Source organism: Streptomyces sp. NPDC052496 (assembly GCF_040679095.1).
Classification (GTDB): Bacteria; Actinomycetota; Actinomycetes; order Streptomycetales; family Streptomycetaceae; genus Streptomyces.
Genome location: NZ_JBFAUH010000018.1, coordinates 1 through 212,402, shown reverse-complemented (window position 1 = coordinate 212,402; position 212,402 = coordinate 1). Strand labels below are relative to the sequence as shown.

General features: G+C 73.5%; 186 protein-coding genes, 1 tRNA gene and 3 pseudogenes. 103 read left to right on the top strand and 87 right to left on the bottom strand.

All coding sequences use genetic code 11. The features are described 5' to 3' along the window. The first annotated feature begins 280 nt into the window (after nucleotides 1–280). From AB0L45_RS24400 to AB0L45_RS24380, 5 genes and pseudogenes are all read left to right on the top strand, one after another. A complete protein-coding gene (locus AB0L45_RS24400; protein WP_365843275.1) occupies nucleotides 281–1,168 on the top strand; it encodes a segregation/condensation protein A in 888 nt (295 codons plus the stop codon). Then, complete coding sequence (gene scpB, locus AB0L45_RS24395; protein WP_365843273.1) at nucleotides 1,161–1,838, top strand: SMC-Scp complex subunit ScpB; 678 nt, start codon at nucleotides 1,161–1,163, stop codon at nucleotides 1,836–1,838. Before AB0L45_RS24400 ends, scpB begins: the two co-directional genes overlap by 8 nt. Further along, nucleotides 1,838–3,013 (top strand): pseudouridine synthase, encoded by a 1,176-nt coding sequence (locus AB0L45_RS24390; protein WP_365843271.1) that lies wholly within the window; start codon nucleotides 1,838–1,840, stop codon nucleotides 3,011–3,013. The genes scpB and AB0L45_RS24390 overlap by 1 nt, the downstream gene beginning before the upstream one ends. A gap of 86 nt (nucleotides 3,014–3,099) precedes the next feature. After that, a complete protein-coding gene (locus AB0L45_RS24385; protein WP_365843269.1) occupies nucleotides 3,100–4,116 on the top strand; it encodes an ADP-ribosylglycohydrolase family protein in 1,017 nt (338 codons plus the stop codon). Nucleotides 4,117–4,202: 86 nt separating this feature from the next. Further along, nucleotides 4,203–4,575: pseudogene (locus AB0L45_RS24380) on the top strand (nucleotidyltransferase domain-containing protein); the annotation flags it as partial. Here AB0L45_RS24380 and AB0L45_RS24375 read toward each other — a convergent pair. After that, complete coding sequence (locus AB0L45_RS24375; RefSeq protein ID WP_365843267.1) at nucleotides 4,528–5,256, bottom strand: nucleotidyltransferase domain-containing protein; 729 nt, start codon at nucleotides 5,254–5,256, stop codon at nucleotides 4,528–4,530. The pseudogene AB0L45_RS24380 and the gene AB0L45_RS24375 sit on opposite strands and share 48 nt — an antisense overlap. A 140-nt stretch (nucleotides 5,257–5,396) precedes the next feature. Here AB0L45_RS24375 and AB0L45_RS24370 point away from each other — a divergent pair, with 140 nt between their 5' ends. The 6 genes from AB0L45_RS24370 (at nucleotide 5,397) to der (ending at nucleotide 10,529) form a co-directional block, all read left to right on the top strand. Further along, nucleotides 5,397–5,849, top strand: a complete 453-nt coding sequence (locus AB0L45_RS24370) for a YidB family protein (RefSeq protein ID WP_365843265.1) — start codon at nucleotides 5,397–5,399, stop codon at nucleotides 5,847–5,849. Nucleotides 5,850–6,015: 166 nt separating this feature from the next. Next, entirely contained in the window at nucleotides 6,016–6,378 is a 363-nt protein-coding gene (gene aroH / locus AB0L45_RS24365; protein ID WP_365843263.1) for a chorismate mutase, read from the top strand. After that, nucleotides 6,375–7,460 (top strand): prephenate dehydrogenase, encoded by a 1,086-nt coding sequence (locus AB0L45_RS24360; RefSeq protein ID WP_365843261.1) that lies wholly within the window; start codon nucleotides 6,375–6,377, stop codon nucleotides 7,458–7,460. Before aroH ends, AB0L45_RS24360 begins: the two co-directional genes overlap by 4 nt. 146 nt (nucleotides 7,461–7,606) lie before the next feature. Continuing rightward, the gene (gene cmk, locus AB0L45_RS24355; RefSeq protein WP_365843259.1) at nucleotides 7,607–8,320 is read left to right on the top strand and encodes a (d)CMP kinase; all 714 of its coding nucleotides are present in this window, start codon (nucleotides 7,607–7,609) and stop codon (nucleotides 8,318–8,320) included. Nucleotides 8,321–8,409: 89 nt separating this feature from the next. Beyond that, complete coding sequence (locus AB0L45_RS24350) at nucleotides 8,410–8,997, top strand: lysophospholipid acyltransferase family protein (protein ID WP_365843289.1); 588 nt, start codon at nucleotides 8,410–8,412, stop codon at nucleotides 8,995–8,997. 71 nt (nucleotides 8,998–9,068) lie between these two features. Continuing rightward, the gene (gene der, locus AB0L45_RS24345) at nucleotides 9,069–10,529 is read left to right on the top strand and encodes a ribosome biogenesis GTPase Der (protein WP_365843257.1); all 1,461 of its coding nucleotides are present in this window, start codon (nucleotides 9,069–9,071) and stop codon (nucleotides 10,527–10,529) included. A 94-nt stretch (nucleotides 10,530–10,623) separates the two neighbouring features. On the opposite strand, the gene AB0L45_RS24340 is transcribed toward der, so the two are convergent. Together AB0L45_RS24340 and AB0L45_RS24335 are read right to left on the bottom strand one after the other, a co-directional pair. Continuing rightward, complete coding sequence (locus tag AB0L45_RS24340) at nucleotides 10,624–10,935, bottom strand: hypothetical protein (RefSeq protein ID WP_365843255.1); 312 nt, start codon at nucleotides 10,933–10,935, stop codon at nucleotides 10,624–10,626. Nucleotides 10,936–11,248: 313 nt separating this feature from the next. Next, nucleotides 11,249–12,070: a hypothetical protein gene (locus AB0L45_RS24335; protein WP_365843253.1), complete on the bottom strand. Its 822-nt coding sequence runs from the start codon at nucleotides 12,068–12,070 to the stop codon at nucleotides 11,249–11,251. Nucleotides 12,071–12,667: 597 nt separating this feature from the next. Between AB0L45_RS24335 and AB0L45_RS24330 the strand changes: the two genes are divergently transcribed. Continuing rightward, complete coding sequence (locus AB0L45_RS24330; protein WP_365843251.1) at nucleotides 12,668–13,330, top strand: transglycosylase family protein; 663 nt, start codon at nucleotides 12,668–12,670, stop codon at nucleotides 13,328–13,330. Between the two features lie 147 nt (nucleotides 13,331–13,477). Further along, nucleotides 13,478–13,960: a transglycosylase family protein gene (locus AB0L45_RS24325; protein ID WP_365843249.1), complete on the top strand. Its 483-nt coding sequence runs from the start codon at nucleotides 13,478–13,480 to the stop codon at nucleotides 13,958–13,960. Nucleotides 13,961–13,975: 15 nt separating this feature from the next. On the opposite strand, the gene AB0L45_RS24320 is transcribed toward AB0L45_RS24325, so the two are convergent. The 3 genes from AB0L45_RS24320 to AB0L45_RS24310 are packed head-to-tail and all read right to left on the bottom strand — an operon-like array spanning nucleotide 13,976 to nucleotide 18,010. After that, entirely contained in the window at nucleotides 13,976–14,674 is a 699-nt protein-coding gene (locus AB0L45_RS24320; RefSeq protein WP_365843247.1) for an ATP-binding cassette domain-containing protein, read from the bottom strand. A 52-nt stretch (nucleotides 14,675–14,726) separates the two neighbouring features. Next, nucleotides 14,727–17,486, bottom strand: a complete 2,760-nt coding sequence (locus tag AB0L45_RS24315) for an ATP-binding cassette domain-containing protein (RefSeq protein ID WP_365843245.1) — start codon at nucleotides 17,484–17,486, stop codon at nucleotides 14,727–14,729. Further along, on the bottom strand, nucleotides 17,483–18,010 hold the full coding sequence (locus AB0L45_RS24310) for a hypothetical protein (RefSeq protein ID WP_365843243.1): 528 nt from the start codon (nucleotides 18,008–18,010) through the stop codon (nucleotides 17,483–17,485). The genes AB0L45_RS24315 and AB0L45_RS24310 overlap by 4 nt, the downstream gene beginning before the upstream one ends. 113 nt (nucleotides 18,011–18,123) lie before the next feature. Here AB0L45_RS24310 and AB0L45_RS24305 point away from each other — a divergent pair, with 113 nt between their 5' ends. The 5 genes from AB0L45_RS24305 to AB0L45_RS24285 all read left to right on the top strand — a co-directional run bounded on the left by AB0L45_RS24305 (nucleotide 18,124) and on the right by AB0L45_RS24285 (nucleotide 22,797). Then, nucleotides 18,124–18,678, top strand: a complete 555-nt coding sequence (locus tag AB0L45_RS24305; RefSeq protein WP_365843241.1) for a hypothetical protein — start codon at nucleotides 18,124–18,126, stop codon at nucleotides 18,676–18,678. Next, nucleotides 18,656–19,990: an ABC transporter substrate-binding protein gene (locus tag AB0L45_RS24300; RefSeq protein WP_365843239.1), complete on the top strand. Its 1,335-nt coding sequence runs from the start codon at nucleotides 18,656–18,658 to the stop codon at nucleotides 19,988–19,990. Before AB0L45_RS24305 ends, AB0L45_RS24300 begins: the two co-directional genes overlap by 23 nt. Nucleotides 19,991–20,444: 454 nt before the next feature. Beyond that, the gene (locus tag AB0L45_RS24295; protein WP_365843237.1) at nucleotides 20,445–21,452 is read left to right on the top strand and encodes a hypothetical protein; all 1,008 of its coding nucleotides are present in this window, start codon (nucleotides 20,445–20,447) and stop codon (nucleotides 21,450–21,452) included. 71 nt (nucleotides 21,453–21,523) lie between these two features. Further along, nucleotides 21,524–21,694: a hypothetical protein gene (locus tag AB0L45_RS24290; RefSeq protein WP_030640137.1), complete on the top strand. Its 171-nt coding sequence runs from the start codon at nucleotides 21,524–21,526 to the stop codon at nucleotides 21,692–21,694. A 53-nt stretch (nucleotides 21,695–21,747) separates the two neighbouring features. Beyond that, a complete protein-coding gene (locus AB0L45_RS24285; protein ID WP_365843234.1) occupies nucleotides 21,748–22,797 on the top strand; it encodes a YafY family protein in 1,050 nt (349 codons plus the stop codon). Nucleotides 22,798–22,807: 10 nt separating this feature from the next. On the opposite strand, the pseudogene ctaD reads toward AB0L45_RS24285, so the two are convergent. From ctaD to AB0L45_RS24230, 11 genes and pseudogenes are all read right to left on the bottom strand, one after another. Continuing rightward, nucleotides 22,808–24,436, bottom strand: a pseudogene (gene ctaD, locus AB0L45_RS24280) (cytochrome c oxidase subunit I); the annotation flags it as partial. 200 nt (nucleotides 24,437–24,636) lie between these two features. Next, nucleotides 24,637–24,912, bottom strand: a complete 276-nt coding sequence (locus AB0L45_RS24275; protein WP_031008978.1) for a gas vesicle protein K — start codon at nucleotides 24,910–24,912, stop codon at nucleotides 24,637–24,639. 34 nt (nucleotides 24,913–24,946) lie between these two features. Then, nucleotides 24,947–25,165: a gas vesicle protein gene (locus AB0L45_RS24270; protein WP_365843232.1), complete on the bottom strand. Its 219-nt coding sequence runs from the start codon at nucleotides 25,163–25,165 to the stop codon at nucleotides 24,947–24,949. After that, nucleotides 25,162–25,989, bottom strand: coding sequence for a GvpL/GvpF family gas vesicle protein (locus AB0L45_RS24265; RefSeq protein WP_365843230.1), 828 nt, complete (start codon nucleotides 25,987–25,989; stop codon nucleotides 25,162–25,164). Before AB0L45_RS24265 ends, AB0L45_RS24270 begins: the two co-directional genes overlap by 4 nt. Continuing rightward, nucleotides 25,986–26,312: a gas vesicle protein gene (locus AB0L45_RS24260; protein WP_365843228.1), complete on the bottom strand. Its 327-nt coding sequence runs from the start codon at nucleotides 26,310–26,312 to the stop codon at nucleotides 25,986–25,988. The genes AB0L45_RS24265 and AB0L45_RS24260 overlap by 4 nt, the downstream gene beginning before the upstream one ends. After that, the gene (locus AB0L45_RS24255; RefSeq protein WP_365843226.1) at nucleotides 26,309–27,568 is read right to left on the bottom strand and encodes an SRPBCC family protein; all 1,260 of its coding nucleotides are present in this window, start codon (nucleotides 27,566–27,568) and stop codon (nucleotides 26,309–26,311) included. Before AB0L45_RS24255 ends, AB0L45_RS24260 begins: the two co-directional genes overlap by 4 nt. After that, nucleotides 27,561–28,229: a DNA primase gene (locus AB0L45_RS24250; protein WP_365843224.1), complete on the bottom strand. Its 669-nt coding sequence runs from the start codon at nucleotides 28,227–28,229 to the stop codon at nucleotides 27,561–27,563. The genes AB0L45_RS24255 and AB0L45_RS24250 overlap by 8 nt, the downstream gene beginning before the upstream one ends. A gap of 166 nt (nucleotides 28,230–28,395) precedes the next feature. After that, nucleotides 28,396–28,641: a gas vesicle protein GvpG gene (locus tag AB0L45_RS24245; protein ID WP_365843222.1), complete on the bottom strand. Its 246-nt coding sequence runs from the start codon at nucleotides 28,639–28,641 to the stop codon at nucleotides 28,396–28,398. A 3-nt stretch (nucleotides 28,642–28,644) separates the two neighbouring features. After that, nucleotides 28,645–29,385, bottom strand: coding sequence for a GvpL/GvpF family gas vesicle protein (locus AB0L45_RS24240; protein WP_365843220.1), 741 nt, complete (start codon nucleotides 29,383–29,385; stop codon nucleotides 28,645–28,647). After that, nucleotides 29,382–29,813 (bottom strand): gas vesicle structural protein GvpA, encoded by a 432-nt coding sequence (locus AB0L45_RS24235; RefSeq protein WP_365843218.1) that lies wholly within the window; start codon nucleotides 29,811–29,813, stop codon nucleotides 29,382–29,384. Before AB0L45_RS24235 ends, AB0L45_RS24240 begins: the two co-directional genes overlap by 4 nt. Next, nucleotides 29,810–30,130, bottom strand: coding sequence for a gas vesicle protein (locus AB0L45_RS24230; RefSeq protein WP_365843216.1), 321 nt, complete (start codon nucleotides 30,128–30,130; stop codon nucleotides 29,810–29,812). Before AB0L45_RS24230 ends, AB0L45_RS24235 begins: the two co-directional genes overlap by 4 nt. Nucleotides 30,131–30,530: 400 nt before the next feature. On the opposite strand from AB0L45_RS24230, the gene AB0L45_RS24225 reads away from it, so the two are divergent. Next, the gene (locus tag AB0L45_RS24225) at nucleotides 30,531–30,746 is read left to right on the top strand and encodes an I78 family peptidase inhibitor (protein WP_365843214.1); all 216 of its coding nucleotides are present in this window, start codon (nucleotides 30,531–30,533) and stop codon (nucleotides 30,744–30,746) included. Between the two features lie 163 nt (nucleotides 30,747–30,909). Here the strand turns inward: AB0L45_RS24225 and AB0L45_RS24220 are convergent, their stop codons facing one another. Together AB0L45_RS24220 and AB0L45_RS24215 are read right to left on the bottom strand one after the other, a co-directional pair. Further along, entirely contained in the window at nucleotides 30,910–31,932 is a 1,023-nt protein-coding gene (locus AB0L45_RS24220; protein ID WP_365843212.1) for a phosphatase PAP2 family protein, read from the bottom strand. Between the two features lie 265 nt (nucleotides 31,933–32,197). Further along, nucleotides 32,198–33,376, bottom strand: a complete 1,179-nt coding sequence (locus AB0L45_RS24215; RefSeq protein ID WP_365843210.1) for a hypothetical protein — start codon at nucleotides 33,374–33,376, stop codon at nucleotides 32,198–32,200. Between the two features lie 211 nt (nucleotides 33,377–33,587). On the opposite strand from AB0L45_RS24215, the gene AB0L45_RS24210 reads away from it, so the two are divergent. Then, nucleotides 33,588–35,207 (top strand): MFS transporter, encoded by a 1,620-nt coding sequence (locus AB0L45_RS24210; protein ID WP_365843208.1) that lies wholly within the window; start codon nucleotides 33,588–33,590, stop codon nucleotides 35,205–35,207. Nucleotides 35,208–35,337: 130 nt separating this feature from the next. Further along, the gene (locus AB0L45_RS24205; protein ID WP_365843206.1) at nucleotides 35,338–36,534 is read left to right on the top strand and encodes an acyl-CoA dehydrogenase family protein; all 1,197 of its coding nucleotides are present in this window, start codon (nucleotides 35,338–35,340) and stop codon (nucleotides 36,532–36,534) included. A gap of 71 nt (nucleotides 36,535–36,605) precedes the next feature. Here AB0L45_RS24205 and AB0L45_RS24200 read toward each other — a convergent pair whose 3' ends face one another. Next, nucleotides 36,606–37,058, bottom strand: a complete 453-nt coding sequence (locus AB0L45_RS24200; RefSeq protein ID WP_365843204.1) for a cell division protein SepF — start codon at nucleotides 37,056–37,058, stop codon at nucleotides 36,606–36,608. A gap of 883 nt (nucleotides 37,059–37,941) precedes the next feature. Between AB0L45_RS24200 and AB0L45_RS24195 the strand changes: the two genes are divergently transcribed. From AB0L45_RS24195 to AB0L45_RS24150, 10 genes are all read left to right on the top strand, one after another. After that, complete coding sequence (locus tag AB0L45_RS24195) at nucleotides 37,942–39,855, top strand: FAD/NAD(P)-binding protein (RefSeq protein ID WP_365843202.1); 1,914 nt, start codon at nucleotides 37,942–37,944, stop codon at nucleotides 39,853–39,855. Between the two features lie 52 nt (nucleotides 39,856–39,907). Continuing rightward, nucleotides 39,908–40,948, top strand: coding sequence for an LLM class flavin-dependent oxidoreductase (locus AB0L45_RS24190; protein WP_365843200.1), 1,041 nt, complete (start codon nucleotides 39,908–39,910; stop codon nucleotides 40,946–40,948). Nucleotides 40,949–41,001: 53 nt separating this feature from the next. After that, a complete protein-coding gene (locus AB0L45_RS24185; protein ID WP_365843287.1) occupies nucleotides 41,002–42,291 on the top strand; it encodes an NtaA/DmoA family FMN-dependent monooxygenase in 1,290 nt (429 codons plus the stop codon). A gap of 4 nt (nucleotides 42,292–42,295) precedes the next feature. After that, the gene (locus AB0L45_RS24180; protein ID WP_365843198.1) at nucleotides 42,296–43,099 is read left to right on the top strand and encodes a DUF1684 domain-containing protein; all 804 of its coding nucleotides are present in this window, start codon (nucleotides 42,296–42,298) and stop codon (nucleotides 43,097–43,099) included. 255 nt (nucleotides 43,100–43,354) lie between these two features. Continuing rightward, nucleotides 43,355–44,263, top strand: coding sequence for a S1 family peptidase (locus AB0L45_RS24175; RefSeq protein WP_365843196.1), 909 nt, complete (start codon nucleotides 43,355–43,357; stop codon nucleotides 44,261–44,263). Between the two features lie 189 nt (nucleotides 44,264–44,452). Then, the gene (locus AB0L45_RS24170; RefSeq protein WP_365843194.1) at nucleotides 44,453–45,406 is read left to right on the top strand and encodes a slipin family protein; all 954 of its coding nucleotides are present in this window, start codon (nucleotides 44,453–44,455) and stop codon (nucleotides 45,404–45,406) included. Nucleotides 45,407–45,853: 447 nt separating this feature from the next. After that, nucleotides 45,854–46,918: a S1 family peptidase gene (locus AB0L45_RS24165; protein WP_365843191.1), complete on the top strand. Its 1,065-nt coding sequence runs from the start codon at nucleotides 45,854–45,856 to the stop codon at nucleotides 46,916–46,918. A gap of 819 nt (nucleotides 46,919–47,737) precedes the next feature. Beyond that, nucleotides 47,738–48,601 (top strand): GNAT family N-acyltransferase, encoded by an 864-nt coding sequence (locus AB0L45_RS24160; RefSeq protein WP_365843189.1) that lies wholly within the window; start codon nucleotides 47,738–47,740, stop codon nucleotides 48,599–48,601. Then, nucleotides 48,598–49,485 carry a lysophospholipid acyltransferase family protein gene (locus AB0L45_RS24155; RefSeq protein WP_365843187.1) on the top strand — a complete coding sequence of 296 codons (888 nt, stop codon included), beginning with the start codon at nucleotides 48,598–48,600 and terminating at the stop codon, nucleotides 49,483–49,485. The genes AB0L45_RS24160 and AB0L45_RS24155 overlap by 4 nt, the downstream gene beginning before the upstream one ends. Next, nucleotides 49,478–50,098: a VTT domain-containing protein gene (locus AB0L45_RS24150; RefSeq protein WP_365843185.1), complete on the top strand. Its 621-nt coding sequence runs from the start codon at nucleotides 49,478–49,480 to the stop codon at nucleotides 50,096–50,098. Before AB0L45_RS24155 ends, AB0L45_RS24150 begins: the two co-directional genes overlap by 8 nt. 131 nt (nucleotides 50,099–50,229) lie before the next feature. Here the strand turns inward: AB0L45_RS24150 and AB0L45_RS24145 are convergent, their stop codons facing one another. Then, the gene (locus AB0L45_RS24145) at nucleotides 50,230–50,655 is read right to left on the bottom strand and encodes a subtilase-type protease inhibitor (RefSeq protein WP_365843183.1); all 426 of its coding nucleotides are present in this window, start codon (nucleotides 50,653–50,655) and stop codon (nucleotides 50,230–50,232) included. A gap of 519 nt (nucleotides 50,656–51,174) precedes the next feature. Here AB0L45_RS24145 and htpG point away from each other — a divergent pair. After that, a complete protein-coding gene (gene htpG / locus AB0L45_RS24140) occupies nucleotides 51,175–53,103 on the top strand; it encodes a molecular chaperone HtpG (protein ID WP_365843181.1) in 1,929 nt (642 codons plus the stop codon). 116 nt (nucleotides 53,104–53,219) lie between these two features. Here htpG and AB0L45_RS24135 read toward each other — a convergent pair whose 3' ends face one another. After that, complete coding sequence (locus AB0L45_RS24135; protein WP_365843178.1) at nucleotides 53,220–53,948, bottom strand: helix-turn-helix domain-containing protein; 729 nt, start codon at nucleotides 53,946–53,948, stop codon at nucleotides 53,220–53,222. A gap of 146 nt (nucleotides 53,949–54,094) precedes the next feature. Here AB0L45_RS24135 and AB0L45_RS24130 point away from each other — a divergent pair, with 146 nt between their 5' ends. Continuing rightward, nucleotides 54,095–54,859, top strand: a complete 765-nt coding sequence (locus tag AB0L45_RS24130; protein WP_365843176.1) for an SDR family oxidoreductase — start codon at nucleotides 54,095–54,097, stop codon at nucleotides 54,857–54,859. 66 nt (nucleotides 54,860–54,925) lie between these two features. Here AB0L45_RS24130 and AB0L45_RS24125 read toward each other — a convergent pair whose 3' ends face one another. After that, complete coding sequence (locus AB0L45_RS24125) at nucleotides 54,926–55,897, bottom strand: ABC transporter permease (RefSeq protein WP_365843285.1); 972 nt, start codon at nucleotides 55,895–55,897, stop codon at nucleotides 54,926–54,928. Between the two features lie 382 nt (nucleotides 55,898–56,279). Here AB0L45_RS24125 and AB0L45_RS24120 point away from each other — a divergent pair, with 382 nt between their 5' ends. Further along, complete coding sequence (locus tag AB0L45_RS24120; RefSeq protein WP_365843174.1) at nucleotides 56,280–60,077, top strand: DNA polymerase III subunit alpha; 3,798 nt, start codon at nucleotides 56,280–56,282, stop codon at nucleotides 60,075–60,077. Continuing rightward, nucleotides 60,074–61,156, top strand: coding sequence for a helix-hairpin-helix domain-containing protein (locus AB0L45_RS24115; RefSeq protein ID WP_365843172.1), 1,083 nt, complete (start codon nucleotides 60,074–60,076; stop codon nucleotides 61,154–61,156). Before AB0L45_RS24120 ends, AB0L45_RS24115 begins: the two co-directional genes overlap by 4 nt. Here the strand turns inward: AB0L45_RS24115 and AB0L45_RS24110 are convergent. Both AB0L45_RS24110 and AB0L45_RS24105 read right to left on the bottom strand, forming a co-directional pair. Further along, nucleotides 61,120–61,833 carry a pyridoxamine 5'-phosphate oxidase family protein gene (locus AB0L45_RS24110; RefSeq protein WP_365843170.1) on the bottom strand — a complete coding sequence of 238 codons (714 nt, stop codon included), beginning with the start codon at nucleotides 61,831–61,833 and terminating at the stop codon, nucleotides 61,120–61,122. The two genes, AB0L45_RS24115 and AB0L45_RS24110, sit on opposite strands and share 37 nt — an antisense overlap. Nucleotides 61,834–61,926: 93 nt before the next feature. Then, nucleotides 61,927–62,511, bottom strand: a complete 585-nt coding sequence (locus AB0L45_RS24105; protein WP_365843168.1) for a helix-turn-helix domain-containing protein — start codon at nucleotides 62,509–62,511, stop codon at nucleotides 61,927–61,929. 118 nt (nucleotides 62,512–62,629) lie between these two features. Between AB0L45_RS24105 and AB0L45_RS24100 the strand changes: the two genes are divergently transcribed. Further along, entirely contained in the window at nucleotides 62,630–63,190 is a 561-nt protein-coding gene (locus AB0L45_RS24100) for an SRPBCC family protein (protein WP_365843166.1), read from the top strand. Nucleotides 63,191–63,575: 385 nt separating this feature from the next. Here the strand turns inward: AB0L45_RS24100 and AB0L45_RS24095 are convergent, their stop codons facing one another. Beyond that, complete coding sequence (locus AB0L45_RS24095) at nucleotides 63,576–64,601, bottom strand: lytic polysaccharide monooxygenase (protein WP_365843164.1); 1,026 nt, start codon at nucleotides 64,599–64,601, stop codon at nucleotides 63,576–63,578. Nucleotides 64,602–64,925: 324 nt separating this feature from the next. Here AB0L45_RS24095 and AB0L45_RS24090 point away from each other — a divergent pair, with 324 nt between their 5' ends. The 5 genes from AB0L45_RS24090 (at nucleotide 64,926) to AB0L45_RS24070 (ending at nucleotide 72,728) form a co-directional block, all read left to right on the top strand. After that, nucleotides 64,926–66,206, top strand: a complete 1,281-nt coding sequence (locus AB0L45_RS24090; RefSeq protein WP_365843162.1) for a siderophore biosynthesis protein — start codon at nucleotides 64,926–64,928, stop codon at nucleotides 66,204–66,206. Then, nucleotides 66,203–68,242, top strand: a complete 2,040-nt coding sequence (locus AB0L45_RS24085; protein ID WP_365843160.1) for an IucA/IucC family protein — start codon at nucleotides 66,203–66,205, stop codon at nucleotides 68,240–68,242. The genes AB0L45_RS24090 and AB0L45_RS24085 overlap by 4 nt, the downstream gene beginning before the upstream one ends. A 71-nt stretch (nucleotides 68,243–68,313) precedes the next feature. Further along, nucleotides 68,314–70,095 carry an IucA/IucC family protein gene (locus AB0L45_RS24080; protein ID WP_365843158.1) on the top strand — a complete coding sequence of 594 codons (1,782 nt, stop codon included), beginning with the start codon at nucleotides 68,314–68,316 and terminating at the stop codon, nucleotides 70,093–70,095. Next, a complete protein-coding gene (locus tag AB0L45_RS24075; RefSeq protein ID WP_365843156.1) occupies nucleotides 70,092–71,372 on the top strand; it encodes a type III PLP-dependent enzyme in 1,281 nt (426 codons plus the stop codon). Before AB0L45_RS24080 ends, AB0L45_RS24075 begins: the two co-directional genes overlap by 4 nt. 69 nt (nucleotides 71,373–71,441) lie before the next feature. Beyond that, complete coding sequence (locus tag AB0L45_RS24070; RefSeq protein ID WP_365843154.1) at nucleotides 71,442–72,728, top strand: methyltransferase domain-containing protein; 1,287 nt, start codon at nucleotides 71,442–71,444, stop codon at nucleotides 72,726–72,728. Nucleotides 72,729–72,755: 27 nt separating this feature from the next. Here the strand turns inward: AB0L45_RS24070 and AB0L45_RS24065 are convergent, their stop codons facing one another. Next, the gene (locus tag AB0L45_RS24065) at nucleotides 72,756–73,685 is read right to left on the bottom strand and encodes a GNAT family N-acetyltransferase (protein ID WP_365843152.1); all 930 of its coding nucleotides are present in this window, start codon (nucleotides 73,683–73,685) and stop codon (nucleotides 72,756–72,758) included. Nucleotides 73,686–74,004: 319 nt separating this feature from the next. Between AB0L45_RS24065 and AB0L45_RS24060 the strand changes: the two genes are divergently transcribed. Both AB0L45_RS24060 and AB0L45_RS24055 read left to right on the top strand, forming a co-directional pair. Further along, nucleotides 74,005–74,403, top strand: coding sequence for a GntR family transcriptional regulator (locus tag AB0L45_RS24060; RefSeq protein WP_365843150.1), 399 nt, complete (start codon nucleotides 74,005–74,007; stop codon nucleotides 74,401–74,403). Nucleotides 74,404–74,500: 97 nt separating this feature from the next. Beyond that, nucleotides 74,501–74,911 carry a VOC family protein gene (locus AB0L45_RS24055; RefSeq protein WP_365843148.1) on the top strand — a complete coding sequence of 137 codons (411 nt, stop codon included), beginning with the start codon at nucleotides 74,501–74,503 and terminating at the stop codon, nucleotides 74,909–74,911. Nucleotides 74,912–74,956: 45 nt separating this feature from the next. On the opposite strand, the gene AB0L45_RS24050 is transcribed toward AB0L45_RS24055, so the two are convergent. Next, nucleotides 74,957–75,313, bottom strand: a complete 357-nt coding sequence (locus AB0L45_RS24050; protein WP_365843146.1) for a hypothetical protein — start codon at nucleotides 75,311–75,313, stop codon at nucleotides 74,957–74,959. 210 nt (nucleotides 75,314–75,523) lie between these two features. Next, entirely contained in the window at nucleotides 75,524–76,636 is a 1,113-nt protein-coding gene (locus AB0L45_RS24045) for a DUF5925 domain-containing protein (protein ID WP_365843144.1), read from the bottom strand. Between the two features lie 155 nt (nucleotides 76,637–76,791). Between AB0L45_RS24045 and AB0L45_RS24040 the strand changes: the two genes are divergently transcribed. Beyond that, on the top strand, nucleotides 76,792–78,237 hold the full coding sequence (locus tag AB0L45_RS24040; protein WP_365843142.1) for a xylan 1,4-beta-xylosidase: 1,446 nt from the start codon (nucleotides 76,792–76,794) through the stop codon (nucleotides 78,235–78,237). 3 nt (nucleotides 78,238–78,240) lie between these two features. On the opposite strand, the gene AB0L45_RS24035 is transcribed toward AB0L45_RS24040, so the two are convergent. The 6 genes from AB0L45_RS24035 to AB0L45_RS24010 all read right to left on the bottom strand — a co-directional run bounded on the left by AB0L45_RS24035 (nucleotide 78,241) and on the right by AB0L45_RS24010 (nucleotide 86,901). Further along, nucleotides 78,241–82,032 carry a lipopolysaccharide biosynthesis protein gene (locus AB0L45_RS24035; protein ID WP_365843283.1) on the bottom strand — a complete coding sequence of 1,264 codons (3,792 nt, stop codon included), beginning with the start codon at nucleotides 82,030–82,032 and terminating at the stop codon, nucleotides 78,241–78,243. 130 nt (nucleotides 82,033–82,162) lie between these two features. Next, on the bottom strand, nucleotides 82,163–82,975 hold the full coding sequence (locus AB0L45_RS24030) for a polysaccharide deacetylase family protein (protein ID WP_365843140.1): 813 nt from the start codon (nucleotides 82,973–82,975) through the stop codon (nucleotides 82,163–82,165). Beyond that, entirely contained in the window at nucleotides 82,972–84,111 is a 1,140-nt protein-coding gene (locus AB0L45_RS24025; protein ID WP_365843138.1) for a glycosyltransferase family 2 protein, read from the bottom strand. Before AB0L45_RS24025 ends, AB0L45_RS24030 begins: the two co-directional genes overlap by 4 nt. Continuing rightward, the gene (locus tag AB0L45_RS24020; protein ID WP_365843136.1) at nucleotides 84,108–84,923 is read right to left on the bottom strand and encodes a glycosyltransferase family 2 protein; all 816 of its coding nucleotides are present in this window, start codon (nucleotides 84,921–84,923) and stop codon (nucleotides 84,108–84,110) included. Before AB0L45_RS24020 ends, AB0L45_RS24025 begins: the two co-directional genes overlap by 4 nt. Before the next feature lie 387 nt (nucleotides 84,924–85,310). After that, nucleotides 85,311–86,408, bottom strand: coding sequence for a GNAT family N-acetyltransferase (locus tag AB0L45_RS24015; protein ID WP_365843134.1), 1,098 nt, complete (start codon nucleotides 86,406–86,408; stop codon nucleotides 85,311–85,313). Between the two features lies 1 nt (nucleotide 86,409). Next, nucleotides 86,410–86,901 (bottom strand): hypothetical protein, encoded by a 492-nt coding sequence (locus AB0L45_RS24010; protein ID WP_365843132.1) that lies wholly within the window; start codon nucleotides 86,899–86,901, stop codon nucleotides 86,410–86,412. 448 nt (nucleotides 86,902–87,349) lie between these two features. Between AB0L45_RS24010 and AB0L45_RS24005 the strand changes: the two genes are divergently transcribed. Continuing rightward, nucleotides 87,350–88,156 (top strand): SGNH/GDSL hydrolase family protein, encoded by an 807-nt coding sequence (locus AB0L45_RS24005; RefSeq protein WP_365843130.1) that lies wholly within the window; start codon nucleotides 87,350–87,352, stop codon nucleotides 88,154–88,156. A gap of 47 nt (nucleotides 88,157–88,203) precedes the next feature. On the opposite strand, the gene AB0L45_RS24000 is transcribed toward AB0L45_RS24005, so the two are convergent. From AB0L45_RS24000 to AB0L45_RS23985, 4 genes are read right to left on the bottom strand one after another with little or no spacing between them, the layout of a single operon-like run. Continuing rightward, the gene (locus AB0L45_RS24000) at nucleotides 88,204–89,733 is read right to left on the bottom strand and encodes a serine/threonine-protein kinase (RefSeq protein WP_365843128.1); all 1,530 of its coding nucleotides are present in this window, start codon (nucleotides 89,731–89,733) and stop codon (nucleotides 88,204–88,206) included. A 45-nt stretch (nucleotides 89,734–89,778) separates the two neighbouring features. Beyond that, a complete protein-coding gene (locus AB0L45_RS23995) occupies nucleotides 89,779–91,293 on the bottom strand; it encodes a nickel transporter (protein WP_365843127.1) in 1,515 nt (504 codons plus the stop codon). Beyond that, nucleotides 91,290–92,648 carry a tetratricopeptide repeat protein gene (locus AB0L45_RS23990; RefSeq protein WP_365843124.1) on the bottom strand — a complete coding sequence of 453 codons (1,359 nt, stop codon included), beginning with the start codon at nucleotides 92,646–92,648 and terminating at the stop codon, nucleotides 91,290–91,292. Before AB0L45_RS23990 ends, AB0L45_RS23995 begins: the two co-directional genes overlap by 4 nt. Then, complete coding sequence (locus AB0L45_RS23985) at nucleotides 92,645–94,243, bottom strand: DUF4331 domain-containing protein (protein ID WP_365843121.1); 1,599 nt, start codon at nucleotides 94,241–94,243, stop codon at nucleotides 92,645–92,647. Before AB0L45_RS23985 ends, AB0L45_RS23990 begins: the two co-directional genes overlap by 4 nt. A 229-nt stretch (nucleotides 94,244–94,472) precedes the next feature. On the opposite strand from AB0L45_RS23985, the gene sigK reads away from it, so the two are divergent. The 3 genes from sigK (at nucleotide 94,473) to AB0L45_RS23970 (ending at nucleotide 96,269) form a co-directional block, all read left to right on the top strand. Then, nucleotides 94,473–95,039 (top strand): ECF RNA polymerase sigma factor SigK, encoded by a 567-nt coding sequence (sigK, locus tag AB0L45_RS23980; protein WP_365843119.1) that lies wholly within the window; start codon nucleotides 94,473–94,475, stop codon nucleotides 95,037–95,039. Then, the gene (locus AB0L45_RS23975; protein WP_365843117.1) at nucleotides 95,036–95,872 is read left to right on the top strand and encodes an anti-sigma factor; all 837 of its coding nucleotides are present in this window, start codon (nucleotides 95,036–95,038) and stop codon (nucleotides 95,870–95,872) included. The genes sigK and AB0L45_RS23975 overlap by 4 nt, the downstream gene beginning before the upstream one ends. A 133-nt stretch (nucleotides 95,873–96,005) precedes the next feature. Beyond that, entirely contained in the window at nucleotides 96,006–96,269 is a 264-nt protein-coding gene (locus AB0L45_RS23970; protein WP_365843115.1) for a hypothetical protein, read from the top strand. Nucleotides 96,270–96,300: 31 nt separating this feature from the next. Here the strand turns inward: AB0L45_RS23970 and AB0L45_RS23965 are convergent, their stop codons facing one another. After that, nucleotides 96,301–97,506, bottom strand: coding sequence for a CaiB/BaiF CoA-transferase family protein (locus AB0L45_RS23965; RefSeq protein ID WP_365843112.1), 1,206 nt, complete (start codon nucleotides 97,504–97,506; stop codon nucleotides 96,301–96,303). A gap of 58 nt (nucleotides 97,507–97,564) precedes the next feature. Then, the gene (locus AB0L45_RS23960) at nucleotides 97,565–98,770 is read right to left on the bottom strand and encodes a type ISP restriction/modification enzyme (protein WP_365843281.1); all 1,206 of its coding nucleotides are present in this window, start codon (nucleotides 98,768–98,770) and stop codon (nucleotides 97,565–97,567) included. A 253-nt stretch (nucleotides 98,771–99,023) separates the two neighbouring features. On the opposite strand from AB0L45_RS23960, the gene AB0L45_RS23955 reads away from it, so the two are divergent. Next, nucleotides 99,024–100,385: an MFS transporter gene (locus AB0L45_RS23955; RefSeq protein ID WP_365843110.1), complete on the top strand. Its 1,362-nt coding sequence runs from the start codon at nucleotides 99,024–99,026 to the stop codon at nucleotides 100,383–100,385. Between the two features lie 75 nt (nucleotides 100,386–100,460). On the opposite strand, the gene AB0L45_RS23950 is transcribed toward AB0L45_RS23955, so the two are convergent. From AB0L45_RS23950 to hmgA, 3 genes are all read right to left on the bottom strand, one after another. Further along, nucleotides 100,461–101,330 (bottom strand): poly-gamma-glutamate hydrolase family protein, encoded by an 870-nt coding sequence (locus AB0L45_RS23950; protein ID WP_365843108.1) that lies wholly within the window; start codon nucleotides 101,328–101,330, stop codon nucleotides 100,461–100,463. Between the two features lie 70 nt (nucleotides 101,331–101,400). Further along, a complete protein-coding gene (locus AB0L45_RS23945; RefSeq protein ID WP_365843107.1) occupies nucleotides 101,401–102,150 on the bottom strand; it encodes a GntR family transcriptional regulator in 750 nt (249 codons plus the stop codon). A 77-nt stretch (nucleotides 102,151–102,227) separates the two neighbouring features. Continuing rightward, nucleotides 102,228–103,553 (bottom strand): homogentisate 1,2-dioxygenase, encoded by a 1,326-nt coding sequence (gene hmgA / locus AB0L45_RS23940; RefSeq protein ID WP_365843105.1) that lies wholly within the window; start codon nucleotides 103,551–103,553, stop codon nucleotides 102,228–102,230. 295 nt (nucleotides 103,554–103,848) lie between these two features. Here hmgA and AB0L45_RS23935 point away from each other — a divergent pair, with 295 nt between their 5' ends. The 7 genes from AB0L45_RS23935 to AB0L45_RS23905 all read left to right on the top strand — a co-directional run bounded on the left by AB0L45_RS23935 (nucleotide 103,849) and on the right by AB0L45_RS23905 (nucleotide 111,812). Continuing rightward, the gene (locus AB0L45_RS23935) at nucleotides 103,849–105,342 is read left to right on the top strand and encodes a citrate:proton symporter (RefSeq protein WP_365843103.1); all 1,494 of its coding nucleotides are present in this window, start codon (nucleotides 103,849–103,851) and stop codon (nucleotides 105,340–105,342) included. Between the two features lie 3 nt (nucleotides 105,343–105,345). After that, a complete protein-coding gene (locus AB0L45_RS23930; protein WP_365843101.1) occupies nucleotides 105,346–106,644 on the top strand; it encodes an MFS transporter in 1,299 nt (432 codons plus the stop codon). A gap of 31 nt (nucleotides 106,645–106,675) precedes the next feature. Beyond that, on the top strand, nucleotides 106,676–107,443 hold the full coding sequence (locus AB0L45_RS23925) for a class I SAM-dependent methyltransferase (protein WP_365843099.1): 768 nt from the start codon (nucleotides 106,676–106,678) through the stop codon (nucleotides 107,441–107,443). Nucleotides 107,444–107,574: 131 nt separating this feature from the next. Further along, complete coding sequence (locus AB0L45_RS23920; RefSeq protein ID WP_365843097.1) at nucleotides 107,575–108,477, top strand: NAD(P)-binding domain-containing protein; 903 nt, start codon at nucleotides 107,575–107,577, stop codon at nucleotides 108,475–108,477. A gap of 182 nt (nucleotides 108,478–108,659) precedes the next feature. Further along, the gene (locus AB0L45_RS23915; RefSeq protein WP_365843095.1) at nucleotides 108,660–110,078 is read left to right on the top strand and encodes an aldehyde dehydrogenase family protein; all 1,419 of its coding nucleotides are present in this window, start codon (nucleotides 108,660–108,662) and stop codon (nucleotides 110,076–110,078) included. Between the two features lie 55 nt (nucleotides 110,079–110,133). Further along, entirely contained in the window at nucleotides 110,134–111,216 is a 1,083-nt protein-coding gene (locus AB0L45_RS23910) for a Zn-dependent alcohol dehydrogenase (RefSeq protein ID WP_365843093.1), read from the top strand. A 137-nt stretch (nucleotides 111,217–111,353) separates the two neighbouring features. Continuing rightward, on the top strand, nucleotides 111,354–111,812 hold the full coding sequence (locus AB0L45_RS23905; protein ID WP_365843091.1) for a hypothetical protein: 459 nt from the start codon (nucleotides 111,354–111,356) through the stop codon (nucleotides 111,810–111,812). 49 nt (nucleotides 111,813–111,861) lie between these two features. Here AB0L45_RS23905 and AB0L45_RS23900 read toward each other — a convergent pair whose 3' ends face one another. Beyond that, nucleotides 111,862–112,908 (bottom strand): urea transporter, encoded by a 1,047-nt coding sequence (locus AB0L45_RS23900; RefSeq protein WP_365843089.1) that lies wholly within the window; start codon nucleotides 112,906–112,908, stop codon nucleotides 111,862–111,864. Between the two features lie 102 nt (nucleotides 112,909–113,010). Next, on the bottom strand, nucleotides 113,011–113,658 hold the full coding sequence (locus AB0L45_RS23895; RefSeq protein WP_365843087.1) for a TetR family transcriptional regulator: 648 nt from the start codon (nucleotides 113,656–113,658) through the stop codon (nucleotides 113,011–113,013). 103 nt (nucleotides 113,659–113,761) lie between these two features. Between AB0L45_RS23895 and AB0L45_RS23890 the strand changes: the two genes are divergently transcribed. The 4 genes from AB0L45_RS23890 to soxR all read left to right on the top strand — a co-directional run bounded on the left by AB0L45_RS23890 (nucleotide 113,762) and on the right by soxR (nucleotide 116,972). After that, complete coding sequence (locus AB0L45_RS23890) at nucleotides 113,762–114,913, top strand: acyl-CoA dehydrogenase family protein (RefSeq protein WP_365843085.1); 1,152 nt, start codon at nucleotides 113,762–113,764, stop codon at nucleotides 114,911–114,913. A 115-nt stretch (nucleotides 114,914–115,028) separates the two neighbouring features. Next, on the top strand, nucleotides 115,029–115,655 hold the full coding sequence (locus AB0L45_RS23885) for a TetR/AcrR family transcriptional regulator (RefSeq protein ID WP_365843083.1): 627 nt from the start codon (nucleotides 115,029–115,031) through the stop codon (nucleotides 115,653–115,655). A gap of 199 nt (nucleotides 115,656–115,854) precedes the next feature. Then, the gene (locus AB0L45_RS23880) at nucleotides 115,855–116,316 is read left to right on the top strand and encodes a MaoC family dehydratase (RefSeq protein WP_365843081.1); all 462 of its coding nucleotides are present in this window, start codon (nucleotides 115,855–115,857) and stop codon (nucleotides 116,314–116,316) included. Between the two features lie 65 nt (nucleotides 116,317–116,381). Further along, a complete protein-coding gene (gene soxR, locus AB0L45_RS23875; protein ID WP_365843079.1) occupies nucleotides 116,382–116,972 on the top strand; it encodes a redox-sensitive transcriptional activator SoxR in 591 nt (196 codons plus the stop codon). 3 nt (nucleotides 116,973–116,975) lie between these two features. Here soxR and AB0L45_RS23870 read toward each other — a convergent pair whose 3' ends face one another. The 8 genes and pseudogenes from AB0L45_RS23870 to AB0L45_RS23835 all read right to left on the bottom strand — a co-directional run bounded on the left by AB0L45_RS23870 (nucleotide 116,976) and on the right by AB0L45_RS23835 (nucleotide 127,437). Next, nucleotides 116,976–118,418: an amidase gene (locus AB0L45_RS23870; RefSeq protein WP_365843077.1), complete on the bottom strand. Its 1,443-nt coding sequence runs from the start codon at nucleotides 118,416–118,418 to the stop codon at nucleotides 116,976–116,978. A 212-nt stretch (nucleotides 118,419–118,630) separates the two neighbouring features. Beyond that, a complete protein-coding gene (locus tag AB0L45_RS23865; RefSeq protein ID WP_365843075.1) occupies nucleotides 118,631–120,010 on the bottom strand; it encodes an OFA family MFS transporter in 1,380 nt (459 codons plus the stop codon). 19 nt (nucleotides 120,011–120,029) lie between these two features. Further along, a pseudogene (locus AB0L45_RS23860) lies at nucleotides 120,030–120,844 on the bottom strand (3-keto-5-aminohexanoate cleavage protein). 90 nt (nucleotides 120,845–120,934) lie between these two features. Then, a complete protein-coding gene (locus AB0L45_RS23855) occupies nucleotides 120,935–121,552 on the bottom strand; it encodes a hypothetical protein (RefSeq protein ID WP_365843073.1) in 618 nt (205 codons plus the stop codon). Between the two features lie 451 nt (nucleotides 121,553–122,003). Further along, the gene (locus AB0L45_RS23850; protein WP_365843071.1) at nucleotides 122,004–123,329 is read right to left on the bottom strand and encodes a serine-threonine protein kinase; all 1,326 of its coding nucleotides are present in this window, start codon (nucleotides 123,327–123,329) and stop codon (nucleotides 122,004–122,006) included. Between the two features lie 189 nt (nucleotides 123,330–123,518). Then, complete coding sequence (locus tag AB0L45_RS23845; protein WP_365843069.1) at nucleotides 123,519–124,763, bottom strand: MFS transporter; 1,245 nt, start codon at nucleotides 124,761–124,763, stop codon at nucleotides 123,519–123,521. A 205-nt stretch (nucleotides 124,764–124,968) separates the two neighbouring features. Beyond that, complete coding sequence (locus AB0L45_RS23840) at nucleotides 124,969–125,982, bottom strand: methyltransferase (RefSeq protein WP_365843067.1); 1,014 nt, start codon at nucleotides 125,980–125,982, stop codon at nucleotides 124,969–124,971. Between the two features lie 111 nt (nucleotides 125,983–126,093). Continuing rightward, nucleotides 126,094–127,437: a DUF1343 domain-containing protein gene (locus tag AB0L45_RS23835; RefSeq protein WP_365843065.1), complete on the bottom strand. Its 1,344-nt coding sequence runs from the start codon at nucleotides 127,435–127,437 to the stop codon at nucleotides 126,094–126,096. Between the two features lie 283 nt (nucleotides 127,438–127,720). Between AB0L45_RS23835 and AB0L45_RS23830 the strand changes: the two genes are divergently transcribed. From AB0L45_RS23830 to AB0L45_RS23820, 3 genes are all read left to right on the top strand, one after another. Then, nucleotides 127,721–128,503, top strand: a complete 783-nt coding sequence (locus AB0L45_RS23830; protein WP_365843063.1) for an SDR family oxidoreductase — start codon at nucleotides 127,721–127,723, stop codon at nucleotides 128,501–128,503. Next, nucleotides 128,500–130,176 carry an AMP-binding protein gene (locus AB0L45_RS23825; RefSeq protein WP_365843061.1) on the top strand — a complete coding sequence of 559 codons (1,677 nt, stop codon included), beginning with the start codon at nucleotides 128,500–128,502 and terminating at the stop codon, nucleotides 130,174–130,176. The genes AB0L45_RS23830 and AB0L45_RS23825 overlap by 4 nt, the downstream gene beginning before the upstream one ends. A 70-nt stretch (nucleotides 130,177–130,246) precedes the next feature. Continuing rightward, nucleotides 130,247–130,861: a TetR/AcrR family transcriptional regulator gene (locus AB0L45_RS23820; protein WP_365843058.1), complete on the top strand. Its 615-nt coding sequence runs from the start codon at nucleotides 130,247–130,249 to the stop codon at nucleotides 130,859–130,861. A gap of 34 nt (nucleotides 130,862–130,895) precedes the next feature. Here AB0L45_RS23820 and AB0L45_RS23815 read toward each other — a convergent pair whose 3' ends face one another. The 8 genes from AB0L45_RS23815 to AB0L45_RS23780 all read right to left on the bottom strand — a co-directional run bounded on the left by AB0L45_RS23815 (nucleotide 130,896) and on the right by AB0L45_RS23780 (nucleotide 137,778). Beyond that, nucleotides 130,896–131,801, bottom strand: coding sequence for a bifunctional helix-turn-helix transcriptional regulator/GNAT family N-acetyltransferase (locus AB0L45_RS23815; protein WP_365843056.1), 906 nt, complete (start codon nucleotides 131,799–131,801; stop codon nucleotides 130,896–130,898). A gap of 38 nt (nucleotides 131,802–131,839) precedes the next feature. Then, the gene (locus AB0L45_RS23810; RefSeq protein ID WP_365843054.1) at nucleotides 131,840–133,054 is read right to left on the bottom strand and encodes an acyl-CoA dehydrogenase family protein; all 1,215 of its coding nucleotides are present in this window, start codon (nucleotides 133,052–133,054) and stop codon (nucleotides 131,840–131,842) included. A gap of 9 nt (nucleotides 133,055–133,063) precedes the next feature. Continuing rightward, nucleotides 133,064–134,122 (bottom strand): phosphotransferase family protein, encoded by a 1,059-nt coding sequence (locus tag AB0L45_RS23805; RefSeq protein WP_365843052.1) that lies wholly within the window; start codon nucleotides 134,120–134,122, stop codon nucleotides 133,064–133,066. Nucleotides 134,123–134,249: 127 nt separating this feature from the next. Next, on the bottom strand, nucleotides 134,250–134,588 hold the full coding sequence (locus AB0L45_RS23800) for a DUF202 domain-containing protein (protein WP_365843050.1): 339 nt from the start codon (nucleotides 134,586–134,588) through the stop codon (nucleotides 134,250–134,252). A 3-nt stretch (nucleotides 134,589–134,591) separates the two neighbouring features. Then, complete coding sequence (locus tag AB0L45_RS23795; RefSeq protein WP_365843048.1) at nucleotides 134,592–135,002, bottom strand: DUF202 domain-containing protein; 411 nt, start codon at nucleotides 135,000–135,002, stop codon at nucleotides 134,592–134,594. Between the two features lie 32 nt (nucleotides 135,003–135,034). Next, the gene (locus AB0L45_RS23790; protein WP_365843046.1) at nucleotides 135,035–135,568 is read right to left on the bottom strand and encodes an NUDIX domain-containing protein; all 534 of its coding nucleotides are present in this window, start codon (nucleotides 135,566–135,568) and stop codon (nucleotides 135,035–135,037) included. A gap of 143 nt (nucleotides 135,569–135,711) precedes the next feature. After that, nucleotides 135,712–136,635 carry an MBL fold metallo-hydrolase gene (locus AB0L45_RS23785; protein ID WP_365843044.1) on the bottom strand — a complete coding sequence of 308 codons (924 nt, stop codon included), beginning with the start codon at nucleotides 136,633–136,635 and terminating at the stop codon, nucleotides 135,712–135,714. A 252-nt stretch (nucleotides 136,636–136,887) separates the two neighbouring features. After that, on the bottom strand, nucleotides 136,888–137,778 hold the full coding sequence (locus tag AB0L45_RS23780) for a DMT family transporter (RefSeq protein ID WP_365843042.1): 891 nt from the start codon (nucleotides 137,776–137,778) through the stop codon (nucleotides 136,888–136,890). A 224-nt stretch (nucleotides 137,779–138,002) separates the two neighbouring features. On the opposite strand from AB0L45_RS23780, the gene AB0L45_RS23775 reads away from it, so the two are divergent. From AB0L45_RS23775 to AB0L45_RS23750, 6 genes are all read left to right on the top strand, one after another. Continuing rightward, nucleotides 138,003–139,658, top strand: a complete 1,656-nt coding sequence (locus tag AB0L45_RS23775) for an FAD-binding dehydrogenase (RefSeq protein WP_365843040.1) — start codon at nucleotides 138,003–138,005, stop codon at nucleotides 139,656–139,658. A 232-nt stretch (nucleotides 139,659–139,890) separates the two neighbouring features. Beyond that, entirely contained in the window at nucleotides 139,891–140,850 is a 960-nt protein-coding gene (locus AB0L45_RS23770) for a hypothetical protein (RefSeq protein ID WP_365843038.1), read from the top strand. A gap of 164 nt (nucleotides 140,851–141,014) precedes the next feature. Next, a complete protein-coding gene (locus tag AB0L45_RS23765) occupies nucleotides 141,015–142,619 on the top strand; it encodes an APC family permease (RefSeq protein WP_365843036.1) in 1,605 nt (534 codons plus the stop codon). A 3-nt stretch (nucleotides 142,620–142,622) separates the two neighbouring features. Beyond that, the gene (locus AB0L45_RS23760) at nucleotides 142,623–144,578 is read left to right on the top strand and encodes a primary-amine oxidase (protein WP_365843034.1); all 1,956 of its coding nucleotides are present in this window, start codon (nucleotides 142,623–142,625) and stop codon (nucleotides 144,576–144,578) included. Between the two features lie 147 nt (nucleotides 144,579–144,725). Next, nucleotides 144,726–145,475 (top strand): molybdopterin-dependent oxidoreductase, encoded by a 750-nt coding sequence (locus AB0L45_RS23755; RefSeq protein ID WP_365843032.1) that lies wholly within the window; start codon nucleotides 144,726–144,728, stop codon nucleotides 145,473–145,475. A 52-nt stretch (nucleotides 145,476–145,527) separates the two neighbouring features. Next, complete coding sequence (locus tag AB0L45_RS23750) at nucleotides 145,528–146,217, top strand: cytochrome b/b6 domain-containing protein (RefSeq protein WP_365843030.1); 690 nt, start codon at nucleotides 145,528–145,530, stop codon at nucleotides 146,215–146,217. Here AB0L45_RS23750 and AB0L45_RS23745 read toward each other — a convergent pair. Together AB0L45_RS23745 and AB0L45_RS23740 are read right to left on the bottom strand one after the other, a co-directional pair. Beyond that, nucleotides 146,214–147,110, bottom strand: coding sequence for an aminoglycoside phosphotransferase family protein (locus AB0L45_RS23745; protein WP_365843028.1), 897 nt, complete (start codon nucleotides 147,108–147,110; stop codon nucleotides 146,214–146,216). The genes AB0L45_RS23750 and AB0L45_RS23745 overlap by 4 nt on opposite strands. Nucleotides 147,111–147,171: 61 nt before the next feature. Continuing rightward, a complete protein-coding gene (locus AB0L45_RS23740) occupies nucleotides 147,172–147,573 on the bottom strand; it encodes a (2Fe-2S) ferredoxin domain-containing protein (RefSeq protein WP_365843026.1) in 402 nt (133 codons plus the stop codon). A gap of 34 nt (nucleotides 147,574–147,607) precedes the next feature. Here AB0L45_RS23740 and AB0L45_RS23735 point away from each other — a divergent pair, with 34 nt between their 5' ends. After that, nucleotides 147,608–148,993 (top strand): cytochrome P450, encoded by a 1,386-nt coding sequence (locus AB0L45_RS23735; RefSeq protein ID WP_365843024.1) that lies wholly within the window; start codon nucleotides 147,608–147,610, stop codon nucleotides 148,991–148,993. Nucleotides 148,994–149,398: 405 nt separating this feature from the next. After that, entirely contained in the window at nucleotides 149,399–151,033 is a 1,635-nt protein-coding gene (locus AB0L45_RS23730; protein ID WP_365843022.1) for an ABC-F family ATP-binding cassette domain-containing protein, read from the top strand. A gap of 324 nt (nucleotides 151,034–151,357) precedes the next feature. Here AB0L45_RS23730 and AB0L45_RS23725 read toward each other — a convergent pair whose 3' ends face one another. Next, nucleotides 151,358–152,086 (bottom strand): HAD family hydrolase, encoded by a 729-nt coding sequence (locus tag AB0L45_RS23725; protein WP_365843020.1) that lies wholly within the window; start codon nucleotides 152,084–152,086, stop codon nucleotides 151,358–151,360. Nucleotides 152,087–152,233: 147 nt separating this feature from the next. Here AB0L45_RS23725 and AB0L45_RS23720 point away from each other — a divergent pair, with 147 nt between their 5' ends. Further along, entirely contained in the window at nucleotides 152,234–152,779 is a 546-nt protein-coding gene (locus AB0L45_RS23720) for a DUF6314 family protein (RefSeq protein ID WP_365843018.1), read from the top strand. A gap of 96 nt (nucleotides 152,780–152,875) precedes the next feature. Here the strand turns inward: AB0L45_RS23720 and AB0L45_RS23715 are convergent, their stop codons facing one another. Further along, complete coding sequence (locus tag AB0L45_RS23715; RefSeq protein ID WP_365843016.1) at nucleotides 152,876–154,243, bottom strand: DegT/DnrJ/EryC1/StrS family aminotransferase; 1,368 nt, start codon at nucleotides 154,241–154,243, stop codon at nucleotides 152,876–152,878. A 233-nt stretch (nucleotides 154,244–154,476) separates the two neighbouring features. Between AB0L45_RS23715 and AB0L45_RS23710 the strand changes: the two genes are divergently transcribed. From AB0L45_RS23710 to AB0L45_RS23690, 5 genes are all read left to right on the top strand, one after another. Next, complete coding sequence (locus AB0L45_RS23710; protein ID WP_365843014.1) at nucleotides 154,477–155,301, top strand: class I SAM-dependent methyltransferase; 825 nt, start codon at nucleotides 154,477–154,479, stop codon at nucleotides 155,299–155,301. A 280-nt stretch (nucleotides 155,302–155,581) separates the two neighbouring features. Beyond that, nucleotides 155,582–156,679 (top strand): phenazine biosynthesis protein, encoded by a 1,098-nt coding sequence (locus AB0L45_RS23705; protein ID WP_365843012.1) that lies wholly within the window; start codon nucleotides 155,582–155,584, stop codon nucleotides 156,677–156,679. A 1-nt stretch (nucleotide 156,680) separates the two neighbouring features. Further along, nucleotides 156,681–158,354 carry an aldehyde dehydrogenase family protein gene (locus AB0L45_RS23700; protein ID WP_365843010.1) on the top strand — a complete coding sequence of 558 codons (1,674 nt, stop codon included), beginning with the start codon at nucleotides 156,681–156,683 and terminating at the stop codon, nucleotides 158,352–158,354. A gap of 109 nt (nucleotides 158,355–158,463) precedes the next feature. Further along, nucleotides 158,464–159,537 carry a DUF1611 domain-containing protein gene (locus tag AB0L45_RS23695; protein WP_365843008.1) on the top strand — a complete coding sequence of 358 codons (1,074 nt, stop codon included), beginning with the start codon at nucleotides 158,464–158,466 and terminating at the stop codon, nucleotides 159,535–159,537. A gap of 58 nt (nucleotides 159,538–159,595) precedes the next feature. Continuing rightward, on the top strand, nucleotides 159,596–160,438 hold the full coding sequence (locus AB0L45_RS23690; RefSeq protein ID WP_365843007.1) for an SMP-30/gluconolactonase/LRE family protein: 843 nt from the start codon (nucleotides 159,596–159,598) through the stop codon (nucleotides 160,436–160,438). 27 nt (nucleotides 160,439–160,465) lie between these two features. On the opposite strand, the gene AB0L45_RS23685 is transcribed toward AB0L45_RS23690, so the two are convergent. From AB0L45_RS23685 to AB0L45_RS23675, 3 genes are read right to left on the bottom strand one after another with little or no spacing between them, the layout of a single operon-like run. Further along, the gene (locus AB0L45_RS23685; RefSeq protein ID WP_365843005.1) at nucleotides 160,466–161,683 is read right to left on the bottom strand and encodes an MAB_1171c family putative transporter; all 1,218 of its coding nucleotides are present in this window, start codon (nucleotides 161,681–161,683) and stop codon (nucleotides 160,466–160,468) included. Continuing rightward, entirely contained in the window at nucleotides 161,680–162,243 is a 564-nt protein-coding gene (locus AB0L45_RS23680; RefSeq protein WP_365843003.1) for a toxin, read from the bottom strand. Before AB0L45_RS23680 ends, AB0L45_RS23685 begins: the two co-directional genes overlap by 4 nt. Nucleotides 162,244–162,251: 8 nt before the next feature. Beyond that, the gene (locus tag AB0L45_RS23675; protein WP_365843001.1) at nucleotides 162,252–162,692 is read right to left on the bottom strand and encodes an XRE family transcriptional regulator; all 441 of its coding nucleotides are present in this window, start codon (nucleotides 162,690–162,692) and stop codon (nucleotides 162,252–162,254) included. A gap of 490 nt (nucleotides 162,693–163,182) precedes the next feature. Here AB0L45_RS23675 and AB0L45_RS23670 point away from each other — a divergent pair, with 490 nt between their 5' ends. The 8 genes from AB0L45_RS23670 to AB0L45_RS23635 all read left to right on the top strand — a co-directional run bounded on the left by AB0L45_RS23670 (nucleotide 163,183) and on the right by AB0L45_RS23635 (nucleotide 168,359). Further along, nucleotides 163,183–163,839, top strand: coding sequence for a TetR/AcrR family transcriptional regulator (locus tag AB0L45_RS23670; protein WP_365842999.1), 657 nt, complete (start codon nucleotides 163,183–163,185; stop codon nucleotides 163,837–163,839). Then, complete coding sequence (locus tag AB0L45_RS23665; RefSeq protein WP_365842997.1) at nucleotides 163,836–165,224, top strand: phenylacetate--CoA ligase family protein; 1,389 nt, start codon at nucleotides 163,836–163,838, stop codon at nucleotides 165,222–165,224. The genes AB0L45_RS23670 and AB0L45_RS23665 overlap by 4 nt, the downstream gene beginning before the upstream one ends. Nucleotides 165,225–165,613: 389 nt before the next feature. Beyond that, complete coding sequence (locus AB0L45_RS23660) at nucleotides 165,614–165,817, top strand: hypothetical protein (RefSeq protein ID WP_365842995.1); 204 nt, start codon at nucleotides 165,614–165,616, stop codon at nucleotides 165,815–165,817. Continuing rightward, nucleotides 165,804–166,328, top strand: coding sequence for a DUF6879 family protein (locus AB0L45_RS23655; RefSeq protein ID WP_365842993.1), 525 nt, complete (start codon nucleotides 165,804–165,806; stop codon nucleotides 166,326–166,328). Before AB0L45_RS23660 ends, AB0L45_RS23655 begins: the two co-directional genes overlap by 14 nt. Next, nucleotides 166,312–167,148 (top strand): Scr1 family TA system antitoxin-like transcriptional regulator, encoded by an 837-nt coding sequence (locus tag AB0L45_RS23650; protein ID WP_365842991.1) that lies wholly within the window; start codon nucleotides 166,312–166,314, stop codon nucleotides 167,146–167,148. Before AB0L45_RS23655 ends, AB0L45_RS23650 begins: the two co-directional genes overlap by 17 nt. Nucleotides 167,149–167,209: 61 nt before the next feature. Further along, nucleotides 167,210–167,524 carry a hypothetical protein gene (locus AB0L45_RS23645; protein WP_365842989.1) on the top strand — a complete coding sequence of 105 codons (315 nt, stop codon included), beginning with the start codon at nucleotides 167,210–167,212 and terminating at the stop codon, nucleotides 167,522–167,524. Between the two features lie 40 nt (nucleotides 167,525–167,564). Beyond that, a complete protein-coding gene (locus tag AB0L45_RS23640) occupies nucleotides 167,565–167,795 on the top strand; it encodes a DUF397 domain-containing protein (protein WP_365842987.1) in 231 nt (76 codons plus the stop codon). A 78-nt stretch (nucleotides 167,796–167,873) separates the two neighbouring features. Beyond that, nucleotides 167,874–168,359: a hypothetical protein gene (locus AB0L45_RS23635; RefSeq protein WP_365842985.1), complete on the top strand. Its 486-nt coding sequence runs from the start codon at nucleotides 167,874–167,876 to the stop codon at nucleotides 168,357–168,359. A 207-nt stretch (nucleotides 168,360–168,566) separates the two neighbouring features. On the opposite strand, the gene AB0L45_RS23630 is transcribed toward AB0L45_RS23635, so the two are convergent. Beyond that, nucleotides 168,567–168,654 (bottom strand) — tRNA-Leu (locus AB0L45_RS23630). A gap of 235 nt (nucleotides 168,655–168,889) precedes the next feature. Here AB0L45_RS23630 and AB0L45_RS23625 point away from each other — a divergent pair. The 3 genes from AB0L45_RS23625 (at nucleotide 168,890) to AB0L45_RS23615 (ending at nucleotide 171,641) form a co-directional block, all read left to right on the top strand. Then, the gene (locus tag AB0L45_RS23625; protein ID WP_365842983.1) at nucleotides 168,890–170,215 is read left to right on the top strand and encodes a M20/M25/M40 family metallo-hydrolase; all 1,326 of its coding nucleotides are present in this window, start codon (nucleotides 168,890–168,892) and stop codon (nucleotides 170,213–170,215) included. A 189-nt stretch (nucleotides 170,216–170,404) separates the two neighbouring features. Beyond that, nucleotides 170,405–170,638: a chaplin gene (locus AB0L45_RS23620; RefSeq protein ID WP_361154179.1), complete on the top strand. Its 234-nt coding sequence runs from the start codon at nucleotides 170,405–170,407 to the stop codon at nucleotides 170,636–170,638. 145 nt (nucleotides 170,639–170,783) lie between these two features. After that, nucleotides 170,784–171,641, top strand: a complete 858-nt coding sequence (locus AB0L45_RS23615) for a chaplin (protein WP_365842981.1) — start codon at nucleotides 170,784–170,786, stop codon at nucleotides 171,639–171,641. Between the two features lie 235 nt (nucleotides 171,642–171,876). On the opposite strand, the gene AB0L45_RS23610 is transcribed toward AB0L45_RS23615, so the two are convergent. Further along, the gene (locus AB0L45_RS23610) at nucleotides 171,877–172,065 is read right to left on the bottom strand and encodes a DUF5703 family protein (RefSeq protein WP_003986762.1); all 189 of its coding nucleotides are present in this window, start codon (nucleotides 172,063–172,065) and stop codon (nucleotides 171,877–171,879) included. A gap of 47 nt (nucleotides 172,066–172,112) precedes the next feature. Here AB0L45_RS23610 and AB0L45_RS23605 point away from each other — a divergent pair, with 47 nt between their 5' ends. Next, nucleotides 172,113–172,820: a hypothetical protein gene (locus tag AB0L45_RS23605; RefSeq protein WP_365842979.1), complete on the top strand. Its 708-nt coding sequence runs from the start codon at nucleotides 172,113–172,115 to the stop codon at nucleotides 172,818–172,820. A 258-nt stretch (nucleotides 172,821–173,078) separates the two neighbouring features. On the opposite strand, the gene AB0L45_RS23600 is transcribed toward AB0L45_RS23605, so the two are convergent. Together AB0L45_RS23600 and AB0L45_RS23595 are read right to left on the bottom strand one after the other, a co-directional pair. Then, complete coding sequence (locus AB0L45_RS23600) at nucleotides 173,079–175,859, bottom strand: helix-hairpin-helix domain-containing protein (RefSeq protein WP_365842977.1); 2,781 nt, start codon at nucleotides 175,857–175,859, stop codon at nucleotides 173,079–173,081. Then, nucleotides 175,856–176,839 carry an aldo/keto reductase gene (locus AB0L45_RS23595; RefSeq protein WP_365842975.1) on the bottom strand — a complete coding sequence of 328 codons (984 nt, stop codon included), beginning with the start codon at nucleotides 176,837–176,839 and terminating at the stop codon, nucleotides 175,856–175,858. The genes AB0L45_RS23600 and AB0L45_RS23595 overlap by 4 nt, the downstream gene beginning before the upstream one ends. A 185-nt stretch (nucleotides 176,840–177,024) precedes the next feature. Here AB0L45_RS23595 and AB0L45_RS23590 point away from each other — a divergent pair, with 185 nt between their 5' ends. Continuing rightward, the gene (locus AB0L45_RS23590; RefSeq protein ID WP_365842973.1) at nucleotides 177,025–178,080 is read left to right on the top strand and encodes an LLM class F420-dependent oxidoreductase; all 1,056 of its coding nucleotides are present in this window, start codon (nucleotides 177,025–177,027) and stop codon (nucleotides 178,078–178,080) included. A 288-nt stretch (nucleotides 178,081–178,368) separates the two neighbouring features. Continuing rightward, complete coding sequence (locus AB0L45_RS23585; RefSeq protein WP_365842971.1) at nucleotides 178,369–179,157, top strand: ferritin-like domain-containing protein; 789 nt, start codon at nucleotides 178,369–178,371, stop codon at nucleotides 179,155–179,157. 135 nt (nucleotides 179,158–179,292) lie between these two features. Here AB0L45_RS23585 and corA read toward each other — a convergent pair whose 3' ends face one another. Further along, complete coding sequence (gene corA / locus AB0L45_RS23580; protein ID WP_365842969.1) at nucleotides 179,293–180,285, bottom strand: magnesium/cobalt transporter CorA; 993 nt, start codon at nucleotides 180,283–180,285, stop codon at nucleotides 179,293–179,295. A gap of 115 nt (nucleotides 180,286–180,400) precedes the next feature. Here corA and AB0L45_RS23575 point away from each other — a divergent pair, with 115 nt between their 5' ends. The 5 genes from AB0L45_RS23575 to AB0L45_RS23555 all read left to right on the top strand — a co-directional run bounded on the left by AB0L45_RS23575 (nucleotide 180,401) and on the right by AB0L45_RS23555 (nucleotide 185,371). Then, complete coding sequence (locus AB0L45_RS23575; RefSeq protein ID WP_365842967.1) at nucleotides 180,401–181,099, top strand: histidine phosphatase family protein; 699 nt, start codon at nucleotides 180,401–180,403, stop codon at nucleotides 181,097–181,099. A gap of 129 nt (nucleotides 181,100–181,228) precedes the next feature. Next, nucleotides 181,229–181,819: a DUF3090 domain-containing protein gene (locus AB0L45_RS23570; RefSeq protein WP_365842965.1), complete on the top strand. Its 591-nt coding sequence runs from the start codon at nucleotides 181,229–181,231 to the stop codon at nucleotides 181,817–181,819. Then, nucleotides 181,819–182,799, top strand: coding sequence for an SCO1664 family protein (locus AB0L45_RS23565; RefSeq protein WP_365843279.1), 981 nt, complete (start codon nucleotides 181,819–181,821; stop codon nucleotides 182,797–182,799). Before AB0L45_RS23570 ends, AB0L45_RS23565 begins: the two co-directional genes overlap by 1 nt. Before the next feature lie 212 nt (nucleotides 182,800–183,011). Then, nucleotides 183,012–184,241 (top strand): cysteine--1-D-myo-inosityl 2-amino-2-deoxy-alpha-D-glucopyranoside ligase, encoded by a 1,230-nt coding sequence (mshC, locus tag AB0L45_RS23560; protein ID WP_365842963.1) that lies wholly within the window; start codon nucleotides 183,012–183,014, stop codon nucleotides 184,239–184,241. A 179-nt stretch (nucleotides 184,242–184,420) separates the two neighbouring features. Beyond that, nucleotides 184,421–185,371 (top strand): superoxide dismutase, encoded by a 951-nt coding sequence (locus AB0L45_RS23555; protein ID WP_365842961.1) that lies wholly within the window; start codon nucleotides 184,421–184,423, stop codon nucleotides 185,369–185,371. 114 nt (nucleotides 185,372–185,485) lie between these two features. Here the strand turns inward: AB0L45_RS23555 and AB0L45_RS23550 are convergent, their stop codons facing one another. From AB0L45_RS23550 to AB0L45_RS23535, 4 genes are all read right to left on the bottom strand, one after another. Further along, complete coding sequence (locus AB0L45_RS23550) at nucleotides 185,486–186,169, bottom strand: response regulator transcription factor (RefSeq protein WP_365842959.1); 684 nt, start codon at nucleotides 186,167–186,169, stop codon at nucleotides 185,486–185,488. Then, a complete protein-coding gene (locus AB0L45_RS23545) occupies nucleotides 186,166–187,065 on the bottom strand; it encodes a histidine kinase (protein WP_365842957.1) in 900 nt (299 codons plus the stop codon). The genes AB0L45_RS23550 and AB0L45_RS23545 overlap by 4 nt, the downstream gene beginning before the upstream one ends. An 85-nt stretch (nucleotides 187,066–187,150) precedes the next feature. Further along, on the bottom strand, nucleotides 187,151–188,329 hold the full coding sequence (locus tag AB0L45_RS23540) for a serine hydrolase domain-containing protein (protein WP_365842955.1): 1,179 nt from the start codon (nucleotides 188,327–188,329) through the stop codon (nucleotides 187,151–187,153). Nucleotides 188,330–188,514: 185 nt separating this feature from the next. Next, entirely contained in the window at nucleotides 188,515–189,726 is a 1,212-nt protein-coding gene (locus tag AB0L45_RS23535; protein ID WP_365842953.1) for a PAC2 family protein, read from the bottom strand. A 604-nt stretch (nucleotides 189,727–190,330) separates the two neighbouring features. On the opposite strand from AB0L45_RS23535, the gene AB0L45_RS23530 reads away from it, so the two are divergent. Both AB0L45_RS23530 and AB0L45_RS23525 read left to right on the top strand, forming a co-directional pair. Continuing rightward, a complete protein-coding gene (locus tag AB0L45_RS23530) occupies nucleotides 190,331–191,347 on the top strand; it encodes an aldo/keto reductase (RefSeq protein ID WP_365842951.1) in 1,017 nt (338 codons plus the stop codon). Nucleotides 191,348–191,499: 152 nt separating this feature from the next. Continuing rightward, the gene (locus tag AB0L45_RS23525) at nucleotides 191,500–191,895 is read left to right on the top strand and encodes a hypothetical protein (RefSeq protein ID WP_365842949.1); all 396 of its coding nucleotides are present in this window, start codon (nucleotides 191,500–191,502) and stop codon (nucleotides 191,893–191,895) included. 92 nt (nucleotides 191,896–191,987) lie between these two features. On the opposite strand, the gene AB0L45_RS23520 is transcribed toward AB0L45_RS23525, so the two are convergent. From AB0L45_RS23520 to AB0L45_RS23500, 5 genes are all read right to left on the bottom strand, one after another. Next, entirely contained in the window at nucleotides 191,988–192,659 is a 672-nt protein-coding gene (locus tag AB0L45_RS23520; protein ID WP_365842947.1) for a FadR/GntR family transcriptional regulator, read from the bottom strand. Nucleotides 192,660–192,832: 173 nt separating this feature from the next. Next, nucleotides 192,833–194,158 (bottom strand): amidohydrolase, encoded by a 1,326-nt coding sequence (locus AB0L45_RS23515; protein ID WP_365842945.1) that lies wholly within the window; start codon nucleotides 194,156–194,158, stop codon nucleotides 192,833–192,835. Further along, nucleotides 194,155–194,910: a purine-nucleoside phosphorylase gene (locus tag AB0L45_RS23510; protein ID WP_365842943.1), complete on the bottom strand. Its 756-nt coding sequence runs from the start codon at nucleotides 194,908–194,910 to the stop codon at nucleotides 194,155–194,157. Before AB0L45_RS23510 ends, AB0L45_RS23515 begins: the two co-directional genes overlap by 4 nt. A gap of 142 nt (nucleotides 194,911–195,052) precedes the next feature. Further along, nucleotides 195,053–196,384, bottom strand: coding sequence for an acireductone synthase (mtnC, locus tag AB0L45_RS23505; protein WP_365843277.1), 1,332 nt, complete (start codon nucleotides 196,382–196,384; stop codon nucleotides 195,053–195,055). A 26-nt stretch (nucleotides 196,385–196,410) separates the two neighbouring features. After that, a complete protein-coding gene (locus tag AB0L45_RS23500; protein ID WP_365842941.1) occupies nucleotides 196,411–197,007 on the bottom strand; it encodes a cupin in 597 nt (198 codons plus the stop codon). 301 nt (nucleotides 197,008–197,308) lie between these two features. Here AB0L45_RS23500 and AB0L45_RS23495 point away from each other — a divergent pair, with 301 nt between their 5' ends. Further along, entirely contained in the window at nucleotides 197,309–198,805 is a 1,497-nt protein-coding gene (locus AB0L45_RS23495) for a GMC family oxidoreductase N-terminal domain-containing protein (protein ID WP_365842939.1), read from the top strand. A gap of 69 nt (nucleotides 198,806–198,874) precedes the next feature. Here AB0L45_RS23495 and AB0L45_RS23490 read toward each other — a convergent pair whose 3' ends face one another. From AB0L45_RS23490 to AB0L45_RS23475, 4 genes are all read right to left on the bottom strand, one after another. After that, a complete protein-coding gene (locus AB0L45_RS23490; RefSeq protein WP_365842937.1) occupies nucleotides 198,875–200,485 on the bottom strand; it encodes a glycerol-3-phosphate dehydrogenase/oxidase in 1,611 nt (536 codons plus the stop codon). Between the two features lie 2 nt (nucleotides 200,486–200,487). Continuing rightward, nucleotides 200,488–202,050 carry a glycerol kinase GlpK gene (gene glpK, locus AB0L45_RS23485; RefSeq protein ID WP_365842935.1) on the bottom strand — a complete coding sequence of 521 codons (1,563 nt, stop codon included), beginning with the start codon at nucleotides 202,048–202,050 and terminating at the stop codon, nucleotides 200,488–200,490. 43 nt (nucleotides 202,051–202,093) lie between these two features. Continuing rightward, entirely contained in the window at nucleotides 202,094–202,882 is a 789-nt protein-coding gene (locus AB0L45_RS23480; protein ID WP_365842933.1) for an MIP/aquaporin family protein, read from the bottom strand. 226 nt (nucleotides 202,883–203,108) lie between these two features. Beyond that, nucleotides 203,109–203,882: an IclR family transcriptional regulator gene (locus AB0L45_RS23475; protein WP_365842931.1), complete on the bottom strand. Its 774-nt coding sequence runs from the start codon at nucleotides 203,880–203,882 to the stop codon at nucleotides 203,109–203,111. Between the two features lie 338 nt (nucleotides 203,883–204,220). On the opposite strand from AB0L45_RS23475, the gene metH reads away from it, so the two are divergent. The 4 genes from metH (at nucleotide 204,221) to AB0L45_RS23455 (ending at nucleotide 212,357) form a co-directional block, all read left to right on the top strand. Beyond that, entirely contained in the window at nucleotides 204,221–207,730 is a 3,510-nt protein-coding gene (gene metH / locus AB0L45_RS23470; RefSeq protein WP_365842929.1) for a methionine synthase, read from the top strand. 178 nt (nucleotides 207,731–207,908) lie between these two features. Next, nucleotides 207,909–208,622, top strand: a complete 714-nt coding sequence (locus tag AB0L45_RS23465; RefSeq protein ID WP_365842927.1) for an HAD family phosphatase — start codon at nucleotides 207,909–207,911, stop codon at nucleotides 208,620–208,622. 361 nt (nucleotides 208,623–208,983) lie between these two features. Further along, a complete protein-coding gene (locus tag AB0L45_RS23460) occupies nucleotides 208,984–210,594 on the top strand; it encodes an ABC transporter substrate-binding protein (RefSeq protein ID WP_365842925.1) in 1,611 nt (536 codons plus the stop codon). A gap of 173 nt (nucleotides 210,595–210,767) precedes the next feature. Continuing rightward, nucleotides 210,768–212,357 carry an ABC transporter substrate-binding protein gene (locus AB0L45_RS23455; RefSeq protein ID WP_365842923.1) on the top strand — a complete coding sequence of 530 codons (1,590 nt, stop codon included), beginning with the start codon at nucleotides 210,768–210,770 and terminating at the stop codon, nucleotides 212,355–212,357. Nucleotides 212,358–212,402: the final 45 nt, after the last annotated feature.

The window sequence follows — 212,402 nt, the reverse complement described above, 5'->3', positions numbered from 1 at the left end:
CTGGGTGGTTGTGGGTTTGTTTATCGCGCGGGGGATGCTTCGGGGGGTCGGTGGTGTGACCCCTGTGTGGCCCCGAGCCCCCCCACCACCGGACCCATCGCGCACACGGCGCACCCCCACAAGGCCCCCACACCCCCACACCAGGCCGGCGCACCCACAAGCCCGTCCGGCGATTGAGGACGACAGAAACCCCAGCCACAACGACGAAGCGCGCCGCGAAATTCGCTGGCCCCGTGGGCGGCTACGCTTTGGGGGACCTGTTGCTGCTGTCTGGAACGAGATGACCGTCACCGAAGAGCATGCCCCGTCGACCGCGGACGGTGAGGCCGGTGACGGCAGGTTCACGGTTCGGCTGGAGAACTTCGAGGGGCCGTTCGATCTGCTGCTTCAGCTGATCTCCAAGCACAAGATGGACGTCACCGAGGTCGCGCTGTCCAAGGTGACGGACGAGTTCATGGCGTACATCCGGGCCATGGGGCCGGACTGGGACCTGGACCAGACCACGGAGTTCCTGGTCGTGGCGGCGACGCTGCTCGACCTGAAGGCGGCGCGGCTGCTGCCCGCGGCCGAGGTGGAGGACGAGGCGGACCTCGCGCTGCTGGAGGCGCGGGACCTGTTGTTCGCGCGGCTGCTCCAGTACCGGGCGTACAAGCGCATCGCGGACCTCTTCAGTGAGCGCCTGGAGGACGAGGGCCGCCGCTACCCCCGTACGGTCGGACTGGAGCCGCAGCACGCGGAACTGCTGCCCGAGGTCGCCCTCAGCATCGGCGCGGAAGGCTTCGCCCGGCTCGCGGTGAAGGCGATGCAGCCCAAGGCCAGGCCGCAGGTGTACGTGGATCACATCCACGCGCCGCTGGTGAGCGTCAGGGAGCAGGCGGAGGTGCTGGTGGCGCGGTTGCGCGCGGCCGGTACGGCCGCATTCGCGGAGCTGACGGAGGACGCGCCGGACACGCTGACCGTCGTCGCCCGTTTCCTCGCGCTGCTGGAGCTGTACCGGGAGCGCGTGGTGGAGCTGGACCAGGAGCAGGCGCTGGGCGCGCTGACGGTCCGGTGGACGGGCGGTGCGGAGGCCGAGCCGGTCGTGACGGACGAGTTCGACCGGGAGCCGGAGCAGCGGGACGCGCGGGCCGGCGCGAGCGAGGAGAGAGGGCGGAGCCGGGGTGAGTGACGTGCAGCAGGAGAACGCGGACGGGGGCGCGCCGGATGCGGGGAACGCCCCGGCAGGGGCGCTCGGCGTCGCGGACCTGGAGCTGCGGCCGGCGCTGGAGGCGGTGCTGATGGTCGTGGACGAGCCCGCGACCGAGGAGCACCTGGCCAGGGTGCTGGAGCGGCCCCGCCGGGAGGTGGCGCTGGCGCTGCGGGAGCTGTCGGAGGAGTACACCCGGCAGGGGCGGGGCTTCGACCTGCGGCTGGTGGCCGGTGGGTGGCGTTTCTACACGCGGCCGGCGTACGCGGACGCCGTGGAGAGTTTCGTCCTGGACGGCCAGCAGGCCCGGCTGACGCAGGCCGCATTGGAGACTCTGGCCGTGGTCGCGTACCGTCAGCCGGTCAGCCGTTCCCGGGTCTCGGCCGTACGCGGGGTGAACTGTGACGGTGTGATGCGCACCCTTCTCCAGCGCGGTCTGGTGGAGGAGACGGGGACGGAACCTGAAACAGGTGCGATCCTGTACAGGACGACGAACTACTTTCTGGAGCGGATGGGCCTGCGCGGCCTGGACGAGCTCCCGGAGCTCGCTCCCTTCCTCCCGGAGGCGGAGGCGGTCGAGGGCGATTCCCGGGAAGGTGTTCCGTCGTTCGACGTAGACGACAGCGGCGACGACTCTCAGACGGATCATTGATGCGAAGCAGCGGCAGGAACAACAGGGACGCCGGTAGGGGCAACTACCGGGGTGCGGGCAACAAGAAGGACGAGAAGCAGCAGCGCGCCGGCCGGCCCCGTCCCGAGGAGCGCCGCTACGACGTGGGCGAGGGCGGGCCGGGCCGCGGCGAGGGCCGGGGCGGCTCCGGCGGCCAGGGCGGACGCGGCGGCTCCGGCGGTCCCGGCGGCCGTGGTGGCGCCCCGGACCGCGGTGAAGAGCGCAGGGGCCGCGGCGCGGCCGCCCGCGGCGGCGCCAAGGGCGGTCCCCGTACGAGCCCGAAGAGCGGCGGCAAGCCCGGGGGCAAGGGGCAGCAGCAGCGTGGCCGGGGGCAGGCCCCGGCGCGGCCGCGTGAGTACGACGCGCAGGTGGAGGAGCGTAACCGCGCCCGTCACAGCAAGCCGCAGATCAAGACTCCGAAGACGTTCGGTGACCAGGAGGGCGAGCGCCTGCAGAAGGTGCTGGCCCGGGCGGGCATGGGTTCGCGCCGTGCGTGCGAGGAGCTGATCGACCAGGCGCGGGTCGAGGTCAACGGGCGGATCGTCACCGAGCAGGGTGTGCGGGTCGACCCGGAGAAGGACGAGGTCAAGGTGGACGGCCTGACGGTCGCCACCCAGTCGTACCTCTTCTTCGCGCTGAACAAGCCGGCCGGTGTCGTCTCGACGATGGAGGACCCGGACGGGCGGCAGTGCCTGGGCGACTACGTGACGAACCGCGAGACGCGGCTGTTCCACGTGGGCCGGCTGGACACGGAGACCGAGGGCATCATCCTGCTCACCAACCACGGCGAGCTGGCCCACCGGCTGACCCACCCGCGGTACGGCGTGAAGAAGACCTACCTGGCCGCGATCCAGGGGCCGCTGCCGCGTGACCTGGGCAAGCAGCTCAAGGACGGCATCCAGCTGGAGGACGGTTACGCGCGCGCCGACCACTTCCGGGTGGTGGAGAACACCGGCAAGAACTACCTGGTCGAGGTGTCCCTGCACGAGGGCCGCAAGCACATCGTGCGCCGGATGCTGGCCGAGGCGGGCTTCCCGGTGGACAAGCTGGTGCGGACCGCGTTCGGGCCGATCGCGCTGGGTGACCAGAAGTCCGGCTGGTTGCGGCGGATGACGAACACCGAGGTCGGCATGTTGATGCGCGAGGTGGAGCTGTAGGCACCGCGTACAGGGCACTACGTGCCTTGTCAGGTGGCGGGACCACCCCTTATTGTCACTGTGACGATTAAGGGGTGGTTCTTCTCATGGCATCCGCCGCGACCGGATCGCTCATCGGGCTGGCGCTCGGTGACGCGCTCGGGTCTCCGACCGAGTTCATCGACGTGCCGGCGATCGAGGCCAGGTACGGCCCGTGGCGGGAGATGGCGCTGCCCGACCCCGCGTACGTCACCGACGACACGCAGATGACGATCGCCCTCGGGCGCGGCCTGCGCACGGCCACGGCGGCCGCGGGCGGCGTCGGCGGCCTGGACGCCGCGCACCTGCTCCCGCCCGTACGGCGGAACTACGTCGAGTGGTGGCGCTCCCCGGACAACAACCGGGCGCCCGGCAACACCTGCCTCACCGCCTGTCGGCTGCTCAGCGACGACGGTCTTCCGTGGACCGAGGCCGGCCGCATCGATTCCAAGGGGTGCGGCGCGAACATGCGGGTGGCGCCCGTGGGGCTGCTGCCGGGGCTGACCCCGGAGCAGCGCTCCGGCGCCGCACAGCTCCAGTCCGCGCTCACCCACGGGCACCCCACCGCGCTCGCCGCCGGCGACCTGACGGCGTACGCCGTGCACCTGCTGGCAACGGGGGCCCGGCCGGACGAGCTGACCGGGCTGCTGCGGTCGTACGCGGTACAGAGCCGCACCGTCTACCGCGGCGACTGGCTCGGTGAGCTGTGGCGGCGCGCCCAGGACCCGTCCCCCGAGCACTTCATCGCCCGCGGGTGGGACGACTGCCTCGGCGTACTGGACCGGCTGGACGCGGCGCTGGCCGTGCCCGACCCGGAGGCCGACCCGTGCCGGGCCACCGGCGCCGGCTGGATCGCGGAAGAAGCGCTCGCCACCGGTCTGTTGTGCTTCCTGCTCTTCCCGGACGAGCCGCTGACCGCGCTGCGCCGGGCCGCCTGCTCCTCCGGCGACTCCGACTCCCTCGCCTGTCTTGCCGGCGCCTTCGCGGGCGCCCGCCTGGGCGCCGGGGCGTGGCCCGGGGAGTGGGTGGACCGGATCGAGTACCGCGACCAGCTGGTGGGCCTGGGAAAGGTGTGGGATGTGTGACACGGCGCGGGAAGGCGCCGCGCTGCGGGCGGCCGGCTGCCCGACCTGGACCTGAGTGGGGTGACGGCGGGGAGGGCGACCCGCTGGGCTTCGCGGACACGCGGTGGCGCCTGTCCGAGAAGAGCGGGGAGCTGAAGCCGCTGCTCTGCACGCTGCTGGGCGCTGCTGACCGGGATTCACCTGATGGGCAGTGGTGAGGTGCGGGCGCACCTGCCGACGCTGACCGGGCTGGTGACGGCGCCTTCGTACGTACCGGAGCTGTTCGCGGCCAAGGCCGGGGCCGAGCACGGGTCCGCCGCCGAGCTGGTCGACGCGGCGCGGCTGCGGGCCGACGTGGCGGAGCCGCACGGCCGGCTGGACGCGGCGCAGGCCGCCGCCGCGCTGCCGGGCGCGCCCGGTGGGTCCGACGCGCTACACGAGCTGGTCGTACGGGCCCGGCTCGGCGCAGCGGAGCGCTGAGGCGCGCCGGGCGCGGTACAGGAAGTCCTCGACGCGGCGGTGGTCGGGCTCGGGCGGCAGCGGGGAGCCGGGCTCGGCCGCCGCGGCCTGTTCGGTCAGTACGGCCATCCGGCGCTCGACCTCGGCCCAGGGCACCTCGCCGCGCCGGACGGCGAGCAGCTCCTCGCGCGCCTCGCCGACGTCCAGCGTCAGCACGCCCGTACGCAGCAGGTCACGGGCGGAACGCAGCAGCCGCAGCAGGTGCATCGCGTGCTTCCAGCGGGGCGCGCCGTGCTGCCGTACGTCCGCCTCCAGCTTCTTGAACTGGCCGGCCGCGTAGCCGGTGAAGGTGCGGTGCGCGGAGCGGGAGAGGAACGCGTCGCGCAGCGCGAGCAGTTCCCGGCCGGTGGCGTCGATGTGCTCGACGAGGGGGGAGTGCAGGCACTCCAGGATGGTGGGGTTGGCGCGCAGCGCCAGTTCGCAGAAGCGTTCCAGCTCCCAGGAGAACTCCTCCTCGCGCGGCCCCTCCACATGCGTCGGCGGCTTCTCGAAGCGCCAGAACAGCGGGGTGGGCGCGAGGTAGACGCCGCGCCGGTCGGTGTCGCTGGCCTCGGTGGCCAGTCCGAAGGCGCGCGAGCCCGTCACGCAGGCGTACACGGTGTGGCCGGTGACCAGGGCGTGGCCTTCGGCTGAGGTCGGCATGGAGGGGATTGTGGCTGGTGGGAGGGGGCGGCGCCAGTCGGTTTCGGGTGGCGGAAACCCGGCGCGTCGGTACGTTGGAATGACGTCACTCGTCGCGCGGGCCTCATCGACAACGCCGGAATTCGCGGAAGGGCACGGACATGACGGGATCACCAGACCTCAGGAGACCGACAGGCGGGCTGCCCGGCGGCGGCCGGGGCGGCGCGGCCGGAAACCTCGTCGGATCGCTGCTGGGAGCGCTCGGCGGCACCGGCCCCGGAGGCCACGGCAGCGGTCCCGGCGGCCACGGCGGCGGCATCCAGGCGGTGCTCGGCAAGCTCCTCCAGGGAGAGCTCGGACGGCAGGCGCACTCATGGGTGGGGCACGGGGCCAACGAACCGGTCACCCCCGAGCAGGTCGCCCAGGCGCTGCCCGGCGAGACCCTCCAGCGGATCGCCGACGAGCACGGGGTCAGCGCCCAGGAGGCGGCACGGCAGCTCGCGCACACCCTGCCGCAGGCCGTGGACCGGCTGACCCCCGACGGCCGGATACCGCAGGACCCCGCGCTCCAGGCCCTCGTCGCCCGCCCGCACCGGACCGCCGGACGGCGCTGAAACCGGCCTCCGTACGCGGCCCCACGTCTCGTACACCGACCGGCCCGTGTCTCGCGGACCGGTCGGCGTCGTGTTCCGGTCCTGGACCTGGCTAGGCTGACGGGGAGAAAACGGCGGCCGGCGCGGGGCGCGTGCCGGCCGTACAGGGACTTCGGGGAGCGGTGACGTGGCGGTACGAGCGGTACGCGGGGCCGTGCAGCTGGAGCGGGACGAGGCCGGGCACATGCACGAGCAGGTGTCCGCGCTGCTGACGGCCGTCCTGGAGCGCAACGAGCTGGCCCCGGACGACCTGATCAGCGTGTGGTTCACCGCCACCCCCGACCTGCACAGCGACTTCCCCGCGGTCGCCGCGCGGCAGCTGGGCATCACCGACGTCCCGCTGATCTGCGCGCAGGAACTGGACATCGCCGGCGCCATGCCGCGCGTGGTGCGCGTCCTCGCGCACGTCGAGACCGACCGCAGCAAGGCCGAGGTCGCGCACGTCTACCTCGGTGCCGCCGGGGCCCTGCGGAAGGACATCGCCCAGTGAGGACCGCGCTCGTCATCGGCACCGGCCTGATCGGCACCTCGGTCGCCCTCGCGCTGCACGCCCGCGGCGTCCAGGTGTACCTGGCCGACCACGACCCGGCGCAGGCCGAGACCGCCGCCGCGCTCGGTGCCGGCACCGCCGAGGAGCCGCCCGGCCCGGTCGACCTGGCCGTGGTGGCCGTACCGCCCGCCCACGTCGCGCCGACGCTGGCCGCGGCCATCCGGCGCGGCGCCGCCCGCGCCTACCTCGACGTCGCCAGCGTCAAGGGCGGCCCGCGCCGCGAGCTGGAGGCGATGGGCTGCGACCTGACCGCGTACCTCGGCACCCACCCGATGGCGGGCAAGGAACGTTCCGGACCGCTCGCCGCCACCGCCGACCTCTTCGAGGGCCGGCCCTGGGTGCTGACCCCGGCCGAGGGCGGCGACACCGAGGTGCTCAACCTGGCGCTGGAGCTGGTCGCGCTGTGCCGCGCGGTGCCCGTCGTCATGGAGGCGGACGCCCACGACCGGGCCGTGGCCCTGGTCTCGCACACGCCCCAGCTGGTCTCCAGCCTGGTCGCCGCCCGCCTGCAGAGCGCGGACGAGACCGCCGTACGGCTGTGCGGCCAGGGGATCAGGGACGTGACACGGATCGCCGCGTCCGCGCCCCGGATGTGGATGGACATCCTCTCCGCCAACCCGGGCCCGGTCGCGGACGTGCTCAGCGAGGTCTCGGCCGACCTGGAACAGACCGTACGGGCGCTGCGCGCGCTGGAGGCCGCCGACGAGGACGAGCGCGCCAAGGGCGCACGCGGCGTCGAGGACGTACTGCTGCGCGGCAACGCGGGCCGCGAGCGGGTGCCGGGCAAGCACGGTGCCGCCCCGGCGGCGTACGAGATCGTCGCGGTGCACATCGGTGACCAGCCCGGCGAGCTGGCCCGCATCTTCTCGGACGCCGGCCGGGCCGCGGTCAACATCGAGGACGTCCGGATCGAGCACGCCACCGGTCAGCAGGCGGGCTTCATCCAGCTCATGGTCGAGCCGCAGAACGCGCCGATACTGGCGGCGGAGCTGCGCGAGCGGGGCTGGTCGATCCGCCAGTAGCCGGGTCCGGGGCCCGGGGCGGGGACCGGGCCCCGGGGCAGGGGCGTACGGGCTGCACGGGGCGCCGCTGCTTGCCAGTAACCTTGTGCGGGGCCCCGCGAGCGGCCCCCCGTCCCGCCCCGTGATCGAGGAAGGTGCCCGACACCGTGGAAACCCCCGCCCGGACCGCCCCGGCCGCAGTGATTGTCGCCATCGACGGCCCCGCAGGCACGGGCAAGTCCAGCACCTCCAAGGCCGTCGCCGCCAAGCTGGGGCTGGGCTACCTGGACACCGGTGCCCAGTACCGCGCGATCACCTGGTGGATGCTGAACAACGGCGTCGACGTGAACGACGCCATCGCCGTGGCGGACGCCTCGGCCAAGCCCGTGATCGTCTCCGGTACCGACCCGGCCGCGCCGACGATCACCGTCGACGGCCTGGACGCCGCGGGGCCGATCCGCACCCAGGAGGTCACCTCGGCCGTCAGCGCCGTCAGCGCCGTCCCCGAGGTGCGCACCCGGATCACCGAGCTCCAGCGGGAGATCGCCGCCGGGGCCCCGGAGGGCATCGTCGTCGAGGGCCGGGACATCGGCAGCACCGTGCTGCCCGACGCCGATCTGAAGATCTTCCTGACCGCGTCGCCGGAGGCCCGCGCGGCCCGCCGCAGCGGCGAGCTGACCGGCAAGGACGCCGCCGACCTGGCGGCCACCCAGGCCGCCTTGGTCAAGCGGGACGCGGCCGACTCCTCCCGCAAGACCTCGCCGCTGGCCAAGGCCGACGACGCGGTCGAGGTGGACACCACCGACCTCACCCTGGAGCAGGTCATCGAGTGCGTGGTCACCCTCACCGAGGCGGCGATGGCCGCGAAGGCGGCGCGGTGACGCAGAGCGCACGGGCCGCGGGCCCGGACGGTGACCGGCTGCCCAGCGCGGCCGGCGCCGCGGTCGGACGGCGGATCGGCATCGGCCTGATGTACGGGCTGTGGAAACCGCGGGTGCTGGGCGCCTGGCGGGTGCCGTCCACCGGCCCGGTGATCCTCGCGGTCAACCACGCACACGGGCTGGACGGCCCGATGCTGATGGGCACCGCGCCGCGGCCGGTGCACTTCCTGATCAAGAAGGAAGCGTTCGTCGGCCCGCTGGACCCGTTCCTGCGCGGCATCGGCCAGCTCAAGGTCGACCGCTCCGGTACCGACCGCAAGGCCGTCACCGACGCGCTGGCCGTGCTGGCGCACGGCGGCGTGCTGGGGATCTTCCCCGAGGGCACCCGGGGCGAGGGCGACTTCGCCTCGCTGCGCGCGGGCCTGGCGTACTTCGCGGTGCGCTCCGGGGCGCCCGTGGTGCCGGTGGCCGTGCTGGGCAGCGCGGAGCGCCGGAGCCGGGCGATAAGGGCGGTGCCGCCGCTGCGCAGCCGCGTCGACGTCGTCTTCGGCGACGCCTTCGAGGCGGGCGACGGCAGCGGCCGGCGCACCCGTACGGCGCTGGACGCGGCGACGACCCGCATACAGGAGCGGCTGACCGCTCACCTTGCCCAGGCCAGGCGCCTGACCGGGCACTGAACGAGACTTGAACGGCGGCCCGCGCACGAGCGGGCAGCCGGACCGATGACGCAGAACGAGGAACGGACTTCATGAACGACCAGAACCCCACCGGCGACGAGCACGGTGCGCTTGGTGACGCCGAGTACACGGAGTTCATGGAGCTCGCCGCGCAGGAAGGCTTCGACCTGGAGGAGGTCGAGGGCGACATCGCCGCGGCCGGGCACGGCCCGCTGCCCGTCCTCGCCGTCGTCGGCCGCCCCAATGTCGGCAAGTCGACTCTGGTGAACCGCATGATCGGTCGCCGCGAGGCGGTCGTCGAGGACAAGCCGGGCGTCACCCGCGACCGGGTCACCTACGAGGCCGACTGGAACGGCCGCCGCTTCAAGGTCGTCGACACCGGTGGCTGGGAGCAGGACGTCCTGGGCATCGACGCCTCGGTGGCGATGCAGGCGGAGTTCGCGATCGAGGCCGCCGACGCGGTGGTCTTCGTCGTGGACGCCAAGGTCGGCGCCACCGACACCGACGAGGCCGTCGTCAAGCTGCTGCGCCGGGCCGGCAAGCCCGTCGTGCTGGTCGCCAACAAGGTGGACGGCCCGTCCGGCGAGGCGGACGCCGCCATGCTGTGGTCGCTGGGCCTCGGCGAGCCGCACCCGGTCTCCGCGCTGCACGGCCGCGGCACCGGCGACATGCTGGACGCCGCCCTCGACGCGCTGCCCGAGGCGCCCGAGCAGACCTTCGGCACCCCGCTCGGCGGGCCGCGCCGGATCGCGCTGATCGGCCGTCCGAACGTCGGCAAGTCCTCGCTGCTGAACAAGCTGGCCGGCGAGGAGCGGGTGGTCGTCAACGAGATGGCGGGCACCACCCGCGACCCGGTCGACGAGCTGATCGAGCTGGGCGGCAAGACCTGGAAGTTCGTGGACACCGCGGGCATCCGCAAGCGCGTCCACCTCCAGGAGGGCGCCGATTACTACGCCTCGCTGCGTACCGCGGCCGCCGTGGAGAAGGCCGAGGTCGCGGTCGTCCTGATCGACGCGAGCGAGTCCATCAGCGTCCAGGACCAGCGGATCATCACGATGGCCGTGGAGGCGGGCCGCGCGCTGGTCATCGCGTACAACAAGTGGGACCAGCTGGACGAGGAGCGCCGCTTCTACCTGGAGCGGGAGATCGAGCGGGACCTCGTGCAGATCCCGTGGGCGATGCGGGTCAACGTCTCGGCGCGTACCGGACGGCACATGGACAAGCTCGTCCCGGCGATCGAGACGGCGCTGGACGGCTGGGAGACCCGTGTTCCCACCGGCCGCCTGAACGCCTTCCTCGGCGAGATCGTCGCCGCCCACCCGCACCCCATCCGGGGCGGCAAGCAGCCGCGCATCCTCTTCGGCACGCAGGCGGGCACCAAGCCGCCGCGCTTCGTGCTCTTCGCCTCCGGCTTCCTGGAGGCGGGCTACCGCCGCTTCGTCGAGCGCCGGCTGCGTGAGGAGTTCGGCTTCGAGGGGACGCCGATCCACATCTCCGTCCGGGTGCGGGAGAAGCGCAGCAAGAAGAAGTAAGAGCCGGTACGACGGTGGCGGGGCGGTTCCCGGAGGGGAGCCGCCCCGCCACCTTTTTCGCGCGGGCGGGTACGTGCGGGAGCGCGTGGGCCGGTCAGTGGCCGTGCGGGCGGTACTCGCGGGGCGCCGGTGGCAGCGCCGGGGGGAAGTGGCCCCGGTGGTGGCCGCCTCCGTGGTGCGGGTGGCCGTGGTACGGCTGGCGGGGGACCGGCTCCCAGTGGCCTGCCGACGGGAGGTGGCCGGTCGCGGTGGTCGTACGGCCCCAGATGCTCCGCATCGCCTCGGCGCTCATCCCTTCCTCGCCGCTCCGGTCCCCCGGCAGCGCCCGGAAGGAACGGCGGTACTCGGCGTACAGCGCGTCGTAGATCGGGGTGGCCGAGGCGGGGGCGGCGTGGGGGGCCGCCATGGTCGCCGTGGTCGCGTCGTGCGACGGGCGCATACCGGGGATCTGGTAGGGATACGGGACGCGGGAGGAGGGGTCGTATGGGTGCACGTCTGTGCCAACGACCCGGATGCTCCCGGGATGCGGTCTCTGCGAAGAATCGGCTGACCGAAGGGGAGCGCGACCGGCTCGTGGCCGGCTCATGACACCGGCTCACGGCCGTTGCGCGGCACGGTACGGCGCCCCGGGACGGCGCGAGGCCGCACCGCGCCGCAACGGCACGGCGCCCCGGTCCCGTACGGGCGGGACCGGGGCGCCGGGAGCGGAAACGCGCCGGTCAGGTGCCCGCCAGCGGCATCGACGCGGCCACCAGCCTGCCCTCGGCGGCGGCCTTCTCCATGGCCTCGCGCATCAGGTCCTCCCGCGGCTGGTGGCCGACGGCGCCCACCGGCGCCGCGTACACCAGGACGGTCCGCGCCTTGCCCGCGGCGGTGCGCCAGCCGTCCGAGACGGGCAGTGGCTGATGCGCCTGCCACCAGGAACTGGGCTGGCCGCCGTCGGTGCCCGGCTGGAGGATGGCGTGCAGCTGCCCGGCGGCCAGCAGCACCGACCAGCCAGGGTTGGGAACGGGCAGTACGGCCATGTCCGTCACCGGGGCGAAGCCGTGCTCCAGCAGGAGCGGGAGGAAGGCGTCGCCCGGTGCGGTGGAGCCGGGGCGGGCGATGGGCCCGGCGGGTTCGACGACGAGCGCGGGCCGCAGGTCGTTCTCGACCAGGACCAGGCCGCAGGTGACACCGAGTGTCGCCTGGCGGTGCTCGCCGGGGAGCGCGGCGAAGGGGGTGGCGGGCGGTGGCCCGGCGGGCGGTGCGGCGGCGTGGCCGTCCTCGCCGGTGATGGAGCGCACCGCGCCCTGGAGCTGTTCCTCGGAGACCGGTACGACCTGCGAGGGGATGCACGACGCGTGGGCGAACGCGAGCACCGCGGTCTCCTCGCCGACGAACAGGACGGTGCTGGTGCGCTCCTGGTCGCTGTCGCCGGGGGTGCGGCAGGAGGTGCAGTCGTAGTTGCCGGGGGCGTTGTCACCGGCCAGCAGGCGTTCGGCTTCTTCGTCACCGATCTCGGCGCGAACGTCGTCACTGACGTCGAGCATGCGCGGCACGGAGGGCTCCTCGGTCGTTGCGCGGGCTGCCGGACGGTCGCCGGCTCGTACCAGGACAACGGGCGATCTGTGGCAGGAGTCACGCGCGGGCGGGTACGGAATCGAACCGTTCGAAGCGGAGCGTGAGATGCGGACCGGAACCGCTCACTCCCTGCCAACCCGTGCTGCGGGCACGGAAGTTGAGTCGGTGAGGTGGGTCACAGATCGCCGGGCCGGCTGGGTGACAAATGCGGAAATCGAGGAATCAAGTGGGTGGCCTGTTTTGGCTGATACCTCCGGTAACGCCCGACTGGCCAGGTAGGACGGCGGTGCGGTTGATAACAGCGCGTGAGCCTCCCTACATTCTCCGGCCGTGTGCACCGAGCACCACCCGGGGACGCCCGCCGTCCGCATCCACGCCGGCCCGCACCACGGCCGGTACGCCACACGGAACACGGCACACCGGCCGTGTCGGGTGGCACCGGATGCACCGCACGCAGCGCACCGAGCACGACCGGCACCACCCCGCGGCGGGCGGGGTGCCGAGGTCCGCGGACGCCAAGGACGCGTCCGCGCCACGGCACCAGGGGGACTCCCGGGGTCGTGGAGAGGGATTCCATGCCTTTTTCGAAGGGCTTCATACGCCGTGACATCGCCGCGCTCGCCGGGGCGGCCCTGGTGGCCCCGCTCGCGCTGGTGGCCGCCACCGCCGGACCGGCACAGGCGGCGGACGGCGGAGTGTGGGACCGCATCGCCCGCTGCGAGAGCGGCGGCAACTGGCGCATCAACACCGGAAACGGTTTCTCGGGCGGCCTGCAGTTCACCCACAGCACCTGGCGCGCGTACGGCGGCACGGCCTACGCGCCGACGGCCGCCGGAGCCAGCCGCGCCCAGCAGATCGCCGTGGCCTCCCGCGTCCAGGCGGCGCAGGGCTGGGGCGCCTGGCCGACCTGCGCCGCACGGGCCGGCGCGTACGGAAGCGCGCCCAAGGCACCGAAGACGTTCCGCTCCGGCCAGAGCAGCGGCAAGCGGCACGTGCACAAGGACGTACGCCGGGACGTCGGCGCCAAGATCGGCAAGAAGGCGCGCGGCACCGGCGGCCACGCCGACCGCGGCCGGGTCCGGGCCGGCAGCGGCGGGTACACGGTGCGGCAGGGCGACACGCTCAGCCGGATCGCCGCCGCGCACAACGTGAGCTGGCGTCAGCTGTACGCCGCCAACCGGGCCGTGGTCGGCGGCGACCCGCACCTGATCGTCCCGGGCCAGCGGCTCACGGTCTGAGCCACGGGGCCGCCGCCCGGTGGACGCGGGCCACGCACGGCCCCGGTACGCCGAACGCCCCACCCGGCCGTCCACCGACCGGGTGGGGCGTCGCGCTGTCCGGCGCGGCGGCGCGGGCGCCCGCCCGCACCTGTTTAGCGTGAACCGATGTCGCATTCTTTTCGGGCGCTGATGCCCAGGCGTCCCGCGAACACCGGACGCCGTGGCGCGGCCGTCCTGTCCCTGGTCCTGTCCCTCGTCCCAGCCGTCGTCCTGCTGTGCGCGCCCGGTGGCGCGCAGGCGCGGGACGTGACACACAACCTGCTGTCCCCGGCGGGCTGCTCCCTCAGCAAGGGGCCGTGGAACTGCATCGCCGAGTGCGAGAGCGGTGGTGACTGGCGCAAGAACACCGGCAACGCGTTCTACGGCGGACTGCAGTTCCGGCAGTCGACCTGGAAGGAGCACGGCGGCCTGGCCTACGCGCCGCGCGCCGACCTGGCCACCCGCAAGCAGCAGATCGCCGTCGCCGAACGGGTGCGGCGCGCCCAGGGCTGGGCCGCCTGGCCGCACTGCGCCAGGCGGTACGGGCTCGGCAAGCGGGACCGGGCGCTGCCCGTGCTCGCCGGCCGGGTGGTGACGCCGAACCTCTGAGCGGCCCGGCGGCGGTCAGGACAGCGGTTCCCGGCCACTGCCTCCGAGCCCGGGGAAGCGGGCCGCCTCGGCCGGTTCACCGGCGAAGGCGACGCTGCCGCGCCGCAGGACGTACGCGACCGTGGCGGCGCGGCACAGGGTGGGCGGCAGCGCCTGCTCGGCGACGAGGACGGTGCGTCCGGCGGCCGCCAGGTCACCGAGCAGTGCGTGCGTACGGGCCGTGACGGCCGGCGACATCCCCTGCGTCGGTTCGTCGAGGAGGAGCAGCCGGGCGGGGCCGGTCAGCGCGCGGGCCACGGCGAGCATCCGCTGCTCGCCGCCGGAGAGGGTGCCAGCGCGGCGGCCGAGCAGCGCGCGCAGCTGCGGGTACGCAGCCAGGGCCGGTCCCACGGCGCCGTCCGGCGCGGCGAGTGCGAGCTGCTCGCCGACGGAGAGCGAGCCGAACACGGCGCCGCGGTCGGGCACCAGGACCAGCCCGCGGCGCGCGCGGGCGTGCGCGGGCAGCCGGGTGATGTCCGTACCGCGCCACATCACACGCCCGGCGGTGAGCGGTACGGTGCCCGCGAGTGCGCGCAGGACGGTGGTACGGCCGGAACCGTTGCGTCCGAGGAGCACGGTGACGCACGCGCCGGGCACGGCCAGGCCGACGCCGTGCAGAGCCTCCAGGGAGCCGTAGCGGACGCGGGCCGCACACAAGGCGGCCTCGATGCTCATGCCGCGGCCCCTGTCTGTCGTGACCGGTTCTCCGTACACCGCCGCTGCCCGTTCACGGCCGTGGCTCCGCCAGGACGCGGTGGGCGGGCCCGCGGGTCACGATGCGGCCCGCCGCCATCGCGTAGACCGTGTCGGCCAGACCGGCGACCAGGTCGAGGTCGTGCTCGACGACGAGCAGGGCCGTCCCGTCGGCCGCCACGGCACGCAGGACGTCGGCGAGCGTGGCCACCTCGGCACTGTCCAGGCCCGCCGCGGGTTCGTCCAGCAGCAGGGTGCGCGGGCGGCCGGCGAGGGCACGGGCCAGTTCGACGCGGCGCAGGGTGCCGGTGTCCAGGCCGGTGACGGGCGCGGTGCGCAGCGGCCCGTCGAGGGCGAGCAGCTCCAGCGCCCGGCCGGTGGCGGCCGCCGGGTCCGGTACGCCGCTCTGCTCGGCGCCGACCCGGACGTTCTCGGCCACCGTCAGCCCGTCGAAGACCGCGAGCTGCTGGAAGGTCCGGGCCAGCCCGAGGCGGGCCCGGGCGTGCGCGGAGCGGTGGGTGATGTCGGTCCCGCCGAGCAGCACCCGGCCGCCGGCGGGGCGCAGGGTGCCGCACAGGCAGTGGAACAGCGTGCTCTTGCCCGCCCCGTTGGGCCCGATGAGCGCGGTGATCCGGCCGGGCGCCACGGCCAGGTCGACACCGTCCAGGACGGTGAAGCCGTCGTATCGGGCGCGGAGGGCGCGGGCGGTGAGGCGGCCGGTGGGGGAGGGAAGCACGGAGAGGGCCGGGGAGGCGGGAGGGGGGCTCGGGCTGCGGGGCGCGGGACGACGGGGCTCCAGGGCTCGGCTTCCGGCCGTCGTACGGCCTGCCGCCGTACGGCGCACGGGCGTACAGTTCACGGGCGTGCGGTCCGCCGGTATACGGCCCGCCGCCGTACTCCCCGCCGCCGTACGCCCCCGCGCCACCCGACCCCGTACCCGCGCACCCAGCGGAGACAGCCGGACCTCCGGCGCCGCGGTCAGGCGGGCGACAGCCGCGCGCAGGGCGGCGTACGGGCCGTTGGGGAGCCGCCCGGTGAGCACGGCGAGTACGCCGATCACCGCGGCGGCCGCGCCGCCCTGCGCCCCCGAGTCCAGGCCGACCAGCAGCACCGCGGCGGCGAGCGCCCCCAGCAGGCTGTCGGCCCCCAGGACCAGCACGGCCGCGAACCACAGCAGGCCGCGCACCGGGTCGTAGGACGCCGGGTCGAAGGCGCGCAGCGCCATGCCGAGCATCCCGCCGCCCAGCGCGGCCAGGGCGGCGCCCACCGTGAAGGCGGCCAGTTTCAGGGCCGGTACGGGTACACCGGCGGCGGCCGCCCCCGGCTCGTGGTCGCGCATCGCGGCCAGCGCCCGCCCCGTACGGCCGCGGCGCAGCGCCGCCACACCGGCCAGCGCGAGGCCGAGCAGGACCAGTTCGAGGACGTAGTACGCGCGGTCGCCGCCGAAACCGGCGGGGCGGTCGAGGGTGAGACCGGCGGTGGCGTACGGCTGGGCGAAGACGAAGCGGCTGACGGCGACGCCGAAGGCGAGGGTGGCCAGGGCCGTCGCGAGGCCGTGCCGGCGCAGCGCGGGCCGGCCGGTGAGCAGGCCGAGCGGCGCGGTCAGCAGGACGGCCAGCAGCAGGGCCGGGAGTCCGGGGACGGCCGGCAGGCCGGGGAAGCGGCCGGACGTGAGCAGCGCGGTGGACAGGGCGCCCAGTCCGGCGTACGCGGCCTGGCCCAGGGAGATCTGGCCGCCGCGCCCGGTGACGACCACCAGGGAGAGCAGCACCACGGCGAGCGCCGGTACCTGCACGGCGGTGCGCAGATCACCGCCCGCGAAGCCCAGGGGCAGCAGGAAGAGGATGCCGCAGACCAGCCAGGCGCGGCCGGCGTGGTCGGGCAGCCGGCCGGTGCGCAGGGCGGTCGCGGGGCCGTGCGGCGCGGCCGCCAGGGCGTGGGGGACGCCGAGGCCGCGCAGGGCCGGGGCGGTGGCCAGCAGGGCCACGACGAAGAGGTTGGCGCCGACGGCCTGGACGAGGGGTTCCAGGCTGCCGCCCGGGTGCAGCCGGGTGAGCTGGCTCTGTGCGACACCGATCCCCAGGGCCACGGCCACCGCCACCGGCAGGCTGCGCAGCCCGGCCGCCACCGCGACCGCCATCACCTCCATGACCAGCAGCGGCAGCCCGTACGGGTCCAGGCGCAGCAGCGGCGCCAGCAGCACGCCCGTCAGCCCGGCGGTGAAGGAACCGAAGGCCCAGCCGGCGGCGGCGACCCGGTCGGCGTCGATGCCGCCGAGGACGGCGAGCGGGCGGTTGTCGACGACGGCGCGCAGTTCACGTCCGAAGCGGGACCAGCGGGTGACGGCGGCGACCCCGGCGGCCAGGGTGACGGCGGTACCGAGCTGCGCCCAGGGGTCGTCGGGCAGCAGCGCGGGTGCGTCGGCGCGGGCGCCCGGGCCCCAGAGCAGGCTCGCGCCGCCGACCAGGAGGACGAAGACGCCGAGGGAGGCGACCAAGGTACGGGCCGGGCCCGCGCCGTGCACGGACAGGGGGCGGAAGACGGCGCGGTCCAGGACGAGTCCGAGGCCGGGGGCGACGACGAGGAGGGTGCCGGCGGCGGCGAGCGGCAGCGGCCAGTTCCAGCCGACCGCCAGCTGCCGCAGGACGTAGGCGCAGATCATGGCGACGGCGCCGTGTGCGAAGTTCAGGACGCCGGTGGCCCGGTAGGTGACGATCAGTCCGATGCCGGTGAGCGCGGCGGCGCTGCCCACCGCGAGTCCGGCCAGGGTGAGGTCGTACGTGAGGGAGCTCACCGGGCCGGGCCGGGGTGCGGGGGGTCCGGCTCACAGACGGGGCAGGGGGCCGGAGGGGGTGCGTCCGTTTCGGCCGGCGGGGGCCCGTCGCCGTAGGGCCGGGCGTCCGGGCGGCCGGCCACGAGTGGGCAGCCGGGCCGGTGCAGAAGCGTTCCGCCGGGAACGGTGAGCGGCGGGCCGGCGTCCGGTCCCTTCGGCTCGGCCACCGCCCCGCCCGGCTCCGGAGCCCCGCCCGCCCCCACCGCCGCGTCATCGCCCCCGTACGCCACCAGCAGCCCGTACAACTCCTCCACGCGCGCTGCCGCGAGCCCCTGGTCGCCGCGTGCCACCAGCACCGCACCCGCGATGATCAGCGCGGCCCCCGGGATCGAACAGGACGCCAGGAACGGGATCTGCCGCTCGGCGAACCGCTCGCCGGACATGCCGTACCAGCCCACCGCGCACAGCACCGCCCCGCCCGCCAGCGCCGCCCAGCCGCCCCACGGAGCCAGGCGCGCCCCGAACCGTGTTCGCGCGTTGCGCATCACGCCCCCTCGCGGCTTCCGGCGAATGCCTGCACTATGCCCTGTGGAGACAGCACCTAGAAGGCTTGTGCCAGACCGGCTCCGGGCGGTCGCGACGACAGGCGGTGGTGTACATGACGGTCCGTGGGGGGCGTGCACGGAGGGTTCCGGCGCTGGTGGCGGCGGTGCTGCTGGTGACGGCCGGGGCGGCGGGGTGCAGTGACGCCGAGGACAGCGGGCAGCGCGCGCCCAGCGGGGCGTCGTCCGGCCCGCAGGACACGGGTACGGGAACGGCGACCGCCGGTTCGCCGACGGCCTCCGGGTCCGGCCCGGCCGACCCGGCAGCCGCCGAGCGCGAGATCAAGGAGAACTGGCAGAAGTTCTTCGACCCGAAGCTGTCCAACGCCGAGAAGGCGAAGTACCTCCAGAACGGCGAGCAGCTCCAGCTGCTGCTGGAGGCGTTCAACGGCGACCAGCGGGGCCGGCAGGTCGCGGCGCGGGTGACCGCCGTACGGTTCACCTCGGCGACCGAGGCCGATGTGACGTACAGCCTCACCCTCAAGGGCGCCACCGCGCTGCCGAACGCCAAGGGCGCCTCCGTCTACCAGGACAAGGTCTGGAAGGTGTCGCTCAAGACCCTGTGCGCGCTGGTGAGCATGAGCGGCAATGCGGACGCGCCGGGCTGCTGAGGCGGCCGGTGCCGCCACGGTGGCACTGCTGCTGGCGCTGACCGCGGCCTGCGGCAGCAGGCTCCCGGAGAGCGACTTCGAACACCGCGGGACCGCGCCCGCCACCGGCGGCCCCGCGCATGAGCCGGTCGTCGTCGGGGTCATCACCAGCACGACGAGCCCGGTGGGCGGCGAGGCGTTCACCGGGCCACGGGACGGCGCGCTGGCGTACTTCGCGGACCTGAACGCGAAGGGCGGCGTCAACGGCCGGCCGGTGCGCGCGGTGACCTGCGACGACGGTGGCAGCGGTGTCGGCAACAACGAGTGCGTGCGCAGGCTCCTGACGGAGGACAAGGTGTTCGCGCTGGTCGCGACCACCGCGCTGGACTACGCGGGCGCGCCCCGGGTCTCCGCGGCGGGCGTGCCCGACATCGGGGGGCAGCCGGTCGGCGCCGCCTACGACACGTACCCCCACCTGTACGGGATCTACGGCAGTCAGGCGCCCCGGGACGGCAAGGCGGCGGGCTGGGGCGGGCGGCTGTACGGCGGCACGGAGGTCTACCGCTACTTCAAGCGCGTGCAGCGGGCCCGCAGCGCCGCCGTCGTCTCCTACAACCAGGCGGCGTCCGCCGCGTACGCCCGGCTGATCGTGCGCGGCCTGGAGGCCGAGGGGTACGAGGTGACCAGCGAGCAGGTCGACTTCGCGCTGCCCAACTTCCCCGCGGTCGCCGCCGGGCTGCGCGACCGGGGCGCCGATCTGGTCTTCGACGCGCTGGACACGCACGGCAACGCGCAGCTGTGCGAGGCGATGGACGCGGCGGGCGTCCGGCCCACCGCGAAGGTCACGAACGTACAGAACTGGTCGGACGCGGTCGCCAAGGACTACAAGGACTCGCCGGGCTGCCGCAACGCCCTGTGGGCCACCGGCGCCAGCCGCAACTACGACGATCCGGGGAACGGCCCGGGCGGCGCGGCGGTACGGGACTTCCGTGCCGGGATGGCCCGGTACGCCGAGGGGAAACCGCTGTCCCAGTGGCAGCTGGAGGGATGGGCGGCGGCGATGTGGTTCGCCGACGCGGCGCGCTCCTGCGGGCAGCGGCTCACCCGCGCGTGCGTGGAGCGCTTCGTCGGCCATGGCGCCCCCTACACCGCCCGTGGCCTGCTGCTTCCCGTCTCGTACCGGCCGCTGGCCGAACCGCCGGCCACCGACCGCACCTGTCTGTCGGTCGCCCGCTGGCGCGACACGGCGCGCGGCGGCCGGGGCGGCTGGGTCACCCAGGGCGACATGGACACCAACTGTTTCACCGTCCCCCAGCTGCCGTACCGGCCCTGAGAGCCGGTACGGCACCGCGTGTCCACCCTGTGGACACGGGCGCCACGGCGCGGCGAGCCGATGGCTGCACACCTCGTGACGGGACGGCCCGGGACGGCATAGCTTGTGGCGATACAGCACGGCACAGAACCGACGATCAACGGTTCGGGAAGGTTCCCTGACGCCGCTACCGATGTCCTAACTCTTTCGGAACAAGTTGGCCAAAGGCCTCAACCCGGAACCCGGGGCCGCGGTCTAACCGTTCAACGGGCGGACGACGGTACTCGTCCGCGGTGACCAAGGGACACGGGGACGGAATACGGGGACGCATGCACAGCTCATTCCTGATTCTCCATGCCCACGGCACCGGGGGTACGGTCCGCGCCGGCGCCCGGCGGACCCGGCCCCGCCCGGAGCACGGGGCGTACGCAACCAAGGACGCGGCGCAGGCCGCTGTGAGAGGGGTGCGGAGGGTATGAACGCGTCGACGCAACTGCCCGTGACGGGCGCCGGGACGGCCGGTCCCGAGACCGTCGCTCCCGTGCGGGCCGAGGCCACCGCCACGGACCCCGCCGACACGGACGCCACGGCCGCCGGCCGCGGTGCCCGCCCGGCGAACGGCTCCGCCCAGCCGCTCCGCGCGGACTGCATCGCCGACTCCGCGGGCGGCCTGACCTTCGACATCACCGCCCCGCAGGGCACCAGGCCGGTCTGGAGCGCGGCGCTGGTCCTCGGCCCGCGGGACGGCGGCGCCGACGAGGAACTGCGGCTGCCGCTCGGCCCGAACGGCTCCGGACGGCTGCGCGCCGTCCTGCCCAGCACCGTCGCGCTCCCCGAAGGCCGCTGGAACGCCTACGCCGACCTCGGGGACGGCCGCGGCCCGCAGCGGCTGCTGCCCGGCGTGACCGACCTGCGCTCCCTGGTGGACCGCCGCCCGCTGGCCGGGATCGGCCGGCTCGGCGTCCGCATCCCGTACACGACCAGGTCCGGCGCGCTCGCGCTGCGCAGCTGGCTGCGCGGACCGCACGCCGAGGCCGGGGACGTCCACGTCGACGCCGGCGGCGTGACGGTCGCGGGCCGTCTGTACGGCGCCGCGCTCGGCCCGGGCGCCCGCGCCGAGGCCACCACCCGCCACGGCGCCGCGGACGCCGACGGGCCGGTCTCCCGCATCACCGTCCCGCTCACCGGCGAGGGCCCCGACTTCGCCTTCACCCTGCCCTTCGGCCGGCTCGCCGAGCGCTGGGCGGGCGGCAGCGAGAGCTGGGACCTGTGGCTGCGTACGGCCGAGGAGGCCGAGCCGGTGCGGATCGCCCGGCTGCTCGACGACGTACCGGAGAAGGGGGAAGCCGTCAGCCACCCGGCGCTGTCCGTCGGCTGCCCGTCGGGGCGGCTGAGCATCGGCCCGTGCTACACCCGCGACAACGACCTGACGGTCCGGGTCACGGGCGCCGGGGCGGACGGGGCGGGTCCGGCAGATTTTTGACCGGGGCTCGTCAGACAGGACGCATAACACCGCATGCCGGGGGCACTCGGAGCAGCGGAGGTGCGATTCACATGGTTCCTGTTCTTCTGGTACTGCTTCTGGCATTGATCCTGTTCGGCGCGGGTTTCGCGCTCAAGGCACTGTGGTGGGTGGCCGTCGCGGTCCTGGTCGTGTGGCTGCTCGGCTTCCTGTTCCGTTCGACGAGCGCAGGCGGTGGTCGCACACGCTGGTACAGGTGGTGACGCCGGGTACCCGCGGACCGTAGCTGTCCGCATGTCCTGCCAGACTTCCCGGCATGTTGGAGACCTCGGCACGACTGCTGCGCCTGCTCTCTCTCCTGCAGGCACACCGCGAGTGGACGGGCGCGGACCTCGCCGACCGGCTCGGCGTGACTCCGCGCACCGTCCGCCGTGACATCGACCGCCTGCGCGAACTGGGCTACCCCGTCCACTCGGCCCCCGGCACCGCCGGGGGCTATCAACTGGGCGCGGGCGCCGAACTGCCACCGCTGCTCCTCGACGACGAGGAGGCGGTGGCAGTCGCCGTGGGGCTGCGCACCGCCGCGGCCGGCGGCGTCGAAGGCATCGAGGAGACCTCCGTACGGGCCCTGGCCAAGCTGGAACAGGTACTGCCGCACCGGCTGCGCCGCCGCGTCGGCGCCCTCAACGCCTTCACCGTCCCGATGCTCGGCCGCCCAGGTCCCCGGGTCGACGCCGCCGTCCTCACCGAGCTGGCCAACGCCTGCCGGGACAGCCGGCAGCTGCGCTTCGCGTACGCGCGCCACGACGGTACGGTCGGGCGCCGCACCGTGGAGCCGCACCGCCTGGTGTCCGCGCAGCGCCGCTGGTACCTCGTCGCCTGGGACGTGGACCGCGGGGACTGGCGGACGTTCCGCGCCGACCGCATCACCCCCACCCCGCCGCACGGCCCGCGTTTCACCCCGCGGAAAGGCCCGGCCGACGACCTTGCCGAGTACGTCTCGCGGGGCGTGTCCACCCACGCGTACGCCGAGCGGGCCACCATCCTGCTGCACGCCGGCGCCGAGGAGGCGGCCCAGCGGATCACCCCGTCCGACGGCGTCCTCGAACCGCTCGACGACCACCGCTGTCTGCTGCACACCGGCGCGCACCGGCTGGACGTCCTGGTGATCCACGTCGTGCTGATGGGCTTCGACTTCGAGGTGCGCGAGCCGCCGGAGCTGACGGAGCGGATACGGGAGGTCAGGGACCGGCTGACCCGGGCGCTGGACCCGGCTCCTTCGGGGACCGCCCCGGATCCTCCTGCGACGCCTGCGGCTGCTGCGACTCCGCAGGCTCCCGCGACTCCGCGGCGTCCGGCGGAGTGAGCCGCACGATGTCCGGATGGTGCAGGTCGAAGGCGGGCGACTCCGAGCGGATGCGCGGGATGGTCAGGAAGTTGTGGCGCGGCGGGGGGCAGGAGGTCGCCCACTCCAGGGAGCGGCCGTAGCCCCACGGGTCGTCCGTCTCGACCTTCGCGCCGTACTTCGCCGTCTTCCAGAGGTTGTAGAGGAACGGCAGCGTGGACAGGCCGAGCAGGAAGGCGCCGACGGTCGAGAGGGTGTTGAGCAGGGTGAAGCCGTCGGCGGCCAGGTAATCGGGGATCCGGCGCGGCATTCCCGCCACACCCAGCCAGTGCTGGACCAGGAAGGTGGTGTGGAAGCCGGTGAACAGCGTCCAGAAGTGCAGCTTGCCGAGCCGTTCGTCGAGCATCTTCCCGGTGAACTTCGGCCACCAGAAGTAGAAGCCGGCGAACATCGCGAAGACGACCGTGCCGAAGACGACGTAGTGGAAGTGGGCGACCACGAAGTACGTGTCGGTGACGTGGAAGTCCAGCGGCGGCGACGCCAGGATCACCCCCGTCAGCCCGCCGAACAGGAAGCTCACCAGGAACCCCACGGCCCACAGCATCGGCGTCTCGAAGGACAGCGAGCCGCGCCACATCGTGCCGATCCAGTTGAAGAACTTCACCCCCGTCGGCACGGCGATCAGGAACGACATGAACGAGAAGAACGGCAGCAGCACCGCGCCGGTCGCGAACATGTGGTGCGCCCACACCACCACCGACAGCCCGGTGATCGCCATCGTCGCGCCGATCAGCATCACGTAACCGAAGATCGGCTTCCGGGAGAAGACCGGGATGATCTCGGTGATGATGCCGAAGAACGGCAGCGCGATGATGTAGACCTCGGGGTGCCCGAAGAACCAGAACAGGTGCTGCCACAGCAGCGACCCGCCCCACTGCCCCTCGAAGACCACCGAACCGAAGCGCCGGTCCGCCTCCAGCACCAGCAGCGAGGCCGCCAGCACCGGGAAGGCGATCAGCACCAGGATCGAGGTGAACAGCACGTTCCAGGTGAAGACCGGCATCCGGAACATCGTCATGCCCGGCGCGCGCATCCCGATGATGGTGGTGAGGAAGTTGACGGAGCCGAGGATGGTGCCGAAGCCGGAGAGCGCCAGCCCCATGATCCACATGTCGGCGCCGATGCCGGGGGAGCGGACCATCGAACTCAGCGGGGCGTAGGCGGTCCAGCCGAACTCCGCACCGCCGGTCGGCGTCAGCAGACTGCCCAGCACGATCAGGCCGCCGAAGAGGAACAGCCAGTACGAGAGCATGTTCAGCCGCGGGAACGCCACATCGGGCGAGCCGATCTGCAACGGCATGATCTCGTTGGCGAAGCCCGCGAAGGCCGGGGTGGCGAACAGCAGCAGCATGATCGTGCCGTGCATCGTGAACGCCTGGTTGAAGTCCGAGTTCGTCATGATCTGCAAACCCGGGCGGGCCAGCTCGGCCCGCATCAGCAGCGCCAGCAGGCCGCCGATCAGGAAGAAGCCGAACGCGGTGATCAGATAGAGGTGGCCGATCTTCTTGTGGTCGGTGGTGGTCAGCCAGGTCACCACGACCGCGCCGGGCCGCCGCGCCCGCACCGGCCCCGGGCCCGCCTCCACGGTGTCCGTACCCATCTGCGCCACCTCGTTCGCCAAGAAGCCCGGCAGCGGCCGGCGGACCGGTGCGGCCGGAAGTCGTCAGGGACGTGCTAAGGGACGTGCTAAAGGACGTGCTCGGACTCAGGCCATGATGGCCGTACGGGCCCGGTCGCGCGAGGGGGTGTGCGCAGCGCGGCCGGATCATTGCGGCGGGCCGCGGCGCGCCGCCGCGGTGCTCACTCCCTGGGCAGCAGCGGGCCCAGCGGCCCGAGGTCGAGGTTCAGTTCGTCCTTCCCGATGCCGTACCGCTCGCACAGCTCGCCCATCCGCCGCTCCAGCAGCATCAGCGTCAGGCCGATCCGCTCCTCCTGGTCCTCGGACAGATCGCCCTGGTCGACGCGGCGCAGCGCCTGCCGTTCCATGAGCTGGTGCAGCAGCTCCACCACCGTCAGCACGAGCCGCACCAGGTCGCGCTCCACGGTGTCCTCGTCCAGTTCCACACGCCGGCTCACGGCGCCACCTCCTCCTCGGCTTCCTCGGACCTCATCAGTCCAACTCCTCGAACGGCGAGGGAACGTCGGCGTTGACCGAGCTGATCAGGGCCCGCAGATCGATCCGTACGAGATCCACTTCGGCGATGCGCAGGGTGAGGTCGCCCGCGATCACCGCGCCGCCGCCCAGCAGCCGGTCCAGCAGGTCGACCAGCGCGATCTGCCGTTCGGCCAGCGGGTTGTCCGGCTGCGGACCGGCCACCGGGGATGTCATACGGCACCGGTCCCGGTGTCCCCGCCCGCCTCCGGGGGCTGCGGCGGCTGCGCGAAGGAGTACGGCGCCCACGGCCCGGTCAGTTCGATCCGCACCCCCGGGCTGCGGTCCGCCAGCTCGCCGACCAGACCCGCGAAGGCACCGGCCTGTTCGCGCGGGATCAGGTAGGCGCCGTTGAGCACATTGCGGCCGCTGACACCGGACAGCCGGGCGTCCTGCGGGCGGTGCAGCCGGCTGCGCTCGGCGAACTTGTCCAGCGCCTCGTGCGCGGCGCGGGCCAGCTCGTCGGCGCGCCGCTGGTTCTGCTCCTGGGCCTGCCGGTGGGCGAGCCGCCGGCGCAGGAAGTCACGGCCCGAGCCGTCGGCGGGCGCCTGGCGGGCCGAACCGCCCGCGGGCACGGCGGGCTTGGCGGTCCCGGCGTCCTCGACGTACGCCTTGACACCCCACTCCATCCGGCCGTCCAGGCTCACCAGCGCGCTCAGGAACTCCTCGGTGCGCTGCGCGAGGACCTGCCGGACCCCGCGCGTGTCGCGGTGGACCGTCACCAGGCGCAGCGGCAGCACACAGAACTCCGCGGCCGCGGTGTCCACCACGCTGCGGTGCGCCCGGGCGGTCCGCTCCAGCCACGCCATGTCCTCCAGGTGGGCGCGGAGCGCCTCCTCCTCGAAGTCGGCGGCGGGCACCCGGGAGACCAGGGCGGCGAGCGCGCCCTCCGTGACGGTCTCCACGGGTGCGTCCGCCACGCCGAGCAGGCCGTCCGGCGGTCGGCAGCCGGCCCGGGCGACGGCGTAGGTGTACATCAGCTCGGCGCCGTGCGTACTCAAGTGATCTCCTCTCGGGACTCCTGCTCGCCCTCCAGGGCGGCGATCCGCTCGCGCAGCCGCTCGTTCTCCTGGGCGAGTTCGCGGCGCCGGGCACCGGAGGACAGCGTCGGGTCGTCGCGCCACCAGTCGATGCCCATCTCCTCCGCCCGCTCGACCGAGGCCACGATCAGCCGCAGCTTGATCGTGAGCAGCTCGATGTCGAGCAGGTTGATGCGGATGTCACCGGCGATCACCACGCCCTTGTCCAGGACGCGTTCGAGGATGTCGGCGAGGTTGGCGCCGCCGTTGGAGGAGCCGTAGGGGGACGGGACCTGGGAACTCATCGGGCCGGCTCCGGCTCCCGCTCGTACTCGGCGTCCTCCTCGTCCGCCGGTTCCTCCTCCTCGTCGACGGGCTCGTCGTCCGCCGCCTCGCCGTCCGCGGGCTCCTCGTCGTACGCGTCCGCGGCGTCCTCCTCGTCGGCGTCCTCGTCCTCGTACGCGTCCTCGGGCTCGTCCGCCTCGGCGTCCTCGGCGTCGGCGTCCTCGTCCTCGTACGCGTCCGCGGCGTCGGTCTCGTCGGCGTCTGCGGCTTCGTCGGCGTCTTCGGCTTCCTCGTCCTCGTACGCGTCCGCCGGCTCCTCGTCACGGGAGTCACCGGAAGCATCGGAGTCACCGGAACCGTCGGAGTCACCGGTGTCGCCGGACTCCTCCTCGTACGCGTCCTCGGACGGCTTGCCCGCGCCCGCGGCGCTCTCGGTGTCCCGCTCCTCGCGGTCCTCCTCCTCGCGCTCCACGGCCTCGTCGTGGCTGACGACGACCTCGCCGTCGCGGATCTCACCGCGCCACTCGCCGGTCGCCTCGCCCCGCATCATCACGAAGCGGCGGTAGTTCTTCAGGTCCAGCCGTGCGCGGCGGCCCTGCGCCCGCCAGATGTTGCCGGTCTTCTCGAACAGGCCCTTGGGGCAGTACTCGATGACCAGCAGGACGCGGGTGAGGTTGGCGGCCAGCTCGTGGAAGGTGACGACGCCCTTGAGCGTGCCCTTGGCGCCCTCGGAGGTCCAGCTGATGCGCTCGTCGGGGAGCTGCTCGGTGGTGTGCGCCTTCCAGCTGCGGGTCGACCAGAAGACCTTGGCGCGCCAGTTGGACTCGGTGTCGTCCGTGGACTCCACCCCCTGCACCCCCTTGGCGAAGGTGCTGAACTCCTGGAACTGCGTCCACTGGTTGTACGCCTCGCGCACCGGCACGCCGACGTCGACGTCCTCGCTGATCGTGACGAATTTGCCCTTGCCGCCGCCGCCCTTGCGTCCGCCGCCGAGCTTCTTGAAGGCGCCCTTGACGGAGTTCTTGGCGGTGTCCTTGACCGCCCCCTTGAGGGTGTCCTTGATCACCGGGCCGATCAGGCTGTCGCTGCGGCCCTCGGCCACGTCCGTGAGCCGGGTGGTGGCCTCGCCGAGCCGCTTCCCGGTGGCCACCAGCAGGCGCTGGGCCTGTGCGGCGGCGAACGAGACGGCCTCCTCCTTGAGGCGGTCGACGGCCGGGTTGCCGGCCACGCTCTCCTTGACGGCGGCCATCGGGCCGCCGGACCTGGTGTCAGCCACGGCTCTCGCCTCCGCTCCGGCGGGTGGTGGAGCGGGCCGTCTTCTTCGCGGCGGACGCGGTCTTCCTCGGCGCGGCGGCCGCCTGCTTCGCGGGCCGTTTGCGCTGGTCCGATGTGGTCTTGGTGCCGGACTTGGCGCCGGTCTTGGCCGGGGTCTTCGAGGAGCGCGCGCCCGCGCCGCGCTTCTCGGCGGCGCCGCGTCCCGCGCTCCCGGACTTCCGCGAGCCGCTGCCGCGGCTTCTCGACGAGGTCTCCTCCTCGCCGCCGTCGGACGCTTCCTCGTCGTCCCGTCCGCCGCCGGCCACGCCGCGTACGGTGTCCGCGGCCTTGCCGCCGACCTCGCCCGCGTCCAGCCGGTCGCGTACGTTCAGGGTCCGCTCGTGCAGGCTGTCCGCCAGGGAGTCGAGGCGCTTGGTGACCAGTGCGCCGGTCGCCGCCTTGCCCACACCCTTGAGGTCGCCGCGCAGCTGTTCGCGCAACTCCTTGAGCTGCGGGTTGGCGGCTATCTGGTCGTTGACCAGGGAGACCAGTTGCTGCGGGCTGAGGTTCAGGCGCTTGCCCAGGACCATGCTGCCGATACCGATGGCGAGCTTGGCCTTTTTGGTGCGGCCGAGCAGATAGCCTCCGGCGACGGCCAGCACCAGTGCCGGCCGGTTCTTCATGTCGGTGATCTCCTCATGTCAGTCGCTTCCGTCCGCCGTCCTGTTCGGGACCGGGCGTCCGGCGCGATGCTTCCCGGGGATCTCGTGCTGTCCGGGTCGGTGATGTCCTTGCGGTACGGGGGCGGAGCCTGCCGCCCCCCGGGGTGCGGCGCGGGGGCCGGGGCGGTCACGCCTCGGACTGCCGGCGCCGCAGTTCCTCCAGCCGGTCCAGCAGCGCGTCCTCGCGCCGGTCGAACTCGGCCTCGTCGATCTGCCCGTTGTCCAGCTGTTCCGCCAGTTCGCGCAGTTCGCGCTGGACGACGGCCGGGTCGTAGTACTGCCGCTCGGCCTCGGTGAGGACCTGCCGCAGCACCCAGCCGGTCCCGCGGACGGGAGCGGCCGGGAGCAGCAGCAGTTCCTTGATCAGGCCCATCGGTCACTCCGCGGCGGCGGACTCTAGCGGGCGGACGAAGCTGTACGGCGGGAGCGGCCCGTTGACCAGCAGCTCCAGGTGCGGGTGGTCGGTGCCGAGCCGGTCGGCGGCGTCCAGGAAGGCCGCCGCGTCCTCGCGCCGCATCAGGAAGGACAGGTTCACCAGCCAGCCGGCGCCCTCGGGCCCGGGGCAGGACTGCTCCGCCTTCGGCGTGAGCGCCGACTCCACGGTGTGCGCGTCCGCGACCTCGCGGGCCCGTACGGCGTTGGCGACCAGCTCGCCCAGGCGCAGCTTCTCCTGGTACGCGCCGCCGCCGGCGGCCTGGTTGGCCTCGTTGAGGGCGCGGATCTCCGGCTCCTCCGTCAGCACCCGCCGCAGCACTTCCTCCTCGCGGTGGGCGGCCTTGACGTTGTACTCGACCCGTCCGTTGAGGTCGTCCAGCTGCGCCTTGTAGTGCTCGGCGTGCTCGGCCAGGACGTCCTGGACCGCTTCGTCGTTGTCGGACAGCGAGCCGAAGCGCAGCGGCAGTACCGCTCCGTCCGCTCCGGCCTCGGTCAGTACGTGCTGATGGGCGAGCAGGTCACGGCGCTTGGGCCGCAGCTTGTCGGGGCAGTCGCTGACGATCGCCGCCAGTTCGCCCTGGCGCACGACGCGGACCGGGCGCGGCGGGTCGCCGATGCCCAGGATCTCCTGCTCGGGCTTCGGGTGGTCGGCGCGGGCGATGCCGTAGACGTACGTGCTCACTCGCTCTCCTCCTTCTTACGGGAGGCGGTGCGCCGCGGCCTGCGCTGCGGCTCGCCTTCGCTCTCGCCCTTGTCCCGCCCCTGGCCGATCGCCTCGGCGAAGGTCTCGGCCGCGCCGGAGAGCGCGCCCTTGGACTTGCCCTTGGCGCCGGACTCGGTGACCTGGCCGACCACGTCGGGCAGGCCGGGGCTCTTGTTGGCGCCGGTCTCCAGGTCGAGGCGGTTGCAGGCCTCGGCGAACCGCAGGTAGGTGTCGACGCTGGCCACCACCACACGGACATCGATCTTGAGGATCTCGATACCGACCAGTGAGACGCGGACGAACGCGTCGATCACCAGGCCGCGGTCGAGGATCAGCTCCAGTACGTCGTAGAGGCCACTGGTGCCGCCCCCGCCCCCGGACTGCTGTTGTGCCGGGACAACGGTCATGACTGTGGTCTTCCTCTCGCACGCTCGTAGCGGCTGACGCGCCGATAGCCCGTGAGCATGCCGTCCGGGTCGAGCGAGACCTCGTACAACGCCATGAGGCTCATCGTCTCGGGTACCCGGGCGAGCTCCAGCACCTCGGTCTCCAGGACCCAGCCGTCCTCGGTCCTCTCGAACCGGGACACGGTCTCGGGGGTCAGTCCGGTCAGCTCGGCGAGCTGTTCCCGGGCCGACCGCAGGAGTTCCGGTGCGCTGGGGCGGGCGGACGCCGCTCGTCGGTTGTTGCTCTTGTCCGGTGTGTTCGCTGTGTTGTCTCCCATGGGCTCCTCGGCATCAGCGAGTACCGCACCGCGGTGGACTCAAACCCGCCGACCGGCACGGATGCGTGCGAAATATGCTGCGGCGGCGTGCCGTCGGCCCATTTCCGGGATCCCGGAAACCGTAAAAACAAAGGAATGAACGGCTGCTGACGGGGAATTAATTCCGGCCCGTTCCGGAGAGCGCCACGGCGGTCGCCGGCCACCGATCAAGGCCGAAATCAGACCGTCCGCGATTCCCACCCGGTTGGTGCAGTGCCCGGCTCGTACGGGTGACGGAATCGGAGGCAAACACGCGCGGTCACGCTGTGACAGAAGTGTGACCAAGGGGGGACCGGGCGGGTACGCGCGTATGGCACCCCGGCCCTTCCACCTGCTGTGCGGTGCGCCTACGGTGGCTGCCATGGCACCCGTACCGAACTCCCCTTTCGAACCCGACGACGACCCCGAGGCCTATGTCGGGCTGGCGCAGGAGACCGCCGAGGAGCGCGCCCGCGCACGCGGCTGGAGCACGGTCCGCTCCCTGGCGCCGGGCTCGATCATCACCATGGAGTACCTGGGGGGCCGGCTGAACTTCGAGGTCGAGGACGGGTCCGTGACCCGCAGCTGGAAGGGCTGAGCGGCCGGCCGCGGCCCCGGCCGGGCGGACGCGGACCCCGGCGGACAGGGACGGAACGGCCTGCGGCAAGGCGACGGCCCCGGCGCTCCAGGAGGCGCGGCCGGGGCCGTCGGCCGCGCGGGGGAGAGGCTGTGCGTACCGTCCCCGCGGGTCGTGGCGGCGGTCAGCTGCCGCCGGTACGGCCGCGGACCGGGGCCGGGGCCAGCGGCGCGGTGCGTGGCGCGCGGTCGGCGTGCGGCGGGCGCCGGCTGCCGGTCGGCGTGACCGGGGTGCGCTCGGAGCGGACCGTGTGCGGCCGCGCCGGGTGGTGCGGCCGGGTGTCCGCGGCGCGGGCGGCGGTGCCGGGGCGCGCGCCGCCCATCGTGTCCCGGACCAGCACCTCTTCCTCGGGCGCCGGCCGCGGCGCGGACAGGCCGGAGCGGGCGTGGGCCGGGGCGAGCGGTGCGGGCACCGGCGTACGGCGGGTGCGCAGCCGCAGCCACAGGTCCGTCAGCCGGGTCTCGGCCCACTCCACGCCGGGCTCGAACCACGGCAGCGCGAGCAGGACCAGCAGTCCCGCGGCCCAGCCGAGCAGCACATCGCTGACCCAGTGGGTACCGAGGTAGACGGTGGTCATGCCGACACCGAGGGCGCCGAGCGCGGCGATCACGGACAGTGCCCGGCGGCGCAGCGGCGTGGTCGCCAGGTAGGCCAGCACGCCCCAGGTCACGACGGCGTTCGCGGTGTGGCCCGAAGGAAATATATCGCCGCCCAGCCACATCTCGTTGGCGCCGATGGTAGTCGCGTAGTGCGGGCCGAGCCGGCCCATGCCCAGCTTGGCGGCGCCCGCGGTGATGTTGAGCAGCAGCAGCGAGGTGCCCAGCACCAGCAGCGGGTGCAGGTTCTTGGTCCGCCAGCAGCGCCAGCCCAGCCAGGCCGCCACGGCGACCGCGGTGGGGCCGCGCTGGCCCAGGACCACGAAGTAGTCCAGGAAGGCGTGGATCTCCGGCCACTGCTTGTACGGCCGGAAGAGCATGGCCTGCCAGTCGAAGGTGACCAGCCATGAGGTGGCGAGCACACCGGCCACGATCGCCACGTACACCGCGAGCGTGCCCCCGAACAGCCACCAGCGGGTCCGGGTCATGCGTGACGGCGGGCGGTCGGGCGGGTGCTCCTCCATCTGGTCGAGCTTGTCATCGGTACGCACTCAATCGACGTTACCGCGTGTGATGTCGGTGCTTGGTCAAACTGTGAGCTTTGTAATGACGATGTGATGTGCAATCTGTCTCAATCGCGACTTTGGCCAGGGATTTTCGGAAGGAATTCAACAGCCGCCGGAACAGTTCCGGGAGGGGTGTCGGAGGGTGACCGCACAGGGCCCTTTCCAATTCGCCGACGGAGTTTATCGCCGATTCGCGCGGGTGTCGCGGCAGGTTTCCCGGGCAGGCCGTTACGGAAGGGAATCCTCCGTTCTACGGCGGACCCGAACCGTTCAGCCAGAACGCCCCGTACACCGCCGACCCCGCGCTGACCAGGACCGTCACCGTCCAGGCCCACGCCGGACGCCACCGCGCCAGCCCCGCGGCGAGCGGCAGCAGCAGCGGATAGGCGGGCATCATCAGCCGCGGCTTGGAGCCGAAGTACCCCTTGGCCGTCAGCGCCAGCAGCAGCACGACGCCGCCGTAGACGAGCAGCGGCAGCGGCTGCCCCCGGCGCGCGCCCACGACATGGAGCCACACCACGAGCGCGACACCGACCAGCAGCCCGAGGCCCGCCGGAAAGCCGAGGTCCCACAGGAACGAGGCGAAGGCCGCGCCGCCGTCGAAACCGTTGCCCCAGCCGCCCTGGACGTCCAGGTACGCCGTGGGACGGCCTTCCCGGGCGCCGACCCAGAGGACATAGCCGCACCAGCCCAGCGGCGCCAGCAGCACGCCGGACAGCATCCGCCGGTGCCGGCTCCAGCGCGGGCCGCCGCCCGGCGGGCGGTCCCGCCACAGCGTCACCGCCGCGGTGATCCACACGGCCGCGACCGCCGCGGCCCCCACCGGCCGGGTCAGCCCCGCCAGCGAGGCCAGCACCCCCGCGGTCACCCACCGCCCGGTCAGTACGCACCACACACTCCACGCCGCCAGCGCGGTGAACAGTGACTCCGAGTACGCCATCGACTGCACGATCCCCACCGGCAGCGCCGCCCACAGCGCGGCCAGCGCCACCCCGGCCCGCGGCCCGTGCAGCCGCTCACCGGTCAGGTACAGCGCCCCGGCGGCCGCGAGCGACGCGAGCCAGGACACCAGCAGCCCCGCGTCGGCCGCGGACAGCGACGTCACCGCCGACAGTCCCCGCTCCAGCCACGGCAGCAGCGGGAAGAACGCCAGGTCGGAGTGGACGCCCCCGTCGGCCGGCCGGACGCTGTAGCCGTACCCCTGCTCGGCGACCCGGGCGTACCAGAGGGAGTCCCAGCGGGCGCTGAGCAGCGTGTGCCAGCTCTTGCCGTGCGCGGCGGACCAGACGGCCAGGACGACGAGCCCCAGCGCCCGGATCCCGGCGTACGCGAGCAGGGCCGGGGCGGCCCGGCGCAGCGCCGGGAGCACCCGGCGGCCCCGGCCGGAGCCGGTCCGCTCCGGAACGCGGAGGGGGGCAAGATCGTTCATCAGGCCGATTATCCCGTGGCCGGAGTCCGCCGTCCGTCAGCGGGTATGGGAACCGCCGAGCCCTGCGATGAGCGTCTCATCGTGGGGTGAGCCACGCGTCACGTCACGCGACTCGCGTAGTCTGACGTCTCAACTCGCCCGTCCGACGGTTCGCCGGAGCGTTTCCCGCTTCCCGGCACGCGGCCGCGAGAGCATGACAGGAGGTACGCGAATGTCCGGGACGACCACGTCCGGCAGCGAGCGGACGGCGGGTGTTCCCCGGCATGGAGGTGGCGGCGCAGGCCGCTGGACCGTTCTGGTCGTGCTCTGCGTCAGCCTGCTGTTCGTCGCGCTGGACACCACCATTCTGTACGTGGCGGTGCCCTCGGTCACCGAGGACCTGCGCCCCGGGCCGGTGGAACTGCTGTGGATCGTGGACATCTATCCGCTGATCGCGGCGTCCCTGCTCATCCTCTTCGGCACGCTCGGCGACCGAGTGGGCCGGCGCCGCATCCTGCTCCTGGGGTACGGCCTGTTCGGCGCGGCCTCGGCCGCCGCCGCACTGGCCCCCGACCCGCAGATCCTCATGGTCGCCCGCGCCTTGCTCGGCATCGGCGGCGCGATGATCATGCCGGCGACGCTGTCGATCCTGCGCCAGGTCTTCCCCGACCGGCGCGAACGGGCGGTCGCCATCGGCGTGTGGAGCGCGGTGGCCGCCGTCGGCGCCGCCGTCGGACCGGTCCTCGGCGGCTTCCTCGTCGAGAACTTCTGGTGGGGCTCGGTCTTCCTCATCAACATCCCGATGATGGCGGTCATGGCCCTGATAGGCCGCTGGCTGCTCCCGGAGTCCCGGGGTGAGCGCAACGGCCCCTGGGACACCGTCGGCGCCGTCGTCGCGGCGCTCGGCGTGCTCGGCGTCGTCCTCGGCGTCAAGCGCATCGGCAGCGGCGAGGCCCTGCTCGGCCCGACCACGCTGGGCTCCCTCCTCGCCGGCACCCTGCTGCTCATCGTCTTCGTACGGCGCCAGCGCAAGCGCGAGCATCCGCTCATCGACATGCGGCTCTTCGCCCGCCCGGCGTTCGGCACCTCGGTGGGCTGCATCGTGCTGGCGATGCTCGCCCTTGTCGGGCTCCAGCTCATAGCCGTGCAGTACCTCCAGCTCGTCCTCGGCCTGAGCCCCCTGGAGACCGGCCTGCGGATGCTGCCGCTGGTCTTCGCCGCGATGGCCGCCGGGCTGACCGGCTCGAAGGTCCTGCAGGCCGTCGGGCCCCGGGTGATGGTCTCGCTCGGCTTCGTCCTGACCGCGGCCGCGGTGCTCTGCCTGACCGCGATGGACGAGACGGACCGCCCCTGGCTGCTGATCCTGGGCTTCGTGCTGCTCGGCTTCGGCTTCCAGAGCACCCTGTTCGGTGCTTACGAGTCGATGCTCAGCGAGGCCCCCGCGGACCAGGCGGGCGGCGCCGCGGCCATCGGCGAGACCTCCTACCAGCTCGGCGCCGGCATCGGCGTGGCCCTGCTCGGCAGCGTCATGAACGCGGCCTACGCGCCGGGGCTGGCCCATGTGGACGGTGTCCCGGAGCGGGCGGCCGCCTCGGCCGCGCACTCGCTGGGCGAGGCGTACAAGGTCGCCTCCTCGCTCGGTGGCACGGCGAAGTCGGTGCTGCGCGACACCGCGCAGGACTCCTTCGTGCACGGGCTGCACGTCACGCTGGTCACCAGTGCCGTACTGCTGCTGGTCGGCGCGGCCATCGCGCTGCGCCTGCCGCGGCGGGCCGCGGAGGCGGGGGACCGGGCGGACGGGGACGGCACGCACTGCGGCACGGAGCCGGCGCGCGCGAATTCGGGGCGGTAGCGGAGCGGGGAGCGCGCGGGGCGCGCCCACCCGGGGGCTCTTGCCGCCGCGCCACGGCCGGCCGTAACGTCGGACCCGGATAACTAACACCGCTAGTTTTTGTGCGCGCGCAGCTACCGGAGGCCCCGCCATGTCCGCACCCCCGTCCTCGCAGCTCCCGCCCTTCGACGCGGCCGACCCGCTGGGCCTGGACGACCTGCTCTCCGACGAGGACCGCGCGGTACGCGCCACCGTCCGCCAGTGGGCCGGCGACCGGGTGCTGCCGCACATCGCGGAGTGGTACGAGCGCGGCGAGCTGCCCGGCATCCGTGAGCTGGCCCGCGAGCTGGGCTCGCTCGGGGCCCTCGGCATGGCGCTGACCGGGTACGGCTGCGCGGGCGCCTCGCACGTCCAGTACGGCCTGGCCTGTCTGGAGCTGGAGGCGGCCGACTCCGGCATCCGCTCGCTGGTCTCCGTACAGGGCTCGCTCGCCATGTACGCGATCTGGCGCTTCGGCTCCGAGGAGCAGAAGCAGCGCTGGCTGCCGGAGATGGCGTCCGGCGAGACCATCGGCTGCTTCGGCCTGACCGAGCCGGACCACGGCTCCGACCCGGGCGACATGCGCACCCACGCCAAGCGGGACGGCACCGACTGGGTGCTGACCGGCCGCAAGATGTGGATCACCAATGGGTCGGTGGCCGGTGTCGCCGTGGTCTGGGCGCAGACCGACGACGGCATCCGCGGCTTCCTCGTCCCGGCGGACACCCCCGGTTTCTCGGCGCCCGAGATCCGGCACAAGTGGTCGCTGCGCGCCTCGGTCACCAGCGAACTGGTCCTGGACGAGGTACGGCTGCCGGCCGACGCGGTGCTGCCCGGCGCCAAGGGGCTGGGCGGCCCGCTGCGCTGCCTGGGCCATGCCCGGTACGGCATCGTGTGGGGCGCGATGGGCGCCGCGCGGGCCAGTTTCGAGGCGGCGCTGGACTACTCCCGTACCCGTGAGCAGTTCGGCAAGCCGATCGGCGGCTTCCAGCTCACCCAGGCAAAGCTGGCCGACATGGCCGTGGAGCTGCACAAGGGCATCCTGCTCGCGCACCACCTGGGGCGGCGATTCGACGCGGGGCGGCTGCGGCCGGAGCAGATCAGCTTCGGCAAGCTCAACAACGTACGGGAGGCGATCGAGATCTGCCGGACGGCCCGGACGATCCTGGGCGCGAACGGGATCTCGCTGGAGTACCCCGTCATGCGGCACGCGACGAACCTGGAATCGGTGCTCACCTACGAGGGCACCGTCGAGATGCACCAGCTGGTGCTGGGCAAGGCGCTCACCGGTCTCGACGCGTTCCGGTGAGCGGGGCCCGGCCGGGCCCGGGGCGGCCGGCCGCCCCGGCCCCGGCCGGAACGACGCGCCCTCCCGGTGTGTCAGCTCTGGTTGAAGAAGCCGCCCTCGGCCCGGCGCCGGCCCGGCTCCCCGTTGAGGATCCGGTAGTCGGCCGGGGTGAGCAGGAAGACGCGCGTGGCGACCCGCTCGATGGAGCCGCGCAGCCCGAAGGTCAGCCCGGCCGCGAAGTCGACCACCCGCTTGGCGTCGGAGGACTCCATCGCGGTCAGGTTGACGATGACGGGGATGCCGTCACGGAACAGCTCCCCGATGGCGCGGGCGTCCCCGAAGCCCTCCGGGGTGACGGTGGCGATGCGGGTGCCCTGGTCCTGGGCGCTGTCGTCGGTGACCTGGACGCGCGGGTCGGTCACCCAGGGGCTGTTCCCGGTGCTGCCGGGCTCGGACCCCTCGGCGTAGTCGTCGTCGTAGTAGCGCTCGTCATCGTTGTCGTCGACGAGGCCCAGCCAGGCGCTTGCCTTGCGTACCGATCCCATTGACGCCTCCTCTCACCCGCGGTCTGTGTGTCCGCACCTCTATCGTCGTCCATGATGCGGATGCTCTGCCAAGTGGATAGCCGCCGCACGGGGGGTTCGTGACACATCTGGTGCAAAGAGGGTGGCATGGCGTCAGAACTGGGAAGAGTCGCGGGAACTGACCGTGTGAAGGCTGTCACATCGAGTGTCGGAACGTCCAGTGGCGGACCGGTACCCGATCGTTCTTGCATCCAAACCGGACAGAATACGAACCGCCCGTGTGCGGACGATGTCCCGTTCTGCCCCGTACGGGGGGTCAGGTGAACCCGGCCGGCCGCAGGGCAGGGGCGCGACGTTGACGACGGCGGCCCGGCGGCGCCGATGCCGGACTTTGTCGACAATCGGCGCTGCCGGGAACCGTGCGGTGTTCCGGAGCGCATGGGCACGCCGGGACGGGGCAGACGGGGAGCGAGGGTGAGGCGTGGAACGAGGATGAGACGCGGAGCGAGAGCGGGGCGAGGGGAAGGTGCGCCGGTGGACGCGGGTGTGTGAAGACGCGGCGGACGGGAGGAGGTGCCGCGGGCGGCCCGGCCGGAACGGCGACGGGCGGGCAGGGGGTCAGCTCAACAGGACGACGACCACACACGACCGAAGTCGATGTGGTCCCGGGTGACCAGCCACTGCCGTGAGTCCATGCGCCAAGTGGAACAGGCATCCGGTTTCCCGTCAACCACGGCATGCTCCGCTGCCCACAGTCCGGACAGCCTTGACAGCGGGGTGCCGCGGCCGCATAGCCTCAAGGATCGGCCGTGCTGAGGGGCGCGGTCCGGTACCGGCCTGCGGGCTCCGTGTGTGAAGACGCTCAACTCCCAGTGGGAACACTGCGTCCACGGAGCCTTCACGCATGTCTGCGACCCACCACGCGCTGTACGCCCCGCCGCCCCCGCGGCCCCGTCCTCCCTCGCCCCGCCCGGCGGTCGTCCTCGTCGGCGCGGGCCCACGCGGCACCGGCCTGATCGAGCGCATCGCCGCCAACGCCCCCGAGCTGTACGGCGACGCGCCCCTGGACCTGCACCTGGTCGACCCGTACCCGCCGGGCGCCGGACGGGTCTGGCGCCGCGACCAGTCCCCGCTGCTGTGGATGAACTCGACGGCCGAGGACGTCACCATGTTCACCGACGAGTCCGTCGAGCTGCGGGGGCCGGTACGGCCAGGCCCCTCGCTCGCCGAGTGGGCCGGCCGGGTGCGCGCCGGGGAGATCCCGGTGCCCGGCGAACTCGCTGAAGCCGTACGCGGGTTAGGGCCGCGGGGGTTCGCCGGGCGGCAGGTGCAGAGCGCCTACCTGGAGTGGGTGTACGCGCAGGCGGTGACCGCGCTGCCGGAGGGCGTCGCGGTGCACGAGCACCGTCGCCGCGCGGTACGGGTCGCGGGCCCGCGCGGCGGCCGGCAGCAGGTGTGGCTGGAGGGCTGCTCCACACCGCTCGCCGCCGACCTCGTCGTCCTCGCCCTCGGCCACCTCGACGCCCAGCCGCCGCCCGAGCAGCGTGACCTCGCCGCCTTCGCCGCCCGCCACCACTTGGCCTACCTGCCGTCCGGCTTCACGGCGGACGCCGACCTGGACGGCCTGGTCCCCGGCGAGCCCGTCCTCGTACGCGGCTTCGGACTGGCCTTCGTCGACCTGATGGTGCTGCTCACCGAGGGGCGCGGCGGCGCGTACGGGACCGGGCCCGGCGGGGAGCCGGTGTACCGGCCGTCGGGCAAGGAGCCGGTCCTGTACGTCGGTTCGCGGCGCGGCGTCCCGTACCACTCCAAGATCGGTTACCCCTGGCAGGGCGAACGGCCGCCGCTGCCGCGCTACTTCGGGCCCGCGCAGGTGGACGAACTGCTCGCCCGGCCCGGCGGCTACGACTTCCGGCGCGACGTCTGGCCGCTCATCGCCAAGGAGCTGGGCCACGCCCACTACCACCGGCTGTTCACCGCCCACCCGGAGCGGGTCCGCGCAGACCGGGCCGCCTTCGAGGAGGAGTACGCGGCGGCCGAACCGTTCGGCGCCGGCCTGCGGGCCCTGGTCGCCGCCGCCGTCCCCGACCCCGCCGACCGCCTCGACCTGGACGCCCTCGACCAGCCGCTCGCAGGCGTCCGGCACGCCGACGCGGACGCCCTCCAGGACGGGCTGCGGCGCTGCATCGAGGCCGACCTCGCCCGCAGACACGACCCCGCGCACAGCCCCGACCACGCCGTCTTCCTCGCCCTGCTGTCGGTGTACGGGCAGCTCGTACGGCTGGGGGACCACGGCCCGTGGTGGCACGGCTTCTTCAGCCACCTCGCCTCCGGGCCGCCCGGACCACGCCTGCGGCAGCTGCTCGCCCTGTCCCGCGCCGGGGTGGTGCGCTTCCTCGGCGCCGGTACCACCGTCACCGCCGATGCGGAGCGCGGTGCGTTCGTGGCCCGGAGCGAGAGCGTGCCGGGCCTGCGCGTCGAGGCCCGCGCGCTGGTGGAGGCGCGGATCCCGCAGCCCACCGTCGCGTGCACGAAGGACGCCCTGCTGCGCGGCCTGTACGAGGACGGTGCCGCCGCCACCCGCAGCGGCCTGCTCGCCGTCACACCTGGCGACGGCCGGGTGCTGGACCGCTCCGGACAGCCGCACCCCCGCCGCTTCGCGCTCGGCCCGCACACCGACGCCCGCGCCTCCGGCGCCTTCGCCCGGCCCCGTACCAACGCGCCCGCCTTCCGGCAGAACGACGCCACCGCGCGCGCCCTGCTGCGCTTCCTGCGCGAGCACGCCGTACCGGAACCGGCCGGCTGCCGGTCCCGCTGAGCATCCCCACGGCAGCCCGCCCCCTACGTGAACAGCGACGAAAGGCCGTCACATGACCCTGCCCCCCTGCTCCCTGCGCCCCCTGCACCTCGCCTTCGCACTCGACGGACCGCCCCGCAGGGCCCGCCGCGGCTCCGAGGCCTACGACCCGGAGCACTACGTCCGGCTGGCCCGGCTCGCCGAGCGCGGCACCCTGGACTTCGTCACCCTCGGCGACTCCTTCGCCCGGCCGGGCCCGGACGCGCTCGCCGTGCTGGCCCGGATCGCGCCGCGCACCGGGCGCATCGGCCTGGTGCCGGCCGTCACCACCACCCACACCGAGCCGTTCCACGTCTCGACCGCCGTCAGCACCCTGGACTGGGTCAGCCGCGGCCGGGCGGGCTGGACCGTGGAGGTGTCCAGGACCCCCGCCGAGGCCCGGCTCTTCGGCCGCCGGGACGCCGCGCCCGCCGACGCGCTGTGGCGGGAGGCCGGCGAGGTCGCCGACGTGGCCGCCCGGCTGTGGGACAGCTGGGAGGACGACGCGGAGATCCGCGACGCCGCCACCGGCCGGTTCGTCGACCGCGGCAAACTGCACCACGTCGACTTCCGCGGCACCTCCTTCTCCGTACGCGGCCCGTCCATCACGCCCCGGCCGCCGCAGGGCCGCCCGGTCGTCGCCGTCGACGCCACCGCCCGGGCCGCGCGGGAGGTGGCCGCGGCACACGCGGACGTCGCGTTCGTACGGGCGGAGGACCCCGCCACGGCGGCCGCCGCCCGCACCGCCCTGCGCGAGCGGGCCCGCGCCCTGGGCCGCGACCCGGACCGGCTCCGGGTGCTCGCCTCGCTGCCCGTCGAGCTGTACTCCTCCGGCGACGCCGTCGGGCTCGCCGACCTGCTCGGCGACTGGCACGCGGACGGCGCGGGCGACGGCTTCCACCTGCGGCCCGCCGACCCCGGACGCGACCTCGCGCTGCTCGTCGACGGCACCGTGCCGGTCCTCCAGCACCGTTGCCTGCTGCGCCGCTTCTACCCGGGCGCGACCCTGCGCGAGCACCTCGGCCTGCCGCGCCCGGCCAACCGTCACGCCTCGGCCCGGAAGGTCTCCTCGTGACCCCGCCCACCGCACCGTCCCGCACCCGGCCCGCCGCGCCGCAGCCCCGGCGCATGCACCTCGCGGCGCACTTCCCCGGTGTCAACAACACCACCGTCTGGAGGGACGCGGCCGCCGGATCGCAGATCGACTTCGACTCCTTCGAACACCTCGCCCGCACCGCCGAGCGCGGCCGCTTCGACTTCTTCTTCCTCGCCGAGGGGCTGCGGCTGCGCGAGCACAAGGGCCGCATCCACGACCTCGACGTCATGGGCCGGCCGGAGTCGATCACCGTACTGAACGCGCTGGCCGCCGTCACCGACCGGCTGGGCCTGGCCGCCACCGTCAGCGCCACCTTCAACGAGCCCTACGAGCTGGCGCGGCGACTGGCGACCCTGGACCACCTCAGCGCGGGCCGCGCCGCCTGGAACGTGGTCACCACCTCCGACGCCTTCACCGGCGAGAACTTCCGGCGCGGCGGCTTCCTCGCGCACGCCGACCGCTACACCCGCGCCGCCGAGTTCGTCGCCACGGCCCGCGAGCTGTGGGACTCCTGGACCGAGGGGAACGCGCCGCGGCCGGTCGACCACCGGGGCCCGCACTTCAGCGTCCGGGGCGCGTTCACCGTCCCGCGCAGCCCGCAGGGCCACCCCGTCATCATTCAGGCGGGCGGCTCCGCCGAGGGCCGCGACTTCGCCGCCGCCACCGCCGACGTGATCTTCACGCGGCACAGCACGCTCGCCGCCGGCCAGGAGTTCTACGCCGACGTCAAGGGCCGGCTGGCCGCCCACGGCCGCACCGCCGACGCCCTGAAGATCATGCCCGGGGTCACCTTCGTCCTCGGCGACACCGCCGCCGACGCCCAGGAGCGGGCCGCCGTCATCCGCCGCCGGCAGGTCTCGCCGCAGAACGCGCTGCTGGCCGCGGAACAGATCTGGGGCGTGGACCTGTCCGGCCACGACCCGGACGGACCGCTGCCGGACTTCGACCCGGACCCGGACGCGGAGCTGGCCCAGGGCCGCGTCCGGATCGCCGACCCGAAGGCGGTCGCCGACCGCTGGCGGGCGCTGTCCGAGGCCAAGGGCCTGTCCCTCCGCGAGACCGTGATCGAGACGACCGGACGGCAGTCCTTCGTCGGCACCCCCGCCGCCGTCGCCGAGGAGATGACCGCCCATGTGACCGCCCGCGCCGCCGACGGCTTCATCCTCGTACCCCACCTGACCCCCGGCGGCCTGGACGACTTCGTGGACCGGGTGGTGCCGCTGCTCCAGGAGCGCGGCGTGCTGCGCACGGAATACGAGGGCCCGACGCTGCGCTCTCACCTGGGGCTGCCGGTTCCGGTACGTCCCGCAGGGAAGGACTGACCGCATGAGCACCACGAGCAGCACCCGCACCGAGGCCGAGCAGCACTGGCAGACCTGGCACGAGCAGCGCACCGCCGAGATCACCGGGCCGTACGGCCCGCTCGCGCTGACCGCCACCCACTGGCTCGGCGACGCCCCCGACGGCCGCCTCGACGGCGTACCGGGCCACTGGAGCGCGGACGGCGACGCGGTGGTCCTGCGCGCGGCCCCCGCCGACGGGCTGACCGTCGACGGGGCCCCGCCCGCCGGCCCCGTACGGCTCGGTACGGACGCCGGCCCCGCGACGGCCCGGGTGGCGCACGACGGCCGGCGGCTGCCGGTGCTGCGCCGCGAGGGCGAGTGGGCCGTACGGGTCTTCGACCCCGGCTCCGAGGCGCGGCGCAGCTTCGGCGGGATCGACGTCTTCCCCTACGACGAGCGCTGGGTGCGGCCCGGACTGTTCCGGCCCTACGGCGCCGCGCGCACGGTGCGGGTGCCCAACGCCGACGGGCGGGAGCGGGGACTCGGCCTCGCCGGTGAGCTGGCCTTCACCCTCGACGGCGACGAACACACCCTCCAGGCCGCCGTCGAGGCGGACGGCACCCTGTGGGCCGTCCTCGCCGACGCCACCAGCGGCACGGACAGTTACCGCTTCCGCTTCCTGCGGACGCCCGCCCCGGCCGGCGACGGCACCGTGCCGGTGGACCTCAACCGCACCCTGCTGCCGCCCTGCGCCTTCGCTGGCCACTTCGTCTGCCCCTTCCCGCCGCCCGGCAACACGCTGCCCTTCGCGCTGCGCGCGGGGGAGCGGAACCGCCTCGTGCGCTGAGCCGTCACAGCCCTGACCGAGGGGGTCGACAGCCGCCCGGGCAGCGGGAGTCGGTGCTGCCGGGGCGGCTGTGTGTGCGGGTGCCGGTCGCGCGTCCGAAAGCCACCCTTGCGCGGGCGGGCCGGGCCCTCGAAACTCCCGAGCAGCGCTGTCCGGGGTACGCGCCGAAGGGACGTGCGGAGTCCCGCGTGCCCGCCGGGCGGCGCCCTACGGACCTGCCCAGCGGCAGGTCTTCCGATCCCCTCGGAGGTAGCAGTGAGGTTCGAGCGCACTACCCCCCGGAGCGGCATCGCGAGACGCGGCCGGCTGATCGCCGTCGCGTCCGGGCTGGCCGCGATCGGCGCCATGGCCCTGCCGACCGCCTACGCGGGCGAACCCGCCCCGCCCACCACGTTCAGCGCGTCCCAGCTCGCCGCTGTGAGCGACGCCGTACGCTCCGCGGACGTCGCGGGCACCGCCTGGGTCGTCGACCCGAAGACCCACAAGGTGGTCGTCCAGGCCGACAGCCGGGTCACCCAGGCCCAGCTCGACCGGATCGAGCAGGCCGCGGGCGCCAACGCCGCCGCCCTGAAGGTGGAGCGCATACCCGGCGTGCTGCGCAAGCTGATCTCGGGCGGCGACGCGATCTACGCGACCAGCTGGCGCTGCTCCCTCGGCTTCAACGTCAAGAAGGGCAGCACGTACTACCTCCTGACGGCTGGCCACTGCACCGACGGCAACCCGCCCTGGTACACCAACTCCTCGCGCACCACGAGCATCGGCCCGACCGCCGGGTCGAGCTTCCCCGGCAACGACTACGGCCTGGTCCGTTACAGCAACAGCGCCGTCTCGCACGAAGGGACGGTCGGCGGCCAGGACATCACCCGGGCCGGCAACGCCACCGTCGGCCAGACGGTCACCCGCCGCGGCTCCACCACCGGCACCCACAGCGGCAAGGTCACCGGTCTGAACGCCACCGTCAACTACGGCAACGGCGACGTCGTGTACGGCATGATCAAGACCACCGTGTGTGCCGAGCCCGGCGACAGCGGCGGCCCGCTCTACGCCGGCAGCACGGCACTCGGCCTGACCTCCGGCGGCAGCGGCAACTGCCGTTCCGGCGGCACCACGTACTTCCAGCCGGTCACCGAGGCGATCAGCGCGTACGGGGTCAGCATCTACTGACGCCCCGGGCGACACCCCCGCCCCACGCATGCAGCCGGCAGCACAAGAGCCCCCGTCCGCACCGGCGGACGGGGGTTCGTCACCGTGCGGGGGAGAGGCCGACGCGGACCCTCGACCGCCGCACGGACCGGTCATACCGTGGTGCGGACGCACGAACGCGGACATGGGCGCATACGGCAGGGGGCCGTGATGGTCGAGGAACTGGTGACGGCCGGGATCGCGCTGGCCTCGGCGGGCGCGGTGTACGTGATGGCGGCGGCGCGGGTGGTCAAGCAGTACGAACGGGGTGTCGTGCTGCGGCTGGGCAGGCTGACGTCGGTCCCGCGCGAGCCGGGCTTCACCATGATCGTCCCGGGGGTCGACCGGATGCGTAAGGTCAACATGCAGATCGTCACGATGCCGGTGCCGGCCCAGGAGGGCATCACCCACGACAACGTGACGGTCCGGGTGGACGCGGTGGTCTACTTCAAGGTCGTGGACGCCGCCGACGCGGTGGTCAAGGTCGAGGACTACCGTTTCGCGGTCTCCCAGGTCGCCCAGACCTCGCTGCGCTCCATCATCGGCAAGAGCGACCTCGACGATCTGCTCTCCAACCGGGAGAAGCTCAACCAGGGGCTGGAAGTGATGATCGACAGCCCGGCGCTGGGCTGGGGCGTGCAGATCGACCGGGTGGAGATCAAGGACGTGTCGCTGCCGGAGACCATGAAGCGGTCCATGGCGCGGCAGGCGGAGGCCACCCGCGACCGGCGGGCCCGGGTCATCAACGCCGACGCCGAACTCCAGGCGTCCAAGAAGCTGGCCGAGGCGGCCCAGGCGATGTCCGACCAGCCCGCCGCGCTGCAACTGCGGTTGCTGCAGACGGTGGTGGCGGTCGCCGCCGAGAAGAACTCGACGCTCGTGCTGCCGTTCCCGGTGGAGCTGCTGCGCTTCCTGGAGCGCTCCGGCCTCCAGGCGCAGGCGCAGACGGAGGCGTACGAGCGGCGGGGGGCCGCGGCGGTGCCGGAGGCCAGGCCGGAGGCTGGTCCGGAGGCCGCACCGGGGGCCGGGAGCGCGGCGCAGTCGCCTCCGTCGTCCGGAACCGCGCCGGGGGCCGAAGCGGCGGCCGCGCTGGAGGAGCTGCCGGAGGCGGAGCAGCTTCCCTGACGTGGGAGCGGCGGCTTCCGCAGGCGGAAAAGGCGTCCTGGTGTGCGAAGGAAGTCCCCCACTGGGCTGAATCTTCCGTGCGGCGGGCCGCTGCCGGTGGGTGAAGTCCGGCCTGGAACGTCGGTTTTCAGACAGGTGTAGACCGCGCCTGAGGCCCGTTCCCGGCCACTCCAACGTGTGCGTTTGGTGTCCGCACAGGGAAACGACGTGCGCGGATATCGGAACGCGAGACGAACGGCCGGTCGCACACGCTCCGTTCTCCAGACCGGATCTCGGTCTTGTGCACGAGCAGCGCCCCTCGGAATACTCGATACCGCGCATTGGCATGGACGCGACTTCCTGCGGCAGGCTGCGCAGGCAACTCCCGTTCCGTGTCTGTTCCTCAACACCTCCCGGGCCCGCGGCCCCCCACATACCGCGGCCCATCCCCCCACGGAAGGCTTTGAGTTGAAGCACCGACGGAAGACTCAGCGGCGCGCAACCCTGGCCGGCGCGGGCGCGCTGGCCCTCGCGGCCACCGCGACGCTCACCCTGGCCCACGCCGACGCGGCGGACGGACCGGCCGCGAAGCAGCTGACACCCGCCGCGGCCACCGCGCTCGCGTCCCAGCTCAGCGGCCACGCGGCCGGTTCGTACTACGACGCGGCGGCCAAGAAGCTGGTCGTCAACGTCGTCGACCGGAAGTCGGCCGACGCCGTACGGGCCAAGGGCGCCGAGGCCAGAATGGTCCGGCACAGCCTCGCCCAGCTCGACGCGGCCCGGCAGACGCTCAAGGAGCGGGCCACCATCCCCGGCACGGCCTGGGCGATGGACCCGCGGTCCAACAAGGTCGTCGTCACCGCCGACCGCACGGTCTCCGGCGCCGAGTTCGACAAACTGAACAAGGTCGTCAAGAGCCTCGGCAGCAAGGCCACGCTGCAGCGCAGCAAGGGCACGTTCACCCCGTTCATCGCCGGCGGTGACGCGATCTACGGGAGCAGCTCGCGCTGCTCGCTCGGCTTCAACGTCACCAAGGGCGGCCAGCCGTACTTCCTGACGGCCGGCCACTGCGGCAACGCCGTCAAGTCGTGGTCCGACAAGCAGGGCGGCCAGGAGATCGCCGCCACCGAGGACTCCAAGTTCCCGGGCAGCGACTACGCCATCGCCAAGTACACCGCGGACATCCCCCACCCGAGCGAGGTGAACACCTACAGCGGCGGGCCGCAGAAGATCACCAAGGCCGGCGAGGCGACCGTCGGCCAGAAGGTCACGCGCAGCGGCAGCACCACCCAGGTGCACGACGGCACGGTCAAGGCGCTCAACGCGAGCGTCAACTACCAGGAGGGCACGGTCGAAGGGCTGATCCAGACCAATGTCTGTGCCGAACCGGGCGACAGCGGCGGCGCCCTGTTCGACGGTGACGCGGCGGTGGGGCTGACCTCGGGCGGCAGTGGCAACTGCTCCACGGGCGGCGAGACCTACTTCCAGCCGGTCCCGGCGGCCCTGAAGGCGGTCGGCGCGGAGATCGGCTGACGGCAGTCGGCGGCGACATCGGCTTCGGCACCGACACCGGCATCGGCAGCGGTGCTGACGCCGAAGTCCTGAGCGCGGTCATTCCGTAGCGGAACGGCCCCCGGTGCAATTGCCGGGGGTCGTTTGCTGTTTGCACCTTTCTGGCGTTCCGGTGTTCCCGGTCGGCAAATGAATAGGAAAGGTGTCTGTGTAAATGCCGTCGGGTCGGCGGGTGTCGGCCGCGCGGAGGAAGGCGGGTCGGTGGTGGGCCTCGTCGGCTGCGGCCAGGACTTCCAGGGAATCGTTTTCATGACGGGCCTGGACGCCGTTGAAATGTTGACGAGAATGTCATGCGACCCGCCCATTCGAAGGAAGTGTGAGGCACCTCTCAGGCGTGCGGCCTTTCCGGGGCGGGGCTGGCAAATGTCCGGTATGCGGTTGTTTTGACGGCGTGGAGCGCGACGACTTCAGGAAGTCGGGAGCTCTTTGCCGAATTGCGCTTCCGGCTTTTCCGGTGTCCTCACCGGAACGGATTTGCCAAGCCCGGTGCGGCTGGCTCTAATGATGCATCAGCCCCGTGGCCGAAAAGAATCCGGCGGATGCCGGTGAGCCGCGCGCCGTGCCGATCGGCGCCGCCGCGCGAGGGCTCACGCGCTGCCGCCCCGTGGAGGGGGCGGGGCGGCAGCGCGGGCCGCGGCAAGCGCGCGGAGTTCACCCGATGGACCGCGGACGGCCCGACGAAAGTAGGGGGTCGCGGATGCCTTTCGGGCAATGTGCGGGCCGGGCGGGATTCCTAGCGTCGTAGGCGACCGGTTTCCCGTACGAGGAACAGGACCCGCCATGCTCCCGACCACCGCTCCGTCCCCGGCCACCGCCGCCGACCCCGCCCCCGCCTTCGCGTCCGCGCCGCCCACCGCCCCGGCGGACGGCGCCCGTCCCGCCTACGTCGCCTCGATCGCCGAGACGCCCGCGCAGATACGGGCCGCGCAGCGCCTGCGGTACGCGGTCTTCGCCGAGGAGCTGGGCGCCACCCTCCGTACACCCCTGCCGGGGCACGACATGGACGACTTCGACGACCTGGCGGACCACCTGATCGTCACCGAGACGGCCACCGGCGACGTGGTCGGCACCTACCGTCTGCTGCCGCCCGGCCGTACGGAACGCTCCTACTCCGACACCGAGTTCGACCTGCGCTCCCTGCACGCGCTGCGGCGGCGCACGGTCGAGGCGGGCCGCTCGTGCGTCCGCGCCGACCACCGGTCCGGCGCGGTCGTCAACCAGATGTGGGCGGCGCTCGCGCGTTACGTCACGCTGTCCGGGCACCGCTACCTGGCGGGCTGCGCCTCGGTGCCGCTGGACGACGGCGGGCGGGCGGCGGCGGACGCCTGGCTGCTCGGCGCCACCCGGCACGCGGCACCGCCGGACCTGCGGGTGCACCCGCGGCGCCCGTGGACACCCGGGCCGCCCGAGGCGGGGGAGCCGCTGCCCGGTGCCGGTGCCGGTGCCCCGGGCGCGGACGAGGTGGGCGGGCCCGGTTACGCGCGGCTGCCCCCGCTGCTCCGCGGCTACCTGCGGATCGGTGCCTGGATGTGCGGCGCGCCGGCCCACGACCCGGAGTTCGGCGTCGCGGACTTCTTCGTCCTGCTGGACATGGAGCGGCTCAACGACCGCTACCGCCGCTTCTTCCTCGGGGACGCCGGGTGAGCACCTGGGCCGCGACCTCGACCTGCACGCCGCGCTGCGCCCGGCACACCGCTCCGCGGGTGTCCGCCCTGTGCCGCGCCGGGCGCTACGCCGCGCTGGCCGGGGCGCTGGCCGCGGGAGCCGCCGCGGGGGAGCGGCTCGCCGACCCGCGGACGATGCGGTCACGGGCGGGCGCCGTGCTGCGGGCGCTCGGCGTACGGGTCGAGACCACCACCGTCGCCACCGCGGCTGTCGGAACCGGCACCTCCGGAGCCGTCCCCTGTCACACCGCCACCGTCCGGGCCACCCCCCACGGCGGGCCGCTCAGCGTGCCGCGCCCGGCGGGTGGCGGGCCGGGGCCGGGGACGCTGGTCGTCGCCGACCACATCTCCTGGCTGGACGTCATGGCGCTGCTGGCCGTCGAGCCGGTGACGGCGCTGGCCAAGCGGGAGATCGGCCGGTGGCCCCTGCTGGGCCCGCTCGCCAGGAAGGCGGGCACCCGGTTCATCGACCGTGAGGGCGTACGCGAACTGCCGCGCGTGGTGGCGGACCTGGCGGCGCTGCTGCGCGGCGGGCGCTCCGTGCTGGTCTTCCCGCAGGGCACGACCTGGTGCTCGGCGGCGGCCGGGCGGTTCCGGCGGGCGACCTTCCAGGCCGCGCTCGACGCGGGCGCGCCCGTACGGCCGGTGACGGTCTCCTACGTCCAGCACGGCGTCCCGAGCACGGTGGCGGCCTACCTCGGCGACGAGGGTTTCGGCAGTTCGCTGCACCGCGTGGCGGGCGCCGGCGGCCTCACCGTACGGGTCGCCGTCCACCCGCCGCTGGAGCCCGCGGGGGACCGGCGGGCGCTGGCCGAGCGGGCGCAGCGGGCCGTGTGCGCGGGGGAGCTGCCCGCCCATGGGTGACGTACTGGGGCAGGCGGTGGAGCTGCTGCGGGGGCAGCTGGACTCGCCGTGGCTGTGGGGGATCGTCTTCGTGGTGGCGGGGCTGGACGCGCTGCTGCCGTTCATGCCGAGCGAGACGACCGTGGTGCTGGTGGCGGTGCTGCTCGGCGCCGACCTGCCGCGGCTGGCCACGCTCGCCGCGGTGGCGGCGGCGGGCGCGCTGTGCGGGGACTGCCTCAGCCATGCGATCGGCAGACGGGGCGGGCCGCGGCTGATCGCCAGGCTGCTGCGCGGGGAGCGCGGCGGACGGCGGTACGCCTGGGCCCGCGACGCGGTCGCACGGCACGCGACGCTCCTGGTGGTCGCGGCGCGGTTCCTGCCCGGCGGGCGGGTGGCGGTGTGCCTGTCCACCGGCGGACTGCGGTTCCCGCTGCGGCGTTTCGTGCTGCTGGACGCCGCCGGCGCGAGCCTGTGGGCGGTGACGAGCACCGCGATCGGCGCGATCGGCGGGGCCGGGTTCGCCGAGGAGCCGGTCAAGGGGATGCTGCTGGCGTTCGCGCTGGCCCTGGTGGTGGTCGCGGGGGTGGAGGGGGGCCGCCGCATACGGGCCTCGCGCCCGTCCCGGGTGCGCTGACGGCCCGCCGGGCGCCGTACGGGAACGGCGGCGGCCCCCGGGCATCCGTGTGGATGCCCGGGGGCCGGCCGGTGGTGCGGCCGCGAGGTGCCCGGCGGCCGCACCGTTCAGCGGGTCACCGCACCGCCCGGTCAGAACTCGAAGACCAGGCCCTTGCCGCCCTCCATCGCGCAGGGGTTGGCGAAGGTGTGCTCGTAGGCGACGCGGCGGCCCTGCCAGACGCCGTTGGCCGTGACCGTGACGGGGTTCCACTCCTTGGTGCACATACGGTCCGACGCGGCCTTGGTGATCGCGTCGAAGTCGCCGTTCGCGCTGCGGAGCTGGGCGCAGGCGGCACGCGCCATCGGGTGCGTACCGGTTCCGGACGAGCTACAGCTCAGCGACACCGCGCGCTGGATGGAGGCCGTAGCGGCGTTGTCCCCGTACCCCACGGTGAGGACCAACTCCGAGGGTGCGTACAGGCTCTTCGGCGTCGCGGGCTGCGCCTGGGCCGTGGTGGCCAGACCGCCGAGCACGAGCGCCGCGCCGAGCGCGATCCCCCCAGTGATGTACCGCATTTTCGAACTCTCCTTCGGTTGTCGTCTCGAATGCCGGACACGAGGAGTCTGGCCGAGGCGCATCAGGAAAGCACATCGATCGGTGACTTCCAGTCGTTGGTTGAAAACGCTGCGTGGTGGCGTGAAGTGGTGTGGTGGGCGTTTCGGTACGTGATGTGTGCTATGCCGCGCGGTCAGCGCGAACATCCGGGGCGTGGCGTTCCGGACGTGTCGGGTGTGCGGCGAAAAGCGGCCAACTCCCGTTGCGTGCGGAGGTGAAGGGGGCTGGTGGGGGTTGGCGGCTAATGGCCGAAGTGCGGTGGCCGACGGCGCTCGGGAGGGGGTGCGGCGGGGAGGGGGGAGGGTGGGAAGGGGGGCGGGTCGCCGTCCGGGGGCCTTCCGTACGGGGGTCCTTCCGTGCGGGCGTGCGCGCCGCTGTCCGTACGGACCTGCCGCGGAAGCGCGCATACCGCCTGACCGGCTCATCTACAGTTCTCGGGAAGGCCCGTCACCTGGTGACACGAGAAGGAATTGACACATATGCCGACCGAGACGTTCGAGTTCCAGGTAGAAGCACGCCAGCTCCTGCAGATGATGATCCACTCGATCTACTCGAACAAGGACGTTTTTCTGCGCGAGCTGATCTCCAACGCCTCCGACGCGCTGGACAAGCTGCGCCTCGAAGCGCTGCGCGACGAGTCGCTCGACGCCGATGTCTCCGACCTGCACATCGCCATCGAGACCGACGGTGAGGCCCGGACGCTGACCGTCCGCGACAACGGCATCGGCATGTCGCACGACGAGGTGGTCCAGCTCATCGGGACGATCGCCAACTCCGGCACCGCGAAGTTCCTCCAGGAGCTGAAGCAGGCCAAGGACGCGGCCACCGCGGAGGGGCTGATCGGCCAGTTCGGCGTCGGCTTCTACGCCGCGTTCATGGTGGCCGACGAGGTCACGCTGGTCACCCGCCGCGCCGGGCAGAGCGAGGGCACCCGCTGGTCGTCGACCGGCGAGGGCACGTACACCGTCGAGCCGGTCGAGGACGCGCCGCAGGGCACCGCGGTCACCCTGCGGCTCAAGCCGGTGGACCAGGAGGACCAGCTCTTCGACTACACCTCCCGCTGGAAGATCAGGGAGATCGTCAAGCGGTACTCCGACTTCATCACCTGGCCGGTCCGGATGGCCCCCGAGGCCCCGGCCGGGCAGCAGGACGGGGAGGGGGACGCCGAGGACGGCAAGACCCCCGAGCCCGAGACGCTCAACTCGATGAAGGCGCTGTGGGCGCGCTCCCGGGACGAGGTGAGCGACGAGGAGTACCACGAGCTGTACAAGCACATCAGCCACGACTGGTCCGACCCGCTGGAAACCCTCCGGATGCAGGCCGAGGGCACGTTCGAGTACCAGGCGCTGCTGTTCCTGCCCTCCCGCGCGCCGCAGGACCTGTTCGCGCGTGAGCACCGGCGCGGCGTGCAGCTCTACGTCAAGCGCGTCTTCATCATGGACCACTGCGAAGCGCTGCTGCCCGAGTACCTGCGCTTCGTCAAGGGTGTCGTGGACGCCCAGGACCTCTCGCTCAACGTCTCCCGCGAGATCCTCCAGCAGGACCGCCAGATCCAGCTGATGCACCGCCGGCTGGTGAAGAAGGTGCTGTCCACCGTCAAGGAGATGATGACGCAGCGCCCGGAGAACTACGCCACGTTCTGGCGGGAGTTCGGCCGGGTCGTCAAGGAGGGCCTGCTCAGCGACCACGAGAACCGCGACGCCATCCTGCGCATCGCCTCGTTCGCCAGCACCCACGACCCGGAGCAGCCGGTCACCCTCCAGCAGTACGTCGAGCGCATGAAGGAGGGCCAGGAGCACATCTACTTCATGACCGGCGAGTCCCGTACCGCCATCGAGAACTCGCCGCACATGGAGGCCTTCCGCGACAAGGGCTACGAGGTGCTGCTGCTGACCGACCCGGTCGACGAGGTATGGGTCGAGACCGTCCCGGAGTTCGACGGCAAGGAGCTGCGGTCGATCGCCAAGGGCGAGGCGGACCTCGCGAAGGAGGAGTCCGAGGAGGACAAGGCCGAGCGCGAGAAGCGGCAGGAGGACTTCGCCGGGCTGCTGACCTGGATGACCGAGCGGCTCGGCGAGGAGGTCAAGGAGGTACGGCTGTCCTCCCGGCTGACCGTCTCCCCGGCCTGCGTCGTCTCGGACACCGACGACGTGACCCCGGCGCTGCGCAACATGTACCGCGCCATGGGCCAGGAACTGCCCGAGGCCAAGCGCATCCTGGAGCTCAACCCCGGCCACCCGCTGGTCGAGGGGCTGCGCAAGGCGCACGCCGAGCGCCCCGACGACGCGGACCTCGCCGGGACGGCGGAACTGCTGCACGGCATGGCGCTGCTCGCCGAAGGCGGCGAGCTGAGCGACCCGGCGCGCTTCACCAAGCTGGTGGCGGAGCGGCTGGAGCGGGCGCTGTAGGCGCTTGGGCAAGCCCCCAGGCGCTGTTGCAGGCGCTTCGGCACGTCCGTAGACGCTGTAGGCGTTTCGGTACGCCGTAGAACTGCCGCCGGGTCCTTCGGGGCCCGGCGGCAGTGTCATGTCCGCCGCCGGTCCAGCCCCGGCAGGCCGGCCGTCAGGGCGCGCATCGCCCGTACCACCAGCTCGGCCGGATCGTCCGCCTGCGCATCCGTCTGCTCATCCGCCTGTCCGGCCGCCCCTCCGGCCGTCCGCTCTTCCGGCGCGTCGTCCGCCGCCCATGTCTCCACCGCCACCCGCATCGCCGTGTTCGCGGCCGCCGCCGCGAGCCGCACCTCCGGCGGGCCGCCGCCCGTCAGCCCGGTCAGGACGGGGATCAGCGCCTCCTCGGAGTCGTGGTGCACCCGATGCCAGACCGACCGCAGCGCCGGGTCGTCCCGCATCACCCGCAGCAGCCCGCGCGTCCAGCGCAGCGCCTCCGCGGCCCGCTCGTCGGACGGCGTCAGCGCCTGCCGTGCCGCCCGCTCCAGCGCCTCCCGTACGGAGGGCCCGTCCGCCGCCGCGGCCAGCCGGCGCAGGTGCGCGAGCCACTGCCGTACGCCGACGGCGAGCAGCGGCGCGACCGCGTCCTCCTTGGTGCGGAAATAGCGGTAGAAGGTGCGCGGGGCGACACCGGCGGCGCGGGCGATGTCGTCGGCGGTGACGGCGGAGCCGCGCTCGGCGAACAGGGCCGCCGCCGCGCGGGCGATCTCCAGCTGGGTCTCCGCCTTGCGCCGCTCGGTGAGGGAGGGGGCGGCGGGCGGCAGGGACGCGGGGGCCGGTGCGGTGGGGCGCGGAGCGGTGGACATGGGGCGAGCTTACGTGCTCCGTACGACAGGGTGGCACCTTATGCCTGTCTGGCACCTAGCGCCGAGGTGGCACATTGTGCCACCTGGGCGTACGGTGCCGGTGTCGTCCGCGGCGGACGCGGACACCGAGGGCAGGAGAGAGCCGCATGGAGCGCTTCGACGGACGCCGCGTCCTGATCACCGGGGCCGGGTCGGGCATCGGGCAGGCCACCGTCCACCGCGTACTGGCCGAAGGCGGCCGGGTGGTGGCCGCCGACATCAGCGAGACGGGGCTGAAGGCCACCGCGGAGCGGGCCGCGGCGGACGGCCACGGAGACCGGCTGAGCACCGCGGTCCTGGACATCGCGGACGAGGCCGCGGCGCGCGCGGGTGTCGCCGCCGCCGTCGAGGAGCTGGGCGGACTGGACGTCCTGGTCAACGCGGCGGGCATCCTGCGCGCCTCGCACACCCACGAGACCACCCTGGACGCCTTCAACCGGATCATCGCGGTCAACCTGACCGGCACCTTCCTGATGATCCGCGAGGCGCTGCCCGCGCTGCTGCGCGGCCGGGCACCGGTGGTGGTCAACTTCAGCTCCACCTCCGCCGCGTTCGCGCACCCCTACATGGCGGCGTACGCGGCCAGCAAGGGCGGCATCCAGTCCATGACGCACGCCATCGCGAGCGAGTACGCCCAGCAGGGCCTGCGCGCGGTGTGTGTGGCGCCGGGGTCGGTGCGGTCCGGCATGACCGCGGACCCGGGCCTGCCCGCGGACGCCGACATGAGCCTGTTCGGGAAGCTGATGCCGGCCATCGGCAAGGGCTTCGCGCCCCCGGAGACGGTCGCGGGCGTCATCGCGATGCTCGCCTCCGAGGACGGCGCGTTCATCACCGGCACCGAGATACGCATCGACGGCGGTACGCACATGTGAGACGCGCGGCGGCGCCCGTCCCCGGCGGGTGGTGCCGTGGCGGGCGCCGCCGTGGCGGTCAGGCGTTCACTGCCGTACCTCGCTGCGGTTGATCGCCGTACGGCCCTTGGTGAGGGCGGAGAAGACCAGCGTCAGGACGGTGCCCGCGACGGCCCACGCGGACAGCACCAGCAGTGGGCCGGTCACCGCGTGGCCGTGGAAGTACGCGATGGAGCGGGCCACCCAGGTGCCCGCGCCCGGCGGCAGCGCGGGGCCGATCGCGCGCCAGAAGTCCGGCAGCAGGGGGTAGGGGTAGGCGCCGCCCGCGCTGGGGTTGCCGGCGATCACCACCACCAGGATGGTCAGGCCGATGCCGATGATCCCGGCGATCGCCTGGAAGGCGAAGGTGGTGGCGCCCACCGCGAACACGATCAGCGCGCCCAGGCCCCACAGCCCGAACAGGCTGCCGGGCATGGCCCCGAGGATGGGGCCGATGACGACGGCGCCGGCCAGGCCGGTGAGGACCGAGTAGACGGCGAGCGCGCCCAGCCGGATGACCGCCCGCTTGAGGTTGACGGGGCGGGCGCCGAAGCTGATCGCCAGGATCGCCGCGCACAGATAGCCGCCCACGCACCAGCCGACCACCAGGTAGAACGAGGACAGGCCGCGGGTGTCGTCCTTGTCGGCGGGCGCGATGTCCTGCACCTGTACGGTGCGCTGCTGCGCCTTCTCGGCCTGCGCGACCACCTGTTCGACGGCCTGGGAGAGCGAGGCCCCGGAGCCGCCGGCCACCAGCAGCTTGTCGGTGCTGCCGCGCGGGTCGACGATCAGCGCGCCGTCGATGTCCCGCTCCTTGATCTGCCGCGCCGCGTCCGCCTCGGAGGAGACCGCGCGCGGGTCGAGGGGGGAGCCCGGCAGCTTGTCGAGCCGTTCGACGAGCTGCCCGCTCACCTGCTGGGGCGCGACGACCGCGAGCGGCACGTCCTTCGGCTTGGGGGAGTGGAAGGCGCCCGCGTACGACGCGATGAACAGGGCCGTCAGGGCCAGTACGCCGATCATCAGCAGGGCGGCCCGCCCCGAGATCGCGTCCTTCACCTCCCCGAGGAAGCTCCTGTCCCGGGTGCCCTGGTCCCCGGTGCCGGGGCCCCGGATGCCCTCGCCCCGGATGCCGCGGGTGCCGTCGTCCGCCGTGGCCATGCGCCGCTCCCTCGCCCTGTGGTGCTGAGTGGATCTGTCGTTCCCGGACCTTTTGCCCCATATCTTCCGGCGCATTACCGATCTTCGCAGGCCGGGCGGGCTGATCGGGGCGGCGGAGCGTCCGGGGTGGCCGCCGGCGGGCGCTGTTCGAATTTCGTACGGTTGTTCGAGAGAGGCGTTATGCTGGAACCGCGACGGGGGACGCAGCAACGGTCAGGGGGTGTACGAGCGGCAGGAGGCGCGGATGCCACGGTTCACGCATCTGCACACCGCCTCGGGTTTCTCCCTGCGGTACGGCGCCGCCCACCCGGAGCGGCTCGCCGAGCGCGCCGCCGAGCGCGGCATGGACGCCCTCGCGCTGACCGACCGGGACGGCCTCGCCGGAGCCGTCCGCTTCGCCAAGGCCGCGGCGGCGGCCGGCGTCCGCCCGCTGTTCGGCACCGAACTGGCGGTGGCCCCGCCCGAGGACGGCCGTACGGTTCCGGGTGCCGTCCCGGGGACGGCCCGGCGGCGCGGCCCGGTACGCGGCGGCGCCTTCATCGACGAGTCGGCGGCCCGCGCCGTCTTCCTCGCCCGGGACGGCGCGGCTGGCTGGGCCATGCTCTGCCGCCTGGTCTCGGCCGCGCACGCGACCACCCTGCCGGGCGACTCCGCGCGGCCCGTACTGCCCTGGACCGCCCTCACCGAAGCGGTGCGCGCCGGGGCCCCGGACGCGGTCACCGTCCTGCTCGGCCCGGACTCCGACCCCGGCCGCGCGCTGGCCGCCGGACGCCCCGACCGCGCCGCCCGGCTCCTCGCCCCCTGGCGCGAACTGTTCGGTGACGCGCTGCGCCTGGAGGTCGTCGACCACGGCCGCACCGGCACCGGCCCCGGCTCGCTGCGCCTGGCCGCCCGTACCCTCGGCTTCGCCGTCGAACACGGCGTCCGGGCCGTCCTGACCAACGCCGTCCGCTACGCCGACCCCGGGCAGGGCCCGGTCGCCGACGTCCTGGACTCCGCCCGCCGCCTGGTGCCCGTGGACCGGCACCGTCCGGAGGCCCGGGACAGCGGCGAGCGGTGGCTCAAGGACGCGCACGCGATGGCCCGCGCCGCCGAGCGGATCGCCGAGGCGGCCGGCCTCGGGCCCGGCACCGCCCAGCGGCTGCTGGAGATGACCGAGGAGACGGCCGCGCGGTGCCGGGTCGACCCCGAGGACGACATCGGGCTGGGCACCGTGCACTTCCCCGAGCCCCGCCTGGTCGGCGCCGCGCGCCGCACCGCCGGACGGGTGCTGCGCTCCCGCTGCGCCGCCGGGATGGTGCTGCGCGGCTACGACCGGCGCCGTACATACTGGGAGCGGATGGACCACGAGCTGGACATCATCGAACACCACGGCTTCGCCTCGTACTTCCTGACCGTCGCCCAGGTCGTCCAGGACACCCGCGACCTGGGCATCCGGGTCACCGCGCGCGGCTCCGGCGCGGGCTCCCTGGTCAACCACCTGCTGGGCATCGCGCACGCCGACCCGGTCGAGCAGCGCCTGCTGATGGAGCGCTTCCTGTCCAAGCGCCGCGCGGTGCTGCCCGACATCGACATCGACGTGGAGTCCGCACGCCGCCTGGAGGTCTACCGCGCGATCTTCGACCGGTTCGGCACCGAGCGGGTCGCCACCGTCGCCATGCCCGAGACCTACCGGGTCCGGCACGCCGTACGGGACGTGGGCGCGGCGCTGGGCATGGACCCGGCCGAGGTGGACCGGCTGGCCAAGGCCTTCCCGCACATCCGGGCCCGCGACGCCCGCGCGGCCCTCGCCGAACTGCCCGAGCTGCGCGGCGTGGACGCGGAGCGGTACGGGCCGATGTGGGACCTGGTCGAGGCGCTGGACGGGCTGCCGCGCGGCATGGCCATGCACCCGTGCGGGGTGCTGCTCTCGGACGCCTCGCTGCTGGACCGCACCCCGGTCGTGCCGACCCGCAGCGAGATCCCGTACCGCGACGGCGAGGGCGGCTCGCCGCTGCCGATGTCGCAGTTCGACAAGGACGACGTGGAGGAGATGGGGCTGCTCAAGCTGGACGTGCTGGGCGTACGGATGCAGTCCGCGATGGCGCACGCCACCGCCGAGATCGGGCGGGCCACCGGCCGCACCGTCGACCTCGACGACCCGGCGCAGGTGCCGCCCGGCGACCCCGCCACGTACGGCCTGATCCGCTCCACCGAGACGCTCGGCTGCTTCCAGATCGAATCGCCCGGCCAGCGCGACCTGGTCGGCCGGCTCCAGCCCGCCACCTTCCACGACCTGGTGGTCGACATCTCGCTGTTCCGCCCCGGGCCGGTCTCGGCCGACATGGTGCGGCCCTTCATCGAGGCCCGGCACGGCCGCCGGCCCGCCCGCTACCCGCACCCGGACCTGGAGGGGCCGCTGCGCGAGACCTACGGCGTGGTCGTCTTCCACGAGCAGATCATCGAGATCCTGCGGATCATGACCGGCTGCGACCGGGGCGAGGCGGACGAGAAGCGGCGCGCGCTGTCCAAGCCGGAGATCCAGGGACAGGTACGGGCCTGGTTCACGGAGCGGGCCGGCCGCCGGGGGTACACGCCCGAGGTGGTCGGGCGCACCTGGGAGATCGTCGAGGCGTTCGGCTCGTACGGTTTCTGCAAGGCGCACGCGGTCGCCTTCGCGGTGCCGACGTACCAGTCCGCCTGGCTCAAGGCCCACCACCCGGCGGCCTTCTACGCGGGGCTGCTCACCCACGACCCGGGGATGTACCCGAAGCGGCTGCTGCTGGCGGACGCGCGGCGGCGCGGGGTGCCGGTGCTGCCGCTGGACGTGAACCGGTCGGCGGTCGCTCATCGAATCGAACTGGTGTCTGGTTCGGGGGCTGGTGTGGCGGAGGCCGGTGCCGGTGCGGGCCCCGGGTCCGGTCCGGCCGTCTGGGGGCTGCGGCTCGCCCTGGCCGACGTGCACGGCATGAGCGAGGCGGAGGCGCGCCGCATCGAGGAGGGGCAGCCGTACTCCTCGCTGCCCGACCTGTGGCAGCGGGCCCGCCCCAGCCGCCCGGTGGCCGAACGCCTCGCCCGCGTCGGCGCGCTGGACGCCTTCGGCGCCAACCGGCGCGACCTGCTGCTGCACCTCGCCGAACTGCACGGGCAGCAGCGGGGCGTGGCCGCGGGACAGCTGCCCCTGGACGCCGGGGACGGCGCCGGCGCGCCCGCCGAGGCGGTCGAACCGGCCGGGCTGCCCGACCTGAGCGACGTCGAACGGCTCAGCGCCGAGCTGGGCGTCCTCGGTATGGACGCCAGCCGGCACCTGATGAGCGACCACCGGGAGTTCCTCGCGGAGCTGGGGGCGCTGCCCGCCAAGCGGCTGCGCGAGGTGAAGGACGGGGAGACGGTGCTGGTCGCCGGGGCCAAGGCGGCCACCCAGACCCCGCCGATCCGCTCCGGCCGGCGGGTCATCTTCACCACCCTCGACGACAGTACGGGCCTGGTCGACTGCGCCTTCTTCGACGATTCCCACGAGACGTGCGCGCACACCGTCTTCCACTCCTGGCTGCTGCTCGTACGCGGCACGGTCCAGCGGCGCGGGGCACGCAGCTTCAGCGTGGTCGGCGCCGCCGCCTGGAACCTCGCCGAGCTGGCCGAACTGCGCCGCGAGGGCGGCCTGGAGGCGGTCACCGCGCGCCTCGCGGAAGGGGGCCGGACGGTGGCGGATCCGGCGGGGGCGGATCCGGCCGGGGCGGCGGACGGCGGGGCCGGTCCGCAGGCGGTGCCGCAGCCGGTGCCGCGCCGGCTGCACAGCGAGCCGGGCCGTGCGGGCTCGGCCGCGGCCGAGGCGACCTGGGCGGCGGACCGGGCTGCGGCGCCGGCCGCTCCGGCTGCTCCCGCCGCCGCGTCCGGCCCGGCCGCCGCATCCGGGGCGGACCCGGCGGCCGTGCCGGCCGGCCGTACCATCCGGCTGGAGACCGGCTACGAGCTGCACCCCTGGGCCGACCTCCGCCCGGCGGGCGAAGGCGCCGGCACCGGACGCAAGCTGTGGCACGCCAGCCCGGGGAGCGCGGGATGACCGGCCGGCGCGGGGCGTCCGCCGGGGCCGGCCCCGGAGCCCCTTCCGAGATGCTGTACGTACGGTTCCGCGCCGCCGGGGACGGCGGTACGGACGAGGACCGGGGCGCGCCGCCCGACGAGGAGACCTACGGCCGGCTGCTGCGCCTGCTCGGACAGTTCACGCCGGTGATCGAGGCGCTGCCGCCGGACGCCGCGCTGGCCGACGTACGGGGAGCGCTGCGCTACTTCGAACGGGACGCCGCGGGCATCGCCGAGCTGATCCGGCTGCGGGCGCTGGCCTGGTACGGCGTGCGGTGCACCATCGGCATCGCCGGCAACCCGCTGCTCGCGCGGATGGCGGCACAGGGCGCCGCGCCCGGCGAGGTACGCCGGGTGCCCGGCGACGCCGTCGCGGACTTCCTCGACCGCAAACCGGCCGCCGCGCTGCACGGCGTCGGACCGGCGACCGCGCGCGCCCTGTGCGCGTACGGGCTGGACAGCGTCGGCCGGATCGCCGCCGCGCCGCCCGCCACCCTCCAGCGCATCCTCGGCGCGAAGACCGGCCGGGCGGTGTACGACAAGGCGCGCGGCATCGACCCGAGCCCGGTCACCCCGAACGCCGCCGCCCGCTCGGCCGGCGCCGAACACCGCTTCGCGCACGACGAACTGGACCCGGACCGGCGGCGGCGCGCGCTGCTCTCGCTCGCCGACGACCTCGGCGCCCGGCTGCGCGGCAGCGGCCGGGTGGCCCGCGCGCTCACCCTGACCGTGCGCTACGCCGACCGCTCCACGACGACGCGCACCCGCCGGCTGCCCGAACCGACCGCACACGGGCCCGCGCTGACGGACGCGGCGTACGCGCTGCACGCGGCGCTCGGACTGCAACGGGCCCGTGTACGGTCCGTGGCGCTGCGCGCCGAGGACCTGTGCCGCGCCGAACTCGCCGCCCGGCAGCTGACGTTCGACCCGTCCGAGGACAAGGCGCGCCGCATCGAGGCCGCCGTGGACCGGGCACGGGAGCGCTTCGGCGAGGCGGCGGCCCGGCCCGCGGCGAAGCTCACTCAGTCGTACAGCCGCTCCGCGTACCCCGGGCCGTAGTGCGCCTCCAGCTGCTCCAGCGGGGTGCGGGGGCCTCGGCGCCCTTGGCTGGGCGGGCCCGTGAAGGCACCGCGTCGGGCTGCCGGCTCTCCGGCTGCCACAGCCCGGAGCGCAGGAAGGCCTTGGAGCAGCGGGAGAAGACCTCGTCGATCTCGACGAGCAGCACCCGCCGCGTGCGGTCGCCCTTGACGGCCATGGCGTCGCGTCGAAGAACGGGGCGTCGCGCAGGATCCGGGCGCGGCCGTTGATGCGTGGGGTGTCGTCGCGGCCCGGGAGGACGTGATGGAGCCCGACCGCGGGTTGGTGAGGATGGTGCGGAAGCCGTCCACGCGCCTGTTGCCGGGGCGGTCCGGTACCGCGGTCGTCGTGTCGTCCAGAACCAGGGTGAAGCCGCCGGGATCGCCTTTGGGCGAGACGTCGCACCGGCCCTCGGCGTCGGAGGCGGCGACGTGACGGAGCGGCGAGCGCGTCAGCCACTGCCGGTCCAGGTCGTGCAGCCGGTCGCGCACCTCGTGCAGCGCGCGGTCGTTCGGCTCGCCGACCAGCTCCCGCAGCTCACTCTCGGACGCGATCTCCGCGAACTCCGTGACCCCCGTGACCCCCGCGAAATCCGCGCCCTGCCGGATACCCGTGTCCTGCCGGGACTCCGCGCCCTGTGTCCGCACCTCGGTCCTCACGGTGTCCCCCTCGGCCCCTCGCCAGCTGCCCCAACTCCCTGGTGACTGTACGCGGCCCCACTGACAGCGGACCGGCGCGAGGCCGGCCCGGGCTCAGCCCGCCAGCAGCGCGGCCGCGCACTCCTCGGCGAGGTCCTCCGCGTGGCCGGGCAGCGGGGTGCCGCCGCGCAGATGGCGGCGTACGAGCGACAGCGGTACGTCGATGACCGCGAGGGAGACGCGTTCGGCGTCCTGCGGGGTGCGCGCGCCCAGGTCCCGCGCCAGGGCGCGCACCGAGTCCCGTACCCGCCGGTGTCCCCGGTCGGCCCGTTCGGTGTACTCGGCAGGCCAGCCGTCCCGGCCGAAGTCCCGTGCCCCGTACAGCAGGAGCGCGGCTTCCTGAGGGTGGGCGCGGCTCCACGCGACGACGTGCCGGGCCGCCGCCGTGCCCGCGGCCAGCGGGTCCGGCGCCGACCGCAGCGCCGCGAAGTACCCCTCCTGGAAGCGTTCGACCGTACGCAGCCACACCTCGGCCAGGAGGGCGGGGCGCCCGGCGAAGCGGTGGTAGACCGAACCGCTCGGCGCGCCGACGGCCGCGGCCACCGCCGACATGGTCACCCCGGCCGGTCCCGCCTCGGCGGCCAGCCGTACGGCGGCGTCCAGGAGCAGGGTCGTGTCGAAGAGCGGTGGTCTGGCCATGTTCTGGAGGGTACCCTCTGAAACATATTGGAGGGCATTCTCCAAAACGCTTCCGTCCTGGCGGGAGCGGGCCGGGGCGTGCCCTGCCGTGTCCTGGTGTCCTCGGAGGTGGACGGATATGGGGATCTTCAATGTGCACGAGCGTGAACTGCCGGTGCCGCGGCGCACGGCCGGCGCGCTGATCGACGGCCTGGCGGGTGCGCACGACCCGCTGTGGCCGGGCCGCGACTGGCCGCCGATGCGGTTCGGCGGCCCCTTGGCCGAGGGGGCGTCGGGCGGCCACGGCCCGGTCCGCTACACGGTGACCGCTCATGTCCCGGGCACCTGGGTGCGCTTCACCTTCAGCGGGCCGCGCGGTTTCGACGGCTTCCACGAGTACACCGCGCACGCCCTCGGGGAGCGGCGGTCGGTGCTGCGGCACACCCTGGCGATGCGGGCCCGCGGCCGGGCCCGGCTGAGCTGGCCGCTGGCCTACCGGCCGCTGCACGACGCGGTGCTGGAGGACAGCCTGGACCGCGCCGAACTCGCCTGTACGGGAACGGTCGCACGCCCCGCGCGCTGGAGCCCGTACGTACGGCTGCTGCGGTATCTGATCGGGGGCTCTGAGAATTCCCGGAATTTCTCCGCCGAATCCACCGGAACGGGAATCTCCGCCGTGCCGCCGGTCGCTGAGAGATGACACGACGTGGGGAGCACCACGGCCGCGCGTTGCTGTGCTGTCACGCCGCACCACAGGGGAGTGCGGCGCGGCAGCGGGGCGCGCGTGGTGACGCCGCCGCCCCCTGAGGTGAAGGAAAGGGGGCGGCGGCGCCGGCTGTGGGGGGTGCCCCGTGAGGCCAGTGGGGGATGACCTCACGGGGGGCTGTGAGGTCAGTGGGGGATGACCTCACGGGGACCTGCGAGGTCAGTGGGGGATGACTTCGCAGGGTGGGCCTGAGAAGCCAGTGGGGGATGACTTCGCAGGGTGGTCTGTGGGGCCAGTGGGGGATGGCCTCACAGGTGGGCCCGATGTGTGGGGGGTGGGCCCTGGGGAGAGAGCAGTCGGGTCGGGAGGATCCGGTGGGTCAGCCGCGCTGCCGGGCCGCCTTGCGGCGCGCGCTCGCGAACAGGACCGAGGCGCCCAGCGCCAGGACGGCCGCGCCGCCGACGGCCATCGCCGCGGTCGAGCTGTCGCCGCCGGTCTCCGCGAGGTGGCTGCCGGCCGCCTGCTGGGCGCCGGCCCGCTTCGGGTCCACTTCCTTGGCCGCGCCGCCGTCGGGGTGCGCGGCGTTGCCCGCGGTGCCGGTGTCCGCGGGCTTGCCGGCGTCCCCGGCCGCTTGGGCACCGCCGTGCGCGCCGTGGCCGCCGTGGTGCATGTGGTCCATGGACGACTTGGCCGCTTCCGCGGCGATCTGCTGATCGCTCGGCGCCGCGGCGGACGGGGCCGGTGCCGCCGCGCCCTTGCCGGTGGCGCCGCCCTTGCCGAAGACGACGTCGGAGCACGTGTAGAACGCCTCGGGGCTGTCGGAGCGCTGCCAGATGCTGTAGATCAGGTGGCGGCCCGACTTGGCGGGCACCTTGCCGCTGAAGACGTAGTCCCCGTTGGTCAGCTTCGGGTCGGTGACCTTGGCGAACGGTTTCGCCTCCAGGTCCGACCACTTCAGCGGCTTGGTGGGGTCATAGCCGTCCTTGGTGATGTACAGCTCGAAGGAGCCGCGGTGCGGGGCGGTCGCCTTGTACCGGAAGGTGTGCTGACCGGCCTTCAGGCCGGTGGCCGGCCAGTCGGCCCGCGGCAGGTCCAGGCCCTTGTACTCGGGGCCGTTGGCGCTGCACAGCTTGCCGTCCGGGATGCGCTTCCTGGACTGGCCGCCCGCGTTGCCGTCCCGTACGCCGTTCCAGTCGTACAGGGCCTGGGTGCCGCCGGCCGCGACCAGCGCCTTGCAGGCCGCGGACTTCGGGTGCTCGGGGCCCTCGGCGAAGCAGGCGGAGATCCGGCTGACCGGGTCGGTCATCGAGCCGTGGGCGACGGCCGGGGTCGCGGTGAGCGCGGTGAGCGCCAGCGGGGCGATGCCGGTCAGCGCGATCCCGGCTGCCGTGCGGCGAGCGGTCATCGTGGGGGTCTCCTTCGTCGGATCAGGGGGAGCGGCACCGGCGAGGGCGCTCGGCCCGGTCGGTGCGATCAGCACGCTAGCCCCGCTGAGCAGGGCATTTCGGACCGGAAGCCGGTTCGTGGCGATCTTTATGGCCCTCTTAAGGGAGATCTGAGGAGGGATTAAGTCCCGGGGCTTCCGGGGGCGTGGGACGAGGGCGCGCGGGTGCAAAAAGGGGCGCGGGGCGGGGCGGGGTGAGGCCGGGGACGGGATGCCGGAGGGTGATGCGGTGGTGGTGGGCCGCGAGTTGACAAAGTTAGGTATGCCTAACCTAATCTTGCGCGGGTGAACGAGGCCGCACCCCCGAACGACGCCTGCGCGGGCCTGATCCTCCTCGCCCGCAACCCCACCGACTCCGTCACGGAAGGCTTCCTGCCGGCCGCGGCCCGCCTCGGCCTCGCCGTGACGCTGCTGACCGACCAGCCGGACGCCCATCAGGAGGCGTACGAGCGGTACGCGTGCGGGCGGCGCGGGGGCGGGCCGGCGGCGGCAGCGCTGCCCGACGGGCTGGAGATCGTACCGTGCGACGTACAGGACTTCCGCGCGGTGATCGCGCGAACCGCCGTACGGACGGCTGGAATTGCGCCACCCGCCGCGGTCTTCACCAACAGCGACCACCTCCAGACCCAGGCCGCCCTGGCCGCCGAGTACTTCGGCCTGCCCGGCAAGGACTGGCGTGCCGCGCTCCGCACGAAGAACAAGGCCGAACTGCGGCGCAGCCTCGCCGCCGCCGGACTGGACACGGTCGCCGCCGCCGAACTGGCACCGGACGACCCGCCGGACGGGCACGGCGTCCCCTACCCCTGCGTGCTCAAGCCGCGCGAAGGGGTCGCCAGTGAGGACGTCTTCCTGGTGGCGGACGATGCGGAACTGACCGCGCGGTGCCGCGAGATCCGGACCCGGCGGCCCGGCGCCGCACTGGTCCTGGAGGAGTACCTGGAGGGCCCGCTGCACACCCTGGAGACCCTGGGAGACGGGCACGTACTGCACCCGCTGGCCTCCTTCCGTACGGACATCTCGCCACCACCGCACTTCATCGAGGAACGGCTGCGCCTGCTCCCCGGACCGCCCGCCCCCTGCACCGGTCAGGTCCTGGCCCAACTGCGCGCGCTCGGCGCCGGCTTCGGCGCCTGCCACACCGAATACGTGGACCAGGGTGGCCGGGCCCGGATCGTCGAGGTCAATGACCGGGCCATCGGCGACCAGTGCGACCTCGTCCTCGCCGAAGCCCTCGGCCTCCCGCTCTTCGAGCTGATCCTCCGCACGCACCTGGGGGAGCCGCTGCCGGAGACCCTGCCCGTACGGCGCGGTGTGCGGGTGCGCATGGAGTACGTGTGCGCCGGCCGGGCCGGGGTCCTGAAGGCCGCGCCCGGGGCGCACGTACGGGAGGCGGACGGCGTCCGCCTGGACTACCGGCCCTTACGCGAGACGGGCGAGCGGCACCCGCTGTACGGCACCAACCGTGACTTCCTCGGGGTGCTGCGGGCGACCGGCCACGACGAGGGGCGTATCGACGCGGCCGTACGGGAGTTCCTGGCCGCACACTGTTGGGAGATCGTGCCGTGACGGCGGTGGCGGGAGACGGCGTACCGGACACCCTGCGGGGCGCGGCCCTGGAGGACGGGGCTGCGCGGGGCGCGGCCCCGGAGAGCGGTGCGGAAGAGGACCTGATGCGGCGCGTGCTGAGCGCGCTGCTGCGGGAGGACGCGTACGGGCTGCGCCGCCGCGCCGGGACGGTGCGCCGCGCCGACGGGGACTGGCTGCGGCTGGGCCTCCCGGAAGGGCCGGTCCTGGTCCCGGTCGGGGCCGACGGCTTCCAGTGCGAGATCGCGGCCCGTAAGGGCGAGCTGGAACGCGCCGACGGCACACGGGCGGCCGGGGTGGACGGCGTCATGAGCGTGCTGCGCACCGCCGTGGCGCCCGAGGACCGGCCCGGCTTCGACGCCTTCACCGAGGAGTGCCACCAGGCGCTGGCCACGGCCCGGATACAGGCCGCCGAGCGCACGGCGGTCATCGCCCGGCTCGGCCCGCACGCGGGCGGCGGCGCGTACGGCGGGAACAACGGGACGGCGCCCGGCGGCCCCCGGGGCGCGGCGGCCGGTGCGTACGGAGGGGCCGTCAGGTACGCGGGGCCCGCCGCGTACGGAGACGGACTCGGCGTGGCGGCCGCCGCGTACGACGGTGACCGCGCCTGGTGCGGCCCCGGCGGCGCGCTCGACTACGACACCCTCGCCGCGTACCGCGACCACCCCGTCTACCCCACCGGCCGGGCCCGCATCGGCCTGGAGGAGGCGCAGATCCGCGCCTACGCGCCGGAGTTCGCGCCCGGCTTCGCGCTGCGCTGGCTGGCCCTCCCGAAGGAGGCCGTCGACGGCGCCCCGGCGGCGCTGCCCGCCTGGTGGCCCGCCCCCGGCGACCTGGGCCTGCCCCGGCTGGACGGCAGCCACCTCGCCCTGCCCGTCCACCCGCTCACCACCGGAGGGCCGCTGGCCGAAGCGCTGCGCGCCCGCGGCCTGGCGGACGACGCGCGGCTCGCCGACCGCGCCTGGCTGCGCGTACGGCCCACCCTGTCGATGCGGACCGTCGCCGTCACCGACGACCCGTACACCCACCTCAAACTCCCGCTCGCCACCGCCACCCTGGGCCGCCTCAACCGGCGCGGCATGAAACCCGGCACGCTCGTGGACGGCGCGGTGGCACAGCGGCTGCTGGAGACCGTCGTCGACCGGCACCCGCGCTTCGCCGAGACCGTGCTCCTCGCCGACGAGAGCACCCACCTGAGCGCCGGACACGACCTGCTGGCCACCCTGGTGCGCCGCTTCCCGAAGGGCAGCGGCGGCGCGGCCGCGGTGTGCGGCAGCGCCGACGGGCTGAAGGGCGCGCGCAGTCTGCGCGGCCTGCGCGGGTCCAGCGGCCTGCGCGGCGCCCGGGTCGTGCCGCTGGCCGCGCTCACCGCCCGGATGCCGGACGGCTCACTCGTCGCCGACGACCTCGCCGGCCGCTTCTACGGCGGCGACCTGCACGCCCTCCTCGACGCCTACCTGACGCTCCTCCTGGACTGGCACACCACCCTCTTCGCGTACGGCATCGCCCTGGAGTCGCACCAGCAGAACACCTCGCTCGTCCTGGACGAGGTGGCCGGCCGCCCCCGTCTGCGCCTGCTGCTCAAGGACAACGACGGGCCGCGGGTGAACACCGTACGGCTGGCCGCCGTCCTGGGCGGGGACGCCGCCGACCTGTGCGGATTCGACGACCGGCGCATCCTGGTGGGCGGCGACGCGCCGGTGGCGGACGTCTTCGCCACCATCACCGTCCACCTGTGCGCCGGTGCCCTCGCCTTCGAGCTGGCCCGGCTCGGCCGCGCGCCGCTGCCGGTGCTGCTCGGGCAGCTCAGGGCGCGCCTGACGGAAGCCGTCGACCGGCTGGAGGGCGCGCCCGGAGCCGCCGCGGCCGTGCTGCGCCACCGCGTCCTGGACGCCGACCGGCTGCCGGTCAAAGCCATGGTCACGGCCGGCAGCCTGTTCCCGAAACACCGGTCCGGGGCGTCGGACGTCAACAAGCACTACGTCACCGGGCCGAACTACCTGACGCCGGACCGGTGATCACGCCCCCGCCACCGGCCCCGCGCCGACGCTCCGGCCCTGCTCTCCCCACCCTCGTTGGAGTCCCCGCAATGCCCCTCGCCCCCTCCCGCACGGCCGGCCCGGCCCCCGCACTCCCGCTCACCGCCGACGAACCCGTCGCCCACACCCTCCTGAACTGCCTGCTGCGTGAGATCTGCGGCCCTGAGCAGCAGACCGCCCTGGAGGGCGCGCACCTGCTGCTCCGGCTGCCGCGCTGCGGCGAGCTGCTGCGGGTCGGGCTGCGCCGCCCCTCGCTCACCGGCGCGCACCGCTTCACCGGGCCGGCGGAGCGGTGGTGCGACGGCAGGTGGCACGAGCTGGGCTGGGCGGAGCTGGCCGCGTGCGCCCAGCGGGAACTGGAGCTGCGGACGGGCGTACGGAACGAGGAATTCCGCGCGCAGGTCGCGGCCAGCCACGCGGGCGTCACCGCGGCCCTGCGGCACGCCGCCGCCCCCGGCCGGGCGGGCAGCCGGGGCACCGGCCCGCACGCCCGCTACCTGCGCTCCGAACAGTCGCTGCTGTTCGGCCACCGGTTCCACCCGACGCCCAAGTCCCGTACGGGCAGCGCCGCCGACTGGGCCCGCTACGCACCCGAGGCCGGAGCCCGCTTCCCCCTGCGCCACCTGGCCGTACGCGCCGAGTGCGTCCGCGAGGAGGCCGCCACGCCCGGCGCGCTGACGGCACTGGACCGGCAGGGCGAGGTGCCCGACGGGTACCGGCTGCTGCCCGCGCACCCCTGGCAGTACGCCATGCTCCGCGCGCACCCCGCCCTGCGGGCCGCCGTACGGCGCGGTGACGTGCTCGACCTGGGGGAGCGCGGCGACGCCTGCGCGCCCACCGCGTCCGTCCGCACGCTCTACGACGGCCGGAACTTCCTCAAGTTCAGCCTCAACACCCGCATCACCAACTGCGTCCGCAAGAACGCGGACTACGAACTGCGCGGCGCCGTCGCCCTCACCCGCCACCTGGAATCCGTCGCCACCGCCCTCACCGCCCGCTTCCCCGGCTGCGGCCTGCTGCGCGAACCCGGCTACCGCACCGTGGACGTGGGCGACCGCGAACTGGCCGAAGGGCTCGGCGTCATCGTCCGCGAGGGCCTGCACGCGCGGCTGCGGCCCGGCGTCACCCCGCTGCTGGCCGCCGCCGTCGCCGACGAGCACCCGTCGAGCGACGCCCAGTTCGGCGAGCTGCTGCGCGGCGCCGGCCCGGTGGCGGCGCTGGGCTGGTGGGACGCGTACCTCGCCCTGCTCGTACCGCCCGTGCTGGCCGCCTACTTCGACCACGGCGTGGTCCTCGAACCCCACCTCCAGAACGTCGTCCTCGGCGTCGACGCCCTCGGTGTGCCCGCCCAGGTCCTCTTCCGCGACCTGGAAGGCACCAAACTGCTGCCCGGCCCGCACGCCGCGTTCCTGGAGGGCCTGCCGCAGGACGTGGCCCGCGCCCTCGTGTACGAGCGGCAGCGCGGCTGGGACCGGGTCGTCTACTGCCTGCTGGTCAACCACCTGGCCGAGACGGCCGCCGCCGTCGCCGACCGGTACCCGGCCCTGGAGGGCGAACTGTGGCGCGCCGTACGCGGAGTGCTGCGCGAACGGAGCGCCGCGCACGGCGAACCGGCCGAACTGCGCGCCCTGCTGGCCGGCGAGCCGCTGCCCGCCAAGGCCAACCTGCTGACCCGGTGGGGGCGCGCCGCGGACCGGGAGGCGGGGTACGTCCGCATCACCTCGCCCGTCGGCCCCGGCGCCGCGAACGGTACGGTGGCCGGCGGCCCGGCCGCGCCCCGCCCCCGCGCCGGATCCCGGGCCGCCCTCCCCCGTCCCCGGAGCACCTCATGATCACCGAGCTGGCCGCGCGCCACGTGGACACCCTCACGGCCGGTCACCAGGGCCCCGGCGGCGCCCTCGACGGCCCGCTGCCCGCCTACGTCCACGACCTGGCCGACCTCGACGCCCACGCGGCCTCCGTACGGGCCGCGCTGCCGCCCGCCGTCGAGCTGTACTACGCGGCCAAGGCCAACCCGGACCCGCATCTGCTGCGGACCCTGGCCCCGTACACCGACGGCTGCGAGGTCTCCTCCGCGGGCGAGGCCGCCCACGTGCGCGCGGCCGTGCCCGCCCAGCCGCTGGCGTTCGGCGGGCCCGGGAAGACCGAGGCGGAACTGCGCGCGGCCCTGGACCTGGGCGTCGAACGCTTCCACCTGGAGAGCGAGCACGAACTGCGCATGCTCTCCGCACTCGCCACGGAGGCCGGCCGGCCCGCCGACGTACTGCTCCGCGTCAACCTGCCGCTCGGCCCCGGGAGCACGGCCGGCGCCGCGCTCGCGATGGGCGGCCGGGCCACGCCCTTCGGCCTCGACCCGGCGCGCGCGGAACACTGTCTGCCGCTGCTCTGCGACGGGCCGCTGCGGCTTCGCGGCATCCACGCCCACCTGGCCAGCGGCCTGGACGCGCCCGCCCAGCTCGCGCTGGCGGCCCGCATCACCGAATGGGCCCGGCACTTCGCCGCCCGGCACGGCCACTCCCTGTGCGAGATCGGCCTCGGCGGCGGTATGGCGGTCGATTACACCCGCCCCGGCACCCGCTTCGACTGGGCGGAATACGGCACCGGGCTCGCCGGACTGGCCGACCGCTACCCCGAATTCACCCTGCGCATCGAACCGGGCAGGGCGCTGACCGCGTACTGCGGCTGGTACGTGACCGAGGTCCTGGACGTCAAGCACAGCCACGGCGAGGCGTTCGCCGTCCTGCGCGGTGGCACCCACCACCTGCGCACCCCGGCCGCCAAGGGCCACGACCACCCCTTCGTCGTCCTGCCCGTCGAGGAGTGGACCCGTCCCTGGCCGCGCCCGGGCGCACATGGACAGGAGGTCACGCTGACCGGGCAGTTGTGCACGCCGAAGGACGTACTGGCGCGCCGGGTGCCGGTCGCCCACCTGCGCGCCGGGGACCGGGTCGCCTTCGCCCTGGCCGGGGCGTACGCCTGGAACATCTCCCACCACGACTTCCTGATGCACCCGCCGCCGGCCTTCCACTTCGTGGGCGGCGGCGCACCGGCGGGACGCGGGCGGCGGGCCGGGAGCGCTCGGCCGCGGACGTCCTGCGTTGAGCGCTGAACTGCTGGTCAGGAGGCTGCCGTGGTGCCGCGACCGGCCGTTGTCAGTGGTACCTGTCACGCTCGGTACATGAACCAGGAAACACCGGCGGAGCCGGGCACGGACGGGCTGAACCACCGGCAGGCGGCGTACTGGGACACCGCCGCAGCCCACTTCGACGACGAACCGGACCACGGCCTACGGGATCCCGCGGTACGCGCCGCGTGGGCCGCGCGGCTACGGTCCTGGCTCCCCGGGACGCCCGGTGAGGTGCTGGATCTCGGGTGCGGTACGGGCAGCCTGGCCGAACTGGCCGCCGGGCAGGGCCACCGCGTCACCGGCGTCGACCGTTCCCCGCGCATGATCGAGCGGGCCCGCGCCAAGCTGGCGGGCCGGGACGTCACGCTGCTGGTGGGCGACGCGGCCGAGCCGCCGGTGGGGGAGCGGCGGTTCGACACCGTCCTGGTCCGGCACGTCCTGTGGGCGCTGCCCGATCCGGCGGCGGCGCTGCGCCGGTGGGCGGGCCTGCTGGCCCCCGGCGGCCGGCTCGTCCTGGTGGAGGGCCGCTGGGGCGAGGCGGAACCGCTCGGACTGGCACCCGCCGAAGCCGTCCGCCTGGCAGCGTCGTCGGCTTCCCGGACCCACCTCGAAGACCTGTCCCACGACGCGGCGTTGTGGGGCCGGCAGGTGCACGACGAGAGATACGCGCTGATCGTGCACCCGAAGCCGAAGCCGAAGCCGAAGCCGGAGCCGACCACGGACCCGGAGCCGACCACGGACCCGGCCTCCGTACCGGTCCCCGTACCGGCCCCCGGTCCGCTCCCCGCCCCCGCCCGGCACGCGGAGGTGGTGGACGTCCACCTCGTGCTGCGGCGCGGGGACGAGGTGCTGCTCGCCCGGCGGGCCGGTACGGGATATGCGGACGGGCTGTGGCACGCGCCGTCGGGGCATGTCGAGGACGGCGAGGACGTACGGGAGGCGGTGATCCGGGAGGCCGCGGAGGAGGTCGGGCTGCGCCTGGCACCGGACGATCTGCGGGTGGTGCTCGTCATGCAGCACCGGGCGCCTGCCGGGCAGCCGCGGGTCGGCTGGTTCTTCGAGGCCGTGTACGGCGCCGGCGGCGAGCCGGTGAACCGGGAGCCGCACAAATGCGCGGAGCTGGGGTGGTACGGCCTGGACGCGCTGCCGGACGACATGGGCGCGTACTGCCGTGCCGGCCTGGACGCCTACCGGGCCGGCCACCGGTTCCTGCTCCACCTGCACCGGCCGGGCGACAGCATCGCGTACGACGCGCGGGAGCCGGACCGTACGGCGGTGCTCGACGGTGGCGGCGCGGCCGGGACCGCAGGGAACGGTGCGATACCCGGCGGCGCCTGACGCCGGGGAGGTCAGGCGCCCGGGAGGTCAGGCGCCCGGGAGTGCGCGGACGCAGTGCCACTCGGTGGCGAACGGGCGGTAACCCAGGGCGGTGTTGATGGCGAGCATCGGGGCGTTCTCGGCGTCGTTGGCCGTGAACGCCTGGGTGCAGCCGGCGTCGCGGGCCCGGTGCAGGGAGGCGGTCTTGGCCAGCCTGGCCAGGCCCCGCCCGCGATGGGCACGGCGGGTGCCGGTCATCTCCGAGCTGTAGCGGTCCTGGCCGTCCGTCCTGGCCAGGCTGAAGGCCGCGACCTCGGCGCCGACCGTCACCACCGTCGTCAGGTCCAGGTCGATGTCCGGGTGCTCCCAGGTGTGGGTGATCCAGTCCTCGTACGTCATCGCGTCGACGGTCAGGCCGTCCGGTTCGTCCGCCGTGACCTCGGCGTCCGCCTCGAACAGCGGGCGCGGGTCGGCTCCGAGGTCGGCGGCGGTGCGCAGCCGCGTACCGGGCGGGAGGCTCGCGGGCAGCGGCGGGAGGGCGGCGTGGGCGAGATCGAGGCGCAGGTGACGGGCCGGGCGCAGGCGGCGGTAGCCGCGGCGTTCGGCGAAGGCCATCGAGCGGGGGTCGTCGTGCGGGTAGGTGTGGAGGTGGGTGACACCGAGACCGGCCAGGTGGCCCTCCGCCGCGTCCAGCAGGGCGCTGCCCACGCCCCGCCCGCGGTGGCCGGGGTCGACCAGCGGCGCGACGAGGCCCTGCCCGGGCGTGCTGCTGTCGTGCACGACGGCGGCCTTCGCCGCCCCGACGATCCGGCCGCCGGTCTCGGCGACGAACAGCCGCAACCGGCGGGCGGCAGGCGCCTCGGCGACCTCCCAGGCGACGGACTGCGGAGTCGAGATCCCGTAGGGCAGGACGCGACGCCGTACGTCGCAGACGTCCCGGGCGTCGGAGCGGCGGAAGAGGCGCACGGTGAGAGTCATCAGCGGGACGCTACGCCCGCCACCCGCGCGCCGCCTCCGAATATCGCGGGGAGAGGAGCGGGGTACCACCGCAGGGCCGGGGCGGCCGGGCCGTTGCGGACGGCGGTGCGCCGGCCGTGGGACCGGTACGGCACCGGAGGTGTGGTGAACGGCGCGCCCGGGGAGCGTGCGGGAGCGGTACGCGCTCCAGCCGGGCCGGTGGCCGCGCCGTGTCAGGGTGCGACATGGGCGGCCCTGCGGACACGGCGGGTGCCGCTGGCGCACAATGGGGGCGACCCACCCCCTGCGTCCCAGCAACCCCCGTACCAGGAGCGCCACCGTGGCCGTCCAGCAAGCGCCGCCCTTGCGGCTGACCATCGACCCGGAGGCGGCGGACGCGCCGTTCGAGCAGGTCCGGGCCCAGATCGCCGGACAGGCCCGCGCCGGCGGGCTGCCGGTCGGCCGCAAACTGCCCACCGTACGCGGCCTCGCCGAACAGCTCGGACTGGCCGCCAACACCGTGGCCAAGGCCTACCGCGCCCTGGAGACGGACGGCGTGATCGAGACGCGGGGACGCAACGGCACCTTCGTCGCGGCGGCCGGCGAGGCGGCCGACAAGGAAGCGGCGACGGCCGCCGCCTCCTACGCGCGGCGCGCCCGGCGGCTCGGCCTGGACCACGCCGCCGCCCTCGCGGCCGTCACGGACGCCCTGCGCGCGACCTACGGAGACGAAGCCTGACCGCCTCCGCACCAGACGAACCCTGACCGCCTCCGCGCCAGACGAACCCTGACCATCGCCCCAGCAACGAACTGACCGCCGCCCCAGGAGACGACGCATGACCGCCCTCGCCCGCATCCAGTGCACCGCTCTGGACTGCCCCGACCCCCTGCGGCTCGCCCGCTTCTACGCGGAGCTGCTCGGCGGCGAGATCAACCGCCCGACCTCGCTGTGGACCACCGACGACGACTGGATGACCCTGCACCCCGAAGACGGCCCGGTCCTCGGCTTCCAGCGTGCTCCCGACCACCGCCCGCCCCGCTGGCCGGACCCGGCGCACCCGCAACAGTCCCACCTGGACCTCGGCGTCGACGACATGGAGGCCGCGCACCGGGCGGTGCTCGACGCGGGCGGCACCCTGCTCGACACCACCCACGACACCGGAACCCACGGCTTCCGCGTCTACGCCGACCCGGCGGGCCACCCCTTCTGCCTCGTACGGGAACGCCCCAAGGACCGGCAGGAGTAGACGCACCGGCACCGTCTGACGGATGAGGAGACGCCCGCAGGCCGTTCAGCGCAGCCAGGCGGGGTGGCTCCTGGGCCGGGGGAGGCCGGGGTACGGGGCCGGGTAGGCGACGCGCGTGACGATGTGGCAGTGGTTGCACCACCACAGGCAGCCGTCCGCGTCCACATCGTCGCCTTCGCACGCCATACAGGTGTCGCCCGCGACGGTCGCCGCCACGCCGCGGTGGTTGCCGTTGGCCATCCGCCGCTCGTACGCCGTACGTTCCAGCGCGTAGCAGCGCAGGCACAGCGCCTCGTTCAGGCCGGGCAGCTTGACCGTGTCCTGGCCGCACGGGCACAGCAGCACGCCGACATGGCGCGGATCCAAGCCGACCGGCCCGCCGCGCGGCCTCCCTTGACTCATGCCGGAACCTTTCCTGTACCGGCGCATCCACTGCACCGCGTCTTCACTGAGCCACCGCCCGGCGTCTCCCACTCGACCTCCCCGGCACCGCCGCAGTCCGGGCAGTCCTGCTCCGGCGGCATCCGGTCGGCCATGGCGTCCATCCTCCTCTTCGGCGCGCGGGGCCGCTGGGCTTTGGGCTGATCAGTTGATCGTCCGACTGCCGCGCCGCTACAGGTACAGCCCCGCGTCCGCCCCCGAGTCCTGCGCCGGGACCGAGGCGGGGCCGGTGCCGCGGCGCAGCGCGTACAGCTCCGCGAGGGTCGCCCCGTCGCGGCCGACGCCCTCCTCCTTGCCGAGCCAGCGCACCGCCTCCGTGCGGTTCAGCGGGCCCACCTCGATACGGGCCAGGCAGCGGCCGGGGCGGACCACCGCGGGGTGCATCCGCTCCAGGTCCTCGTTGGTCGTCACACCGACCAGGACGTTGCGGCCCTGGCCGAGCAGCCCGTCCGTCAGGTTCAGCAGCCGGGACAGGGCCTGCCCCGCCGTGTGCTTGGCCTCGCCGCGGACCAGCTCGTCGCAGTCCTCCAGCAGGAGCAGCCGCCAGCGCCCCTTGCCGGCCGCGTCGTCCTCGCCGATGGCGATGTCCATCAGGTAGCCGATGTCGTTGAAGAGGCGCTCCGGGTCCAGGACGCAGTCGACCTGGCACCAGTCGCGCCAGGAGCGGGCCAGGGTGCGCAGCGCGGAGGTCTTGCCCGTGCCGGGCGGTCCGTGCAGCAACAGCAGCCGTCCGGAGATCTCCTCGGGGGCCACCTTCATCAGCCGGTCCAGGGCCTCGGCCACCGGCGCGGTGTAGTTGGGGCGGATCTCGTCCCACGTGCCGGCGGAGATCTGCCGGGTCGTCCGGTGCGGACCGCGCCGGGGGGAGAGGTACCAGAAGCCCATCGAGACGTTCTCCGGCTGGGGCTCCGGTTCGTCCTCCGCGCCGTCGGCGGACTGGCCCAGCACCTTCTGGGCCAGTTCGTCGGTGGTGGCCGTGACGGTCACGTCCGCGCCGCGGTTCCACCGCGAGATCAGCAGGGTGAAGCCGTCGCCCTCGGCGAGGGTCGCGCTGCGGTCCTCGTCACGGGCCGAGCGCAGCACCTTGGCGCCGGGCGGCAGCAGCGTCAGGCCGGATTTGACCCGGTCGACCGAGCGGCTGCGCGCGTACGGCTGCGCACCACTGGCGAAGCGCCCCAGGAACAGGGCGTCGACGACATCGGACGGCGAATCGCTGTCGTCCATGTTCAGACGGATCGGGAGGGACTCCTCGGCGGGGGACGGCTGGACGCGGTCGGCACACATGCCCCTCATGATCCGGCAACAGCGGCCCCCGCGTACACGGAATTTCCCCTGTCACCGGGTCTTTCTCCGGGAACGCCGGCGCCAGGCGGACGCCCGCCCCGCACTTACCGGGAAACCGGCCGCCCGGCCCGCGAAGCTGGCTAGGCTGGCTCGTTGTGGGACGTCATGGGGAACGTCACGGTGGGGACGGGCACGGCGGTACGGAAGCGGCGCCGCCGCACCCCGCGGAACCGCCGGGCACCGCAACGGTCAGGCCACGCCGCAGGGTCCGCAACCGGCACCGGGCCGCCGCCCTGCTCGCGATGGGCGTGGCGGCGCTGGCGATGGCGCTGGCGATGTGCGGCTTCCCGCCGGAGAGCGGCGGCAACGGCGGACGGGCCGCCGCGTCCCCCGCCGCGCAGGTCGGCTGGGGCTTCACCCACACCGAGTACAGCGCGGACCGCGGCGAGCAGGCGGCCACCGCGAGCGCCGGCCGGCTGCTGTCCGGCGACCCGATGCCGCAGAACCAGCACATCATGGGCTGGGGCGCGCAGAACCCCGAACCGAGCCCGGGCACGTACGACTTCAAGGAGCTGGACAGCCGCGTCGACCTGATGCGCCGCACCGGCGGCACGCCCGTACTGACGCTGTGCTGCGCCCCGGACTGGATGAAGGGCGGCAAGGCCGGGCGGACGGACTGGAGCGAGCTGGAGAAGGCGCCGAGTCCGGAGCACTACGCGGACTTCGCCGCGCTGGCCGGCACGATCGCCCGCCGCTATCCGGACATCCGGCACTTCATCGTCTGGAACGAGCTGAAGGGCTTCTTCGACGAGGCCCGCAACCGCTGGGACCACGAGGGCTACACCCGCCTGTACAACATGGTCTACCGGGAGCTGAAGAAGGCCGACAAGGACAATCTGGTGGGCGGCCCGTACGCGGTCATGGACAGTTACGCGCCCGGTGACGACACGTACGCCTCCGACGTCAAGGGGCCGTGGGGCAGTCTCGACCGGCGCACCGTCGACGCCGTCGAGTACTGGAACGAGCACAAGGCGGGCGCGGACTTCGTCGTCGTGGACGGCTCCAGTTACACCAAGGACGACCGGTACGTGCCCGACGCGTTCACCGCGCCCCGTAAGTTCGCCGACGTCGGGCGCTGGCTGCGGGAGACGACCGGCCTGCCCCTGTGGTGGGCGGAGTGGTACGTCGAGGTCGCGGACCGCAACGACGACCGCAAGGGCTGGAGCGAGCCGCGCCGCACCGCCACCCAGGCGAGCGCGCTGATCTCCATGGCCGAGGGCGGCGCCACCAGCGGCTTCTACTGGAACCCGCAGAACGAGGGCGCCGACTGCCCCGGCTGTCTGTGGCGCAGCACCGAACTGCGGGACGGCGGCGGCCGGCTGCCCATGATGGACCTGCTGTCCCGCTTCTCCCGCGCGTTCCCGCCCGGTACGTCCTACGAGCACGTCGCCGTGGGCGGGGCCGGCCGCGCGGACGTCCGCGTCCTCGCCGACGACGAGGAGGTCCTGGCCGTCAACACGCGCGACCGCCCCGTACGGGTGACGGTGGACGGCAAGCCCGTCACGCTGGACGCGTACGGCATCCAGTGGCTGAAGCGCTGAGGCTCACGACATCGACACGAACCGCTGGACCAGCGCCACCAGGAAGACCAGCAGCAGCGGCAGGGCGAACCAGAAGGAGCTCTGCATCCAGCGCAGCTTGCGCACGCTCGGCCGCAGCGCCACCCGCACCACTTCGCGGACCGCGAGCAGCAGGATCAGGGCCCCGGCCGCCAGCGCGCCGACCACCGACCACGACGTCCACGTGATGCGCGGGCCGACCGGGCCGGGATCCGGCTCGTCCACCGGCCCCGGCGGCTGCTGCTTCATCTCGTAGAGCGCCGCGTGCTCGTTGCTCAGCACCCGGCGCAGCTCGGGCCGCTGGTCGAGGGCGGTACGCAGCCGCTGCTCCCAGCTCCTGGCATAGCCCGAGCCCAGGCGCAGCGACTCGGCCTGGGCGCGGTTGACCATGAAGTAGGACTGCGGTCCGGCGTCGCGCAGCGCGTCGACGACCGAGTCGGTCAGGACCGGGTCGCGTGGCGCCGGAATGGGCACGTACTGCACCCGTTCCATGTCCTTGGCCCCCCACGGTATGGCCGGTGTGACATCGTCGACCGTGTTGGCGGTCGGCCACAGCAGTCGCGCCGTGGGCCGGTCGTGCGCGTAGACGTAGTCCATCGCGGCCACCTCGCCCGGCCGGACGCGCTCGAACGGCTCGTTGCCCCAGCGCACCACCAGGAAGCCGGTCACCAGCACCACGCCCGTCAGCAGGGCGGCGAGCGGCCCCAGACCGCGGCGGGCGCCGCCGGCGTGCGGGAACAGCGCCAGCGCGCCCAGGACGCAGGCGCCGGGCAGCGCGAACATGAACACCCGCAGCGCCATCTCGCCGCCGTAGGACTGCATGCCGAAGGCGAGGAACGGCACGAAGGTCAGCACCAGCAGCGACCGTTCGGAGAACCCGGCGGCCCGCCGCCGCAGCACACCCCAGCAGGCCAGTGCCAGGACCCCGCCGGCCAGCGCCACCCGCGCGTACAGCACCAGTTTGTGGACGCTGTCGCCGGTGCCGATCCGGCCCGTGACGGACGAGGAGACGTTCCCGCCGATGCCGCCCACCCCGCCGAACAGCTCGTCGAAGTGCCCGGACCAGTACGGCTCGGCGAGGAAGCCGACCCAGACCACGACCACCACGCCGAACAGCAGCGGCAGCCCGTACAGGGACGTACGGCGCACCAGCACCAGGAAGGTCAGCACACCCAGCATCACGAACGGCGTGAGCTGGTGGCCCGCCACGGACGCCGTGAACAGCAGCGCCAGCACGGCCAGCAGCGTCACCCGCTGCCCCCGCCCGGCCGGCGCGACCTCCGCCTCGCCGGGCCAGCGCTTGCCGCGCAGCACCCGCGGGTCGCGGAACCACACCAGCAGGATCGCCGCGAAGACCAGGTACAGCAGGTACGTGAAGCCCTGCGGCGAGAAGTAGTCCTGGCCGACCCAGCCGCACAGCGCGAACAGCCACGCCGCGCTCCACTTCGCCCGCCAGCCCGCCCGTACGGACTTCAGCAGCAGGAACACCGGGGCCAGGTACAGCAGCTGGATGGTCAGCGGCCACCAGCGCAGCACCTCGGTGAAGTCCGTGACGCCGCACGCCTCGGCGAGGAACTGGGCCGCCGCGAAGAAGCCGGGCCAGCTCCAGCGCGCGTCCAGGTCCGGCACGGCGGAACCGGTGCGGTCGATGTGGTCCAGGAAGCCCAGGTGCTGCCAGGCCGTCGGGAAGCGCGGTTCGGCCTCCAGGACGGCGGGCAGCGCGTGCAGGGCCACCACGGTCAGGATCAGTACGGCCGTGAGCAGGGCGCGCCGCGGCCGGGACAGCCACAGGGCCGACGCGAAGGCCAGGACGAGCAGCACGGCGCCCAGCAGGGTCGCCGCGGGCAGCACGCTGATCAGGCCGAGACCGTTCATCCGGTCCAGGTCGGCGTCGCCCATGCCGCGCAGCGGCAGCCAGAACAGCGCGACGGCGGCGGCCAGCAGGGCCCAGATGCCGATGTCGGGGCGGTCGCCCAGCCGGGCCGTGAGCCGGTTGCCGAGCGGGCCGGATGCCGCGAGCCGGGCCTTGAGGAGGGCGGACGCGGCGGGGCGGGTCCTGAGCGGGGCGGACGGGGCGGCGGGTGGTCCGGGGGCCGGGCCCGGCCGGGCCGGTGGCGCACCGTCCGCCTCCGGTGCCGCGGCAGGCTCCACCCGGAGAACCGTCGCGGGCGCCGCGGGCGCCGCGGCCGCCGTCGGGGCCGGGGGCACCGGCCGCTCCGCAGCGCCGTCCCGGCCAGTACCGCCGTCCCGGCCCGTAGCACCGTCCCCGTCGCCCTGCGCCCAGGTCGGCGCCGGCGGCCGGACGTCCGGCCGGCGCTCCATGTGCTCGAAGTCCACGTGCAGTCCCAGGGGCATCGTGTCGACGTCCCCCAGGGCCCGCTGCGCCCACCGGGGCCGGTGCGGCACCGCGTCGGCCGCGTCGCCCGCCGCCTCCCGTGCGCGGTCGGGAGCCGGCGGTACGGCGGTGTCCGGGCGGGGCGCCCGCGCGTCCCCCAGATCACCGTTGACGGCCAGGTCCGCCAGGTCCCCGTCCGGCGCCAGGCCCTCGGCGGGCGCCCGTGTCAGCGGCGCGGAGGGGCGTCCCTTGAGGATGCGGTACAGCTTGACGGACGCGATCGAGACGATCACCGCCAGGCTGGAGATCTCCGCGACACCCGCACCGGTCAGCCCCATCCGCGGCAGCAGCAGCACCGTCAGGCCGAGGACCAGGACGCACAGCAGGCCCTGCATGTACGCCAGGCCGGAGGTACGGCTCTGGGCACGCAGCACCGCGAAGTAGACCTCCATCACGACGCGCAGCGCGGCGCCCACCGCGAACCAGCGCAGCAGCGGGGTGGCGGCGTCCGCGTACCCCTGGCCGAAGACGGCGAGGATGTACGGCGCGCACACGAAGAGGAAGAGACAGACCGGGATCATGATCCGGGCCATCCGGCGCAGCGCCGCCCGGGTGTTCTCGGCCAGCCGCGCCGGGTCGTGCGAGCCCTCCACGGTCAGCGAGGCGCCCATGTTGATGGCGAGCAGGTTGACCGTGCCGCCGATGGTGGTGGTGATGTAGAAGTACGCGTTGTCGGCCGAGCTGACCTGGGAGGCGACCAGCACCGGCACCAGGTAGACGACGGCCAGCGAGAAGAGCGAACCGGTGTAGTCACCGGCCAGGAAGCGCCCCATCTCGCGCAGCGACGGCGGCCGGGCGGTCCGCTCGGTGGCCTTCACGTGCCGGGGCACCAGCCGCCGGAACACCAGCCAGCCCAGTGGCAGTACGGACATCCCGATGGCGGCCACCCACGAGACGAAGACCCCCGCTGTCGGTATCGCCGCGGCGAACGCGACCAGCAGCCCCAGCTTGACCGTGGAGAACACCAGGTTGCCCACCGGCACCCACAGCGCGCTGCGCAGCCCGGTCAGCACTCCGTCCTGGAGGGTGAGCACCGACCAGGCGACGACGGCGACGATGAACCCCAGCCCGTGGACCGGACCGTGCAGGAACCGGTACGACGGCCCCCACAGGTTCAGGGTGAGCAGGAAGACCGTCGCGGCGAGCGCGACGACCAGCGAACTGCCCAGGTACGTACGGCGGACCAGCCGGCCGGTGGAGCGCCCGGCGACCGGGATGTAGCGGGCCAGCGCGCCGGTCAGCGTCAGCGAGGTCAGCCCCGCCAGCAGCTTCATCGCGGCGATGGCCGCCGAGCCCTGGCCGACCGCGGACTCCGTGTAGTACCGGGCCGCGACCAGCCAGAACCCCAGACCGAGCAGTCCGGAGATGCCGGTGTTCAGCATCAGCGCGTAGGCGTTGCGGAACAGCGGGCTGCCTCCGCCCCGCGCGCCGGGGAGCCGGCCGCCGAACAGGCGCTTGCGCCCGTCCCCGGCCGGTCCCCGCTCCGTACGCCGCTCGGACCGGGTGGTCGTGTCAGACACGGCTTCCGCGCACCTTCCCCACTGCCTTGACTGCCTGACGGGTCCTGCGGACCACGGCGTAGCCCTTGGTGAGCGCCCGCTCCCGGGCGAAGTACCGACCGAGGGCCCGGCCCTCCACCAGCCGCGCGAAGTCCTCGGTACCGGTGTCGCGCCCTACCGTCAGCCGGGTCAGCGCGTACGGGCCCTGGCACCGCCCCGCCAGGGCGTTGTTCACCGCCAGCGACTGCCGGAAGCCCGCGCCGCGCACCGCCCGCCGCACCCGCCGGCTGGAGTGGCCGTACGGATAGGCGAACGACACCGGGGGAGCGCCCAGTTGCTCGGCGACGAGCTGCTTGCAGCGGGTGACCTCGAACCACAGGCGGTCGTCGGACATCTGGTCCAGCTGCGGGTGGCTGTGGCTGTGGCCGCCGATCTCCACACCGGAGGCGGCCAGTTCGCGGGTCTGGTCCCAGTCCAGCATGGTGTCCAGGGCGCCCCCGGTGTCGTACGGGCCGCGCAGCCAGCCCGTCGAGACGAAGAGGGTGGCCGCGAAACCGTGCTTGGACAGCGCGGGCAGGGCGTGCCGGTGCACGCCCTCGTAACCGTCGTCGAAGGTGATCAGCACCGGCCGCTCGGGCAGCGGCCGGCCGCCCCGCCACGCCGTCCCCAGCTCGGCCGTGGTCAGCGGGGTGAAACCGCGGTCGTCCAGCACCGCCATCTGCTCGGCGAACGCCCGCGGTGTCACGGACAGGTCCAGCGCGGCCGGCGCGGGCGCGTGCGCGACCGCGTGGTACATCAGGATCGGCACCCTGCACGGTGCGCTCATGCCACCGCCCCCTCATTCCCCGGAGACGAAGACTCCCCGCCCGCCCGGGCAGTTGCGGGCAGCGTCAGCTTGGCCGGATCGTGCGGGCCCGTGGGGTACCGGGCCGTACCTCCCGTCCCGTCCGGTACGGGCACCACCACGAAGCCGCTGCCCGTCGTCCGCCTGTCGCGCCGCGCCCGCAGGCTCCCGAGCGCGTAGCCGAACGCGGTGGCGGACACCCCCGCGACGATCGCGCCCGCCCGGCCGGCGCCGCCCGGCCGCCGCAGCAGCGCGTCCCGCACGCCGCGCGCGATGCCCGCCGGCAGTACCCGGGTCGCGTAGCGCCGCTCCGCCGACAGTCCGTCCCGGGCGCCCACGCTGCGTGTCACCAGCGCTTTGGACAGGCCCTCCGCGTACGTACGGGAGCGGAAGTACGCGAAGCGCTCCCGGCCCTCCGGCACCCGGTGGTGGATCACCGCCCGGTCGTCGACCAGCAGCACGGCGTCCGGCACCGCGCGGGCCAGCCGGATGCACAGCTCGGTCTCCTCGCAGCCCAGCGGGCGTTTCCCGGCGTCCCGGCCGATGCCGGTGGCGAACCCGCCGGCGATCTCGAACGCCTCCCGCCGGAAGGAGGCGTTGCCGCCCAGGACGTTGCGGACGCGGACCGTGTGCGGGGTGCCGGGGCCGGTGTCGGCGGGGAACAGTCCCCGGTAGGCGCAGCCCACCACCCAGTCGAACTCCTCGGGGAACCAGGCCGGCCGCCGCCCTGAGGCCCACACCGGCTCGGTCCGGCCGCCGACGGCCAGGACGCGCGGGCCGGCGTAGCCCTCGGCGAAGTGCAGCAGCCAGTCGCGTTCGGCCACCGCGTCGTCGTCCAGGAAGGCGATCACCTCGCCGGTGGACTCCGCGATGCCGGTGTTGCGCCCGGCGGACAGGCCGCGCGGCCCGGCGTTGGCCAGGACGCGTACCGGAGCGCTTCCCCCCGGTGACGTGAAACGTTCCCTCAGCCGGTCCAGCAGGGCCGGATTGTGGTCGACCACGAGCAGGGTCTCGTGGGCCGGATGGGACTGGTCGCGCACCGAGGCCACCGCGGCGAGGATGTCGTCCCAGCGGTCTTCGGTGTACGCGCAGATCACTACGGAGACACGGACGCTCAAGACGCCTCTCCCGTGATCACGGCCGGGCGGGCGGGGCGCTTGTGGCGCGTACTGCGCTCGCTCAGTATCACCTTCAGCACCCGGAACCCGTCCCGTACGGCGCGCAGGTTGCTCACGCCGTGGATGCGGTTGTACTCGTGACTGGGGATCTCCTGCACCTTCAGGCCGGCCTTGACCACGCGGATGTTCATCAGCGTCTCGACCTCGAACCCGGCGCAGTCCAGCGCGATCTGGTCCAGGCAGTGCCGCCAGAAGGCGTTGTAGCCGTAGCACAGGTCGGTGTAGCGGGCCCCGAACTTGGCGTTGACCACGGTGGTCAGCACCCGGTTGCCCAGCTTGCGCACCGGCGTCATGTCGTCGGTGCCGCCGCCGTTGGCGAACCGCGACCCCTTGGCGAAGTCCGCGCCCCCCACCAGCGCGGAGACATAGCTGACGATCTCGGCGCCGTCCGCGGAGCCGTCCGCGTCGACCATCACGATGATGTCCCCGGTGCAGGCGGCGAACCCGCTGATCAGGGCGTCCCCCTTGCCCTTGCCGCGCTGTTCGACGACCTTGACGTCCGGCCGCAGTTCGCGCGCGACCGCCACCGTCTCGTCGGTGGAATTCCCGTCGACCAGGACCACTTCGTGTATCCACTCCGGAAGTGTCTTGAAGACGTACGGAAGATTCTCGGCCTCGTTCATCGCGGGTATCACGACACTGACCGGCGGAGCTATGGCCAGATGCGAGGAAACGGGACGGTATTGACCCTCGGCGGGTACCGGCGTCAACGGCTTCTGATCCGTTTGTGCGGAGTGGAGGAATGAACTCATGAGTCTTTTTCCCTCTCGTCCGGTGGACCGCCCACCCCCGGGCGGCCCGGATGGGTATCCGGTTCGAAAGGGGGGTTCACACCCCGCTCAGGACGGCATGGATCTTCCCGCCGGGTGAACAGGGTGAGCTGGCATGCGTGTTTCCGGCCGCGCGGCTCGTGTCCCGATGATCGACGCGGTTCTCGTCATGTGAAGATCGGACACGGCACCCCCCTACCGCGCCCCGCCCCGGGCCCTGTCGCGGCGCTTGAGCCCTCCCCTAGAGCCGCCTTGCATGACGTGCCGGTGCGGGTGATGTACGACGGTATTGATGACTGGGACTCTATGGCAATACCTCGCCCTCGTATCCCGTTCCGGGTCATTGGCGTATATGGAGCGGTCCGCTGATCAACCGCGCGACCGGATTCGGCCCATCCGTTTGAGGAGGCGATCAGCCGGTCCGAACAATTCCGGCCGGGACACCACCGTGTTGCGCAAGGCCCGCACCGGGACGCGGTGGGCGCGGTGACCCAGCGCGACCGGATGGCGGTGCCGTGACACCCAGCCTTCGGAAACCGTCAGCTCCCGCGTCTTGAGACAGTCCTTGTACTGCTTCTCACCGCGTCCCAGGTCGATATAGGCCAGCCCCTCCGCGGCGGCCCCCTCGGCCATGTGCAGATGCAGCACCAGGCCGGGCGAGTATTTCGCGTACGCCGGGTCGTACGCGGGGAACCAGCAGGACAGCACCCGCTCGGAACGGATGCCGAAGTGCGCGGCGACCGGTGCCTCGCCCGCGTAGAGCACCGACAGCAGCCCGGCGAAGGACCCGCTACGGGTGTGGAAGAGCTGGTCGACGAGCTGGACGATCCAGGGGTGGGCGAAGCGGTCGCTCCGCCCCGTCCTGCGGTACTGCGCCGACTTCCAGTCGAGCAGCCGGTGCAGCACCGCCGGGTCGCGCTCGTCGTGCACGTACCGCAGCGGACCGGCCTCCCGGCCCAGCTTGCGCGCCTTGGACAGGGTCCGGCGGGTGAACTTCGGGGAGTTCTCCAGCAGCCACGCCCGGTACGTGCCGTACCCCTGGTCCACATCGACCACAGGGGAGGGGAAGCCGCGCAGCTGTGCCGTCTCGAAGGGCTTCTGACCCTCCACCAGGTGGTCGAACTCCAGCACCGACAGTCCGCAGGCGTGCAGCAGCTCCTGGGAGTCCCACTGGAAGCCGGGCCGGTGCACCAGCCCCTGGGCGTCGGAGACCCCCAGCCCGATCGCCCGCCCGATGCCCAGCGGTGAGCGCTGGAAGGGCAGGAACGCGGCCGGCTCGCCGTCCTCCCGGATCACCGCGATCCGCACGCCGCGCCGGCACCGGCCGACGGCGAGGGCGAACTCGGGTGCCAGGAACGGGTTCGCCAGCTGGGGTGTGCCCAGCAGGTGGGCCTGGGACTGCACGGTGCTCCACGCCGCCCGGTCGGTGCCGCTGAGTTCACCCGGGCGGTACACGCTGATGTCCACGTCAGTTCGTCCGACTTCCCCGTCCACGGGCGCCGGCACGCCGGCGCCGCACGCTGACCCCTAGGAATACGATGCCGCTGAGCACGGCGACGGCCACCACCCCGCCACGCGCCGACCAGACGTGCAGCGCGAGCATGGCCTGCGCGACCAGCAGGTCCACCGCGACGGCCGCGGCCCCCGCGACGACGGCCCTGCTCAGCGGGTCCAGCCGGCCCAGCGCGGTGGCGACGGCGGTGGCGGGCGCCAGCACCAGGAAGAACAGGGTGCACGGCGCACGCAGCGGCGAGGCGATGTCGGCGAGCGCCAGGAAGGCCCCCACCCCACCCACGGCCACCGCCGCCCCGGCCAGTACGGGCGCCGAGTCCGCGCGCAGCCGCCCGCCCGCGCCGGGCTCCGGGCCGCCCGGCCCGTCGCCTTCCGGACCGGCGTGCGCGGGCGCGTCGGCCTCCGGATCGCCGTCCGGCGCGTTGCCGTTGATGGTCTTGGTGTGCATTGGCAGCTTTGCCCCCCATAAGCGCCTGATGCCGGGCTTCAATGTCGCGCAGGGGGCGCGCGGCCGTCAAGACGCGACGAAGGCGTGAACGGGCCATGTCCACCGCGTGGTCGACGGTGGCCCCGGACCGCTCACGAAGGCGTCGGAGCAGGGGCCGAAGGCGACCTTCGGGCGGTTGCCGGACGGTCCGGACACCGGCGGAGCGCCGGTGCCGGGCGCGGCCGCCCGGGGTGGGGTGCTGTGCGCCGGGGGCGGTGTGGCCTGATCGCTGTGGTGGGCAACCCCGGCGTCCGTCCGCCGTCCGACGGGGTGTCATGTACGCCTGGCGCCGATATCGCGACACGTCCACCGAGGTCACTCGTGATCGTGAGTATCGGCGCCGACACTTCCCGTAACGAAGCGGTCCTGCTACATCAGGAGGGGCAGAGATCCTGCTCAGGGAGGTTCCATGAGACTGTCCCGATGCGCGGCGACGGCGTCCGCGTTCCTCGTCACCTCGGCGCTCGCGCTCTCCGGCGCGAGCGCCGCCGTGTCCGCCCCCCGGCCGAAAGCCACCGATTACGTCGCCCTCGGCGACTCCTACTCCTCGGGCGTGGGGGCGGGCAGCTACGACAGCGGCAGCGGCTCCTGCAAGCGCAGCACCAAGTCCTATCCGGCCCTGTGGGCCGCCGCCCACACCCCCTCGTCCTTCGGCTTCACGGCCTGCTCCGGCGCCCGTACGGGTGATGTGCTCGCCCAGCAGCTCGCCCCGGTCAACTCCGGCACGGACCTGGTGAGCATCACCATCGGCGGCAACGACGCGGGCTTCGCCGACACCATGACCACCTGTGCCCTCCAGGGCGAGGCGGCCTGCCTGCGGCGCGTCGCCACGGCGCGCGCCTATGTCCACCAGACGCTGCCCGCCAAGCTCGACCAGGTCTACGACGCCATCGACGGCAAGGCACCCGCCGCCCAGGTCGTCGTCCTCGGCTACCCCCGCTTCTACAAGCTCGGCGGCGGCTGCGCCGTCGGCCTCTCCGAGAAGTCCCGCGCGGCGATCAACGCCGCCGCCGACGACATCAACGCCGTCACCGCCAAGCGCGCCGCCGACCACGGCTTCACCTTCGCGGACGTCAACACCACCTTCGCCGGACACGAGATCTGCTCCGCGGCCCCCTGGCTGCACAGCGTGACCCTCCCCGTGGAGAACTCCTACCACCCCACCGCCAACGGCCAGGCCAAGGGCTACCTGCCGGTCTTCGGCGCCGCCGCCTGACCCGTCCCCGCCCCCCTCGGAGAAGTCCCGCCCCGTGCGGGACTTTTCTACGGCTGCGGACCGCCGCCGTCCCGCGAACCCGTCGCCCCGCCGTACGGTCCGCCGTCCGTGGCCCCGCCCGTCGCCCCGCCCGTGGCCGTGCCCGCGGAGGTGGTGGGCGCCGGCGTGGTCGGCCCGGCGGTGGTGGGGTGCGTCGTGGCCGGCGGCCGGGTGGTCGTACGGGGAGGGGTGGTGCGGGGGTAGGTGTGGCCGGGCGCGGTGGTGCCGGGGTACGTACGGCCGGGAGTCGTGGCGCCAGGGGTGGTGGCGGTCGCCGTACCGCCGGAGGCCGTCCGCCCCGGGGACGCGCCCCCGCCGCCCGTACCGCCCCCGCCGCCGGTGCTGCCCCCGGAGCCGCCGCCCGTCGTACTGCCCGGCGTACGGGCCGGTGTGCCGCCGCCGTCCAGCAGCGCGTACGCCACTCCGCCCGCCGCCAGCAGGGCGAGCAGCGCACCGGCCAGCAGCAGCCGGACCGAACGCCGCCGGAGCCGCTCGGCCTCCTGGCCGGCCGCGGTCGTCGTGGTGGCGGCCCCGACCGGCCCTCCGGCCGGCGAGCCGGTGGGCGGGCCGGACTCCTGCCACGGCGCCGCGGGCCCGTACCCGTACGCGGGCGCGCCGTGCCCGGCGGTGACCGTCGGCGGCTGGCCGGGCGGCACCACCACCGTGGGCGTGGCACCGCTGCCCGCCACCGCCTCCAGCATCCCCTGCGCCTCGGCCGCGTCCAGCCGCTCCCGCGGGTCCTTGCGCAGCAGCCCCTCCAACACGGGCGTCAGCGGACCCGCGCGGCGCGGCGGCGGCAGCTGCTCGTCGACCACCGCGCGCAAGGTGGTCAGCGGTGTGTCCTGACGGAACGGCGAGTGCCCCTCCACCGCCGCGTACAGCGTCACGCCCAGCGACCACAGGTCCGACTCCGGGCCCGCCTGCTGTCCCAGCGCCCGCTCCGGCGCCAGGAACTCCGGCGAGCCCACCAGTTCACCCGTCAGCGTCAGCGCGGCCGAGCCCGCCACCCGCGCGATGCCGAAGTCGGTCAGCACCACCCGGCCGTCGTTGGACAGCAGGACGTTGCCCGGCTTCACGTCCCGGTGCAGCACGCCCGCCGTGTGCGCGACCCGCAGCGCGGCCAGCACCTGCGCCCCGATGCCCGCGGCCCGGGCCGGCGCCATCGGGCCCTCCGCGTCCAGGGTCTCGGCCAGCGACAGGCCGCGCACCAGCTCCATGACGATCCACGGGCGCCCGCCCTCGGACACCACGTCGAAGACGGTCACCACGTTGCGGTGCGAGATCCGGGCCGCGGCCCGGCCCTCCCGCTCCAGCCGCGTGTACAGCAGCTGCTCCTCGCGGCCCGACAGGTCGCGCGGCGCCCGTACCTCCTTGACGGCGACCTCGCGGGCCAGCAGTTCGTCCCTGGCCCGCCACACCACTCCCATGCCGCCCCGGCCCAGCTCGTCGACCAGCCGGTAGCGGTCCGCCAGCAGCCGTCCGCCGTCCCCGCCGCCCCGCTGGCCGCCGGTTCCCGCACCGCCAGGACCCTCGCTCATGGACGAGCCCCCCCTCGCGAAAGAGCGATCCGGTGGAAACGTACCTCAACCCAGCGTTGTTGCCGCCCCCTTGAGCAGCAATCCGCAGCCGAGCAGGAGGACGACGGCGGCGGTGCCGACGGGAGCCAGCCGGTGCGCGGCGGACAGCAGCCGCGCACCGGCCCCCCGTCCGGCGGTCAGCCGGCCACCGAGCCGCAGCGTCAGCCGGACGGCGAGCAGACCGGCCGCGGCCAGCGCCCCGGCCAGCCCCGCGCCGTACGCGACGACCAGCAGGAACCCGAACCACGCCTGGCCCAGCGCCGCGGCACCGACCAGGACCACCACCGCGGAGGGGCTCGGCACCAGCCCGCCGGCGAACCCGAGCAGGACGATGCCGCGGAGGCCGGGGCGGGTGGGGTGATGGTGGTGGTGTTCGTGAGGGTGCTGGTGATGATGGGAGTGGCCGTGTTCCTGCCCGTTCCCATGCCCGTGCCCATGCGCGTGCCCGTGCCCGTTCCGCCGCAGCCGCAGGGCGCGGCGCAGCAGTACGGCTCCGGCCCCGGCCACCAGGGCCCCACTGGCCACCCCGAGCCAGGCCACCACGGAGGGCGCGGCGGCCGACCCGGCGGCGATCAGCGCGCCCAGCGCGAAGACGCCGAGGGTGTGCGTCATGGTCACCGACAGGCCCAGGACCAGCACGTCCCGCCGCGAACTGCGGCCGCCCGCCGCCGCTGCCGCGGCCATCATGGTCTTGCCGTGCCCCGGCGCGAGCGCGTGCAGCGCGCCGAGCAGCAGGGCGGCGCCGAGGGCGAGGGCCGCGAAAGCGGGGGTCAGCGCGTGCCGGGCGACGAGTCCGGTCAGCGCCTGGGTCCAGCGGTCCGCGCCCCGCGGCAGGACGGACCCGGCGGGCGGGGCGGCCGCCGGCGGCGCACCGGCCGTCTCCGGCAGCGCCGGTCCGCCCGGCACGGCACGTACGGCCGCCGTGCGGCGGTCGGGCGGTGACGCCAGCACCTCCCGCGGATACGCGGCCAGCCGGCGGGAGGCCGACGCCGTGGGGACGTCGGACGCGGTGAGCCGGGTCCGGTCGCCGCGGGCCGTGATCTCCCGCCAGCCGGGCGCGCCGTCGCCCGGCGCCGCGCGGAACCGCAGTGCGGCCCGCCCGTCCGACGGCAGCCGCGCCGTCAGCCGGCACTCCAGACGCAGCGTCGGCAGCCCGGCCTGGCCGGGCCGGGCGGCGGCCGTGGCGCGTGCGGTCCGTAAGGCTTCCCGGCGCCCGGCCACGGTCAGCCCGCTGCCGCGGGCCGCCGTCGCGCAGCGCTCGCGGGCCCAGCCCGCCAGTTCCGTACGGCTCATCCGCCCGTCCCCGTCCCGGTCGACACGGGCCTTCTGCTGGGCGGCCGGGATCTCCGCGAGGTCTTCGACATGGTCCACGCGCAGTGCGCCGGGCCGCACGACCAGTCCGTCGTACTGGCTGACGGTGAAGTTGCCCAGGGGGTGCGCGCTCGCGGGACCGGCCGGTACGAGCAGCAGCAGGGCGGCCGCGAGCACCGTCACCAGCAGGGCGGCGGCCCGCCGGGTCACCGTCCGGCTCCCAGGGAGGCGAGTGCGGACCGGGCCGCGGCCGCGCCCGTGGGCGAGAAGCCGGGGTCCTGGCGCAGGGCCGCGGTCAGGTCACGGCGGGCGTCGGCGGCCCGGCCGAGCGCGCGCTCGATCATGCCGCGGTGGTAGCGGAACGCCGCGTCCCGGAAGCCGGGGGCGGCGGCGCGCTCGGTGTAGGGGAGGGCTTCCCGGTCCCGGCCGGTCCGGTGCAGGGCCCAGGCCAGGGCGTCGGCGCTGTGCACGGTGTGGCGGCGGCCCCATTCGGCGCGGGCGGCGCGCAGGGCGGCCTGCCGGTCGCCGTGGTCGGCTTCGATGAGCGCGGTGTCCAGGTCGACGGCCACGCCGTTGGCGCGCGCGAGGTCGGTCCAGGTCCCGGCCAGGGCGTACTGCCGCTGGGCCGCGGCCCGTTCGCCGCGCGCTTCGTAGACCTCACCGAGCGCCGCCAAGGGGCCGGGCAGCGGGTAGCGGCGGACCACTTCGCGCAGTTCGCGGGCTGCCGTGCCCAGTTGCCCGCGCGCCGCGTAGGTGCGGGCCCGGCCTTCCAGCGCGGGAAGATGCCCGGGTACGGCCCGCAGCGCGGCCCCGTAGTGCCGCAGGGCCGTCACGTACTGGCCCTGACCGCGCGCCAGGTTGCCGAGCGCTGTGGCGACGTAGGCGATGTCGTCGGGCTGCGCGGCCGACCGCAGTGCCAGGTCCAGCACCGTCCGGGCGCCGTCGGTGTCACCGTGCAGCTCCCGTACGTACGCGAGCCGCGTGAAGGCCGGAAGTCCGGGGCGTACCGCGTCGGCGTGCCGTGCGGCCGCCAGCGCCGCGTCGTAGCGGCCCAGTTCGACCAGTGCGTCCACGCGGACCGCCAGCGCCCGCTCGCTGTACGGATTGACCGCGAGCGCGGCGTCCGCGTCCCGCAGCGCGGCGCGGAAGTCGTGCCGGGCGGCGGCGAGCGCTCCCCGCCCCGCCAGCCCGGCGTCGTTGCCGCGCGGCCGGAGCGCCAGCGAGCGGCCGAGGGCGTTCTCGGCCTGCGGATAGCGGGTCGGGTCGCCGGTCGTACGGGCCTGTTCGACGTAGGCCGCGCCGAGCTGTGCCCAGCCGGACCAGTCCCCGGGCCGCTCCCGCAGCCGTGCCTGGAGGGCGTTGACGGTGCCGGTCAGGCCGGCTGCCGCGCCGCGGCCCACGGGGACGTCGGGCGGCGACGGCGCGGGCACGAGGGCGGGTGCCCGGCCGCCGCCACCGCCCAGGGCGAGCCCGCCGATGGTGACCGCGCAAGCGAGGAGCAGCACGGTCACGACGGCGGCGGCCAGCCGGCCACGCGCGCTCCTGGGCGTCCTGGGGTGCTTCAACGCCCGGCCCTCGCGCGCCGGTTGGCACGCAGCCACAGCAGGCCGGTCCCGATGAGCACCAGTCCGGCGGCGCCCGCCGACGCGGACGCGATCAGTACGGCGTCGTCACTGTCACCCGTGCCGCTGTCCTGCGACCGCAGTCCGGTCCGCAGCCCGGCGGACTGGTTCGTCGTGCCCTGGCCGCCGGAGCCGGTGCGGTCGGCACCGGACTTCTTGGCCAGCGGTCCTTCGGAGCCGGAGGTGGGCAGCGCCAGGTAGGGGAAGGTCTTCCCGAAGGCCAGGTCGTTGGTGTCGACCGCGTCCCCCAGGTCGTTCTTCTGCCCGACCAGCTCGCCCTCGACCACCTGGAGGGAGATGTCCACGACGTCGTCGGTGAGCCGCCGGCCGTTCGGGTAGCCCGCGTTGTCCCCGTCGAGGACGCCGAGCCGCTTGGGCTGTGCGGTGGGCCGGATGGAGGTGTTCAGCCGCAGCGCCTCCGCGGGGCGGACGTTGGGCGGCTGGTTGAGCTTCGGTATGCCGGTCAGGAAGGCCTGGATGAGGTCCTTGCGGGGCAGCGCCGGCGCCTTGATCCCGTAGATCTTCTCGATCAGGCGGGCCAGTTCGGGGTCGGTGACGTACTTCAGGAACTGCGCGTCGTTCCACGGCGCGGACGCGTTGAAGCGGTCCTTGTCCTTGACCGGTACGACCAGTTCGTTGACGAGCGGGCTGCCCAGCCGCGACACCTGCGACCAGCCGCCGGAGGCGTTCCTGCGCTGGGTGGTGGACCAGACGCCGATCACCGGCTGCGCGGCGGACTGCCGCAGTTCGCTCGTCGGCACCTGGAGGGCCACCGACTGCACGTTGTAGCCCTTGAGCGTGTCCCGGCCGACCTCGGAGAGGTCACCGCCGTACAGCAGGTCGAAGGCGCGCAGGTCCAGGAAGAACGGGTCGTCCGCCTGGCCCGCGAAGGTCTGCCCGCCGCCCGCGACCGGTCGCACCGCCTGGTCGCGGAGCTTCTGGTAGTCCGGCATCGAGGCCTTGCCCACGTTGGAGGGCGCGGCGGTCAGATCGTCGGCGATCTTCGAGCTGGAGACGACCTTCTGGTCCTTCAGGCGCAGCAGGTCGATGTCGTACGTCTGGTAGTAGTTCAGGTCCTTGTCGTCGAGCGAGGTGACCTGGCCGGTGTTGTAGAGGAACGTGTCGCCGCTGCGGTAGTGGTCCTTGAACGTCCACCGGTAGATCAGGTCGCCCTGGCCGTCCCCGTCGCTGTCCACGTGCACGTCGTACTGCGCGTCGGTGGCGAACTTGTAGAAGTTCGGGCCGCCGGCGGGCTCCGCGAACGGCCACCAGTTCACCGTCAGCGTGGTGGTGTCCGGCTTGTCGGGGCTCTGGTACGCGTACACGTCCGTGGTGTCGTACTCCGGCTGCCCGGAGATCTGCGGTGCCTCCCGGTGGCTGGAGGCCTGCGCGGAGCGGACCGCGAGCGGCCCGGCGGCCGCGCCGGCGATGCCCGCGGTGGCCAGCGAACCGCACGCCAGCACGGCGACGGTCCGGTGGCGCCTCCTCCTGCCTTTGCCTGGCCTGGCGTTCTTCTCGTCCTGCGCGGTGGCGGTCATCGTCCTCCCCCTCGGATGGGCCGGGCGGGCCGGCCTGGGCGCCCCGGTACGGCGGCGGTGCGGCCGTACCGGAGCTGTGGCGGCTATTCGGGGCCGCGCGCCGTCCGGATGGGTACGGATTCCGCGGGCCCGGGAATCCGCGGCCGGCCGGACCGGTCCGCCGCGCGTCTCGCCCCGAATCCACCACGGCGGGACAATGACCGGTCGTCACGGGAACGGGGTGAGCCGCGTGGACTCCGGAACGGCCGCAGGGCGCGGTGCCGAGGTGCTGCTGCCCCTGATCGCGCGGGGTGACCACGGTGCTTTCGAGGAGCTGTACGACCTGGTGTCGCCGCCCGTGTTCGGCATGGCCCGGCGGGTGCTGCGGGACACCGCCCAGGCCGAGGAGGTGACGCAGGAGGTGCTGCTGGAGATCTGGCGGCGGGCCGGCCGCTACGACCCGGGGCGTGGCAGCGCGCTGGCGTGGATCCTCACCCTCGCCCACCGCCGGGCGGTGGACCGGGTGCGGGCCGCGAGGGCCGCGAGCGATCGTGAGGAACGGGCCGCGCGGCGGGGCGCGGTGACCGTTTTCGACGAGGTGGCGGAGGAGGTCGAGTCCACCTTCGAGCGCGAGTGGGTACGCCGGTGCCTGGACCGGCTCACCGCGTTGCAGCGGCAGTCGGTCACCCTCGTGTACTACGACGGCTACACGCACCGGGAGGCGGCGCGTCGGCTGGCCGTACCGCTCGGCACGGTCAAGTCCCGGCTGCGCGACGGGCTGGCGCGGCTGCGGGACTGCCTGGCGGGTGCCGTATGAGCCGCCGCCCGCCGTACGCGGCCCTCCGTGACGCGCTGCGCGCCGGCCGGCGGGGCCCGCACGCCCTGGCCGCCCCGTACGCGCTCGACGCCCTCGGCCCGCGGGAACACCGCCGCTTCGAACGGCACGTGCGCCGCTGCCCGGACTGCGCGGCCGAGTTGCGCGTCCTGACCGAGGACGCCACCTGGCTCGCCCGTGCCGCCGCCCGCCCGGCCCCCGACGAGCTGCGCACCCGGGTCCTGGCGGCCGCCCTCGCCACCCCGCAGGAGGCGCCGGCGCCCGAGCCGGCCGTACCACCGGGGGAGGCCGGCACCACCACGGACACCGCCCGCCCGCGCCGGCCCGCCCGGTCCGTCCCCCGCCTCGCCGCGGCGGTCACCGCGCTGAGCCTCGCCGTCAGCGCCCTGCTCGCCGTCCAGCTCGTCCGTACGGACAGCGAACTGGACCGGCAGCGCGCCGTGACCCGGTCCGTGAACGCGGTCCTGGCCGCACCGGACGCGCTGGCCGTCTCCGGGCGTCCGATCGGCGGGCGGTCGCTGAGCGCGGTCGAATCGGTCGCCATGAACCAGGCCGTGGTGAACGCGGCGGGATTGCCTCCGCCGCCCGCCGGGCACGCGTACCAGCTGTGGCGGATGCCCGGCGGGCCCCGCACGGCCCGCTCCGCCGGTGTGCTGCCGTACGACCCGAGGACCCGCACCGCGGGCCCCTCGGTGGTACGTGATCTTCGGCACGGCGGCACCGGGCGGGCGGACCGGCTGGCGGTCACTCTGGAGCCGGCCGGCGGCTCCGTCAGGCCCACGACCTCGGTACTCATCCAACTCGCCCTCGGCTGACCATGATCCGTAAGCTGGCGTCAACGTCGGTGCGCGGGAGGTGAATACCGGTGCCCGGGCCGCGCGCGTGTCGCGGAGGAGAGATAGGGTTACCCTGCCCGGGCCGGGTGCCCTCGTACGGGTGGGGAGTGTCATGGAACAGATAACAATGCGCAGCAGGCCACGCGTGCCTGCCATCAGTTGCGGAAGCGGCGCGTCCAGCGCGCGGCTCGACCGCCATCTCGCGGTGCTGGGCGGACCTGCCGTCCCGCAGCGGGAGACGGAGGGCGCGACATCGTTGATGCAGGAGCTCACCGCTCGTGATCACGGGCGCACGAGGACGAACCGCGGCGCCAGGGTGTCGCTGTTCGCACCGCTGCGCAGGCTGCGCCGGTCGCTCTTCGGCGGCCACGGCTGAGGCACGGCCGACGCCGTACCGTCCCGGTCCCTCAGGCGGCCACACCGTCCCGGCGCAGCGCTGCGATCCGCTCGCTCGTCAGACCCAGAGCGCTCAGCAGCGCGTCGGTGTGTTCGCCGAGGGCCGGTACGTCCCCCATCACCGGCCCGGCACTCCCGGGCAGCGTGACCGGCGGCAGCAGCGCCCGCAGCGGCCCAGCCGGTGACCCCACCTCCCGCCAGCGGTCCCGCGCCGCGAACTGCGGATGCCCGGCCAGCTCCGCCACCCCGTTCAGCCGCGCACAGGCGATCCCCGCCGCCTCCAGCCGCCGTACGGCTTCCCCGGCGCCCATCCCGGCCAGCGCCTCACCGACCACCCGGTCCGTCCTGTCCCGGTTGCGGGTCCGCGCCACATTCGTCGCGAACGCCGGATCCTCCGCCAGTTCCGGCCGCTCCAGCACCTGCCGCGCCAGCCGCTGCCACTCCCGGTCGTTCTGCACCGACAGCAGCACCGGCTGTCCGTCCGCCGTCGGATAGGCGTTGTACGGCGCGATGACGGCGTGCGCGACCCCCGTGCGCGCGGGGGGTGTGCCCCCGTACATCCCGAAGTAGAGCGGATGCCCCAGCCACTCGGCCAGCGCGTCCAGCATCGCCACCTCCACCGGGCCGCCGCGCCCTGTCGTGCCGCGGCGCACCAGCGCGGCCAGCACACCGGAGAAGGCGTACATCGCCGCCGCGATGTCCGCCGCCGGTATCCCGGCCTTCGCGGGCTCCTCCGGCGTCCCGGTCAGCGAGACCAGCCCGGCCTCGCACTGCACGAGCATGTCGTAGGCCCGCTTGTGCGCGTACGGGCCGCCGGGACCGTAACCGGAGATGTCGACGGCCACCAGGCGCGGATACCGGGCGCACAGCGCCGCCGCGTCGAGGCCGAGCCGCGCGGCCGCGCCCTGCGCCAGGTTCTGCACGAACACGTCCGCGCCGGCGACCAGTTGTTCCAGCAGCTCGCGCCCCCGCGGGTCCTTCAGGTCCAGCGCCAGGGACTCCTTGCCGCGGTTGGCCCACACGAAGTGCGAGGACAGGCCGCGCACCGAGGTGTCGTAGCCGCGGGCGAAGTCACCGCCGTCCGGCCGCTCGACCTTGATCACCCGGGCGCCGAGGTCGGCCAGCTGCCGGGTGGCGAACGGCGCGGCCACGGCCTGTTCGACGGCGACGACGGTGATGCCCTCCAGGGGCAGCGGCTGCGGCGGAGTGCGGTCCATGGTCGGAGGACCTACCCGCCGCCGCGCGCCGGACAACCCCCAGGGCGGCCCGACCGCGTCACAGCAGGGCGAACTGCCCGCCCGGGCCCTCCTCGTGGTGATCCAGGACGGAGGCCGGCCGGCGGGCCGCGGCCGGTGGCGGCAGCACCCCCGCCGCGCGCAGCTCGGCCGCCTCGACGCGCGGCCCGTCCGCCGTACGCCGGTGCAGGTCCTCCAGCGCCGGACGCAGCTCGGCCGCCAGCGCCAGCACCGTGACCAGTTCCAGCAGTTCGGTGGTCCACTCCTGGGGCCAGGCGGCGGGCCGCACCGCCTCCAGGGTGCCGGGCCCGTCCACCGCGCCCGTACGGCGCTCGCACCACGCCTCCAGTACGCGCACCCCGCCCGCCTCGGCCTCCCAGGCCGCCGCGGGCACGGGGGAGATCCGGCCGGGGCCGAGGAGCAGCGCCTCCTCGTCCGGCAGGTAGGAGAGGGTGTCGGGCAGTCCGCGGGCGGGCAGCGGAGCCCGTACGTAGGGGCGCCGCCCGCCGGGCATCCGGGGACGGTCACCGGCGCGCGCCCCGTACGCCGTCCCGTCACCCCGCGCGCCCCTCGTCTGGAGCCACAGCAGCCGTTCGCCCAGTGCGACACCGTCCGCCCACACCCCGGCGTCCGCGGTCAGCGGCACCACCGCGCCGGACGGCGTGGGCCGGGCGCCCGCCACCGTCCAGGCGAGCACCTCGCCGGCGCCGACCGGCCGGCCCAGGCGCCGGGCGAGCAGTTCCGTCAGGCCCGGGGCGAGGTTGGGCTCACTGCCGCCGGGCCGCCGGTACAGCGGGCGGATACGGCCGGGCCGGCCGGCCGGCGACCTGCCGTCCGGCAGCAGCGCGGAGGCGACCAGCGCCGGCCCGCCCGTCTGCGGTACGTGCCCCAGCTCCACCACGAAGACCTGCCGCCCGTCCGCGACCCGCCACAGCTCCGGCCGGGCACTGTCGATCAGCCGGTGGTCGGGCAGCAGCCACTGCTGGTCGTACGGGCCGTGCAGGACCCGCACCGGCTCGGGGCACGGCCCGCCGGTGTGCGCGAGCTGCCCGGTGGGGGTGGTCTGGCCGGGCAGCTGGGGCACGGCCGTCCGCAGCGTACGGGCGCGGCTGGGGCGGAACAGCCGCTCGCGCGCGCCGTCGTCCCCGGCCGCGTGCAGCGCCGCCCAGCGGGCCCGCAGCGAGGCGGCGTCGGGCGCCATGACCCAGCCGCGGCCGAGCCGCAGCGGCGCGGCCGACCAGGGCATCAGGTCGTCGAGCCGGGCCGCCGTGGCGAGCCCGCCGCCGCTCCCCGCGGCCTGTGTCACCGTCACGCGGTCGCCCTCCCTGGACCTTCGGTGCGCCCGTTTCGCTGGGGGCATCGTAACGGCGGCGGCCGGAGACGGTCTTTTGCGAGTGATCACCGCCGGGTACGGTCCTGGCCGTACGCCCGCGCCGCCGCACCGCCGTGCGGCCGTACGCCGTACACCCGTGCCGCCGCCGTCCGCCGGGAGGAGCGCCATGACCGCCACGCAGCTCGCCGGGGTGCGGGCGGGAGCCCGGCTGGACCGGCTGCCGCCGTCGCGCTGGCACCGCCGGCTGACCCTCACCGTCGGCCTCGGCGCCTTCTTCGACCTCTACGAGATCTTCCTCGGCGGGGTGCTGGCCGCGGTGCTCGCCGAGCGCTGGCAGCTGGACCACACCGCCAGGTCGTGGGTGATCGCCGCCGGGTTCCTCGGCATGTTCGTGGGCGCCAATGTGCTGTCGGTGCTCGCCGACCGGTTCGGACGGCGCCGGATGTTCCTGGTCAACCTGGGCGCGTACTCCCTGTGTTCGCTGCTGTGCGCCTTCGCGCCGAATGCCCCGTGGCTGATCGCGCTGCGCTTCCTGGCGGGGCTCGGCCTCGGCGCCGAACTCGTCCTGGTGGACACCTACCTGGCCGAGTTCCTGCCGCGCGCGGTCCGCGGCCGGTACATCGCCTGGGCCTACACCTTCGGCTTCCTCGGTGTGCCGGTGGCCGCCTTCGTCGGCGCCCGGCTGGTCGCCACCCGCGAGCTGTTCGGCGTCGAGGGCTGGCGCTGGCTGCTGGTGGCGGGCGCGCTGGGCGCGGCGTTCATCCAGCTCATGCGCGCCCGGCTGCCCGAGTCACCGCGCTGGCTGACCGTGCACGGGCGGGAGGAGGAGGCGGCGAAGATCGTCACGGACATCGAGGAGCGCGTCGCGCGGGAGACCGGCGGTACGCTGCCGTCGGTCGCGGTGGCGGCGGAGGTGCCGCAGCGCCGCGTCCCGCTGGGCGAGATGTTCCGCGGCGACCACCGGCGCCGTACAGTCATGTGGTGGATCTTCCAGGTCCTGCAGACCGTCGGATACTACGGCTTCGGGTCGCTGGCGCCGGTCGTGCTGACCGCCAAGGGCCACACCGTCACCGCGTCGCTGAGCTACGCCGCCCTCAGCTTCTGCGGCTACCCGCTCGGCTCGGCGCTGTCCGTACCGCTGATCGACCGCATCGAGCGCAAGACGCTGATCATCGCCGCCGCGCTGGGCATGGCGGTGTGCGGCCTGGCCTTCGGCTTCGCCGGCACGCCCTGGCTGATCGTGAGTGCCGGCTTCGCGCTGACCGTGTGCAGCAACGTCTTCTCCAACGCCTTCCACGTCTACCAGACCGAGATCTTCCCGACCGGCCTGCGCAGCAGCGCCATCGGCATCGCCTACTCGCTGTCCCGGCTCACCTCGGTGATCCTGCCGTTCGTCGCGCTGAGCGTGCTGGCGGAGCTCGGCCCCGGCGCGGTCTTCGCCGGCTCGGCCGGGCTGCTGGTGCTGCTGTGCCTGGACGTGGCGCTGCTGGGGCCGCGCAGTACAGGGCGCAGTCTGGAGCGGATCTGAGGGGCGCCCTCGGAGCGGGCGTGGGTGCGCCAGGCCCCGGCTTCAGGGCCCGGCGCACCGTCACAGCCCGTCCGTTCAGAGAATGACCTGGTCGGAGCGGGACTCCAGGCGGGCTATCGCCTTGCGGCACGCGCCGACGAACTTCTTGAACTCGTCGTTGGTGCTGCCGGCGCGCCCTTCGAGCGTGTCCTTGCCGAAGAAGGACTCGCGCAGTTCCGTGCTGAGTTCGAGCTGGGCACCCTTGCCGAGCATGGTGCGGTTGCACGGGTTCTCGGGGTTGACCCCGGCCAGGTCCGGGAAGTCGTCCCCGTCGACCGTCTTGCAGTGCGCGCCCAGCTCCTCGTGCAGCAGCTTCTTGAAGGCGGCGTTCAGACCGCCGACCACGACCACCTTGGGGTCCTGGCCGCTGCGCACACCGGCCTGTGCGGCCGTGCAGCCGTGCAGGCTCAGGACGTTGAGGCTGGAGGCCGCCATGGAGATCGCGACGTGGTCGTCGCAGTGCTTCGCGGTGACGTGCAGCTCGCGGTTGGATCCCAGCTCCATGCTGGGCAGCCGCAGCCCCTCGAACATCCAGTAGTCGTACACCGGCTCGCCCGGGAAGAGGGCCTTCAGGGTGTCGGGCTGGTAGCCCGCTATGCCCAGGCACAGCTCGGAGGTGCCCTTCTCGATGCCGCCGCCGTGCATCGCCATGATGGTCGTGCGCTGGTACGGGCGTCTCTCACCGCGCTCGTTGTCGAACAGCTCATGCCGTCGGTACCGGCGCGCGTACTGGATGCCCTCCTGGCCGGAAAGCGTCTTGTACAGATGGGTGTTGGAGTTGTAGAGGTCCCCCTCGGACGTGGCATGGGCCCGGGCGGCCCCCATGCCCGTCACCACGGGGATGCTGCTGACGGCCGCCGCGCCGAGCGCTGCGGTGAGGACAGTACGACGATTCACAGGTGACATGGCGCACATCATCACCTGCCCCGCCGCCGGCGCACACACCGGGGTGGGCCCTCGCGGAAAGGGGCCCGGTTCAGTGCGCGTCCAGCGTCACCGTGAAGGAGAACCGGTCGCCCCGGTAGTGGATCAGGGCCACGTCCACCACCCGGCCGTCCTGGTCGTACGTGACGCCCGTGTAGTGCAGGATCGGGCTCAGCAGCGGCACCTGGAGCAGCCGGGCGGTCTCCGGGTCGGCCAGCCGCGCCTCGACCGTGTCGGTGATCCGGCTGATGGCCACGCCCACCGCGTCCCGCAGCACCTTCGTCATCGGCCAGCGCGCCAGGTCCGCGGGGTCCACGCGGGCGGCGACGTCCGGGTGGAGGAAGTTGACCGCGTGGTTCGTCGGCTCGCCGGTCTTCTCGTCGCTGCGCAGCCTGCGGTACGTGGCCACCTCCGCCAGTCCGGGGAAGTGCTCCGCCAGGTCGGGCGGCACGGCGGCCGTGCCGTGGTCCAGCAGTTCGGTGCTCATCCCGGACTGCTGGGCCACGATCGCGTCCACCGAACCGAGCAGCCGCACCGGCGTCCCGCGCCGCGCGCTCGGCTCGATGAACGTGCCGCGTCTGCGGTGCCGGCTGATCAGCCCCTCCGTCTCCAGCTCCTTGAGCGCCTGGCGCATGGTCAGCACGCTCACGCCGTAGTGCGCGGCGAGCGCGTCCTCGGTCGGCAGGCGCAGCGGGGCGCCGGGGGACCGGCCGAGTATGGACGCGCGCAGCGACTGCGAGACCTGGTACCACAGCGGCAGCTTGCGGTTCAGGTCGAGCGAGTCGGGGGCGAAGGTGGTCAACGTCGACTCCGTATCAGGGCCGGGCGGTTCCCGGACAGGGCCCGTGTGCGGCGGTGCTGTGCTGCGTACGCGGGCCCTCAGGGACGGAAGTGGCGCTCCAGACCCTGCCACACCCGGTCGTAGCCGCTCTGCAGGTGGTCGGCGCCCGCGGCCTGCGCCGTGAGGGTGACCGGCCAGCGGGTCTCGAACATGAACGCCAGACCGTCGTCGATCTTCTGCGGCTTGAGCTCCGCCGCGCTCGCCCGGTCGAAGGTCTCCCGGTCCGGGCCGTGCGCGGACATCATGTTGTGCAGCGAGCCGCCGCCCGGGACGAAGCCCTCCGCCTTGGCGTCGTAGGCGCCCTCGACCAGGCCCATGTACTCGCTCATCACGTTCCGGTGGAAGTACGGCGGCCGGAAGGTGTCCTCGCCGACCAGCCAGCGCGGCGCGAAGACCACGAAGTCCACGCCCGCCAGCCCCGGGGTGTCGGACGGCGAGGTCAGCACGGTGAAGATCGACGGGTCCGGGTGGTCGTAGCTGATCGAGCCGATGACGTTGAAGCGGCGCAGGTCGTAGACGTACGGGACGTGGTTGCCGTGCCAGGCCACGACGTCCAGCGGCGAGTGGTCGTAGGTCGCCTTCCAGAGGTTGCCGCAGAACTTGTTGACCACCTCGTACGGGCCCTCCGCGTCCTCGTACGCGGCGGCCGGCGCCAGGAAGTCCCGGGCGTTGGCCAGGCCGTTGGCGCCGATCGGGCCGAGGTCGGGGAGCTGGAAGGGCTGCCCGTAGTTCTCGCAGACATAGCCGCGGGCGGTGATGTCGAGCAGTTCGACGCGGAAGCGGACGCCGCGCGGGATCAGCGCGACGTGTCCCGGTTCGGCGCGCAGCAGGCCCAGTTCGGTACGGATCAGCAGGCCGCCGTGCTCGGGCACGATCAGCAGCTCGCCGTCCGCGTCGCTGAACACCCGGCGTTCCATGGAGGTGTTGGCGTGGTAGAGGTGGATGGCCATGCCGGTGCGCTGGGTGGCGTCACCGTTGCCGCCCAGGGTCCACAGGCCGGCCAGGAAGTCGGTGGGGGCCCCGGGCGCGGGCAGTGGGTTCCAGCGCAGGCGGTTGGGGTCGGGCTCGGTCTCGGTGAAGGGCGCGCCGCGGAGCGCGCCGTTGGCCACCCGCTCGAACGCCGGGTGCGCGGCGGACGGGCGGACGCGGTAGAGCCACGTACGGCGGTTGTGGGCGCGCGGCTCGGTGAAGGCCGAGCCGCTCAGCTGCTCCGCGTACAGGCCCAAGGGGGCGCGCTGGGGGGAGTTGCGACCCACCGGCAGGGCGCCGGTGACCGCCTCCGAGCTGTGCTCGTTGCCGAATCCCGCGGAGTACGCGAGCCCCTCGGCCGTCTTTCTCGCCTGCTCGTTGCCCGTGCCTGTCATCGCGCGCTCCCGCCGCTCAAGGGGGTCCAGCAATCCTATGGAGGACCTTAGGATTGCGGGCCCGGGCCGTCAACGGAAACTCTCGGCCACGTGTGACGGGTGCGGCGGGCGGGCCGGAACCGGAGCCGTCCCGCCCCCGGCCCCGGCCGGATCCGGGCCCTGCGCCGCTCCGGCAGCCGCGCGTTTTGCTCGTATTGCTCGCACGTCAAGACCTTGTTAACGAAAGTTTCGGCCACCTACCGTCACCTCGACCGCCGTCCCGGGCGGTGTTCAAGGGCGAACGTGAGGTACCCCCATGCTGACAATCCTCGGATTCGTCATGATCGCCACCTTCCTGGTGCTGATCATGACGAAGAAGATGTCGCCGATGGCAGCGCTCATCCTGATCCCCGCGCTCTTCTGCGTCCTGGTGGGCAAGGGGGCGCACCTGGGCGAGTACGTCCTCAAGGGCGTCGGCGCCCTGGCGCCGACCGCCGCGATGCTGATGTTCGCCATCATCTACTTCGGCGTGATGATCGACGTAGGGCTCTTCGACCCGGTCGTCCGGGGCATCCTGCGGTTCTGCAAGGCGGACCCGGTCCGGGTCGTGGTCGGCACCGCGCTGCTCGCCGCGATCGTCTCGCTCGACGGCGACGGCTCCACCACCTTCATGATCACGGTCTCCGCGCTCTACCCGCTCTACCGCCGCCTGAAGATGAGCCTGGTGGTCATGACCGGCGTCGCCGCCACCGCCAACGGCGTGATGAACACCGTCCCCTGGGGCGGCCCGACCGCCCGCGCCGCCACCGCCCTCAAGCTGGACGCCGGCGACATCTTCGTCCCCATGGTCCCGGCGCTGGCCACCGGCCTGGTCGCGGTCTTCCTGCTCGCGTACGTCCTCGGGCGCCGCGAGCGCAAGCGGCTCGGCCTGCTCACCCTCGACGACGCGGGCACCGTGACAGAGCGCACGGTGCCCGGGCAGACGGCGGGCGAGCCGGTGCTCGCCGCGGCGGCCGGAGGCTTCGGAGCCCGCGTCCGTACGACCGTCCTCCGCACGGCGGCCCTGCGTACGGCCAAGGCCCGCCCCGCGGCGGCGACGGCCGGCGGCAGCGGCACGGCCCGTCCCGGGACCGCGACCGGCGACGCGGCCCCCGGCACCGACGACGGCTTCCAGGGCCTGGACCCGCACCGCGCCACCCTGCGCCCCAAGCTCTACTGGTTCAACGCCGCCCTCACCGTCGCGCTGCTGGTCCTCCTCGTCCTGCAGACGCTGCCCATCCCGGTGCTCTTCCTCCTCGGCGCCGCCACCGCGCTCACCGTCAACTTCCCCCACATGCCGGACCAGAAGGCCCGGATCGCCGCCCACGCCGAAAACGTCCTCAACGTCTCCGGCATGGTCTTCGCCGCCGCCGTCTTCACCGGCGTCCTCACCGGCACCGGCATGGTCGAGCACATGGCCCGCTGGCTGGTCGGCAGCATCCCGGACGGGCTCGGCCCGCACATGGGCATCGTCACCGGCGTCCTGAGCATCCCGCTCACGTACTTCATGTCCAACGACGGTTTCTACTTCGGCATCGTGCCGATCCTCGCCGAGGCGGGCGCCGCGCACGGCGTGGGCGCCCTGGAGATCGCCCGCGCCTCCCTCGTCGGCCAGGCCCTGCACATGTCCAGCCCGCTCGTGCCCGCCGTGTACGTCCTGGTCGGCATGGCCAAGGTGGAGTTCGGCGACCACACCCGCTTCACCGTGAAATGGGCGGTACTGACCTCCCTGGTCGTCCTCGCCGCCGGCCTGCTGTACGGGATCATCTGACCCGTGGACACCGCGACGCCCGGCCGGGGCTGGCTGCTGCGCCTGGTCCTCACCTTCTCCTTCGCCCAGGCCGCGGTGAGCATGGCCCGGCCCGCCGTCTCCTACCGGGCGCTCGCCCTGGGCGCCGACGAACGGGCGGTCGGCGTGATCACGGCGGTGTACGCGCTGCTGCCGCTGCTGGTGGCCGTACCGCTCGGCCGCCGCACCGACCGGGGCCGCTGCGCCCCGCTGCTCGTCGCCGGCGTCGCCCTGATCACCGGCGGCTGCGCGCTGAGCGGCGTGGCGGACTCGCTGCCCGCGATGGCCGCCTGGAGCGGGGTGATGGGCCTGGGCCACCTGTGCTTCGTCATCGGCGCCCAGTCCATCGTCGCCCGCCGCAGCGCCCCCGCCGACCGCGACCGCACCTTCGGCCACTTCACCATCGGCGCCTCCCTCGGCCAGCTCATCGGCCCGGCCGCCGCCGGACTCGTCGTCTCCGGGCACGACGGCGCGATGGCGGCCACCAGCGCCACCGCCCTCCTGGCCGCGGGCGCCCTCGCCGCCTTGTCCTACGCGTCCCTGTGGCGCCTGGAACAGCGGGTTCCGAAGGACGGAGCCGCCGCGGGTACCGCCCGGGACCGTACGAAGGCGGCGGAACGCACCTCCGTACGCGGCATCCTGCGCACCCGAGGCGTCGCGGCCGGCATCTTCATGAGCCTCGCCGTGCTCTCCGCGACCGACATCCTCACCGCCTACCTCCCCGTCATCGGCGAGGACCGGGGCATCGCACCCGCCACCGTCGGCCTGCTGCTCAGCCTGCGCGCGGTGGCCACGGTCGCCTGCCGGCTCGTCATGACACCGATGATCCGCCTGGTCGGGCGCACGGCCCTGATGGCGGGCAGCTGCGCGCTCGCCGGCCTGCTCTGCGCGGGCCTGGCCCTGCCCGCGCCGGTCTGGGCACTGGCCGTGATGCTCGGCGTCCTCGGCTTCTGCCTGGGCGTCGGCCAGCCGCTGTCCATGACCACGGTCGTCCAGGCCGCCCCGGCAGGCGCCCGCAGCACCGCCCTCGCGCTGCGCCTGACCGGCAACCGCCTCGGGCAGGTCGCGGCCCCCGCGACGGCGGGCCTGCTGGCCGGACTGGCCGGTACGGCGGCGCCGTTCGCGATGCTCGGCGTCCTCCTCCTGGGCTCGGCGGCCGTGGCCGCCCGCCCGAAGAGCCGGCGCTCCGGCTCGCCGCGCCCGGAGAGAACCACCGGCGCCCCGCGAGGCACCGACGGCCCACCCCTGCCGGCCCCCGGGGACGGAACGCGCGCCACCCGGTGAAAGCCGGCCCCCGCCGCACTATCGTGCCCCCATGTCCGACCCGCCGTTGGCACAGTTCTTCAGCCACCTCGCGCCGACCTACGACCTGTTGTACCCGGACTGGCCGGCCGCCGTCGCCCAGCAGGGCCGCGCCCTCGACGCGTACGTACGCGCCGCCCTCGGCGACCGGCCGCACACCCTGCTGGACTGCGCCTGCGGTATCGGTACGCAGGCGATCGGCCTGGCCGCGGCCGGCCACACCGTCACGGGAACGGACCTGAGCCCGGTCGCGGCGGCCCGCGCCACGGCCGAAGCGGCCGCCCGCGGCCTCCACCTGCCGACCGCCGCCGCCGACATGCGCCGGCTCCCCTTCGCCGACGCCCTGTTCGACGCGGTGGTGTGCGCCGACAACTCCCTGGCACTCCTCACCACCCCCGAAGGCGTCCGCGCCGCCCTCGCCTCCATGCGGCGGGTGCTGCGCCCCGGCGGCCAACTCCTGCTGGGCATGCGCGCCTACGAGGAGGCCCGCCGCGACCGCTGGGAGGTCCTGCCGCCCCGCGTCACCCGCACCCCCGGCGGCCGGGCCGTCACGCTGCAACTGTGGGAGTGGCACGACGACGGCGAGCACTACGACTTCGACCTGATCCAGCTCCTGCCGCGCGGCGGCACCTGGGAGGTACGCAGCCGCCGCGCGACCTCCTGGGCGCTGACCAGGGAACAGGTCACCGCCTTCGTCACGGCCGCCGGTTTCGAGCAGGTCACGTGGCACGAGCCGCGGGCGGACGGGTACTTCCAGCCGCTGGTGACGGCCCGGGGGTGAACCCGGGCCGCACATGAGCCCGAAGCGCGTCCGAAGCGCACCCGAAGGGAACCCGAAGCGCGCCCCGGCAGGGTGGTGCCACCAGACGGGCCCGGCAGCGGGCCGGCCCGCCGAACCATCGGAGCAGCCCCATGGCCATCACCCCCACCACCCCCGCCCCCAGCACCCCGGTGACCGTGCTCGGCCTCGGCGCGATGGGCCGGGCGCTGGCGGGCGCCTTCCTCGGCGCCGGGCACCCCACCACCGTATGGAACCGCTCGGCGGCCAAGGCCGACGAGCTGGTCGGCCGCGGTGCGGTGCGGGCCGGCAGCGTCGCCGAGGCGGTGACCGCCGGCCCGCTGGTCGTCGTCTGCGTCCTGGACTACGAGGTCGCCCACCGCATCCTGGAACCGGTCGGCGCCGACCTGGCCGGACGGGTCCTGGTCAACCTCACCTCGGACACCCCGCAGCGCTCCCGGCAGGCCGCCGAGTGGGCCGCCGGGCACGGCATCGACTACCTGGACGGTTCGATCATGGTGCCGACCCCGGTCATCGGCACCCCCGACGCGACGGTGCTCTACAGCGGCTCGCGACGGGCCTTCGACACGTACGAGGAGACGCTCAAGGCCCTGGGCGGCCGGGCGCCCTACCTCGGCGCCGACCACGGCACCGCGGCGGTGTACGACCTGGCCATGCTCAGCTTCTTCTACTCCGGCATGGCGGGCATCGCGCACGCCTTCACCCTGGCCGGCGAGGAGGGCGTGCCGGCCACGGACCTGGCCCCGTTCCTGGACGTGATCACGGGCATCTTCCCGCCGATCGCGGCAGGCATGGCCGACGACCTGGCCGGCGGACGGCTCGACGGCGCCGGGGAGGGCAGCCTCACCATGGAGGCGGCGGGCGTCGGACACATCATCGAGGCGTCCCGGGACCGCGGCGTCACCACCGATGTACTGGACGCGCTCAAGGCGCTGATGGACCGCGCGATCGCCGCCGGGCACGGGGAGTCGGAGTTCGTGCGGGTGACGGAGGTGATGCGCGGAGCGTACGCCTGAGACGCCCGGCGTCCGGCGGCCGGCCGGCGGACGCCGGCCACCGGCAGGCCGCCGGATCCGGTGGCGCGGGCGCGGGGTGGCCGAGGAGAGGTCTGGCGCCGGAAAACTACCATCGCTAGTTTGGGGCCGGCGAGTACCTTCGGGGACTCACGGGACCACAGCCGGCCTGGGAGGGCGACGACGTGAAGCAGCACGACGCCATGTACATCGACGGAAGCTGGCGGCCCGCCGCCGGGCCGGACACCATCGACGTCGTCAACCCGGCCGACGAACGGGTCATCGCCACCGTCCCGGCGGGCACCGCCGAGGACGTGGACGCGGCGGTACGGGCCGCCCGCGCCGCCCTGCCCGGCTGGGCCCGTACCGCGCCCGCCGAGCGCGCCGCCCGGCTGACCGCGCTGCGCGACCAGCTCGCCGGGCGCGCGGCGGAGATCGCCGAGACGATCACCGCGGAGCTGGGCGCGCCGCTGGCGTTCAGCAAGGCCGTACAGGCCGCCGTCCCGGTCGCGGTGGCCGGCTCGTACGCCGAACTGGCCGCCACCCACCCCTTCGAAGAGAAGATCGGCAGCTCCACCGTCCTGCACGAACCGGTCGGTGTGGTCGGCGCGATCACCCCCTGGAACTACCCCCTGCACCAGATCGTCGCCAAGGTCGCCCCGGCGCTCGCCGCCGGCTGCACGGTCGTCCTCAAGCCCGCCGAGGACACCCCGCTGACCGCCCAGCTCTTCGCCGAGTGCGTGGACGCGGCGGGCGTGCCGGCGGGTGTCTTCAACCTCGTCACCGGGTACGGGCCGGTCGCCGGCCAGGCGCTGGCCGAGCACCCGGACGTGGACCTGGTCTCCTTCACCGGCTCGACCGCCGTCGGTAAGAAGGTCGGCGCCATCGCCGGTGCCGCCGTCAAGCGCTGCGCCCTCGAACTGGGCGGCAAGTCCGCCAACGTGGTGCTGCCCAGCGCCGACCTGGCCAAGGCGGTGGGCGTCGGTATCGCCAACGTCATGGCCAACTCCGGCCAGACGTGCAGCGCCTGGACCCGGGTGCTGGTGCCCGCCGACCGGTACGACGAAGCCGTGGAACTGGCCGCCGCAGCCATCGCCACGTACATACCGGGCGACCCGCTGGACGACTCCAGCCGCCTCGGCCCGGTCGTCAACGCCACCCAGCGCGACCGCGTCCGCGGCTACATCGAGCGCGGCATCCAGGAGGGCGCCCGCGTCGTCGCGGGCGGCCCGGACGCTCCCGAGGGCCGGGCACGGGGCTACTACGTCCGCCCGACGCTCTTCGCCGATGTCACGCCGGACATGACCATCGCCCAGGAGGAGATCTTCGGCCCGGTCGTCGCGGTCCTGCCGTACGCGGACGAGGAGGAGGCCGTACGGATCGCCAACGGCACGGTCTACGGCCTGGCCGGCGCGGTGTGGGCCGGGGACGAGGACGAGGCCGTCGCCTTCGCGAAGCGCCTGGAGACCGGCCAGGTCGACATCAACGGCGGGCGCTTCAACCCGCTCGCGCCGTTCGGCGGCTACAAGCAGTCCGGCATCGGCCGGGAACTGGGCCCGCACGGCCTGAGCGAATACCTCCAGACCAAGTCCCTCCAGCTCTGACCGCCGCACCCGCCGCCGTACCCGTACCGCCCACCGACCAGGGAGCCACTTCCGCATGACCCGTGCCGCCGTACTGACCGCCGTGGGCGCCCCGCTGGAGGTCGCCGAGATCGAACTGCCCGCGCCCGGGCCGGGGCAGGTACGCGTCCGGCTCGCGGCGGCCGGTGTCTGCCACTCCGACCTGTCGCTGTCCGACGGGACGCTGCGGCAGCCCGTGCCCGCCGTCCTCGGGCACGAGGGCGCGGGCACCGTCACCGCCGTCGGCGCGGGCGTCGACACGCTCGTGCCGGGCGATCAGACCGTGCTGAACTGGGCCCCGTCCTGCGGGGCCTGCCATTTCTGCGGGCTGGGCGAGCCCTGGCTGTGCGCCGACGCCGGTGCGGCGGCCGGCACTCCGTACGCCAAGCTGGCCGCCGACGGCACCGATCTCTACCCGGGCCTGGGCACCGCCGTCTTCGCCGAGGAGACGGTCGTACCGGCGCACGCGGCGCTGCCGCTGCCGCCCGGCATCCCGCTGACCGACGCGGCGCTGCTGGGCTGCGCCGTGCTGACCGGGTGGGGCGCGGTGCACCACAGCGCGCGGGTACGGGCGGGGGAGTCGGTGGCGGTGTTCGGCGTGGGCGGCGTGGGCCTGGCCACCCTCCAGGCCGCGCGGATCGCCGGCGCGGGCCCGGTCGTGGCCGTGGACGTGTCACCGGCCAAGGAGGAACTGGCGCGCGCCGCGGGCGCCACCGAGTTCCTCGTCGCGTCGGACGACACCGCCAAGCGCATCCGCAAGCTCACCGGCGGGCACGGCGCGGACGTCGCGATCGAATGCGTAGGACGGGCGGAGACCATCCGTACGGCCTGGTCGTCCACCCGGCGCGGCGGCCGCACCACCGTCGTCGGCATCGGCGGCCAGGACCAGCAGGTCACCTTCTCCGCCCTGGAACTCTTCTACTTCGGCCGTACGCTGTCCGGTTGCGTCTACGGCAACAGCGACCCGGCCGCCGACCTGCCGCGCATCGCCGAACACGTCCGCAGCGGCGCCCTCGACCTGTCCGGCATGGTCACCGAGCACATCGCCCTCGACGGCATCCCCGCCGCCTTCCAGGCGATGCGGGAGGGCAAGGGAGGCCGCGCCCTGATCGTCTTCTGAGCGGACGCGCCCTCCGGGCCGGGGCAGGTCACCACCTCCATGACCTGTGAGGTCATTGAGCCGCTGCCCCGGCGACGGCATCGTCTTCTCCACCGGGCCATCCCGGCCGGACCGGCCCACGCCAGGAGGAGACGCGTATGAGCGCCATGAGCACCACCGACACCACGACCGGCACCGCGGCCCGCACCGCTCCGCGCGGCACCGGCCGGGCGGACCTGCTGCGCACGGTCCTGCGGACCGACAGCTGGAGCACCGCCGCGTTCGGTGTCTTCCTGCTCGCCGGCAGCAAGGCGCTCAGCGCACCGTTCGGCATCCCCACGGCCTGGTCCGTCCCGATCGGCATCGCCATGCTGGGCGGCGCCGCCGCCCTCGCCCTGATCGCCGGCTACCCGCGCATCCCCACCGGCCCGGCCGCCGCCGTCATCGCGGGCAATGCCCTCTCCTTCCTGGCCATGCTGCTCCTCACCTTCTCCGGCCTGCTTCCCCTCACCGGCCTGGGCACCGTGTTCCTGGTGACCGGGGCGGTGGTGGTGGCGGGGTACGCGGTGCTGGAGTATGTGGGGCTGCGGCGGTACGTGAGCGTGGAGCAGGGCTGAGGGGCACCGTCGGCCCGGCCGTCTCCACCGGGGGCGCGAGCGGGACGCGTCAGGCTGATGACGGCGTGTTCGGTGCGGGTGTGCCCGGTGCGGCCGGTGTGGCCGCGGGTGTCGGTTCGGCGGCCTTGCGTAGGCGTGGGAACGCCGGTGCCGCTGCCAGGAAGACGAAGGTCGTCAGGACGAACGGCCAGGTGAGAGTGTGGCCGCCGGACGGGGCGGTGAGGGCGGTCAGGGCCGGGGTGAGGGCCGTCGCGGCGACGGCGCCGGTCACCGCGTACGCCGCGGTCCGGCGGCCGGCCGGGAGGAAGACCCCGCACAGCGCCATCGTGACCAGCACCGCGTTGTAGCCCGCGGCGCCGGACGCGATCTGGGCCGCCGGCGCGCCCAGTGCCCACGCGGTGCCGGTGCCGGTCAGGCTGCCCAGGCACGCCGTCGTGCCGGCCGTCCGGTTCGCGGTGAAGATGCCGGCGAGGAAGAGCGCGCCGACGTACCACTGCGGTATGAAGAAGATCTGGGCGACGTTGGCGAACAGTCCGTGCCACACGTCGGTGAAGGACAGCGCGGACGGGGGCCCGGCGGGCCGCGGGAGCGCCGCGGGGGCCGGGCCCTGGTGCCACAGGCGCGCTAAGCCCGGCGCCGCGGTCGTCACGGCGCCGGCGACCAGGCAGAACGGCAGGGTGAGCGTGGGCAGTTGCCGGCTGCCCAGGACGCGGGCGACGGCGGCGGTGACGACCGTGACCACCACGCTGCCGCCCACCGCGAGCAGGGCGGTGGACAGGTGCCAGGGGCCCAGGAAGACCGCCGAACCGACGGCCACCAGGCACGCGTTGAAGCCTTCCAGCCCCGCGGCGATCCGTGCGCGGTCCACGCCGAGCAGGTGTGCCGTGGCCGTACCCGTCGCGGTGCCGAGGAGCCCGTACAGGCCGTACGCCCAGCCCGCCGCGCACAGCGCCACGGAGAACAGCGCGCCGGTGACCGCGCTCGGCAGGAAGTCGACCTGGGCCTGACCGCGCAGCACGTGGACGGCGAACCGGACGCCGCGGTGCCGGGTCCAGGGCGCGCTCCGGTCCCGTAGCGCGGCGATCGGATCACGCACGTCGTCTCCCCTCGGACGCAGCTCTCGGGCCGGCGGCGTACGCCGCCGGGCCGTACGCGCACCGCACCGCACCGGGACCACCCGGACGGATGCACCTTACAGCTACATGTGGGGCGGCGGGACGGGATCCGGATGCCGCAGCGCCAGTCCGTCGACCAGCGCCAGCAGGCCCGTCTCGAACGCACCCTCGTCGACCCGCTGCTGATGCTCGGCCAGCAGGTGCGCCTGGCCCAGGTGCGGGTAGTCACTGGGGTCGTAGGCGCCCGGGTCGTCCACGAAGCCGCGTGCGAAGGAGCCCAGCGCGGAGCCCGCCACGAAGTACCGGACCATGGCGCAGATCCGGGTCGCCTGGGCGGGCGGCCAGCCGGCCTCCACCATGCCGCCGAAGGCCGCGTCGGCCATCTTCAGTCCGGCCGGGCGGCGGCCGGGGCCCTGGGCGAGGAACGGGACGATGTTCGGGTGCGCGGCGAGCGCCGCACGGTAGGAGCGGGCCCAGGCCAGCAGCCCCGTACGCCAGTCCGCGCCGGCGGCCAGGGCCGAGACGTCCACCTCGGCGATCACCGTGTCGGCGACCGCGTCCAGGATCTCGTCCTTGGTCGTGAAGTGGTTGTACAGGGACGGCCCGCTGACGCCCAGTTCGGCGGCGAGCCGCCGGGTGGACAGGGCGGCCAGGCCCTCCGCGTCGATGAGCGCGAGCGCGGTGGTGACGATGCGCTCCCGGCTCAGGAGGGGCTTGCGGGGTCGGGCCATGCCGCACATAGTAGAGGCTGCCGCCCAAAAACTAGCAGTGGTAGTTAATGGCCGCCCGGCCGGCCCGGCGGCCCGGCTGCCGCGCCTTCCCCAAGGGGCCTTGATGAACCTGGAGCTCAGCGAGGAGCAGGCTGCCGCCCGGCAGCTCGCCAAGGACTTCGTCGACCGCGAGATCACCCCGCACGCCGCCGCCTGGGACCGGTCGGAACGCGTCGACCGCGGCATCGTCAAGAAACTCGGCGAGGTCGGCTTCCTCGGCCTGACCGTCCCCGAGGAGTACGGCGGTTCCGGCGGTGACCACCTCGCCTACGCGCTGGTCACCGAGGAACTGGGCCGCGGCGACTCCGCGGTGCGCGGCATCGTCTCCGTATCGCTGGGCCTGGTCGCCAAGACCGTCGCGGCCTGGGGCGACGAGGAGCACAAGCGGCGGTGGCTGCCCCCGCTGACCTCCGGCGAGGCCGTCGGCTGCTTCGCCCTCACCGAGCCCGGGACCGGCTCGGACGCCGGCAACCTGGCCACGCGCGCCGTGCGCGACGGCGATGCCTACGTCATCAACGGCAGCAAGATGTTCATCACCAACGGCACCTGGGCCGACGTGGTGCTGCTCTTCGCCCGTACCGGTGACGCCCCCGGCCACCAGGGTGTCAGCGCCTTCCTCGTCCCCGCGGACACGCCCGGCCTGGAGCGCCGGGAGATCCACGGGAAGCTGGGGCTGCGCGGCCAGGCCACCGCCGAACTGGTGCTGACCGACGTCCGGGTGCCCGCCGGTGCCCTGCTCGCCCCGGAAGGGAAAGGTTTCTCCGTCGCCATGTCGGCCCTGGCCAAGGGCCGTATGTCGGTCGCCGCCGGCTGTGTGGGCATCGCGCAGGCCGCGCTGGACGCCGCCGTCGGGTACGCCACGGAGCGCGAGCAGTTCGGCCGGACCATCGCCCACCACCAGCTGGTGCAGGAGCTGATCACCGACATCGCCGTGGACGTGGACGCCGCGCGCCTGCTGACCTGGCGGGTCGCCGACCTGATCGACCGGGGCAAGCCGTTCACCACCGAAGCCTCCAAGGCGAAACTCTTCGCCTCCGAGGCGGCCGTCCGCGCGGCGAACAACGCGCTCCAGGTCTTCGGCGGCTACGGCTACATCGACGAGTACCCGGTCGGCAAGCTGCTGCGGGACGCCCGGGTGATGACCCTGTACGAGGGCACCAGCCAGATCCAGAAGCTGGTGATCGGGCGGGCGGTCACGGGAGTCTCGGCGTTCTGAGGGGCTTGGGCCCCCGCGCCGTGCCCCGGCAGCCCTAAGCGCTTGCTCATCGGCAGGGGTAAGGTGTTCGGTCCGGCGTGGAGGGTCCGTGGCGGGGCGAGGATCGGGGTGTGCGATGAGTGCGGAGGCGGAGCCGGCGGACGGTTCGGGGGAGGACTGGGCGGACGTGGCTCCGGAGGCGGCCCGCCGCCTGGTCCGGGCTGCCGTCCAGGCGTTCGCCGAGCGCGGGTACCACGCCACCACCACCCGTGACATCGCGGGCCGGGCCGGCATGAGCCCCGCCGCGCTGTACATCCACTACAAGACCAAGGAAGAGCTGCTCTTCCGGATCAGCCGCGTCGGCCACGAGAAGGCGCTGCGGATCATGGAGGAGGCGGCCGGCGCCGACGGCGGCCCCGCCGAGCGGCTCGGCGCGGCCGTCCGTACGTTCGCGTGCTGGCACGCCCGGCACCACACCACGGCCCGGGTGATCCAGTACGAGCTGCAGGCGCTGAGCGAGGAGCACTACGCGCACGTCGCGGGCCTGCGCCGGCGTACCGACCGGGCGTTGCGCGGCATCCTCCAGGACGGCGCCGACGCGGGGGAGTTCACGGTCGGTGACGTGCCGGGCACCACCCTCGCGGTGCTGTCACTGTGCGTGGACGTGGCCCGCTGGTTCTCGGCCGAGGGCGCCCGTACGCCCGAGGAGGTGGGGGAGCTCTACGCCGGTCTGGTGCTGCGCATGGTCGGCGCGCGGCCGTAGAACGAGGCCGGGACCGGGACCGGGGCCGGGGCCGGGGCCGGGCGACGGAGGCGGGGCCGGGGCCGGGCGACGGAGGCGGGGCCGGGGCATTGACAGGGGGAGGCCTGCCGCACATGCTGAGCAAGCGCTTAGTCGGCGGTGCGGCGGACGGTACGGCCCGTACGGTCCGCGCCCGCGGAGCCTGAGGAGGCATACGGACATGGCAGAGCCCCGGGTGTTCGGCTCGCTCGACGCACTGCGGAACGCGGTCGGCGAGGACCTCGGCACCAGCGACTGGCTGGAGATCGACCAGAAGCGGATCGACCAGTTCGCCGAGGCCACCGGCGACCACCAGTGGATCCACGTCGACCCGGAGCGGGCCGCGTCCGGGCCGTTCGGCACCACCATCGCGCACGGCTACCTGACGCTGGCGCTGCTGCCCGCCCTCGTACCGCAGCTGCTGCGGGTCGACAACGTCACGATGGGCATCAACTACGGCGTGGACAAGGTCCGCTTCCCCGCCCCCGTCCCGGTCGGCTCACGGCTGCGGGCGACGGCCCGGATCGCGGGCGTGACGGAGGTGTCCGGCGGCGTGCAGCTCGCGACGACGGTCACCGTCGAGCGCGAGGGCGGCGAGAAGCCGGTCTGCGTCGCGGAGACGCTCAGCCGCTTCTACCTGTGAGCGTGGCCCGCCGCCCGGGCGTATCCCCGCAGCCCACCGGGTGGGTCCACGGATAGGGTTGTCCCGTGCCTCAGCTTCCTTACAAGGTCCACGAGCTCACGGTCGGCCAGCTCTCCGCCCGCAGCGGCGCGGCGGTCTCCGCCCTGCACTTCTACGAGTCCAAGGGGCTGATCAGCAGCACCCGGACCGCGGGCAACCAGCGCCGCTACACCCGCGACGCGCTGCGCCGGGTCGCCTTCGTGCGCGCTGCCCAGCGGGTCGGCATCCCGCTCGCCGTGATCCGGGACGCGCTCGCCGAACTGCCCGACGAGCGCACGCCCAACCGGGACGACTGGGCCCGGCTCTCCGAGGTCTGGCGCGAGGAGCTGGAGGAACGCATCACCCAGCTCGTGGAGCTGCGCGACCGGCTGACCGACTGCATCGGCTGCGGCTGCTTGTCCCTCCAGAAGTGCGCGCTGTCGAACCCGTACGACCAGCTCGGCGAGCAGGGCACGGGTGCGCGGCGGCTGCGGGTGGACCGGGTGGGCGGCCCGTCCCGGGCGCGCGGTGGCGCGTCCCGGACGGACGAAAGCGATGAGGCCGCCGGCACGGAGGGTACGGACGGGTGTGAGGTGACCGGCGGCGCACCGGACCAGGACCGCTGCGCCCGCCGCTGACGCTCACCACACCTCGGGCTTGCGCCCCGCCCACGGCCGGGCCTCCTCCAGCTGCGCGGAGAGCGAGACGAGCGTCGCGTCCGCCCCGTACCGCCCGCCGAGCATGACACCGATCGGCAGGCCCGCCGCGTTCCAGTGCAGCGGAATGCTCACCGCGGGCTGGCCGGTGACGTTGTACAGCGGCGTGTACGGGGTGAACGCGCCGACCACCGCGAACTCGGCCTGCGGGTCCGCGTCGTTGCGCAGCGCGCCGACGCGCGGCGGCGGCTGGGCGACCGTCGGGGTCAGCACCACGTCGAAGCCGCCGTCGCGCGGCATCACACCGTCGGCGACCAGCTGCCCGAGCATCCGGAACGCGTACAGTGCCCGCGCGTACTCCACCGCCGGGATCTCCGCGCCGCGCGCCCGCAGATAGCGGGTCAGCGGCATCAGGTCCGCCTCGTGCTCCGGCGGCACCGGGCGGTTGGCGGCGATCACCGACCAGACGCGGGTGAAGGCGAGGCGGGAGCTGTCGTCGGCGGGCAGCGTCAGCTCGTCGACCTCGTGACCGAGGTCCGCCAGGAGCGTGGCGGTCTCCGTGACGGCGGCCCGGCAGTCCGGGTGCACCTCGATGCCGGGGAACGGTACGTCGGCCAGCCAGCCGATGCGCAGCCGCCCCGGATCACGTCCGGCGTACGCGGTGTACGTCTCGCCGGGCGGCAGCGCGGGCGCCGCGTACGGGTCGCCGGGCATCGGGCCGGCCATCGCGTCCAGCAGCGCGGCGGCGTCCGCGACCGTACGGGCGAGCGGCCCCGAGGTGCCCAGGCCCGACACGTCGTGCAGCAGCGGGCCGGGGCTGATCAGGCCGCGGCTCGGCTTGATGCCGTACAGCCCGCAGAGCGAGGCGGGGATGCGGACGGACCCGCCGCCGTCGCTGCCCTGCGCCATGGGCGCCAGCCCGCCGGCCACCGCGGCGGCGGCCCCGCCGCTCGAACCGCCCGCCGAACGCTCCAGGTCCCACGGGGTGCGGGCAGGCGGCGCGAGGAGGTTCTCCGTGTAGCAGGGGAGGCCGAACTCGGGAGTGTTGGTCTTGCCGAGCAGGATCGTGCCGGCCTGGCGCAGCTTGGTGACGACATGATCGTCCATTTGCGCCACATTGTCGGCCAGCGTCCGCGAGCCCATCGTGCAGCGCACACCGGCGACCTGGTTGAGGTCCTTGACCGGTACGGGCACGCCGTGCAGCGGCGGCAGCGTACGGCCCGCGCGGCGCGCGGCGGTCGCCTCCGCCTCCGCCGCGGCCGCCTGTTCGCGGGCGAGGCCGGGGGTACGGGTGAGGAACGCGCCGAGGGTGGCGTCCAGTTCCTCGGCGCGGGCGAGGTAGTGCTCGGTGATCTCGACGGGGGACAGTTCGCCGGTCCGCACCCCCGCTGCCTGTTCCAGAGCGGTCAGGTCGTGCAGCTCTGCCATGGACGTCCGCCTTCGGGTACGTGGGTGGGTGTGGGCGATGATCGTCCGGCGGTGGGCCGGGTGGAGAAGGGGGGTCGCTTGCGCCCGGCGGCCGTTGTCCGGTCAGCCCGTGAAGAGTTGTCTCAGTTTCAGGGCCAGTTCGTAAAGGCCGTACCCGAACGGCAGGCCCACCCACAGCCAGGCCAGGACGAGCAGGGCGGTGCGCCGGGCGGTCACGGGGCGGCTCCCTTCGGGGCGGCGGACGCGGCGTCCGCGGGTTCGGCCCCGGCGGGCGGCGGTTCGTGGTGCCGGGGGTGGACGGGCCGTACCAGCTCGTTGGCGGCGAACCCGACGACGAGCAGACCGATCATGACGAAGAAGGACGTCGTGTACAGCTCCGGGCCGGTGTGCCCGGAGGCGCGGCGCGCGTCGGCGACCGCGTTGACGATCAGCGGCCCCAGCACCCCGGCGGTGGACCAGGCGGTGAGCAGCCGGCCGTGGATCGCCCCCACCTGGTACGTGCCGAACAGGTCCTTCAGGTAGGCCGGTACGGCCGCGAAACCGCCGCCGTAGAAGGACAGGATGACGGCCGCGCAGCCGATGAACAGCGGCTTGGAGGTGTCCCCGGCGAGCGCGATCAGCAGGTACATCAGCGCGCCGGCGCCCAGGTAGAGGCGGTAGACGTTCTTGCGTCCGGCCAGGTCGGAGGCGGCCGACCAGACGATCCGGCCGAGCATGTTGGCGAGCGAGAGCAGGCCGACGAAGCCCGCGGCGGCCGACGCGCTCACCGGCGCGGAGCTGCGGGCGAAGAAGTCGGAGACCATCGGCGCGGCCTTCTCCAGGATGCCGATGCCCGCCGTGACATTGGTGCACAGAACGACCCACAGACACCAGAACTGCGGAGTGCGCAGGGCGTTACGGGCCGAGACCTGTGCGGTGGTGACCAGCGGGCGGGGCACGGCCGCCGCCCGGCGTACGCCGGGACCGTCCGGCCCGGTGGGCGGCACCCGTACCAGCAGTACGCCGAGCGCCATGAAGACGGCGTACGCCAGGCCCATCACCAGGAACGTACGGGCGATTCCGGAGGTGTCCCGGCCCAGGGCGTCCAGCAGCCCGGCGGACCACGGCGAGGCGATCAGGGCACCGCCGCCGAAGCCCATGATGGCGATGCCGGTGGCCGCGCCGGGGCGGTCGGGGAACCACTTCAGGAGGGTGGAGACGGGGGAGATGTAGCCGATCCCCAGGCCGATGCCGCCGATGAAGCCGTAACCGAGGACGACGAGCCAGTACTGCCGGGTGGCCGCGCCGAGCGCCGCGACCAGGAAGCCGGCGGAGAAGCAGACGGCCGAGACGGCCATCGCCCAGCGCGGGCCGTTGCGCTCGACGAGGGTGCCGCCGAAGGCGGCGGACAGCCCCAGCATCACGATGGCCAGTTGGAAGGGCAGCGCCGAGGCCGTGCCGGACAGCCCGAGCGAGGACTCCAAAGGCGGCTTGAACACGCTCCAGGCGTAGGCCTGCCCGATGGCGAGGTGGATGGACAGCGCCGCGGGCGGGACGAGCAGGCGGCTCCATCCCGGCGGCGCGACGGTACGGGAACGAGCGGGCGCGCGCATGACGCGGAACGTACATCGTTCACCTACCCCGGGGAAGGGCGCCGCGACCACCGGGAGACGCGCCGTCGCCGTCACCGTGCCCGGGCTCGTACAGGTATGGGCACCCCCCGCGCGCCGCCACCGCAAGCTCCCGCACCGCCGCCCGCACCAGCCCCGCGTTGGAGGCCGCGGGCGAACCGTCCGGCAGCAGCACGGTGTCCTCGACGCCGATACGGGTGGCCGGCCCCAGCTCCCCGGCGAGCCGCAGCACCGGCCAGGCCCCGCCGTCCTCGCCGTGCAGCAGCACCGGACGGCCGTGCGCGCCGAACGCGTCCAGCGCGCGCAGCAGACCGCGCGCCGTCTCCCGCGCCGACGCGCCATCCGGGTCCATGACCTCGGCCGGCACCCGCAGCACCCGCGGTCCCGGCGGCGAGGCCGCGAAGCGCTCCGCGCCGTCCGTGCCCGACCAGATGCCCGCCTCGACACCGCCGCCGCGCTCCAGCAGGGCCGCGGCGACCGCCTCGGCACCCGGCTCGTGCCAGTTCACCGAGGCATGGTCGGGCAGACCGGCCACGCCCGTACACAGGCCACCCTACGCTCCGGATCCGGCTCGGCCCACGCACCGGTGGTGACCCCCACCGGCACGTCCACCACGGCCCGCACCGCCTCCAGCACCGGTGTCAGCACACCCGGCGCGAGGGACTCCCGCCCGCACGGCGACCTGGGGTGGACGTGGACGTCCCGGGCGCCGGCCGCGACCGCCTTCCCCGCGGCATCGGCCAGCTCCGCCGGGACCATCGGCACCATCCCGGAACCGGCGGCGTTCCGTGAGCCGTTGAGGCATACCTGGACCATGCCCCCGAGCATGACACCGGGGTCCGACAACGGGACCTGACCACGGCCCCGACGGCAGGACGGGCGCCCCGCGCCCCCGGCCCGCCCGGCTCAGGCCGCCACGTACAGCCGCCGCGCGCGCGAGGACTCCCGCGCCCCCGCCAGCGCCTCCCGCGTCAGCACCGGGAGCGGCGCGACGACCCCGCACCCCTGGCACACCGGTCCGGCCATCGGAAAACGTTCGAGGTCCGTGCGCCACACGAAGCGCTGCGTCCCGCACACCGGGCAGCCGGGCCGCGGCGTGCCCGACTCCATCGCCTGGATCATGCGGCGCAGCACCGCGGCCAGCGGCGCCGCCGGATGCCGGTCGGGCGCCTCGCACGGCACGATGTCGCAGCCGCCCCAGGTGCGCCGGTGCCAGTCGTCGAGCGCGCTGGGCTGCCGGATGCCGTCGTGCTTCTCACGGCGCCGGCGCGCCGCGAACTCCTTCTCGTACCCGAGCCAGACGGCGCGGGCCTCCTCCAGTTCCTCCAGCGCGGCCATCAGCCGCGCCGGGTCGGGTTCGCGGTCCTCGGTCGCGATGCCCGCCCTGGTGCACAGATGGTGCCAGGTCGCGCGGTGCCCGTAGGGGGCGAAGCGTTCCAGGCACTTGCGCAACGCCGTACGCCGCTGTGTGGCGACGAGACGCGGATTGCGCACCTGTTCTGCGAGAGCTCTGAAACCGGCCAATTCATCCCACCTCCGTGGGGAGGACCCGACTGGACAGGGAATGGACGTAGCGGACCGTCCGCCGGATCCATCGAACTGTCTTACGGATACGTGGTGGCGGCACCCGCGCCGCACCGGTCGCGCCACTCGCTCCCGATGCCCCCCGCGGCGCCCAGCGCGCCTCGTGTGCATCATCCACCGTACATCTGTGGGGAATTGAGAAAGTTAAGGTCGTCCGCCTTCCGGCTGCGGCGCGCTACCGGCAGCCCTTGCGAGAGATGCGCCGGTGACTGCTGGTACCCGCGCCACGGCCGTTCGATCCGCGCCGTGGCCTACTTGGCTCCTTCCGGTACGGTCCCGTCCGGTTCCGTACGAGGCGGAACCGGCCGACGCACACACGACCGGAACCCGGCGGGATACGGCCACGCCCCCCAAGACATACGCCCCGGAAGGCGCCCCCCGGACCCGCTCCCTACCTCTTCATCCCCACCCGCCCCGCGGTGAGCACCACGCGCGCCAGCTCGTCATGGCAGACGTCGCTGTGCGCACCGGCCGGCGGGGGGCCGTCCCGGACCACCGACGACGCGTCGACGCTCACGCAGCCCTGGCCGGGCACCGCCGCGCCCAGGTTCAGGCGCCGGGCGCCGTCCACGGCCTGGATGCCGTCGTGGCCGATCGCGCCCCACCGGTCGAACAGGCCCTGGAAGCTCGCCGAGTCGCCGGAGAGCTTCGAGGCCAGCGGGTACAGCATGCTCAGCGCCGAGTCGTGCCGCGAGTAACAGGACACCATGGGGCCGTCCACCCGCTGCTGCACCCCTTGCAGCGCCCCGCCGCGGTCCGGGTCGTGCGGCAGCCGGGCGGCGAACGCGTAGTGCGAGAAGGCCCCTTGCAGCAGGGTCACGGACTTCACCCCGGTCGCACCGGGCGGCATGCCGCGCAGCCCGTACGCCACCAGACGGGCACCGAAGCTGTGCCCGATCAGGTGGATCCGGGTGCCCGGCGCGCCCTGCGCCAGCTTGCCGAGCGCCGGCCCCAGCCCCAGCTGTCCCACCACGCCCGCGCGCCGCTTCATGGCGTAGTAAGCCGTCTGCCGCAGGAACTCCTTGGCCCCGTTCCACAGCCGCTTGAGCCCGTCACCGAACAGCTCCTGACGGCCGCACTTCTCCAGCGCCGCCGTGAAGATCTCGCACACTCCCTGCGGGTCGTCGGTGAGCATCGCGGGCGTGCCCGCCCCCGTGTCCTCGGCCAGCTCCTGCGCCGGGCTGTTCTCCCGTACGGTCACCAGATCGCGTACGAGGCGCGCGAACTCGTCGAAGGCGGAACGGGCCGCCGGCCGCTCGGCCAGCAGCTCCTGCAGGCGCCGCAGCGTCAGGTCGCGGCCGGGGAAGGTCCGCGTCAGGGCGCGCAGCGTCGCGTCGTCCAGCAGCGGTGGCCCGGCCGGTACCGGGGCCGCGGCCGGACCCGCCGCCACCGGCGGGAAGTCGGGGACCGGCTCGTCCGTGAAGCGCATCGCGGGCCAGATCACGCCGGTGTAGCCCAGCCGCACCCCGGCCCCCGCCATGGCCGGGAACGGGGCGAAGAACCGCCCGTACAGGCGCGTGGCCATCGACCGGTCGTTGTTCCAGCCGTGCGCGAAGACCAGCAGGTCGGTGACGCGCTGCTGCGCCGCCCCGGCCACCAGCCGGTCCCGCTGCCCGGCGTCCGGATCGCCGTCGGCGTCGAACGTCAGCTCCCAGTACGGCTGTACGCCGATGTCCCCGGCCGTCGCTGCGCCGGAACTGCCCGCGGTACCCGTCATGACGACCCCCTGAGCGGCGCGCCGGCCCCGCTGCCGGGCCGGGCTTCCGGGCCGCGCCGCGTTGTGCAGCGCATCGTCCTGCGGCCGGACGGATCCGGCCATACGCCAGGCGTGGCCGATTCGCGGCGGGCCGGGTCGGGCCGGGGCGGGGCCGGCCGGCGTACCGGTGGCCTACCGGTGGCGCGCCCCTCAGCCCAGGTCCCGCTCCCGCGTCTCCGGCAGCGCCAGCACGCACACCAGCGACACCACCGCCATCGCCGTCACGTACCACCCCACGGACCCGGACCCGAAGGCCGCCTGCAACCGCGTCGCCACCAGCGGGGACACCGCGCCGCCCAGCACCCCGCCCAGGTTGTACGCCAGCGAGGCGCCCGAGTACCGCACCGTCGTGCCGAACAGCTCCGGCAGGTACGCGCCCATCGGGCCGTACACCACGCCCATGCAGAACAGCGCGCCGCCGACCGCCACCGCGATCAGCACCGGCTCCCCGGTGTCCAGCAGCGGGAAGAGGACGAGGCCCCAGACGGCCGCGGCCGCCGTCCCGGCCAGCACCAGCCTGCGCCGCCCCGCACCGTCCGAGCGGGTGGCGGCGAGCCAGGTGCCCGCCGCCAGGAACAGACAGGCGACCAGCGAGAGAGCGAGCATGGTGCCCCGCGGGACGCCGAGCGTGCCGGTGGCGTACGCCAGGCAGTACGTCGTCGCGGTGTAGAAGAGCCCGTACGCGACGATCATGCCGCCCGCGCCCAGCAGCAGCTCACGCGGGTGCCGGCGCAGCACGTCCAGCGCGGGCACCCGGCTCGCCTCCCGCGCGTCCATCACCTTCGCGAACACCGGCGTCTCGCTGATCTTCAGCCGTACGAACAGCCCCACCGCCACCAGCAGGAACGACAACAGGAACGGCACCCGCCACCCCCACGACCGGAACGCGCCGTCGTCCAGCACCGCGGACAGCAGCCAGAACACCCCCGTCGCCGCGAAGAACCCGACCGACGGCCCGAGCTGTGGAAACGCCGCATACATCCCACGCCGCTTCTTCGGCGCGTGCTCCACCGCCAGCAGCGCGGCCCCGCCCCACTCACCACCCAGCCCGATCCCCTGAAGGAACCGCAGCAGGACGAGCAGCAACGGGGCCCAGACCCCCAACGTCCCGTACCCCGGCAGCAACCCGACCGACGCCGTCGACAACCCCATCAACAACAACGAGGCCACCAGCACGGACTTCCGCCCCACCCGGTCCCCGAAATGCCCGAACACCACCGACCCGACAGGCCGCGCCACGAACGCCACCGCATAGGTCGAGAACGACGCGAGCGTGGCGTTCACCGGATCGAGCGTAGGAAAGAACGCCTGATTGAGGACGAGCGCAGCGGCCGTCCCGTAAATGTAGAAGTCGTAGAACTCGATGGCCGTCCCGATGAACGAGGCCACGGCCACCCGGCGAAGGCTCTCCGGCGAGGCGGCCGGAGCATCCGCCTCCCGCCCCTGCCCCGAACCCCCCGCGGCCCGAGGCCGCTCCGCCGGGGTGGCTGCTGAAGTCGCGTCACTGTGCACGAGCCGCACTGTCACCCGCGATGTCGGGCCAGTCAATAGGTGGGATGAGACGTTTCAGTAAGTGAGACGCAAGCGGTGAGGGCCGCCCTCACCCCACCACCCCCTCCACCATCGAAAGCGTCGAGTCCGTCGGGATGGTCCGGGTCAGCTTCAGGCCGGCGGTGTGGAAGAGGTTCCGGAAGTCGGGTTCGGTGCGTTCGCGGCCGTTGAGGGAGGTCATCATCAAGGCGTCCATGGTTTTGGCGGGGTGGGGGGAGTTTCCTGGGGGGAGGACGGCGTCGATGGCGAGGAGGCGGGCGCCGGGGCGGGTCATGGCGGTGCGGCAGGCGCGCAGGATGCGGGCGCAGTCGGTGTCGTTCCAGTCGTGCAGGATGCGCTTGAGGAGGTAGACGTCGGCGCCGGGGGGTACGGCGGTGAAGAAGTCGCCGGAATGGGTCTGCCAGCGGTCGGTGAGACCGGGGACGTCGAGTGTGTGGTGGCGCAGGACGGATTCCTGGTCGTGGAGGATGCCGGTCAGGCCCGGGTTGCGCAGCAGGACCTGGCGCAGCAGGCCGCCGCGCCCGCCGCCGACGTCCACGACCGTGCCGGTGGCGGGGAAGTCGTACGCGGCGGCGATGGGGTCGTTCTCGCTCTCGGACAGGCCGGCCATGCCGGTGTCGAAGACGGTGCCCGCTTCCGGTACGCGTTCCAGGTGGCCGAAGTAGGGCGCGCCGAAGATCTCGTCGAAGACGGTGTGGCCGGAACGGACGGTGTCGGCCAGCCGGCCCGCCGGGCGCCAGAAGGGTTCGTCGGTGAGCATGACGACGGCGTCCCGCATGGAGGACGGGGCGTCGGAGCGCAGGGCGTCGGCCGCGGGGGTGAGGTGGAAGGTGCCCTCGGGGTCCTCTCGGAACACGTCGCGGGTCGCGAGGAGGCGCAGGGCCCGTCGGAGGTGGGTGGCGTCGGTGCCGGTGGCGGCGGCGAGTTCCTCGGCGGTGCGCGGGCCGTCGGCCAGGTGGTCGGCGACGCCGAGGAGGGCCGCTGCCCGCAGCGCGGCGGAGTGCAGGTAGGCCAGGGCGTGTTCGGTGAGCTGGACGGCGGGGGAGTGCGGTGTGGTGGTCACGGGGGCGCGGTCCTTACGTGAGCGGCGGCCGGGGCTTCCACCATGGCCGTACGTCCCGGGTGCCACCAGGGCACATTGCGCCGCGCGCGCCTCGCGCGGCGCTGTCGGTGGCTACCGGTAGCGCAGGTACTTCCGTCGCGTACGGCGGAAGTCCGCCAAGTCGTCCTGCCAGGCCGTGGTCACCTCGTCCACGCCCGCGCCCGCGTCGATCATCGTGCGGACGCGGGTCGTACCGGTGAGCTTGTCGATCCAGTGGTCCGGGCGCCAGGCGAAGCCGGGCCAGGTCCGTCTGGCGGTGATCAGCAGGGCGATGCCGGTGCGGACCGGGTCGAAGGCCGCGCGGTCGTGGACGTGGAGCTGGACGCCGCCGATGGTCCTGCCCTGGAACTTGGAGAACGTGGGGGCGAAGTAGGCCTCCCGGAAGTGGACGCCGGCCAGGCCGATGTCCGTGGCGAGGCGATCGGCCGCGGCGGACCAGTGCCGGTCGATGCCGTCCGCGCCCAGCAGTTCGAAGGGGCGGGTGGTGCCGCGGCCCTCGGAGAGGTTGGTGCCTTCGAAGAGGCAGGTGCCCGCGTAGACGAGGGCGGTGTCCGGGGTGGGCATGTTGGGGCTGGGCGGCACCCAGGGGAGGCCGGTGGCGTCGAAGAGGTCCGAGCGCCGCCAGCCCGTCATCAGGACGGTCTCCAGGTCGGCGGGCCGGCCCGCGGCGCGGGGCAGGAACTCGGCGTTGAAGAGGAGGGCGAGTTCGGCCACGGTCATGCCGTGCGCGAGGGCGATCGGTTCACGGCCGACCCCGGAGGCCAGGGCGCGGTCCAGGACGGGACCGGTGGCGGCGCGGCCCGTCACCGGGTTGGGGCGGTCCAGGACGACGAAGCGTTTGTCCGCGAGGACGGCGGCGACCATGCAGTCGTACAGCGTCCAGATGTAGGTGTAGAAGCGCGCGCCGACGTCCTGGATGTCGAAGACGACGGTGTCCACGCCGGACCGGGTGAAGATGTCGGCCAGCGCGCGGCCGCTCTTGCCGTACGTGTCGTGGACGGGCAGGCCGGTGGCGGGGTCCTCGTAGCTGCCTTCCGAGCCGCCGGCCTGGGCCGTGCCGCGGAAGCCGTGCTCGGGGCCGAAGACGGCGGCCAGGTCCACCCGTTCGTCGGCGTGCAGCACGTCGACGATGTGGCGCAGGCCGGAGGTGACGCCGGTGGGGTTGGTGACGACGCCGACCCGGTGGCCGGCGAGGAGCGCGTAGCCGTCGGCGGCGAGGCGGTCGAAACCGGTGCGGACGCGGGGGCGGGGGTGGGGACCGCGCGCCGCTCCGGGTGCCGCTCCGGCCCCGGGCGCACCGGTGCCGGTCGGGCCGTACGCCGCGCTCGCCACTGCCGCCTCACCCGTCATCGCCGTCGCACCCATCACGCTCGTGGCTGCCGTCGCGGCCAGCAGATTCCGTCTGGACAGGGACATGGGTCCACCTCCGCCGTCAGAGCCCGTGTCGTGCGCACGCTAACGCCCGGGGGCCTCCGGGGGAACGCGGCGGGCGGCGTGCCGCGCGCCGCTGCCGCGTCCGGCTCACGGATGGCGCGCCGCCCGGTCCACGGGCGGTTCACGGGCGGCTCACGAGGGGCGCACGGGCGGTCCGCGAGCGGCCGCCGGGCGTTTCCGCGCTCTTCCGCTCCGGCATACCGACTGGTTAGTCTGCCTGGCAGTCGAGTCAGGGCGAGCCAGGGGCGACCGAGGGAGACCGCAGGTGGAAGCCGTACGGGACAAGACAGCCGTGGTGACCGGAGCGGGCGGTGGCATCGGCGCCGCGCTGGCCCGCCGCTTCGCCGCCGAAGGCGCGCGAGTGGTGGTCAACGACCTGGACGCGGCGAAGGCGGAGCGGACGGCGCGGGAGATCGGCGCCGTGGCCGTGCCCGGGGACGCCTCCACCGTCGTGCCGGCCGCCCGCGAGGCGCTCGGCGGGACCGTCGACATCTTCTGCGCCAATGCCGGGGTCGGCACCGGCGGCGGGCCCGAGGCGCCGGACGCCGACTGGGAGCTGGCCTGGGACGTCAACGTCATGGCACACGTACGGGCCGCCCGTGCGCTGCTGCCCGAGTGGCTGGAGCGCGGCGCGGGCCGGTTCGTGTCCACGGTGTCCGCGGCGGGCCTGCTCACCATGGTCGGCGCGGCCCCGTACAGCGTCACCAAGCACGGCGCGTACGCCTTCGCCGAATGGCTGTCGCTGACGTACCGGCACCGGGGCATAGCGGTGCACGCCATCTGTCCGCAAGGGGTGCGTACGGACATGCTCGCGGGCACCGGGGCGGCCGGGGAGCTGGTGCTGACGCCGACGGCGATCGAGCCGGCCGATGTCGCCGACGCGCTCTTCGCGGCCATGGCGGAGGAACGGTTCCTGGTGCTGCCGCACCCGGAGGTCGGCGAGTACTACACCGCGCGGGCGGCCGACACCGAGCGCTGGCTGGGCGGGATGAACCACCTCCAGCGGAAGCTGGAAGGCGCCGTCGCGACCGAAGGAGCCACCCGATGACCTCCGCACAGGACAAGCCCGTCACGTACGCCGACAAGCCCTGGCTGGCGCAGCTCACCGAGGCCCAGCGCGCCCCCGTACACCCGCGCCCCTCCGCCCTGCACGCCTTCCAGGACGCCGCCCGCCGCGCCCCGGACCGCACCGCCCTGGCCTACTTCGACGGGCGGCTGTCGTACGCCGAGGCCGACGCGCTGAGCGACGGCGTCGCCGGGCACCTCGCGGCGCGCGGCTTCCGGCCCGGCGACCGGGCCGCGCTCATGCTCCAGAACACCCCGCACTTCGTGCTGGCGCTGCTCGGCGTCTGGAAGGCGGGCGGCATCGTCGTCCCCGTCAACCCCATGTACAAGTCGGCCGAGATGACCCACGTCCTCACCGACGCCGAGGTCACCGCGCTCGTCTGCGCCGACCGCACCTGGGACGCCTTCCTGCGGGCGACCGCCGCCGCGGTCCCCTCCGTACGGATCGCCCTGACCGCCTGCGAGTTCGACCTCCAGACGCGGGACGACGCGCGCGTGCTGCGCGGCGAGCGGCTCGGGCCGCGCGAGGGCGCCGACGACCTGCTGGCCGCGGCCCGCGCGTACGAGGGCGAGCGGCCTGTCGCGGCCCCGCCGGCCGCCACGGACACCGCCCTGATCAGCTACACCTCCGGCACCAGCGGCACCCCCAAGGGCGCCGTCAACACCCACGGCAACATCGCCTACAACGCCGAGCGGCAGCGCACCGGCCTGGCGCTGCCCGACGGCGCGACGTACTTCGCGCTGGCGCCGCTGTTCCACATCACCGGCATGGTCTGCGAGCTGGCCGCCTGCTTCGCCAACGCCGGCACCCTCGCGCTCGCCTACCGCTTCGAGCCGGGCGTGGTCCTCGACGCCTTCCTGGAGCACCGGCCCGCCTACACGGTCGGCCCGTCCACCGCCTACATGGCGCTGGCGGCGCAGCCCGGCGTCACCCGCGAACACTTCGCGTCGTTCGCCTCGCTGTCCTCGGGCGGCGCGCCGCTGCCGCCCGCGCTGGTGGAGAAGTTCCGGGCGACCTTCGGCCCGTACCTGCACAACGGGTACGGGCTGACCGAGTGCACCGCGCCGTGCGCCAGCGTGCCGCCCGGCCGCGAGGCGCCCGTGGACCCGGCCTCCGGGACGCTGGCGGTCGGCGTGCCCGGCCCGGACACGGTCGTACGGATCGTCGACGACCAGGGGCGGGACGTGCCGTTCGGCGAGCACGGCGAGATCGCGGTGCGCGGCCCCCAGGTGGTGCCCGGCTACTGGCGCCGCCCGGACGCCACCGCCGAGACCCTGCCCGACGGCGAACTGCGCACCGGCGACATCGGCTTCATGGACCCGGACGGCTGGCTCTACGTCGTGGACCGCAAGAAGGACATGATCAACGCGTCCGGCTTCAAGGTGTGGCCGCGCGAGGTCGAGGACGTGCTGTACGGCCATCCCGCGGTGCGCGAGGCGGCGGTGGTCGGCGTGCCGGACGCCTACCGGGGCGAGTCGGTGAAAGCGTATGTGAGCCTGCGGCCCGGGCAGCACGCGGAGTCGGCCGAGCTGGCCGGCCACTGCAAGGAACGGCTGGCCGCGTACAAGTATCCGCGCCAGGTGGAGATCCTGCCCGAGCTGCCGAAGACGGCCAGTGGCAAGATCCTCAGGCGGGAACTGCGCGGGCGCGGCTGACCGCGCCCGCGGGGACACCACGCAACGACACCACGCACGACGCGCGACGCACAAGGGACAGGTGAGGGCGATGGCCGGCACGAAGGACGGCGGGAGCACCGGGAGTACCGGAAGCACCAAGCCCGTGGCGCAGCGGCTGCTGGCCACCGCCACCCGGCTCTTCGCCGAGCAGGGGTACGACCGCACCTCCGTACAGGAGATCGTCGAGGCCGCCGGTGTCACCAAGGGGGCCCTGTACCACTACTTCGGTTCCAAGGACGATCTGCTGCACGAGGTGTACGGGCGGGTGCTCCGCCTCCAGCAGGAGCGGCTGGACCACTTCGCGGGCTCCGACGCGCCGGTGGAACGGCGGCTGCGGGACGCGGCGGCGGACGTCGTGGTCACCACCATCGAGAACCTCGACGACACGAAGATCTTCTTCCGCTCGATGCACCACCTCTCGCCCGAGAAGGACAAGCAGGTACGCGCCGAGCGGCGGCGCTACCACGAACGGTTCCGGGCGCTGGTCGAAGAGGGCCAGCGCGCCGGGGTGTTCAGCAGCGCCACCCCCGCCGACCTGGTCGTGGACTACCACTTCGGGTCGGTGCACCACCTCGGCACCTGGTACCGCGAGGACGGCCCGCTCACCCCGCAGCAGGTCGCCGACCACCTCGCCGACCTGCTGCTGCGGGCGCTGCGCCCCTGAGGGACGCCTGGCCCGGGCGGGCGCCCGACCGGGGTCATGACACAGACTCTCCGGCCCCGCCGATCCGCTTCTCGAACCAGTGATGGGCGTACGGCTCGTCGTTGAAGGCCGGGACCTCTTGGAAGCCGTACGAGCGGTACAGGCCGATGGCGCCGCCGAGCACCTTGTTGGTGTCCAGGCGCAGGGTGTCGTGGCCGTGTCCGGCGGCCCGGGCCTCCAGTTCGCCGAGCAGGCGGCGGCCCAGGCCGAGCCGCCGGGCGCCGGGGGCCACCCACATGCGCTTGACCTCGGCCGGGGCGCCGGACGGCAGCTTCAGGCCGGCGCAGCCGACGGGCTCGCCGTGCAGCCGGGCGACCAGGAACAGGCCGTTCGGCAGCCGCAGTTCGCCCGCGTCGGGCAGCAGGCTGCGGGCGGGGTCGAAACCGGTCTCGAAGCGCTCCTGCATCTCGGTGAAGTAGGACCGCAGGCAGTGTTCGGCGTCCGGGTGGGCCGGGTCCACCACGTCCAGCGCGACCGTCGTGGCGGTCAGCAGCCGCTCGACCTCGGCCATGGCGGCGACCAGCCGGGCGCGCTGGCCGGCGTTGAGCGGCTCCAGCAGGGAGCCGGCCAGCTCGTCGCTGCGGTCGTCCAGCGCGGCGTGCTCCGCGCGGCCGGCCGCGGTGAGCCGGACCGTACGCACCCGCCGGTCCTCGGGCTGCGGCCGCACCGTCACCAGGCCGTCGGCCTCCAGGGCGCGCAGCAGCCGGCTGACGTAACCGGAGTCGAGGCCGAGGCGCTCGCGCAGCCGCCGTACGTCCGCGCCCCGCTCGCCGATCTCCCAGAGCAGCCGGGCCTCGCCGACGGGCCGGTCGCGGCCGAGGTAGTGGTCGTGGAGCACGCCCACGCGTTCGGTGACGGTGCGGTTGAACCGTCGCACCTGGTCGATCTGTGCCGCATCCATTCTCTGACCTTAGTCAGGGAATGGATGCGGGGCCAGCGTCACCCGTACGCCTTCAGCTCCCGCCGCGCCAGCGACCGCTGGTGCACCTCGTCCGGGCCGTCCGCGAGGCGCAGCGTGCGGGCCGCCGCCCACAGCTCCGCCAGCGGGAAGTCCTGGCTGACGCCGCCCGCGCCGTACAGCTGCACGGCCCGGTCGAGGATGTCCACGACCGTACGCGGCGTGGCGATCTTGATGGCCTGGATCTCCGTGTGCGCGCCCTTGTTGCCGACGGTGTCCATCAGCCACGCGGTCTTCAGCACCAGCAGCCGCAGCTGCTCGACGGCCACCCGCGCGTCCGCGATCCACTGCTGTACGACACCTTGGCCGGCCAGCGGCTTGCCGAAGGCCGTACGGGACACCGCGCGGCGGCACATCAGCTCGATCGCGCGCTCGGCCATGCCGATCAGCCGCATGCAGTGGTGGATACGGCCGGGGCCGAGGCGCGCCTGGGCGATGGCGAAGCCGCCGCCCTCCTCGCCGATCAGGTTTTCGGCCGGTACGCGGACGTCGTGGAAGACCACCTCGGCGTGGCCGCCGTGGTAGTGGTCCTCGTAGCCGTACACCTGCATGGCGCGGCGCACTTCGACGCCGGGGGTGTCGCGCGGGACCAGCACCATGGACTGCTGGCGGCGGAGGTCGCTGCCGTCCGGGTCGGTCTTGCCCATCACGATGAAGATCCGGCACAGCGGGTTCATCGCGCCGGAGATGTACCACTTGCGGCCGTTGATGACGTAGTTCTCGCCGTCCCGCTCGATGCGGGTCTCGATGTTCGTGGCGTCCGAGGAGGCCACGTCGGGCTCGGTCATCGCGAACGCCGACCGGATCTCGCCCGCCAGCAGCGGGCGCAGCCACTGCTTCCGCTGCGCCTCCGAACCGAACTGCGCCAGCACCTCCATGTTCCCGGTGTCCGGCGCCGCGCAGTTCAGCGCGGTCGGCGCGAGCTGCGGACTGCGGCCGGTGATCTCGGCCAGCGGCGCGTACTGGAGGTTCGTCAGCCCCGCCCCGTACTCCTCGTCCGGCAGGAACAGGTTCCACAGGCCCTGCCTGCGCGCCTCGGCCTTCAGGTCCTCCACGATCTGCGGGGTGTCCCACGGCGAGGCGAGCGCCGCGCGCTGTTCGCCGGCGACCGCCTCGGCCGGGTACACATGCTCGTCCATGAAGGCCAGCAGCCTGCCCCGCAGCTCTTCGGTGCGGGCGTCGAATGCGAAGTCCATCGGGATGCCTCAGCCTTCCTTGGCGGTCGTCAGGGTGTCGAGGGTGGCGCGGCCCCGGTCGATGAAGACCGGCACCAGCTCGCCGATCCGGTCGAAGCCCGCGCCGACGGTCTGCCCGAGTGTGAAGCGGTAGTGGATGCCCTCCAGGATCACCGCGAGCTTGAAGTACGCGAACGCCGTGTACCAGGCGATGCCGGACACGTCCCGGCCGGAGCCGGCCGCGTACCGTTCGATCAGTTCGGCCGCCTCCGGGTGGCCGGGCGCGCCGCGCGTCGTGGCGATCGGGGAGCCGGGCACGTCCTCCTGCTCGCTGTACATCACCAGCAGGCCCAGATCGGTCAGCGGATCGCCGAGCGTGGACATCTCCCAGTCCAGTACCGCTGTGATCCGGTCGTCCGCGCCCACCAGTACGTTGTCCAGGCGGTAATCACCGTGCACGACGGCAGGCGCGGGGGAGGCGGGCAGCGCGGCGCCCAGCGCCTCGTGCAGCGCGTCGATGCCCGGCAGCTCGCGGTTCTTCGACGCCGCGAGCTGCTTGCCCCAGCGGCGCAGCTGCCGCTCCAGGAAGCCGTCCGGCCGGCCGAAATCGTCGAGGCCGACCGCCGCCGGATCCACGGCGTGCAGCTCCACCAGCGTGTCGACGAGGGAGAGCACCACGCCGCGGGTCCGCTCCGGGCCCAGCGCGGCGAGCTGTTCCGCCGTACGGTACGGCACGCCCTCGACCAGCTCCATCACGTAGAACGGCGCCCCGAGGACCGTCTCGTCCTCGCACAGCAGCAGCGCCTCGGGGACCGGCACCGCCGTCGGGTGCAGCGCGCTGATCACCCGGAACTCGCGCCGCATGTCGTGCGCGGTGGCCAGGACGTGGCCGAGCGGCGGGCGCCGGACCACCCACTGGCCGGTGCCGTCGGTGACCCGGTAGGTGAGGTTGGACCGGCCACCCTCGATCAGCTCGGCATCCAGCGGTCCCCGTACCGCTCCGGGCAGCTCCCGGTCCAGCTGCTCCCGCAGCCGCTCCAGGTCCAGACCCGGGGGCGCGGGACGCGGGGGAGGGGTGCCGTTGCTCATCGTGCTCCTCCGTAGGGAAGGGACGGCCGCTCCGGTCGGGCGGCCGCTCCGATCATGCCGACTAGTCGGTATGGCGTCCAGAGGGTGCGTATGGGGTGTGGGTCACCCGGCCGGAAAGAGCCGGCCGTCAGAGCAGGATCGCCGCGCCGAGCACCGCCAGCGCGCAGGCGCAGCCCGCCAGCACCAGCGCCGTACGGGCGGACAGGGCCGGCGGCCGGCTCCCGCACATCGCCCGCATCCGCAGCTGCGCCGCCGCCACGAACGCGATCCACACCAGCAGCACCAGCGCCGCCGCGAGCACCGTCACCGGCCCCGGGGCGCGGTGCTGCACCACCTGGCGCCCGGCGAGGATCGCGACCAGCGTGCAGGACAGGGTCGTACGCCGCCAGGCGAGGCGGGTGCGCTCCGGTTGCAGCCCCGGGTCGCGGGCCGGGCGCGGCTGCCCCCGCGGTGCGGAACCGGCCATCGGTCAGCGCGTCCAGCCGGCGGCGACCAGGACGACCATCGCCGCCGCGAGCAGCCCGACGGCGACCGCCAGCACGGCCGGGAAGCGGGACGCGGGCAGATCCTCGCCGCGCCGCATCGCCCGTTCGCACCGCACCCAGTGGTTGACCGCCCGCACCGCGCACAGCGCGCCGCCCACCAGCAGGACCACCGTGCACGTCACCCGCAGCACCTCGTGCAGCCGGGGCAGGAACTGATCCACCGCGAACCCACCGCCCACCAGCGCCAGCCCGGTCCGCAGCCAGGCCAGGAAGGTGCGCTCGTTGGCGAGGGAGAAGCGGTAGTCGGGCGTCGTGCCCTCCTCGCGGACGCGCGCCGGTGTGAACCACAGCCGTACGCCCGCGCCGATCGACCGCAGCCTGTCGGTGAGGATCATGGCCAGAACCCTACGCGGTCCCGTCCCAGTCGCTACCCCGCCCGCGCGGCCCGCCATTCCCGCAGCCGCTCGTACGCGGCCATGCCGTCCGGCGTCCACTGCCACTGCGGGATACGCCGCTCCAGCTCCTCCTCGGTGAGGAAGGCGTACCAGTCCACCTCCGACTCCTGCGGCTGGACGGGCAGGGTGCAGCGCACCTCGTAGACCGCCGACCACCAGGTGTGCTCGGGCGTCTCGTACAGGAACGTGAACAGCGGGACCGGCTGCGGCAGGCCGCTCACGCCCAGTTCCTCCTCCGCCTCGCGCAGCGCGGTCTCGTCGTACGTCTCGCCCGCGCCGACCACACCGCCGACGAACATGTCGTAGTACGAGGGGAAGACCAGCTTCCGCGCGGTACGGCGGTGCACGAAGATCCGGTCCTCGGCGTCGCGGGCGAGGATGAACGCGCAGCGCGTCCGCAGCCGGTGGGCGTACGCGTCACCCCGCCGGGCCTGGCCCACGACCTCGTCGCTCTCGTTGACGACGTCGACGATCTCGTCCACGTTCAGTGGCTGTTGTCCGTCCATGGCCCCATGCAATCAGTCCGGCGGGGCCGGCGCGGCACGGGCCCCGCCGCGCGGGTCACCGCCCCATGACGTAGCACCATGTCCCGCGTCTGCGCCCCGGGCCGGGCCTTGTCAGCGGCCGAGCGGGTGAACCGCTTCACCCCTCACCAGCGCACCGCCGTGAAGTCGACCGGTCGCGGCCGCAGCGCTTGCGTGCGGGCGGTGAGTCCCCGCATCCGGGCGGCCATCTCGTCGGCGGGCAGCTGCTTGCGTCCGCCGTGGCCGGGCAGCAGCCACTCGAAGCGAAGCCGGTCCGCGGTACGGGCCAGGGAGGCGGCCAGTTCCTCGATGGAGTACCAGGTGACGCTGTCCGCCACCTCGATGTCGCCGGTCGTGCGCGACCAGTAGAAACTGTCCCCGCTGAAGCAGTACCGCTCGTCGGCGACGTAGAGCACGCTGCCTTCGGTGTGGCCGGGCAGCGGACAGGCCAGCACGCCCTCGGCTATCTCCGTGGTCCGGGTGCCGCGCAGGACGTGGTCGGCGTCGGGTACGGCGTCCAGGTCGCCCTCGTGGATCCACAGCCGGGCACCGAAGCGGTCGGCGTACCGGCGGCCGTGCGCCACGTGGTCCCGGTGGGTGAGCAGCACATCGGTGACGGGGCCGACGGCCTCGTACCGCGCGGCCAGCGGCTCGCTCCAGCGGGGCGTGTCCACCATCATCAGGGTGCCGCCGGGGCGGTGCAGGAGGTAGGAGTTGGCCGCGGCGGTGTGCGGGGAGTTGTGCCCGCACAGCAGGACGTCGGTGGTGCCGAGCCGCAGGGGGTACGGGTCCGTCGCCGGGTCGAGCCGGTGGGCGGGGTGGCGGATGGAACGGGTGGGGCACGCGAAGGCCGCGGCGTAGAGCTGCTGTTGCTCGGCCGCGTCGCGTGGCTGCCGGACGACCTCGGAGCGGCCGCCGGTCTCGATGATCAGGTCGGGGGCGAGCTGCCGGGCCACGTCGCAGTTCGTACAGCGGTTGTCGACGTACCAGGCGTCCTGAGGGGCTTGGGGGCCTTGGGGGTTCTGGGGGGCGGGGCGGGCGTCGGTCATGGCGTGCCTCACTCTTCGGGCTTCGGGCTTCGGGCTTCGGGCTTCAAAACTCTTCGGACGGATGGCCGGCAGGGGCTCGGCGAATGGCCGGCAGGGGCCCGTACGAAGAGGGTCCGCGTCGAAGCGCGGAAGAGGAAGGGGGCCCGGGTCTTGTTTCTCCTGGTCAAGGGGTCTCTCACGGAGTGCGATTCAGTGACGTGCCCATGACAACCACGCAAGCCGACCAGCCCCTGGTGACCCGCCCGCCACTCCTCACCCCACCTGCAACTCCCGCACCCGCTCCGGTCGTCCGGCCACCCCCGCCGGCATCGCCGGGTGCCGTCCGATCAGGACGATGCCGGTCACGACCGCCGCCAGCCCGGCCGCCTCCCCGGCGAGCGCTCCGGCGGTCAGGTTCAGCCGGTCGCCCAGGAAGCCCACCCCGCAGGCGATGCCCGCCAGCGGCTGGGCCGCGGTCAGTGCGGGCAGCGACATGCGCAGGGGCGCCGTCTCGAAGGCGCTCTGCACCATCACCAGCGCCACGACGCCCAGGGCGAGCACCGCGTACGGTTGCCAGCCGGTGAGCAGCGCCGCCCAGCCGCCGTGCCCGAACCGCTCGCCGCTGATCCGGGTCAGCGCGTCCTGGAGCCCGTACAGCAGCCCGGCCGCCACCCCCAGCAGCGCCGCCTCCCGGCTCATCCGTACGCGCCTGGCGCAGGCCGCCAACAGCAGCGCGAGGCCGAGGACGGCGCCCATGACCAGCCAGTGCCGCAGCGGGTCGGTGACGCCGCGGCCGCCGTGCGGCTCCCCGGCCACGATGAACGCCGTCACGCCGCCCGCCAGCAGCCACAGGCCGCCCCAGCCCTGCCGGCCGAGCCGCTGCCGGGTCAGGCGGCGGGACAGGGCCATCGCGAACAGCAGGTTCGTGGCGAGCAGCGGCTCGACGAGGGTGACCTCTCCCATGCCGAGCGCCGCGGCGCCCAGCGCCATGCCCGCGACCATGAAGCCGATGCCGGCCAGCCAGCGCGGCATCCGGGCCAGGTCGAGCAGCAGCCGCAGGGAGAGGAAGTCCTGCATCGGGGCGTGCCGGGCCGCGCGCTGCTGGAGCACGAAGCCGACGCCCAGACAGCCGGCCGCGCTCAGGGCCAGCAGGAACACCGTCACGTCAGGCACCTCAAGTCGGCCGGATCGGTGGGGACTTGGCCGAGGATAGCGAGGCGGTCGGCCGGTCGCCGCCCGCCCGTCGTCATCGGGCACGCCCGGGTACCCCGTCCGCGCGACGACGGAACCCCGCGGTTGACGCGCTGCCCGCCCGCGCTGAGGATCGGTAGCCACGATGGCGGCCGGGTCCTCCGGCGCGCCGCGGCGAGGAGAGAAGACTGGCGGACATGGCCTACGACGCTGACGTGATCGTGATCGGAGCGGGTCTGGCGGGGCTCGCGGCCACCGCCGAGCTGGCCGAGGCGGGACGCCGGGTGATCCTCCTGGACCAGGAGCCGGCCGGCGGCCTGGGCGGCCAGGCGCACTGGTCCTTCGGCGGCCTCTTCCTCGTCGACTCGCCCGAGCAGCGGCGGCTGCGCATCCGCGACAGCCACGAGCTGGCCTGGCAGGACTGGCTCGGCGCGGCGGCCTTCGACCGCCCCGAGGACCACTGGCCGCGCAAGTGGGCCGAGGCGTACGTCGACTTCGCGGCGGGCGAGAAGCGCTCCTGGCTGCACCGGCAGGGCGTACGGTTCTTCCCGGTCGTCGGCTGGGCCGAGCGCGGCGGCTACGCGGCCACCGGGCACGGCAACTCCGTACCCCGCTTCCACATCACCTGGGGCACCGGTCCCGGCCTGGTCGAGCCGTTCGCGCGGCGGGTGCGGGCCGGAGTCGCGCGCGGCCTGGTGGAGCTGCGCTTCCGGCACCGCGTCACCGGCCTGGCGCGCAGCGCGGGTGCCGTCGACACCGTCACCGGTGAGGTGCTGGAACCGTCCGACGCCGAGCGGGGCACGCCCAGCAGCCGCGCGGTGGCCGGCGCCTTCGAGCTGCGCGCCCAGGCGGTGATCGTCACCTCGGGCGGCATCGGCGGCAACCACGACCTGGTGCGCGCCAACTGGCCCGAGCGGCTGGGCAGGCCGCCGGAGCGGATGCTGTCCGGGGTGCCCGCCCATGTGGACGGCCTGATGCTGGGCGTCGCCGAGGCGGCCGGCGGCCGGATCGTCAACCGGGACCGCATGTGGCACTACACCGAGGGCATCGCGAACTGGGATCCCGTCTGGTCCCGGCACGGCATCCGCATCCTGTCCGGCCCGTCCCCGCTGTGGCTGGACGCGCGCGGCAAGCGGCTGCCGGTGCCGCTCTTCCCCGGCTTCGACACGCTCGGCACCCTCGAACACATCATGCGCACCGGGTACGACCACACCTGGTTCGTCCTCACACAGAAGATCATCGAGAAGGAGTTCACCCTGTCCGGGTCGGAGCAGAATCCCGACCTGACGGGCCGCAGCGTCCGGGACGTACTGGGGCGCGCGCTGCCCGGCGCCCCCGGCCCGGTGCAGGCGTTCATGGACCGGGGCGCGGACTTCGTCGTGGAGCGCTCGCTCGGCGGCCTCGTGCGGCGGATGAACCAGCTCACCGGGGAACCGCTGCTGGACGAGGCCGCGCTGCGCCGCGAGATCGTCGCGCGCGACCGCGAGGTCGCCCACCCCTTCACCAAGGACCTCCAGGTCACCGCCGTGCGCGGCGCCCGCAAGTACCTGGGCGACCGGCTGATCCGTACCGCGGCCCCGCACCGGCTGCTCGACCCCAAGGCCGGCCCGCTGATCGCCGTACGGCTGAGCATCCTCACCCGCAAGACGCTCGGCGGCCTGGAGACGGACCTGTCCTCGCGGATCCTGACCGAGGGCGGCGAGCCCCTGCCGGGCGTGTACGCGGCGGGGGAGGCGGCGGGTTTCGGCGGCGGTGGCGTGCACGGCTACCGGTCGCTGGAAGGCACCTTCCTGGGCGGCTGCATCTTCTCGGGGCGCACGGCGGGCCGGGCGGCGGCCGCGGCGGTGGGGTGAGCGCGGGGTACGCGGCCGGGCCGTCGCCGCACCGCCGGTTCTTATTGACAAGTCTGTTGACGGGCAAGGGAGTTGGCTTTTCGGTCAATCTCCGAACCGCCTTGACGTGAAGCTGCGCCTGCCGCTTTGCTGTGCGTGACCTACTGGTGTCGATCAGTGCACCGATTCTGCACATACGCGTCCGGGATGTGGCGCGTCCGGAGGTGAAGCGCGTCGTGGAGTGTTCCTGCCCGTGACCCCGCCGCCACCCCCGCCCCCACCGCTGGGCCGGCCCCGCCGCAAGGACGCGCCGGTCCTCGACCCGGCCCTGGACGACGTCCAGCTCGCCGCCTCCGTCGACGCCCTGGCGCACGGCCGCTGGGTCCGGGTACGGACGCTGCTGGCCGACACCAGTACGGACTGGGACCTGCGCGGCCACCGGCTGGTGGTGCTCGCCGAAGGCCCCGCCAGCGCCGCCTGGGCCGGTGACTGGCGCCTCGCCGAACCGGACAGCGCCGACGCCGCCGTCCTGCTGGCCTGCAGCCTCGTCTTCCAGGCGCTGCGCGGCAAGAGCGACCAGGACGCCGCGCGCGAGGCCTGCCGGGTCGCCGCCGCCATGGCGCCCCGCGACCCGACGCCGTGGCTGGGCCTGCTGATCCTGGCCCGCCGCACCGGCACCCCCGACGAACGTGAGCACGCCTTCGACCAGGTACGGGCCCGGCACCCGGACCACCACCACGCCCACCACCTGATGGCCGCCTGCCTGGCCGAGCAGCAGCAGAACGGCGCCGACGACCCGCTGCACCAGGTCTACGACTTCGCGTACTGGGCCGCCGAACAGGCCCCCGCCGACTCGCCGCTGGCGATCCTGCCCGTCGTCGCCCACGCGGAGCGCTACCGCGCGCTGGCCGCCGCCGGCCTCGAACCGGCCGACCCGGCCGCGTCCGGCCACTGGTCCACCCGCCGCGCGCGCCAGGTCATGAAGGCGGCCTTCGACTGGTGGCTGGAGTGGGAGGGCGAGGGCCACCCGCGCAGCAAGGTGGACCTCAACTTCCTCGCCCACGCCAAGTACCACGAGGGGCGGATGGCGGAGGCCGCCGCGCTCTTCCACCGCATCGGCCCGCACGTCACCGCCGCCCCGTGGTCCTACCCCGACCGGGACGCCCGCAAGGCCTTCAAGGCGGCCCGCGCCACCGCCTTCAGCACCGCCTGACCCCGGCGCCCGGCCCCACCCGGCGCGCCCCCCCCGTACCAGGACGCACCACCCGGGACGCCGTACGCGGCACCACGCACCACCCGCCACAGCCGTACGCACCACCCGCACCACGCACGACGCGCACTCCCGCCTCCGCACCACGGAAAGGACACTTCCGCGCCATGCTGACGAGCAGTACGGGTAACAAGGGCAAGCCGGGACGCAGGAGAAGCCCGGGTACGCAACGTCCCGGCGGCCCCGAGGAGATCAGCACCTTCAAAGGCCAGGAGCGGGCCCTGCGCGCCGGCCGCATCGGCACGCCGGGCCTGCTGCTGTCCGTGCTGGCCGCCAGCGCGCCCCTGATGGTGGTGGCCGGCGTCATGGTCACCACGTACCAGGTCATGGGCATCGTCGGGCAGCCGCTGCTGTTCGTCATCCTGGGCGTGGTGATGGCGCTGTTCAGCGTCGGCTACGCGGAGATGAGCCGGCACGTGCACAACGCCGGCGCGTTCTACGCGTACATCGCGCGCGGCCTCGGCGGCACGGCCGGCGCCGGCGCCTCCTTCGTCGCGCTCGCCGCGTACAGCGCCCTGCAGTTCGGCATCTACGGCATCTTCGGCTTCGAGGTGTCCGGGCTGCTCGGCAAGCACCTGGGCCTCACCGTCCCCTGGTGGGTGCCCGCCCTGCTCGGCGTCCTCGTCATCGGTGTGCTCGGCGCGCTGAAGATCGACCTGAACGCCAAGGTGCTCGGCGTGCTGCTCGCCGTCGAGGTGGCGCTGATCGCCGTCTTCGACCTGGCCTTCGCCGCCCGGCCGGGCCCGCAGGGCCTGTCGCTGCACGCCTTCGACCCGGCCACCCTCGGCGGCGCGGGCCTGGGCACCGCGCTGTGCTTCGCCGTCGCCGCGTTCGTCGGCTTCGAGCAGGCCCCCGTCTACGCGGAGGAGACCAGCCGGCCGCAGACGGTCGTGGCGCGGGTGATGTTCCTCGCCGTCGGCTTCGTCGCGGTCTTCTTCGCGCTCAGCTCCTGGCTGATCGGCGTCGCCACCGGCCCGGACCACGTGGTGGCCACCGCCGGGAAGGAGGGCCCCGGGCTGCTCTTCGCCCTCACCGAACCCCGGCTCGGCGCCACCTTCACCGACGTCCTGCACCTCTTCTTCGTGACCGGCATCTTCGCCTCGATGCTCAGCTTCCACAACGTGGTGGCCCGGTACGCCTTCGCGATGGGCCGCGAGGGCCTGCTGCCCGCCGCGCTCGGCCGGACCGCCAGATCCAGCGGCGCGCCCGCGCTCGGCTCGCTGCTCCAGTCCGTCATCTCGCTGCTCGTCGTGGGCGCCTTCGCGCTGACGGACCGCACCCCGGACGGCGACCCCACCACTCCGGTGCTCAAGCTGTTCACCTGGGGCGGCAACGTGGGCGCGCTCGGCGTGATCGTGCTGATGACCACCGCGTCCGTCGCGGTCATCGCGTTCTTCGTCCGGCGCGGAGCGGGCCGGGCGCAGGCCGGACGGCTGCTGGCCGCGGGGCTGGCCGCGGTGGCCCTGCTGACCGTACTGGTCTACGCGGTCAAGGACTTCGGCGTCCTGGTCAGCGCAGCGGAGGGCTCCGCGCTGACCTGGGTGCTGCCCGGCGTCATCGGCCTGGCGGCGGTGGTCGGGCTGGTGTACGGGCGGGTGCTGCGCGCCCGGCGCCCACAGGTGCACGCCCGTATCGGGCTGGGCAACGAGGCGTTCCAACTGGAGAAGGCGGCGAGTGTGCCGTCCCTGTCGACCCCGCGTGAGGAGAGCTGACCCATGGCACCCAGCACGACGGAACCGCGGCCGCCCGCCCCGCACCCCCTCGACCCGCTCACCGCCGACGAGATCACCACCGCCCGCGACGTCCTGCGCGACGCGGGCCTGGTGGGCGAGACCACCCGCTTCCCGCTGGTCCTGCCGGACGAGCCGGACCGGCACACCGTTGACGCCCACCGCCCCGGCGACCCGGTCGTACGGCGGTTGCGCGTCACCCTCCTGGACACCGCGACCGGCGCCGCTTCCGAGGCGGTCGTCGACGTCACCGCCCGCGTCCTGCTGGCGCACCGCCCGCTGGACCCGGCGGCGGACGGCCAGCCGCCCCTCCTCTTCGAGGAGTACGTGCGCTGCGACGAGATCGTCAAGGCCGACCCGGGCTGGCGCAAGGCCATGGCCGAACGCGGCATCACCGATACCGCGCTCGCCGTCTGCGCGCCGCTGGCCGCGGGCAATTTCGGGCGGGCCGAGGAGACCGGGCGCCGGATGCTGCGCTCGCTGACGTTCCTGCGCTGCGAGGCCTCCGACAACCCGTTCGCGCACCCGGTGGGCGGTCTGGTAGCCGACGTGGACCTGACCGAGCGGCGGGTCGTCCGGCTCGTGGACACCGGCGCGGTGCCGGTCCCCGCCGCGTGCGGGCGCTACGAGGCCGAGTACAACGGACCGGCCCGCACCGACCTGAGACCCCTGGAGACCAGCCAGCCCGACGGCCCCTCCTTCACCCTGGACGGCCACCGCCTGAGCTGGCAGAACTGGTCGCTGCGGCTGGACTTCAACGCCCGTGAGGGCCTGGTCCTGCACGAACTGTCCTACCGCGACGGCGACCGCGTACGGCCCGTACTGCACCGCGCCTCGCTCGCCGAGATGGCCGTCCCGTACGCCGACCCCGGCGCGGACCGCAACTGGATCTGCTACCTGGACGTCGGCGAGTACACCCTCGGCCGCAACGCCAACGCGCTGCGGCTGGGCTGCGACTGCCTCGGCGAGATCGTGTACGTGGACGCCGTCGTCCCCGACGACCACGGCACCCCGCAGACGCTGCCCCAGGCCATCTGCATCCACGAGGAGGACCACGGCCTCCTGTGGAAGCACACCAACATGTTCGACGACTTCGCCGCCGAGAGCCGCCGCTCCCGCCGGCTGGTCGTCTCGTACATCGCCACCCTCGGCAACTACGACTACGGTTTCTACTGGTACCTCTACCAGGACGGCGGCATCGAGTTCGAGGTCAAGTCGACCGGCCTGGTGCAGACCGCGGCGTCCGAGCCGGGCACGGTCTCCCCGTACGCCACCGAGATCGCCCCCGGCCTCCAGGCGCCGTACCACCAGCACCTGTTCTGCGCCCGGCTGGACCCGGCGGTGGACGGCCACGCGAACACGGTGGAGGAGGTCGACGTCGTCCGGCTCCCCATGGGCCCCGACAACCCCAACGGCAACGCCTTCACCGTCCGCGCCACCCCCGTCACCGACTCCGGGGAGGCCGGCCGGCTGGCCGACCCGGCCGCCGGGCGCCGCTGGCGGATCACCAACCCCGCCGCCCGCAACCGCACCGGGCAGCCGGTCGCGTACACCCTGACCCCGCAGTCGTCCGGCCCCACCCTGCTCGCGCAGCCCGGCTCCGCGGTCGCCGCCCGCGTCGCCTACGCCACCAAGCACCTGTGGATCACCCGCAGCGCGGCCGGCCGCCACTACCCGGACGGCGATTACCCCAACCAGCACCCCGGCGGCGCCGGCGTCACCGAGTGGTCGCGCTCCGGCGAGTCCCTGGAGAACACCGCCCTCACGCTCTGGCACTGCTTCGGGCCGACGCACCTGCCGCGCCTGGAGGACTGGCCGGTCATGCCGGTCGACCGCTGCGGCTTCACGCTCCGGCCGACCGGGTTCTTCGACCGGAACCCGACGCTGGACCTGCCGCGGGAGAGCGGTGGGACGGGCCACTGTCACGCGCGGGAGACGTGAGGCTCCTAGGCCCTGTCGTCACATTCCCGTCGTCCGCCCGCAGGCGGGAAGGTGACGACGGGACCTAGGGCGCGCGCGGAGATGACGAAACCCTGACATCCGGTCGGCAAGCTGGTGCGGCCTCCCGTACGGTGCTCGAATCGAGGGGTGACCCCGAACGACGAAGCGCCCGCCACGGAGCCGGGGGCCGACGGGCGCGGCAGCCCCGTCGGCCGCCGCCTGGTGCTCGGCATGCTCGCCACCGGCGCCGCGGGCATCGCCGCGGCCCCCTACCTCCAACGCGCCTACGACAGCACGCTCGGCGCCGCCGCGCAGCAGGACCCCACCGGCCTGTCCGGCCTGCTCCCGGCGGGCGGCGGCTTCCGCTACTACTCGGTGACCGCTTCCGTACCGCGCAAGGACGCACGCGGCTACCGGCTCTCGGTGGACGGGCTGGTCGCCCGCCCGGCGACCTACCGCCTGGCCGACCTGCGCGCGCTGCCGCAGACGCGCCTGGTGCGCGATGTGCAGTGCGTGACCGGCTGGCGGGTTCCGGCCACGCCCTTCACCGGCGTACGCCTGAGCCGCCTCCTGGACGCGGCGGGCGTGCGGCCGGGGGCGAAGGCCGTCCGGTTCACCTGCTTCGACGGCGCGTACAGCGAGAGCCTCACGCTCGGACAGGCCCGCCGGGACGACGTACTGATCGCCCTCGCCATGCGGGACGAGCCCCTCACGCACGCGCACGGCGGCCCGGTGCGGCTGTACGTGGCGCCGATGTACTTCTACAAGTCGGCGAAATGGCTGTCCGGCATCACCGTCACCGAGCGGGTGGAGCCGGGATACTGGGAGGAGCGCGGGTACGACGTGGACGCCTGGGTCGGCCGCTCGAACGGACGCGACGATGCGCCGACCGGCTGAGCGGGCGGGGGCCGCAACGGAGCGGTCGGACCGGTCGGACCGGTCGAGCCGGTTGAACCGGTCGAACCCGTCGGACCGGCCGGACCGGTCACGGGTACGCCGCTTCACGCCCGCCGAGCGCTGGGTGCACCGCGCCACCGCCGCCCTCATGGCCGTCTGTGTCCTGACGGCCGGCTGCCTCTACCTGCCCTTCCTCGCCCAACTCGTCGGCCGCCGGGCGCTGATGGTGACCGTGCACGAGTGGTCCGGGCTGCTGCTGCCCGTACCGCTGCTGCTCGGCCTGGCCTCGCGCGCGCTGCGCGCCGACCTGACCCGCCTCAACCGTTACGGGCTGCACGACCGGCGCTGGCTGCGCGCAGCGCTGCGCCGCGGCTCCGACCGGCCCGCGGGCAAGTTCAACGCGGGGCAGAAGCTCTACGCGGCCTGGCTGGCGGGCGCGGTCCTGGTCATGGCCGGGACAGGCCTGCTGATGTGGTTCACCCGCCTCGCCCCGCTGTCCTGGCGCACCGGCGCGACGTTCGTCCACGACTGGCTGGCCCTGGCGGTCGCCGTCGTCATCGCGGGGCACGTGTGGAGGGCGTACGGAGATCCGGAGGCACGCCGGGGGATGCGGAGCGGAACCGTCGACCGGGGGTGGGCGCGGCGGGAGCATCCGTTGTGGGAGGTGGGGGAGGCAGGAGTGCAGGGCGAGGCGGGGGAGTCGGGAAAGGCTGGGGAGCTGGGCCCGGGCCGCGCAGGTTAGACCCCTTCCGGCGGGTCCAGGGCCGTCGGCTCCCACGCCCGTCCCAGCTGTGCGCGCAGCAGCGGCAGCGGGCTGTCGTCGACGCCGCGGAGCCGGTCGGAGAGCAGCGTCAGCGTGTCGCAGCGGGCCAGTTGCAGCGCGCGGGCACAGTCGCCGCGGCCGAACCCGGCGGCCGTCGCGACCCGTACGGCGGCCACCGCGCCGACCGAGATCGCGAGCCCCGCGACGTCCTCGGCCGGATCGCCGGTCACCGCGTCCGTCCAGTCCAGGATGCCGCTGATCCGGCCGTCCTCGGCGACCAGCAGGTGCTCGCCCTTGAGGTCGTTGTGCACGAGCGTGCCGGGCCCGGCGGCGCTCGCCGCCTCCGGGACGCGCAGCCTCGGCAGCCACCCGGAGTCGAACTCGCCGCGCGCCGCGACGTGCTCCGCCGCTTCCGTGGCGCGGCGCAGCAGCCCCGGCATGTTGCGCGGCGCCTCCGGCGGCACGCCCAGCTCCGCCACGGCTTCCGCGGGGATCTCCGCGAGCAGGACGAGCAGCCGTGCCAGGTCGGCCTCGCCGGCCGCCGGCACCGGGCGCAGTTCGGCGGAGACCCCGTCCAGCCGGGTGTCCAGGGTGAACGCCCGGCCGCGGGCCCACTCGCCGCTCACCACACTCACCGGCACGGACCCGCCGATCCGGGCGCCGACCAGCGCGCGCAGCGCGACCTCCCGGCGCAGCCGCTCCGACCCGCCCCGGTCCAGCGCACACCGGGCCACATGGTCCGGCCCCACCCACCAGGACGCGTGGTCGCCTCCCTCGCCGATGGGCCTGACCTCCGCTGCGGTCACACCGGGAACGGCGTCCTGGGCCAGCCGGGCCACCTCTGCCGCCTCCGGCACGCGTTCATCCGTCATGATCGCCATCATGCCGCAGCGGGCCGGCCGCCGGGCCCCGGGCGCGGCGCTCCCCAGGCTCTCAGCCTTCCAGCGCCTCCCGCACCCGCCGCGACACGGTGAACGTGTACAGGTCCAGCACCCCGGGCGGCTCCGCCAGGCCCGGTCCGCCGGCCTTGATCCAGGCGGCGATGTCGTCCAGTGCCCCGTCGTCGTTGACCAGGCCCAGCCACACCGGGCGCCCGCCCGCCGCGCGGCCCGCCCGGGACGGCTGGACCACGACGACGTCGGCCTGGTCGCAGACGTCCAGGCACTCTGAGGCGCGGACCTCGGCGGCGCCCGCCAGCGCGGCCCGCAGCCGCGGTATCTGCGCCGCGTGGTCCACCCCCGGGACCTTGCGCGCATCGCCGCAGCAGCAGCCGCGGCAGACGGTGACGCGGCACGGGGTGTCGGCGGACGCGCGGCCGGAACGCTTGTTGATCATTCGGCCCATGCTACGCGGGGTAGGTATCGCCCTCATGACCTCCATGACGCGTTCCGGCCCGGCGATACCAGGGCCCAGGGGAGTCCCGTTCCTGGGATCGATGTTCGACCTGCGGCGCAGCACGCTCGACACGTTCACGCGCGCCCGGCGCGAGCACGGCGACCTCGTCCGCTTCGTGGCCGGCCCGCCCGGCCTGCGCAGCGTCTTCTACGGCGTGTTCTCCCCCGAGGGCACCCAGCAGATCCTGGCGTCCGAGGCCGCGAACTTCCGCAAGGACCACCCGTTCTACGAAGAGGTCCGGCAGTCCTTCGGCAACGGCCTGCTGACCAGCCAGGACGCCGCTTACCTGCGGCAACGGCGGATCGTGCAGCCGCTGTTCACCAAGCGCCGGGTGGACGGCTACGCGGCGGCCGTGGCGGCGGAGGCCCGCGCCGTCGCCGACCGCTGGCGGACCCCGTCCGGCGGCACCGTCGATCTGGTGGGCGAGATGAACCGGCTGGCGCTGCGCACGGTCTCCCGCATCCTGTTCGGGGCGGACGTGGAGGCCGCGGTCGCCACCGTGCACCGCTGCTTCCCGGTGATCAACAAGTACGTGGTGCGGCGCGGCTTCTCGCCCCGCAACCCGCCCCGCCACTGGCCCACGCCCGCCAACCGCAAGGCCGCCGCCGCGACGGCCGAACTCCACGCGGTCTGCGACGCCATCGCCGCCGGGCGGCGGGCCGCCGGGACACCCGGCGACGCCGGCGGCGAGGGCGCGGACCTGCTCTCGCTCCTGACCCGCGCGGGCTCCGAACAGGACGGCGGCCTGGATGCCACCGAGATCCGCGAGCAGGTGCTGGTCTTCCTGCTGGCCGGTCACGAGACGACCGCGACCTCCCTGGCCTTCTCCCTGCACCTGCTCGCCCGGCACCCCGGGGAACAGGCGCTGGTACGCGAGGAGATCGACACCGTACTGGCCGGACGCGACCCCGAGGCCGCCGACCTGGACCGGCTGCCACGGCTGACCATGGCCCTCAAGGAGGCCATGCGGCTGTACCCGGCCGCGCCGGTGGTCAGCCGGCGCGGCGTCGCGGCCACCGAGATCGGCGGGCACCGCGTCCCGGACGGCGCGGACGTGATCGTCTCGCCGTGGGTGACCCACCGGCATCCGGACCTGTGGGAGGACCCGGAGCGCTTCGACCCGCTGCGGTTCACGCCGGAGCGCGAGGCGGCGCGCCACCGTTACGCGTGGTTCCCCTTCGGCGGCGGCCCGCGGGCCTGCATCGGGCAGCACTTCTCGATGCTGGAGTCCGTCCTGGCGGCGGCGGTCCTGCTGCGTACGTACGAACTGACGGCGGTGGACCGGGACGTGCCGCTCACCGCGGGGATCACCCTCCAGGCGGCCGGGCCGGCCCGGGTGCGGCTGCGCGCGGTGGGGTGAGCATCGGGTGGGGTGATCGCCGGGTGGGGCGGGGCCGGAGCGGGGCGGTGGCGAGGGGAAGGGCGCCCGGGTGTCCGGGTGCCCGTAAATGCAACCGAAATGGCGTTTGCCTTTTCGTGCCGCCGCCCGTACCGTTCTTCTCGGTCCCATTGCCGCCGACAGGAGAAGGCCGTTGCTCGTCTGAGGTCCTGAGACACCGCGCCCACGGCGCGAGGTGCGAACGTGCGCGAGACGCGCGTCCGGCACCCGCCGTGCGCCCCTGTCCGCGACCTCGGCGATCCGGATCTCCGGCCTGCCCGTCCCGCCCCGGCCCACCGCTCGGTGCCGCCGTCCGGCCGTCGTGGACCTTCCGTGGTGTCTCCCGCGCTGTCACCCGCCCCTTCACCGCGCACCCAGGAGACCCGTATGGCTACCTCTGCCACCTCTTCCCCCGCCTCCGCCTCCGCCGCCTCCGTCGTCTGCTGCGGCCTCGGCTTCGCCTGGCCCGACGGCACCCCCGTCCTGGAGGACTTCGACCTGACCGTCGGCCCCGGCCGTACCGGCCTGATCGGCCTCAACGGCGCCGGCAAGTCGACCCTGCTGAAGCTCTTCGCGGGCCGGCTCCAGCCGTCCGAGGGATCGGTGCGGGTGGCCGGCGAGGTCGGCTACCTGCCGCAGAACGCCGCCCTGGACACCGGGCTGCGGGTGGACGCGGCCCTCGGCATCGCCGAGGCCCGCGCCGCCCTGCACGCCATCGAGAACGGCGACGCGAGCGAGGCCAACTTCACCGCCGTGGGCGACGACTGGGACGTGGAGGAGCGCGCCCGCGCCACCCTGGACCAGCTCGGCCTGCACTCCATCGACCTCGACCGCACCATCGGCGAGGTGTCCGGCGGCGAATCGGTCCTGCTGCGGCTGGCCGCGCTGCTGCTGCGCCGCCCCGACGTGCTGCTGCTGGACGAGCCGACCAACAACCTCGACCTGGCCGCCCGCCGCAGGCTGTACGCCGCGGTGTCCGGCTGGCCCGGCGTCCTGATCGTGGTCAGTCACGACCGTGCGCTGCTCGACCTCGTGGACCGGATCGCCGATCTGCGCGACGGCGAAGTCCACTGGTACGGCGGCAACTTCACCGCGTACGAGCAGGCCCTCGCCGTCGAGCAGGAGGCGGCCGAGCGCATGGTGCGGGTCGCCGAGGCCGACGTGGCCCGCCAGAAGCGCGAACTCTCCGACGCGCACGTGAAGCTGGCGCGCCGCACCCGCTACGCCAACAAGATGTACGCCCAGAAACGCGAACCGAAGATCATCATGAACCAGCGCAAGGCCGCGGCCCAGGTCTCGGCCGGCAAGCACCGCACCCTGCACACCGAGAAGCTCAAGGAGGCCAGGGAGCGGCTGGACGAGGCCGCCGAGGCGGTACGGGACGACGACGAGATCCGCGTCGACCTGCCGCACACCGAGGTGCCGCCCGGCCGCGCCGTACTGACCCTGCGGGCCCTGCGCGCCCGCTACGGCCCGTACGCCGACCTCGAACTGCGCGGCCCCGAACGGGTGGCGCTGACCGGGAGCAACGGCTCCGGCAAGACCACGCTGCTGCGGACGCTGGCGGGCGAGATCCCGCCCGAGGAGGGCGAGGCGGAGATCCACGTACCGCACCGCTTCCTGCCGCAGCGGCTGGACGTCCTCGACGACGGCCTGACCGTCGCCGAGAACGTCGCCCGGTTCGCCCCGGACGCCACCGACAACCGGATACGCGCCCGCCTGGCGCGCTTCCTGTTCAAGGGCGCCCGCGCCGACCAGCAGGCCGGCACGCTCTCCGGCGGCGAACGCTTCCGCGCGACACTCGCGGCCCTGATGCTGGCCGAGCCCGCACCCCAGCTGCTGATGCTCGACGAGCCGACGAACAACCTGGACCTGGCCTCGGTACGCCGGCTCGTCACGGCACTGGAGTCCTACCGGGGCGCCCTGATCGTGGTCAGCCACGACGTGACGTTCCTCCGTGAGATCGGCATCACCCGCTGGCTCACCCTGGACGGCACACTGAAGGACACCGACCCGATGTGACCGACCCGATGTGACCGACCCGATGTGACCGACCCGATGTGACCGACCCGATGTGACCGACCCGATGTGACCGCCCCGGGCGGCGCGCGGCAGCACCGCCGCGCGCCGCCCGCTCATCGCTCCGCGCAGCACGTTCCGTACGCCCACCTGCGTGGTCTCCAGCGGCGCCGCGCGGTACTCCTCGTACACCTCACGCGCCACGGCCGCCTCGAACGTCTCGCCGAACTCCAGCGCTCCGGCGCCGCGGTCCCCCGTCCCCGGCTCGTCCCGGGCCCCCGCGCCCCGCGTACGCGATGTTCCGGTACGCGATTGCTGGTACGTGCCTCAGAAGTGCCGCAGCAGTTCGGTGAACGTCTCCAGGCGGAGCACCTGCTCGTCGGCCGGGTCGAGCACGTCGTGCTCCAGCACCCAGGTGTGGTCGTTCGGGATGAACACCGCGTTCAGGCCCGCCTTGCGGGCCGGCAGGATGTCCGACTTGGGGGAGTTGCCGATCATCCAGGTGTCCGACGGCGTCAGCGCGCACGTCCGGATCAGCTCCTGGTACGTGCCGGCGTTCTTCTCCGGCACGATGTGCACCCCGCGGAAGTGGTGGGCCAGCCGGGACGCGTCCACCTTCGCGCGCTGCTCGTCCGCGTCCCCCTTCGTCAGCATCAGCAGCTCGTGCCGCCCGGCCAGCTCCGCCAGCGTCTCGGCGACCCCGGGGATCAGCTCCACCTCGTCCGCCTCGAAAGCCCGCGCCCAGCCCGCGATCCGCGCCAGCTCCGCCGCGCTCGCCTCCCGCAGCCGCACCCGCCGCACGCACTCGCCGAGGCTGCGCAGGAAGACCTTGCTGCCGTAGCCGTGCACCACGGCGTTGGCGGCCTCGATCTCGTCCAGCAGGGCCCGTACGCCCTCCCGGCCCAGCTCCGGATGGTCCAGCCAGGTCAGGAACTCCTCGATGACCCGCTCGAAGATCACGTTGTTCTCCCACAACGTGTCGTCGGCGTCGAAGACCAGTACCTGCCGCGCCCGGCGCGTCCCGGCCGTCCCGTATCCGCCGCCCACTGCGCTCACGCCGTCTCCTCGTACCCGTCGCCGTTCCGGCCGGAAACGGTCCCCGGCCCCGCGGCACCCTACTGACCGGCTCCGCACGAACGCACCGCAATTCCGCCCGCCCGGCCCGGCCGCCGCGGCCGGGCCACCACCAGGGACAATGGCCGCATGCCCACAGAGCCCGACGCCGTGCCCGCGCCCGGCGGCCCGTACGCGGTCCCGGACGCCGCGGCGTACCTGGCCGGCTGGTGGACGATCGACCGCACCGTGCTGGACGTGCGCACCGGCACGCAGGGGACCTTCCGCGGAACGGCGCACTTCCGTCCCGTAGGCCCGGGAGATCCTGGACGCACCGGATGTATCGGGCAGACCGGAGGCGTCGGAGACCCCGCAGCGGGCGCCGCCCTGCTGCACGTCGAGGAGGGCGAGCTGACCTGGAACGGCTCCACCGCCCCGGCGGCCCGCACCCTGCGCCTGTACCCGCACCCCGACGGCACCGCCGACGTCACGTTCGCCGACGGGCGCCCCTTCCACGACCTCGACCTGCGCACCGGCCACTGGACCACCCGCCACCCCTGCGCCGCCGACCTCTACGACGGCGAGTTCACCGTCGTCTCGGCGGGGGAGTGGCACCTGACCTGGAGGGTGGGCGGACCGGCCAAGGAACAGGTGCTGCGCTCGGTGTACCGGAGGGCGGCTCGCCCGGGGGCGTGAGGGGACGGCTGGTACGTGCTGTTCCGGGACCGGCACGTACGTGCCGGTCCGCGACTGCGGTACGTGCCGTTCCGGGGCCGGTGGGCGTGAGGCCCCTCACGGGCCGGTGCCCCTGCCCTCCCCGGCCCACGCGGCCGCCATCCGGTCCAGTGCCCGCTCCGGCATGCCGGGCCGCAGCGGCAGGCACACGGCGTGCCGTACGAGGTGTGCCGCGGTCCGTGCGCCCTGCGGGTGGCCGGGCGGTGCCGGTACGGCGCCCAGCGAGGTCGGCCGCGCCGCGTCGAAGCCGGCGGACCGCAGACGGGCGGTCGTCGCGGCCGGGTCCGGGGCGGGCACGGCGCACAGCCAGTACGTGTGCACGGGGGCGCCCGCGCCGTACACCAGCGTCGGGTCGGGCAGCCGCGCCACCAGCCGCCGGGCCGTCGCCGCCCGCCGGGCCACCGCGCGCGCGGTGCCCGGGGCGCGCAGCCGCCGGTCCAGCAGGGCGAGCAGCGCGGCGCTCGGGCGGTGCCGGATCGCGGGGATCAGGTCCGTACCGGCGAAGGCGCCCACCGTGTCCTGGAGGCCGCTCGCGTGGTCGCGCCCCAGCGCTCCGGCGGCGGCCACCGCCCCGCCGTAGACCGGCCGCGCCGTGAGCAGCGCCAGCAGGGCGTACTTGGCGACCCGCCGGGCCTGCGCGTCCTGCTGCTGCACCGGCCACTCCCGGTGCAGCGCGCGCATGGCCGCCAGCAGACGGGCATCGCGTACGACCGCCACCGCGCCGCCCAGCGCCGTGGCGGTCTTGATCGGACCGAAGCTGAACAGGGACACGTCCGCGCCGGGACTGCCCCGGAAGTCCGGCCCGCTGTACGCCTGGGCGCAGTCCTCGACCAGCAGCCAGCCGCGCCGCGCGGCCAGTTCCGTGAGAGGGCCCAGCGGCGCCTGGGTGCCCAGCAGATGCGCGACGACGACGGCCTTCGTCCGAGGGGTGGCGGCTGCTTCCCACCGGCCGGGGGCGGGCAGCAGGGTGCCCGCGTCAAGGTCCACCGGCACCGGGACCAGGCCGTGTTCGGTCACGATCCGCCACATGTCGGGGATCGTGACGGCGGACATCAGCACCTCACTGCCGCGGGGCAGGGCGGCGGCGCTCAGCGTCAGGTCCAGGGCACTGCGTACGGACAGCGCCGCCAGGCACCGGTGCGCGCCGCCCGCCACGTGCGCGCTCCCACCCGTACCGCCGTCCCCGCCCGTACCGCCGTTCCCGTCCGTGCCGCCGTTCCCGTCCGTGCCGCCGTTCCCGTCCGTGCCGCCGTTCCCGTCCGTACCGAGGCTCCCGCCGGTACCAGCACTCCCGCCCGTACCGCCGTCCCCGAACCGCCGTTCCACGGTGGCCGCCCACCGCTCGGCGTCCCCGTCCCGCCCGCAGGCCGCCATCCCGTACGCGAGGTCCGGCCAGCCGATGTCGAAGCTCTTCGGTGGGTACACCGCGCACCACCTCCTCACCGGGTCAGACGCACGGCAGCGCCGCGCACCTGACGCGGCGCGGACCCTGCCCGGCATCCGGCCGCGGGCCGCCGGGTAGGGAGGACGTCGTGACTCCACAGGACAGCAGGTCTCCGCAGGGTGAAACGTCTCCGCAAGGTGAAACGTCTCATCAGGGCAGTACGTCCCACCGGGGCGATACCGCTCACCAGGACGCCGCCCCCACGACCGAAGCCATGCTGCGGGCCAACCAGGAGAACTGGGACGCCCGTACCCCGGTGCACGTGGCCAGCGACTTCTACGGTCTGGACGGCTCCCGGACCACCGACGACTGGTTCGCCCCCTTCGAGTGGGACGATCTCGGGCCCCTGGAAGGGCGGGACGTCCTGCACCTCCAGTGCCACCTCGGCACCGAGACCCAGGCGTTCGCCGAACGGGGCGCCGCGCACACCGTCGGCCTGGACTTCTCCGGTGCGGCGCTGGCCGAGGCGCGCCGGCTGGCGGCCCGCGGCGGACGGGACGTCGAGTTCGTCCAGGCCGATGTGCACCGGGCCGCCGAAGCGCTGGGCGGCCGCCGCTTCGACGTGGTCTACACGGGTAAGGGCGCGCTCTGTTACCTCCCCGACCTGCCCCGGTGGGCCGAGGTGATCGCGGAGTTGCTGCGGCCGGGCGGCATGCTGTACGTGGTCGAGTTCCACCCGCTGCTCAACTCCCTGGGCGCCACACCCGACCCCGGCCGGGCGCCCGGCGACGCGGAGTTGCTGCTGGCCCACGACTACCTGGAGGGCCGGGGCGTGCACCGCAGCGACACGCCGCACACGTACACCGACGGGCCGCCGGTGGAGGGCGCGACGACCAGTTACGAGTGGCGTCACGGTCTCGGCGAGACCGTCAACGCGCTGGTCGGCGCCGGGCTGACCGTCGACCTGCTGCGCGAGACGGACCTGCTGCCCTGGAAGCGCTTCGCGGCGATGGAGCAGGCGGACAACGGCTGGTGGCGGCTGCCCCCGCAGGAACCGCGGATTCCGCTGCTGTTCGCGCTGCGTGCCACCAGGCGCTGACGGCCGCCCTGAAGCGGGGGAAAAGGGGAGGGAGTCGGCAAGCGGAATCCACCGGCCGGGGCCAGGTGTGTCCCGGCCGTCCCACCCCCAGCAGCGGGGACACGGTTCAGGCCAGCCCCCGTGCGCTTCAAGCCGGAATGGCCCGGGCCGCATTGCACCGTCAATCATCCCATGATCCGGTGGATCCACCGGACGGGCCCGGCCCGGGACGGCCCACCGTCCCGGCGCCGCCGCTCCGCGCCCGCCCGCAGGCACACCAGCCAGCAGAGAGGTGAACCAGATGCGCGACGTGGATGCCGTACTCGGCACGCCCTGGCACGAACTGCCCTCCGCCGACGCCGTCGTGGCCGCGGCCATGGAATGGCACTTCGACCCGGCCACCGGCTCCCGCTTCTGGGTGGAGCGCGCCGCGTCGCTGCCCTTCGACCCGCGCAAGGACATCACCACCCTCGCCGACCTGAGCCGCTTCCCCGACGTCAGTGCCGAGTGGCGGGACGTCCCGGTGGAGGACCTGCTGCCCGTGGGGCTGCGCGGCCTCGGCAGGCGGCCCTCCGTATGGGAGAGCGGCGGCACCACCGGCGCCCCCAAGCGGATCGTCGACCTCGGCCAGTGGGAACGCAACACCCGCTGGTGGTCCGAGGTCCTGGACCAGCACGGTTTTCCGTCCGGCGACGGCAATCTCCTCTTCCTCGGCCCCTCCGGGCCGCACGTCGTCGCGGCGGCGCTGCGCGGCCTCGCCCGGCTGCGCGACGCGGTGTTCTTCCCGGTCGACCTCGATCCGCGCTGGGTACGGCGATGCCTCCAGGACGGCCGGACCGACATCGCCCGGCACTACGTCGACCACCTCCTCGACCAGGCCGAGTGGGTGCTCACCTCGCAGCACATCTCCCTGCTGTACGCGACGCCGCCCCTCCTGGAGGCGATCGCCGAACGCCCGCGCCTGGCCGGGCTGGTCCGCGACAAGGTGCGCGGCATCATGTGGGGCAGCACCTCCATCGACCCCGAGACGCTGCGGCTGCTGTCCACCGAGGTCTTCCCCGACGCGGCCTTCAGCGGCCTGTACGGGAACACGATGATGGGCGCGGCACCCCAGCGGCCCGCCGTGCCCGACGACACCGAACCCTGCGTCTTCCAGAGCTTCCACCCGTACGTGCACCTGTCCCTGCTCGACCCGGGCGACCTGTCCCGCGAGGTGGCGTACGGCGAGCGCGGGCGGGTGTGCATGCGCCAGCTCAGCCCGGAGGTGCTGCTGCCGCACGTGCTCGAACGGGACACCGCGGTCCGTGTCGCGCCGGTGCCGGGCTTCGCGGGCGACGGCGTGGCCGACGTCCAGCCGCTCGCCGACGGCAGCACGAAGATCATCGAGGGGGTGTACTGACGTGCCGGGAAACCGGGAAACAGCCGCGGGCCCCGGTACAGGCATCGATGCCGATGCCGGTGCGGGTATCGATGTCGATACCGGTACGGGTATCGATCCCGATGCCGGTACGGGTATCGATGCCGATGTTGGTGCCGGTGCAGGCAGCCGTACCGGGATTCCTACTGACATCGCCGCCGACATCGCCGTAGAACGGCCCTCGGGCCCGTACCGCTCCGCCAGCCGCACCACCCTCACCGACGCCACCGGCAGCCCGGCGGGCGAACTGTCCCTCGCGCCGCCCCTGCTGATCCGCCAGGTGCTCAACGAGATGCGTGCCGCACCGGAACAGCCCACCGGGGTACGCCTGGCAGCCCTCGCCCGGGCGGGCGAACTGTTCGCCGGCGCGACCCTGGACGGAGAGACACCCGACGCGTACTGCCGCCGCCAGGCCCTGGTCTCCGGACTGCCCGTGTCCGTCGCCCGCCGCACCCTCGACCGGGCGGCGCGCGCCGGCCGCGCCGCGGCGGAAGCGCTGGCCGCGCAACGCCCGGCCGGCGCCCTGCTCCCGGACGAGCTGTCCGACGCCGGGGACGCGACGGCGGTGTGGGTACGCAAGGGCGACGTCCTCGGTGTCCTGGCGCCCGGCAACCACCCGGCCACCCACCTGGAGTGGCTGGGCGCCGTCGCCCTGGGCTACCGGGTGGCCGTACGCCCCTCCCAGCGCGACCCGTTCACCCCGCGACGGCTGATCCGTGCCCTGCGCGCGGCCGGCCTGGCACCGGCGTACACGGCGCTGCTGCCGACCACCCACGCACACGCGGAAGCCCTCGTCGAGCAGGCCGATCTCGGGCTGGTCTACGGCGGTGACAGCGTCGTCGCCCGCTACGCCGACAGCCGGCGGGTGCTCGCGCAAGGCCCGGGCCGCTCCAAGATCCTGCTCACCGGGGACGTGCCGTGGCGGGACCACCTGGACACCGTTGCCGAATCGGTCGCCGCCGACGCCGGGGTGCAGTGCCTGAACGCGAGCGCCGTCCTGTGCGAGGAGGACCCGCGAGGGCTCGCGCAGGCTTTGGCCGAGCGCCTCGCGCGCCTCCCGCTGCTGCCGCCGGACCACCCCGATGCGGTGCTGCCCGTACGGCCGCTGGCCGAGGCCCGGCACCTCGCGCGGCAGCTGCACGGCACCGTCGGCACGCGCCTGGTGACCGCCTCCGGAGCGGGCTCCGGGAAACGGCCCACGGAGGGCCAGTTCACCGAAGCACACTTCCTCGCCGGCCTCGGCGACGGCAGCGCCGTCCTCCGCCCGGCCGTCGTCGTCCTCGACAGCCCGCAGGATCCGCACTTCGGCGCCGAACTGCCCTTCCCGTACGTGGCCGTCGCGCCCTGGCGCCCGGACCTGCGCCCGGCCGCCCTCGGCCGCACCCTGTCCCTCACCGTGCTGAGCCAGGACGCGTCCCTGGTACGGGAGTGTCTGCTGAGTCCGCTGATCCGCAACGTCCAGCAGGGCGACGTCCCCACGCACTGGACCCGGCCCGGACTGCCGCACGACGGCTCGCTCGCCGAGTTCCTGATGGAGTCGAAGACCTTCGTCAGGGAGCCGGAGACCATCGTCATGGAGCCGGAGACCCGTGCCTCGGGCCCGGGAGCTCCTGCCGCCGGAGCCGGGACGGCGGCGCCCCAGGAACCGGCCACATGACCGGCAGCCACCGGCTGCCGGCAGGCCCCCGCCGTGGCCCGCTGTGCGGCCCGCCCCATGGCCCGCTCCGGCATTCCGGGGGCACCATCCGGTCGGTAGGGTTCCGGGCATGGTCCTCTCCGGGTTTCCTCGGTTGCCGCTCCGTGCCGTGCTCTTCGCCGACGGGGTGTTCGCGCGTCTCGAAGGCAAGACCGCACAAGGGGTACTGCGGCACAGCACCGTCCTCGAATCCGTCGCGGTCGTCGACCGCCTGCACCCGTCCCGCAGCACGGCGTCCATGGTGCCCGGGACCGACGTCCCGGTCGTCTCCTCGCTGGAGGAGGCCCTGCCGTACGGGCCGGAGGCGCTGGTCGTGGCGATGACCGAATCCGATCACGTGCAGGTCGTGGACGGCGAGGTGCGGCACGCGCCGCGACCGCCGGGCGACCTGCCGGACTTCTGGTGGGAGCAGATCGCGACCGCCGTACGCAACGGCCTGCACGTCATCTCCTGCCTCCACCTCCAGCTGCGGCACACGGAGTTCGCCGACAAGACCGCCGACGGCCAGCACCTGGTCGACGTCCGGCGCCCGCACGACCAACTGCCCAAGTACTCCGGCCGGCTCCGGCGCGGACGCGCCAAGCTCGTCCACGTGGCGGGCAGCGACTGTGTGGTGGGCAAGCGGACCGTCGCCCTCCAGCTGCACCGGGAGGCGCGGGCGCGCGGCATCGACGCCGGATACGTCGGCACCGGCCAGACCTGCCTGCTCGCCGGCTGCACGACGGGCGCGATCATCGACCGTACCCCCGTCTTCCAGGCAGCCGGGCTCGTCGAGCACCTGGTGCAGCAGGCGGACCCCCGGCACGACCTGCTGATCATCAAGGGCCAGGCGTCCGTGCTGCACCCCGCCTTCGGCGGCCTGGCCACCGCGATCCTCCAGGGCTCGCAGCCGGACGCCGTCGTCTTCGTGCACGACCCGCGCCGCACCCACCGCTACCACTGGGAGCACCTGCCGGTGGGCGACCCGCGCAGCGAGATCCGTATCGTGGAGGAGCTGGGCAACGCCCCCGTCGTCGCCCTCGCCACCCGCGGCCGCGAGAACGTGGCGAGCCTGCGCCCGCTGGGGCTGCCCGTCGTGGACGTCCTCGACGGCGACGGCACGGCCGAACTGCTGGACGCGCTCGGCCCCGTACTGACCCCATGACCCCGCTGCCACCGCGAGCGGCGGCCCTTTCCCATCCGTCACGAGGAGAATGTGCACCGTGAGAGTTGACGTGGCCCTGGCCGTACGGGCGCACTTTGCCGAATGCCCCACCTGGGACGCCGCCGACGGCAGCCTGCTGTGGGTCGACATGAACGACGGCGAAGTGCACCGCTACCGCCCCTCCGACGGCGGCGACACGGTCACCGTCGTCGGCCAGCCGGTGGCGGCGGCCCTGCCCCGGGCGGGCGGCGGCCTGGTGCTGAGCCTGCGCGACGGCGTCGCGGTGGCCGCGCCGGACGGATCCCGCCGGTGGCTCACCGAGTGGTCGCAGGAGGGGGTACGCGGCAACGACGCGGGCATCGACGACCGGGGCCGCCTGTGGGTGGGCACCATCGCCGGGGAGACCTCCCCGGGCTGGCTGGCGCGCATCGACGCCGACGGCACCGCGCACACCGCGGCCACCGGCATACAGCTCAGCAACGGCATCACGTGGAGCCCCGACGCGACCCGGATGTACTACGTGGACACCCGCACCCGCCGCATCGACGTCTTCGACTACGACCTGGACACCGGCAAGGCGGCCAACAGGCGCCCCTTCACCGACATCACGGACACCGAGGGCCTGCCGGACGGCATGTGCACCGACACCGCGGGCGGCGTCTGGGTGGCCCTCTTCCGCGGCGGCGCGGTCCGCCGCTACACCCCGGACGGGCGGCTGGACCGCGAGATCACCCTGCCCGCCTCGCTGACCACCTCCTGCGGCTTCGGCGGCCCGGACCTGACCGACCTGTACGTCACCTCGGCCCGCCGCGACCTGGGCGACGTCGAGCCGGAGGCCGGCAACCTCTTCGTCGTGTCCGGCGTCGCCCAGGGGCTGGCAGGGGCGCCGTTCGCCGGGTGACCCGGCCGTACGGAGTGCCGTACGCGCCTACTGTCCGGCCCGCGCCACCGCGGGCCGGACGCGCGCGAACGCGCGGGAGACCTGGACCAGCCACGCCACGTCGGCGGAGAAGTCCGGCCCGCCCGCGGCGGGGACCGGCGCGCTGTCCGTACCCGGCAGGTCCTCGTGCGGCAAGGCCTCGGCCCGCCCCTCCGGCACCAGCTCCGGCACCCGGGGCCCGGCCGCGAGCGCCGCCGCGATGTGCGCCGCCTCCAGCTCCGCGTGCCGCTTCTCGGCCGCTCCCCGGCCGGGCGAGAGCACCGCGCCCGGAACGCCGTGGTGCCCGCGCAGTGCCAGACAGCCGTCCCGGATCTCGATCACCCGCCGGTGCAGATGGAACCGCAGGTCGTACAGGGCCGACAGATCGCTGCCGGTGCTGGACGGCAGCGAGATCTCCGGATGCGCCTGGTGCAGCGCCAGCCACAGCGGGCGCAGCTGCCGGTAACTGCGGTAGTCCGCCAGCCAGCTGCGCGCGGCGGAGACCCGCGGTCCCCACAGCGGCGCGGTCCAGCCGACGATGTTGAGGACCATGCCGATCGTCAGCGTCGTACGGGAAACGTCCGACCAGCGCAGCGGGTTCCAGCCGTACTGCGTCAGGAAGACATCCGCGTACCGCCCCGCCGGGTAGACCAGCTCGACGACCGCGCCGGCCGCCGCGATACGCAGCCCGCGGCGCACCCACGCGTGGTCGGTGAGTTTGGCGAAGTGCCGGCAGGCGCGGGCGACCAGGACCTTGCCGATCACGAAAGCGGTGAGGTAGGCGGCCTGGTAGGCGACGAAGAACGGCTGGTCGCCGGGGTGCTTGAAGACGTTGCGCGGCGGGCCCTGAAGGGTCGCCAGGAAGAACAGCACCACCATCGTCACCGGCACCACCGCGAGCAGCAGCATCCGCCGCCGGGCCCGCGCCCGGGCCTCGTCCCTCGGGTACATCCAGTGGATCAGCAGGATCTGCTGGGAGGCGAGCACGGCGATGATCCACAGCTGGACCGACACGTTGTACCAGGTGATCGTGCCGAACAGGGTGCCCGTCCAGCGGACCGGCGTGGACATCGACAGATACATCCCCTGGCACCCGAAGGAGACGCACAGTGCCGTCAGCCCCGCGTTGCGGCGGTGCCCGCGCAGCAGCGGTACGAGGGTGTAGGCGAACGCGATCCAGCAGGCGAGCGCGGCGATCGGATAGCGGATGTGGGTGATGCCGGTCATGAACCGCCCTCACGGCGCCAGTTCAGTGAACCGTGGATACGGCCGAGCGCGCTGTCGGGATCCGGTGCCGCCGTACCCGTGTGCGGGCCGGCGCGCAGCGCCTCCCCGAGGAGAAAGGCCATGACCTCCGCTTCCTGTTCCTGGGCGTCCGAATAGTTCTCGCGGTAGAGCAGGTCCTGCACGAGGGACGGGTCGAGGTCCGGGAAGAGCAGGGTGTTCGGATCGGTCCCCGGGACGCCGACGCCGTGGTGACCGCAGATCATGTGGGCCAGTTCGTGGGCGATGATGTGTTCCTGGTGGTGGCGGCTGGTGTGCGCCTCGTGGACGACGTAGTCCGTACCGGGGAAGGACAGCCACAGGCCGCACGGGCCCGAACTCTCCATCGGCATGGCCACCAGCTGGATCTCCCGGCCCCGCACCCGGGCCAGGTGGTCGCACAGCTGCGGGAGGTCGTAGGAGGCGGGCAGTCCGTACGACGCCAGCTTCTCCCGGCACTGCCGGCGCAGGGCCTTCATCCCGGAAGACCCGCTGCCGTGACGGTCACGCCAGGGGAAAGGCATCCGGAGCACTACTCCTCGCCGTCGGCCGAACGGCTCGGCTGCCGGCCGCGCGTGGCGCCGGTGGTGGCGTGCATCATGCTGACCTCGCGGATGATGCGGGCCAGGGACTTGCGGCCGGAGTCGTCCATGCTCATGGCGCGCAGCGCGATGTCGCGGACCTCCGCGTTGCCCATCGCGGAGGCGAGGGCGAGCTGGGAGTCGACGCGGTCGGCGGTGTCGTCGTCGAAGAAGTAGGCCACCGGCACCCGGAAGAACGCCGCGAGCGCCTCCAGGTGACGCTTGGTCGGGTTGGTGCGCTGGCCGGTGCGCAGCTGCCAGACGTAGGTCTTGGAGAACGTGCCGCCGCTCAGTTCGCTGCACCCGCGCGCGACTTCCTCGTAGGTGTACTCACGGCCGTTCGAGCGGATCGTGGTGAACAGCTTGTCGACCTTCCCGGCCAGTGACGACATCAGGGCTCCTTCGTGAGTGCGCCGGGTGAGCTGCCTGGGGTGCCAACTCATCCTAGTTGACAGGACTCTTGCGTGCACTTACGGTCGGAGCGCGTTAGCGGAGATGAACAGAGCAGTTCCGATGTCCACTCACGCGGACGACGGGGGTGTCCGCATGAGGGAGAGCTCGTCGCGACGGCGACCGGTTGCCACGGTCGCACGGCGCCGGCGCGATGAGCCGCTGCGCACACCGGCGCACCCGCCCGCGCGATCGCCTGCCACGCGCCCGTCATGCCTCCGCCTCTCCTCGATCCCGTCAGCCTTCTTCGATTCCAGCAGGCTTCTTGGGTTCCGTCAGCTGTGGTGTCCGTTGTCGGCCGGCAGGTCCCGTCATCGGCCCGCCGTCGCTTCGAGCAGCCGGTCGAACTAGTTGCTGATGCCCAGCAGTTCGCACGGTCCGCAGTTGAACCGTCCCTCATTACAATACAGAGCTGTGCTGTATCGTAATGGTGTGAAGCCTGACAGCGAGCCCGAAGGGCACACCCTCGCCATGCCGGCCCCCCGGACGAAGACCCCCGGCCGGCCGCGCAGCCGGGAGGCCGACGAGGCGATCCTCACGGCCGCGCTCGACCTGCTCATCGAGCGGGGGATCGGCTGGACCAGCATCGAACAGGTGGCGCGCCGCGCCGGAGTCACCCGCGCCACCGTGTACCGCCGTTTCCCGACCCTCACCGACCTGTTGGTGCGTGCGGTCGAGTGGGAGTACCGGGACGTGGACCCCGGCTCGATGGACTGGCCGGACATCGACAGCATGGTCACGGCCTGGGCCGGCCACCTCGCCGAGCCCCGCGCACGCAAACTGATCCGCCGCCTCTACGGCACGGTCGACGACCTTCCCGAACTGCTGCGCGCCTACCACCAGGCGCACGGCAGCCACCGCGGCCTCGCGGTGCGCACCACCTTGGAACGGGCGCGCGCGGCCGGGCAACTGCCCCCGGACAGCGACCCGCAGATCCTTCAGCAGCTGCTCAGCGGCGCGGCCTTGCAGCACCTCGCCGCACACCCCGACACCACCGGCCCGGAAGAGGTCAAGGCCTACTTCCTCGCCGTCCTGGGGCAGGCCGGGCTGCGGCCCGGCACCGTACCTGGAAGGAGCACCACACGATGACCGAGAACGCGGCGTGGCTGGGACGGGACGTCCGCAGGGCCCGCAAGGACGGCATGCCCGCCGTCACACGGCGGCAGCGCGACCGGCTGGCCGACATGGTCGCCCACGCACGGGCCGCCTCCCCGTACTACCGCAGTCTCTACAGCGGCCTGCCCGAGCGGGTGGAGGACCCGGCGCTGCTGCCGGTCACCGACAAGAAGACGCTGATGGCGCACTTCGACGACTGGGCCGCCGACCGCGCCGTCACGTACGAGAAGGTACGCGCCTTCACCGACGCCCCCGACCGGATAGGCCGGCGGTTCCTCGGGAAGTACCTGGTGGCCACCACCTCGGGCACCAGCGGCCGGCGCGGCCTCTTCGTCCTCGACGACCGGTACATGGACGTGGGCGCCGCGCTCACCTCCCGGGCGCTCGCCTCCTGGCTGGGGCCCGCCGGCCTGCTGCGGGCAGCCGCCCGAGGCGGCCGCTTCGCCCAGCTCGTGGCCACCGGCGGGCACTATGTCGGCTTTGCCGCGTACTCCCGCACGCTCCACGCGGGCGGCTGGCGCAGCAAGCTGATCCGGGCGTTCCCGGTGCACACCCCGATGCCGCAACTGGTGGCCGAACTCAACGCGTACCGCCCCGCCTTCGTCATCGGCTACGCCAGTACGATCATGCTGCTCACCGCCGAGCAGGAAGCCGGCCGCCTGCGCATCGCCCCGGCGCTGATCCAGCCGGCCGGCGAGACGATGACCTCCGAGGACACCGACCGGATCGCCCGGGCCTTCCGCACCACGGTCCGCGCGATGTACAGCGCGACCGAGTGCACCTACCTCAGCCACAGCTGCGTCCACGGCTGGTACCACGTCAACAGCGACTGGGCCGTACTCGAACCGGTCGACGCCGACCACCGGCCGACCCCGCCCGGCCAGTTCTCGCACACCGTACTGATCAGCAACCTCGCCAACCGGGTGCAGCCGTTCCTGCGCTACGACCTCGGCGACAGCGTCCTGCTCCGCCCCGACCCGTGCCCGTGCGGCAACCCGCTGCCCGCGCTGCGCGTGCAGGGCCGCTCGGGCGACATCCTCACCTTCCCCGCCCGCAGCGGCGCCCCCGTGCAACTCGCGCCGCTGGCCTTCGGCACCCTCTTCGACCGCACTCCCGGAGTCGAACTCTTCCAGGTCGAGCAGACCGCCCCCGCGGCCCTGCGGGTACGGCTGCGGCCGGCCGCCGGCGCCGATCCGGACCGTGTGTGGGACGGCGCCCGCCAGGAGCTGACGCGCCTGCTCGCCGACAACGGACTCGATCACGTCACGGTCGAGCGCGCCGAGGAACCACCCCAGCAGGCCCCCGGCGGCAAGTACCGGACCGTCATCCCCCTCGACGGGGCGGCCGCCCGCCCCTGAGCAGTGGCGGCCCCGCCCGCAGAACGCGAAAACCCCAGCTGAGCTGGGGTTTTGCTGGTGTCCGAGGGGGGACTTGAACTCTCCACTCGGGCACCAGCATTCTAGCTATCTGACCTGCGGAGACGTACTCGACACTCCGCAGATTTGACCAACCCCGTTGGTCATGCGTTCCCCCGTTTCGGGCCGTTCCGGACCGCTGTTGGTCATGCGTTGGTCACGTGGCCAACCGTCGTCCGGCGCCTTGGGTACCGGCCGCTCTCATCTCCGGGCCCAGCATGATCTTTATGCGAGTACGGGCATAGTCGCGTCCCTGCATAGACGCCGTCCTGCCTCCCTCGTACGGTCATTGCCAACGGCCCCGACCAGGGCTGGCTACGAGGGGGTTCAGCATGGCACGCGAGGAACTGACTCGGCTTACCGGCAACGGGAACGGCACCTGCGGTGACGAAGACTGCCCGAACGTCTACCGGAAGGCGAACGGCTCGCTTGTCGTTCAGGGCAGCGTTTCAGAGGTGTTCACGCCGCCGTCCGGTGAGGCCCTGGTGGAGATCCCGGAAGAAGTTCTGAGGGAGGCTGTACGTGCTCTTGGATAGTGACGAGTGGCGTCGGCGGTTCGCCGAGATCAAACAGGAGGCGTGGCGACTTGAGACGCTGTCGCAGTACCTCGTACCACACGAGGCGGAGGAGTTCGCGGCCTTCCGTGAGGGGCGCCCCCTGACCCCGTACACGGCCTCTCCGTATACAGAGCGCATCTCGCGTCAGCGCGCTGAAGGAAAACGCAACGGCCGGGTACACATCGTGACGCAGCCGCTCTCGGAGTATCTGAAATTCGAGTTCACCCGCTACTACGAGGTCCATGTCAGAGCCGGGGATGAAATCCGCATCCTCGACGTAACCGATCGCCTCAACCCGCTTGAGGGTGTTCAAGACTTCTGGATGTTCGACCGCGTAGAGGTCGTTCTCATGAACTACGAGCCGGACGGCAGGCAGATTAATCGCGAGGTCTTCGAGGGTGACGTGTCTCCATTCATCGAATACCAGCGCATCGCCGTAAGGGAATCTATCCCCTTCGAGGAGTACGTGAACGGTGGCCATCGAGCCTGACCAGCTTGATCAGTCCGGTCTGGAACTGGCGGCCATGCTCAAGCAGCTTCGCAAACAAGCCGGACTCTCAGGAGTCCGGCTTGCTGCGCGTTGCAATATGTCTCAGTCCAAAATCAGCAGGATCGAAGGGAGCAAACTCCGTCCGTCTTTGGTGGACGTTGAGCAGATCCTGAAAGGAGTTGGAGCCTCACGCGCCGTTGCGGCCGAAGTGATGGCTATGGCTCGAATAGCCCAGACAGAATGGCAGGACCGCAAGGCCCTGCATCGGAAGGGACTGGACAAGAAGCAACTGGAGCTAGCCGGACTGGAAGCCGCGACCACGGACTTCCGGTACTTCCTGCTATCCATGACTACGGGCTTGCTAGCCACGCCGGACTATATTAGGGAGAGCATCGCCCACGCTCCGCCGACACAGCAGGCCAAGGCGGTCGGCATGAAGCTCGAACGGCAGGCCGTACTGCTCGATCGTTCCAATCGATTCACATTTCTCCTCACCGAACAAGCCGTCAGGTACCCGCTTGTGCGGCCAGACGCCATGGCAATGCAGATTGACCGGCTAGCATCACTCGCTCTTCAAGCAAATATTCGGATTGGCGTATTGCCGATGGGCGTGAAGTTCAGCAACAGCCCATTGAGTACTTTCACCGTTTACGACGATCGCCTAGCAACTATCGAGACGGACCTTGGTGCGGCCATCTTTCGAGACCCGAAAGACGTTCGTGCACTCCTCGACCGGTTCGCCGGTTACGAGGCACATGCCCTCTTCGATGACGCCGCGCGGGAGCTATTGACTGAGTGGGCATGGTCATTCCGTCAATGATCTTTATTCGACAACGCGCATATTGCTGGAGTCATAGCCCTGTCGGCCCGAGGATGTACCCATGCCGACCGAACCGAAAAATCACAGGCAGGGCATCCCGCAGGGTTGGCGGATGGACCCGATTTCGAGCCGTAAGGCGTATCGGGATGATGAGGGGAACATTCGTGTCCCGATATGGTTGACGAAGAACGGTCGGCACGTGGCAGACACAGAAATGGTTCTGCTTCCGTCTGAGGCCGCTCTATTGGCCGAGGGTCTGACCAATGCCATGCGGGACGGTTCCAGGTCGATGCTGGGCGAACTCTTTCGGGAGTCCGCGACGGCGCTTGCCCCTGGGGTCGTGTACGTGCAGAAGCCGGAGCAGTACCCGTTCTGAGCCTGCCCCTTCACTGATCTCCCCGCAGGAAGGCGCACCCATGTCCCGGACCGATCTCTACAGCCTGCCCATCGACGGAGCCGCGTTCCTCAAGGCGTGCGGGGGTAACACGCACCCGGACGGTGAGTCCTGCGTGACCCTCGCGAAGATCGGCCCCGATGTGTGGGCGCTGGGTGACAGCAAGCGGCCCGGTGCGGAGCCGCTGAGGTTCACCACTGCCGAACTGGACGCGGCCGGTATCGACCCGGTCCGCTTCGGCCTGTCGGCCTGAGTGGCCGCTCCCTGACCGGCGGCCTCCGTTCTCTGGGGAGGGCGGGGGCCGCCTTCAACTGCTCTGAAGGATCACCAGTTGCACTACCACGGCTATCTGTGGACCGGCTCCAAAAAACGGTTCGACGAGGAGGCATTGCGGCGGCCTGCCCACCCTCATTCGCCCCCGGCTCCGGCCGGTGATGACGACACAGCAGGAAAGCGGCTCGTTGAACGCTATCGGCTGGTGAAGGCGGAGTTCCCCGTCGTGGACCTTCCTCCGCTGGAGACGGCCTATTGGCTGATCAAGCCCGGCAGGCTGGTGCGGGGCACCTGGGACGAGCCGAAAGAGGCCGCGCAATGGCTCGGGGAACAGCTTGCGGCGCACGCGCCCCGGTTCGCTTCCGAGTCGGACCGCGACACGACGCGGCTGGCGGTACTGGTCAGCTCTGCTGCCGAACGGCTCTGCTGGGGCGGGGACGTGTCGCACGGCTTCTCTCTCGAACGCCCCTCGTTCCTGTCTCTGGCTCTGGTGTGCTGTTCTCCGAACCAGGCCGAGCCGGAACTGATGTGTCCGCTGCGGTAGGCCCCTCAGCAAAGAGGCCCCGGCTCCTCACGGGCCGGGGCTTGCTCGGCAGGACGGTCAGGCGCCCACCCGCCCGGCCATGGGGCTCAGCTTCCCTCACCCTCCGTGCTGGTCGGCGTGACGCTCGGTCCGCGTACCTGGGCCAGGTAGGTTGGTCACGCCACAGCCGGAGAAACAGAAAAACCCCAGATCAACTGGGGTCTCTGCTGGTGTCCGAGGGGGGACTTGAACCCCCACGCCCGATAAAGGGCACTAGCACCTCAAGCTAGCGCGTCTGCCATTCCGCCACCCGGACCAGGTGTCTGCCGGTCCGGCCCGCTGGGCCCTTCCGACAAGGAAAACAATAGCAAACGTTCAGGGGTGGTCGATCACGGCCGCCTGGAGCCGGGGGTACGTCTGTGACCAGCGCATGTCGGGAGGATTGCGGCCTTGGGCGCAGCGCCGCCGAGAGGGAGGATGGCGGTGGACCCCCGCCGCGGACCGGGCCCCCTTCGGGAGGACGGCGCGGCCGTGAACCATGAGGAGGCAGTGTGAGCGAGTCGCAGCCGGCCCGTACGGTCACCGGCGAGGACGAGGTCGTCGACCTGTGCCGGGACCTGATCAGGATCGACACGAGCAACTACGGCGACCATTCCGGCCCCGGTGAGCGCGCCGCCGCCGAGTACGTGGCGGAGAAGCTCGCCGAGGTCGGGCTGGAGCCGCAGATCTTCGAGTCGCACAAGGGCCGCGCCTCGACGGTGGCCCGCATCGAGGGCACGGACCCGTCGCGGCCCGCGCTGCTGATCCACGGGCACACCGACGTGGTGCCCGCCAACGCCGAGGACTGGACCCACCACCCGTTCTCCGGAGAGATCGCGGACGGGTGCGTGTGGGGCCGCGGCGCGGTCGACATGAAGGACATGGACGCGATGACGCTCGCGGTCGTCCGTGACCGCCTGCGCTCCGGCCGCAAGCCGCCGCGCGACATCGTGCTGGCCTTCCTCGCCGACGAGGAGGCGGGCGGCGTCTACGGCGCGCGCCACCTCGTCGACAAGCACCCCGGGCTCTTCGAGGGGGTGACGGAGGCCATCGGCGAGGTCGGCGGCTTCTCCTTCACCGTCAACGAGAACCTGCGGCTGTATCTGATCGAGACGGCCCAGAAGGGCATGCACTGGATGCGGCTGACCGTGGACGGCACCGCCGGTCACGGCTCGATGACCAACAGCGACAACGCGATCACCGAACTGTGCGAGGCGGTCGGGCGGCTGGGGCGGCACAAGTTCCCGGTGCGGGTGACCAAGACCGTACGGTCCTTCCTGGACGAGCTGTCGGACGCGCTGGGCACCGAACTCGACCCGGAGGACATGGAGGAGACCCTCGCCAAGCTGGGCGGCATCGCGAAGATCATCGGGGCCACGCTGCAGAACACCGCGGCACCGACCCAACTGGGCGCCGGCTACAAGGTCAACGTCATCCCGGGCCAGGCGACCGCGGCCGTCGACGGCCGGTTCCTGCCCGGCCACGAGGAGGAATTCCTGGCCGATCTGGACCGAATTCTCGGTCCGCGGGTCAAGCGCGAGGACATTCATGCCGACAAGGCACTGGAGACCGGTTTCGACGGCCCTCTGGTGGCGGCCATGCAGTCGGCGCTGAAGGCCGAGGACCCGATCGCGCGGGCCGTTCCGTACATGCTCTCCGGCGGTACGGACGCGAAGTCCTTCGACGACCTCGGTATCCGGTGCTTCGGCTTCGCGCCGCTCAAGCTGCCGCCGGAGCTGGACTTCGCCGGCATGTTCCACGGCGTGGACGAGCGGGTGCCGGTCGACGGACTGAAGTTCGGTACGCGTGTACTCGACCGGTTCATCGAGCAGAGCTGAGCGGTGAATTCCCGCGCCACGGCGCGGGAATCCGTGCCCTGACGTGGTACGCGAGCCGGGTAATCGGCCAGGCGTACGCATTTAGCCGGAACGAGTGAATGGCGTCATAGGCTCGTAGCTTCATCACCTTCTCCTCGTTGCAGAGGGTGCGGTCCGCGGCTGGGACCGCATTGCCAACAAGGAGGAATAATGATCAAGAAGGTCGTCGCTGCCGCGGCTGCCACCGGCGGTCTGGTGCTCGCTGGCGCGGGCATCGCCGTCGCCGACGCGGGGACGCAGGGCGCCGCCCTGAACTCCCCGGGTGTCATTTCGGGCAACACCCTCCAGGTCCCGATCCACGTGCCGATCAACCTGTGCGGCAACACGATTGACATCATCGGGCTGCTGAACCCTGCCTTTGGCAACACCTGCGTCAACGACTGACGCGGTGCCTGAAACCGTAAGGCTGTGATCCCGGTCGGCTCCGGAGTGCGCGCCATGCACTCCGGAGCCGACGGTTGTTCCGGCCCGTGGACGTGCGATGTGCCGCGGGTCATTCGGTAGGTCAGAGGCAGGGGAGAGCGAACCTATGCGACAGGTCGCGAAAAAGGGCCTGATCACGATGGCGGCAGCGAGCGGCGTACTGGCCGTCGCGGGCGGCTACGCGCAGGCGGATTCCGGTGCGCAGGGAAACGCGGCGCATTCCTCAGGGGTGTTGGGGGGTAATGCCGCCCAAGTTCCCGTGCACATCCCGGTGCAAGCCTGCGGGAATTCCGCGAACGTCGTCGGGCTGCTGAATCCCGCCATGGGAAACAGCTGCGAGAACGGCGGCGGCTCCCGCGGCGACCGGAGCTCCGGCAGGAACGGGCACGGCGGCGGGACCGGCGCGCAGGGCTCGGCGCAGGGCTCGCCCGGCGTCGCCTCGGGCAACCAGGTCCAGGCGCCGATCCACGCGCCCGTCAACGCCTGCGGCAACTCGGTGTCGGTCGTCGGGCTCGGCAACCCCGTCAACGCCAACGGCTGCGCCGACAAGGGCAGCAGCACCGGGGACGGCACCGGCACGGGCACCGATCACGGTACGGCGCCGGGCACCCCGGCCGGGCACGGCCCGCTGCCGTCCGGCGGCCGGGAGAACCCGCGGACCCCGGGCGGTCCCGCTCCCCGGGCCGAGGACCGCGCGGGCGAACCGGCCGGTCCGGCCGCCCCGGGGCACCGGCCGCACACGACGGACACGGCGGGCGCCGTACAGGAGCGCGCGCCGCGGCTCCAGAAGGAGGAGGCGACGCCGCGTACGCAGATCGTCACTCCGCCCGAGGACACCGAGAGCGCGGCGGAGTACCTCGCCCAGACCGGCGCGGGAGCGCTCGGCATCGCGCTGCCGGCGAGCGCGGGCCTGCTGATCGGCGGCGCGGTGCTCTACCGCCGCGCACGTTCCGCACGGGCCTGAGCGTCCGCGGGCGTCCGCCCGGGACCGGCCCGGCAGCGTCGTCAGGCCGGTACGACGGAGCGGGCCCCGCGCCGGCGGGGCCCGCTCCGCCGTATGTACAGCCGTCGGACAGTGGCCGGTGTGGCCGGTGTGGCCGGTGTGGCCGGTCCGGTCAGTCCGGGCATTTCGGACGGTGCGTCGCATGCGGTCAGCCCGGCCCGGACCGTGCCGCGGTGGTCGCGGTGGTCGCGGCAGTTCACCAAGTCGCCCGGATCTGGCGGATGATACGGCGGCGCAGCCGCACGCGGCGGCTGCCGTCAGGGTTGAGGCGCAGGCGGTCCAACTCCCAGTGTCCGTACTCGGCATGGTCGGTCAGCAGGCGTGTGGCGGCCTTGCGGGAGACCCCCCGCGGCACATACACATCGCAGAATTCGTATTCCGGCATCGCATCTATTGTGCGGGACCGGCCCCGGTACGGATAGCGTCTGCACTATGTCTGATGCTGCGCAGCCTTCCGCTGCCGAGGTACGTGCCGCCGCCGAGGCGGTCAAAGCCGCGCTGGACCGCCACCTCGACGCGGTCGAACACCGCTCGGGCCAGGACGACCCCGCCGTCTACGCCGCGTTCGACGAACTCGCCGCGGCGGCTGAGGCGTACGACGAGCTGCTGTACGACACCTATGACGAGGTCACTCCCTTCGAGATCCCCGGGAACGACACGCTGCCCGCCTACGCGGGCCCGGAGGAACCCAGCGCGCTGAGCGTGCTGATCCGGCGCGACTACGCGGTGGTCGAACCACAGCGGCTGCTGTCCCAGGCCCAGCGGATCGCCGATCTCGACCCGGAGTCGGCCGCCGACGCCGCGGCGGAGGCCAGGGCGGTCAACGGCGGTACGGGTTCGGTGGCCGGGGTGGTCGGCAGCAGCGTGCACGCGGCGCTGGGCGTGCTCTTCGGGGAGTTCGAACCGGACGAGATCGCCACCCGGCACAAGGAGTTCGGTCTGGAGGAGGGCGACTCCACCCTGTGGGTGGTCGCCGCCGACGAGACACCGGAGCCGGGGGAGTGGCTGTCCGCGCCGTTCGACCAGACCGATCCGCAGCGGGTCGTGTGCCGCTTCGACGTCAGCTCCGTCTTCGACGAGGACCTGGGCGCCGACGCCGATGACGACGACGTACTGGAGCCGCTCGACGGGGAGCGGTAGGGCCGGCAGGGCGTACGGATGCCTGTCGGGCGGGCGTGTGACGGTCTGCGGACGCGTGACGGCGCGTAGGCGCCTGCCGGTATGTGGATATGTGCCGGTATGTGGACGCGTGACGGTACGTAGGCGCCTGGCGGTACGTAGGCGCCTGCCGGTACGTGGTTATGTGCCGCTATGTGGACGTGTGCCGGTATGTGGGCATGTGACGGTCCCGGGACGGTGCTTCGATGTGCGCCGTCCCGGGGACCGGGTGGGGCTGTGTCAGCCGGCCAAGGCGTCCGCCGTGGCCTGGACCGTGTGCAGCTGGAGCAGCGTCCGCAGGCGGGTGGTGCGCTCCTTCGCCGGGATCTCCGCGACCGCGCGCGGCAGCGCCTGGTCCACGCCCTGCACGACGGACAGATGGCGCTCGGCGCGGCTGAAGGCGGTGTAGACCCAGGAGCGGGTGAGCCCCTTGGCGGCGTCGCCCGGCAGTACGGCCACCACGGCGGGCCAGCGCGAGCCGACCGCCTGGTGGGCGGTGACGGCCCAGCCGTGCCGGACCGTCTCCGGGCTCACCCGCTCACGCGGTACGACCACGGGGGAGCCGGCGCAGTCCAGGTGCAGCCCGGCCGCGTCGGCGCCGGTGACCGTGCCGGTGACCGTACGGCCGGGGGCGGGCGAGTAGGCGACGCGGTCGCCCGGGTCGAAACCGCCGAACCGGCCGGGGCCGGGGTTGAGCCGTTCCTTGAGGGCCGCGTTCAGCGCGCGGGTACCGGCGGCGCCGCCGTGGCCGACGGTGACGACCTGCGTCTGCTCGGCGGGCACCCCGATCGCCCGGGGCACCGAGTCGGCGACGAGCTGGACGGTGCGGTGCACCGCCTCGCCCGGGTCGCGCGCCGGGACGATCACCACTTCCTTGCCGGGCGCCTCGACCTGGTTCAGCTCGCCGATGCCGATGCCCGAGACCAGTTCGCCGACCGGCCCGAAGTCCGGGGTGCGGGAGGCGACCTGGGGGCAGCAGTGGGCGGCCAGGACGTCCGCGAAGAGCCGGCCGGGGCCCGCCGACCACAGCATGCCGGGGTCGCCGCTGAGCACCAGCCGGGCGCCGTCGGCCAGCGACTCCACGAGCATCGCGGCGGTCTCCAGGTCCAGTTGCGGCGCGTCCAGGACGACGAGCAGGTCCAGGGCGAGCGCGCCGTCCGCGTCCCGGCCCGGCCCCTCGCGGCCGGCCAGCAGCCCGGAGAGCGTGACGGCGGCCTCGGCGGCGTCACCCGGCGCGGGCGCGCCGGCGAGGCCGGTGTACGCGCCGGCGGCCTCGGCGAGGTGCCGGGCCAGGCGGGCGCGGCCGTCCGGGGTGTGCGTGGCGCCGCACGCCCGCAGGCCGAGCGCGCGGGCCGCGGCGATCAGCGCGGCGGGCTCGGCGCGGGCGGCCTCGGCGCCGGTGTGCGCGACCAGGCCGCTGCGGGCCGCGGCGCGGACCAGCTCCGCGGCGGAAGGGGAGGGGGCGGCCGCCGCGGCGGCGTCCCACGCGGCGGCGGAGGGCTGCCGTACGGGCGCGCCTTCGCCGGGCACTCCGTCGGACGGCTGCGAGGGGCCGCCCTGCCCGGGCACATCCTCCGAGGCGTCCGCCGGTGCGCTGTCCGCGGCCTGCTCGACGTCGTCCGCCGAGGTGGCGTCCCCGTCGCCGGGCTCCTCGAAGGTGTTGAGCAGCCGAGCCAGACCGTCCGCGACGCTCTCCTCGGCCATGGCGAACCGGTCGAGCCCGAGCAGCACCCGGACCGGCTGCTCCTCGTCCTCGTCACCGGCCGCCGGACGGGCCGCGCCGGGCGTCTCGACGGCGTCCTGGAAGACCAGTACGGCCCCTTCGGCGATGGCCGTCTGCAGGGCCTCGTCCGGGTCGGTGACCGAGCGCTGGGCGAGCGCGGCGCGCAGCGCGGGCGCCTCCAGCGCGGAGTGCCCCGCCAGGGCGGCCTGCTCCAGCAGCCAGCCGACCAGGGCTTGCGCACGGCGGGCGTCGTCCGGCTCACAGGCCGGCCCGAGCAGCGCCCGCGCGAAGCCGTCGGCCTGCTCGGGGCGGACGCCCGGCACGGCGAGCAGCTGCCACGGGTCCGCGCGCAGCGCCTCCGCCGCGCGCTCGCCGAGCGTCTCGGCGGTCTTCGCGGCCAGCGCCTCCGGTGCGCCGCCCGCGGTCAGCACCTGCCGTACGCCGTCGAGGCCGGGGGCCAGGTCCGCCGTCGTGGCCGGATGGGCCATCGTGTGGGGAGCGGGAACGGGACGGCTGCCGCCGTCACCGCCCGGCGCCGGGCGGGTGTGGCCAGGGGCGCTGTCCTGGCCGGGCGCGGCGGTGGGCCGGCCGGGCCCGGCGGCTTGCGGCGGGGTGCCGGCCGGGCCGCCGCGCTCCTGGGCGCCCGCCGCCGGGGCCGGTACGCCGCCCTGGGGCTTCCGGGCGCCTGCCGCCGCGCCGGCGCCGCCCGACCGGGGCGACCGCTCGGTGAAGAACGAGTCCGCCGACCGCTCCCCGCTCTCCACGGCCCGCACGGCCGCCGCCAGCGCGGCAGCACTGGGCGCACTGGCGCGCCCGGTGGCAGGGGTGGCCTCCGGGATGGTGTTCGGAGTGCCGTTCGCGGTGCTGCTCGGGGTGCTGTTCGGGGCGTCCTTCGCGGTGCCCGGGGCGGCGTCACCCGCACCGGTGGGCGCGTCCGCCGCCGTACGGTCCGCGTCCGCGTCGGTGCCCGCCGTCGTACCGTCCGGGTGCGTGCTTGCCGTCGTACCCTCCGCGTCCGCGTCCGCCGTCGTACCCTCCGGCTCTGTGCCCGCCGCCGTACCCTCCGGCTCCGCGTCCCCGTCCGCCGCCACACGGCCGGAGTCCACCGCGCCCCCGGCCTCCGCCGTACCCGCATCCGTACTCGCATCCGCACCCGCGCCCCCCGGCGCACCACCCGCCGCGCCCTCCGTCCCGGCTGCCTCCGGGGTGACCGTCGTGGCGGTCTCCTCGGGGGCGGTCTCCGGGCCGGGCGCGGTGGGTTCGGGCGCGGCCTCGTCGGAGAGACGGTCGGTACTCACAGCGTGCTCCAGTCGTGGTCGGGGTAGTGGTGCACCGGGGCCGAGATGTCGTCCAGGGCCCGGCAGATCTCGTCAGGAAGACTAAGGGTCTCCACTGACAATGCCGCTCTGAGCTGCTGCGCCGTGCGTGCGCCGACCACCGGGGCGGCGACTCCTGGACGGTCGCGCACCCACGCGAGGGCCACCTGAAGGGCGGTGACGGCGAGCCCGTCGGCGGCCGTGGTGACCGCCTCGACGATGCGGCCCGCCGTGTCGTCCAGGTACGGGGCGACGAACGGCGCGAGCTGTTCCGAGGCGCCGCGCGAGTCGGCCGGGGTGGTGTGCCGGTACTTGCCGGTGAGCACCCCGCGGCCCAGCGGCGACGAGGGCAGCAGGCCGACGCCCAGGTCGCGCGCCGCGGGCAGCAGCTCCCGCTCGATGCCGCGCTGGAGGAGGGAGTACTCCATCTGGGTGCCGGCCAGGCGCGTCCGTATCGTCGGCGCGGACAGCTGCCAGGTCGCGGCCTTGGCCAGCTGCCAGCCGGAGAAGTTCGAGACGCCGACGTAGCGCGCGCGGCCGGTGGCCACCGCGATGTCGAGCGCCTGGAGGGTCTCCTCCAGCGGGGTGTGCGGGTCGAAGGCGTGCAGCTGCCAGAGGTCGACGTAGTCCGTGCCGAGACGTTCCAGCGAGGCGTCCAGCGCGTCCAGCAGGTGGCGGCGGGAGCCGTCGACGCGGCGGTCCGCGTCCAGGACGCTGCCCGCCTTCGTGGCGATGACCAGGTCCCGGCGCGGCACCAGCCCCTCGCAGAGCCGGCCCAGCAGGTACTCGGCGCCGCCGTCCGCGTACACGTCCGCCGTGTCCACCAGGGTGCCGCCGGCCTCCCAGAACGCCTTGAGCTGCTCGGCGGCGTCGTGCTCGTCGGTGTCCCTGGCCCAGGTCAGGGTGCCGAGGCCGAGACGGGACACACGCAGGCCCGTACGGCCGAGGTGCCTTTGCTCCATGGGCCTTGAGATTACTGGCCCGTCGCCCGGGCCAGGGGAACCTGTGGACAACCGACGGCCGGTGCGCCGCGGCCTGTGGACAACCGGGCGGCCCGCCACGTCGGACGGCCGCCCGGTGACGCCCGGCGCCACCCCGCGCTAGAGTCCCCGGAACACCGACGTTACTGATCAGTAAGGGGAGCGGCATGAAGCTCGGGATCAACCTCGGCTACTGGGGCGCCGGGATGGACGCGGACAACCTGGCCGTCGCGCAGGAGGCCGACCGGCTCGGCTACGCGGTCTGCTGGGCGGCCGAGGCGTACGGCTCCGACGCCCCCACCGTGCTCTCCTGGGTCGCCTCGCAGACCGAGCGCATCGACGTCGGCTCGGCGATCTTCCAGATCCCGGCCCGTACGCCCGCCATGACCGCGATGACGGCCGCCACCCTCGACTCGCTGTCCGGCGGCCGCTTCCGCCTGGGCCTGGGCGTCTCCGGACCGCAGGTGTCCGAGGGCTGGTACGGCGTGAAGTTCGACAAGCCGCTGGCCCGCACCCGCGAGTACGTGGAGATCGTCCGCAAGGCGATGACGCGCGAGCGGCTGTCCTACGAGGGGCAGCACTGGACGCTGCCGCTGCCCGACGGCCCCGGCAAGCCGCTGAAGCTGACCGTGCACCCGCAGCGCGAGCACATTCCGCTCTACATCGCCGCGATCGGCCCGAAGAACCTCACCCAGACCGGTGAGATCGCCGACGGCGCCCTACTGATCTTCCCCTCCGCCGAGCACCTGGAGGAGACGGCCATCACCCACATCCGGGCCGGCCGGGAGAAGGCGGGCAAGACGCTGGAGGGCTTCGACGTCTGCCCGACGCTGCCGCTGGCCGTCGGCGCGGACCAGGACGTCAGCGCGCTGGCCGACGCCTTCCGTCCGTACACGGCGCTGTACGTGGGCGGCATGGGCAGCCGCAAGCAGAACTTCTACAACCAGCTCGCCCGGCGCATGGGCTACGAGAAGGAGGCCGCCGAGATCCAGGACAAGTACCTGTCCGGCGACAAGGCGGGCGCCGCGGCCGCGATCCCGCAGCAGCTGATCGACCAGACCACGCTGCTGGGCTCCGTCGAGCGCATCGCGGACCGGATGCAGGCGTACGCGGCGGCCGGCGTGACCACGCTGACGCTGGCGCCCGCCGGCTTCACCCTGGAGGAGCGCGTCGCCTCGCTGCGGGCGGGCACCGAGGCCCTGGAGCGCGCCGGCCTGGCGTAGCACCGCACAGGGGCGCGGAGCGCGGGCGAGCCCGCGGCCGTGGTGGAGCGCGGGCAAGCCTGCGGCCGTGGTGGGGGCTCGGGGGTCTTCCCCGCCACGGCCGTCACCCCGCACAACGCCGGGACGGCCCGCGTGGTTACGGCGCGGTGCTCCGTCCGGCCGCCGGTCCGTCTTCCGACGGTCCGGCCCGTCACCTGTTCGAACGAGATGGCCGACGTGCCGGTTGCCACCCTTCCCGTGGCGCACTTCACTTTTCTCCTGCGGAAGCGGCGTATCGGAGGTGGCCCGGTGCTCTCGGCCAGAAGCCTGTTCCAGGAGATCCTCGACCACGACGAGTCCTACCGGCTCTTCTGCTCCATCGCGGCCGGCGGCGAGGCGCAGGGCGGCTGGGAGAACGGCCGCATAGCCGTCCTGATACCCGGCTCGCTGCGGGCACTGGCCCCGAAGGCCGCCCGGCACGGCGCCGACGAGGACAAGCACGGCCGGCTGTTCCACGCCTTGCTGCGCAAGCGCGGCCTGGACCCGGTCCCCGTCCCGGAAGCCACCGATTACACCGTCCTCCTGGAGCGCCGGGGCATCGGCCTGGCGCACGACAGGCTGCGCCGCGACGAGCCGCTCACCGAGCAGGACATCGTCACCTACCTCGCGCACAGCCGGGTCACCGAGCAGCGCGCCGCCGAGCAGATGGACCTGCTGAAGAAGCACTTCGGCGGGCACCCCGACATCGGCCGGGCCATCACGATGATCGCCCACGACGAGGAGAACCACCTCGCCTACTGCCACGAGGAGCTGCTGCGGCTGGCGGAGCGGGGCCACGGCCCGGCGATCCGGCGCGCGCTGCGCGCCGCGGCGCGCGTGGAGGCCGAGGTCTACCGGGACGTCAGCCTGGCCGTGATGGCCCGGATGGGGCGCATCCTGGGCTGGCCGCGCCCGAAGGCCGCCCTCCTCGCCGCCGGCATCCGCGCGGTGTACGCCTACGAGCGGCTCGCCGGCCGGCGCCGGATGGTCTCGCTGCGCCTCCCGGAACGGCGCGACGCGCTGGGCGGCCCGGCCGCCGCGGCGCCCGAACCCGCCTGAGACGTACCTACGGGACGTGCCTACGGGACGCGGCCACGGGACGCGGCCACGGGACGCGGCCACGGGACGCGCCCACGGGACGCGGCCACGGGACGCGCCCACGGGACGCGCCCACGGAACGCGCCGCGTCGGCGCTCACAGCCAGCCGCGCCGCTTGAACATGCGGTACAGCAGCAGCTCGATGCCCGCCATCACGGTCAGGATGCCGTAGTAGCCCCAGGACCATTTCAGCTCGGGCATGTGCTCGAAGTTCATGCCGTAGACGCCCGCGATCAGCGTCGGCACGGCCGCCAGCGCCGCCCAGGCGGAGATCTTGCGCATGTCGTCGTTCTGCCGCACGCCCATCTGCGCCAGGTGGGCGCTGAGGATGTCCGACAGCAGCCGGTCCAGGCCCTCGACGGACTCGTTGGCGCGGGTGAGGTGGTCGCCGACGTCCCGGAAGAACGGCCGGGCCTCGTCGTGCACGAACGGCACCCCGGGGTTCTGCAGCCGCAGCATCGGCTCCACCAGCGGGTTGGTGGCCCGCCGGAACGCCAGCACCTCGCGCTTGAACGCGTAGATCGCGGCGGCGGTGTTGTTGGTGTCCGACCGGGACGGCGCGAACACCTCCGCCTCCAACTCCTCCAGGTCCACCTGGAGTTCCGCGGCCACCTCGATGTAATGGTCGACCACCGCGTCGCTGACCGCGTACAGCACGGCGGTGGGGCCGTGCCGCAGGACGTCCGGCTCGTGCTCCAGGCGCCGGCGGACCGCGGCGAGCGGGCTGGCCGCGCCGTGCCGGACGACCACCACGAAGGAGTCCCCCAGGAAGATCATCAGCTCGCTGGCGGAGACGGTGCCCGCCGTGTCGTCGTACGAGATCGGCTTGAGCACGACGAACAGCGAGTCGTCATAGACCTCCAGCTTCGGCCGCTGGTGGGCCTTGAGGGCGTCCTCCACGGCGAGCGGGTGCAGTCCGAACTCCCTGCTGACATGGTCGAACTCCTCCCTGGTGGGCTCGTGCAGTCCGAGCCACAGGAACGAGTGACCCTCGGCGCGTGCCGCGTCGAGGGCGTCGGAGAAGTCCCGCGGCCCCTCGGTGCGGCGGCCGTCCTGGTAAATGGCGCAGTCGACGATCACACCGGGCATTGTCACTCGCCGTGCCGCGTCGTGCCAGGAGCGCAGGACACGGGCATACGGTGCCCGGTGTCACTGCCCGGTCCCGCGTCCGGCCCCGCCGGACCGAGAACGTAGGCTGGCTGCCATGCCCACGCTGATCCTGGTGCGGCACGGCCGCTCCACCGCCAACACGTCCGGCCTGCTCGCCGGGCGGACGCCCGGAGTGGCCCTCGACGAGCGGGGCGCCGCCCAGGCCGCCGCGCTCCCCGGCCGCCTCGCGGACCTGCCGCTCGCCGCCGCCGTGAGCAGCCCGCTGGAGCGCTGCCTGGAGACCTTGCAGCCGCTCCTCGACGCCCGGCCCGGCCTGCCCCTGCACACCGAGGACCGCGTCAACGAGTGCGACTACGGCGACTGGTCCGGCCGCAAGCTGGCCGAACTCAACGACGAACCGCTCATGGAGGTCGTCCAGCAGCACCCGTCCGCCGCCGCCTTCCCCGGCGGGGAGTCCATGCGTGCCATGCAGGCCCGCGCCGTGGACGCGGTGCGCGACTGGAACGCCCGGATCGAGGCCGGGCACGGCCCCGAAGCGGTCTATGTGATGTGCTCGCACGGCGACATCATCAAGTCGCTGGTCGCGGACGCCCTCGGGCTGCACTTCGACCTCTTCCAGCGGATCTCGGTCGAGCCCTGTTCGCTGACCGCGATCCGCTACACCCGGCTGCGGCCCTACGTCGTACGCCTGGGCGACACCGGCCACTTCGGCGGGCTGGCGCCGCGGGCGGACGGCAGCACGGCGGCCGACGACCGGGACGCGGCCGTCGGCGGTGGCGCGGGCGGACCGTGATCAGCGGGCGCAGTAGGGTGGTGCGACGGCGCTGTCTGCCAGACCTCCTGCGTTCCGTACCCGGAAGCCACACCCGCAGGAACCGCAGCGACCTCAGTGACCCCGCAGTCGAGCAAACGGAGCAGGACGTTGTCCCGTCAGGTGTTCTTCTACGACGCGCCGGACCGCTTCGTGGCCGGTACGGTCGGGCTGCCTGGCCGCCGTAGCTTCTTCCTCCAGGCGACGGCTTCCGGCCGCACCACCAGTGTCGCCCTGGAGAAGACCCAGGTCGCCGCGCTGGCCGAGCGTATCGACGAGCTGCTGGACGAGGTGGTGCGCCGCAGCGGCGGCAACGCGCCCGTCCCCGCGGTGGCCCCCGCCGAGATGACCGACACCGCGCCGCTGGAGTCACCGGTCGAGGAGGAGTTCCGGGTCGGCACGATGGCGCTCGCCTGGGACGGCGACGAACAGCGCATGATCATCGAGGCCCAGGCGCTGGTCGAGCTGGAGGCCGACACGGACGAGGACCTCGCCGAGGCCGAGGAGCGGCTGCTCCAGGACGACGAGAACGGCCCGCCGATGCTGCGCGTGCGCCTCACCGGCACGATGGCCCGCTCCTTCGCCAAGCGGGCCCTGGAAGTCGTCAACGCGGGGCGCCCGCCCTGCCCGCTGTGCAGCCTGCCGCTCGACCCGGAAGGACACGTATGCCCGCGTCAGAACGGATACCGGCGGGACGCGTGATGCCGGGGGAGGAGACGGCGGCGGCCGGCGGCGGCCCGGCCGGGCAGGTGGCGGACGGCCGTACGGGTGACGGCCGGGACAGCGGCCCGGAGGGGCGGGCGAACGGCAGCGGCGCCGGTGGCGGCGCTGACGGGAGCAACGGTGGCGGAGGGACCGGCGGCACCGGCGGGATATCCGTCCGGGCCGCCGGGCGGCTGACCGCCGACGTCCTCACGCACGGCGAGCTGACCGTACGCGGACAGGTTCGTGCGGCGTCCAACGCCGTCCTGTATTGCACGGTCACCCACGAGGGCGTCAGCGGCACCTGCGTCTACAAACCCGTCGCCGGCGAGCGCCCGCTGTGGGACTTCCCCGACGGCACCCTCGCCCAGCGCGAGGTCGCCGCGTACGAGCTGTCCCGGGCCACCGGCTGGGACCTGGTGCCCACCACCGTGCTGCGCGACGGCCCGTACGGGCAGGGCATGGTCCAGGAGTGGATCGAGGCGGTGCCCGACGGCGCGGAGCTGCTGGCGCTGGTCGAGGACGAGGAGCCGGGGCCCGGCTGGAAACCGGTGGGTTTCGCCGAGGTCGGCGAAGGGCGTACGGCACTCCTGGTACACGCCGACGACGAGCGGCTGCGGCGCCTGGCCGTCCTGGACGCCGTGATCAACAACGGTGACCGCAAGGGCGGCCACCTGCTGCCCGCCGAGGGCGGCCGGCTCTACGCCATCGACCACGGTGTGACCTTCAACGCCGAGGACAAGCTGCGCACGCTCCTGTGGGGCTGGGCGGGCGAACCGCTGACCGAGGAAGCCCGCGAGGTACTGGCGCGGCTCGCCACGGAACTGGCGGAGGGCGCCCCGCTCGCCGCCCGGCTGGCCGGACTGATCACCGCCGCCGAGCTGGCGGCGCTGCGCGCCCGCGTGGCGGACCTGCTGCGCACCGGAGTGCACCCGCACCCGGGCGGCGACTGGCCGCCGATCCCCTGGCCGCCGGTCTGAGACGTGCCCGCGGGTGCCCGCCGAGCGCCCGCGGGCGGCCCGCCCCACCTCGTACGGCCCCCGGTACGGCCCCTGGTAAGCCCCCTACGGCCCCGGTACAGCCCCCGTGGCGACCCGATGGCACAGATCCCCCCTCGGCGCAAGAGTGCCTTCTCAGCCAAGATCCGAGATCCGGTTCGTATGCGGAACGTGCATCCGGTTACGCTCAAGGCATGCATGCATGGCCCGCTTCTGAGGTCCCCGCCCTGCCCGGCCAGGGCCGCGACCTGAGGATCCACGACACCGCGACCGGCGGACGGGTGACCCTCGCCCCCGGTCCCGTCGCCCGTATCTACGTCTGCGGCATCACGCCGTACGACGCCACCCACATGGGGCACGCGGCGACCTACAACGCGTTCGACCTGGTCCAGCGCGTGTGGCTCGACACGAAGCGCCAGGTGCACTACGTGCAGAACGTCACCGACGTCGACGACCCCCTCCTGGAGCGGGCGCAGGCCACCGGCGACGACTGGACCGCACTCGCCGAGCGCGAGACCGCCCTGTTCCGTGAGGACATGACGGCCCTGCGGATGCTCCCGCCGCGCGAGTACGTCGGCGCCGTCGAAGCCATACCGTGGATCGTCCCGATGGTCGAGCGGCTGCGCGACAGCGGCGCCGCCTACGAGCTCGACGGCGACATCTACTTCTCCGTCGAGGCCGACCTGCACTTCGGCGAGGTCTCCCGGCTCGACGCCGAGGCGATGCGGGTGCTGTCCGCCGAGCGCGGCGGCGACCCGGAGCGCCCCGGCAAGAAGAACCCGCTCGACCCGATGCTGTGGATGGCCGCCCGCGACGGCGAGCCCAGCTGGGACGGCGCCTCGCTCGGCCGCGGCCGGCCGGGCTGGCACATCGAGTGTGTGGCCATCGCCCTGCAGTACCTCGGCATGGGCTTCGACGTGCAGGGCGGCGGCTCCGACCTCGCCTTCCCGCACCACGAGATGGGCGCCTCGCACGCCCAGGCCCTCACCGGCGAGCACCCCTTCGCCAAGGCGTACGTGCACGCCGGCATGGTCGCCCTGAACGGCGAGAAGATGTCCAAGTCCAAGGGCAACCTGGTCTTCGTCTCCAAGGTGCGGCGCGACGGCACGGACCCGGCGGCGATCCGCCTGGCCCTGCTCGCGCACCACTACCGCGCCGACTGGGAGTGGACGGACGCGGTCCTGGAAGAGGCCGTGGAGCGGCTGGCGCGCTGGCGTGCCGCGGTCTCCCGCCCGGACGGCCCGCCCGCCGACGCGCTGCTGGAGGAGATCCGTACGGCGCTGGCGGACGACCTGGACTCGCCCGCCGCGCTCGCCGCGGTCGACCGCTGGGCCGCCGCGCAGCAGGCGGACGGCGGCAGCGACGAGGGTGCGCCCGGCCTCGTGTCGCGCTCCGTGGACGCGCTGCTCGGCGTCGCGCTCTGACCTCCTGACGGGCCGCGGGCGAAACGGTCCGCCACCCTCCGCCCCCGGGGCGCTCCCTCACGTGAGGGAGCGCCCCGCTTCGCTTGTGAAGACGTGCCGGTGCGGCGGACGGCGGGCCCGGGGGTGTGCTGGGCTGAGCGGTCACAGGCCCCTCGGTCCCCGCAGGAAGGACGCGCACCATGTCACGTTCCCTGTCCCGCCGAAGACTCCTCGCCACCGGTACGGCACTGGGCGCCGGCGCCGTACTCGGACCGCAGGCCGCACCGGCCCGCGCGGCCGGCGGCTGGCCCACCACGATCCCCCTGCCCGACGGGTTCCGCCCCGAGGGCATCGCCATCGGTCCGGGCCCGTACGCGTACTTCGGCTCCCTGGCCGACGCCTCGGTCTACCGCGCCGACCTGGCCACCGGCCGGGGCAGGCTGATCACCGGCGGTCTCGGCACGGGCCGGCAGGCCGTCGGCCTGAAGACCGACGCCCGGGGACGGCTGTTCGTCGCGGGCGGCCCCGGCACGCTCCGCGTCATCGACACCCGCGACGGCACCGTCCTGGCCACCTACCCGGCCGGCGACGGGCAGAACTTCGTCAACGACGTCATCCTCACCCCGGAGGCCGCCTACTTCACCGACTCCTTCCGCGCCCAGCTGTACGTGCTGCCCCTCGGGCGGCACGGCGAACTGCCCGGCCCGGACGGGCTGCGCACCCTGCCGCTGACCGGCGAGTGGGTCCAGGGCCCGGAGTTCAGCGCCAACGGCATCGAACGCACTCCGGACGGCACGGCGCTGCTCGTCGTCAACGCCTATGCGGGCGCGCTCTTCCGGGTCGATCAGCGGACCGGGAACGCCCGCAAGGTGACGCACAGCGGCCCGCCGCTCGTGAACGGCGACGGGCTGCTGCTCCTGGACCGGGACCTGTACGTCGTGCAGCAGGCGCAGAACGCCGTGGACGTCCTGCGCCTGAACCGCCCCGGCACGTTCGGCCGGGCCGTCGCCCGGATCACCGACCCGCGCTTCCGGATACCGACCACCGCCGCCGCCTGCGGCGACCGCATCTACCTGCCCAACGCCCGCTTCGACGTGGACCCGCCGCTGCCGACCACGCCGTACACCGCGGTCGCGGTGGACCGTATCTGAGGCTTCGGCAGGTGAGGGCTCCTCGGTATGTGAGAGGTCGGCAGGTGAGGGCTCGGCAGGTGAGGGCTCGGCAGGTGAGGGCTCGGCCTGTGAAGGTGCGCCCGGTCTCCGGCGTCACGGCGGGCCGGGCGCGGCAGGCGGAACGATTCCGGCCTCGTGGGCGACGACGGCAGCGGCGGCCCGGTTGTCCATGTCCAGCCGCGCCAGGATCGAACTGACATGGGCCTTGACCGTCCCCTCCACCACCCGTAGCCGCTGGGCGATCTGACCGTTGGACAGCCCGCCCCCGAGGAAGGCCAGCACCTCCCGCTCCCGGGCGGTCAGCGCGCGGACCCGGTCACGGGCGGCGGCCCGCCGCCCGGCCTGGGAGCCCGCGCCGCTCGCCGCGAGGTGCGCGACGACGCGGGCCGCGATCTTCGGCGGCAGGTAGGCGGCGCCGTCGGCCACCGCGCGGACCCCCGCGATCAGGTCCGCCGGGTCGCCCGACTTGACCAGGAAGCCGGCCGCGCCGCAGCCGAGCGCCCGCAGGATGTGGTCGTCCTCGCCGAACGTCGTCAGCATCACGACGCCGGTGGCCGGCACCGTGCCGCGGATCTCGGCCGCCGCCTCGATGCCGTCGGTGCCCGGCATACGGATGTCGAGGACGGCCACCGCGGGGCGGTGGCGCCGGGCCTGCTCCACGGCGTCGTGGCCGTCGACGGCCTCGGCGACGACGTCGATGTCCGGGGCCGTCGCGAGCACGGCGCGCACCCCGGCGCGGACCATCGCGTCGTCGTCGGCGATCAGTACCCGGATCACCGGACGCTCACGGAACGGTCCTGCCGCACGCGCGCGGGCGGCGCGGGGGCCCGGCGGCGGGGGATCCGTGCGACGACCGCGAAGCCACGGCCGTGGGGACCGCACGAGCCATAGGAACTGTACGGGCTGTACGGGCTACACGGGCGGTACGGACCGTACGGGTTGCACGGGCCGTACTGGAAGGTGCCGCCCGCCGCCCGCACCCGTTCGCCGAGACCGGTGAGGCCGCGGCCCCCGCCCGGCGGGAGGGCGGTGGCCGGGCGGGACGGCGGGCCGTTCGCCACGAGCACCGTCGTCTCCGTGGGCGTGTGCGTCACATGGACGGTCGCCCGCGCGCCGGGCGCGTGCTTGACGATGTTGGTCAGCGCCTCCTGAACGACGCGGTGGAGGGCCTGCTCGGCTTGCGCGGAAAGGCCGTCCGCCGCGCCGTCGACACGCAGTTCGACCGGGAGGCCGGACCTGGAGGCCTCGGCCGTCAGGTGCGCGAGACCGGACCCCGGCGGTCGAGCCGGCGCGGCACCGGCCCCGTCCCGCAGGACTCCGACCACTTCCCCGAGGTGCTCCACGGCCGCCGCCGCCCGGTTCCTGATGTCCGCCGCGGCGCGCCGGTGGCGCTCGTCGAGCCCGGACGCGAGGGACAGCGTTCCGGCGCGCAGGGCGAGCAGGCTGAGGTCATGGCCGAGCACGTCGTGCATGTCCTGGGCGATACGGGTCCGCTCGGCCAGCCGTACTCGGTCGGCGACCGCCCGGAGTTCGCGCTGCCGGTGCTCGGCCCGCTCCCGGCCCGCGCGGGTGAGCCGCCGGCGCCGGTGCCGGCTCGTGCCCGCGAGCCAGGAGAGCAGCGTGGCGCCCGCCACCACGCCCGTCACGGCCACCACACCGAGACCGTTCGTCATCGCCGTCTCCATGATCCCCCCGATCAGAAGCCCGGGCCGCCCGCTCCGGGCGCGCCTGGAGCGGGCTCGGCGGCTTTCCCCCTCCTCAGCGCCTGCCCGGCGCGAGGGCGGCCTGGACGATGCGGGCGGCCACCGGGTTCGTCGTCTCGCTCTTGGCGTCGACCGCGTTGACGGAGTACACCAGGGTCCGGGAGAGGTCCCGGGTGGCCACCATGAAGGTGTTGTAGCCGGGCCGGGCGCCGGTCTTGCCCCAGGCGACCCGCCCGTCACCGACGTCGTAGCGCTGGAGCCCCGCGCTCAGCCGGGCGCCCTCGATGTTCGGAAGCGTGAACATCTCCCGCTCCAGCAGCGGCTGGGGCACCAACCGGCCCTGGAACAGCGCGAAGAGGAACTTCTCCAGGTCGGCGGTGGTGGTGATCATGTCTCCCGCCGCCCGCTGGGCCGACATGTTCCACTCGGTGGCGTCCACCACCTCGCCGCTCGCCAGCCGCTGGTACCCCCGGTGGTGCGGGCCGTGGATGCGCGGGTCGGTGCCGCTGGGGAACGAGGTGTGCCGCATGCCGGCGGGCTTGAGGACATGGACGTACGCCTGGTGCTCGTACGTGTCGCCGGTGACTTTCTCGATCAGCATGCCGAGGACGGTGTAATCGATGTTGTCGTAGCGCTGCTTCTTGCCCGGGCCTTCATCCGGCCCCCGGTAGGGGCCCTTGGCGACGGACGCCGCGACCACGGCGCGGGGCGTGAGGGTCCGGAAGCGGTTCTCGTAGCCCTCGGCGTTCACCGGCCCGAGGGACGCCCCGGGCTGCAGCCCGCTGCTGAAGGTGAGCAAGTGCCGTACGGTGATGGGCTGGAACGCGTCGGTCAGCAGACCGGGCAGGTACTGCTGGACGGTGCCGTCCAGATCGATCTTCTTCTCGGCGGCGAGCCGGAGCACGATCGCCGAGGTGACCACCTTGGTGGTCGAACCCGCCCGGAACCGGGCGTTCTCCAGGGGGCCGCGCCGGGTCTCCAAGGAACGGACCCCGGCGCTGCCCTGCCACGTCTCCCGCCCGCCCACGCGCACCAGCGCGGCGGTCGTGTCCCGGTCCGGCAGCCCGCGCAGCGCCTGTCGGAGCGCTTCGGTGTCCAGACCGGCCTGCCGCGAGGACGCCGCCGACTGCGCGCCGGACGTCCCCGGCGGAGGAGCGGCCGCGGCCGCCGGTGCGGCAACGGCCCCGGTGGCGAGGGCGGCGATCAGGACGGCGGCACGAAGGCGCGTACGCAAGGGGCACTCCGAGGGAAGGCGAGCCGGGGCTCGTCCGTACGAGGACGCTGATCAGCCTTCCGTAAGCGCGCGGGCCCGGGATCGCCGACGAGGAGGAGCCCGCCCCGGCTCCGCCTTAGGGGACGACCCGGAGGCCGCCCCCGGGGCCGCCCCCGAGGCAGCTCCCGATGCCGCCCCCGATGCGGTCAGTCCTCGCAGCCGTCCGCCGGGCCGTCGCCCGGGCTCTGGGAGTCCGGCTTCCGGGCGTCCGGCTTCCGGGCGTCCGGGCCCTTGGCTTCGGAGCCCTGCGCTTCCGGATTCTTGGCATCCGGAGTCTTGGACTCCGGACTCCTGGCATCCGGACCCTTGGGCTCCGGGCCGCCGGGTTCGCGGTTCGGCTCCCTGGGCTCCCTCGGCTCCTTCGAGTCCCTGGGCTCCTTCGGCTCCTTCGAGTCCTTGGGGGCCGGCTTCGGTGGGCGGGTGCGTCCGCTCGTCGTGTCGCGCAGGTACGAACCGTCGCGGCCGTCGGCGACCCCGCCCTCGGTCGCCAGCCCGGGCCCGGCCTGCGGATCCCGGCGCCGCAGATAGCGCTCGAACTCCCGGGCGATGGCCTCGCCCGACGCCTCCGGCAGTTCCGCGGTGTCCCGCGCCTCCTCCAGCGACTGGACGTACTCGGCGACCTCGCTGTCCTCGGCCGCCAGCTGGTCCACGCCCAGCTGCCAGGCGCGCGCGTCCTCGCTCAGCTCGCCCAGCGGGATGCGCAGGTCGAGCAGGTCCTCCAGGCGGTTGAGGAGCGCGAGGGTCGCCTTCGGGTTCGGCGGCTGCGAGACGTAGTGCGGCACCGCGGCCCACAGGCTGACCGCGGGAACGCCCGCGTGGGTGCACGCCTCCTGGAGGATGCCGACGATGCCGATGGGGCCCTCGTACCGGGTCTCCTCCAGGTCCATCGTGCGGGCCAGGTCCGGGTCCGAGGTGACACCGCTGACCGGCACCGGCCGGGTGTGCGGGGTGTCACCGAGCAGCGCGCCCAGCACCACCAGCATCTCCACGCCGAGCTCGTGGGCGAAGCCCAGGATCTCGTTGCAGAACGAGCGCCAGCGCATGCTGGGTTCGATGCCGCGCACCAGCACCAGGTCGCGCGGCTTGCCCTTGCCGTTCGCGTCGGCGATCCGCACGACGGAGAGCCGCGTCGTGGGCCACGTGATCTTGCGGACGCCGCCGTCCAGCCAGACGGTGGGACGGTTGACCTGGAAGTCGTAGTAATCCTCCGCGTCCAGCGCGGCGAACACCTCCCCCTTCCACTCCCGGTCCAGATGCGCGACCGCGGCGGAGGCGGCGTCGCCGGCGTCGTTCCAGCCCTCGAACGCGGCCACCATGACCGGGTCGATCAGCTCGGGAACTCCGTCGAGCTCGATCACCCAGCGCCTCCTTCCGACCGGCGCCGCCTCCTCGGGACGGTCACCGGCAGCAGTTCCATTGCGTGCGCTCCCAGCCTACGGCGTCCGTGGGACCGTGACGCAGCCCCTGTGCACGAACGAGTGTGCATACATCCGACGTGTTCGGATTCCGTCCGTCCCGGCCGCCCGCCGCCGTCCACGGCCGGCCGGGCCCCGCCGCGTCCGGGTTCGGACCCTGGTCGGGCAACTGCCGCGCGTCCCCTGGACGGTGTGCGGCAGCGGCGCCCTACATCGGAGGTCCGGGAAAGGTCCGATGTCCGTCCGCCCCTCGCCGGAGGCGTACGTATGGCCGTCACCGCACCCGCCACGGGCGTCGAGGTCCCCGACGTCAGCGCGGCCGCCGCCACCGCCCACTTGGCATCCCCGGCGGCCTCCGGCATCTCCGGCGGCCTCCGGCTGCACCGGCACCTCTCTCGCGGTCGACGGCGGCACGGAGGGACTGCGGCTCCGCCCCGCCCCTGAGAGCCTGGGTCACACCCCCGGCCGGGCGCCCTCCGCCCGGCGCGCGCCGGACGACGGACACTGTTCCGGCCGGGGCTGTGACACAGGCTCTGAGGAGGCCGCGATGGCGTACGTACCGCACGGGCGACGGCGACTGGGGCGTACGGGCGTGACCGTGCCGCCCCTCGGGCTGGGCTGCGCGCCCCTCGGCAACCTCTACCGGCCACTCACCGAGGACCGCGCCCAGCGCACCGTGCGCGCCGCCCTCGACGCCGGCGTCCGCCACTTCGACACCGCCCCGCACTACGGCCTCGGCCTGTCCGAGGAGCGCCTCGGCCGCGCGCTCGCCGGGCGCGACCGCGCCTCGTACGTCCTGTCCACCAAGGTCGGCCTGCGGCTGCGGCCCCTCGCGCCGGGCGAGGCGGTGGACGGCCAGGGCTACACCGCCACCCCGGCGCGCGCCCGCGTCCGGGACCTCACCCGCGACGGCATCCGCCGTACCCTCGACGCCTCCTTGGAACGGCTCGGCGTCTCCGCCGTCGACATCGTCTACCTGCACGACGTCGAGGGCCGGGCCGCGGAGGTGTACGCGTCCGGCTTCCCCGCCCTCGCCGATCTGCGCGCCCAGGGCGTGGTCGGCGCCGTCGGCTTCGGCATGAACCACAGCGCCCCGCTGGCCCGGTTCGTCGCCGACCTCGACGTGGACGTGGTGCTGTGCGCCGGGCGCTGGACCCTGCTCGACCGTTCCGCCTTCGACGACCTGCTGCCGGTGTGCGTGCGCCGCGGCACGTCGGTCGTGGTCGGCGGCGTCTACAACTCGGGGCTGCTGGCCGATCCGTCCCCCGGGGCGCCGTACGACTACGCGCCGGCTCCGGCAGCCCTGGTGGAACGTGCCCGGCGACTCGAATCGGTCTGCGCCGCGTTCGGCGTACCGCTCAAGGCCGCGGCGCTCCGCTTCCCCTTCGGTCATCCCGCCGTGGCCGGAGTCCTGGTGGGCGCCGCGTCACCGGAGGAGGCCCGGGAGAACGCCGGCCTGTTCACGTACGACATCCCCGACGCCCTCTGGCACGCCCTCACCGACCAGGGCCTCCTCGCCCCCGACCTGCCGCTGCCCACCAGCGCCCCGGAAGCCCGCCCCTGACCGGCAGCCCCGGCTCCGCGCCCCTGCCCGCCCGCGTCGACGCCCGCCCCTCCTGGCAGCCGTGCCACCGCAGCCGGCCGACCTCCGCACCGAAGTGGCCACCCTCCAGAAATGCGGTTCCGATCTGTCCGTCCGGGTGGTCGACTCCGGACATGAGTCTTTCGGTCGATGTGTTCGTGATCAGGGCGGACGGGGGCAGGGACTGGCTCGACGTGCCGCCCGGTACCTCGGACCTCGCGGGCTTCGAGAGCTGGCGCCGGACGGTGTGGGGCTCTCCGGTCGTGCGGTCGCTGGGGGCGCGGTTCCTGCCCCGGCCGGCCGACTCCGACTGTGACGTGCAGCCTCACGAGGTGGGCGAGTTCGCCGAGGAGTGCCTGTTGCTCCGCGCGCATCTGGAGACGATCGTACGGGCGGTGCAGGGGGCCGACGGCAGTGCGCCGCCCCGCACGTACGAGGCCCTGCTTCAGGTGCTGGGGCAGCGGCTGGACAACATCGTCGACGCGGCCCGTCGCGCCCGGGAAGCGGGCGGCGGGGTGATCGTCTGGTGACGCGTCGCCGATCCCGTACGGGGGTGTGGCTCGTCGCCCGAGCCCTGCCCACCCCGTATGGGGCCCGCCGTCGGGGCGCCGAAGGCGACAGATCACAGCGTCGAGCGCAACCACTGCTCCATGCCGGTGATGTGCACCGTCGCCCAGGCCCGTGCCGCCTCCGCGTCCCGGTCGCGGAGGGCGCCGAGGATGGCGCGGTGTTCGGTGAGGGTGCGGCTCACCGTGTCCTTCTGGGGGAGGGCGCGCCGGACGCGGGCCCGGGTCGTCGGGCCCGAGAGGCCGTCGAGGAGGGAGGAGAGTACCGAGTTGCCGGCGGTGGCCGCGATCCGGCGGTGGAACTCCAGGTCGCAGGCGACCAGCTCCTCCACCGGGGGGTACGGGCCCAGGGCGGTCAGCCGGCGTTCCAGGTCGTCGAGTTCGGCCGGGGGGATGCGGGTGGCCGCCATCGCGGTGGCGGCCGGTTCCAGGATCCGGCGTACGGCCAGGAACTCCAGGGCCGTGTCGTCGCGGTGGAAGTCCACCACGAAGCTCAGCGCTTCGAGGAGGAGCTGCGGGTCCAGGCTGGTGACGTAGGTCCCGTCGCCCTGGCGTACGTCCAGGATGCGGATCAGCGACAGAGCCCGTACCGCCTCGCGCAGCGAGTTGCGGGACAGGCCCAGGTCAGCGGCGAGTTCGCTCTCCTTGGGCAGCCGGTCGCCCGGCCGCAGGGCGCCGGAGACGATCATCGCTTTGATCTTCTCTATGGCCTCGTCCGTGACCGCCATGTCCGGACCCTCCCCGCCTCGCACCGCCGCCGGACGCCCGCAGACATCCGATGTCTGCGCCATTATGGCCGCGGAGGCGCGGCTCCGGGAGGCTGTGCGTCCCCTGTGGCGGGGGTGGGGGCGGGGTGAACTCCCGGGCCGCGCAGGTCACATGGTGATGGCTGGGTGGGGGCTCAGACGGCCCGGACCAGTGCCTCCGCGTCGGCGGTCACGGCCGCCTCGTCCAGCGTGGTCAGCCGCCGGCCGCGCATCAGCACCCGGCCGTCGACGACCGTGTCCCGGACGTCACCGGCCCGCGCCGAGTACGCCAGCGTCGACCACGGGTCGTGCCGGGGCGCCAGGTGCATGCCGCCCAGGTCGAGCACCGCCAGGTCCGCGCGCTTGCCCGCCTCCAGCGAACCGAGCTGCCCGCCCAGCCCCAGGGCCCGCGCGCCCTCGATCGTCGCCATGCGTACGGCCTGCTCGGCGCCGACCGCCGTGGGGTCGCCGCCCGCCTTGTGCACCAGCGCCGCCATGCCCAACGCGCTCACCATGTCCAGGGAGTTGGAGCTGACCGCCCCGTCCGTGCCGAGCCCCACCCGGACGCCCTGCCGCAGCAGCTCCGGAACCCGGGCGACACCGCAGCCCAGCTTGAGGTTGGAGACCGGGCAGTGCGCGACGCCCGTACCGGTCGCGGCCAGCGCGGCGATCTCGGTGTCGGTCAGTTCGACGGCGTGCGCGAGCAGCGTGTCCGGGCCGAGCAGGCCCAGCGACTCCAGCAGTTCGACGGGCCGCTTGCCGTGCTGTTCGCGTACCGTCGCGACCTCGGCGGCGTTCTCCGCGGCGTGCAGGTGCAGCAGCGCGCCGTACTCCCTGGCCAGCGCCGCGATGGCGGTGAGCTGCGCGGTGCCCAGGGTGTAGGCGCTGTGCGCGAAGACCACCGGGCGGGTGCCGGGGGAGGGGCGGTGGGCTTCGAGGTACCGGCGGGCCCAGTCCATCCGGTTCCCGTACGGCATCCGGTCGGGCGGCCCCGGCACGTCCATGAACGTCGGGCCGGACAGCAGCCGCCAGCCGGCGTCCCGCGCCGCCCGTTCGGCCGCCTCGTGGAACCAGTACATGTCCAGGGCGGTGGTCACCCCGCCCCGTACGCTCTCCGCGACGGCCAGCCGCAGGCCCGCGGTCACGGCCTGCGGGGACAGCAGCGCGTTCTCCCGCGGCACCACCCGGCCCAGGAAGCCCTGGAGGTCCACGTCGTCGGCGTGGCCGCGCAGCAGCGTCATCGCCAGGTGGGTGTGGGTGTTGACCAGCCCGGGCAGGACCAGGCAGCCGGTGGCGTCGATCTCCTCGGCCGGGCGGTGGGCGGCGCGCAGTTCCGCGGCCGGGCCCACCGCGACGATCGCGCCGTCCCGTACGGCCACCGCGCCGTCGGGCAGTACGGTGCCCGCGTCGTCGACGGTGAGCACCGTGCCGCCGTGCACCAGCAGGTCCACCGCGGCCTCCGTGTCGTGCACCGCGCTCACCGGGCCTCCTCCGCCAGCGTCCGCAGGGCCTCCAGCGCGACGACGGAGCCGCGCGCCACGCCGTCCGCGACGGCGTCCCGGTACGGGTCGTAGCCGCCGGTGGCCGCCTCGTCGACCAGTTCGTCCGCGTTCACGCCGTCGATCACCAGCACCGCGCCGGCCACCAGCCCGCGCAGGCCCGCCGTCACGAACAGCGCGGACACCTCCATCTCTATCGCAGCCACGCCCGCCGCGGTGTAGGCCGCCACCGGCAGCGGCAGCAGCCCCGGCTGGAACGCCGCGCGGGTCCACACCACGCCGCGGTGGTACCGCGCCCCGGCGTCCGCCGCCGCGCCGGCCAGCGCCAGCACCGCTTCCGGTGCCGCCACGGCCGGGTACTCCGGCGGCACCAGCTGCTGCGTCACCCCGTCGTCGCGGACCGCCGCCTCGGCGATCACCAGGTCACCGTCGCCGACCCCCGGACGTATCGCCCCGGCCGTCCCGAGGCGTACGAAGGTCCGTACGCCCGCGTCGGCCAGCTCCTGGAACAGCAGCACCGCGCCGGGCCCGCCCACCCCGTGCGAGGCGACGACCACCGGCAGGCCCTTCCAGCTGCCGGTGAACGTGCGGTACTCGCGGTGGTACGCGATCTCCGCGGCGTCGTCGAGCAGCTCGGCGACGGCGGCCGCGCGGGCCGGGTCGCCGACCACGACGGCCTGGGGCGGCAGCCCGCCGCGCGGCAGGCGGGCGAGCGGGGACAGGTCTGGGGTCACGGGACGGCTCCAGTGGCTCGGCCGGATGGCCCGGGGCGGGACACCACGGACGGGACGGCGGTCGCCCCCAACCTACGGGCCCGGCTCGGTACGCCCGCAACGTGGTCCCGTACGCGGCAGCGACCCGCCCCGCGCGCTCCGTTCAGCCCCGCTCCGAGGCCAGCTCCAGCTCCAGCAGCCACTGCACGACCTCGGCGTGGTGCCGGGCCTGGAGCAGGTCGGCCCCCCAGACGTACAGCCCGTGCCCCGCCACCACCACCGCCGGCATCCGCGGCTCCCTCGCCTCCGCCAGGCGGTCCCCGAGCACGTCCATGTCCTGGCTGTTGGCGACGACCGGCAGCCGCACCGCCGGCCCGTCCGCCGGCTGCCCCAGCCCCTTGAGCATCTCCAGGTCCCGGAAGACGATCCCGCCGGGCCGGCGCCGTCCCATCGCCACGGCGGCGACCGTGTGGACGTGCACCACCGCGCCCGCCCCGGTCAGCCGCACCACCCGCGCGTGCAGCCCGGCCTCCGCCGACGGCCTGCCGGCCCCGGCCGCCGAGCCCTGCGTACCCGCGACGGCGGCGCCCCGGCCGTCGACCAGCACCACGTCGTCCGCGGTCAGCTCGCCCTTGTCCCGCCCGCTCGCGGTCACCGCCAGCCGCAGCGGATCGCGCGTCAGCACGACCGACAGGTTGCCGGACGTGCCGCGCATCCAGCCGAGCGCGGCGAACCGCGCGGCCTCGGCGGCCAGCCGGGCCCCGGCCCGCCGCACCTCGCCGGTGCCGGCGCCCGGCACCTCCCGCGCCCCGGCGGCCGTACGGATCTCCAGCTCCACGAAGGACGCCACCTCGGGGTGGCCGCCCACCCCGCTGTCGTAGTACGGCTCCCCGGGCCGCCGCACCCCGGCCGTGTGCCACCCCGCCGCCCGCGCCGCGTCCAGCTCCCCGGCCCGGTCGGACAGGAACAGCACCCGCTCCGGCGCGGCCCCCAGGTCCGCCGCGATCGCCACGTACGACGCCCGCTCCAGCTTGGGACCGGCGTTCTCCGTGTCGTGGTACCCGTCGACCAGCGGCCGCAGATCGCCCTGCGGACTGTGCCCGAACCACGCCCGCTGCGCCGCCGCCGACCCCGACGAGTACACGTGCAACCGCACACCCGCCGCGTGCCACTCGCGCAGCCGGGGCACCACGTCCGGGTAGAAGTGCGAGACCAGCTCCCCGTTCGCGAAGCCCTCGGCCCACACGATGCCCTGCAGCGTCTTCAGGGGCGTGGCCTTGCGGTCCTCGTCCAGCCACGCGCCGAGCACCCGCTCGATCCGGGCCGCGTCGGCGTCCGGCTCGCCCAGCAGCACCCGCACCTGCTCGACGGCCCGCCGTATCTCCGGTTCCGCGGCCCGCTCGGTCAGCAGCCGCCCGAACCGGCCGCGGGAGTACGGGTACAGCTCGTCGACGACGAAGCCGGTCGCGCTCGTGGTGCCCTCGATGTCGAGCACCACGTGGTCCACGTCGAAGGTGTGGCTCACGCCGCGCCCCGTTCCGCCCGGCCGGCCGTCAGCGTGTCGAAGTCCGGGAAGCGCAGCGCGATGTCGTCGCCCGTGAACGTGCCGATCCAGCCGTCCTCCTCGTGGAAGAAGCGCAGGGCCGTGAACGACGGCCGGGTGCCCATGTCGAACCAGTGGGTGGTGCCCCGCGGCACGCCCAGCAGGTCGCCCTGCTCGCACAGCACGGCGTGCACCTCGCCGCCCGTGTGCAGGTAGAACACCCCCGACCCGGCGACGAAGAAGCGCACCTCGTCGTCGTCCTCGTGGGTGTGCTCGGCGAGGAACTTCTGCCGCGCCGCCCGCGCCTTCTCCGGCCACGCGGGGTCGTCGCCGGGATGCAGGGACGCCACGTCCACCGTCACGAAGCCCTCCTCGGCGGTCAGTGCGGCGATCTCCGTGCGGTACGCCGCGAGGACGTCCGCCGGCTCCGCGTCCGGCGCCACGTCCGTACGGACCGGCCACTGCTCGTAGCGCACGCCGGCCGGTGCCAGCGCCGCGGCGATCTCCGCGGGCTCGGACGTGCGCCGCAGTACGGTCTCCGGGCCGCTCTCCGGCCAGGTGGTCAGCAAGGTCATGGGGCTCTCCAAGGTCGGTGTCGGGTCCGGGGACGCTCGGTGACGGGTCTGGAGAAACGGGCGGGGCAGGGGCCGGGAGACCGGCCGGGCCCTCTCCCGGGCGATGCTAGTGCGCCGGTCCGCGGCCGGACCCCGGCGTTTCACGCCCGGCTGCCGTCCTCGCCGGCGGAGCCCGTACGCGTACGTGTGTGATCTCCGCCCGGCGGGTACCTCAGGGAGCCGGACCCGCGGCGCGGCCGGCGGTCCGAAGCAGGTGGAGGCAGCCGGGCGGTACGCCGGGAAGGCAGGCGGGACAGCGGACATGGGTACCTGGGACGTGATCATTGTCGGCGCGGGCTCGGCCGGAGGGGTACTGGCCTCCCGGCTGTCCGAGGACCCCGCACGGTCCGTACTGCTGCTGGAGGCCGGACCGGACCACGGCAGTTCGCCCGACGGCCTGCCCGACGACGTGGCCACCAGCCCCGCCGCCACCCACAGCCACGACTGGGGGTACGTCAGCGAGCCCGGAGCCCTCGGCAGGACCGTCGCCCTGCCCCGCGGCAAGCTCGTCGGCGGCTCCTCGGCGATCAACTCCGCGATCGCCCTGCGCGGGCACCCGCGGGACTACGACGCCTGGGCGGCGCAGGGCAACGACGGCTGGTCCTTCGGTGACTTCCTGCCCAGCCTGCGCCGCGTGGAGCGGGACCTGGACACCGGGCCGCCCTGGCACGGCACGGACGGCCCGGTCCCCGTACGGCGGTACGGCGCGGACGAGACCAACCGGTGGCAGCGCGCCTTCCACGACGCCTGCACCGCTCTCGGCCACCCGCCCGTCACCGACCACAACGCCCCCGGCGCCCGCGGCGTCGGCCCCGTCCCGGTCAACCGGGTCGGCGGCGTCCGGCAGAGCACCGCCCTGACCTACCTCGCCGCGGCGCGCGAGCGTGCCAACCTCGCCGTGCGCGGCAACATCCTCGTGGACCGGGTCGAGGTGCGCGACGGCCGGGCGGTGGGCGTGCGGCTCGCCGACCCCGGCCGTACGGTGCTGCCCGCCCGCCGGGTGGTGCTCGCCGCCGGGGCGTACGGCAGCCCGCCGGTCCTGCTGCGCTCCGGCATCGGCCCGGCCGGTCACCTGCGCGACCTCGGCATCCCGGTGACGGCCGACCTGCCCGGCGTGGGGGAGAACCTCCGGGACCACCCCGCGGTCACCCTCACGTACGCCGTCGACGCGCCGCCGCCCGGCCCCCGCGACCCGGTGCTCCAGACCTTCCTCACCTGCGACGTCAGCGGCGAGGACGGCCCACCCGATCTCCAGGTCTTCCCCTCGGGCCCCGAGACGGACGAGGACGGGACGACCGTGCTCACCCTGTGGGTGGCCCTGCTGCGGCCGTCCTCCTGCGGCCGGCTGCGGCTGCGCTCCGCCGACCCCCGCGACGCCCCGCGCATCGACGTGGGCTTCCTGCGCGAACCGGAGGACGCCCGCCGCATGGTGACGGGCATGCGGCTGGCCCGCTCCCTCGCCCGTACGGCGCCCCTGTCCGGGCTGCTCCGCGAGGAGCGCGCGCCCGGCCCCACCGTCACCACCGACGACCAGCTCACGCACGCCCTGCGGCAGACCGTCACCGGCTACCAGCACGCCGCCGGAACCTGCCGGATGGGCCCGGCCGGGGACCGCGGCGCGGTGGTCTCCGCCACCGGCGCCGTACACGGCGTCGAGTCCCTGCACGTCATCGACGCCTCCGTGATGCCGACGCTGCCCGCCGCCAACACCAACCTCACCGCCATGGCCGTCGCCGAGCACTGCGTACAGAGGTTCTGAGCCCGGACACGCCGAAGGGCGGCTCCCGCTCCGGGAGCCGCCCTCAGGTCAGCGGTGCGTCACAGCGCGTCAGCCGCGCTGCTCCAGTATCGCCTTGGTCCGGGCGCGGACGTCCTCGGTGTCCAGGCCGCGGATGGTCAGCGTGGTGCGGCGGCGCAGCACGTCGTCGACCGTCTCCGCCCACTCGTGGTCGCGGGCGTAGACGACCTGGGCCCAGATCTCCGGCGCGTCCGGGTGGATGCGCTCGGCCAGCGCCGCGTCGTCGTTGGCCAGCCGCGCGATGTCGAAGGACAGCGAACCGTAGTGGGTGGCCAGGTGACGGGCGGTCTCCGGCGCCATGCGCGGGCCGGGGGCCGAACCGTCGACCAGCAGCCGGTGGGCGACCGCGTTGGGGTTGGCGATACCCGGCAGCGGCAGCTTCTTCGGCAGGTGCGAGATCGGCTCCATGTCCTCGGCCAGCGGCTGGCCGGGCAGCGCCGCCAGCTTGTTCATGACCGTACGGCCGATGTGGCGGAACGTCGTCCACTTGCCGCCCGCGACGGAGAGCATGCCGCCCGCGCCCTCGGTCACGACCGTCTCGCGCTTGGCCTTGGAGGTGTCGCCGGGGCCGCCCGGCAGCACCCGCAGGCCCGCGAAGGAGTACGTGATCAGGTCACGCGAGAGCTGCTGGTCGCGGACGGAGAAGGCCGCCTCGTCCAGGATCTGCGCGGTGTCCTTCTCGGTGACGCGGACGTCCGCCGGGTCGCCCTCGTACTCCTCGTCGGTGGTGCCGAGCAGCAGCATGTCCTCCCAGGGGAGGGCGAAGGTGATGCGGTACTTGTCGATGGGGGTCGCCAGCGCGGCCTTCCAGGGGGAGGTGCGCTTGAGGACCAGGTGCGCGCCCTTGGACAGGCGGATGGAGGGCGCCGCGTTCGGGTTCTCCATCTTGCGCAGGTGGTCGACCCAGGGGCCGGTCGCGTTCAGGACCAGGCGCGCGTTGACACCGAACTCGGTGCCGTCCGTGCCGTCCTTCAGCTCGGCACCGGTGACCCGGCCCTGCGTGAAGCGCAGCCCGGTGACCTCGGCGTGGTTGAGGACCGTGGCGCCGGCCTCGACGGCCGCGCGGACCGTCATCAGCGCCATCCGCGCGTCGTTCATCTGGTCGTCGCCGTACACGGCCACGGCCTTGAGGTTGTCCGTGCGCAGCTCCGGCACGTCGCGCTGGGCCTTGGCCGGGCTGATGACGTGACCGACACCGTCACCGAAGGCGGACAGCGCGGAGTAGGCGAAGACGCCCGCGCCGAGCTTGGCCGCGCCGTGCGGGCCGCCCTTGTAGACCGGCAGGTAGAAGGTCAGCGGGTTGGCGAGGTGGGGGGCCACCTCACGCGAGACCGCACGGCGCTCGAAGTGGTTCTCCGCCACCAGCTTGACCGCACCGGTCTGCAGGTAGCGCAGACCGCCGTGCAGCAGCTTGGAGGAGGCGGAGGAGGTGGCGCCGGCGAAGTCGCCGGCGTCCACCAGCGCAACCCGCAGCCCCGACTGCGCGGCGTGCCAGGCAGTGGAGATGCCCAGGATGCCGCCGCCGATCACCAGGAGGTCGTACGTCGCCTTGGAAAGCTGCTCCCGAGTCTCGGCGCGGCTCTGGGTCGAACCGTCGGCCGGGTGCGTCCCGAGGGCCGGGACGCTCTGCAGGGTGCTCATGATTACTCCTCGTCCTCGATCCAGCCCATGGTCCGCTCGACGGCCTTGAGCCAGCTCTTGTACTCGCGGTCGCGGGTGTCCGCGTCCATGCGGGGGGTCCACTCGGCGGCCCGGCGCCAGTTGGCGCGCAGCGCGTCGGTGTCCGGCCAGAAGCCGACGGCCAGTCCGGCGGCGTAGGCGGCGCCGAGGCAGGTCGTCTCGGCCACCATCGGGCGCACCACGGGGGCGTCCAGGAAGTCCGAGATGGTCTGCATCAGCAGGTTGTTGGAGGTCATCCCGCCGTCGACCTTCAGCGCGGTCAGGTCGACGCCGGAGTCCTTGGTCATGGCGTCGGTGATCTCGCGGGTCTGCCAGGCGGTGGCCTCGAGGACGGCGCGGGCGATGTGCGCCTTGGTGACGTAACGGGTCAGGCCCGCGATCACGCCGCGCGCGTCCGAGCGCCAGTAGGGGGCGAACAGGCCGGAGAAGGCCGGGACGAAGTACGCGCCGCCGTTGTCCTCGACGGTGCTGGCCAGCGTCTCGATCTCGGCGGCCGAGTTGATCAGGCCCATCTGGTCGCGCATCCACTGCACCAGCGAACCGGTGACGGCGATCGAGCCCTCCAGGGCGTACACCGGCTTCTGGTCACCGATGCGGTAGCCGACCGTGGTCAGCAGCCCGTTGTAGGAGTTGACGGGCTCGTCACCGGTGTTCATCAGCATGAAGGTGCCGGTGCCGTACGTGGACTTGGCCTCGCCCTTGTCGTAGCAGGTCTGGCCGAACAGCGCGGCCTGCTGGTCGCCCAGTGCCGAGGCGACCGGCACACCGGCCAGCGCGCCCGCGGCCGCGGTGCCGTACACCTCGGCCGACGAGCGGATCTCCGGCAGCACCGCGGCCGGGATGTCGATGGAGTGCAGGATCTTCTCGTCCCACTCCAGCCTGCGCAGGTTCATCAGCAGGGTGCGCGAGGCGTTGGTGACGTCGGTGACGTGCACGCCGCCCTCGGTGCCGCCGGTCAGGTTCCAGATGACCCAGGAGTCCATGGTGCCGAAGAGGATGTCGCCGGCCTCGGCGCGCTCGCGCAGGCCCTCGACGTTGTCCAGCAGCCAGCGGATCTTCGGGCCGGCGAAGTACGAGGCCAGCGGCAGGCCGGTCTCGCGGCGGAAGCGGTCCTTGCCGACGTTGCGGCCCAGCTCGCGGCAGAGCCCGTCGGTACGGGTGTCCTGCCAGACGATGGCGTTGTGCACCGGCTCACCGGTGTTCTTGTCCCACATCAGCGTGGTCTCGCGCTGATTGGTGATGCCGATCGCCTTGACGTCCTTGGCGGTGATGCCGGCCTTCTCGACGGCACCGGCCACGACCTGCTGGACGTTCTCCCAGATCTCCTTGGCGTCGTGCTCGACCCAGCCCGGCTTGGGGAAGATCTGTTCGTGCTCCTTCTGGTCGACCGAGACGATCCGGCCGTCCTTGTCGAACACGATGCAGCGGCTGGACGTGGTGCCCTGGTCGATGGCCGCAATGAACGGGCCGTGGCCGTGGGAGGAAGCGCCGTGGCCGTGGGAGGCGGTGCTGTGGTTGTCGCTCATTTGGTGTCTGTGCTCCAAAAGTCTTCGGTGCGGGCGGCGCGGCTCAGGCGAACGCGATGTTGTAGATACCACCGGCGATCGCGCCGCCGATCAGCGGACCGGCGACCGGGATCCAGGCGTAGCCCCAGTCCGACCCGCCCTTGTTCGGCAGCGGAAGCAGCGCATGGACGATACGCGGACCGAGGTCGCGGACCGGGTTGATCGCGTAGCCGGTCGGGCCGCCCAGCGACAGACCGATGCCGACGACCACGAATGCGGTCAGCAGCGCACCGATGACTCCGACGCCCTTGCCGTTGTCACTGAGGCCCTGGGTGAGGATCGCCAGCACGAGCACGGTGGTGGCGATGACCTCGGTGGTCAGGTTCTGCACCGCGTTGCGGATCTCGGGTCCGGTGGAGAAGACACCGAGAACCGGGCCGGCCTTGGGGGCCGCCGCCTTGTCGACCATGCCTTCCTGCCCGCTCTGCTCGCCCACGATCTCCGGGTCGGTCAGGTGGGCCCGGAAGTGGCCGTAGTACGTGAGCCACACCAGCACCGCGCCGATCATGGCGCCGAGCAGCTGGGAGGCGAGGTACACCGGTACGTCGCCCCACGGCGTGCCGCCCTTGACGGCCAGTCCCACGGTGACCGCCGGGTTGAGGTGGGCGCCGGACTTCGTCGCGATGTACGCGCCGGTCAGCACGGCGAAACCCCACCCGAAGGTGATGGCCACCCATCCCGAGTTGTACGCCTTCGAGCGCTTCAGCGTGACGGCGGCGCAGACGCCACCGCCCAGCAGGATCAGAACAGCGGTACCGATGGTCTCGCTGATGAAGATGTCGGAGCTGGACACCCGCGACTCCTTTGTCCTTCGTCCAGGGGAAGGCGGACCCCGGGGTCCTCCGGGGGTCCGCGCCCTCCGAGAGGGCGTTGGTCGGCCTCCGGCACTGTCCACCATAACCAATATTGTCGTTTGGTGTTCGACAATGCCGACCGACGAACGGCAGTTTTCTTCACACGTAGCACCCCGTCAAGGGTTCTGTGACTGAAAACTTAGGTGAACATATGGGGCGGAAGGCTCAGAATCGCCCGGCACCGAGGTCTCGGGAGACCGCACGTGCGCAATCCCTCACAGCGGCGACGATTTCCGGCCGCAGCTCACCGGGCTCGCCGTCCCGGCAGACCCGCTCCACCGCACCGGTCACCCCCACCGCGCCGACCGGCATCCGGCGCCGGTCGTGGATGGGCGCGGCCACCGACGCCACGCCCTCCCAGGTCTCCTCCACGTCCGCCGCCCAGCCCCGCGCCCGGGTGAGGTCCAGCACGCCCTCCAGCTCCTCCAGCGCGGTCACCGTGCGCGGCGTGAACGCCTGCCGCTCGGCCTCCGCCGCCTCGCTGTGCGCCACCGGGTCGTACGCCGTCAGCACCTTGCCCAGCGCCGTGCTGTGCAGCGGGTGCATCGCGCCGACCTCCAGCACCTGACGGCTGTCGTCGGGCCGGAAGACGTGGTGCACGATCAGCACGCCCTGCTGGTGCAGCACGCCCAGGTAGACGCTCTCGCCGCTGGACCGCGCCAGGTCGTCCGTCCACACGAGCGCGCGGGCACGCAGCTCGTGCACGTCCAGGTAGCTGTTGCCCAGGCGCAGCAGCTCGGCGCCCAGCTGGTAGCGGCCGGACGCCGGGTCCTGCTCGACGAAACCCTCCTGCTGGAGGGTGCGCAGGATGCCGTGCGCGGTGCCCTTGGCCAGGCCCAGCGCGGAGGAGATGTCGGAGAGGCCCAGCCGGCGCTCACCGCCGGCCAGCAGCCGCAGCATCGCGGCGGCACGTTCCAGCGACTGGATGTTCCGTGCCATCGGGCAACCTCCGGGTGAAGCGGTGAAGCGGGTGACATGGTGCGGTGGACAGCAGCGCCGGCCGGCCCAGAAGAGCGGTTCGGCAATGCTGAACGATATCGGTGAATGCCGACCCTGTGGCAGTCGACCGATACCTGTCAATGATCTTGACCGGGTCCGGCGCCGTCCCCGCCCGGCGCCGGTACGGCCCCGGCCCCGCCGCGGTTCCGGCACGACTCCGGGGAGTCCACGCCCTGGGACACCCGGGCCACCGGCAGCCACGCCCGCTACCCTGACCGGGTGCGCCTTCTACCGGAAGACGCAAAGCCGACAGCCGTCGCAACCAGGGGAGCACCTCCATGGCCTCGTACACGCCATCGTCCGCCAGCACATCCCGCACCACGGCACTGCGCGAGGCACTCGCCTCCCGCGTCGTGGTGGCCGACGGGGCGATGGGCACGATGCTCCAGGCTCAGGACCCGACGATGGAGGACTTCCAGCAGCTGGAGGGCTGCAACGAGATCCTGAACATCACCCGTCCGGACATCGTCCGTTCGGTCCACGAGGAGTACTTCGCGGTCGGGGTCGACTGCGTCGAGACCAACACCTTCGGCGCCAATCACGCCGCGCTCGCCGAGTACGACATCCCCGAGCGGGTCTTCGAACTGTCCGAGGCGGGCGCCCGCATCGCCCGCGAGGTCGCCGACGAGTTCACCGCCTCCACCGGACAGCAGCGCTGGGTACTGGGCTCCATGGGCCCCGGCACCAAGCTGCCCACCCTCGGCCACGTCGATTACGCCACCCTGCGCGACGCCTACCAGAAGAACGCCGAAGGCATGATCGCAGGCGGCGCCGACGCCCTGCTGGTCGAGACCACCCAGGACCTGCTCCAGACCAAGGCCGCCGTCCTCGGCGCCCGCCGCGCCCTGGACGCCACCGGCACCGACCTGCCGGTGATCTGCTCGGTGACGGTGGAGACCACCGGCACCATGCTGCTCGGCTCGGAGATCGGCGCCGCGCTGACCGCGCTGGAGCCGCTGGGCATCGACATGATCGGCCTGAACTGCGCCACCGGCCCCGCCGAGATGAGCGAGCACCTGCGCTACCTGGCGCGCCACGCCCGCGTACCGCTGTCCTGCATGCCCAACGCCGGTCTGCCCGTCCTCGGCAAGGACGGCGCCCACTACCCGCTGACCCCGGCCGAGCTGGCCGACGCCCAGGAGACCTTCGTCGGCGAGTACGGGCTCTCGCTCGTGGGCGGCTGCTGCGGCACCACGCCGGAGCATCTGCGCCAGGTCGTCGAGCGGGTACGGGGCACCGCCCCCACCGAGCGCAGCCCGCGCCCCGAGCCCGGCGCCGCCTCCCTCTACCAGACCGTCCCGTTCCGGCAGGACACCTCGTACCTGGCCATCGGTGAGCGCACCAACGCCAACGGGTCGAAGAAGTTCCGCGAGGCCATGCTGGAGGGCCGCTGGGACGACTGCGTGGAGATGGCCCGCGACCAGATCCGCGAGGGCGCCCACCTGCTGGACCTGTGCGTGGACTACGTCGGCCGGGACGGCGTCGCCGACATGCGCGAGCTGGCCGGCCGCTTCGCCACCGCCTCCACCCTGCCCATCGTGCTGGACTCCACCGAGGTGGACGTCATCCAGGCCGGACTGGAGAAGCTCGGCGGCCGCGCGGTCATCAACTCCGTCAACTACGAGGACGGGGACGGGCCCGAGTCGCGGTTCGCCCGGGTCGCCGCGCTGGCCCGCGAGCACGGCGCCGCGCTGATGGCCCTGACCATCGACGAGAACGGCCAGGCCCGTACCGCCGAGCACAAGGTCGCCATCGCCGAGCGGATCATCGAGGACCTGACCGGCAACTGGGGCATCCGCGAGTCGGACATCCTCATCGACTGCCTGACCTTCACCATCTGCACCGGTCAGGAGGAGTCCCGCAAGGACGGCGTCAACACCATCGAGGCCATCCGCGAGCTGAAGCGGCGCCGCCCCGACGTCCAGACCACGCTGGGCCTGTCCAACATCTCCTTCGGCCTCAACCCGGCCGCCCGCATCGTGCTCAACTCCGTCTTCCTGGACGAGTGCGTCAAGGCCGGCCTGGACTCCGCGATCGTGCACGCCTCCAAGATCCTGCCGATCGCCCGCCTGGAGGAGGAGCAGGTCAAGGTCGCCCTCGACCTGATCTACGACCGTCGCGAGGAGGGCTACGACCCGCTCCAGAAGCTCCTGGAGCTGTTCGAGGGCGCCACCGCCAAGTCGCTGAAGGCCGGCAAGGCCGAGGAACTGCTCGCCCTGCCCCTGGAGGAGCGCCTCCAGCGCCGCATCATCGACGGCGAGAAGAACGGCCTGGAAGCCGACCTGGACGCGGCGCTCGCCGACCGCCCGGCCCTGGACATCGTCAACGACACCCTGCTCGAAGGCATGAAGGTGGTCGGTGAACTGTTCGGCTCCGGCCAGATGCAGCTGCCGTTCGTGCTCCAGTCGGCCGAGGTCATGAAGACCGCGGTGGCCTACCTGGAGCCGCACATGGAGAAGTCCGATTCCGAGGGCAAGGGCACCATCGTCCTGGCGACGGTGCGCGGCGACGTGCACGACATCGGCAAGAACCTCGTCGACATCATCCTGTCCAACAACGGCTACAACGTCGTCAACCTCGGCATCAAGCAGCCGGTTTCGGCCATCCTGGAAGCCGCCGAGGAGCACCGCGCCGACGTCATCGGCATGTCCGGACTGCTGGTCAAATCCACGGTGATCATGAAGGAGAACCTGGAGGAGCTCAACCAGCGCAAGATGGCGGCAGACTTCCCCGTCATCCTCGGCGGCGCCGCCCTGACCCGCGCCTACGTCGAGCAGGACCTGCACGAGATCTACGAGGGCGAGGTCCGCTACGCCCGCGACGCCTTCGAGGGCCTGCGCCTGATGGACGCCCTGATCGCCGTCAAGCGCGGCGTGCCCGGCGCCACCCTCCCGGAGCTCAAGCAGCGCCGCGTCCCCAAGCGCAACATCGAGATCGCCGAGCCGGAGCAGGAGGAGGGCACCGTCCGCTCCGACGTGGCCACCGACAATCCCGTCCCCACCCCGCCCTTCTGGGGCACCCGCGTCGTCAAGGGCATCCAGCTGGCGGACTACGCGTCCTGGCTGGACGAGGGCGCCCTCTTCAAGGGGCAGTGGGGCCTCAAGCAGGCCCGTACGGGCGACGGACCCTCGTACGAGGAACTGGTCGAGACCGAGGGACGCCCCCGGCTGCGCGGCTGGCTGGACAAGCTCCAGACCGAGAACCTGCTGGAGGCCGCCGTCGTCCACGGCTACTTCCCCTGCTACTCCAAGGGCGACGACCTGATCCTGCTCAACGAGGACGGCACCGAGCGCACCCGCTTCACCTTCCCGCGCCAGCGCCGCGGCCGGCGCCTGTGCCTGGCCGACTTCTTCCGCCCGGAGGAGTCCGGCGAGACCGACGTGGTCGGCCTCCAGGTCGTCACCGTCGGCTCGAAGATCGGCGAGGCCACCGCCGAGCTGTTCGCCTCCGACTCCTACCGCGACTACCTGGAGCTGCACGGCCTGTCCGTCCAGCTCGCCGAAGCACTCGCCGAGTACTGGCACGCCCGCGTCCGCGCCGAGCTGGGCTTCGCCGGGGAGGACCCGGCCGACGTCGAGGACATGTTCGCGCTGAAGTACCGCGGCGCCCGCTTCTCGCTGGGCTACGGTGCCTGCCCCGACCTGGAGGACCGCGCCAAGATCGCGGACCTGCTGCGGCCCGAGCGGATCGGCGTCCAGCTCTCCGAGGAGTTCCAGCTGCACCCCGAGCAGTCCACCGACGCGATCGTCATCCACCACCCGGAGGCGAAGTACTTCAACGCGCGGTAGTACCGGGACGCGGGGTGGCAGCGGGGGCGGGGAGGCCACGGAAGTCCCCGCGGGCACCGCGCGTCTCCCCGCGCGGCCGTACACTGGTCGGTCCGGTAGTGGCCGGTCGCTTTCCCCACGCGGGAGAGCGGCCGGCCCTTTCGTCCCTCCGGGGACGCGCGACTACGGAGGTGCACGGATGACCAGCAGCATCCCCGCGGTAGGAACCCGTACGGCCGACGGCGCCACCCTGCAGGCCGTCTTCCTCGACCTGGACGGCACGCTCGTCGACACCGAGGGCTTCTGGTGGGAGGCGGAGGCCCAGGTCTTCGCCGAGCTGGGCCACGTACTGGACGACCACCACCGCCAGGTCGTCGTCGGCGGCCCGATGACCCGCAGCGCCGCGTACCTGATCGAGGTGACCGGCGCCGACATCGGCCTGGACGAGCTGACCGTGCTGCTCAACGCCCGGTTCGCGGAGCGCATCGCGCGCGGCGTACCGCTGATGCCCGGCGCCCGCCGGCTGCTCGCGGAGCTGTCCGCGCACGGCGTGCCCACCGCCCTGGTCTCCGCCTCGCACCGCACCATCATCGACCGGATGCTGCACTCCCTGGGCCCGGAGCACTTCCGCCTGACGCTGGCCGGCGACGACCTGCCGCGTACGAAGCCGCACCCCGACCCGTACCTGACCGCGGCCGCCCGGCTCGGCGTGGACCCGCGGCGCTGCGCCGTGGTGGAGGACACCGTCACCGGCGTGACGGCGGGGGAGGCGGCCGGCTGCCAGGTCGTCGCGGTGCCGTCGGTGGCTCCGATCGGCCCCGGCCTGGGCCGTACCGTCGTCGGATCGCTGGAAGAAGTGGATCTCCCATTTCTCCGGTCGCTCATCACGGACGGCCGGTACGGCGTGCACTGAGCGTGTCCCCCGAAAACGGAAGAAACTGTAAGGAGTGGCCCGCTCATTTTCCGTGACGAATGCGGCGGCTGAATTCAACCGGGTGATCACGCCAATACCGGAGTGACGTTTCTCACGCGCAGACCCGTCGACAGTGCGGGGTGAGGTCGTTCCGGGGGTGCTTTCTCCTGGTTTCCCTGGGGGTAAGTGTCCGGATTGATGGAGACCCGTACGGTTCGTTCCACCGTCCGGATATCGATCATCGGGCGGCCGTTATCCGGGCGTGATATCCGTTCAACTCTGTTGTGTCCCGGAGGCCCTGGCCGTTCCTACTAATGTCAACGCGAGCAACACCTCTGCGCTGATAAGGAACCTGCCGACGATGAATCGCAAGACCTTGGTGCTGCCGGCCCTGGCCGGTCTGCTCGTCCCCACGCTCGCCGCCTGCGGCAGTTCGGACGGCTCCGGCGAAGGCGGCAAGCCGATCAAGGTCGGCACCACCGCCCAACTGGAGGCCACCAAGGACGCGCCCGCTCCGCTCGACCCCGCGCAGGCGTACGACGTCGACGCGTGGAACGTGCTGCGCGGAACCCTGCAGACCCTCATGCGCCTGCCCCGCACCGGCACCGCGCCGGTGCCCGAGGCCGCCGAGTCCTGCGGATTCCGGGACACCCAGAACGAGCAGTTCCGCTGCAAACTCCGCGACGGACTGAAGTTCTCCAACGGGCACGCCCTGACGTCCGAGGACGTGAAGTTCTCCATCGACCGGATGCTGGCCATCAAGTACGACCGCGGCCCCATCTCCCTGGTGGACAACGTCGACAAGGTGGAGACCCCCAGCGAGACCGAGGTGGTCTTCCACCTCAAGAAGCCGGACGCCACCTTCCCGCAGAAGCTCGCCACCCCGGCAGCGGCCATCGTCGACAGCGAGGTGTACCCGGCCAAGGGCCTCCACAAGGGCTTCGAAATCTCCGGCTCCGGCCCGTACACCGTCAAGGTCGAGCACAGCGGAGGGCGCGTCAGCAAGGCCGTCTTCACCAAGAACCCCGACTACAAGGGCGGGATAGAGGTGAAGAACTCCACCGTCGAGATGAAGTTCTTCGAGGACTCCGACGGCATGGAGAAGGCGCTGCGCAAGGGCGACATCGACCTGATGAACCGCAGCCTGACGCCCGACCAGATCAAGGGCCTGGAGAACGCCCGGGACGAGCACGTCACCCTGCAGGCCGTACCCGGCTCCGAGATCCGCTACCTCGCCTTCAACACCGACGACCCGTCGGTCTCCGACAAGGCCGTCCGGCAGGCCATGGCCCAGCTGGTCAACCGCTCCGCGCTGGTACGCGACGTGTACTCCTACGCCGGCGACCCGCTGTACTCCCTGGTGCCGAAGGGCCTCACCGGCCACATCAACTCCTTCTTCACCAAGTACGGCAACCCGAGCGTCCCCGCCGCCCGCAAGATCCTCCAGCAGGCGCACATCACCACCCCGGTCAAGCTCACCCTCACCTACACCGCCAACCACTACGGCTCCAGCACCGCCAAGGAGTTCAAGGAACTGCAGAGCCAGCTCAACAAGAGCGGCCTGTTCGACGTCCAGATCAAGGGCGTCGACAACTGGCAGCAGTTCCGCAAGGAACAGTCCGAGGGCAAGTACGCCGCCTACGGCATGGGCTGGTTCGCCGACCTCCCCGACGCGGACAACTACATCGCGCCGTTCATCGGCAAGGGGAACTTCCTCAACTCCCCGTACCGCAACAGCAAGATCGAATTCCAGCTGATCCCCGCCACCCGGCAGCAGACCGACCGCAACTCCGCCGCCGACGGCTTCAAGCAGGCCCAGGACATCATCGCGGACGAGGTCCCCATCCTGCCGCTGTGGCAGGGCAAGCAGTACGTCGCCGCCCGCGACGACATCACCGGCGCCGAGTGGGCCCTGAACTCCTCCTCGGCCCTGCAGATCTGGGAACTGGCCCGCGGCGTGAGCAGCAACTGACGACGACCTCCGGCCGGCGCCACCGTCCACCGTGCGCCGGCCGGCTGCCGCACCCCGAGACGGCGCGCACCACCACAACCGATGACGGCACCCCGCCGGCACACCGACACCGGCACCCGCCGGCGCGGAACACACACCGCTGAACCGCCAGGACGACTGTGAGGAACACGCACGTGAGGAAACGCGACCAGTGGATCGCCGCACCGCTGGGGGCAGGGCTCGTCGCCGCCCTGCTCAGCGGCTGCGGATCCGATCAGGGCGGGGACGCCGGGACCGGGCAGCCCGTGGTGATGGGCATGACCGACAAGATCGTGTCCACCGACCCGGCCGCCGGTTACGACCCCGTCTCCTGGCTGCTGTTCAGCAACGTCTTCCAGTCGCTGCTGAGCTTCCCCAAGAACGGCACCACCCCCCAGCCCGAGGCCGCCGACTCCTGCGGCTTCGTCGAAGGCGGCAGCACCGTCTACAAGTGCACCCTCCAGGACGGTCTGAAGTTCAGCAACGGCAACAGCCTGACCTCCGAGGACGTCAAGTTCTCCTTCGACCGGATCAAGCGCATCAACGACAAGCGCGGCCCGGCCGTGATGTTCGCCGGACTGGACAAGGTCGAGGCACCCGACGCCAAGACCGTCGTCTTCCGCCTCAAGTCGCCCGACGCGACCTTCCCCATGAAGATCGCCTCCGGCGCCGGCTCCATCGTCGACCACCGTGAGTACGCGCCCGACAAGCTGCGCACCGATGACAAGGCCGTCGGCTCCGGCGTCTACACCCTCAAGGAGTACGACGCCTCCTCCGAAGCCGTCTTCGGCGTCAACGGCTCCTACAAGGGCCCCGCCGAGGTCAAGAACTCCGGCATGACCATGAAGTTCTTCGACAGCCAGGACAAGCTGAAGAACGCGGTGCAGGACGGCTCCATCGACATCGCCTACCGCGGTCTGGCCATGAAGGACATCGCCTCCCTGGACCAGGCGGCCGACAGCCAGAAGCACGGCACCCAGGTCGTCGAGGGCAAGAGCGCCGAGGTCATGCACCTGGTCTTCAACATGAAGGACCCGGTGGCCGGCAAGCTCGGCGTCCGCAAGGCCGTCGCGTACCTGCTGGACCGTTCCACGCTCGTCCGGGACGTCTACAAGCGTACCGCCGAACCCCTGTACTCGATCGTCCCCGCGGGCATCACCGGCCACAACTCGGCCTTCTTCGCCACCTACGGCGACCGGCCGCAGGCCGACAAGGCCGCCGCCGCCCTGCGCGAGGCCGGCTACAACAACAAGAAGGTGCCGCTCACCCTCTGGGCCACCCCCGTGCGCTACGGCCCCGGCACCGTCCCGGCCTTCCAGGAGATCGCCCAGCAGCTCAACGCCAGCGGCCTCTTCGACGCCAAGGTCAAGAGCGTGCCCACCGAGGAGTTCGAGAAGGGCGTGGACGCCGGCACGTACAGCGCCTACGTCAAGGGCTGGGTGCCCGACTACCCGGACCCCGACAACTTCACCCAGCCGTTCTTCGGCAAGGGCAACGTCCTGCGCAACAACTACGACGCCAAGCGCATCACCGGCAAGCTGCTGCCCGGCACCGCGGGCCAGCCCGACCGGCAGGCGACCAAGACCGCCTTCCGTGAGGTGCAGGACATCGTCGCCGAGGACCTGCCGGTCATACCGGTGTGGCAGGGCAAGCAGTACGCCGTCGCCCGCGAGAACATCGACGGCCTCCAGTGGACCCTGGACGCCTCCACGGTGTTCCGCTTCTGGGAGCTGAAGAAGGGCTGACCCGGCCGCCGCATACGGCAACGGCCCGGTCCGCCGCTCCCCGGG

Coding starts and splice junctions, on each gene's coding strand:
- AB0L45_RS24400 (WP_365843275.1), top strand. CDS start 281: ATGACCGTCACCGAAGAGCATGCCCCGTCGACCGCGGACGGTGAGGCC.
- AB0L45_RS24390 (WP_365843271.1), top strand. CDS start 1,838: ATGCGAAGCAGCGGCAGGAACAACAGGGACGCCGGTAGGGGCAACTAC.
- AB0L45_RS24385 (WP_365843269.1), top strand. CDS start 3,100: ATGGCATCCGCCGCGACCGGATCGCTCATCGGGCTGGCGCTCGGTGAC.
- AB0L45_RS24375 (WP_365843267.1), bottom strand. CDS start 5,256: ATGCCGACCTCAGCCGAAGGCCACGCCCTGGTCACCGGCCACACCGTG.
- AB0L45_RS24370 (WP_365843265.1), top strand. CDS start 5,397: ATGACGGGATCACCAGACCTCAGGAGACCGACAGGCGGGCTGCCCGGC.
- AB0L45_RS24350 (WP_365843289.1), top strand. CDS start 8,410: ATGTACGGGCTGTGGAAACCGCGGGTGCTGGGCGCCTGGCGGGTGCCG.
- der (WP_365843257.1), top strand. CDS start 9,069: ATGAACGACCAGAACCCCACCGGCGACGAGCACGGTGCGCTTGGTGAC.
- AB0L45_RS24340 (WP_365843255.1), bottom strand. CDS start 10,935: ATGGCGGCCCCCCACGCCGCCCCCGCCTCGGCCACCCCGATCTACGAC.
- AB0L45_RS24330 (WP_365843251.1), top strand. CDS start 12,668: ATGCCTTTTTCGAAGGGCTTCATACGCCGTGACATCGCCGCGCTCGCC.
- AB0L45_RS24325 (WP_365843249.1), top strand. CDS start 13,478: ATGTCGCATTCTTTTCGGGCGCTGATGCCCAGGCGTCCCGCGAACACC.
- AB0L45_RS24320 (WP_365843247.1), bottom strand. CDS start 14,674: ATGAGCATCGAGGCCGCCTTGTGTGCGGCCCGCGTCCGCTACGGCTCC.
- AB0L45_RS24310 (WP_365843243.1), bottom strand. CDS start 18,010: ATGCGCAACGCGCGAACACGGTTCGGGGCGCGCCTGGCTCCGTGGGGC.
- AB0L45_RS24305 (WP_365843241.1), top strand. CDS start 18,124: ATGACGGTCCGTGGGGGGCGTGCACGGAGGGTTCCGGCGCTGGTGGCG.
- AB0L45_RS24300 (WP_365843239.1), top strand. CDS start 18,656: ATGCGGACGCGCCGGGCTGCTGAGGCGGCCGGTGCCGCCACGGTGGCA.
- AB0L45_RS24295 (WP_365843237.1), top strand. CDS start 20,445: ATGAACGCGTCGACGCAACTGCCCGTGACGGGCGCCGGGACGGCCGGT.
- AB0L45_RS24290 (WP_030640137.1), top strand. CDS start 21,524: ATGGTTCCTGTTCTTCTGGTACTGCTTCTGGCATTGATCCTGTTCGGC.
- AB0L45_RS24285 (WP_365843234.1), top strand. CDS start 21,748: ATGTTGGAGACCTCGGCACGACTGCTGCGCCTGCTCTCTCTCCTGCAG.
- AB0L45_RS24270 (WP_365843232.1), bottom strand. CDS start 25,165: ATGACATCCCCGGTGGCCGGTCCGCAGCCGGACAACCCGCTGGCCGAA.
- AB0L45_RS24260 (WP_365843228.1), bottom strand. CDS start 26,312: ATGAGTTCCCAGGTCCCGTCCCCCTACGGCTCCTCCAACGGCGGCGCC.
- AB0L45_RS24250 (WP_365843224.1), bottom strand. CDS start 28,229: ATGAAGAACCGGCCGGCACTGGTGCTGGCCGTCGCCGGAGGCTATCTG.
- AB0L45_RS24245 (WP_365843222.1), bottom strand. CDS start 28,641: ATGGGCCTGATCAAGGAACTGCTGCTGCTCCCGGCCGCTCCCGTCCGC.
- AB0L45_RS24235 (WP_365843218.1), bottom strand. CDS start 29,813: ATGACCGTTGTCCCGGCACAACAGCAGTCCGGGGGCGGGGGCGGCACC.
- AB0L45_RS24230 (WP_365843216.1), bottom strand. CDS start 30,130: ATGGGAGACAACACAGCGAACACACCGGACAAGAGCAACAACCGACGA.
- AB0L45_RS24225 (WP_365843214.1), top strand. CDS start 30,531: ATGGCACCCGTACCGAACTCCCCTTTCGAACCCGACGACGACCCCGAG.
- AB0L45_RS24215 (WP_365843210.1), bottom strand. CDS start 33,376: ATGAACGATCTTGCCCCCCTCCGCGTTCCGGAGCGGACCGGCTCCGGC.
- AB0L45_RS24210 (WP_365843208.1), top strand. CDS start 33,588: ATGTCCGGGACGACCACGTCCGGCAGCGAGCGGACGGCGGGTGTTCCC.
- AB0L45_RS24205 (WP_365843206.1), top strand. CDS start 35,338: ATGTCCGCACCCCCGTCCTCGCAGCTCCCGCCCTTCGACGCGGCCGAC.
- AB0L45_RS24200 (WP_365843204.1), bottom strand. CDS start 37,058: ATGGGATCGGTACGCAAGGCAAGCGCCTGGCTGGGCCTCGTCGACGAC.
- AB0L45_RS24195 (WP_365843202.1), top strand. CDS start 37,942: ATGTCTGCGACCCACCACGCGCTGTACGCCCCGCCGCCCCCGCGGCCC.
- AB0L45_RS24190 (WP_365843200.1), top strand. CDS start 39,908: ATGACCCTGCCCCCCTGCTCCCTGCGCCCCCTGCACCTCGCCTTCGCA.
- AB0L45_RS24185 (WP_365843287.1), top strand. CDS start 41,002: ATGCACCTCGCGGCGCACTTCCCCGGTGTCAACAACACCACCGTCTGG.
- AB0L45_RS24180 (WP_365843198.1), top strand. CDS start 42,296: ATGAGCACCACGAGCAGCACCCGCACCGAGGCCGAGCAGCACTGGCAG.
- AB0L45_RS24170 (WP_365843194.1), top strand. CDS start 44,453: ATGGTCGAGGAACTGGTGACGGCCGGGATCGCGCTGGCCTCGGCGGGC.
- AB0L45_RS24160 (WP_365843189.1), top strand. CDS start 47,738: ATGCTCCCGACCACCGCTCCGTCCCCGGCCACCGCCGCCGACCCCGCC.
- AB0L45_RS24150 (WP_365843185.1), top strand. CDS start 49,478: ATGGGTGACGTACTGGGGCAGGCGGTGGAGCTGCTGCGGGGGCAGCTG.
- AB0L45_RS24145 (WP_365843183.1), bottom strand. CDS start 50,655: ATGCGGTACATCACTGGGGGGATCGCGCTCGGCGCGGCGCTCGTGCTC.
- htpG (WP_365843181.1), top strand. CDS start 51,175: ATGCCGACCGAGACGTTCGAGTTCCAGGTAGAAGCACGCCAGCTCCTG.
- AB0L45_RS24135 (WP_365843178.1), bottom strand. CDS start 53,948: ATGTCCACCGCTCCGCGCCCCACCGCACCGGCCCCCGCGTCCCTGCCG.
- AB0L45_RS24130 (WP_365843176.1), top strand. CDS start 54,095: ATGGAGCGCTTCGACGGACGCCGCGTCCTGATCACCGGGGCCGGGTCG.
- AB0L45_RS24125 (WP_365843285.1), bottom strand. CDS start 55,897: ATGATCGGCGTACTGGCCCTGACGGCCCTGTTCATCGCGTCGTACGCG.
- AB0L45_RS24120 (WP_365843174.1), top strand. CDS start 56,280: ATGCCACGGTTCACGCATCTGCACACCGCCTCGGGTTTCTCCCTGCGG.
- AB0L45_RS24115 (WP_365843172.1), top strand. CDS start 60,074: ATGACCGGCCGGCGCGGGGCGTCCGCCGGGGCCGGCCCCGGAGCCCCT.
- AB0L45_RS24105 (WP_365843168.1), bottom strand. CDS start 62,511: ATGGCCAGACCACCGCTCTTCGACACGACCCTGCTCCTGGACGCCGCC.
- AB0L45_RS24100 (WP_365843166.1), top strand. CDS start 62,630: ATGGGGATCTTCAATGTGCACGAGCGTGAACTGCCGGTGCCGCGGCGC.
- AB0L45_RS24095 (WP_365843164.1), bottom strand. CDS start 64,601: ATGACCGCTCGCCGCACGGCAGCCGGGATCGCGCTGACCGGCATCGCC.
- AB0L45_RS24080 (WP_365843158.1), top strand. CDS start 68,314: ATGCCCCTCGCCCCCTCCCGCACGGCCGGCCCGGCCCCCGCACTCCCG.
- AB0L45_RS24075 (WP_365843156.1), top strand. CDS start 70,092: ATGATCACCGAGCTGGCCGCGCGCCACGTGGACACCCTCACGGCCGGT.
- AB0L45_RS24070 (WP_365843154.1), top strand. CDS start 71,442: ATGAACCAGGAAACACCGGCGGAGCCGGGCACGGACGGGCTGAACCAC.
- AB0L45_RS24065 (WP_365843152.1), bottom strand. CDS start 73,685: ATGACTCTCACCGTGCGCCTCTTCCGCCGCTCCGACGCCCGGGACGTC.
- AB0L45_RS24055 (WP_365843148.1), top strand. CDS start 74,501: ATGACCGCCCTCGCCCGCATCCAGTGCACCGCTCTGGACTGCCCCGAC.
- AB0L45_RS24050 (WP_365843146.1), bottom strand. CDS start 75,313: ATGAGTCAAGGGAGGCCGCGCGGCGGGCCGGTCGGCTTGGATCCGCGC.
- AB0L45_RS24045 (WP_365843144.1), bottom strand. CDS start 76,636: ATGTGTGCCGACCGCGTCCAGCCGTCCCCCGCCGAGGAGTCCCTCCCG.
- AB0L45_RS24035 (WP_365843283.1), bottom strand. CDS start 82,032: ATGCTGAACACCGGCATCTCCGGACTGCTCGGTCTGGGGTTCTGGCTG.
- AB0L45_RS24030 (WP_365843140.1), bottom strand. CDS start 82,975: ATGAGCGCACCGTGCAGGGTGCCGATCCTGATGTACCACGCGGTCGCG.
- AB0L45_RS24020 (WP_365843136.1), bottom strand. CDS start 84,923: ATGAGTTCATTCCTCCACTCCGCACAAACGGATCAGAAGCCGTTGACG.
- AB0L45_RS24010 (WP_365843132.1), bottom strand. CDS start 86,901: ATGCACACCAAGACCATCAACGGCAACGCGCCGGACGGCGATCCGGAG.
- AB0L45_RS24005 (WP_365843130.1), top strand. CDS start 87,350: ATGAGACTGTCCCGATGCGCGGCGACGGCGTCCGCGTTCCTCGTCACC.
- AB0L45_RS24000 (WP_365843128.1), bottom strand. CDS start 89,733: ATGAGCGAGGGTCCTGGCGGTGCGGGAACCGGCGGCCAGCGGGGCGGC.
- AB0L45_RS23985 (WP_365843121.1), bottom strand. CDS start 94,243: ATGACCGCCACCGCGCAGGACGAGAAGAACGCCAGGCCAGGCAAAGGC.
- AB0L45_RS23975 (WP_365843117.1), top strand. CDS start 95,036: ATGAGCCGCCGCCCGCCGTACGCGGCCCTCCGTGACGCGCTGCGCGCC.
- AB0L45_RS23970 (WP_365843115.1), top strand. CDS start 96,006: ATGGAACAGATAACAATGCGCAGCAGGCCACGCGTGCCTGCCATCAGT.
- AB0L45_RS23965 (WP_365843112.1), bottom strand. CDS start 97,506: ATGGACCGCACTCCGCCGCAGCCGCTGCCCCTGGAGGGCATCACCGTC.
- AB0L45_RS23960 (WP_365843281.1), bottom strand. CDS start 98,770: ATGCCCTGGTCGGCCGCGCCGCTGCGGCTCGGCCGCGGCTGGGTCATG.
- AB0L45_RS23955 (WP_365843110.1), top strand. CDS start 99,024: ATGACCGCCACGCAGCTCGCCGGGGTGCGGGCGGGAGCCCGGCTGGAC.
- AB0L45_RS23950 (WP_365843108.1), bottom strand. CDS start 101,330: ATGTCACCTGTGAATCGTCGTACTGTCCTCACCGCAGCGCTCGGCGCG.
- hmgA (WP_365843105.1), bottom strand. CDS start 103,553: ATGACAGGCACGGGCAACGAGCAGGCGAGAAAGACGGCCGAGGGGCTC.
- AB0L45_RS23935 (WP_365843103.1), top strand. CDS start 103,849: ATGCTGACAATCCTCGGATTCGTCATGATCGCCACCTTCCTGGTGCTG.
- AB0L45_RS23925 (WP_365843099.1), top strand. CDS start 106,676: ATGTCCGACCCGCCGTTGGCACAGTTCTTCAGCCACCTCGCGCCGACC.
- AB0L45_RS23920 (WP_365843097.1), top strand. CDS start 107,575: ATGGCCATCACCCCCACCACCCCCGCCCCCAGCACCCCGGTGACCGTG.
- AB0L45_RS23910 (WP_365843093.1), top strand. CDS start 110,134: ATGACCCGTGCCGCCGTACTGACCGCCGTGGGCGCCCCGCTGGAGGTC.
- AB0L45_RS23905 (WP_365843091.1), top strand. CDS start 111,354: ATGAGCGCCATGAGCACCACCGACACCACGACCGGCACCGCGGCCCGC.
- AB0L45_RS23895 (WP_365843087.1), bottom strand. CDS start 113,658: ATGGCCCGACCCCGCAAGCCCCTCCTGAGCCGGGAGCGCATCGTCACC.
- AB0L45_RS23890 (WP_365843085.1), top strand. CDS start 113,762: ATGAACCTGGAGCTCAGCGAGGAGCAGGCTGCCGCCCGGCAGCTCGCC.
- AB0L45_RS23885 (WP_365843083.1), top strand. CDS start 115,029: ATGAGTGCGGAGGCGGAGCCGGCGGACGGTTCGGGGGAGGACTGGGCG.
- AB0L45_RS23880 (WP_365843081.1), top strand. CDS start 115,855: ATGGCAGAGCCCCGGGTGTTCGGCTCGCTCGACGCACTGCGGAACGCG.
- AB0L45_RS23870 (WP_365843077.1), bottom strand. CDS start 118,418: ATGGCAGAGCTGCACGACCTGACCGCTCTGGAACAGGCAGCGGGGGTG.
- AB0L45_RS23865 (WP_365843075.1), bottom strand. CDS start 120,010: ATGCGCGCGCCCGCTCGTTCCCGTACCGTCGCGCCGCCGGGATGGAGC.
- AB0L45_RS23850 (WP_365843071.1), bottom strand. CDS start 123,329: ATGACGGGTACCGCGGGCAGTTCCGGCGCAGCGACGGCCGGGGACATC.
- AB0L45_RS23835 (WP_365843065.1), bottom strand. CDS start 127,437: ATGTCCCTGTCCAGACGGAATCTGCTGGCCGCGACGGCAGCCACGAGC.
- AB0L45_RS23825 (WP_365843061.1), top strand. CDS start 128,500: ATGACCTCCGCACAGGACAAGCCCGTCACGTACGCCGACAAGCCCTGG.
- AB0L45_RS23820 (WP_365843058.1), top strand. CDS start 130,247: ATGGCCGGCACGAAGGACGGCGGGAGCACCGGGAGTACCGGAAGCACC.
- AB0L45_RS23815 (WP_365843056.1), bottom strand. CDS start 131,801: ATGGATGCGGCACAGATCGACCAGGTGCGACGGTTCAACCGCACCGTC.
- AB0L45_RS23810 (WP_365843054.1), bottom strand. CDS start 133,054: ATGGACTTCGCATTCGACGCCCGCACCGAAGAGCTGCGGGGCAGGCTG.
- AB0L45_RS23805 (WP_365843052.1), bottom strand. CDS start 134,122: ATGAGCAACGGCACCCCTCCCCCGCGTCCCGCGCCCCCGGGTCTGGAC.
- AB0L45_RS23800 (WP_365843050.1), bottom strand. CDS start 134,588: ATGGCCGGTTCCGCACCGCGGGGGCAGCCGCGCCCGGCCCGCGACCCG.
- AB0L45_RS23795 (WP_365843048.1), bottom strand. CDS start 135,002: ATGATCCTCACCGACAGGCTGCGGTCGATCGGCGCGGGCGTACGGCTG.
- AB0L45_RS23790 (WP_365843046.1), bottom strand. CDS start 135,568: ATGGACGGACAACAGCCACTGAACGTGGACGAGATCGTCGACGTCGTC.
- AB0L45_RS23785 (WP_365843044.1), bottom strand. CDS start 136,635: ATGACCGACGCCCGCCCCGCCCCCCAGAACCCCCAAGGCCCCCAAGCC.
- AB0L45_RS23775 (WP_365843040.1), top strand. CDS start 138,003: ATGGCCTACGACGCTGACGTGATCGTGATCGGAGCGGGTCTGGCGGGG.
- AB0L45_RS23765 (WP_365843036.1), top strand. CDS start 141,015: ATGCTGACGAGCAGTACGGGTAACAAGGGCAAGCCGGGACGCAGGAGA.
- AB0L45_RS23760 (WP_365843034.1), top strand. CDS start 142,623: ATGGCACCCAGCACGACGGAACCGCGGCCGCCCGCCCCGCACCCCCTC.
- AB0L45_RS23745 (WP_365843028.1), bottom strand. CDS start 147,110: ATGACGGATGAACGCGTGCCGGAGGCGGCAGAGGTGGCCCGGCTGGCC.
- AB0L45_RS23740 (WP_365843026.1), bottom strand. CDS start 147,573: ATGATCAACAAGCGTTCCGGCCGCGCGTCCGCCGACACCCCGTGCCGC.
- AB0L45_RS23735 (WP_365843024.1), top strand. CDS start 147,608: ATGACCTCCATGACGCGTTCCGGCCCGGCGATACCAGGGCCCAGGGGA.
- AB0L45_RS23730 (WP_365843022.1), top strand. CDS start 149,399: ATGGCTACCTCTGCCACCTCTTCCCCCGCCTCCGCCTCCGCCGCCTCC.
- AB0L45_RS23720 (WP_365843018.1), top strand. CDS start 152,234: ATGCCCACAGAGCCCGACGCCGTGCCCGCGCCCGGCGGCCCGTACGCG.
- AB0L45_RS23710 (WP_365843014.1), top strand. CDS start 154,477: ATGCTGCGGGCCAACCAGGAGAACTGGGACGCCCGTACCCCGGTGCAC.
- AB0L45_RS23705 (WP_365843012.1), top strand. CDS start 155,582: ATGCGCGACGTGGATGCCGTACTCGGCACGCCCTGGCACGAACTGCCC.
- AB0L45_RS23695 (WP_365843008.1), top strand. CDS start 158,464: ATGGTCCTCTCCGGGTTTCCTCGGTTGCCGCTCCGTGCCGTGCTCTTC.
- AB0L45_RS23685 (WP_365843005.1), bottom strand. CDS start 161,683: ATGACCGGCATCACCCACATCCGCTATCCGATCGCCGCGCTCGCCTGC.
- AB0L45_RS23680 (WP_365843003.1), bottom strand. CDS start 162,243: ATGCCTTTCCCCTGGCGTGACCGTCACGGCAGCGGGTCTTCCGGGATG.
- AB0L45_RS23675 (WP_365843001.1), bottom strand. CDS start 162,692: ATGTCGTCACTGGCCGGGAAGGTCGACAAGCTGTTCACCACGATCCGC.
- AB0L45_RS23665 (WP_365842997.1), top strand. CDS start 163,836: ATGACCGAGAACGCGGCGTGGCTGGGACGGGACGTCCGCAGGGCCCGC.
- AB0L45_RS23660 (WP_365842995.1), top strand. CDS start 165,614: ATGGCACGCGAGGAACTGACTCGGCTTACCGGCAACGGGAACGGCACC.
- AB0L45_RS23645 (WP_365842989.1), top strand. CDS start 167,210: ATGCCGACCGAACCGAAAAATCACAGGCAGGGCATCCCGCAGGGTTGG.
- AB0L45_RS23640 (WP_365842987.1), top strand. CDS start 167,565: ATGTCCCGGACCGATCTCTACAGCCTGCCCATCGACGGAGCCGCGTTC.
- AB0L45_RS23620 (WP_361154179.1), top strand. CDS start 170,405: ATGATCAAGAAGGTCGTCGCTGCCGCGGCTGCCACCGGCGGTCTGGTG.
- AB0L45_RS23615 (WP_365842981.1), top strand. CDS start 170,784: ATGCGACAGGTCGCGAAAAAGGGCCTGATCACGATGGCGGCAGCGAGC.
- AB0L45_RS23610 (WP_003986762.1), bottom strand. CDS start 172,065: ATGCCGGAATACGAATTCTGCGATGTGTATGTGCCGCGGGGGGTCTCC.
- AB0L45_RS23605 (WP_365842979.1), top strand. CDS start 172,113: ATGTCTGATGCTGCGCAGCCTTCCGCTGCCGAGGTACGTGCCGCCGCC.
- AB0L45_RS23595 (WP_365842975.1), bottom strand. CDS start 176,839: ATGGAGCAAAGGCACCTCGGCCGTACGGGCCTGCGTGTGTCCCGTCTC.
- AB0L45_RS23590 (WP_365842973.1), top strand. CDS start 177,025: ATGAAGCTCGGGATCAACCTCGGCTACTGGGGCGCCGGGATGGACGCG.
- corA (WP_365842969.1), bottom strand. CDS start 180,285: ATGCCCGGTGTGATCGTCGACTGCGCCATTTACCAGGACGGCCGCCGC.
- AB0L45_RS23575 (WP_365842967.1), top strand. CDS start 180,401: ATGCCCACGCTGATCCTGGTGCGGCACGGCCGCTCCACCGCCAACACG.
- AB0L45_RS23565 (WP_365843279.1), top strand. CDS start 181,819: ATGCCGGGGGAGGAGACGGCGGCGGCCGGCGGCGGCCCGGCCGGGCAG.
- mshC (WP_365842963.1), top strand. CDS start 183,012: ATGCATGCATGGCCCGCTTCTGAGGTCCCCGCCCTGCCCGGCCAGGGC.
- AB0L45_RS23555 (WP_365842961.1), top strand. CDS start 184,421: ATGTCACGTTCCCTGTCCCGCCGAAGACTCCTCGCCACCGGTACGGCA.
- AB0L45_RS23545 (WP_365842957.1), bottom strand. CDS start 187,065: ATGACGAACGGTCTCGGTGTGGTGGCCGTGACGGGCGTGGTGGCGGGC.
- AB0L45_RS23530 (WP_365842951.1), top strand. CDS start 190,331: ATGGCGTACGTACCGCACGGGCGACGGCGACTGGGGCGTACGGGCGTG.
- AB0L45_RS23525 (WP_365842949.1), top strand. CDS start 191,500: ATGAGTCTTTCGGTCGATGTGTTCGTGATCAGGGCGGACGGGGGCAGG.
- AB0L45_RS23520 (WP_365842947.1), bottom strand. CDS start 192,659: ATGGCGGTCACGGACGAGGCCATAGAGAAGATCAAAGCGATGATCGTC.
- AB0L45_RS23500 (WP_365842941.1), bottom strand. CDS start 197,007: ATGACCTTGCTGACCACCTGGCCGGAGAGCGGCCCGGAGACCGTACTG.
- AB0L45_RS23495 (WP_365842939.1), top strand. CDS start 197,309: ATGGGTACCTGGGACGTGATCATTGTCGGCGCGGGCTCGGCCGGAGGG.
- AB0L45_RS23490 (WP_365842937.1), bottom strand. CDS start 200,485: ATGAGCACCCTGCAGAGCGTCCCGGCCCTCGGGACGCACCCGGCCGAC.
- glpK (WP_365842935.1), bottom strand. CDS start 202,050: ATGAGCGACAACCACAGCACCGCCTCCCACGGCCACGGCGCTTCCTCC.
- AB0L45_RS23475 (WP_365842931.1), bottom strand. CDS start 203,882: ATGGCACGGAACATCCAGTCGCTGGAACGTGCCGCCGCGATGCTGCGG.
- metH (WP_365842929.1), top strand. CDS start 204,221: ATGGCCTCGTACACGCCATCGTCCGCCAGCACATCCCGCACCACGGCA.
- AB0L45_RS23465 (WP_365842927.1), top strand. CDS start 207,909: ATGACCAGCAGCATCCCCGCGGTAGGAACCCGTACGGCCGACGGCGCC.
- AB0L45_RS23460 (WP_365842925.1), top strand. CDS start 208,984: ATGAATCGCAAGACCTTGGTGCTGCCGGCCCTGGCCGGTCTGCTCGTC.